The organism is Pseudomonas cremoricolorata, from assembly GCF_000759535.1.
In the GTDB taxonomy this organism is placed as follows: domain Bacteria; phylum Pseudomonadota; class Gammaproteobacteria; order Pseudomonadales; family Pseudomonadaceae; genus Aquipseudomonas; species Aquipseudomonas cremoricolorata_A.
In genome coordinates this window covers 1373733-1604418 of the sequence record NZ_CP009455.1, presented here as the reverse complement: position 1 = coordinate 1604418, position 230686 = coordinate 1373733, and the positions used below count along the sequence as shown (strand labels likewise).

The 230686-nt window shown below is 60.8% G+C and carries 200 protein-coding genes, 2 tRNA genes, 4 rRNA genes and 4 pseudogenes (1 of these 210 running past the window's edge); 129 read left to right on the top strand and 81 right to left on the bottom strand.

Annotation, left to right across the window (positions count from 1 at the left end; all coding sequences use genetic code 11):
- Positions 1–445, top strand: partial view of a Na+/H+ antiporter NhaA gene (gene nhaA / locus LK03_RS06900; protein WP_038411655.1) — the 3' portion only. The gene continues 905 nt to the left of window position 1, outside the view; the window shows 445 of its 1350 coding nt (coding positions 906–1350); the start codon falls outside the window, past its left edge; its stop codon occupies positions 443–445.
- 199 nt (positions 446–644) lie between these two features.
- The gene (locus LK03_RS06895; RefSeq protein ID WP_038411654.1) at positions 645–1088 is read left to right on the top strand and encodes a CBS domain-containing protein; all 444 of its coding nucleotides are present in this window, start codon (positions 645–647) and stop codon (positions 1086–1088) included.
- Between the two features lies 1 nt (position 1089).
- Here the strand turns inward: LK03_RS06895 and LK03_RS06890 are convergent, their stop codons facing one another.
- From LK03_RS06890 to LK03_RS06875, 4 genes are all read right to left on the bottom strand, one after another.
- On the bottom strand, positions 1090–1728 hold the full coding sequence (locus LK03_RS06890; RefSeq protein WP_038411653.1) for a hypothetical protein: 639 nt from the start codon (positions 1726–1728) through the stop codon (positions 1090–1092).
- 69 nt (positions 1729–1797) lie between these two features.
- Positions 1798–2040, bottom strand: a complete 243-nt coding sequence (locus LK03_RS06885) for a DUF2789 domain-containing protein (RefSeq protein WP_038411652.1) — start codon at positions 2038–2040, stop codon at positions 1798–1800.
- A gap of 141 nt (positions 2041–2181) precedes the next feature.
- Entirely contained in the window at positions 2182–2814 is a 633-nt protein-coding gene (locus tag LK03_RS06880) for a LysE family transporter (protein WP_038411651.1), read from the bottom strand.
- 130 nt (positions 2815–2944) lie between these two features.
- Complete coding sequence (locus LK03_RS06875) at positions 2945–4855, bottom strand: ATP-binding cassette domain-containing protein (RefSeq protein ID WP_038411648.1); 1911 nt, start codon at positions 4853–4855, stop codon at positions 2945–2947.
- A 51-nt stretch (positions 4856–4906) separates the two neighbouring features.
- On the opposite strand from LK03_RS06875, the gene LK03_RS06870 reads away from it, so the two are divergent.
- Complete coding sequence (locus LK03_RS06870) at positions 4907–5386, top strand: TIGR02444 family protein (RefSeq protein WP_038414641.1); 480 nt, start codon at positions 4907–4909, stop codon at positions 5384–5386.
- On the opposite strand, the gene LK03_RS06865 is transcribed toward LK03_RS06870, so the two are convergent.
- Positions 5365–6126, bottom strand: coding sequence for an AlgP family protein (locus LK03_RS06865; RefSeq protein ID WP_049870444.1), 762 nt, complete (start codon positions 6124–6126; stop codon positions 5365–5367). The two genes, LK03_RS06870 and LK03_RS06865, sit on opposite strands and share 22 nt — an antisense overlap.
- 209 nt (positions 6127–6335) lie before the next feature.
- Here LK03_RS06865 and LK03_RS06860 point away from each other — a divergent pair, with 209 nt between their 5' ends.
- Positions 6336–6995 carry an FKBP-type peptidyl-prolyl cis-trans isomerase gene (locus tag LK03_RS06860; protein WP_038411647.1) on the top strand — a complete coding sequence of 220 codons (660 nt, stop codon included), beginning with the start codon at positions 6336–6338 and terminating at the stop codon, positions 6993–6995.
- A 7-nt stretch (positions 6996–7002) separates the two neighbouring features.
- On the opposite strand, the gene LK03_RS06855 is transcribed toward LK03_RS06860, so the two are convergent.
- The 7 genes from LK03_RS06855 to LK03_RS06825 all read right to left on the bottom strand — a co-directional run bounded on the left by LK03_RS06855 (position 7003) and on the right by LK03_RS06825 (position 13387).
- The gene (locus LK03_RS06855; protein WP_038411646.1) at positions 7003–7473 is read right to left on the bottom strand and encodes an Rsd/AlgQ family anti-sigma factor; all 471 of its coding nucleotides are present in this window, start codon (positions 7471–7473) and stop codon (positions 7003–7005) included.
- Positions 7474–7702: 229 nt separating this feature from the next.
- Entirely contained in the window at positions 7703–8209 is a 507-nt protein-coding gene (locus LK03_RS06850; RefSeq protein ID WP_038411645.1) for a disulfide bond formation protein B, read from the bottom strand.
- Positions 8210–8428: 219 nt separating this feature from the next.
- Positions 8429–9667 carry a heme biosynthesis HemY N-terminal domain-containing protein gene (locus LK03_RS06845; protein WP_038411644.1) on the bottom strand — a complete coding sequence of 413 codons (1239 nt, stop codon included), beginning with the start codon at positions 9665–9667 and terminating at the stop codon, positions 8429–8431.
- Positions 9664–10764, bottom strand: coding sequence for a uroporphyrinogen-III C-methyltransferase (locus LK03_RS06840; RefSeq protein ID WP_038411643.1), 1101 nt, complete (start codon positions 10762–10764; stop codon positions 9664–9666). The genes LK03_RS06845 and LK03_RS06840 overlap by 4 nt, the downstream gene beginning before the upstream one ends.
- Positions 10765–10799: 35 nt before the next feature.
- A complete protein-coding gene (locus tag LK03_RS06835; protein ID WP_038411642.1) occupies positions 10800–11573 on the bottom strand; it encodes a uroporphyrinogen-III synthase in 774 nt (257 codons plus the stop codon).
- Positions 11570–12511, bottom strand: coding sequence for a hydroxymethylbilane synthase (gene hemC / locus LK03_RS06830; protein WP_038411640.1), 942 nt, complete (start codon positions 12509–12511; stop codon positions 11570–11572). The genes LK03_RS06835 and hemC overlap by 4 nt, the downstream gene beginning before the upstream one ends.
- A gap of 129 nt (positions 12512–12640) precedes the next feature.
- On the bottom strand, positions 12641–13387 hold the full coding sequence (locus tag LK03_RS06825; protein ID WP_038411638.1) for a LytR/AlgR family response regulator transcription factor: 747 nt from the start codon (positions 13385–13387) through the stop codon (positions 12641–12643).
- A gap of 297 nt (positions 13388–13684) precedes the next feature.
- Between LK03_RS06825 and argH the strand changes: the two genes are divergently transcribed.
- Positions 13685–15079 (top strand): argininosuccinate lyase, encoded by a 1395-nt coding sequence (gene argH / locus LK03_RS06820; RefSeq protein ID WP_038411637.1) that lies wholly within the window; start codon positions 13685–13687, stop codon positions 15077–15079.
- Between the two features lie 42 nt (positions 15080–15121).
- On the opposite strand, the gene LK03_RS06815 is transcribed toward argH, so the two are convergent.
- Complete coding sequence (locus LK03_RS06815; protein WP_038411635.1) at positions 15122–15781, bottom strand: glutathione S-transferase family protein; 660 nt, start codon at positions 15779–15781, stop codon at positions 15122–15124.
- A gap of 157 nt (positions 15782–15938) precedes the next feature.
- Here LK03_RS06815 and LK03_RS06810 point away from each other — a divergent pair, with 157 nt between their 5' ends.
- From LK03_RS06810 to LK03_RS06795, 4 genes are all read left to right on the top strand, one after another.
- The gene (locus LK03_RS06810; protein WP_038411634.1) at positions 15939–16259 is read left to right on the top strand and encodes a hypothetical protein; all 321 of its coding nucleotides are present in this window, start codon (positions 15939–15941) and stop codon (positions 16257–16259) included.
- 72 nt (positions 16260–16331) lie between these two features.
- Positions 16332–16577, top strand: coding sequence for a TIGR02647 family protein (locus tag LK03_RS06805; RefSeq protein ID WP_038411633.1), 246 nt, complete (start codon positions 16332–16334; stop codon positions 16575–16577).
- Positions 16578–16713: 136 nt separating this feature from the next.
- Positions 16714–19578, top strand: a complete 2865-nt coding sequence (locus LK03_RS06800) for a class I adenylate cyclase (protein ID WP_038411632.1) — start codon at positions 16714–16716, stop codon at positions 19576–19578.
- Positions 19579–19666: 88 nt separating this feature from the next.
- Positions 19667–20515 (top strand): hypothetical protein, encoded by an 849-nt coding sequence (locus tag LK03_RS06795; protein ID WP_038411631.1) that lies wholly within the window; start codon positions 19667–19669, stop codon positions 20513–20515.
- 15 nt (positions 20516–20530) lie between these two features.
- On the opposite strand, the gene rnk is transcribed toward LK03_RS06795, so the two are convergent.
- From rnk to cyaY, 3 genes are all read right to left on the bottom strand, one after another.
- Complete coding sequence (gene rnk, locus LK03_RS06790; RefSeq protein WP_038411630.1) at positions 20531–20941, bottom strand: nucleoside diphosphate kinase regulator; 411 nt, start codon at positions 20939–20941, stop codon at positions 20531–20533.
- A 148-nt stretch (positions 20942–21089) separates the two neighbouring features.
- On the bottom strand, positions 21090–21299 hold the full coding sequence (locus LK03_RS06785; RefSeq protein ID WP_028695608.1) for a DUF1289 domain-containing protein: 210 nt from the start codon (positions 21297–21299) through the stop codon (positions 21090–21092).
- 3 nt (positions 21300–21302) lie between these two features.
- The gene (gene cyaY, locus LK03_RS06780; RefSeq protein ID WP_038411629.1) at positions 21303–21635 is read right to left on the bottom strand and encodes an iron donor protein CyaY; all 333 of its coding nucleotides are present in this window, start codon (positions 21633–21635) and stop codon (positions 21303–21305) included.
- A 187-nt stretch (positions 21636–21822) separates the two neighbouring features.
- Between cyaY and lptM the strand changes: the two genes are divergently transcribed.
- From lptM to LK03_RS06750, 6 genes are read left to right on the top strand one after another with little or no spacing between them, the layout of a single operon-like run.
- Positions 21823–21966 (top strand): LPS translocon maturation chaperone LptM, encoded by a 144-nt coding sequence (lptM, locus tag LK03_RS21870; RefSeq protein ID WP_038411628.1) that lies wholly within the window; start codon positions 21823–21825, stop codon positions 21964–21966.
- A gap of 9 nt (positions 21967–21975) precedes the next feature.
- Positions 21976–23223 (top strand): diaminopimelate decarboxylase, encoded by a 1248-nt coding sequence (lysA, locus tag LK03_RS06770; protein ID WP_038411627.1) that lies wholly within the window; start codon positions 21976–21978, stop codon positions 23221–23223.
- 3 nt (positions 23224–23226) lie between these two features.
- Positions 23227–24057, top strand: coding sequence for a diaminopimelate epimerase (gene dapF / locus LK03_RS06765; protein ID WP_038411626.1), 831 nt, complete (start codon positions 23227–23229; stop codon positions 24055–24057).
- A gap of 15 nt (positions 24058–24072) precedes the next feature.
- Positions 24073–24777, top strand: coding sequence for a DUF484 family protein (locus LK03_RS06760; RefSeq protein ID WP_038411624.1), 705 nt, complete (start codon positions 24073–24075; stop codon positions 24775–24777).
- Positions 24777–25676: a tyrosine recombinase XerC gene (xerC, locus tag LK03_RS06755; protein WP_038411623.1), complete on the top strand. Its 900-nt coding sequence runs from the start codon at positions 24777–24779 to the stop codon at positions 25674–25676. Before LK03_RS06760 ends, xerC begins: the two co-directional genes overlap by 1 nt.
- Positions 25673–26368 (top strand): HAD family hydrolase, encoded by a 696-nt coding sequence (locus LK03_RS06750; RefSeq protein ID WP_038411622.1) that lies wholly within the window; start codon positions 25673–25675, stop codon positions 26366–26368. The genes xerC and LK03_RS06750 overlap by 4 nt, the downstream gene beginning before the upstream one ends.
- A gap of 51 nt (positions 26369–26419) precedes the next feature.
- Here the strand turns inward: LK03_RS06750 and sutA are convergent, their stop codons facing one another.
- The 3 genes from sutA to glnK all read right to left on the bottom strand — a co-directional run bounded on the left by sutA (position 26420) and on the right by glnK (position 28853).
- The gene (sutA, locus tag LK03_RS06745; RefSeq protein ID WP_038411621.1) at positions 26420–26743 is read right to left on the bottom strand and encodes a transcriptional regulator SutA; all 324 of its coding nucleotides are present in this window, start codon (positions 26741–26743) and stop codon (positions 26420–26422) included.
- Positions 26744–27136: 393 nt separating this feature from the next.
- Positions 27137–28468: an ammonium transporter gene (locus LK03_RS06740; protein ID WP_038411620.1), complete on the bottom strand. Its 1332-nt coding sequence runs from the start codon at positions 28466–28468 to the stop codon at positions 27137–27139.
- A 46-nt stretch (positions 28469–28514) separates the two neighbouring features.
- Positions 28515–28853, bottom strand: a complete 339-nt coding sequence (gene glnK / locus LK03_RS06735) for a P-II family nitrogen regulator (protein WP_002555808.1) — start codon at positions 28851–28853, stop codon at positions 28515–28517.
- A gap of 377 nt (positions 28854–29230) precedes the next feature.
- Between glnK and LK03_RS06730 the strand changes: the two genes are divergently transcribed.
- The 3 genes from LK03_RS06730 (at position 29231) to LK03_RS06720 (ending at position 34627) form a co-directional block, all read left to right on the top strand.
- The gene (locus LK03_RS06730; RefSeq protein WP_038411618.1) at positions 29231–29497 is read left to right on the top strand and encodes an accessory factor UbiK family protein; all 267 of its coding nucleotides are present in this window, start codon (positions 29231–29233) and stop codon (positions 29495–29497) included.
- Between the two features lie 781 nt (positions 29498–30278).
- The gene (gene mgtA / locus LK03_RS06725) at positions 30279–32972 is read left to right on the top strand and encodes a magnesium-translocating P-type ATPase (protein ID WP_038411617.1); all 2694 of its coding nucleotides are present in this window, start codon (positions 30279–30281) and stop codon (positions 32970–32972) included.
- 167 nt (positions 32973–33139) lie between these two features.
- Complete coding sequence (locus tag LK03_RS06720) at positions 33140–34627, top strand: YifB family Mg chelatase-like AAA ATPase (protein WP_038411616.1); 1488 nt, start codon at positions 33140–33142, stop codon at positions 34625–34627.
- A 60-nt stretch (positions 34628–34687) separates the two neighbouring features.
- Here LK03_RS06720 and rrf (LK03_RS06715) read toward each other — a convergent pair.
- The 8 genes from rrf (LK03_RS06715) to LK03_RS06680 form a co-directional block, all read right to left on the bottom strand.
- A 5S ribosomal RNA gene (gene rrf / locus LK03_RS06715) occupies positions 34688–34803 on the bottom strand.
- A gap of 109 nt (positions 34804–34912) precedes the next feature.
- Positions 34913–35028, bottom strand: a 5S ribosomal RNA gene (gene rrf / locus LK03_RS06710).
- A gap of 128 nt (positions 35029–35156) precedes the next feature.
- Positions 35157–38048 (bottom strand): 23S ribosomal RNA (locus LK03_RS06705).
- 265 nt (positions 38049–38313) lie between these two features.
- A tRNA-Ala gene (locus tag LK03_RS06700) sits at positions 38314–38389 on the bottom strand.
- A 24-nt stretch (positions 38390–38413) separates the two neighbouring features.
- Positions 38414–38490, bottom strand: a tRNA-Ile gene (locus LK03_RS06695).
- A gap of 86 nt (positions 38491–38576) precedes the next feature.
- Positions 38577–40113: ribosomal RNA gene (locus tag LK03_RS06690) — 16S ribosomal RNA — on the bottom strand.
- Together the 16S, 23S and 5S rRNA genes with 2 tRNA genes alongside form the textbook arrangement of a ribosomal RNA operon.
- A 542-nt stretch (positions 40114–40655) precedes the next feature.
- The gene (locus tag LK03_RS06685; RefSeq protein WP_038411615.1) at positions 40656–41876 is read right to left on the bottom strand and encodes a CaiB/BaiF CoA transferase family protein; all 1221 of its coding nucleotides are present in this window, start codon (positions 41874–41876) and stop codon (positions 40656–40658) included.
- 14 nt (positions 41877–41890) lie between these two features.
- A complete protein-coding gene (locus LK03_RS06680) occupies positions 41891–43072 on the bottom strand; it encodes an acyl-CoA dehydrogenase (RefSeq protein ID WP_038411614.1) in 1182 nt (393 codons plus the stop codon).
- A 160-nt stretch (positions 43073–43232) separates the two neighbouring features.
- Here LK03_RS06680 and LK03_RS06675 point away from each other — a divergent pair, with 160 nt between their 5' ends.
- The 14 genes from LK03_RS06675 to LK03_RS06610 all read left to right on the top strand — a co-directional run bounded on the left by LK03_RS06675 (position 43233) and on the right by LK03_RS06610 (position 58984).
- A complete protein-coding gene (locus LK03_RS06675; protein ID WP_038411613.1) occupies positions 43233–44150 on the top strand; it encodes a LysR family transcriptional regulator in 918 nt (305 codons plus the stop codon).
- A 404-nt stretch (positions 44151–44554) separates the two neighbouring features.
- Positions 44555–45676, top strand: coding sequence for a Re/Si-specific NAD(P)(+) transhydrogenase subunit alpha (locus LK03_RS06670; protein ID WP_038411612.1), 1122 nt, complete (start codon positions 44555–44557; stop codon positions 45674–45676).
- An 11-nt stretch (positions 45677–45687) separates the two neighbouring features.
- The gene (locus LK03_RS06665; protein ID WP_028695776.1) at positions 45688–46002 is read left to right on the top strand and encodes an NAD(P) transhydrogenase subunit alpha; all 315 of its coding nucleotides are present in this window, start codon (positions 45688–45690) and stop codon (positions 46000–46002) included.
- A 2-nt stretch (positions 46003–46004) separates the two neighbouring features.
- A complete protein-coding gene (locus LK03_RS06660; RefSeq protein WP_038411611.1) occupies positions 46005–47441 on the top strand; it encodes an NAD(P)(+) transhydrogenase (Re/Si-specific) subunit beta in 1437 nt (478 codons plus the stop codon).
- A 179-nt stretch (positions 47442–47620) separates the two neighbouring features.
- Entirely contained in the window at positions 47621–49114 is a 1494-nt protein-coding gene (locus LK03_RS06655) for an acetyl-CoA hydrolase/transferase family protein (protein WP_038411610.1), read from the top strand.
- Positions 49115–49531: 417 nt separating this feature from the next.
- A complete protein-coding gene (locus tag LK03_RS06650; protein WP_425414201.1) occupies positions 49532–49684 on the top strand; it encodes a DUF1127 domain-containing protein in 153 nt (50 codons plus the stop codon).
- A gap of 294 nt (positions 49685–49978) precedes the next feature.
- On the top strand, positions 49979–50296 hold the full coding sequence (locus tag LK03_RS06645; RefSeq protein ID WP_028695780.1) for a DUF2388 domain-containing protein: 318 nt from the start codon (positions 49979–49981) through the stop codon (positions 50294–50296).
- A 78-nt stretch (positions 50297–50374) separates the two neighbouring features.
- Positions 50375–50665: a DUF2388 domain-containing protein gene (locus LK03_RS06640; protein WP_038411609.1), complete on the top strand. Its 291-nt coding sequence runs from the start codon at positions 50375–50377 to the stop codon at positions 50663–50665.
- Between the two features lie 38 nt (positions 50666–50703).
- Positions 50704–51024 carry a DUF2388 domain-containing protein gene (locus LK03_RS06635; protein ID WP_028695782.1) on the top strand — a complete coding sequence of 107 codons (321 nt, stop codon included), beginning with the start codon at positions 50704–50706 and terminating at the stop codon, positions 51022–51024.
- On the top strand, positions 51021–52979 hold the full coding sequence (locus LK03_RS06630; RefSeq protein ID WP_038411607.1) for a DUF4105 domain-containing protein: 1959 nt from the start codon (positions 51021–51023) through the stop codon (positions 52977–52979). The genes LK03_RS06635 and LK03_RS06630 overlap by 4 nt, the downstream gene beginning before the upstream one ends.
- 288 nt (positions 52980–53267) lie before the next feature.
- On the top strand, positions 53268–54575 hold the full coding sequence (locus LK03_RS06625) for a CitMHS family transporter (protein WP_038411606.1): 1308 nt from the start codon (positions 53268–53270) through the stop codon (positions 54573–54575).
- 205 nt (positions 54576–54780) lie between these two features.
- On the top strand, positions 54781–56439 hold the full coding sequence (locus tag LK03_RS06620; protein WP_038411605.1) for a Na/Pi cotransporter family protein: 1659 nt from the start codon (positions 54781–54783) through the stop codon (positions 56437–56439).
- 32 nt (positions 56440–56471) lie between these two features.
- On the top strand, positions 56472–57881 hold the full coding sequence (locus tag LK03_RS06615; RefSeq protein ID WP_038411604.1) for a M16 family metallopeptidase: 1410 nt from the start codon (positions 56472–56474) through the stop codon (positions 57879–57881).
- Positions 57882–57955: 74 nt separating this feature from the next.
- Positions 57956–58984, top strand: a complete 1029-nt coding sequence (locus LK03_RS06610; protein WP_038411603.1) for a DUF5924 family protein — start codon at positions 57956–57958, stop codon at positions 58982–58984.
- Positions 58985–59024: 40 nt separating this feature from the next.
- Here the strand turns inward: LK03_RS06610 and LK03_RS06605 are convergent, their stop codons facing one another.
- The 6 genes from LK03_RS06605 to LK03_RS06580 form a co-directional block, all read right to left on the bottom strand.
- Complete coding sequence (locus LK03_RS06605) at positions 59025–60254, bottom strand: nucleoside recognition domain-containing protein (RefSeq protein ID WP_038411602.1); 1230 nt, start codon at positions 60252–60254, stop codon at positions 59025–59027.
- 100 nt (positions 60255–60354) lie between these two features.
- Entirely contained in the window at positions 60355–61689 is a 1335-nt protein-coding gene (gene gltP, locus LK03_RS06600; RefSeq protein WP_038411601.1) for a glutamate/aspartate:proton symporter GltP, read from the bottom strand.
- Positions 61690–62400: 711 nt separating this feature from the next.
- Positions 62401–62871, bottom strand: a complete 471-nt coding sequence (locus LK03_RS06595) for an inhibitor of vertebrate lysozyme family protein (protein ID WP_038411600.1) — start codon at positions 62869–62871, stop codon at positions 62401–62403.
- On the bottom strand, positions 62868–63035 hold the full coding sequence (locus LK03_RS21865) for a DUF1328 domain-containing protein (RefSeq protein ID WP_028695791.1): 168 nt from the start codon (positions 63033–63035) through the stop codon (positions 62868–62870). The genes LK03_RS06595 and LK03_RS21865 overlap by 4 nt, the downstream gene beginning before the upstream one ends.
- 41 nt (positions 63036–63076) lie before the next feature.
- Entirely contained in the window at positions 63077–63373 is a 297-nt protein-coding gene (locus LK03_RS06585) for a hypothetical protein (RefSeq protein ID WP_038411599.1), read from the bottom strand.
- A 206-nt stretch (positions 63374–63579) separates the two neighbouring features.
- Positions 63580–64398 (bottom strand): BON domain-containing protein, encoded by an 819-nt coding sequence (locus LK03_RS06580; RefSeq protein ID WP_038411598.1) that lies wholly within the window; start codon positions 64396–64398, stop codon positions 63580–63582.
- Positions 64399–64610: 212 nt separating this feature from the next.
- On the opposite strand from LK03_RS06580, the gene algB reads away from it, so the two are divergent.
- Both algB and LK03_RS06570 read left to right on the top strand, forming a co-directional pair.
- A complete protein-coding gene (gene algB, locus LK03_RS06575; protein ID WP_038411597.1) occupies positions 64611–65957 on the top strand; it encodes a sigma-54-dependent response regulator transcription factor AlgB in 1347 nt (448 codons plus the stop codon).
- Positions 65954–67732: a KinB sensor domain-containing domain gene (locus LK03_RS06570; RefSeq protein ID WP_038411596.1), complete on the top strand. Its 1779-nt coding sequence runs from the start codon at positions 65954–65956 to the stop codon at positions 67730–67732. Before algB ends, LK03_RS06570 begins: the two co-directional genes overlap by 4 nt.
- Before the next feature lie 13 nt (positions 67733–67745).
- On the opposite strand, the gene LK03_RS06565 is transcribed toward LK03_RS06570, so the two are convergent.
- From LK03_RS06565 to LK03_RS22800, 7 genes and pseudogenes are all read right to left on the bottom strand, one after another.
- On the bottom strand, positions 67746–69353 hold the full coding sequence (locus LK03_RS06565; RefSeq protein WP_038411595.1) for an EAL domain-containing protein: 1608 nt from the start codon (positions 69351–69353) through the stop codon (positions 67746–67748).
- 106 nt (positions 69354–69459) lie between these two features.
- The gene (locus LK03_RS06560) at positions 69460–70236 is read right to left on the bottom strand and encodes an N-acetylmuramoyl-L-alanine amidase (RefSeq protein WP_038411594.1); all 777 of its coding nucleotides are present in this window, start codon (positions 70234–70236) and stop codon (positions 69460–69462) included.
- Between the two features lie 57 nt (positions 70237–70293).
- Complete coding sequence (locus LK03_RS06555; RefSeq protein ID WP_038411593.1) at positions 70294–72294, bottom strand: GGDEF domain-containing protein; 2001 nt, start codon at positions 72292–72294, stop codon at positions 70294–70296.
- 47 nt (positions 72295–72341) lie between these two features.
- On the bottom strand, positions 72342–73196 hold the full coding sequence (locus LK03_RS06550) for an endonuclease/exonuclease/phosphatase family protein (RefSeq protein ID WP_038411592.1): 855 nt from the start codon (positions 73194–73196) through the stop codon (positions 72342–72344).
- A gap of 10 nt (positions 73197–73206) precedes the next feature.
- A complete protein-coding gene (gene dsbA / locus LK03_RS06545; RefSeq protein ID WP_038411591.1) occupies positions 73207–73839 on the bottom strand; it encodes a thiol:disulfide interchange protein DsbA in 633 nt (210 codons plus the stop codon).
- Between the two features lie 151 nt (positions 73840–73990).
- Complete coding sequence (locus LK03_RS06540) at positions 73991–74608, bottom strand: c-type cytochrome (RefSeq protein ID WP_038411590.1); 618 nt, start codon at positions 74606–74608, stop codon at positions 73991–73993.
- A gap of 31 nt (positions 74609–74639) precedes the next feature.
- A pseudogene (locus LK03_RS22800) lies at positions 74640–74738 on the bottom strand (cytochrome C); the annotation flags it as partial.
- A 339-nt stretch (positions 74739–75077) separates the two neighbouring features.
- Between LK03_RS22800 and yihA the strand changes: the two are divergent.
- Entirely contained in the window at positions 75078–75710 is a 633-nt protein-coding gene (gene yihA, locus LK03_RS06535; protein WP_028695802.1) for a ribosome biogenesis GTP-binding protein YihA/YsxC, read from the top strand.
- Positions 75711–76047: 337 nt separating this feature from the next.
- Here yihA and polA read toward each other — a convergent pair whose 3' ends face one another.
- Positions 76048–78813, bottom strand: coding sequence for a DNA polymerase I (gene polA, locus LK03_RS06530; RefSeq protein ID WP_038411589.1), 2766 nt, complete (start codon positions 78811–78813; stop codon positions 76048–76050).
- 75 nt (positions 78814–78888) lie between these two features.
- Between polA and LK03_RS06525 the strand changes: the two genes are divergently transcribed.
- Positions 78889–79176, top strand: coding sequence for a DUF2782 domain-containing protein (locus LK03_RS06525; RefSeq protein WP_038411588.1), 288 nt, complete (start codon positions 78889–78891; stop codon positions 79174–79176).
- Between the two features lie 69 nt (positions 79177–79245).
- Positions 79246–80196 (top strand): homoserine kinase, encoded by a 951-nt coding sequence (locus LK03_RS06520; RefSeq protein WP_038411587.1) that lies wholly within the window; start codon positions 79246–79248, stop codon positions 80194–80196.
- Positions 80197–80233: 37 nt separating this feature from the next.
- Here LK03_RS06520 and LK03_RS06515 read toward each other — a convergent pair whose 3' ends face one another.
- Complete coding sequence (locus LK03_RS06515) at positions 80234–81172, bottom strand: zinc ABC transporter substrate-binding protein (RefSeq protein WP_049870602.1); 939 nt, start codon at positions 81170–81172, stop codon at positions 80234–80236.
- 65 nt (positions 81173–81237) lie between these two features.
- On the opposite strand from LK03_RS06515, the gene zur reads away from it, so the two are divergent.
- The 4 genes from zur (at position 81238) to LK03_RS06495 (ending at position 84104) form a co-directional block, all read left to right on the top strand.
- On the top strand, positions 81238–81723 hold the full coding sequence (gene zur / locus LK03_RS06510; protein ID WP_028695807.1) for a zinc uptake transcriptional repressor Zur: 486 nt from the start codon (positions 81238–81240) through the stop codon (positions 81721–81723).
- The gene (znuC, locus tag LK03_RS06505) at positions 81720–82493 is read left to right on the top strand and encodes a zinc ABC transporter ATP-binding protein ZnuC (protein WP_038411585.1); all 774 of its coding nucleotides are present in this window, start codon (positions 81720–81722) and stop codon (positions 82491–82493) included. Before zur ends, znuC begins: the two co-directional genes overlap by 4 nt.
- A complete protein-coding gene (znuB, locus tag LK03_RS06500; RefSeq protein WP_028695809.1) occupies positions 82486–83268 on the top strand; it encodes a zinc ABC transporter permease subunit ZnuB in 783 nt (260 codons plus the stop codon). The genes znuC and znuB overlap by 8 nt, the downstream gene beginning before the upstream one ends.
- Positions 83269–83396: 128 nt before the next feature.
- The gene (locus LK03_RS06495) at positions 83397–84104 is read left to right on the top strand and encodes a PA5502 family lipoprotein (RefSeq protein WP_038411584.1); all 708 of its coding nucleotides are present in this window, start codon (positions 83397–83399) and stop codon (positions 84102–84104) included.
- A 105-nt stretch (positions 84105–84209) separates the two neighbouring features.
- Here LK03_RS06495 and katE read toward each other — a convergent pair whose 3' ends face one another.
- Positions 84210–86354 (bottom strand): catalase HPII, encoded by a 2145-nt coding sequence (katE, locus tag LK03_RS06490; protein ID WP_038411583.1) that lies wholly within the window; start codon positions 86352–86354, stop codon positions 84210–84212.
- Between the two features lie 224 nt (positions 86355–86578).
- On the opposite strand from katE, the gene LK03_RS06485 reads away from it, so the two are divergent.
- The 3 genes from LK03_RS06485 to LK03_RS06475 all read left to right on the top strand — a co-directional run bounded on the left by LK03_RS06485 (position 86579) and on the right by LK03_RS06475 (position 89091).
- Positions 86579–87586 carry a methionine ABC transporter ATP-binding protein gene (locus tag LK03_RS06485; protein WP_038411582.1) on the top strand — a complete coding sequence of 336 codons (1008 nt, stop codon included), beginning with the start codon at positions 86579–86581 and terminating at the stop codon, positions 87584–87586.
- A complete protein-coding gene (locus tag LK03_RS06480) occupies positions 87586–88257 on the top strand; it encodes a methionine ABC transporter permease (RefSeq protein ID WP_038411581.1) in 672 nt (223 codons plus the stop codon). Before LK03_RS06485 ends, LK03_RS06480 begins: the two co-directional genes overlap by 1 nt.
- A 63-nt stretch (positions 88258–88320) precedes the next feature.
- Positions 88321–89091, top strand: coding sequence for a MetQ/NlpA family ABC transporter substrate-binding protein (locus tag LK03_RS06475; protein WP_038411580.1), 771 nt, complete (start codon positions 88321–88323; stop codon positions 89089–89091).
- A 55-nt stretch (positions 89092–89146) separates the two neighbouring features.
- Here the strand turns inward: LK03_RS06475 and LK03_RS06470 are convergent, their stop codons facing one another.
- Together LK03_RS06470 and LK03_RS06465 are read right to left on the bottom strand one after the other, a co-directional pair.
- Positions 89147–91315 carry a M48 family metallopeptidase gene (locus LK03_RS06470; protein WP_038411579.1) on the bottom strand — a complete coding sequence of 723 codons (2169 nt, stop codon included), beginning with the start codon at positions 91313–91315 and terminating at the stop codon, positions 89147–89149.
- A gap of 98 nt (positions 91316–91413) precedes the next feature.
- Positions 91414–92046, bottom strand: coding sequence for an SCO family protein (locus LK03_RS06465; RefSeq protein ID WP_038411578.1), 633 nt, complete (start codon positions 92044–92046; stop codon positions 91414–91416).
- Positions 92047–92505: 459 nt separating this feature from the next.
- Between LK03_RS06465 and LK03_RS06460 the strand changes: the two genes are divergently transcribed.
- Positions 92506–93147 carry a hypothetical protein gene (locus LK03_RS06460; protein WP_038411577.1) on the top strand — a complete coding sequence of 214 codons (642 nt, stop codon included), beginning with the start codon at positions 92506–92508 and terminating at the stop codon, positions 93145–93147.
- Between the two features lie 24 nt (positions 93148–93171).
- Here the strand turns inward: LK03_RS06460 and LK03_RS06455 are convergent, their stop codons facing one another.
- The 6 genes from LK03_RS06455 to prlC form a co-directional block, all read right to left on the bottom strand.
- A complete protein-coding gene (locus LK03_RS06455; protein WP_167334488.1) occupies positions 93172–94707 on the bottom strand; it encodes a SulP family inorganic anion transporter in 1536 nt (511 codons plus the stop codon).
- A 188-nt stretch (positions 94708–94895) separates the two neighbouring features.
- Positions 94896–95615, bottom strand: a complete 720-nt coding sequence (locus LK03_RS06450; protein WP_038411576.1) for a carbonic anhydrase — start codon at positions 95613–95615, stop codon at positions 94896–94898.
- Positions 95616–96046: 431 nt separating this feature from the next.
- The gene (locus LK03_RS06445; protein WP_038411575.1) at positions 96047–97102 is read right to left on the bottom strand and encodes a PA0069 family radical SAM protein; all 1056 of its coding nucleotides are present in this window, start codon (positions 97100–97102) and stop codon (positions 96047–96049) included.
- A gap of 64 nt (positions 97103–97166) precedes the next feature.
- The gene (locus tag LK03_RS06440; RefSeq protein WP_240478648.1) at positions 97167–99179 is read right to left on the bottom strand and encodes a M3 family metallopeptidase; all 2013 of its coding nucleotides are present in this window, start codon (positions 99177–99179) and stop codon (positions 97167–97169) included.
- 103 nt (positions 99180–99282) lie between these two features.
- Positions 99283–99564, bottom strand: a complete 282-nt coding sequence (locus tag LK03_RS06435) for a YheV family putative zinc ribbon protein (RefSeq protein WP_038411574.1) — start codon at positions 99562–99564, stop codon at positions 99283–99285.
- Entirely contained in the window at positions 99561–101612 is a 2052-nt protein-coding gene (gene prlC, locus LK03_RS06430) for an oligopeptidase A (RefSeq protein ID WP_038411572.1), read from the bottom strand. The genes LK03_RS06435 and prlC overlap by 4 nt, the downstream gene beginning before the upstream one ends.
- Before the next feature lie 104 nt (positions 101613–101716).
- On the opposite strand from prlC, the gene LK03_RS06425 reads away from it, so the two are divergent.
- Entirely contained in the window at positions 101717–102265 is a 549-nt protein-coding gene (locus tag LK03_RS06425) for a gamma carbonic anhydrase family protein (protein ID WP_038411571.1), read from the top strand.
- 37 nt (positions 102266–102302) lie between these two features.
- Positions 102303–102953: an HAD family hydrolase gene (locus LK03_RS06420; protein WP_038411569.1), complete on the top strand. Its 651-nt coding sequence runs from the start codon at positions 102303–102305 to the stop codon at positions 102951–102953.
- On the opposite strand, the gene LK03_RS06415 is transcribed toward LK03_RS06420, so the two are convergent.
- A complete protein-coding gene (locus LK03_RS06415) occupies positions 102943–104046 on the bottom strand; it encodes an aminopeptidase (protein ID WP_430962059.1) in 1104 nt (367 codons plus the stop codon). The two genes, LK03_RS06420 and LK03_RS06415, sit on opposite strands and share 11 nt — an antisense overlap.
- A gap of 67 nt (positions 104047–104113) precedes the next feature.
- On the opposite strand from LK03_RS06415, the gene LK03_RS06410 reads away from it, so the two are divergent.
- Positions 104114–104527, top strand: coding sequence for a hypothetical protein (locus LK03_RS06410; protein WP_038411568.1), 414 nt, complete (start codon positions 104114–104116; stop codon positions 104525–104527).
- 51 nt (positions 104528–104578) lie between these two features.
- Positions 104579–104992 carry a hypothetical protein gene (locus LK03_RS06405; RefSeq protein ID WP_038411567.1) on the top strand — a complete coding sequence of 138 codons (414 nt, stop codon included), beginning with the start codon at positions 104579–104581 and terminating at the stop codon, positions 104990–104992.
- 37 nt (positions 104993–105029) lie between these two features.
- On the opposite strand, the gene LK03_RS06400 is transcribed toward LK03_RS06405, so the two are convergent.
- Both LK03_RS06400 and LK03_RS06395 read right to left on the bottom strand, forming a co-directional pair.
- Positions 105030–105263 (bottom strand): DUF1161 domain-containing protein, encoded by a 234-nt coding sequence (locus LK03_RS06400; RefSeq protein WP_038411566.1) that lies wholly within the window; start codon positions 105261–105263, stop codon positions 105030–105032.
- A gap of 85 nt (positions 105264–105348) precedes the next feature.
- Positions 105349–105774 carry an OsmC family protein gene (locus tag LK03_RS06395; RefSeq protein WP_038411565.1) on the bottom strand — a complete coding sequence of 142 codons (426 nt, stop codon included), beginning with the start codon at positions 105772–105774 and terminating at the stop codon, positions 105349–105351.
- 154 nt (positions 105775–105928) lie between these two features.
- Between LK03_RS06395 and LK03_RS06390 the strand changes: the two genes are divergently transcribed.
- Positions 105929–106933 (top strand): LLM class flavin-dependent oxidoreductase, encoded by a 1005-nt coding sequence (locus tag LK03_RS06390; RefSeq protein ID WP_038411564.1) that lies wholly within the window; start codon positions 105929–105931, stop codon positions 106931–106933.
- A 47-nt stretch (positions 106934–106980) separates the two neighbouring features.
- Here LK03_RS06390 and LK03_RS06385 read toward each other — a convergent pair whose 3' ends face one another.
- The gene (locus LK03_RS06385) at positions 106981–107202 is read right to left on the bottom strand and encodes a DUF1161 domain-containing protein (RefSeq protein ID WP_038411563.1); all 222 of its coding nucleotides are present in this window, start codon (positions 107200–107202) and stop codon (positions 106981–106983) included.
- A 195-nt stretch (positions 107203–107397) separates the two neighbouring features.
- The gene (locus LK03_RS06380) at positions 107398–107613 is read right to left on the bottom strand and encodes a dodecin (RefSeq protein WP_028695832.1); all 216 of its coding nucleotides are present in this window, start codon (positions 107611–107613) and stop codon (positions 107398–107400) included.
- 153 nt (positions 107614–107766) lie between these two features.
- Between LK03_RS06380 and LK03_RS06375 the strand changes: the two genes are divergently transcribed.
- Positions 107767–108090 carry a DUF883 family protein gene (locus LK03_RS06375; RefSeq protein ID WP_038411562.1) on the top strand — a complete coding sequence of 108 codons (324 nt, stop codon included), beginning with the start codon at positions 107767–107769 and terminating at the stop codon, positions 108088–108090.
- Here the strand turns inward: LK03_RS06375 and LK03_RS06370 are convergent.
- Entirely contained in the window at positions 108087–108983 is an 897-nt protein-coding gene (locus LK03_RS06370) for a LysR family transcriptional regulator (protein ID WP_038411561.1), read from the bottom strand. The genes LK03_RS06375 and LK03_RS06370 overlap by 4 nt on opposite strands.
- Before the next feature lie 109 nt (positions 108984–109092).
- On the opposite strand from LK03_RS06370, the gene trpB reads away from it, so the two are divergent.
- On the top strand, positions 109093–110310 hold the full coding sequence (gene trpB / locus LK03_RS06365; RefSeq protein ID WP_038411560.1) for a tryptophan synthase subunit beta: 1218 nt from the start codon (positions 109093–109095) through the stop codon (positions 110308–110310).
- Positions 110307–111116, top strand: a complete 810-nt coding sequence (gene trpA, locus LK03_RS06360) for a tryptophan synthase subunit alpha (RefSeq protein ID WP_038411559.1) — start codon at positions 110307–110309, stop codon at positions 111114–111116. The genes trpB and trpA overlap by 4 nt, the downstream gene beginning before the upstream one ends.
- 62 nt (positions 111117–111178) lie before the next feature.
- Here the strand turns inward: trpA and LK03_RS06355 are convergent, their stop codons facing one another.
- Both LK03_RS06355 and LK03_RS06350 read right to left on the bottom strand, forming a co-directional pair.
- Entirely contained in the window at positions 111179–111511 is a 333-nt protein-coding gene (locus LK03_RS06355) for a DOPA 4,5-dioxygenase family protein (RefSeq protein WP_038414636.1), read from the bottom strand.
- A 34-nt stretch (positions 111512–111545) separates the two neighbouring features.
- Positions 111546–112448, bottom strand: a complete 903-nt coding sequence (locus LK03_RS06350) for a choline sulfate utilization transcriptional regulator (protein WP_038411558.1) — start codon at positions 112446–112448, stop codon at positions 111546–111548.
- Between the two features lie 109 nt (positions 112449–112557).
- On the opposite strand from LK03_RS06350, the gene betC reads away from it, so the two are divergent.
- The 3 genes from betC to LK03_RS06335 all read left to right on the top strand — a co-directional run bounded on the left by betC (position 112558) and on the right by LK03_RS06335 (position 116674).
- Positions 112558–114075 (top strand): choline-sulfatase, encoded by a 1518-nt coding sequence (betC, locus tag LK03_RS06345; RefSeq protein WP_038411557.1) that lies wholly within the window; start codon positions 112558–112560, stop codon positions 114073–114075.
- Between the two features lie 15 nt (positions 114076–114090).
- Positions 114091–115017 carry a choline ABC transporter substrate-binding protein gene (gene choX / locus LK03_RS06340; protein WP_038411556.1) on the top strand — a complete coding sequence of 309 codons (927 nt, stop codon included), beginning with the start codon at positions 114091–114093 and terminating at the stop codon, positions 115015–115017.
- A 91-nt stretch (positions 115018–115108) separates the two neighbouring features.
- The gene (locus LK03_RS06335; protein ID WP_038411555.1) at positions 115109–116674 is read left to right on the top strand and encodes a SulP family inorganic anion transporter; all 1566 of its coding nucleotides are present in this window, start codon (positions 115109–115111) and stop codon (positions 116672–116674) included.
- 18 nt (positions 116675–116692) lie between these two features.
- Here the strand turns inward: LK03_RS06335 and aroE are convergent, their stop codons facing one another.
- Both aroE and hemF read right to left on the bottom strand, forming a co-directional pair.
- Positions 116693–117517 (bottom strand): shikimate dehydrogenase, encoded by an 825-nt coding sequence (gene aroE / locus LK03_RS06330; RefSeq protein WP_038411554.1) that lies wholly within the window; start codon positions 117515–117517, stop codon positions 116693–116695.
- Positions 117518–117533: 16 nt separating this feature from the next.
- Complete coding sequence (gene hemF, locus LK03_RS06325) at positions 117534–118457, bottom strand: oxygen-dependent coproporphyrinogen oxidase (protein WP_038411553.1); 924 nt, start codon at positions 118455–118457, stop codon at positions 117534–117536.
- 132 nt (positions 118458–118589) lie between these two features.
- Here hemF and LK03_RS06320 point away from each other — a divergent pair, with 132 nt between their 5' ends.
- Complete coding sequence (locus tag LK03_RS06320; RefSeq protein ID WP_038411552.1) at positions 118590–119567, top strand: NADPH:quinone reductase; 978 nt, start codon at positions 118590–118592, stop codon at positions 119565–119567.
- Between the two features lie 32 nt (positions 119568–119599).
- Here the strand turns inward: LK03_RS06320 and LK03_RS06315 are convergent, their stop codons facing one another.
- The gene (locus LK03_RS06315; RefSeq protein WP_038411551.1) at positions 119600–120157 is read right to left on the bottom strand and encodes an L-threonylcarbamoyladenylate synthase; all 558 of its coding nucleotides are present in this window, start codon (positions 120155–120157) and stop codon (positions 119600–119602) included.
- A 42-nt stretch (positions 120158–120199) separates the two neighbouring features.
- The gene (dprA, locus tag LK03_RS06310) at positions 120200–121303 is read right to left on the bottom strand and encodes a DNA-processing protein DprA (protein ID WP_038411550.1); all 1104 of its coding nucleotides are present in this window, start codon (positions 121301–121303) and stop codon (positions 120200–120202) included.
- Positions 121304–121510: 207 nt separating this feature from the next.
- Here dprA and def point away from each other — a divergent pair, with 207 nt between their 5' ends.
- The 5 genes from def to LK03_RS06285 are packed head-to-tail and all read left to right on the top strand — an operon-like array spanning position 121511 to position 126033.
- Positions 121511–122017: a peptide deformylase gene (gene def / locus LK03_RS06305; protein WP_028695847.1), complete on the top strand. Its 507-nt coding sequence runs from the start codon at positions 121511–121513 to the stop codon at positions 122015–122017.
- Between the two features lie 60 nt (positions 122018–122077).
- On the top strand, positions 122078–123010 hold the full coding sequence (gene fmt / locus LK03_RS06300; RefSeq protein ID WP_038411549.1) for a methionyl-tRNA formyltransferase: 933 nt from the start codon (positions 122078–122080) through the stop codon (positions 123008–123010).
- Complete coding sequence (gene rsmB / locus LK03_RS06295; RefSeq protein ID WP_038411548.1) at positions 123007–124317, top strand: 16S rRNA (cytosine(967)-C(5))-methyltransferase RsmB; 1311 nt, start codon at positions 123007–123009, stop codon at positions 124315–124317. Before fmt ends, rsmB begins: the two co-directional genes overlap by 4 nt.
- 22 nt (positions 124318–124339) lie before the next feature.
- Positions 124340–125713 carry a Trk system potassium transporter TrkA gene (trkA, locus tag LK03_RS06290; RefSeq protein WP_038411547.1) on the top strand — a complete coding sequence of 458 codons (1374 nt, stop codon included), beginning with the start codon at positions 124340–124342 and terminating at the stop codon, positions 125711–125713.
- An 11-nt stretch (positions 125714–125724) separates the two neighbouring features.
- A complete protein-coding gene (locus LK03_RS06285; RefSeq protein WP_038411546.1) occupies positions 125725–126033 on the top strand; it encodes a tetratricopeptide repeat protein in 309 nt (102 codons plus the stop codon).
- A 45-nt stretch (positions 126034–126078) separates the two neighbouring features.
- Here LK03_RS06285 and LK03_RS06280 read toward each other — a convergent pair whose 3' ends face one another.
- On the bottom strand, positions 126079–126966 hold the full coding sequence (locus LK03_RS06280) for a lysophospholipid acyltransferase (RefSeq protein ID WP_038411545.1): 888 nt from the start codon (positions 126964–126966) through the stop codon (positions 126079–126081).
- A gap of 40 nt (positions 126967–127006) precedes the next feature.
- Positions 127007–127558 (bottom strand): DNA-3-methyladenine glycosylase I, encoded by a 552-nt coding sequence (locus tag LK03_RS06275; protein WP_038411544.1) that lies wholly within the window; start codon positions 127556–127558, stop codon positions 127007–127009.
- Positions 127559–127641: 83 nt separating this feature from the next.
- Between LK03_RS06275 and glyQ the strand changes: the two genes are divergently transcribed.
- The 4 genes from glyQ (at position 127642) to LK03_RS06255 (ending at position 132004) form a co-directional block, all read left to right on the top strand.
- The gene (gene glyQ / locus LK03_RS06270; protein ID WP_038411543.1) at positions 127642–128589 is read left to right on the top strand and encodes a glycine--tRNA ligase subunit alpha; all 948 of its coding nucleotides are present in this window, start codon (positions 127642–127644) and stop codon (positions 128587–128589) included.
- On the top strand, positions 128586–130640 hold the full coding sequence (gene glyS / locus LK03_RS06265) for a glycine--tRNA ligase subunit beta (protein ID WP_038411542.1): 2055 nt from the start codon (positions 128586–128588) through the stop codon (positions 130638–130640). Before glyQ ends, glyS begins: the two co-directional genes overlap by 4 nt.
- A 3-nt stretch (positions 130641–130643) precedes the next feature.
- Positions 130644–131171, top strand: a complete 528-nt coding sequence (gene gmhB / locus LK03_RS06260; RefSeq protein ID WP_038411541.1) for a D-glycero-beta-D-manno-heptose 1,7-bisphosphate 7-phosphatase — start codon at positions 130644–130646, stop codon at positions 131169–131171.
- Between the two features lie 62 nt (positions 131172–131233).
- Positions 131234–132004: a lysophospholipid acyltransferase family protein gene (locus LK03_RS06255; RefSeq protein ID WP_038411540.1), complete on the top strand. Its 771-nt coding sequence runs from the start codon at positions 131234–131236 to the stop codon at positions 132002–132004.
- Positions 132005–132172: 168 nt separating this feature from the next.
- Here LK03_RS06255 and LK03_RS06250 read toward each other — a convergent pair whose 3' ends face one another.
- Positions 132173–133792 (bottom strand): MFS transporter, encoded by a 1620-nt coding sequence (locus LK03_RS06250; RefSeq protein WP_038411539.1) that lies wholly within the window; start codon positions 133790–133792, stop codon positions 132173–132175.
- 98 nt (positions 133793–133890) lie between these two features.
- A complete protein-coding gene (locus LK03_RS06245) occupies positions 133891–135540 on the bottom strand; it encodes a GMC family oxidoreductase (RefSeq protein WP_038411538.1) in 1650 nt (549 codons plus the stop codon).
- Positions 135541–135721: 181 nt separating this feature from the next.
- Here LK03_RS06245 and LK03_RS06240 point away from each other — a divergent pair, with 181 nt between their 5' ends.
- Entirely contained in the window at positions 135722–136609 is an 888-nt protein-coding gene (locus LK03_RS06240) for a LysR family transcriptional regulator (RefSeq protein ID WP_038411537.1), read from the top strand.
- A gap of 108 nt (positions 136610–136717) precedes the next feature.
- Positions 136718–137035, top strand: coding sequence for a hypothetical protein (locus tag LK03_RS06235; protein WP_038411536.1), 318 nt, complete (start codon positions 136718–136720; stop codon positions 137033–137035).
- A gap of 14 nt (positions 137036–137049) precedes the next feature.
- On the opposite strand, the gene LK03_RS06230 is transcribed toward LK03_RS06235, so the two are convergent.
- Positions 137050–137727 (bottom strand): heavy metal response regulator transcription factor, encoded by a 678-nt coding sequence (locus tag LK03_RS06230; RefSeq protein ID WP_038411535.1) that lies wholly within the window; start codon positions 137725–137727, stop codon positions 137050–137052.
- Positions 137728–138025: 298 nt separating this feature from the next.
- The gene (locus LK03_RS06225; RefSeq protein ID WP_038411534.1) at positions 138026–139369 is read right to left on the bottom strand and encodes an OprD family porin; all 1344 of its coding nucleotides are present in this window, start codon (positions 139367–139369) and stop codon (positions 138026–138028) included.
- A gap of 384 nt (positions 139370–139753) precedes the next feature.
- Between LK03_RS06225 and LK03_RS06220 the strand changes: the two genes are divergently transcribed.
- From LK03_RS06220 to LK03_RS06205, 4 genes are all read left to right on the top strand, one after another.
- A complete protein-coding gene (locus LK03_RS06220) occupies positions 139754–141025 on the top strand; it encodes a TolC family protein (RefSeq protein ID WP_156109517.1) in 1272 nt (423 codons plus the stop codon).
- A 70-nt stretch (positions 141026–141095) separates the two neighbouring features.
- On the top strand, positions 141096–142328 hold the full coding sequence (locus LK03_RS06215) for an efflux RND transporter periplasmic adaptor subunit (RefSeq protein WP_038411533.1): 1233 nt from the start codon (positions 141096–141098) through the stop codon (positions 142326–142328).
- 24 nt (positions 142329–142352) lie between these two features.
- Positions 142353–145508: a CusA/CzcA family heavy metal efflux RND transporter gene (locus tag LK03_RS06210; RefSeq protein WP_038411532.1), complete on the top strand. Its 3156-nt coding sequence runs from the start codon at positions 142353–142355 to the stop codon at positions 145506–145508.
- Between the two features lie 153 nt (positions 145509–145661).
- Complete coding sequence (locus tag LK03_RS06205) at positions 145662–145985, top strand: DUF2790 domain-containing protein (protein ID WP_038411531.1); 324 nt, start codon at positions 145662–145664, stop codon at positions 145983–145985.
- A 235-nt stretch (positions 145986–146220) separates the two neighbouring features.
- Here the strand turns inward: LK03_RS06205 and LK03_RS06200 are convergent, their stop codons facing one another.
- The 7 genes from LK03_RS06200 to dnaA all read right to left on the bottom strand — a co-directional run bounded on the left by LK03_RS06200 (position 146221) and on the right by dnaA (position 155272).
- Entirely contained in the window at positions 146221–146442 is a 222-nt protein-coding gene (locus LK03_RS06200) for a hypothetical protein (protein ID WP_038411530.1), read from the bottom strand.
- 191 nt (positions 146443–146633) lie between these two features.
- On the bottom strand, positions 146634–148052 hold the full coding sequence (locus LK03_RS06195; protein WP_038411529.1) for a heavy metal sensor histidine kinase: 1419 nt from the start codon (positions 148050–148052) through the stop codon (positions 146634–146636).
- The gene (locus tag LK03_RS06190; protein ID WP_038411528.1) at positions 148049–148723 is read right to left on the bottom strand and encodes a heavy metal response regulator transcription factor; all 675 of its coding nucleotides are present in this window, start codon (positions 148721–148723) and stop codon (positions 148049–148051) included. Before LK03_RS06190 ends, LK03_RS06195 begins: the two co-directional genes overlap by 4 nt.
- A gap of 323 nt (positions 148724–149046) precedes the next feature.
- Positions 149047–151467 (bottom strand): DNA topoisomerase (ATP-hydrolyzing) subunit B, encoded by a 2421-nt coding sequence (gene gyrB, locus LK03_RS06185; RefSeq protein WP_038411527.1) that lies wholly within the window; start codon positions 151465–151467, stop codon positions 149047–149049.
- 4 nt (positions 151468–151471) lie between these two features.
- The gene (gene recF / locus LK03_RS06180) at positions 151472–152575 is read right to left on the bottom strand and encodes a DNA replication/repair protein RecF (RefSeq protein ID WP_038411526.1); all 1104 of its coding nucleotides are present in this window, start codon (positions 152573–152575) and stop codon (positions 151472–151474) included.
- Between the two features lie 17 nt (positions 152576–152592).
- The gene (gene dnaN / locus LK03_RS06175) at positions 152593–153696 is read right to left on the bottom strand and encodes a DNA polymerase III subunit beta (protein WP_038411525.1); all 1104 of its coding nucleotides are present in this window, start codon (positions 153694–153696) and stop codon (positions 152593–152595) included.
- 40 nt (positions 153697–153736) lie between these two features.
- On the bottom strand, positions 153737–155272 hold the full coding sequence (dnaA, locus tag LK03_RS06170) for a chromosomal replication initiator protein DnaA (protein ID WP_038411524.1): 1536 nt from the start codon (positions 155270–155272) through the stop codon (positions 153737–153739).
- Positions 155273–155864: 592 nt separating this feature from the next.
- Between dnaA and rpmH the strand changes: the two genes are divergently transcribed.
- The 26 genes and pseudogenes from rpmH to LK03_RS22485 all read left to right on the top strand — a co-directional run bounded on the left by rpmH (position 155865) and on the right by LK03_RS22485 (position 182364).
- Positions 155865–155999 (top strand): 50S ribosomal protein L34, encoded by a 135-nt coding sequence (rpmH, locus tag LK03_RS21855; RefSeq protein ID WP_003253163.1) that lies wholly within the window; start codon positions 155865–155867, stop codon positions 155997–155999.
- Positions 156000–156012: 13 nt separating this feature from the next.
- Positions 156013–156417: a ribonuclease P protein component gene (gene rnpA, locus LK03_RS06165; RefSeq protein WP_038414634.1), complete on the top strand. Its 405-nt coding sequence runs from the start codon at positions 156013–156015 to the stop codon at positions 156415–156417.
- Entirely contained in the window at positions 156410–156655 is a 246-nt protein-coding gene (gene yidD / locus LK03_RS21850; protein ID WP_081951571.1) for a membrane protein insertion efficiency factor YidD, read from the top strand. The genes rnpA and yidD overlap by 8 nt, the downstream gene beginning before the upstream one ends.
- Positions 156656–156657: 2 nt before the next feature.
- The gene (yidC, locus tag LK03_RS06160) at positions 156658–158340 is read left to right on the top strand and encodes a membrane protein insertase YidC (RefSeq protein WP_038411523.1); all 1683 of its coding nucleotides are present in this window, start codon (positions 156658–156660) and stop codon (positions 158338–158340) included.
- An 86-nt stretch (positions 158341–158426) separates the two neighbouring features.
- Entirely contained in the window at positions 158427–159797 is a 1371-nt protein-coding gene (mnmE, locus tag LK03_RS06155) for a tRNA uridine-5-carboxymethylaminomethyl(34) synthesis GTPase MnmE (RefSeq protein ID WP_038411522.1), read from the top strand.
- 543 nt (positions 159798–160340) lie between these two features.
- Complete coding sequence (gene mnmG / locus LK03_RS06150) at positions 160341–162233, top strand: tRNA uridine-5-carboxymethylaminomethyl(34) synthesis enzyme MnmG (RefSeq protein WP_038411521.1); 1893 nt, start codon at positions 160341–160343, stop codon at positions 162231–162233.
- Complete coding sequence (rsmG, locus tag LK03_RS06145) at positions 162230–162880, top strand: 16S rRNA (guanine(527)-N(7))-methyltransferase RsmG (protein WP_038411520.1); 651 nt, start codon at positions 162230–162232, stop codon at positions 162878–162880. Before mnmG ends, rsmG begins: the two co-directional genes overlap by 4 nt.
- A gap of 18 nt (positions 162881–162898) precedes the next feature.
- Positions 162899–163690, top strand: a complete 792-nt coding sequence (locus tag LK03_RS06140; RefSeq protein WP_028695883.1) for a ParA family protein — start codon at positions 162899–162901, stop codon at positions 163688–163690.
- A gap of 9 nt (positions 163691–163699) precedes the next feature.
- Positions 163700–164572 carry a ParB/RepB/Spo0J family partition protein gene (locus LK03_RS06135; RefSeq protein WP_038411519.1) on the top strand — a complete coding sequence of 291 codons (873 nt, stop codon included), beginning with the start codon at positions 163700–163702 and terminating at the stop codon, positions 164570–164572.
- Between the two features lie 148 nt (positions 164573–164720).
- Complete coding sequence (locus LK03_RS06130; RefSeq protein ID WP_028695885.1) at positions 164721–165128, top strand: F0F1 ATP synthase subunit I; 408 nt, start codon at positions 164721–164723, stop codon at positions 165126–165128.
- Between the two features lie 16 nt (positions 165129–165144).
- On the top strand, positions 165145–166014 hold the full coding sequence (gene atpB, locus LK03_RS06125; RefSeq protein WP_038411518.1) for a F0F1 ATP synthase subunit A: 870 nt from the start codon (positions 165145–165147) through the stop codon (positions 166012–166014).
- Positions 166015–166157: 143 nt separating this feature from the next.
- Entirely contained in the window at positions 166158–166415 is a 258-nt protein-coding gene (gene atpE, locus LK03_RS06120; RefSeq protein ID WP_028695887.1) for a F0F1 ATP synthase subunit C, read from the top strand.
- Positions 166416–166473: 58 nt separating this feature from the next.
- A complete protein-coding gene (locus tag LK03_RS06115; RefSeq protein WP_028695888.1) occupies positions 166474–166944 on the top strand; it encodes a F0F1 ATP synthase subunit B in 471 nt (156 codons plus the stop codon).
- Positions 166945–166956: 12 nt separating this feature from the next.
- Entirely contained in the window at positions 166957–167493 is a 537-nt protein-coding gene (locus tag LK03_RS06110; RefSeq protein WP_028695889.1) for a F0F1 ATP synthase subunit delta, read from the top strand.
- A gap of 21 nt (positions 167494–167514) precedes the next feature.
- On the top strand, positions 167515–169059 hold the full coding sequence (gene atpA, locus LK03_RS06105) for a F0F1 ATP synthase subunit alpha (RefSeq protein ID WP_028695890.1): 1545 nt from the start codon (positions 167515–167517) through the stop codon (positions 169057–169059).
- Positions 169060–169108: 49 nt separating this feature from the next.
- Positions 169109–169969 (top strand): F0F1 ATP synthase subunit gamma, encoded by an 861-nt coding sequence (atpG, locus tag LK03_RS06100; protein WP_028695891.1) that lies wholly within the window; start codon positions 169109–169111, stop codon positions 169967–169969.
- Between the two features lie 27 nt (positions 169970–169996).
- The gene (gene atpD, locus LK03_RS06095; protein WP_028695892.1) at positions 169997–171373 is read left to right on the top strand and encodes a F0F1 ATP synthase subunit beta; all 1377 of its coding nucleotides are present in this window, start codon (positions 169997–169999) and stop codon (positions 171371–171373) included.
- Positions 171374–171417: 44 nt separating this feature from the next.
- Positions 171418–171843: a F0F1 ATP synthase subunit epsilon gene (locus LK03_RS06090; protein WP_028695893.1), complete on the top strand. Its 426-nt coding sequence runs from the start codon at positions 171418–171420 to the stop codon at positions 171841–171843.
- 111 nt (positions 171844–171954) lie between these two features.
- The gene (gene glmU / locus LK03_RS06085; protein ID WP_038411517.1) at positions 171955–173322 is read left to right on the top strand and encodes a bifunctional UDP-N-acetylglucosamine diphosphorylase/glucosamine-1-phosphate N-acetyltransferase GlmU; all 1368 of its coding nucleotides are present in this window, start codon (positions 171955–171957) and stop codon (positions 173320–173322) included.
- 164 nt (positions 173323–173486) lie between these two features.
- Positions 173487–174263 (top strand): DeoR/GlpR family DNA-binding transcription regulator, encoded by a 777-nt coding sequence (locus LK03_RS06080; RefSeq protein WP_038411516.1) that lies wholly within the window; start codon positions 173487–173489, stop codon positions 174261–174263.
- 2 nt (positions 174264–174265) lie between these two features.
- Positions 174266–176101, top strand: a complete 1836-nt coding sequence (gene glmS / locus LK03_RS06075) for a glutamine--fructose-6-phosphate transaminase (isomerizing) (protein ID WP_038411515.1) — start codon at positions 174266–174268, stop codon at positions 176099–176101.
- 265 nt (positions 176102–176366) lie between these two features.
- Positions 176367–177278, top strand: a complete 912-nt coding sequence (locus LK03_RS06070; RefSeq protein ID WP_049870442.1) for a TnsA endonuclease N-terminal domain-containing protein — start codon at positions 176367–176369, stop codon at positions 177276–177278.
- Positions 177259–179427: a Mu transposase C-terminal domain-containing protein gene (locus LK03_RS21845; RefSeq protein ID WP_081951570.1), complete on the top strand. Its 2169-nt coding sequence runs from the start codon at positions 177259–177261 to the stop codon at positions 179425–179427. The genes LK03_RS06070 and LK03_RS21845 overlap by 20 nt, the downstream gene beginning before the upstream one ends.
- Complete coding sequence (locus tag LK03_RS06065; RefSeq protein WP_038411514.1) at positions 179424–180872, top strand: ATP-binding protein; 1449 nt, start codon at positions 179424–179426, stop codon at positions 180870–180872. Before LK03_RS21845 ends, LK03_RS06065 begins: the two co-directional genes overlap by 4 nt.
- A pseudogene (locus LK03_RS22795) lies at positions 180817–181350 on the top strand (TniQ family protein); the annotation flags it as partial. The gene LK03_RS06065 and the pseudogene LK03_RS22795, both read left to right, overlap by 56 nt.
- Before the next feature lie 60 nt (positions 181351–181410).
- Positions 181411–182364, top strand: a complete 954-nt coding sequence (locus LK03_RS22485; protein ID WP_240478647.1) for a TnsD family Tn7-like transposition protein — start codon at positions 181411–181413, stop codon at positions 182362–182364.
- Between the two features lie 3 nt (positions 182365–182367).
- Here LK03_RS22485 and LK03_RS21835 read toward each other — a convergent pair whose 3' ends face one another.
- A complete protein-coding gene (locus tag LK03_RS21835) occupies positions 182368–183264 on the bottom strand; it encodes a TniQ family protein (protein WP_081951569.1) in 897 nt (298 codons plus the stop codon).
- A gap of 381 nt (positions 183265–183645) precedes the next feature.
- Between LK03_RS21835 and LK03_RS21830 the strand changes: the two genes are divergently transcribed.
- From LK03_RS21830 to LK03_RS06055, 4 genes are all read left to right on the top strand, one after another.
- A complete protein-coding gene (locus LK03_RS21830; RefSeq protein ID WP_167334487.1) occupies positions 183646–184296 on the top strand; it encodes a DCL family protein in 651 nt (216 codons plus the stop codon).
- A gap of 171 nt (positions 184297–184467) precedes the next feature.
- A complete protein-coding gene (locus LK03_RS21825; RefSeq protein ID WP_081951567.1) occupies positions 184468–184941 on the top strand; it encodes an antitoxin Xre/MbcA/ParS toxin-binding domain-containing protein in 474 nt (157 codons plus the stop codon).
- Between the two features lie 670 nt (positions 184942–185611).
- Positions 185612–187465 (top strand): DEAD/DEAH box helicase, encoded by a 1854-nt coding sequence (locus LK03_RS06060; protein WP_038411513.1) that lies wholly within the window; start codon positions 185612–185614, stop codon positions 187463–187465.
- Positions 187462–187890: a hypothetical protein gene (locus tag LK03_RS06055; protein WP_038411512.1), complete on the top strand. Its 429-nt coding sequence runs from the start codon at positions 187462–187464 to the stop codon at positions 187888–187890. Before LK03_RS06060 ends, LK03_RS06055 begins: the two co-directional genes overlap by 4 nt.
- A 120-nt stretch (positions 187891–188010) precedes the next feature.
- Here LK03_RS06055 and tnpC read toward each other — a convergent pair.
- A pseudogene (gene tnpC, locus LK03_RS06050) lies at positions 188011–188832 on the bottom strand (IS66 family transposase); the annotation flags it as partial.
- Positions 188833–189042: 210 nt separating this feature from the next.
- On the opposite strand from tnpC, the gene LK03_RS22790 reads away from it, so the two are divergent.
- From LK03_RS22790 to LK03_RS05995, 11 genes are all read left to right on the top strand, one after another.
- Complete coding sequence (locus LK03_RS22790) at positions 189043–189228, top strand: OprD family outer membrane porin (RefSeq protein WP_156109566.1); 186 nt, start codon at positions 189043–189045, stop codon at positions 189226–189228.
- Positions 189229–189992: 764 nt separating this feature from the next.
- Complete coding sequence (locus LK03_RS06040) at positions 189993–190772, top strand: hypothetical protein (RefSeq protein WP_038411511.1); 780 nt, start codon at positions 189993–189995, stop codon at positions 190770–190772.
- Positions 190773–191063: 291 nt separating this feature from the next.
- Positions 191064–191276 (top strand): LysR substrate-binding domain-containing protein, encoded by a 213-nt coding sequence (locus LK03_RS22475; protein ID WP_049870441.1) that lies wholly within the window; start codon positions 191064–191066, stop codon positions 191274–191276.
- A 204-nt stretch (positions 191277–191480) separates the two neighbouring features.
- On the top strand, positions 191481–193298 hold the full coding sequence (locus tag LK03_RS22400) for a hypothetical protein (protein WP_038411510.1): 1818 nt from the start codon (positions 191481–191483) through the stop codon (positions 193296–193298).
- Positions 193299–193630: 332 nt separating this feature from the next.
- Positions 193631–195304, top strand: a complete 1674-nt coding sequence (locus LK03_RS22395) for a CHAT domain-containing protein (protein WP_205621229.1) — start codon at positions 193631–193633, stop codon at positions 195302–195304.
- A gap of 261 nt (positions 195305–195565) precedes the next feature.
- Positions 195566–196930 (top strand): hypothetical protein, encoded by a 1365-nt coding sequence (locus LK03_RS06020; RefSeq protein WP_038411508.1) that lies wholly within the window; start codon positions 195566–195568, stop codon positions 196928–196930.
- A gap of 301 nt (positions 196931–197231) precedes the next feature.
- On the top strand, positions 197232–198107 hold the full coding sequence (locus LK03_RS06015; RefSeq protein WP_038411507.1) for a TIR domain-containing protein: 876 nt from the start codon (positions 197232–197234) through the stop codon (positions 198105–198107).
- A gap of 615 nt (positions 198108–198722) precedes the next feature.
- Positions 198723–199067: a DNA-binding protein gene (locus LK03_RS06010; RefSeq protein WP_038414630.1), complete on the top strand. Its 345-nt coding sequence runs from the start codon at positions 198723–198725 to the stop codon at positions 199065–199067.
- 582 nt (positions 199068–199649) lie between these two features.
- Positions 199650–199862: a hypothetical protein gene (locus LK03_RS22470; protein ID WP_038411506.1), complete on the top strand. Its 213-nt coding sequence runs from the start codon at positions 199650–199652 to the stop codon at positions 199860–199862.
- Between the two features lie 186 nt (positions 199863–200048).
- Positions 200049–200633, top strand: coding sequence for a hypothetical protein (locus LK03_RS06000; protein ID WP_038411505.1), 585 nt, complete (start codon positions 200049–200051; stop codon positions 200631–200633).
- Between the two features lie 68 nt (positions 200634–200701).
- Positions 200702–201322: a LysE family translocator gene (locus tag LK03_RS05995; protein ID WP_038411504.1), complete on the top strand. Its 621-nt coding sequence runs from the start codon at positions 200702–200704 to the stop codon at positions 201320–201322.
- Positions 201323–201343: 21 nt separating this feature from the next.
- On the opposite strand, the gene LK03_RS05990 is transcribed toward LK03_RS05995, so the two are convergent.
- The gene (locus tag LK03_RS05990; RefSeq protein WP_038414629.1) at positions 201344–202258 is read right to left on the bottom strand and encodes a LysR family transcriptional regulator; all 915 of its coding nucleotides are present in this window, start codon (positions 202256–202258) and stop codon (positions 201344–201346) included.
- A 179-nt stretch (positions 202259–202437) separates the two neighbouring features.
- Here LK03_RS05990 and mdlC point away from each other — a divergent pair, with 179 nt between their 5' ends.
- From mdlC to LK03_RS05970, 4 genes are all read left to right on the top strand, one after another.
- Positions 202438–204027, top strand: a complete 1590-nt coding sequence (gene mdlC, locus LK03_RS05985) for a benzoylformate decarboxylase (protein WP_038411503.1) — start codon at positions 202438–202440, stop codon at positions 204025–204027.
- Positions 204028–204089: 62 nt separating this feature from the next.
- Complete coding sequence (locus LK03_RS05980) at positions 204090–205424, top strand: MFS transporter (protein WP_038411502.1); 1335 nt, start codon at positions 204090–204092, stop codon at positions 205422–205424.
- Positions 205425–205543: 119 nt separating this feature from the next.
- Positions 205544–206821, top strand: a complete 1278-nt coding sequence (locus LK03_RS05975; RefSeq protein ID WP_038411501.1) for an OprD family porin — start codon at positions 205544–205546, stop codon at positions 206819–206821.
- A 100-nt stretch (positions 206822–206921) separates the two neighbouring features.
- Positions 206922–207830: a ketopantoate reductase family protein gene (locus LK03_RS05970; RefSeq protein WP_038411500.1), complete on the top strand. Its 909-nt coding sequence runs from the start codon at positions 206922–206924 to the stop codon at positions 207828–207830.
- Here LK03_RS05970 and LK03_RS05965 read toward each other — a convergent pair.
- On the bottom strand, positions 207827–208696 hold the full coding sequence (locus LK03_RS05965; RefSeq protein ID WP_038411499.1) for a helix-turn-helix domain-containing protein: 870 nt from the start codon (positions 208694–208696) through the stop codon (positions 207827–207829). The two genes, LK03_RS05970 and LK03_RS05965, sit on opposite strands and share 4 nt — an antisense overlap.
- 133 nt (positions 208697–208829) lie before the next feature.
- Between LK03_RS05965 and pobA the strand changes: the two genes are divergently transcribed.
- The 3 genes from pobA to LK03_RS05950 all read left to right on the top strand — a co-directional run bounded on the left by pobA (position 208830) and on the right by LK03_RS05950 (position 212359).
- Positions 208830–210014 (top strand): 4-hydroxybenzoate 3-monooxygenase, encoded by a 1185-nt coding sequence (pobA, locus tag LK03_RS05960; protein WP_038411498.1) that lies wholly within the window; start codon positions 208830–208832, stop codon positions 210012–210014.
- 65 nt (positions 210015–210079) lie between these two features.
- Positions 210080–211555: an aldehyde dehydrogenase family protein gene (locus tag LK03_RS05955; RefSeq protein ID WP_038411497.1), complete on the top strand. Its 1476-nt coding sequence runs from the start codon at positions 210080–210082 to the stop codon at positions 211553–211555.
- A 21-nt stretch (positions 211556–211576) separates the two neighbouring features.
- Positions 211577–212359, top strand: a complete 783-nt coding sequence (locus tag LK03_RS05950; RefSeq protein WP_038411496.1) for a coniferyl-alcohol dehydrogenase — start codon at positions 211577–211579, stop codon at positions 212357–212359.
- A 50-nt stretch (positions 212360–212409) separates the two neighbouring features.
- Here LK03_RS05950 and LK03_RS05945 read toward each other — a convergent pair whose 3' ends face one another.
- Entirely contained in the window at positions 212410–212937 is a 528-nt protein-coding gene (locus LK03_RS05945; protein ID WP_038414628.1) for a DMT family transporter, read from the bottom strand.
- A 99-nt stretch (positions 212938–213036) separates the two neighbouring features.
- On the opposite strand from LK03_RS05945, the gene LK03_RS05940 reads away from it, so the two are divergent.
- From LK03_RS05940 to LK03_RS21795, 9 genes and pseudogenes are all read left to right on the top strand, one after another.
- Positions 213037–213948, top strand: a complete 912-nt coding sequence (locus LK03_RS05940) for a LysR family transcriptional regulator (protein ID WP_038411495.1) — start codon at positions 213037–213039, stop codon at positions 213946–213948.
- Positions 213949–214221: 273 nt separating this feature from the next.
- Positions 214222–215925, top strand: a complete 1704-nt coding sequence (locus LK03_RS05935; protein ID WP_049870440.1) for a ShlB/FhaC/HecB family hemolysin secretion/activation protein — start codon at positions 214222–214224, stop codon at positions 215923–215925.
- A 24-nt stretch (positions 215926–215949) separates the two neighbouring features.
- On the top strand, positions 215950–225240 hold the full coding sequence (locus LK03_RS21565; RefSeq protein ID WP_081951566.1) for a hemagglutinin repeat-containing protein: 9291 nt from the start codon (positions 215950–215952) through the stop codon (positions 225238–225240).
- A gap of 15 nt (positions 225241–225255) precedes the next feature.
- Positions 225256–225564 carry a hypothetical protein gene (locus LK03_RS05920; protein ID WP_156109516.1) on the top strand — a complete coding sequence of 103 codons (309 nt, stop codon included), beginning with the start codon at positions 225256–225258 and terminating at the stop codon, positions 225562–225564.
- 465 nt (positions 225565–226029) lie between these two features.
- Positions 226030–227745: pseudogene (locus LK03_RS22465) on the top strand (hypothetical protein); the annotation flags it as partial.
- Positions 227745–228143 (top strand): hypothetical protein, encoded by a 399-nt coding sequence (locus LK03_RS22145; RefSeq protein WP_156109515.1) that lies wholly within the window; start codon positions 227745–227747, stop codon positions 228141–228143. The pseudogene LK03_RS22465 and the gene LK03_RS22145, both read left to right, overlap by 1 nt.
- Positions 228144–228430: 287 nt before the next feature.
- Complete coding sequence (locus tag LK03_RS21805; RefSeq protein WP_081951565.1) at positions 228431–228985, top strand: hypothetical protein; 555 nt, start codon at positions 228431–228433, stop codon at positions 228983–228985.
- A gap of 136 nt (positions 228986–229121) precedes the next feature.
- Positions 229122–229634, top strand: a complete 513-nt coding sequence (locus tag LK03_RS21800) for a hypothetical protein (RefSeq protein WP_081951564.1) — start codon at positions 229122–229124, stop codon at positions 229632–229634.
- A 402-nt stretch (positions 229635–230036) separates the two neighbouring features.
- The gene (locus tag LK03_RS21795) at positions 230037–230588 is read left to right on the top strand and encodes a DUF6990 domain-containing protein (protein ID WP_081951563.1); all 552 of its coding nucleotides are present in this window, start codon (positions 230037–230039) and stop codon (positions 230586–230588) included.
- Positions 230589–230686: the final 98 nt, after the last annotated feature.

The window sequence follows — 230686 nt, the reverse complement described above, 5'->3', positions numbered from 1 at the left end:
GGTCATGCCGCCGGTGCTGCGCGTGCAACAAAGCCTGCATCCCTGGGTGGCGTTCCTGATCATGCCGCTGTTCGCGCTGGCCAATGCAGGGGTCGATCTTGGTGGAACACAGTTCGACAACCCGCAGGTCGTGCATATCGTCTCAGGGGTGGTCATGGCGCTGGTGCTGGGCAAGCCGGTCGGTGTCATGCTGGCCACCTTCATCCTGGTTCGGCTGGGTCTGTGCAAACTGCCCGACCAGGTGACATGGGGCGGTGTGGCGCTGGTGGGTGCGCTGGCGGGCATCGGTTTCACCATGTCCATCTTCATTGCCGGGCTGGCCTTCAATGACGCGCAGCAGCTGGCTGCCGCGAAGTTGAGCGTGCTGGGTGCATCGACCCTGGCAGCGGTGCTCGGGTTGCTCTGGGGGGTGATCTATATCAGGCGTAAAGGCAGAGGTGCCTGAGCGGGCATCAACGCCGATACACATCGCTGGTAAACCAGAGCGCCGGCCGGCTGGTCATTGCGCAGATCGTCGCCCCAAAACCGCCCATGGCGTTTTTCAATCGGGTCGATGCCGTTTTCTGCGTTGCCGGCCGCCGCGCCGTGCACGATGCTTGAGGAACTGGCGCCCCCATGGGCTGACTCCACCCGCAGAGGTCTGTATGAAGAACGTCGAACAAATCCTCAAAAGCAAGGCCGAGCACCAGACCGTGTACGCCATTGGTCCTGATGACTCGGTGCTCGATGCCCTCAAGCTGCTGGCGGAGAAGAACATCGGTGCGCTGCCGGTGCTGGAAGACGGCCAGGTGGTGGGCATCGTCAGTGAACGTGACTACGCCCGCAAGCTGGTGCTCAAGGGCCGCTCCTCGGCCGCCACGCCGGTGCGCGAGATCATGAGCGCGCCGGTGGTCACGGTCGAGCCGAAGCACAACCTCGAGTACTGCATGAACCTGATGACCAATCGCCACCTGCGTCACCTGCCGGTGGTGCATAACGGCAAGCTGCTGGGGCTGCTGTCGATCGGCGACCTGGTCAAGGAAACCATCGCTGAGCAGGCCGGCTTGATTCTGCAGCTGGAACAGTACATCCGCGGCGAAACAGCCTGAATCAGTGGTACGCCTGCTCCAGCTCATCGAGTTGGTGATCGAAGCTGCGCAGGCGCGCCGACCAGGTATACACCAGCACTTCCAGCTCGCGGTTGAGCATTGCAGTGGCCCCGGTCTGACTGCTTGCTGATTCGCTCAAATCGAGCCGGTAGCGGTCACGGGCCATTGCCGTGGCGACGCTGCTCAGATCGCGAGCGTTGGCCGACCAATGCTGGTGGGGATCATGCACTTCCCGATCGAGCGCTCGGCACTGCTGCTTGAGCACGTCCAGGCTGTGTTCCAGCGGGGTGCCCTTGAGTTCACCCATGACCTCTTCGAACGTGCGCCCCGAATGCCAGTAGCTGCCCCAGAAATACCGGTCGAACACCGTTTCGACACGGCGCAGGGCGACTTTGGTGTTCCAGATGGTCAGCAAGGTATGGCCCTGCCGAACGACACGACGATTGATCTGAACAAAGCGCCACGCCACCCAGACCAACGCCGCCAACGCAGCTGAACCGGTTACGGCGGCAGCGGCGTAGAGGTATTGCACCGCCAAGTGCATGTGCTGAACGGAGCGAATGCCGTAGTAGTAACCGGCGCTGAGGGTGGCCAGAACAACTACCGTGCACCAGAAGGCAGGTGCGTAGGGGTCTTTCATGGCGCCCTCCCCTTGTTCTTCCCGAAAGCATAGCAATGCCTCGGGAAGCGGCCAGGCGCCGTTGGGCGCTTATTTCTTCGGTTCGTGCAGCGCTTTGTTGAGCTGGTCGATTATCAGGATCCAGTCCGAGTCGGCGAGGTAATTTTCCTTGAGAAACGCACGTTGGCTTGCAGACCAGAACGGTGCATCGACCAATTTGACGTCATTGTCGAGCGGGCTGTGGGTGGCGATGAACCTCTCGATTTCGAGGAGGTTATTATCCAACCCCAATTGCATGAAGAGTTCGGGGTAGGTACGAGTGGATGTGTCCATGTTGCCTCCTCGGTGTCAGTCGCAGCCTCGGCTCGCACTAACGAAGTGGGTAGAGAGGGTGAGCGATCACCCGCCTGGACATGTGACAGCGCAACTGCAGCCAGGGGTTCCACCGGATTCGAGGTCAAACGTGCAGCGGACTCACAGCGGCGCGCGCCGCAGAGTGGCGAGGAACGTAGCGGCGCCCAGGAACAGGCCGGCGAACGTGCGGTTCAGGCGCTTCTGCTGGCGAGGCGTGCGCAACAGGCGCAACACCCGCGATGCCAGGCCGGTGTAGCCGGCCATCACCAGCATGTCGACGGCGATCATGGTGGCAGTGATGTACAGGTACTGGCCGAGTAACGGTGCGTGTGGGTCGATGAACTGCGGCAGTACCGCCAGCATGAAGACCAGCGCCTTGGGGTTACTGACATTCACCAGAAAACCGCGCAGCACCAAGGTCGAGGGCTTGCCCACCGGGCGCAGGCTGGCGCCTTCGCTCATGTCCATGGGCAGCGCGCGCCATTGCCGGTAGGCCAAATAGATCAGGTAGCAGACACCAAACCATTTGATCACCTGGAACGCAGTGGCTGAGGCAGCCAGAATGGCGCCAACCCCTGCCGCGATGACGGCGATCTGTGCGATCAGCCCCAGTTGCAGGCCCAAGGCGTTCCAGTAGCCGCGCCAGAAACCGTATTGCAGCCCGCTGGACATCGAGGCAATGGCGCCAGCACCCGGCGAGAGGCTGATGACCCAGCACGCCGCGAAGAACGCCAACCAGGTTTCCAGGGACATCGCACACCTCACTCGACAGGTTTTTGCAAAACGTAACGCTAAGCGGCGAAAGGGAAAATCACCAGAAAAATTTGCGCAAGGTCGTGCAAATACGGCCGGATGGCGGTGAGCAGCGCATCCGGCAGCAGGGTCAGGACAGGGCTTCGAGCTCGGCCTGCATGCTTTCCAAGGTCTCCAGCGCTTCCATCCAGGCTTCTTCCAGCTCGCCTTCGCGCTGCTTGAGCGTGCTCTGCCGAGCCAGCAGTTCGCGTAGCTGCTCTTTGCGCGCAGCCTCATACAAACCGCTGTCACCCAGGGCCGTCTCTATTTCGGCCAGTTGAGTGTGTACCTGGCTCAGCTCGCTTTCCAGCTTGTCAGCCGCCCGCTTGTGCGGCGCCAGTTGCTGACGCAGAGCGGCCGCGGCCTGGCGCTGGGCCTTCTTGTCGGTCTTGTCGGGGTTGCCCGGCGCGGCGCTCGATGCTGCGCTGCGCTGACGGAATTCCAGCAACCAGCGGCTGTAGTCATCGAGGTCGCCATCGAAGGCTTCGACCTTGCCGTCGGCCACCAGCAGGAAGTCATCGGTGGTGCTCTTGAGCAGGTGACGGTCGTGGGACACCACCACCACAGCGCCGCTGAACTCTTGCAATGCCATGGTCAGGGCCAGGCGCATTTCCAGGTCCAGGTGGTTGGTCGGCTCGTCGAGCAGCAGCAGGTTGGGGCGCTCCCAGGCGATCAACGCCAGGGCCAGACGCGCCTTTTCACCGCCGGAGAAATTCACCACCGGTTCGTCGACCCGATCGCCGTGGAAATCGAAACCACCGAGGAAGTCGCGCAGGGTCTGCTCGCGCTCGCTCGGTGCTAGGCGTTGCAGGTGCAGCAACGGGCTGGCCTTGTCATCGAGCGAATCGAGCTGGTGCTGGGCGAAGTAGCCCACCGCCAGGTTCTCGCCGCGGACCAGGCGCCCACCCAGCGGTTGCAGCTCGCCGGCGAGGTTCTTGATCAGGGTCGACTTGCCCGCGCCGTTGGGGCCCAACAGACCGATTCGCGCGCCTGGCACCAGTTGCAGCTTGACCTTCTCCAGCACCGCCCGCTCGCCGTAGCCCAGACGCCCTTCGGACAGGTCGAGCAGCGGGTTGGACAGCTTGTGCGATTCGCGGAACACGAAGTCGAACGGCGAGTCGACATGCGCCGCCGACAATTCCTCCATGCGCTCCAGCGCCTTGATGCGGCTCTGGGCCTGACGTGCCTTGGTGGCCTGAGCCTTGAAGCGTGCGATGTACTTTTCCATGTGCGCACGCTGAGCCTGCTGCTTCTCGTAGGCCTGTTGCTGCTGCGCCAGACGCTCGGCACGGGTGCGCTCGAAGGCGCTGTAGCCGCCTTTGTAGAGGTTGAGCTTGCGCTGCTCGACATGCAGCACGTGATCGACCACCGCATCGAGGAAATCACGGTCGTGGGAAATAAGCAGCAAGGTGCCCGGATACCCCTTGAGCCAGTCTTCGAGCCAGAGAATGGCGTCGAGGTCCAAGTGGTTGGTCGGCTCATCGAGCAGCAGCAGGTCGGAGGGACACATCAGCGCCTGGGCAAGGTTCAGGCGCATGCGCCAGCCACCGGAGAAGTCGCCGACGCGGCGGTCCATCTGCTCGTTGGTGAAACCCAACCCGGCGAGCAACTTGCGCGCGCGAGCATCGGCGGTGTAGCCGTTGGCGCTGTCCAGCTCACTGTGCAGGCGCGCCTGGGCGGTACCATCGTGGGCCTGCTCGGCGGCTGCCAACTCGCGCTGCACCTGGCGCAGGCGCAGGTCACCGTCGAGCACGTACTCGACCGCAACCCGGTCGAGTGTGTCGACCTCCTGACGCATGTGCGCGATGCGCCAGTCAGCCGGCACCTGGCAGTCACCGGCATCGGGCGACAACTCGCCGCGCAGCAAGGCGAACAGGCTGGATTTACCGGCGCCGTTGGCACCGATCAGGCCGGCTTTGTGGCCGGTGTGCAGGGTCATTTCGGCGCCTTCTAGCAGGCGCTGAGGACCACGCTGTAAAGTGAGGTTGGATAGTCTGATCATGATGGTCGCGGAGTCTACCAGCTTCCTCGACCCAGTAGTGCGAGGCCAATGATGTCGACCGATCTGTGGAATTATGCGCTGGCGCTGTATCGCCGCGAAGGCGTCGAGCAGGCCTCTCTGACCTTGCAGAACGCGGGTGCGGACGTTTGCCTGCTGCTGTGCGGCTGCTGGTTGCAGAGCCGCCCCGTGAGTGCCGATGCCGAGCGCGCAGGCACGTTGCGCGAGCTTGCCAACGCATGGCAGGACGAGGTGATCAAGCCATTGCGGCGACTGCGCCAGCAGTGGAAACCTCAGGCGCAGACCGACCCGCAACTGGGCGTGCTGCGTGAGCGTTTGAAGGATGTGGAACTGGCGGCGGAACGCACGCTACTGGAGCGACTGGAGGAGGCTGCGGCGCACTGGTCGCCAGCGCCCGAACAACAACGGGAAGACTGGCTGCAGTGGCTGCTGCCCGCTTCTGCGCTACACCACGACGCGCTCCAGACGGTGCGCGTCGCGGCTGGCCGACTTCAGGAGGAAACCGGCTTCTGAGCGGAGTCGGCAGGTGCTGCGGGCGAGGCCGGGGCACTGGCAGCGGTGCCGGCGGCTGCCGCAGGTTTGCTGGCAGCGGGCTTGCGCGCGGCAGGTTTGGCCGGAGTCTTGCGCGGCGCAGACGCGGTGCCCGCAGGCCTGGCCGGTGCTTTGCGCGGGGCAGGCTTGGCGGCGGCGGGCTTTTCAGCAGGTTCGGCTGCCGCTTGGGCTGCAGCCGGGCGGCTGGCTGGGGCGCGTCGTGCAGCGGGTTTGCCCGCGGCTTTCGGCGCTTCACTGGCTGAAGCGGGCTTGGCCGGTGCCGGCTTGCGTGCAGCAGGCTTGGCTGGCGCCGGTTTGGCTACACGCTGGTCAAGGGCCTTGGCTGCGGCTTCGCGCACCTTGCCAACCCCTTGGGCCAGCTTCAGGCTTTCCTGAGCATCGCGCTTGAGTTGCTGAATGTACGTGCGCGTTTCGGTCTGGCGCGTCTTGAGCGAATCGAGCAGTTCTTCCAGTTCGCTTGCTGCCTTTTGCGCCTTGCCTTGGGCTTTGGCTTTTCCGGCCTTGGCCGAATCCTGCAACTTCAAGCGGGCGTCGTGCAGTTTGTCCTGCGCCTTGCCGCGCTGTTTCTCAAGCTTGGCGAGCAGTTTCTCGGCGTCGGTCAAGGCTTGGCTGCAGGCATCTTCCAGATGTTCGAGCAGGCTATTGGAAAGTTGTTGGAGCAGGTGCAACGGTGTACTGACTGGCTTCTTCTTTGCCGACATGATTTACATCCTGGCTGAGGAGAGAACGACTCATACTATGCTGCTGCCGCTGACACCGCTAGCGCCTGTCAGGGCCATGCAACGGTACTTTGACTTCACTCACGATCGAGTATTCATCCAACCTGCGAACATTACTTCGCCTGTCCGCGTTCAAGCAACGTCCACGCTGCAACACTGGCATACTTGCCATCCCGACTCAGGAGTTCAACGTGCGCCGCTTTCTCGTTCTTTGCCTGTGCCTATCGGCCCTGCCGACCTTCGCAGCAGTACCTGCAGACGAGCCAAATGACGTGGCCTACAGCGTCGGTGCAAGCCTGGGCGAGAGGCTGCGTAAAGAGGTGCCTGACTTACCTATCGAGGCATTGCTCGACGGTTTGAATGCAGCCTATCAACAGCAGCCTCTGAGGCTCGACGCACAGCGCATGCAAATGCTGCTGCAACAGCACGAGGAACAGGCCAGTGCTGCTGCCGAGCAGGCCCACACTGCCGAGTTGATGGCTGCAGAGGCACGCTTCCTCGCTCAGGAGCGGGCGCGCAGTGGCATCCGTGATCTGGAAAAAGGCGTGCTGTACAGCGAGCTGACCTCCGGAGCGGGAGCGCAGCCCATGGCCGCAGGCAAGGTTGAAGTGCGCTACACCGGCAGGCTGCCGGACGGTACGGTGTTCGACCAGAGTCAGACACCGCAGTGGTTCAGGCTGAATTCGGTAATCGAAGGCTGGCGGCTGGCGCTGCCACAGATGCACGTGGGCGCGAAATGGCACTTGGTGATACCGTCGGCATTGGCCTACGGCGCCGAGGGCGCAGGGGATCTGATTGCGCCCTATACACCACTGGTATTCGAGATCGAACTGGTGGCCGTGGCCGACTGAACGGGGCTCAGGCGCGCGCGGCGTCTTCGGTGTTGTGGGCGTTGTGCAGCACTTCGATCAGGCAGTCTTCGAGCTCGAAGCGTTCACGCAACAGGCTGCCCAGCTCGCCAAGCTTTTTGGAAAAGCGCTCGGCGTCGGTGCATTCGGCCTTTTCACAATGGTCATTGAAGGCCAGGGCGATCCGAGTGATTTCGTCGATGCGCGGATTGATCTCATTGGCCAGGCGCAAGGCACGATCGTCGCCGAATGCCTTGGCTTCGCTGATCAACTGTTCACAAATACCGAAGTGCCATCCAGAAACATAATCGACCAGAATCTCGCAGAATCCGGTGTTGTGCTGTTTGTCTGCGAAAGCAGGCTTGGCGTCGCGCATTTGACGAAAGGCCTTGACCAGCTCGTGGCGCTCTTCCAGCCAACGGTCGATCAGCTTGTGAACCCCGCCCCAGCGTTCCTGAGCATTCTGACAACTATCTAGCATGGCGATCTCATCCCTTCTGGGTTGATGCCCCTCTACCCGGCAATCGAAAATCACCCCGGGAGATATCAGCATGCGGGCATCGAGCAGGTGTATTTTTCGGTAAGCGCTGTGGGAGATTATTCCCGCAGGTGCTGCTCATCAAGGTACGCAGCACACTAACTTCATACAAGCGTTTAATCCTCGTCCCAACCACCGCTGGTCGAGCGAACAGCCTGCGCCCTGCGCCAGATCAATCCCTCATCAGCATGCGCAGGCGCTGCGCGAGCAGGAAGCTCAGCGGCAGACACGCCAGCACAAGAAATGCCAGCAGGCTCCACTCGGGCAAGGTCAGATCGAGAAAGCTCCAATTGATCGGCGCGCATTCCGGTGCGCCCAACAGCAGCCTGTACAGCGCCTGTCCCAATGGCAGCTCCGACAGCGTCGGCACCGGCGAAGGGCAACTGAGCGCCGACCAGCTTTCGCTCTGCAACCACACCTGGCGTCCTGCCAGCCACGCCCCCAGCCCTGCGCTGAGCAGCAGCGTGCGCGCGTAGTTGCGATCGCTGCGCAGGCTGGGGGAATAGATGACCGCGCAGATGCCGAGCAGAAGATACACACCCAGTAACGCGCGCTGGCTGTAGCACAGCGCGCAGGGCGTCAGACCGACCATCGACTCGAGCTTGATCGAGCCGACCAGCACGATCAGCGATGCCAGCGAGGCAGGAAAGAACAGTGTGCGCAAACGAGCCAGCGACATGGACGAGGACATTCCCGGAGGATAAGGGTGGCCTGAGACGGTAAGGAAAGATCTCCCCTGTTTCAAGGCGCTACAGACCAGATATGTCCCAGAATGCGCGGGAAAGGGTGGAAGAACGGGTGGGAGGTTTCTTAGGACGTGCGGGACTCGCCTAATCGCCCTACAAGCAACTACGACAAGTACCTCGGCTCCTTGGCTGGCCAAGGAGCCGAGCGTCATTCAGACGTTGACCGCTTTGGGCAGTGGCAGCGCCAGTAGCCGGCTGTCGAGCAGGTTCAGACCTTCCTGGAACAACTGGTTACTGCGTTCGGTATCACCCATTGCAGCGAGCAGCCGCGCCAGCTCCGCGCAGGTTTCCGGGTTGCGCTCAATGCGCAGGCTGCTTTCCAGATAATCACGCGCCTTGCCCCACAGGCGGTTCTGCAAGCTCAGACGACCCAAGGTAAGCAGCAAGCTCGGGTCTTGCGGATGCTCCTTGAGCCAGCCTTCAGCGGTGTTCAGCTGTTTGCCTGGATCTTCTCCCCGAACCAGGCCATACGAGCGCGCCAGATGGCTTTCGTATTGGCGCTTGATCGCCGCGCGCAGCACCTGCTCGGACTCGCCTTGCGCACCCAGCTGACGCATCTGCTCGGCATAGGCCAGGACCAGTTGGGGTTCCTGCCGCTGAGCATTGCTCAACTGCTGCCAGGCGCGCTCCAGTGCCTGCCGTGCAGTCTGCGTGTCCTCACCGGTAGTTGCCGCCAGACCCAGGTTCTGGCCCCAGGCACGCTGTTCCAGGATGGCCAGTTCCGACGCGGGCAACGCCTTGTGCTTACGCAGTTCTGGCAGCAGGCGCACCAGCGCCGACCAGTCACCGCGTTCCAGATACAGACGGTGCAGCAGGCGCAGCACCTGAGCGTTGTCCGGATAGCGCGCGTGCATGGCCTGGAGAGTATCCAACGCACCCTCGCTGTCGCCACGGTCCATCTGCAGCTGGGCGTGCGCCAGGGCGATGGCCAGTTCCGCTTCTGGCTGGCGCTCCAGAGCACGCTCGAGCAGGCCGTCGCTTTCTTCAGCGCGCCCCAGTTCATTGGCCGCGCGGGCGGCGCCGAGGTAGAACAGCAACGGCTGGCGCTCGGCCTCAGCCGCCCGACGCAGGTGTTTGTGCGCGCTGGCCCAACGTCCCTCGGCCAGGTCGAGCTGGCCTTGTTCGACGGAAATCCGCGTGCGCCGGCTGCGGTTGCGCCGTGACCAGGGATTGACCACGCCGGTGGAGGTCAGCACGAAGCCGATCAGGTGGCGCAGCAGCCAGAGCACCAGCACCAGCATCAGCAGACCGCCCAATGCCGCCCACAGGCTGGACTGATAGCGGAAGCCGCCATAGGCGATCAGCACGTAGCCGCTGTGCTTGGCGATGGCGATGCCCAGCGCGGCCGCGGCGGCAATGGCAATGACCGCCAGCAGGTACACGCGCTTCATGGCTTGGCCCCTTCAGCTTCGGCGGGAAGGTGGCGCCGCTGAATATAGGCCTGAACCGCTGCCAGGCTTTCGCTCAGATCCGGCACTTGCACCGAAACAGGCTGGTCGGCCAGTTGGTTGAGGCTTTCCAGCATCGCCTTGCTTTGCGGGTTGTCGGCGTTGAAGTTGGCCAGCAGCACGCTGCGGGCGTCATCCAGCGCCTGGCTGTAGACCTTGGCCTCGCCATTGAGCGCCGCCCACTGGGCCTGTTCGATGGTCAGGCTCAGGGCCAGCCGCAGTTGGTTCAACGACTGCCCGGCCAATAGCGGACGAACACTCTGGTCGGCGTCGAAATCGACCTGGAAGTACTTGGACATTTGCCCCCACCACTGCGACAGCCGGCTGGACAGATCGCCCTCGGCAGTCAACGCGCCCATGGCATCGGCGTTGGCGTCGAAATCAGGCGACTGGGCGCTGAGCTGTTGCACCAGATCACGCTGGGCAGCCAGTTTGAGGAACAATCCAGTACGGTCGGGTTGCTCGGTGCTGTCGAGAATGGCCTTGCTGCGCGCCAGTTGCTCGCGTGCGGCGAACGAGCCGGGGTCGCTATGCTCGCGCAGAATCTGATCGGCACCTTCGACCAGCGCCCTGGCGCTGGCGATGTCCTGCAGCGCGGAAAGGCGCAGGGTGGCCAGACGCAGCAAGTGTTCGGCCTCGGCCAGACGCCATTCCTTGCGGCTCTCGCCCAGCACGGTGTCCATCCGCTGACTGAGGCGCTGCTGATCGCCCTGCAACTGCGCCACCAGGCGGCGGCGGTCTTCCAGCTCACTCGCAGCTGGCAGGCTCGACAGCTGCGCGCTGATCTGTTGCTCGCGCTGCTGCAAGGCATTGGCGCGTTCGTTCAGCGCTTGCAGGCTTTGCCCCTGCCCCTGTTCATCGCCTTGCAGCTGATGTACCTGCCAGGCACCCCAGCCACCGACGGCGACACCGGCTGCGCCGAGCAGCAGGGCGAGTACCGCAATACCGTTGCCGGAGCGTTTGGCAGGCTTGCCCGCGGGGGCTTTCGGCGTCTGCGGCGGCGCCGGTTGATCGTTGTTGGACAAGACAGTTTCGCTCACGTATCCATCCTTTGCATTGAGGCGCAGCGCTCGGCTCAGCACCCTGACAAGGCAGGTACAGCCGTTCGCTGTACAGCTGCCAGCAAGGCCGCGGCGTTGGCGCCACGGCATTCCACAACCTGTTGCGCACCTAGCGCCCGCGCCTGTCCGGCGACTCGGGGGCTGGGCACGAATAACGGCATCGTCGCCAAGCGGGGCCATTGGGCCGCTGCCAGACGATGCAAATGTTCAAGACCTTGCCCACTGCTGACCACCAGCCCGTTGAGGCGTTCCCCGTCGATCAGGCCGAGCAAGGTGCCCGGCGCATGGTCGGGCAGGCACCTGCGGTACAGTTCCAGATAATCGACACTAGCACCTTGCTCTGCAAGACGCTCGGCCAGCAGTTCGCGACCCCCCACCCCACGCACGATCAGAATGCGTGGCTGGGCAGCCAGCACACGTTGCAGCGCCGGCAGTGCGAGCAACGCCTCGCTGTCATCGCCGCGCGCCGGCCAGTCGACCTGCATCGCCTGTACCTGCAGCACCCGGGCCGTCGCTTCGCCGACCGTGAACCAGCTCGCCGCAGGTGGCACTTGGTCGAGAGCAGCGAGGTGATCGAGCAGCAGACGGGCTGCCGGCTTGCTGACCACGATGAAGGCCTGATAACCCTCAAGCTCGCGCAGACGCTGCAGCATCAACGCATCGAGCGCCAGGGGCTGGATGTCGATCAGCGGCAGGCAACTGGCGGTGATGTCGGCGTGTGCCAGATACTGCGCCACAGCTGCGCAGTCTTCGCCCGAGCGTGTCAGCAGCAGGCGCCAACGGCTCACGGCTGGCCGGCCTCACCGTAGATGTCCTTGAGAATCGCCTCGGCGCCCTGGCTCAGCAGTGCCTGTGCCACTTCGACCCCCAGCGCTTCGGCGGCGCTGCGCGGTGCACGCCCTTGGGCGGTGAGCAAGGTCTGGCCGCTGGGCTGGCCGACCAGGCCGCGCAGCCATAGCTGATCGCCTTCGAGCACGGCATAACAGGCGATCGGCACCTGGCAACCACCGTTGAGGTGCTTGTTCATCGCCCGCTCGGCCACGACCCGGTCAGCGGTATCGGGGTGGTTGAGGGGCGCCAGCAGGGCATGAATTTCAGCGTCGGCGCTGCGGCATTCGATGCCGACTGCGCCTTGGCCGCCCGCAGGCAGGCTGTCGTCGACACTGATGGTCGAGGTGATGCGGCGTTCGAAGCCCAGACGAATCAGGCCAGCGGCGGCAAGAATGATCGCGTCGTACTCACCGGCATCGAGCTTGGCCAGCCGCGTGTTGACGTTGCCGCGCAGGAAATGGATGGTCAGGTCGGGCCGACGGGCCAGCAGCTGCGCCTGGCGACGCAGGCTCGAGGTGCCAACGATGCTGCCGGGCGGCAAGGCCTCGAGGCTGTCGAAGCGGTTGGAAACGAAAGCGTCGCGTGGGTCCTCACGCTCGCAGATGCAGTACAGGCCCAGGCCTTCGGGGAAATCCATCGGCACGTCCTTCATGGAGTGCACGGCGATGTCGGCATGGTTTTCCAGCAGCGCGGTTTCCAGCTCCTTGACGAACAATCCCTTGCCGCCGATCTTCGCCAGTGGCGCATCGAGCAGCTTGTCGCCGCGGCTGACCATCGGTACCAGGCTCACCACCAGGCCCGGATGCGCTTGTTCGAGGCGCGCCTTGACATATTCGGCCTGCCACAGGGCAAGCGCGCTTTTACGAGTGGCAATGCGGATTTCACGAGTGGACATGGGCATACCGGAGCAAGGGAAATGCCGCCGATGATAGCAAACCTGTCTGCACTGCCTGCAGACGTAGGTCATGCCGCGCCGTCCCTGGCGCCGGGAATGATCGCCGCTACGTCAGCGGCGGGTACGCGATCACAGCGTTTGCATCATCTTGCGCACACCGGCGACATGGCGTCGGCTTACGGTCAGTGCGTCACCGTCAAGACCACGCAGATACAGCTGGAAATGACCAAGCGGGGTGCGCTGCAGACGTTCGATACGCTCGCGGGCGACCAGGGCGTTACGGTGGATGCGTACGAAGCGGTCGCCGAACTCGTCTTCAAGCGCCTTGAGCGGCTCGTCGAGCAGCACCTCACCGCCTTCATGGCGCAGGGTGACGTACTTGTGGTCGGCGATGAAATAGATCACCTGTGACAGGGGAATGAGTTCGATGCCTTTGCGCGTGCGCGCACTGATATGGCTGCGCGGACCGCCCCCGGCTTCGTTGGCTGGACGGGTGAGCGCGGCCAGTTGCGCGCGATTGGGCTTTTCTGCCTTGCGCAGGGCATCGCGCAGCGCAGCCGACTCGACCGGCTTGCTGACGTGACTGAGCGCACTCTCGGCGAACGCCTGGCTGCCGTATGGGTCATCGCCGGTGCAGAACACCACCGCCGGCGGCGCCTCACACTCGCAGAGCCTGGCCGCTACCTGCAGGCCATCGAGGCCAGACATGCCAATATCGAGCAATACAACGTCAGGTTTTAGGCTTTCGATCAGGGCCAGGGCTTCTTCGCCATTCGTGGCACTGGGCTCCAGTACGGAGTAACCCTCTAATTCACCGAGCAACCGACTTAGACGGTCACGGGATTGGGGTTCGTCATCAACGATCAGGACATTCATAGTTACGCTGGATTCCTGAGTGAGTCTTGCACGGGTTGAGCGCAACAGGGCGTGGAACGACCGGCACCGCAGTCACGTTCTAGACCGATGCAATAGCCAAAGATTCAGTGCCCTGGCAGTTTCTGCCAAGCCTTTGTGCAACTGTAGACGGTCCATGGAACGCTGCCGTTCAATCGGTAAATATCTCCCTCGGTAAACTGTCCACCGCAACTGGGCGGTACGGGCTGTTCTGCGAAAGCCCAGCGTTCCCTGATATGATCGGCGCCACTTTTCGTCACGCCTGCAATGAGTGAATCCATGAGCACTGACAAGACCAATCAGTCGTGGGGCGGCCGCTTCAGCGAGCCGGTCGACGCCTTCGTCGCCCGTTTCACCGCTTCGGTCGACTTCGACAAGCGCCTGTACCGCCATGACATCATGGGTTCGATCGCCCACGCCAGCATGCTGGCGCAGGTCGGCGTGCTCAGCGACGCCGAGCGCGACACGATCGTCGACGGCCTGCAGACCATTCAGAGCGAAATCGAGGCCGGCCAGTTCGACTGGCGCGTCGACCTCGAAGACGTGCACATGAACATCGAAGCACGCCTGACCGATCGCATCGGCATCGTCGGCAAGAAGCTGCACACCGGGCGCAGCCGCAACGACCAGGTCGCTACCGATATCCGCCTGTGGCTGCGGGACGAGATCGACCTGATCCTGGCTGAAATCACCCGCTTGCAGCAAGGCCTGCTGGAGCAGGCCGAGCGTGAAGCCGAAACCATCATGCCTGGCTTCACTCACCTGCAAACCGCTCAGCCGGTGACCTTCGGGCACCACCTGCTGGCCTGGTTCGAAATGCTCAGCCGTGATTACGAGCGCCTGGTCGATTGCCGCAAACGCACCAACCGCATGCCCTTGGGCAGCGCCGCGCTGGCCGGTACCACCTATCCCATCGACCGCCAGCTGACCTGCTCGCTGCTGGGCTTCGAAGCCGTCTCCGGCAACTCGCTCGATGGTGTTTCCGACCGCGACTTCGCCATCGAATTCTGCGCTGCGGCGAGCGTGGCGATGATGCACCTGTCGCGCTTCTCCGAAGAGCTGGTGCTGTGGACCAGCGCGCAGTTCCAGTTCATCGAACTGCCCGATCGCTTCTGCACTGGCAGCTCGATCATGCCGCAGAAGAAGAACCCCGACGTTCCCGAGCTTGTCCGCGGCAAGAGCGGCCGCGTGTTCGGCGCCCTCACCGGTCTGCTGACCCTGATGAAAGGCCAGCCGCTGGCCTACAACAAGGACAACCAGGAAGACAAGGAACCGCTGTTCGACGCCGCCGACACCCTGCGTGATTCGCTGCGCGCCTTCGCCGACATGATCCCGGCGATCAAACCTCGTCACGCGATCATGCGTGAAGCGGCGCTGCGCGGTTTCTCCACGGCCACCGACCTGGCCGACTACCTGGTACGCCGTGGCCTGCCTTTCCGCGACTGCCACGAAATCGTCGGCCATGCGGTGAAATACGGCGTGGACAGCGGCAAGGACCTGGCTGAAATGAGCCTGGACGAACTGCGCCAGTTCAGCGACAAGATCGAGCAGGACGTGTTCGCGGTGCTGACCCTCGAAGGGTCGGTCAATGCCCGTGACCACATTGGCGGCACCGCACCGGCGCAGGTGCGTGCAGCCGTTGCCCGCGGCCACGAATTGCTGGCCACGCGCTAAGAGACAGGTCGAGGCGCCTTTGCGCCTCGACCTCGCTACCCGTCACTTCCTGGCGCGCATCATCTCCAGGAAGGCCGGCATCGCCGCGTCCTTGTCGGCCTGAATCTTCGCCATATGCCCGTTCTCACCCAGCTTGGCGAGCAAGGTTCCCGCTTCGGCACACTCGGCCAGCAGGTCGAGGTTGAGCACTTTCTTGCCTACCGCCACGGCCAGATCCACCGAGAACACGAACATCACGTCGGCCAGGGTCAGCTCCGAACCTGCCAGGTACGGTGCGAATCGGCCATTGCGCTTGAGGGTCGCGAACCCGGCCAGCAGCTCGGTACGGGCCTTTTCCTTGATCAGCGGCTCGGTCGGCATGCCGAAGAACGCTTCGCCGTAGCAGCTGCGGGCGGGCAACTCGATGTACAGCTCGATCTCTTTCATCAGTTCACGGACCTTGGCCCGCGCGAACGGATCGGCCGGCAGCAGCGCTTTGCCGCTTTGGGTCTGCTCGATGTATTCGAGAATCACGCTGGTCTCGCTGAGGAAACCGTGTTCGGTCTCCAGCACCGGAACCTTGCCGCGCGGGCTGACCGCAAGCGTCTGCGAGGTCTGACCAGAGAAGAACTGCACTTCTTCGAAAGGCACCCCTTTCTCCAGCAGCGCCAGCTTGACCATGTTGTAGTAGTTGCTGACTGGAAAACCATGCAACTTGAGCATTGGGTATAGCCTCCGGGCCGTGTGGGGTTGGAGCGGCTGTTATAGCCCGCCATCGTGTGCCTGACCAGCGTCATGCATGCTGTCGATAGGCGCACATTGCCAGCGGCCGTGGCACACTGGTGCATTGAACATCGCCCGCCACCACAGGAGTTACGCCATGAGCGAACCGACCGATTTCGCCCTCGACGATGACGAAGCCTTCGCCCAGGCGACCCTTACCGAAGCCATCAAAAACCAGATCGAAAGCGGCGAACCGCCTGCCGCCAAGGCGACCTACAACAAGCTGAGCCTGGTAGGTTATCCGCGCGAAGAGATTCACATGCTGATGGCCGAGATTCTGGCCTATGAAATCGACACGATGCTCAGCGAAGACCGTCCGTTCGACAATCAGTGGTACGAGCAATCCCTGCGCGGGCTGCCAGATCTACCGCCGGAACTGGCTATTGACTACGAGCAAGGCGATTTCGAGCAGGAGTGACTACACTCCTCGCTCAGGCGCCCGCCGCTCGCGCAGGGCGCCGCCCTCCTTCCCTGGAAGTCTGGAGTCGCCATGTCCTTCACCCCCGAACTCATTGCCGAACTCGAAATCCTCGTCCTGTTCAATCTCGACAGCACCCAAGAAGGCATCAAGGTCCACAGCAATGCCTCTGCGCAACTGATTCAAGCCGCCGAGCGCCTGCATGAAAAACAGCTGACTACCCAGCCGGACGGCGGCTACCTCACCAGCCTTGGCCTGGATGCCGCGCAGAGCGCCCAGCAATTGCTGACTATCCTGCGCGCCGCACAGCCTGCCTGACGGCCCGCCACCGGACGTACCCTCCCCCCACGTCCGGTGGCGGTATCGGTGCAGATGCCGTCAATCTGTCTTTTGTTACTTATTTCATCATCGACACTCAGGCTACACTCGCCCAGCCCCCGCCGCCGAGTGCGCAATGAATCATCCCCACGAGATTCGCCCAGACCTTGAGCAAGGCATCGACCGCAAGGTGCTGGCTGCACTGCGCGAACGCTTTCTGCAGCTCAGTCACGGTCGCCTGGCGCGTGCCAGGGAGGGGCTATCGACCCGCCAGCAGCAGGTTCTGACGCTGCTGCCGCTGCTGCTGCACATCAACCATCCGCTGCTGCCCGGTTACGTTTCCGGCATGACCCCCGCCGGTATTGCAGGCTTCCTGCCCAGTATCCAGGTACTGGCCGAAGTCCAGCGGCTGACCCGCACGTTCAGCTACAAACCCTATCCCCGTGATCGCCCGTGCCCGCTGACCGGCCTCTACCTGATGGGCAGCATGGGCACGCTGGCGCAGGCCGAGCAGAGCGACATGGACCTGTGGCTGTGCCACTCGTCCACTCTGAGCGATGCCGAGCTCGACGAACTGCGCCGCAAATGCGCTCTGCTCGAGCTCTGGGCCGCGGGCCTGGGAGCTGAGGCACATCTGTTCCTGATCGACTGCACGGCCTTCGCCCGCGGCGAGCGTGCCGGTGAACTGGGCTCTGATGATTGCGGCAGCACCCAGCATTTTCTTCTGCTCGACGAGTTCTATCGCACTGCAATCTGGCTGGCCGGTCGCACCCCGCTGTGGTGGCTGGTGCCGGTGTATGAGGAAGGCAGTTACTACGACTACGCGCAAGCGTTGCTGAACAAGCGCTTCATTCGCCCTGACGACCACCTAGACCTCGGCCACCTGGCACAGATTCCGCCTGGCGAGTTTCTGGGTGCCGGGCTCTGGCAGCTCTACAAAGGTATTGATTCGCCCTACAAGTCACTGCTCAAACTCCTGTTGATCGAAACCTATGCCAGCGACTATCCGCAGTCGCGCTGCCTGGGTCTGGACTTCAAGCAGGCGGTATTCGCCAATCAGCTGGACCTCGATGAGCTCGATCCCTACGTGATGGTCTACCGGCGCATCGAGCGCTACCTGGTGCAACGCCATGAACCCAGGCGCCTCGAGCGCGTACGCCGGAGTCTCTACCTGAAGGTCAACCTCAGGCTCAGCGCGCCCGACGGCAACCGGCCGGGCTCCTGGCAACGGGCGCTGATGCGGCGTCTGACCGCGCAATGGGGCTGGGATGAGCCACTGCTGCGCCTGCTCGACAGTCGCGCGCAATGGAAGGTGGGGCAGGTGGCTGAAGAGCGTCGCGAACGGGTGACCGAGCTCAGGCACAGCTACCGGTTTCTGACCTCCTTTGCCCAGGCCAGCGCAGTGAGTTCCCGCGCCGACCAGCGCGACCTGAATGTCCTGGGCCGGCGCCTGTACGCGGCGTTCGAGCGCCGCGCCGGGAAGATCGAGGTGATCAACCCCGGCATTGCGCCCGACCTCGCCGAAGACACCCTGACACTGGTGCACGCGCCCAACCGCAAGGCGCCGGGCAGCCATCACTGGAGCCTGTATTCCGGCAGCCTGGGCCACAACGACTGGCCCGCTGCAAGACCGATCAAACGGTGCCACGAGCTGATCGAACTGCTGACTTGGGCATACCGCAACGGGGTCATCGATTCCAGCTCCCGATTGGCTATGCACCCTAGCACCAGCGACCTGACCGAGCTGGAACTGTTCAACCTGCTCGGCGCGCTACAGCAAGCCATCGCGCTACCGCTGCCGCCGGTCAGCGATGTACAACTGCTGCAACCGAGCGTCGCCACCGAGGTGCTGCTGCTGGTCAATGTCGCCCTCGACCCGCTGCGCCTGCATCGCGACCTGAACATCCTGATGACCACCGAACGCACCGACTCGCTGTGCTACGCAGGCGTGCGCGAAAACCTGGTGCTGACCATCGATCAGGTCACGCTCAACAGTTGGAACGAGGTGCTGGTACGGCGCTATGACGGCGAGCACGCGCTGCTGTGCTGCCTGCGCGATTACCTCAACGGGCTCGATCACCGCCGTCCCCGACCACGCTTGCGGGTACGCTGCTTCTGCCACAATCGCGCCCAGGCCATCACCCAGCGTGTCGAAGAACTGCTCGACACACTTGCACGGCTGCTGGCGCAAGACCTGGACCAGCGCTACCTGCTGCAAGTAGCGCAGACCCTTCATGTGTTCGAGCTGCGCCGCCGACAGGTGCGCCTGGTGACTCTGGACGACCATGACGCGCTGCTGAGCTACCTGGGGCAAGAGCGCAGCACGCACAGTGTGCTGTATCTCGATGGCAACGCCTTGCAGGAGGACGATCTGGGCGCAGTGCTGCCTGAAGGTCAGGCCGGCGTCGTGCAGGTGTTCTACCGATTGGCTGGCAGGTGGGCCTGGGTGTATGTGCTGGATGAGTACAACGCGTTGTGGCGACAGCGTCTGCCCTGCCAGGATGAGGAACACCTGTTACGGCCACTGCACCGGTTTCTCTGTTCGATCGGCGCTCGGCGCAACGCGCATCTGGAACTGGATATCGAGCCTGGGGGGGCGGGTGATATCCGCTATTACCAGTTACTCCCTGAGGGCGCTGGCAAAGTGCGAGAGTGCCGGGCACGCCCCCTTCCAGTTGCCAAAGGTGGCCAGCCTGGCTACGAGGTGCAGGCACTCGTGCAAGCCAGCGCCCAGGGACGCCAGTACGTCACGTTGTATTGCGAGCAGCAGGAATATTCGCAGCTCGAGCATGGTGAACAGCTGTATGCACTGGTCGCCCGATTGATTCTCGAGCAGCGGCGCAGCGCGGGCGCCTACCGCTGTTACATCACCGACCTCGATCTGTCCGGCGTGCTCGACGAAGGGCGCGGTTCACTGCTGGTGTACCTGCGCCACAAACAGGCGCTGGAGAACGCGCTCGATATCGGACTGACTCAGGTGCAGGCCGACCCAGGCGCGTGAAGCTCCGAGCCTGGGTGGCTCGCTTCCGACTGCCTTCGCGCATGTGCCGCTCGGATCATGCCGCCTTTCCCTGACGCTGGAGTGCGACATGAGTAACCAACACTGGATGGGCGACTCGCCCGAGATCGGCAGCTTGCCCATCGACCAGCTGATTTTGCCTGGCAGCCATGATTCGGGCATGGACAAACTGGCCGACAGCCTGACCCTTCTACAGGAAACGACCCAGGATGTGCCCTGCATCGAGCAGATTCGCGGCGGCATTCGCGTACTCGACCTGCGCGTGCGCGCCAACCGCGAGTACACGCCCGATTCACCCAACCGCTACAAGTTGTTCCACCTCAACACCTCGGGACGCACACTGCTGGGCGATGTGATCCATGAGTTGCAGCAGTTCTATGCCAACCCGGACAGCGCGCGGGAAATCATCATTCTCGACTTCCACCAGTTGGATAACTTCAGCGACAAGGAACACCAATGGCTGCTCGAACTGCTGGACCGGACGCTCGGAGGGCGGATCGTCCCCTATGCGTTGAGTCATCTGACGGTCGGGCAGTTGTGGCGTGAGTTTCCGGGGAAAACCGTGGTGATTGCCTACAACCATTGGCAGCGTGGGCCGCACTGGCCCGGCGTGCGGCATGGATGGTCGGGCGAGGATACGCTTTCTACCGATGAACTAAAGGCGTTCATGGATCAAGCTGCCGGGGGGATCCGCTACAGCAGCGGCCTGCGCTCGATCCAGTGCGCCAAGTACAACAAGGTGTTGTATACCGCTGATGATTTCAGCGACAGGATCGACCAGTGGTTCGACTCGCAAGACCTGGACAGCTACATCCAGCAGTTCACCATCATCAACACCGACTGGTCGCTACGCAGCCGCATCGTCGAACACTGTATCCACGCCTGCCGCCTGCGTGGAACAGCGCAGCAGCAAGACTGAGGCAACCGGGCAGCTTCAGAGATCGAAGTTGCCCGCAGCCTCCGGCTGGTACTCGACGTCGAGCAGCTTGAGCTTGAGGGTCTTGCCGCCGGGGGCCGGCCAGTCGATCTGATCGCCCACCGACAGCCCAAGCAGAGCGCCACCGATGGGCGCGAGAATCGACACGTGGTTTTCCTTGCCGGCGTCCTTCGGGTACGCCAGTGTCAGGTGGTAATCCTTGCCGCTGGCTTCTTCCCGGCAATGCACGCGCGAATTCATGGTCACCACCCCTGCTGGCACCTCCTCATGACCGACCACCTGCTCGGCGCGATCGAGCTCATCCTGCAGCGCCAGCACGCCCGGCACGGAGTCATCGAGGGAGTCGATGAGTTGCTCGAGACGTTGCACGTCCAGTCGGGTGAGGATGAGTGAAGGCTTGGTGCTCATGATCCAGTCAGGCTCCTTTGAACAGGGAAAAGTCGATACGCAGATAAAGCAAAACCCCGCCCGGAAGGGCGGGGTTTTTCGGTTAGCCAAGCGTCAGCGAGGTTGCGACCGACACTACCACAGCCGAATAAATACTCAAGCCCAGCGGTCAATGGCTGCGGCGCGCCTCGGCCTCGCGGCAGATTTCGCGACGACGCTGGTCGTCGGCGGCGCGCCATTCGCGGATGTGCTCCACTGGCCGGTGGCATCCAGTGCAGACCTTGTGCTCATCCAGCCGGCAGACATTGATGCACGGCGATTTCACGGCCGGGCTGACGTTGCTGTACAGCGGCTTGGGTGCTCGAACGGGGCTGCTCATGAGTCAAATCTCGGAAAAATCCAGTTTCTCCCCGGCCCGCTCCCAGACGATACGCTCAAGCATCTCGCCCAGCAGTTCGTCGCTCTTCTCACACGTCCACTGGCCGCTTTCTTCGTCGTAATCGAAGTGGAAACCGCCCGAACGGTCGGCCAGCCACAGTTGGCGCAAGGGCTCCTGACGGCTGAAGATCAGTTGGCTGCCGTTTTCGAACTTGACGGTCAGCACCCCGGCGGAGTTTTCCATGTCCAGGTCCATGTCGCTTTCGTCGAACAGGTCTTCGAGGGCCTGCTGGGTGGCGTCCACCAGATCATGGAAACGTGCTTCGCTCAAACTCATTGCGGGAACCTCGGAAAGGGCGGCTTACAGGCAAGCCGGGCAAGATACGGGCGCTTTACCGCGAATGCAAAGGATAGCGTCGATTGGCAGCCAGCGAGCCGTCAGACCGGCGGGCACTTACATAGGCAATCGGTCGGGCGCTCGGTATACTCGGGCGCAATACTGCATATTTCAAAGGATTTCGCCCATGAAGCGCCTGATTTCCTCCCTCGCGGCGCTGGTCGCGGTTGCCTGCCTCGTTTCGGCCTGCGGTCAGAAAGGCCCGCTGTACCTGCCAGACGACAGCAAAGATGGCCAGGACGCCCAACCGTCGCACGAGCACCACCAGTAAAGGATTCCCATGGACGCTTTCAACGACCGCGACGGCCAGCTGTTCGCGGAGGGTGTGGCCCTTTCGGCGATCGCCGAACGCTTCGGTACGCCCACCTACGTGTATTCCCGTGCCCACATCGAGGCGCAGTACCGCAGCTACACCGATGCCCTGCAAGGCGCTTCGCATCTGGTGTGCTTCGCCGTCAAAGCCAACTCCAACCTGGGCGTGCTCAACGTACTGGCGCGGCTGGGTGCAGGCTTCGACATCGTTTCCGGTGGTGAGCTGGAACGTGTTCTGGCAGCCGGCGGGCGGGCTGATCGCGTGGTGTTCTCCGGCGTCGGCAAGACCCGCGAAGACATGCGTCGCGCGCTCGAGGTCGGTGTGCACTGCTTCAACGTCGAGTCCGCCGACGAACTGGAGCGTTTGCAGGACGTCGCCGCCGAGCTGGGCAAACAGGCCCCGGTGTCGCTGCGGGTCAACCCGGATGTCGACGCCGGCACCCACCCGTACATTTCCACGGGCCTGAAAGAGAACAAGTTCGGCATCGCCATCGCCGATGCCGAAGCACTGTACGTGCGCGCAGCACAACTGCCGAACCTGGACGTGGTCGGTGTCGACTGCCATATCGGCTCGCAGCTGACCACGCTGGAACCGTTCCTCGATGCTCTCGATCGCCTGCTGATGCTGATCGACCGTCTGGCCGAGTGCGGCATCCACCTGCGCTACATCGATCTGGGCGGCGGCGTCGGCGTGCGTTACCGCGATGAGCAGCCGCCGCAGGTGGCCGACTACATCCGCGCCGTGCGCGAGCGCATTGGCCAGCGCGATCTAACCCTGGTGTTCGAGCCAGGCCGCTACATCGTGGCCAATGCCGGGGTACTGCTGACCCGTGTCGAGTACCTCAAGCACACCGAGCACAAAGACTTCGCCATCATCGACGCCGCCATGAACGACCTGATCCGCCCGGCGCTTTACCAGGCCTGGATGGGTGTGCGTGCGGTCACCCCGCGCGGCGGCGAAGGCCTCGCCTACGACCTGGTCGGGCCGATCTGCGAAACCGGCGACTTCCTCGCCAAGGATCGCGTGCTTGACCTGCACGAAGGCGACCTGCTCGCCGTCGAGTCGGCCGGGGCCTATGGCTTCGTCATGAGCTCGAACTACAACACCCGCGGCCGCTGCGCCGAGGTGCTGGTCGATGGCGATCAGGCATTCGAAGTTCGCCGCCGGGAAACCATCCCAGAATTGTTCGCTGGCGAAAGCCTGCTGCCGGAGTGACCCATGCTGCTGCGCTTCACCAAAATGCATGGCCTGGGCAACGACTTCATGGTTCTCGACCTGGTCAGCCAGCACGCCCATATCCAGCCCAAGCATGCTCGGCAGTGGGGTGACCGCCACACCGGCGTAGGCTTTGACCAACTGCTGATCGTCGAGGCGCCGAGCAATCCGGATGTGGATTTTCGCTATCGGATCTTCAATGCCGACGGCTCCGAGGTCGAGCAGTGCGGCAACGGCGCGCGCTGTTTCGCCCGTTTCGTGCTAGACAAACGCCTGACCGCGAAGAAGCTGATTCGTGTGGAAACCAAGGGCGGCATCATCGAGCTGGACGTGCAAAACGATGGCCAGGTGTGCGTCGACATGGGTCCGCCGCGCTTCGTTCCGGCCGATATCCCCTTCATCGCCGACGCCCAGGCATTGAGCTATCCGCTGGACGTCGCTGGCCAGGCGTATCCGATTGCCGCGGTATCGATGGGTAACCCCCACGCCGTATTGCGCGTCGAAGACGTCATCAGCGCCCCCGTGCATGACCTCGGTCCGAAGATCGAACACCACCCGCGCTTCCCGCAGCGGGTCAACGCCGGCTTCATTCAGGTGCTCGACCGTCACCATGCCCGCCTGCGGGTGTGGGAGCGCGGCGCCGGCGAAACCCAGGCCTGCGGCACCGGCGCCTGCGCGGCGGCGGTCGCGGCCATCAGTCAGGGCTGGATGGACTCCCCCGTGCACCTCGACCTGCCCGGTGGACGCCTGCACATCGAGTGGTCTGGCCCGGGCATGCCCGTGCGCATGACCGGCCCTGCCGTCCGTGTCTACGAAGGCCAAGTTCGCCTCTAACCGAGTAAGCGCCCAATGACCGACCACCCAACCGCCACCAAGACCACAGGCCTGGACGCAGAAGCGGTGATCGCCTATCTGCGCCAGCACCCGACCTTCTTCGCCGAGCACGACGAACTGCTGCTGGAGCAGCAAATTCCTCACCAGCGCGGCGACAGCGTGTCGCTGGTCGAGCGCCAGCTCAAGCTGCTGCGCGACCGCAACATCGAAATGCGCCATCGCCTGTCGCAGCTGATGGACGTGGCCCGAGACAACGACCGGCTGTTCGACAAGACCCGCCGGCTGATTCTCGACCTGCTCGACGCCAACAGCCTCGAAGAAGTGGTAATCGCCGTCGAAGACAGTCTGCGCCAGGATTTCCAGGTGCCCTTCGTCAGCCTGATCCTGTTCAGCGACAGCGCCACCCCAGTTGGGCGCTGGGTCGCCAGCAGCGAAGCCCAGGTTGCCATCGGTGGACTGATGGGCAGCGGCAAGGTGGTCAGTGGCAGCCTGCGCGATCACGAACTGGCCTTCCTGTTCGGCGAGGCGCAGCGCAAGGAAGTGGCATCCTGCGCGGTCGCCACCCTCGACTACCAAGGTTTGCATGGAGTGCTGGCGATTGGCAGCCACGACCCGCAGCATTACAAGAGCAGCATCGGCTCGCTCTTTCTAAGCCACATCGCCGAGGTGCTTGCGCGGACGATCCCGCGCTTTACCCAGACCCTGCGTTCGGTGCGCTGATGAACCTGCAGCTGGAAGCTTACTGCGCGCACCTGCGCAATGAGCGCCAGGTGTCGGTTCATACGCAGCAGGCCTATCGCCGCGACCTGAACAAAGTCATCGACTTTTGTGCCCGGCAGAACCTGAACAGCTGGGCCGACCTGCACATCCAGCACCTGCGACAAATGGTGGCTCGCCTGCACCATGATGGGCAATCGTCCACCAGTCTGGCACGCCTGCTATCGGCGGTGCGTGGCCTGTACCGCTACCTCAATCGTGAAGGGCTGTGCCAGCACGACCCGGCCGCTGGGCTGGCGCCTCCAAAGGGTGAGCGGCGCCTGCCCAAGACCCTCGATACCGACCGCGCCCTGCAGTTGCTCGATGGCGGCGTCGATGACACCTTCATCGCCCGTCGCGATCACGCCATTCTGGAACTGTTCTATTCCTCGGGGCTGCGGCTGTCGGAGCTGGTCAACCTCGACCGCGCCCACCTCGACCTTGGCGCCGGGCTGGTGCAAGTGCTCGGTAAAGGTAATAAAACGCGCATCCTGCCGGTTGGGCGTAAAGCCCGTGAGGCGCTACAGGCCTGGCTGCAACAGCGCGGCCTGGGCACGCCCAGCGACGATGCGCTGTTCATCAGTCGCCAAGGTGGTCGTCTCAGCCCACGGGCCATCCAGCAGCGCCTGAAATTGGCCGGGCAACGTGAGTTGGGCCAGCACCTGCATCCGCACATGTTGCGCCACTCCTTCGCCAGTCATGTGCTGGAATCGTCCCAGGACCTGCGCGCCGTGCAGGAAATGCTTGGCCACGCCGACATCGGTACCACACAGATCTACACCCACCTGGACTTCCAGCACCTGGCTTCGGTGTACGACAGCGCCCATCCCCGGGCCAAACGCAGCAAAGGCACAGACTCATGAGCATCAAGCTGATCACTTTCGACCTCGACGACACCTTGTGGGACACCGCTCCAGTAATCGCCACGGCGGAGGTTGTCCTGCGCGACTGGCTGCAGGCCAACACGCCGAAGCTCGCCGAACTGCCGGTCGATCACCTGCAAGGCATGCGCGCCCGGCTGGTGCAGGCCGAGCCCGGCCTCAAACATCGCATCAGTGCACTGCGCCGTCAGGTGCTGTTCCATGCGCTGGAAGAGGTAGGCTATAGCGAGCAGGCTGCCCGTGAACTGGCCGACGAGGGCTTCGAGGTGTTTCTGCACGCGCGGCATCAGATCGACATCTTCCCTGAAGTGAAACCGATGCTCGAAGCCCTGCGCCAGCATTACACGCTGGGCGTGGTCACCAATGGCAATGCCGATGTCAGCCGCCTTGGCCTGGCGGACTATTTCCATTTCGCGCTGTGCGCCGAAGACCTGGGGATCGGCAAGCCGGACCCGGCGCCGTTTCTCGAAGCGCTGCGCCGCGGGCAGGTCACGGCGGATCTGGCGGTGCACGTGGGCGACCACCCTGGCGACGACATTGCCGGCGCCCAGCGCGCCGGGCTCAAGGCGGTGTGGTTCAACCCGCAGGAAAAACCCTGGACTGGCGAAGGCTCGCCCGATGCGCAGATCCAGCGCCTGGCACAGCTGCCTCAGGTATTGGCGCGCTGGAAGTGACGGACGCAAAAAAGCCCGCAGCGACGGCGGGCTTTTTCGGCGACAGGCCGTTCAGATAGGACGGCTACCGTACTTGTTGTCAGGCTTCTTGGGCGGGTCAGCGACCACATTGGCCTCGACTTCCTGAACCTTGCCGCCACGGGAGAGAAACTCTTCCATGGCCTTGGCGAGGGCATCGCGCTCTTTCTGCTTGGCTTCCATGCTAGGCATTTCCTCTACGGAAACGGCCTTGGCCTTGCCTTTTGCAGTAGGTGCCGGGCTTTCATCTTCGCCCGCGTCTTCAGCACCGTCAGCAGCGGCGGTATCCAGGGCCTCATCACCCTCTTCGTCGTCGCCTACTTCGAGTTCGTCGTTTTCCAGATCGTCGTCGCTCATGTTCTACCTCATGACTTGCGTAAAGCAGATTTAGTTAGTTTTTGTAGCCCATTGACGCCGTAGACCGGCGATCAACGGAAAAAATTCCAAGGCGCTTGGTGTGGTGGACGAACGCAAGTCGAGCTGCGGGCAGTTGCCGTTCACGGCACTGCCGAGCTAGCGCAAGCACCAAGCCCAGCATAGGAGCATTCACCACACAGGTGATGCGAAAGGCGCTTCGGCGCGCATTCTAGCGCGCCGGAAGAAAAAGCAAAGCACCCTTGTTGCCCGACAGCCTGTAAGTTTTTACACCGTCGCGTGAACGTGCCGGGTAATGCTTTCCACAGGCAGGAAACAGCACCTTTCAGGCAAAAAAATGCCCGGCAAGCCGGGCAGATTTTTCTTCTGACGCTGTTACAGGTTGTAGCCGCGCTCGTTGTGTTGAGCCAGGTCGAGACCGACTGCCTCTTCTTCTTCGTTGACCCGCAGGCCCATGACCACATCCAGCACCTTGAGAATCACGTACGTAACGATGGCGGTATAGACCACGGTGAAGATCACGCCCTTGGCCTGTACCCAGACCTGCATGCCGATATCGGTGACCTCGCCGAAGCCGCCCATCGCCGGTGCGGCGAACACACCCGTGAGCATGGCGCCGACGATCCCGCCGATACCGTGTACACCGAAGGCATCCAGCGAGTCGTCATAACCGAGCTTGCGCTTGAGGCTGGTGGCGCAGAAGTAGCAGATCACACCCGAGGCAAGCCCGATCACCAAGGCGCCCATCGGGCCTACGGTGCCCGCCGCAGGAGTAATCGCGACCAGACCTGCGACCACGCCGGAAGCGATACCCAGGGCGCTCGGTTTACCGTGGCCAATCCACTCGGCGAACATCCAGCCCAGCGCGGCAGCAGCGGTAGCGATCTGCGTGACCAGCATGGCCATGCCAGCGGTGCCGTTGGCGGCGGCAGCGGAGCCGGCGTTGAAGCCGAACCAGCCGATCCAAAGCATCGCCGCACCGATCAGCGTGTAGCCCAGGTTGTGCGGTGCCATCGGCGTGGTGGGGTAGCCCTTGCGCTTGCCCAGCACCAGGCAGCAGACCAAGCCGGCGATACCCGCGTTGATGTGCACGACGGTGCCACCGGCGAAATCCAGCACGCCCCAGTCCCACATCAGCGCACCATCACCACTCCACACCATGTGGGCGATCGGCGCGTAGACCAGGGTGAACCAGATCGCCATGAAGATCAGCATGGCAGAGAACTTCATGCGCTCGGCGAAGGCGCCGACGATCAACGCCGGGGTGATGATGGCGAAGGTCATCTGGAAGGTAATGAACACGGCCTCCGGGAACAGCGCCGTGGCAGAGGTCAGACTGGCCGGGGTGACGCCGCTGAGGAAGGCCTTGGAAAGTCCGCCGACGAAGGAATGCAGGTTGGTCACCCCCTGCTCCATGCCGGTGGTATCGAACGCCAGGCTGTAGCCATAGACCATCCACAGAATGCTCATCAGACCGGTGATGGCAAAGCACTGCATCATCACCGACAGCACGTTCTTGGAACGCACCATGCCGCCGTAGAATAAGGCCAGGCCAGGGATGGTCATGAACAGCACCAAGGCGGTGGCGGTCAGCATCCAGGCGGTATCGCCGGAATTGAGTACGGGGGCAGCTTCGTCCGCCAGGGCCAGGCCTGGCATTACGAGGGGCAATAGGGCGCCGAGCCCTGCGATCTGACGCAGAGTCATGTTGTTTTCTCCTGGGGCGTTGGGGTTTGGTGAGGCTTAAGCGGTGTCAGATCGCGTCGGTATCGGTTTCACCGGTACGGATGCGGATCGCTTGCTCCAGATTGACTACAAAAATCTTGCCGTCACCGATCTTGCCGGTGTTGGCCGCCTTGGTGATTGCCTCGATGACCCGGTCGAGATCCTTGTCGTCGATGGCGACGTCGATCTTGACCTTGGGCAGGAAGTCGACCACGTACTCAGCGCCGCGATACAACTCGGTATGACCTTTTTGCCGGCCAAAGCCTTTGACTTCAGTGACCGTGATGCCCTGCACGCCGATTTCCGACAGCGACTCGCGCACGTCGTCCAGCTTGAACGGCTTGATGATGGCAGTGACTAGCTTCATGAAACTTTCTCCCGATGTTGTGGACTTGCCCCAGGAAAACAAACCCGTCTCAAGTCTAAGCGCAGCGCCTGGCTTTGTAACGCATCGTCAGCGCCGTCCCTCCCGGTGCCAAGCGACCTGCGCACTGCCTGGCCGCAACGGACCGCCTCAGTGCATGGCTTGCCAGAGTCATAGCAGATTCCTTGCCAACTCCCACGACCCCAGGCGGCAGAGGCCCTGGCGGCGCGCGGGAGCGGTTGGCCGGGTGCCATCAAGCGAACTGCGCACTCTTTCAGTGCGCAACTGATCCTGCGTGTGCGCAAAAACCGTGCAGCGCTGGCGCTTGGACCCTCCGTGCTACACTCCTCGACCCTCAATCACTGGACGGACAGCCCACCATGCTTGCGCCCAAAGCCTTCCTCGATGCCCTGAGCGATCAGGCCTCGCGCCTGTTCAGCAACGAAAGCTCCCAGCCTCGCGCCGAAATCGAAAGTCAGTTCAGAGCGCTGATGCAGGGCGCGTTCAGCAAGCTCGATCTGGTCAGCCGTGAGGAATTCGACAGCCAGATGGTCGTGCTGGCACGCACCCGTGCCCGCCTCGAAGCGCTAGAGCAGCAGGTCGCCGAGCTGGATGCACGGATCAATCCGGCAACCCCCGAGAGCTGATCTGTCTGACCTGGCGCACGCCCTGTGCGCCAGGTTGAACTGCACCTGAAGTTCTCCTCGGTAAATATTCCTACATATCTTTCAGACGTGAAATGCACATTAAACTTAATTAAGGTGCCTCGCGCCAATTGACGCCCATACTTCTGTTAACTAAAGTTCGTTCGCTCTCGTAGCCGAGCACCGGTTAATCATTTCAAGAGTTCATTCCAGACATTGATGGACACCTATATTAGACGCTGCCTGACCCGCGCCCCGCGCGGCGGTCAGGCACCCGAACAGCATCCTGCCCGATACCCGAATCGGGCGAGCCACGTCCGCGCCTAAGGCCACGTCGTGGCTTGCCCCTGCCGGTTCCAGGCCGGTTGGAGGCAAGCCATGCAGCATTCCATCGTTCATTCGCTCAGCCATGCAGCCCGTGCATCAGCGCTGTATGCCTGCATTCTGCAATCTGCCAAAGCAAACGATCTGATCCTTTCCCGTCGATGTTGACGCGGCGGCGCCTGCGCGCTGCCCATGTTTTCATTTATCAAAACGTCTTCAACTATCACACACGCTTATATCTGGGCGAGTGCAGACTTCTATTACTTATTCATTACTGCAAGGACTATATCCATGGAACTTCCGAGTAGAAAGTTCGTTGCCCGCTCGATCTCGGCTCTGGGTAGCGATCCAAGCAACGCCGAACTTCACCTCATCACAACTTCTCAGCGACATCCCGGCTCGGTTCGTCCCATCGACCCCGTCCGGCGAGGTGCCGCCTCCTGCGGCAGGAGCATTTGCCATGACCGTCAAAGACCGCAACACCAACCAAAAATTGTCCATGCGCGCCGCCCGTGAGGCGCGTAATGGACTGCAAGTCACGTTCGCCAACCTCGATACCGCTGAGCACGGCCTGACCGAACGCGAGGCCGGCAAACGGCTGGAGCGCGACGGACGCAATGAGGTTTCCCACGATAAGCCACCCTCTGCATCCCTACAGTTTCTCAAGGCACTGAACAACCCCTTCATCTATATCCTGCTGATCCTTGCCGCCATCAGCTTCATCACTGACTACTGGCTGCCGGTCAGAGCCGACGACCTCGAAGAGGCCGACCTGACCAAGGTCATCATCATCATGACCATGGTCAACCTCAGCGGGCTGCTGCGGTTCTGGCAGGAATACCGCTCGAACAAGGCTGCCGAAGCCCTCAAGGCCATGGTGCGCAGCACCGCCAGCGTGCTGCGTCGGGAAAAACAGGGTGAAGCGCCACGCCTGCGCGAAGTGGCGATGGGCGAACTGGTCGCCGGCGACATCGTGCAGCTTTCGGCTGGGGACATGATCCCCGCCGATGTGCGCCTGATCGAATCGCGTGATCTGTTCATCAGCCAGGCGGTACTCACTGGTGAAGCGCTACCGGTGGAAAAGTACGACACCTTGGGCGACGTCGCGCAAAAATGTGCGGCTGACAGCGCTGAACTCTCCCAGGACCTGCTCGACCTGCCCAACACCTGCTTCATGGGCACCAACGTGGTCAGCGGCAGGGCCCGCGCGGTGGTGGTGGCGACCGGCTCGCGCACCTATTTTGGCTCGTTGGCCAAGTCGATATCCGGCAGCCGTAGCCAGACCGCCTTCGACCGTGGCGTGAACAGCGTCAGCGCCTTGCTGATTCGCTTCATGCTGGTCATGGTACCGGTGGTGTTCATGATCAATGGGCTGGTCAAGGGTGACTGGGGTGATGCCTTTCTCTTCGCACTCGCGGTGGCCGTTGGCCTGACCCCGGAAATGCTGCCGATGATCGTCAGTGCCAACCTGGCCAAAAGCGCGGTGGCCATGGCCAAGCAGAAGGTGGTGGTCAAGCGCCTGAATGCCATCCAGAACCTGGGCTCGATGAACGTGCTGTGCACCGACAAGACCGGCACCCTGACCGAAGACCGCATCGTGCTCGCCGACCACGTCGACCTCGATGGGCAGCGCGCCCCTCACCTGCTCGAACTGGCCTGGCTCAACAGCCATCATCAAAGCGGCGTGCGCAACCTGATGGACCAGGCGATCATCACGTGCGCCACCAACACCGTGGACTTCCATCCCCCCTATGCCTACGCCAAGGTCGATGAACTGCCGTTCGACTTTGTCCGTCGCAGGCTCTCGGTGGTCCTCGACAACGGCAATGGCCAGCACCTGGTGGTGAGCAAGGGCGCGGTGGAGGAAATGCTCGCAGTCGCCACGCACGTGGAGTACGCCGGTGGCGCCCTACCCCTGGATGAAGACCGTCGCCAGGCGCTGCTGGCGCAGGCGAGCGCCTACAACGAACGAGGCCTGCGTGTGCTGCTGCTCGCCACGCGCATCGTCAATGGCACGCGATGCAAACGCCAGTACGCGGTTGAAGATGAGCGCGAGCTGGTCATCCGCGGTCTGTTGACCTTCCTCGATCCGCCCAAGGCCTCTGCCAGCCAGGCGCTCGCCGCGTTGCGCGAGCAGGGCGTGACAGTGAAGGTGCTGACCGGCGACAACCCACAGGTCGCCAGCACCATCTGCCGGCAAGTGGGCCTGGAGCCCGGCCAACCGATCCTGGGCCACGATATCGACTCGCTGGGTGAGGCCGAGCTCAAGCAGGTGGTCGAACAACGCACGCTGTTCGCCAAGCTCACGCCGCTGCAAAAATCCCGAGTGGTCAAGGCACTGCAGAACAACGGCCACACCGTGGGCTTTCTCGGCGACGGCATCAACGATGCGCCGGCGCTGCGCGACGCCGACGTGGGCATTTCAGTGGACAGCGGCACCGATATCGCCAAGGAATCGGCCGACATCATCCTGCTCGAAAAAGACTTGCTGGTGCTCGAGCAGGGTGTGCTGAAAGGCCGGGAGACCTTCGGCAACATCATGAAGTACCTGTGCATGACGGCCAGTTCCAATTTCGGCAATGTCTTCTCGGTGCTGGTGGCAAGCGCCTTCATCCCCTTCATGCCGATGCTGGCGCTGCACCTGCTGCTGCAGAACCTGATGTATGACTTCTCTCAGCTGTCGTTGCCGTGGGACAAGCTGGACAAGGAGTTCCTCAGCCAGCCACGCAGGTGGGATTCGAGCAACATCGGGCGTTTCATGCTGTGGATCGGACCGACCTCGTCGATCTTCGACATCACCACCTTCGCCCTGATGTGGTTCGTGTTCGCGGCCAACAGCGTGGAAATGCAGGCGCTGTTCCAGTCCGGCTGGTTCATCGAGGGTCTGTTGTCGCAAACCCTGGTGGTGCACATGTTGCGCACGCGCAAAGTGCCGTTCTTCCAGAGCACTGCAGCCTGGCCGGTAATCCTCGCCACCGGTGTGGTGATGTGCCTGGGCATCTACATTCCCTTCTCGCCACTGGGTGCGATGGTCGGTCTGGTGCCGCTGCCGTGGGAATACTTCCCTTGGCTGGTAGCAACGCTGCTCGGTTACTGCCTGGTCGCTCAAGGCATGAAGACCCTGTACATCCGCCGCTTCGGCCAGTGGTTCTGAGCCGCGCTCACTGAACGTCGAACTGGGGCGGTGCTTGCCGCCCTGGTCACAGTGAGTCATTCAAAGCGGCAAAACCTCGTCGCACTTTCCTTCAGCTCGCTCGTCACCGCCCGCTATGCTTGCCCTGCCGCAGGAAGCGGCGTCCTGTTCATGACAATGGAGTGCTCATGGCCCTAGCTCTCGTCCACAGCCGCGCCCAGATCGGCGTGCAGGCGCCGGCAGTCAGCGTCGAAACCCACCTGGCCAACGGCCTACCCACTCTCACCCTGGTCGGCTTGCCTGAGACCACCGTCAAGGAAAGCAAGGATCGCGTACGCAGCGCCATCGTCAATTCCGGGCTCGACTACCCGGCACGCCGCATCACGCAGAGCCTGGCACCTGCCGACCTGCCCAAGGACGGTGGCCGCTACGACCTGGCGATTGCCTTGGGCATCCTCGCAGCCAGTGGCCAGGTTCCAGCCGCAGCGCTCAGTGAGTTCGAGTGCCTGGGCGAACTGGCGCTGTCAGGCGCCTTGCGTGCCGTGCAGGGGGTACTGCCGGCCGCGCTGGCCGCGCGCAAGGCAGGGCGGGCGCTGGTGGTGCCGCGGGAAAACGCCGAAGAGGCCTGTCTGGCCAGTGGCCTGGCAGTGTATGCAGTCGGGCACCTGCTGGAGCTGGTGGGACATCTCACCGGGCAGTCACCCCTTGCGCCGTACGCTGCCAATGGCCTGCTGCTCAACCCGCAACCGTATCCGGACCTCAGCGATGTCCAGGGCCAGATCGCCGCCAAGCGTGCATTGATGATCGCCGCTGCCGGTGCACACAACCTGTTGTTCACTGGCCCGCCAGGCACTGGCAAAACCCTGCTCGCCAGCCGCTTGCCCGGCCTGCTGCCGGCCCTCGATGAGCACGAGGCGCTGGAAGTGGCGGCGATCCGTTCGGTCAGTGGCCACGGTCCTCTCGACAGCTGGCCGCAACGCCCATTCCGTCACCCGCATCATTCAGCTTCCGGTCCGGCCCTGGTGGGTGGTGGCAGTCGACCGCAGCCAGGGGAGATCACCCTGGCGCACCATGGCGTGCTGTTTCTCGATGAGCTGCCGGAGTTCGAGCGGCGGGTGCTCGAAGTGCTGCGTGAGCCGTTGGAATCCGGCGAGATCGTCATCGCCCGGGCGCGCGATCGCGTTCGCTTCCCAGCTCGCTTCCAACTGGTCGCGGCGATGAACCCGTGCCCCTGTGGCTACCTGGGTGATCCATCGGCGCAATGCCGCTGCAGCAGCGAGCAGATCCAGCGCTATCGCAACAAACTGTCCGGGCCGTTGCTCGACCGAATTGACCTGCACCTGACTGTCGCCCGCGAAAGCACCACCCTGAGCAATGCGCCAAGCGGTGAAGCCAGCGCCTGCATTGCCCAAGTGGTCGCCAGCGCACGTGAGTTGCAACAGCGTCGCCAGGGCTGTGCCAACGCCTTTCTCGACATGCAGGGTCTGCATGCTCACTGCTCGCTGAATACCGCCGATCAGGCTTGGCTGGAAAACGCCTGCGAACGTCTCAATCTGTCGCTGCGCGCTGCCCATCGCCTGCTCAAAGTCGCACGCACGTTGGCTGATTTGGACGGCGCAGGCGCTATTGCCAAGTCGCATCTGGCCGAGGCCCTGCAGTATCGACCGGTAGGGTGACGACCCCAGAAAAGACAAAACCCCTACCTGCCTGCGCAGATAGGGGTTTTGCGAAATGAATCTTGACGATGACCTACTCTCACATGGGGAAACCCCACACTACCATCGGCGATGCATCGTTTCACTGCTGAGTTCGGGATGGGATCAGGTGGTTCCAATGCTCTATGGTCGTCAAGAAATTCTGTGTGCCGACCCGTCCTGAGGACGTTTCAGCGAATCTCTGTAGTTCCTACTTAAAGACAAAACCCCTACCTGCTCGCGCAGATAGGGGTTTTGCGAAATGAATCTTGACGATGACCTACTCTCACATGGGGAAACCCCACACTACCATCGGCGATGCATCGTTTCACTGCTGAGTTCGGGATGGGATCAGGTGGTTCCAATGCTCTATGGTCGTCAAGAAATTCGGTAGCCGGTGCGTTCTGAGAACGTGCCAGCGCATTCGGATATGTGATGTTTGTGAGCTGCGAATTTTCGGTTTCAGCGTCTTCACCACCACAATCTGCGTTGCAGATTGCTTGGGTGTTATATGGTCAAGCCTCACGGGCAATTAGTATGGGTTAGCTCAACGCCTCACAGCGCTTACACACCCCACCTATCAACGTCGTAGTCTTCGACGGCCCTTCAGGGGATTCAAGATCCCAGTGAGATCTCATCTTGAGGCAAGTTTCCCGCTTAGATGCTTTCAGCGGTTATCTCTTCCGAACATAGCTACCCGGCAATGCCACTGGCGTGACAACCGGAACACCAGAGGTTCGTCCACTCCGGTCCTCTCGTACTAGGAGCAGCCCCTCTCAAATCTCAAACGTCCACGGCAGATAGGGACCGAACTGTCTCACGACGTTCTAAACCCAGCTCGCGTACCACTTTAAATGGCGAACAGCCATACCCTTGGGACCGGCTTCAGCCCCAGGATGTGATGAGCCGACATCGAGGTGCCAAACACCGCCGTCGATATGAACTCTTGGGCGGTATCAGCCTGTTATCCCCGGAGTACCTTTTATCCGTTGAGCGATGGCCCTTCCATACAGAACCACCGGATCACTAAGACCTACTTTCGTACCTGCTCGACGTGTGGGTCTCGCAGTCAAGCGCGCTTTTGCCTTTATACTCTACGACCGATTTCCGACCGGTCTGAGCGCACCTTCGTACTCCTCCGTTACTCTTTGGGAGGAGACCGCCCCAGTCAAACTACCCACCATACACTGTCCTCGATCCGGATGACGGACCTGAGTTAGAACCTCAAAGTTGCCAGGGTGGTATTTCAAGGATGGCTCCATGAGAACTGGCGTCCCCACTTCAAAGCCTCCCACCTATCCTACACAAGCAAATTCAAAGTCCAGTGCAAAGCTATAGTAAAGGTTCACGGGGTCTTTCCGTCTAGCCGCGGATACACTGCATCTTCACAGCGATTTCAATTTCACTGAGTCTCGGGTGGAGACAGCGCCGCCATCGTTACGCCATTCGTGCAGGTCGGAACTTACCCGACAAGGAATTTCGCTACCTTAGGACCGTTATAGTTACGGCCGCCGTTTACCGGGGCTTCGATCAAGAGCTTCGCTTGCGCTAACCCCATCAATTAACCTTCCGGCACCGGGCAGGCGTCACACCCTATACGTCCACTTTCGTGTTTGCAGAGTGCTGTGTTTTTAATAAACAGTCGCAGCGGCCTGGTATCTTCGACCGGCATGAGCTTACGGAGCAAGTCCTTCACCCTCACCGGCGCACCTTCTCCCGAAGTTACGGTGCCATTTTGCCTAGTTCCTTCACCCGAGTTCTCTCAAGCGCCTTGGTATTCTCTACCCAACCACCTGTGTCGGTTTGGGGTACGGTTCCCGATTGTCTGAAGCTTAGGAGCTTTTCTTGGAAGCATGGCATCAACCACTTCGTCGCCTAAAGGCAACTCGTCATCAGCTCTCGGCCTTGAGATCCCGGATTTGCCTAAGATCTCAGCCTACCACCTTAAACTTGGACAACCAACGCCAAGCTGGCCTAGCCTTCTCCGTCCCTCCATCGCAACAATCGGAAGTACAGGAATATTAACCTGTTTTCCATCGACTACGCTTTTCAGCCTCGCCTTAGGGACCGACTAACCCTGCGTCGATTAACGTTGCGCAGGAAACCTTGGTCTTTCGGCGTGCGAGTTTTTCACTCGCATTGTCGTTACTCATGTCAGCATTCGCACTTCTGATACCTCCAGCAAGCTTCTCAACTCACCTTCACAGGCTTACAGAACGCTCCTCTACCGCATCACCAGAGGTGATACCCGTAGCTTCGGTGCATGGTTTGAGCCCCGTTACATCTTCCGCGCAGGCCGACTCGACTAGTGAGCTATTACGCTTTCTTTAAAGGATGGCTGCTTCTAAGCCAACCTCCTAGCTGTCTAAGCCTTCCCACATCGTTTCCCACTTAACCATGACTTTGGGACCTTAGCTGACGGTCTGGGTTGTTTCCCTTTTCACGACGGACGTTAGCACCCGCCGTGTGTCTCCCATGCTCGGCACTTGTAGGTATTCGGAGTTTGCATCGGTTTGGTAAGTCGGGATGACCCCCTAGCCGAAACAGTGCTCTACCCCCTACAGTGATACATGAGGCGCTACCTAAATAGCTTTCGAGGAGAACCAGCTATCTCCGAGCTTGATTAGCCTTTCACTCCGATCCACAGGTCATCCGCTAACTTTTCAACGGTAGTCGGTTCGGTCCTCCAGTCAGTGTTACCTAACCTTCAACCTGCCCATGGATAGATCGCCCGGTTTCGGGTCTATACCCAGCGACTAAACGCCCTATTAAGACTCGCTTTCGCTACGCCTCCCCTATTCGGTTAAGCTCGCCACTGAATATAAGTCGCTGACCCATTATACAAAAGGTACGCAGTCACCTAACAAAGTAGGCTCCCACTGCTTGTACGCATACGGTTTCAGGTTCTATTTCACTCCCCTCTCCGGGGTTCTTTTCGCCTTTCCCTCACGGTACTGGTTCACTATCGGTCAGTCAGTAGTATTTAGCCTTGGAGGATGGTCCCCCCATATTCAGACAAAGTTTCTCGTGCTCCGTCCTACTCGATTTCACCGCCAAGAGATTTTCGTGTACGGGGCTATCACCCACTATGGCCGCACTTTCCAGAGCGTTCCACTAATCTCAAACCGGCTTAAGGGCTGGTCCCCGTTCGCTCGCCACTACTAAGGGAATCTCGGTTGATTTCTATTCCTCAGGGTACTTAGATGTTTCAGTTCCCCTGGTTCGCTTCTTGCACCTATGTATTCAGTACAAGATACCTAGGTTATCCTAGGTGGGTTCCCCCATTCAGAGATCTCTGGATCACAGTCTGTTTGCCGACTCCCCAAAGCTTTTCGCAGGCTACCACGTCTTTCATCGCCTCTGACTGCCAAGGCATCCACCGTATGCGCTTCTTCACTTGACCATATAACCCCAAGCAATCTGGTTATACTGTGAAGACGACATTCGCCGAAAATTCGCGTGCTCAAGGAGCACTCACAAATTTTACCTTAGCCTGATCCACCAGCAGTGAAACTGGTGTTCAGTCTATTTCTATCACATATCCGAATTTTTAAAGAACGATCTGACAAAAGTCAGAAATCAACATTCACTTCACTCGCTACCCGAGTGGAATGTTCATTTCTGTATTCTGAACAGTGCGACGATCAAGCGTACACTTCAGCAAAAGGTGGTGGAGCCAAGCGGGATCGAACCGCTGACCTCCTGCGTGCAAGGCAGGCGCTCTCCCAGCTGAGCTATGGCCCCGTATCTCTAGGCTGCACCATGAAATGGTAGGTCTGGGCAGATTTGAACTGCCGACCTCACCCTTATCAGGGGTGCGCTCTAACCAACTGAGCTACAGACCTATAACAGGGTCGCGTTACAGCATCGTCTTCGTACAAAGAATCAAGCAATTCGTGTGGGAGCTCATCAGCAGGCTGATGTCTTCGATTAAGGAGGTGATCCAGCCGCAGGTTCCCCTACGGCTACCTTGTTACGACTTCACCCCAGTCATGAATCACACCGTGGTAACCGTCCCCCCGAAGGTTAGACTAGCTACTTCTGGTGCAACCCACTCCCATGGTGTGACGGGCGGTGTGTACAAGGCCCGGGAACGTATTCACCGCGACATTCTGATTCGCGATTACTAGCGATTCCGACTTCACGCAGTCGAGTTGCAGACTGCGATCCGGACTACGATCGGTTTTGTGAGATTAGCTCCACCTCGCGGCTTGGCAACCCTCTGTACCGACCATTGTAGCACGTGTGTAGCCCAGGCCGTAAGGGCCATGATGACTTGACGTCATCCCCACCTTCCTCCGGTTTGTCACCGGCAGTCTCCTTAGAGTGCCCACCATAACGTGCTGGTAACTAAGGACAAGGGTTGCGCTCGTTACGGGACTTAACCCAACATCTCACGACACGAGCTGACGACAGCCATGCAGCACCTGTGTCAGAGTTCCCGAAGGCACCCATCCATCTCTGGAAAGTTCTCTGCATGTCAAGGCCTGGTAAGGTTCTTCGCGTTGCTTCGAATTAAACCACATGCTCCACCGCTTGTGCGGGCCCCCGTCAATTCATTTGAGTTTTAACCTTGCGGCCGTACTCCCCAGGCGGTCAACTTAATGCGTTAGCTGCGCCACTAAAATCTCAAGGATTCCAACGGCTAGTTGACATCGTTTACGGCGTGGACTACCAGGGTATCTAATCCTGTTTGCTCCCCACGCTTTCGCACCTCAGTGTCAGTATCAGTCCAGGTGGTCGCCTTCGCCACTGGTGTTCCTTCCTATATCTACGCATTTCACCGCTACACAGGAAATTCCACCACCCTCTACCATACTCTAGCTTGCCAGTTTTGGATGCAGTTCCCAGGTTGAGCCCGGGGCTTTCACATCCAACTTAACAAACCACCTACGCGCGCTTTACGCCCAGTAATTCCGATTAACGCTTGCACCCTCTGTATTACCGCGGCTGCTGGCACAGAGTTAGCCGGTGCTTATTCTGTCGGTAACGTCAAAACAACCAGGTATTCGCTGATTGCCCTTCCTCCCAACTTAAAGTGCTTTACAATCCGAAGACCTTCTTCACACACGCGGCATGGCTGGATCAGGCTTTCGCCCATTGTCCAATATTCCCCACTGCTGCCTCCCGTAGGAGTCTGGACCGTGTCTCAGTTCCAGTGTGACTGATCATCCTCTCAGACCAGTTACGGATCGTCGCCTTGGTGAGCCATTACCTCACCAACAAGCTAATCCGACCTAGGCTCATCTGATAGCGCAAGGCCCGAAGGTCCCCTGCTTTCTCCCGTAGGACGTATGCGGTATTAGCGTCCCTTTCGAGACGTTGTCCCCCACTACCAGGCAGATTCCTAGGCATTACTCACCCGTCCGCCGCTGAATCGAAGAGCAAGCTCTTCTCATCCGCTCGACTTGCATGTGTTAGGCCTGCCGCCAGCGTTCAATCTGAGCCATGATCAAACTCTTCAGTTCAATACTGCTTGGGTTTTTAAGAAACCCTAAACTTGGCTCAGCAATCTCAAATGACTATGTGATTTCTCGCATGGCCACTTGTGATGCTGATAATCTATGCGACGATCAGTCCGTACTCACAAGCACCCACACGAATTGCTTGATTCAATTTGTTAAAGAGCGTTTGGTTAAGAGCCTTTCGTCTCAACCGAGGCGCGCATTCTACGCTTTCCTCTAAGTCTGTCAAGCGTTTATTTCGAAGTATTTTGCGAGAATCTCGTTCAACTTCAAACACTTGGCTCGCTGCGATCACTCGTAGCGGGAGGCGAATCATACAGCGTTAAACACCGCTGTCAACCACCTTTTTCACCGCTGCCGATCAGCAGACCGAAGCACCTCCAGCACTGCCAGAACATCTAACTCGTTGAAACTCAAGGAGTTTTCCGTTCCGTTTGCCCCGGAAGTGGTGCGCAGTATAAAGAGATTCCGAGAGGGGTCAAGCACTTATTTCAAATAGACGAGTTTCAGCGCCTGAACGCATCTTCTCTATAGACGCACTACGATCAGATCACCCCCGCAGCCTTCAACTGCTGCAGGTCGGCATCCTCCAGACCAAGCACCTGGCCCAGTACCTGCGCCGTGTGCTCACCCAACTGCGGCGGCGCCATCCGGTACTCCACAGGCGTCTCAGATAGCCGTATCGGGCTCGCCACCTGCGGCACTTCACCCGCCAGTGCATGGGGCATGCTCAACGCCAGACCCCGGGCCAGCACCTGCGGGTCAGCGAACACTTGGCTCAAATCATTGATCGGGCCACACGGCACCCCGGCCTTCTCCAAGGTCTCGACCCACTGCGCAGTAGTCCTGAACACCGTCGCCTGGCGAATCAACGGGATCAACACACCACGATTAGCCACCCGCATCGCATTGCTGGCAAAGCGGTCGTCATCGGCCCACTCAGGATGGCCCGCCACTTCAGCGAACTTGCGGAACTGGCTGTCGTTACCGACGGTGAGGATGAAGTCGCCATCAGCTGTCGGAAAATCCTGATACGGCACGATATTCGGATGGGCATTGCCGAGCCGTTGCGGCGGGTTTCCGGTGGTCAGGTAGTTCATTGCCTGGTTGGCCAGGCACGCTACCTGGACATCGAGCAGTGCCATATCGATATGCTGACCGGCACCGGTCTGCTCGCGATGCGCCAGTGCAGCGAGGATCGCGGTGGTGGCATACAGGCCGGTAAGGATGTCGGTCAGCGCCACGCCCACTTTTACCGGGCCCGCTCCGTCCTCACCGGCCGCACGCCCAGTCAGACTCATCAACCCGCCAAGGCCCTGGATCATGAAATCGTAACCAGCCCGACGCGCGTATGGGCCGGTTTGCCCAAAGCCTGTGATCGAGCAATAGATGAGTCGGGGATTCACCGCCTTCAGGCGCTCGTAGTCCAGGCCATAGGCGGCCAGCCCACCCACCTTGAAGTTCTCGATGACAATGTCGGAACGGGCCGCCAGCTCGCGGATCAGTTGCTGGCCCCGTGGCAAAGTGAAGTCAATGGTCAGCGAGCGCTTGTTGCGATTGGCCGCCAGGTAGTAGGCCGCCTCTCCGGTGCTGCGGCCCTGCCCATCGGCAAGAAATGGCGGGCCCCATGAACGCGTATCGTCGCCCTTGCCCGGGCGCTCGACCTTGATGACGTCGGCACCGAGGTCCGCCAGGATCTGCCCGGACCATGGCCCGGCCAATACCCGCGAGAGGTCCAGTACTCGCACATGTGACAACGCGCCCATGACCTTCCCCTCTATTAATAGAACGCCTGGATGCCGGTCTGCGCGCGCCCGAGGATCAGCGCATGAATGTCATGGGTGCCTTCATAGGTGTTCACCACCTCGAGGTTGACCAGATGACGGGCCACGCCAAACTCATCGGAAATGCCGTTACCGCCCAGCATGTCGCGGGCCAGCCGGGCGATGTCCAGCGCCTTGCCGCAGGAATTGCGCTTCATCAGTGAGGTGATTTCGACCGCAGCAGTGCCCTCATCTTTCATCCGACCCAAGCGCAGGCAGCCTTGCAAGGCGAGGGTGATTTCGGTCTGCATGTCGGCCAGCTTTTTCTGGATCAGTTGATTGGCTGCCAACGGACGGCCGAACTGCTGGCGGTCCAGGGTGTATTGCCGTGCGGTGTGCCAGCACGCTTCGGCGGCGCCCAGGGCACCCCAAGAGATGCCATAGCGGGCTGAGTTGAGGCAGGTGAACGGCCCTTTCAGGCCGCGCACCTCAGGGAAGAGGTTGTCGTCGGGAACGAAGACGTTGTCCATGACGATCTCGCCGGTGATCGAGGCGCGCAGACCCACCTTGCCGTGGATGGCAGGAGCGCTCAGACCCTCCCAGCCTTTTTCCAGAATGAAGCCGCGAATGTCGCCAGCATCGTCCTTGGCCCAGACCACGAACACATCGGCAATCGGGCTGTTGGTGATCCACATCTTCGCGCCGCTCAGGCGGTAACCGCCCTCGACCTTGCGCGCCCGGGTGATCATCGCACCGGGGTCGGAGCCATGATTGGGCTCGGTCAGGCCGAAGCAGCCGATCCACTCACCGCTGGCCAACCTGGGCAAGTACTTCTGCTTTTGCGCTTCGGTGCCGAACTCGTTGATCGGCACCATCACCAGGGAGGACTGCACGCTCATCATCGAGCGGTAGCCCGAATCGATACGCTCGACCTCGCGGGCGATCAGGCCATAGCAGACGTAGTTCAGACCGCTGCCGCCGTAGGCTTCGGGGATGGTTGCCCCGAGCAAACCGATTTCTCCCATCTCACGGAAGATCGCCACATCGGTCTTCTCATGCCGAAACGCCTCGATGACCCGCGGCGCCAGCTTGTCCTGGGCGAACTGGAAAGCGCTGTCACGCACCATGCGTTCTTCTTCCGAGAGCTGCTGGTCGAGCAGCAGGGGGTCGATCCAGTTGAACTGCGCTTTACCGGCCATGGGATTCCTCGAGCGGTCAGACGAAAGTGTGTGTGTAACTGATCCTAGGCCGGAATCTGCGCGCGGACAAACGAGGATTACGCACGCTTGAGTGACACTTTCTCACTCCAGAAAGGCAAACTCTGCCACTACATCGGCATCCGAAGTGAGGACCACGTACATGCGCCGCACCATCCCCAGCACCACTGCGCTGATCTGTTTCGAAGCGGCCGCGCGCCATGAAAGCTTTACCAAGGCAGCCCAGGAACTGTCCCTCACTCAGGGTGCGGTATGTCGACAGATCGCAGGGCTCGAAGCCTTCCTCAATGTCGAACTGTTCCGCCGCTCGCAACGTGGCGTGAAGCTCAGTGAAGCCGGACTGTCCTACAGCCGCCAGGTGGCGGCACAGCTCGATGCGGTCGAACGCGATACCTTGTCGGTCATGGGCCAGCAGGGGGCCAACGTGGTCGAGCTGGCGGTCGTACCCACCTTCGGCACGCAGTGGTTGCTGCCACGCCTGAAAGGCTTCCAGCAGCAACACCCGGACATCACGGTCAACCTGACCAACCGCACACGACCTTTCCTGTTTGCCGATACCCCGTTCGATGCTGCCATCTATTTCGGCGATGGCGACTGGTCAGGCACGCACTGCCACCGGCTGATGCGGGAAAACCCGCTACCGGTCTGCAGTCCGGCATTGCTCAAGGGCCGCAGCACCCTGCCTGCCGAGGAAATCGCCGAGCTGCCCCTGTTGCAACAGACCACTCGGCCCTACGCCTGGCGTCAGTGGTTCGACTCGTGCGGCATGAGCGTCAGCAAAGACATGGCCGGCCCGCGCTATGAGTTGTTCTCGATGCTGGCCCAAGCCGCCATTCACCAAATGGGGGTGGCCCTGATACCGGCGTTCCTGATCCAGCGAGAGTTGCAGGAAGGTCGTTTGGTAGTCGCTCACAGACATGTCCTGAGCAGCGACAAGGCCTACTATCTAGCCATTCCCGAACGCAAGATCGAGTCGGCATCACTGCGCGCTTTCAAAGACTGGTTAATCGTCAATGCCAGAGAGTACGTGGCCTGCAGCCGAGAGGTCGCTGCGCCGTAACTGGGTAGTAGGGAAATGAAAAACCTACAGATATAAGCTTATGTCGCTTATAAGCAATCTGTAATGGCGCTCGTCAAACCCATGCCAGAAGGACGCATTGCGATAAATATTGGAAAAAGAGCCGTTATCCGCTGAAATTTCTGGCTATATGGAAATTTTCAGCATCTTTAGCCAAGCCCGCGAGGCAGATGGCTTGGATCAGGACGAATGTGACAGATAGTCACGGTCTGACTTGTAGCTTTTAGATCGTATCACTTCAAAATCGATTGCTGCGCTTCCGAGCGCTCTGCACAATGCCTCGCCCGCCCCGGAATGCGCGGGCTCAAGGTTATGGACGCCCCAGCCACACCACTCGAAGTGGGCTGGTTTCTTACAAGATTCAAGGTCGCCGCAGGAGATAGGTCGTGCATATTGGTGTTCCTCTCGAGACGCAGCCGGGTGAGACGCGCGTCGCCGCCACGCCGGAAACCCTCAAAAAGCTGATAGCCCAAGGGCATCAGGTGACCGTTCAACGCGGTGCCGGGCTCAACGCCAGCATTCAGGACAGTGCCTACGAAGCCATTGGCGCTTCACTGGGGACTGCCGCTGATGCCTTCGGTGCGCAGTTGGTGCTCAAAGTGGTCGCGCCAAGCGACCAGGAACTGGCGCTGATCAACCGCGGCACCTTGTTGGTAGGCATGCTCAACCCCTTCAACAGCGAGCTGATCGGCAAGATGGCCGAGCACGGCATCACCGCGTTCGCCCTCGAAGCGGCGCCGCGCACCTCGCGCGCGCAAAGCCTGGACGTGCTGTCGTCGCAGGCCAACATCGCCGGCTACAAAGCTGTGATGCTCGCCGCTCACCACTACCCGCGCTTCATGCCGATGCTGATGACCGCCGCAGGCACGGTCAAGGCCGCCCGCGTGCTGATTCTCGGCGCTGGCGTGGCAGGTCTGCAGGCCATCGCCACAGCCAAGCGTCTGGGCGCAGTGATCGAGGCGTCCGATGTACGCCCTGCGGTAAAGGAGCAAATCGAATCATTGGGGGCCAAGTTCCTCGATGTTCCCTACGAAACCGATGAAGAACGCGACTGCGCCCAGGGTGTTGGCGGCTATGCCCGGCCGATGCCCGCCAGCTGGATGCAGCGCCAGGCGCAGGCGGTGCACGAGCGCGCCAAGCAGGCCGATATCGTCATCACCACTGCGCTGATTCCGGGGCGCAAGGCACCGACCCTGCTCAGCGCAGAAACCGTGGCGCAGATGAAACCCGGCTCGGTGGTGATCGACCTCGCTGCGGCCCAGGGCGGCAACTGCCCGCTGACTGTGGCTGATGAGGTGATCAATGCCAACGGGGTGACCATCGTCGGCCCGACCAACCTGCCTGCCCAGGTTGCCGCGGATGCTTCGGCGTTGTATGCCCGCAACCTGCTGGACTTCATGAAGCTGCTGTTCGACAAGGACGGCGCGCTGGTGATCAACCTCGAAGACGACATCGTCGCGGCCTGCCTGATGTGCCGCGACGGGCAAGTCGTCCGCAAGAACGGCTAAGGAGCAAAGCAATGGAAGACATGCTGATTTCCCACGGCATCTACAACCTGATCATCTTCGTGCTGGCGATCTATGTCGGCTACCACGTGGTGTGGAACGTCACTCCGGCGCTGCACACCCCGCTGATGGCCGTGACCAACGCCATCTCGGCAATCGTCATCGTCGGCGCCATGCTCGCCGCAGCCCTGACCGTGACCCCAGCGGGCAAGATCATGGGCACCTTGGCCGTGGCACTGGCAGCGGTCAACGTGTTCGGTGGCTTCCTGGTTACCCGGCGGATGCTGGAAATGTTCAAGAAGAAAGTCAAAACCGAGGGGCAGAAGTAATCATGAGCATGAACCTCGTCACGCTTCTGTATCTGGTCGCTTCGATCTGCTTCATCCAGGCCCTCAAGGGCCTGTCGCACCCGACCACTTCACGCCGCGGCAACTTCTTCGGTATGCTGGGCATGGCCATCGCCATCCTCACCACTGTTGGTTTGATCTACAAGCTGGGCGCCGAACTGGCTACCGCAGGCATCGGATACGTCATCGTCGGCTTGCTGGTCGGCGGTAGCGCCGGCTCGATCATGGCCAAGCGCGTGGAAATGACCAAGATGCCGGAACTGGTCGCCTTCATGCACAGCATGATCGGCCTGGCCGCGGTCTTCATCGCCATCGCCGCGGTGTTGGAACCGCAGTCGATGGGCATCGTGTTGCATATCAGCGATCCGATCCCCACCGGTAACCGCCTGGAGTTGTTCCTCGGCGCGGCCATTGGCGCCATTACCTTCTCCGGCTCGGTGATCGCCTTCGGCAAGCTGTCGGGCAAGTACAAGTTCCGCCTGTTCCAGGGCGCACCAGTACAGTTCGCCGGACAGCACAAGCTCAACCTGATCCTGGGCCTTGCGACCATCGCCCTGGGCCTGATCTTCACCTTCACCGGCCACTACAGTGCCTTTACCCTGATGCTGGCCCTGGCCTTCATCATGGGCGTGCTGATCATCATCCCGATTGGCGGTGCCGACATGCCGGTGGTGGTGTCGATGCTCAACAGCTACTCGGGCTGGGCAGCGGCGGGCATCGGCTTCTCGCTGAACAACTCGATGCTGATCATCGCCGGCTCGCTGGTGGGTTCGAGCGGCGCGATTCTCTCGTACATCATGTGCAAGGCGATGAACCGCTCGTTCTTCAACGTCATCCTCGGCGGCTTCGGTGGCGCTGCCGATGCCGGGCCGGCGACGGGCTCCAGCGAGCAGCGTCCGGTCAAATCCGGCTCGGCCGACGACGCCACCTTCCTGCTCAGCAACGCCGACAGCGTGATCATCGTGCCCGGCTATGGCCTGGCGGTGGCCCGCGCGCAGCACGCCCTGAAGGAACTGACCGAGAAGCTGGTGCACAACGGTGTCACGGTCAAGTACGCCATTCACCCGGTCGCAGGGCGCATGCCGGGGCACATGAACGTGCTGCTCGCCGAGGCCGAGGTGCCTTACGACCAGGTGTTCGAGATGGACGACATCAACGCCGAATTCGGCCAGGCCGATGTGGTGCTGGTGCTGGGCGCCAACGATGTCGTCAACCCCTCGGCGAAGACCGACCCCAAATCGCCCATCGCCGGCATGCCGATTCTGGAGGCGTACAAAGCCAAGACCATCATCGTCAACAAGCGCTCGATGGCCAGCGGTTACGCCGGCCTGGACAACGAGCTGTTCTACCTGGACAAGACCATGATGGTGTTCGGCGATGCCAAGAAGGTGATCGAAGACATGGTCAAGGCGGTGGAATAGCCTTCTCTATATAGAAGCCGCATGATCGACGAAGCCCTGGCCCCTGCCGGGGCTTCGTCGATCATGGCCCCGATGAAAGGTGCGCGTGACCCCACGTTTCATAGACCTTGGTCGGGGGACGGCGCCGGGCGAAGGCACTAGACTGCGCATCTAGCTTGAGTAGCCCGAGATAACACTCCATGTACCGTGATCGTATTCGCTTGTCCTCCCTGCACAGCAAGGTAATGAGTGCAGCAGACGCCGCTGGCCTGATTGAAGACGGCATGACCGTCGGCATGAGCGGTTTCACCCGCGCCGGTGAAGCCAAGGCCGTTCCCCACGCGCTGGCCGAGCGCGCCCGCCAGACGCCGCTGAAGATCAGCCTGATGACCGGCGCCAGCCTGGGCAACGACCTCGACAAGCAGCTCACCGAAGCCGGTGTGCTGGCCCGTCGCATGCCGTTCCAGGTGGACAGCACGCTGCGCAAGGCCATCAACGACGGCAAGGTGATGTTCATCGACCAGCACCTGTCGGAAACCGTCGAGCAGTTGCGCAACAAGCAGCTGACTCTTCCGGACGTTGCGGTCATCGAAGCGGTGGCGATCACCGAGCAGGGCCATATCGTGCCGACCACTTCGGTGGGCAATTCGGCCAGCTTCGCGATTTTCGCCAAGCGCGTGATCGTCGAGATCAACCTGTCGCACAACCCAAACCTGGAAGGCTTGCACGACATCTACATTCCCACCTACCGGCCCACGCGTACGCCGATTCCGCTGGTGAAGGTCGACGACCGCATCGGTAGCACGGCGATTCCGATCGATCCTGCGAAGATCGTCGGCATCGTCATCAGCGAGCAGCCTGATTCACCGTCGACCGTACTGCCGCCAGACAGTGAAACCCAGGGCATCGCCGATCACCTCATCGCCTTCTTCAAGAAAGAAGTGCAGGCCGGACGCATGACCAACAAGCTCGGCCCGCTGCAGGCCGGCATTGGCAGCATCGCCAACGCGGTGATGTGCGGGCTGATCGACTCGCCATTCGAAGACCTGACCATGTACTCGGAAGTGTTGCAGGACTCGACCTTCGATCTGATCGACGCCGGCAAGCTGAGTTTCGCCTCGGGCAGTTCGATCACCTTGTCGAGCCGGCGCAACGCCGACGTCTTCGGCAACCTGGAGCGCTACAAGGACAAACTGGTACTGCGCCCCCAGGAAATCTCCAACCACCCCGAGGTGGTACGTCGCCTGGGGATCATCGGCATCAACACGGCGCTGGAATTCGACCTCTACGGCAACGTCAATTCCACCCATGTGTGCGGCACGCGCATGATGAACGGTATCGGCGGCTCGGGTGATTTCGCCCGCAACGCTCACCTGGCGGTGTTCGTGACCAAGTCGATTGCCAAGGGAGGCGCGATTTCCAGCGTGGTGCCGATGGTCAGCCACGTCGATCATACCGAGCACGATGTCGACATCCTGGTGACCGAACAAGGCCTTGCCGACTTGCGCGGCCTGGCACCGCGCGAACGTGCCCGCGCGATCATCGACAACTGTGTTCACCCAGACTACCGCGCCGCCCTCAACGACTACTTCACGCGCGCCTGCGAACGTGGCGGGCACACACCCCATATTCTGCGCGAGGCGCTGAGCTGGCACGAGAACCTCGAAGAAGGCGGCCGTATGCTGGCGGTCTGAGGATTTCTCAAACTGTAAAAGCCCGCGCTAGAGCCTTTGGCCACTGGCGCGGGCTTTTTTTGAGTTCATTCAAGCGCTGCGCACTTCAGATTTCCGTGCATATTGAAGGGAACTGTACAACTGTACTGGTTATCCACGCTTCTGAACTCGTCCAACGACTAAAAATCCTAGTAAATGCACCCAATCGGTGCAGACCGGTACAGCTGCGCCAATAAAGGGTGCAACAGCTACGATTCACAGTTCACTGAGCCACTGCAATACAGATGAACTGTATCTATTGTGATGGACACAACTGGAGGAAGATGGGCACCAGTTAAATCACTATCTAATGCCGCCATAAGCGGAAGGATGAATCTCATGGAACGTACACTCAGTTCCGATCTGGCTTTCGAAAACAACTCCGCCGCCCAGGCCTCGATGCCGCTGCGCGCACTGTCTACCCTGATGCTGTGGCAACGTCGCCTGTCCAGCCGTCGTCAGCTGGCGCGCCTCGACAGCCGCCTTCTCGCCGACGCTGGTATCAGCGAGTCGCAACGCTACGAAGAGCTGGGCAAGCCGTTCTGGCGCTAAGCCCGCTCTGCCGGCCCAGCCGGTAGTGAATTCTGAAAACCCGTCGCAGGGAACTGCGACGGGTTTTTTGTTTCCAACGCCCCGCCGTAGAGCGCCTTGGGCGGAAACCAATACAGTTTTTACTTTGCCAATCATCGACTGGTACAGTCAGTCACCTGCTTACATCCGGAAATAACCAAGTACAGTGCAAGGACGCAGAGGGTTTGATAGAAACCTTTGTCCTACGTAACGTACCGCGCACTGCGAGCGTCCGATAAGCAGATCACCACTTGACCCTCTTCAGGAGTTCTCACCATGTCACGTAAACCCCTGTTCGCTGCGGCTCTGTTGTTGAGCCTGGCAGGCACCGCCAGCGCCTCGAGCTTCATCGTCACCACAGACGCAGTGGTCGATGGTATCGCCGCCTCCACCAATGCCACTTCCGACGCCTCCTCGTCCCTGCGCGACAACAAGATCGTTCAGGCAGCCCGTGACGATGCTGCCAGCTTCGTCGGCAGCCAGGGCGAGATTCGCGGCGCGAAACTGGAAAGCGCCTTCAGCTACATTCGCCAGCAAGCACCGCAGTTGCAGGCCAGCGATACGCAACTGGCCCAGGCCATCCTCGCGCTCTGACCGGGTGACGTCGCGCTGGCCAAGGTCAGCGCACGAATCGCCCTTCGGGCCCTGACTCTGCTGAAACCTAGAAAGCCCATGCGTTATCTGCTCCCGCTGTCACTGCTGCTTGCCGCCACGGCTGCCCATGGCTTCGATACCAGCACCCAGGGTGTGGTCATCGGCAGCTACGGCACCACTCAACTGACCACCGCTCCGTTCGATCGCAAACTGATCATCGACGCCCGCGACGACGCGGCTGCGTTCGTCGCCAGCGGGGGTCGGATTCGCGGCGCACGGCTGCAGGCGGCGCTAATGGCACTGCGCCAGGCGCACCCTGCACAATCTGCCGATGACCTTGAACTGGCGCAGGCAATTCTCGTCCAATGATCCATCCCTGATTCCCCCGCTTCTTCTGGAGATGCTCCATGCGTAAACCGCTGATTGCCGCCACCCTGGGCCTGTTCCTGCTGGCCGACCTGGCCCAGGCACAAACGCTGGTGGCCACCAGCAACATCATCGTCCGCGCCTTTGGCCGCTCGATCGACTTCACCTCCGACACCACTACCTCGATCCGCGACTCGAAAGTGGTGCGCGAAGCCCATGACGATGCCGCAAGCTTCGTGGCCAGCGATGGCGACATTCGTGGCGCGCAGCTCGAAGCCGCCTTCACCACCCTGCGCGAGCGCCTGCCAGAAGCGCGTGGCGCCAGCGACCAAGTGCTGGCCGAAGCCATTCTGGCGCTGTGAAGACGGTGCGTGCCTGGCTTCTCGGTTGCGCACTGACGTTACTGGGCACGCCCGCATTGGCCGACTTGCGCCTCGAGCTGCAAGCCAATGACCTCGACCGTGCAGAGCGACACACGACACAAACGCTGCTCGACGAAGCGATGGGCAAACTGCCGCCGCGCTTCGTCGAACAGTTGGACCGTCGTGTCAAGGTCAGCTGGAGCGCCAGCATGCGCGCAGATGCTTATGGGCAGGCGTCGCTGGTCGATACCCTCGAACTCAATCGCCGCCTGCTGCCGAGGCTGGTCGATGGCAGCGCCGCCACCCAGCAGACCGGCCGCCCCCACGGCACGGTGCGTGAGGAACTGCTCGCCACCGTCCTGCATGAACTGACACATATCTACGACCGCGCCCGACTGTGGTCGGCCGCCGATCGACCGCTGCTCAACCGCTGCAAGCGGCAACTGGGCAGCCTGGGCAAGATCGGTCTGCCAGAAGCCTGTCGCGGCCAGACCGAGCGCCGCTTCACCCTCAGCGATGACCCACGCCTGCTCGACCTGGCCGGCTGGCAGCAGTACGTCGGCCGACGCGGTGAGCGTGAGCAGCACAACGGCCAAGGCGTGCGCAGCCCGGATGGCTACGAGCTGAGCAGCCCCAAGGAATTCGTCGCGGTGAACATGGAGTACTTTCTCCTCGACCCCAGCTACGGCTGCCGCCGGCCGGCGTTGAATCAGTACCTCAAGGATCATTTCGCCTGGGCGCCGCGCCAGGATGCCTGCGCCAAAGGCCTGCCGTTCATCAATGCCGGCAACGACTTTGCCCGCCAGCCGCTGGGCGAGATCGACCCCGAGCGGGTGTATGAGGTCGACTACCTGCTGGCTGAAGCCAACCAGAACTGGGTCAGCCGCTGGGGCCACAGCATGCTGCGCCTGGTGATCTGCGCCCCCGGCCGCCCGCGCGGCCCGGACTGCCGCCTGGACCTCGATCAGCACCTGGTGCTGTCGTACCGCGCCTTCGTCAATGATGTGCAGTTGTCGAGCTGGGATGGCCTGGTCGGCGCGTATCCGTCACGCCTGTTCGTGCTGCCGCTGGGCCAGGTGATCGACGAATACACCAAGACCGAACTGCGCAGCCTGGCCTCGATTCCGCTCAGGTTCAGCCGCAGCGAGGTGGAGAACCTGGTGCGCCAGGCCGCCGAGATGCACTGGAGCTACGACGGCAACTATTACTTCCTGTCCAACAACTGTGCGGTCGAATCGCTCAAGCTGCTGCGCAGCGGCACCGGCAATCCGCGCCTCAACGACCTCGACAGCATCATGCCCAATGGCCTGCTGGAAGTGCTCAAGGGCCGCGGCCTGGCCGACACCAGCGTGCTCGACGACCCACGCGAGGCACTGCGCCTGGGCTACCGCTTCGATTCCTACCGCGACCGTTTCCAGGCCATGTTCGAGGTGCTGCGCAAGCAGCTGCCGGTGCCCCAGAAGAACGTCGAGGACTGGCTGGCCCAGGATGCCGAACAACGCCGCGCCTGGTTCCCCAAAGCTGACCTGCGCACCAGTGCCGCGCTGCTGCTGTTGGAGCAGGCCAGCCTGCGCCGGCAGTTGCTGCTGGCTCAGGATGAGGTCAAGCAGCGCTACCTGAACGCCAGCGCATTGAAGGACGGCACGGTCGACAAAGCCAACGAAACCCTGCAACAGATGTTGGCCAACAGCGGGTTCCTCAGCCGCCCGGCGGAGCTGCTCGGCACCCAGGGTTATGGCATCCCGCAAGCCGATGAACGCCAATACCTGGAGCACACCGCTGGCGAGCGCCAGGCGCAACTGCTGCGCCTGAGTACCAACCTCGATCAGGAAGTGCGCGCCCTGCTCGACCCGAGCCGGGCCAAGGAAATCGCTGCCGTGGAGGCCAACACCCGGCAAATTGGCGAGCATTTGCGGGCCCTGCACAAGGCAGCAGGCGGTTTGCAGTTGCCGTGAGCGGCCTGCGACCGCCGCGAGCGCTAGCCGTGCGCGGCGGGCCGCAGTCGAAAGCTGGCTGAAAGCTTGCCCACTTAGGATGTCACCATTGCCGGCAGCAGACCGGCGCGCCAGCGACCCGACTCGATTCGGGCCTGGACCATCCAACAACAACAAATGGTGACTGCAATGCCTTTCCGTGCCCTTCTCGTTCTTCCGTTACTCCAGCCCGCTCCCGTCCAGCCGCTCAAGCGCTGACGCGACACGCCGCACCTTTTTTTCGCTGCGCCATGCCTGGAGTACTTCACCATGCTGACCTTCCTCGGCTTCGCCATGGTCATCACCTTCATGTACCTGATCATGACCAAGCGCCTGTCGGCGCTAATCGCGCTGATTCTGGTACCGATCGTCTTCGCCCTGTTCGGTGGCTTCGCCAGTGACATCGGGCCCATGATGCTACAAGGTATCAGCAAGCTCGCCCCCACCGGGGTGATGCTGATGTTCGCCATCCTCTACTTTGCCCTGATGATCGACTCAGGCCTGTTCGACCCGGCGGTGCGCAAGATCCTCGCGCTGGTCAAGGGCGATCCGCTCAAGGTCTCGGTCGGCACCGCCGTGCTGGCGCTGGTGGTGTCGCTCGATGGCGACGGCGCCACCACCTACATGATCTGCTGCGCGGCGATGCTGCCGCTGTACAGCCGCCTGGGCATGAGCCCGCGGATCATGGCCGGGCTGATCATCCTCGCCGGTGGCGTGATGAACATGACCCCTTGGGGCGGCCCTACCGCACGTGCCGCCAGCGCGCTGCACGTCGACCCCTCGGACATCTTCGTACCGATGATTCCAGCCATGGCCTTTGGCGTGCTGGCGATCCTGGCCATTGCCTATCTGTACGGCAAACGCGAGCGCGCACGCCTGGGCGAACTGCACCTGCCGACCGACGACATCGACCACAGCACCATCAGCGTGTCGCAGTTCCCCGAGGCGCGCCGGCCGAAGCTGCTGTGGTTCAACGGCGCCCTGACCGCCGCACTGATGGTGACGCTGATCATGGGCCTGCTGCCGCTGCCGGTGCTGTTCATGATCGCCTTCAGCATTGCCATGATCGTCAACTATCCCTGCCTGCAGCAGCAGAAAGACCGCATCGCCGCCCACGCCGGCAGCGTGCTGGCGGTCACCGGGCTGATCTTCGCGGCGGGCATCTTCACCGGCATTCTGTCCGGTACCGGCATGGTAGAGGCCATGTCGAAAAGCCTGCTGGCCGTGATTCCGCCGAGCATGGGCCCCTACCTTGCGGTGATCACCGCGGTGGTGAGCATGCCGTTCACCTTCTTCATGTCCAACGACGCCTTCTACTACGGCGTGCTGCCGGTGCTGGCCGAAGCCGCCAGCCACTACGGGATTTCCCCGGTGGAAATGGCCCGTGCCTCAATCGTTGGCCAGCCGGTGCACCTGCTCAGCCCGCTGGTGCCCTCGACCTACCTGCTGGTGGCATTGGCGGGCATCGAATTCGGTGACCACCAACGCTTTACCCTCAAGTGGGCCGTGCTGGTGTGCCTGTGCATTCTTCTGGCGGCGCTGCTGCTGGGCGTCTTCCCCCTCTTCGGCAGTCTGTAACAGCCCGCCTGCACCCGGGCCTGCAACGCAGGCCCACGTTGCCCTGCGCAAATGTTTCAAATAGGTTTCAGCCGTGCCAAGCTGGCGGACGTCGCATCGAACAACTACAGCTTGAGTGAGACCTGTCACAACCGTCCGTACAGGATCAGGCTCACCGCAGCATCCATTGGCCCGCTCAGGGCGTCGGCTTCAAGGGGCTCTGATCATGTTGACCCTGCTCAATCTGCTCTCGGCAGTCACCTTGCTGGTGTGGGGCACGCACATCGTGCGCACCGGCATCCTGCGGGTGTACGGCTCAAACCTGCGTCGGGTGATTGCGCAGAACATGGACAAACGGCCGCTGGCGTTCATTGCCGGTATCGTCGTCACCGCCATGGTGCAGAGCAGCAACGCCACCGCTATGCTGGTCACCTCGTTCGTCGGTCAGGGGCTGATGGCGATGACCCCGGCCCTGGCGATCATGCTTGGCGCCGATGTCGGTACCGCGCTGATGGCCCGGGTGCTGACCTTCGACCTGTCGTGGCTATCACCGCTGCTGATCTTCCTTGGGGTGATCTTCTTCCTCTCGCGCAAGCAGACCCGCGTCGGCCAGATGGGCCGGGTGGCAATCGGCCTGGGGCTGATCATTCTCGCCCTGGAGCTGATCGTGCAGGCCGCAGCGCCGATCACCCAGGCCCAAGGAGTGAAGGTGCTGTTCGCCTCGCTGACCGGCGACATCCTGCTCGATGCGCTGGTCGGCGCATTGTTCGCGATGATTTCCTACTCCAGCCTGGCCGCGGTGCTGCTGACCGCAACCCTGGCAGGCTCTGACCTGATCAGCCTGCCGGTGGCGATTGGCCTGGTGGTCGGCGCCAACATCGGCAGCGGTCTGCTGGCGTTCATCAGCACCAGCATGCAGAACGCCGCCGGACGCCGCGTGGCCCTGGGCAGCCTGCTGTACAAGCTGATCGGCCTGCTGCTGATCATTCCGCTGCTGCACCCGCTGGTTGACTGGCTCGACACCCTGAGCTTCAGCCCACAGGAACTGGTGATCGGCTTTCACTTGCTCTACAACACCTTGCGTTGCCTGCTGATGCTGCCGACGGTGAAGCTCATGGGCCGCGTCTGCAATGCACTGCTGCCTGAACGCGACAGCGGCGAGGCGCAGATGCGGCCGCGCCACCTCGACCCATCGGCGCTGGAGACTCCCAGCCTGGCGCTGGCCAACGCCGCCCGCGAAACCCTGCGCCTGGGCGATATCGTCGACAGCCTGCTGACCACCATGCTCGGCGCCCTGCGCGGCACCCAGCCGGCCATGGCGCAGCAGGTGCGGACCCTGGGCGAGGACGCCGATGCCCTGTACAGCGCGATCAAACTGTACTTGGCGCAGATGACCCGTGAAGACCTCAGCGAGCACGACAACCGGCGCTGGGCCGAGATCATCGAGCTGGCGATCAACCTCAAGCTGTCCAGCGACCTGATCGAACGCATGCTGCGCAAGGTCCAGCAACAGAAGACCGCGCAACGCCGCGAGTTTTCCGAGGTAGGTCTGGGTGAGCTGACGGGCCTGCAAGAGCAATTGCTGGCCAACCTGCGCCTGGGCCTGTCGGTGTTTCTTAGTGCCGACCCGGAAAGCGCCCGCCTGCTGCTGCGGGAAAAACGCCGTTTCCGCGCCCAGGAACGGCGCCTGGCCCACGCCCATGTCAGCCGTTTGCAACGCAAGGTGGTGCAAAGTATCGAGACCAGTTCGCTGCACCTGGAGCTGATCGCTGACATGAAGCGTTTGAACTCTTTGTTCTGCAGCAGTGCCTATGTGGTACTAGGCGGTTCGGACACTGGCGGTCTGCTGCTCGACAGTGTCCCCGATGAACCCCGTCAGCCCTGAATCCGCTCACCTTGGAGACTGACCACCCGCCCATGCGTTGCCTGATGCTGATCTGCCTGCTGCTGTTCACCCTGCCGTCGCTCGCTCTGGACCGCTCACGGGTCGAAGGCTACCTGTTGCCCAACGGCCTGCAGGTGATTCTCAAGCCAGGCTATGAGAGCGATCACGTCTCTATTCGGCTGGTGATCGGCGTCGGCCTCGACGATTTCCCCTGCGATCAGCGCGAGCTGCCGCACCTGCTCGAACACTTGCTGTTCAGCGGCCTAGATGAAAGCGGTGAAGGCGGCCTGGAAATGCGCCTGCAAAGCCTGGGCGGCGAATGGAATGCGTTCACCAGCAACGCCGATACCACCTTTGTCATCGAGGCGCCGGCGCGCAACCAGCGCAAGGTACTCGACCTGCTGCTGGCGCTGGTGCGCGATACGCAGATCGACGCCAAGGCCCTGGCCAACGCGAAGAAAATCATCGAGCGCGAGGACGGCGGGCACTATGGCCCCGTGCAGCGTTGGCTGGATCGCCAGGACATCGGCCACCGCGCCAGCGATCAGCTCGCCGAGGAGCTGGGCCTCAAGTGCGCCGAGCGCGCCGATGTCGACGACATGACCCTCGATCAGGTCAAACAGGTACGCGAGCACTGGTACGCGGCCAACAACATGACCCTGATCGTCGTCGGTGGCCTCGACAAACTGCTGCCGGCCTACCTGGAACGCAGCTATGGCGAGCTGCCGCCCAGCGAGCCGGGCGAACGCCGTGACCTGGAAACCATCACCCATCAGGCCGAACAGCGCCGCACCCTGACCCGTGGCTGGCTGGGCGACAGCGCCAAGCTGCACTGGCTGTTCATCGAGCCGGTGCTCGATGTCGACCATGACCAGACCCTCGACCTGCTGTCGCGCTACCTCGACTGGGCGCTGTATGAACAGCTGCGCCTGCGCCATGGCCTGTCGTACGGGCCCTCGGTGCAACGCGAAAGCTTCGGCGACAGCGGCATGCTCAGCCTCAATGCCGATCTGGAGCGCGACGATGTCGATGCGGCAGTCTCGGTGCTCGAGGAACTGTTCGACACCCTGCGCAAGAATGGCCTCGATGCGCAGACCTTCGCTCGCATCAAGGACGCCGCCATCGCCCGCGAGAGCTGGAGCAGCCAAGGCAACAGCGCACTGGCCGATTACTACTGGGGCGGGCTGAACAGTTACAGCGACGGTCGCTACCAAGACCCTGTCAGCAAGCTGCGCAAGGTCAAACTGGAGGAAGCCAACGCGGCCCTGCGCGAACTGCTCAAGACACCTGGCTATCTGCGCATCGAGCAGCCGCTGATGGCCTACGACGAGCTGTACGGGCTGGTCGGCCTGCTGCTGGCCTCGATCCTGGCCATCGGCCTGTTGCGCCGCCGTCGCCAGCCGCCGCCACCTCGGCCCAGCGGTGCTACACGGCACCGCTGATTCGGCGCTATCCTTGCGCCAGCGCCGCCTGTGCGGCTGGCGCTGGCCCCTTTTTCCTGCCGTGTAGCTGACCCATGCCGCCTATTCCTCATCTCGTCCAGCGTGTTATCGAGCTGCTCAAACGTTATCCCGGGGTCATCGCCCTTGGCGGCTTCCTCTCGGGTATCGGCAGCTTCATTCTGGTCGACCGCCAGGCGAGCCTGGCCAGCTGGATCGCCATCCTGCTGCTGGTCAGCTGGATCTGGCTGATGCTGGAGAACACCCTCACCGGCTTGTTCACCCGCACTTTCAAGCGCGAAATCCCCCAGCCCTTGCTGCGCTATGCCACGCAAATGATCCACCAGGAGAGCCTGTTCTTCGTTCTACCGTTCTTCTTCATCACCACCACCTGGAACAGCGGCCAGCTAGTGTTCACCGGCCTGCTCGCCGCTGCCGGGCTGGTGTCGATCGTCGACCCGCTGTACTACCGCTGGCTGGCGCCACGCCGCTGGCTGTTCATGGCCCTGCACACGCTGACGCTGTTCGCAGCACTGCTCACCGCCCTGCCGATCATCCTCCACCTGACCACCGCGCAGAGCTTCAAGCTGGCGCTGATTGCGGCCATGGTGCTGTCGTTCCCAAGCCTTGCCAGCAGCTTCCCGATCAACACTTGGCGACGTGGCGTTGCCCTGGTGCTGCTGACCTTGGCCGTAGGCGGTTGCGGCTGGTTGCTGCGTTCCTGGGTGCCGCCAGCGACCCTGTGGATGACCGAAGTCGCGGTGAGCACCCAGGTCAACAACCGCCAGCCGGGCGACTCGCTGGAAGAAATCACTGCCAGTCAGATTCGCAGCAGCGGGCTGTATGCTTACACCTCGATCAACGCACCGCGCGGGCTCAACGAGCGCATCTACCACGTCTGGCAAAAGGACGGCCAAGAAGTCGACCGCATCGCCCTCGACATCAAGGGCGGACGCAAAGAGGGCTACCGTGCCTGGACGCACAAGCAGAACTTCCCGCCCAACCCGGTCGGCCGCTGGCAGGTACGGGTGCTGACCGAGGATGGTCAGGTGATTGGCGTGCTGCGCTTCAAGGTGATCGACGACGCCGCGAAACCGGCCAGTTAAGGGCTGGGCCGGGCATTGCGCGCCGGCCCCTGGGTTCAGCTCAGGCGAAGAACCAGTAGCAGACGAAGATGGCCGCCACTACCCCGGAGAACTCAGCGAGCAGCGCGCAGCCCACGGCGTGGCGGACCCGCTGGATGCCCACCGCGCCGAAGTACACCGCCAGCACGTAGAAGGTGGTTTCGGTGCTGCCCTGGATGGTCGCCGCAACCAGCGCCGGGAAGCTGTCGACACCCTGGGCCTGCATGGTCTCGATCAGCATGGCCCGCGCTGCGCTGCCTGAAAACGGCTTGACCAGCGCGGTCGGCAGACCGTCGACGAAACGCGTGTCCAGCCCCAGCCAGCTCACCGCGTGGCGAATGCCATCGAGCGCCAGCTCCAACGCCCCCGAGGCGCGCAGCACACCCACCGCGACCAGCATCGCCACCAGGTAGGGCAGCAGGTTCTTGGCCACGTCGAAGCCTTCCTTGGCGCCTTCGACGAACGCTTCGTAGACCTTGACCCGCTTCAAGGCGCCAATCAGCAGGAACAGCACGATCACGCCGAATAGCGTCAGGTTGCCGAGTAGCGACGACAGGCTGGCCAGGGCGGCGGCGGACAGCGTGCCGAGGAAGGCCATGAAGCCGCCCAGCAGCAGCGCGCCCGGAATCATGTAGGCCAGCACCACCGGGTCCCATAGACGCAGACGCTGCATCACCGCCACCGACAGCAAGCCCACCAGGGTCGAGACGCTGGTGGCCAGCAGAATCGGCAGGAACACCAATGTCGGATCGGTGGCGCCTTGCTGGGCGCGGTACATGAAGATGGTCACCGGCAGCAGGGTCAGTGACGAGGCATTGAGCACCAGGAACAGAATTTGCGCGTTGCTGGCTGTGGTGCTGCTGGGGTTGAGTTCCTGCAAGGCGCGCATGGCCTTCAGGCCGATGGGCGTGGCGGCGTTGTCCAGGCCCAGGCCGTTGGCGGCGAAGTTCATGGTGATCAGGCCCAGTGCCGGGTGACCTTTGGGCACCTCGGGCATAAGCCGGGCGAACAGCGGGCCGAGCACCTTGGCCAGCCATTCGACGATGCCGGCCTGCTCGGCGATCTTGAGAAAGCCCAGCCACAGGGTGAGGGTGCCGAACAGCAGGATCACCACATCGACCGACAGCTTGGCCATGGCGAAGATGCTCTCGACCATGGCCGCGAAGATGCCAGCATTGCCACCGACCAGCCACTGCGCCAGCGCCGAGATGCTGCCTACCAGGAAAAAGCCAAGCCACAGGCCGTTGAGCATCCGCGTCGTCCCCCGAAAAATGCCCGCATCATAACCCAGCCCACCCACAAAAAGCCCCGACCAAGGCCGGGGCTCTGAGTGCAACGTGTCGGTCGGCGCCTTACTGCTTGACCGCCTGCGCGCTGACTGCAGCGGCTTTCTTGCCGGTCATGTGCGGCAGCGAGTTGTAGTAGGCCTCGCCCTTGGCCGAGTCGTACATGCCTTCCCAACGGGCGATCACCAGCGCCGCCAGGGCGTTGCCGACCACGTTCAGCGCGGTACGGGCCATGTCCATGATGCGGTCGACACCGGCGATGAAGGCCAGGCCTTCCAGCGGAATGCCTACGCTGCCCAGGGTCGCCAACAGGACCACGAAGGATACGCCCGGCACGCCGGCGATGCCTTTGGAGGTGACCATCAGGGTCAGCACCAGCAGCAGCTGCTGGCTCCAGGTCAGGTCGATGCCGTACAGCTGGGCGATGAACAGCGCCGCGATGCTCTGGTACAGGGTCGAGCCATCAAGGTTGAACGAGTAGCCGGTCGGTACCACGAAACTGCAGATGGATTTCGGCGCGCCGTAGGCTTCCATCTTCTCGATCACACGCGGCAGCACGGTTTCCGAGCTGGAGGTGGAGTAGGCGAGGATCAGCTCGTCTTTCATGATGCGCATGATCTTGATCACCGAGAAGCCGAACACTCGCGCCACCAGGCCCAGCACCATGAAGGCGAAGAAGGCGATGGCGAAGTACACCAGCAGCACCAGTTTGGCCAGCGGCAGCAGCGAGGCGAAGCCGAAGTTGGCGACGGTCACGGCGATCAGGGCGAATACGCCGATCGGGGCGTAGTTCATGATCATGTGGGTGACCTTGAACATGGTTTCCGAAACGCCTTGGAAGGTGCGTACCAGCGGCTCGCGCAGGTCGCTGGGCAGGCTCGAAAGGCCCATGCCGAACATCACCGAGAAGAAGATGATCGGCAGCATTTCACCGCGCATCAGCGCTGCGAAGATGTTCGAGGGGATCAGGTTGAGCAGGGTCTGGATGAATGCATGCTCATGTTGCACTTCAGCCGCCGTGGCCTGGTACTTGGAGATGTCCACGGTACCCAGGGTGCTCATGTCGATGCCAGCGCCCGGATGGAACACGTTGGCCAGCACCAGGCCGACGACGATGGCAATGGTGGTCACCACCTCGAAGTAGATGATGGTCTTCAGGCCGATGCTGCCGAGCTTCTTGGCATCGCCCACACCGGCAATGCCGACGATCAGCGAAGAGATCACGATAGGCACGACGATCATCTTGATCAGACGAATGAAGATGTCACCGGCGGGTTGGAGGATATTACTGATCCACCATGCCTTTTCTGCACTGAAATGATTCAGCAGCGCGCCGATAGCAACGCCCAGGACCAGACCGATGACGATCTGCCAGGCGAGGCTCAGTTTTGCCTTCTTCATGTCGTTACCCTTTGTTGTAGTGGACATGGATCGCCGGCCGGAAATACACGTGCCAGAGCCATCTGGCTGGGTCACGAGTGAAGTGTTGCTTCCGTTAGGCGGGCTCCATGAAAGGTCACCGCAGGCACGCCAAATGACGCCGGTGCCCGCGAAAAGGCCGCAACTATTGCCATGGGAGAGGGGCCAGTCTAATGCCGGAAACGGCTACCCTATGCCGAAACGGCATAACTAAACGACGACAAAATGGCCATTTCGAAAGGTATTTTTTTTGTTGTTCGGATATCCGAACACCCAGGAAAAGCCACTATTCGGCCCATGGCCCCAGGATGGCGGAAAGCGCACAGCCCGCTGTTCGACAATCCGAATGGGCAGAAAAGGCGTATGGGGCAGGTGCGAACGGAGAGAAAAATTCGATGTGTGGCGAGGGGAAAATGTGCCTTCTCAGACATTTCCTACGTTACCAGGCGGGAGTATCGGTGCCTCGGAGGTCAGGCCTGCTCCACGGCTTGGACCTGAACCTTCCGATGCTACCTTTCCTGACCCGGCCCATTACGGAGGTACTCCCTGTACCCCTAGGCCACTCCGACTCAGTAACCGTCAGAACAGCCCGACCCCCTGGTCATGTGCCTCATCTTATCGATGCGGCGCATCATGGAAGTGGCAACGGTAACCGGGTTGCACTTCCAAATGATTACAGTGCGCTGTTCCTGGTCAGTACCAGTTCGGATCGCGCTTGAGCTGCTCTTGAAGCAGCGCTTTCATGCCGTCGTCCGGGTCACCGATCCAGCGATACTGGGCGTGACGGGTGGGCGACTTGTCCTTGGGCAGACCTTCGGGCACTTCGACGAGCATCCCGTAGGCATCTTCCTTGTCCCAGCTGAATGCCACGACCAGACGTTTGTAGGTGCAAGTCGTCTCGGTTTCGCACAAAGCCCCGACCAAGTACTTGTCCCCGTCTTCAGTAGCTGCAGACATCTGTTGTTGCGCCCTGCCCGAGAGGTTGATGACCCAATCCGGCAGGCGTTCTTGACCCTTTATGGCGTCCTGCCAAGTTTCGCGGTACTCCGCGTCCGTGCCCAGCAACGTATTCAAATACACCTGGCCGTCATTGGCGGCCAGGACGGCTGAACTGCTGCCGAGCATCACGGCAGCAGCCAGCACGTTCCTGAGCAGGGTGTTCATGGACGGCCACGGCCTCGACCGAAGAAGAACGAAGCAACGAACAGGACTAGGAAGACGATGAACAGGATCTTGGCGATACCCGTTGCAGCGCCGGCGATACCACCAAAGCCCAGTACGGCGGCGACGATGGCAATGATCAGAAAGGTAATTGCCCAACTCAGCATGGTGATTCTCCTATTTCCTATTGAATCAGTACGGCCGGTTCTCAGAAGACCCAGCGTTCCTGGGGTACGACGTTATCGATTGTGGCCGGCGAAGCGTTGGCCACAGGTGCTTGCGGAAGGGTTTCGGCGGCTTTCACCAAAGAAGTTGAACGAGTGGCCTGAATCTTTGCCAAAAGAGCCGTCTGGGCAGCGACTTGGTCGGCCAGGCGAGCGGTCTGCACGCTGTGGTAGAACTGCCCGGCGACGATGGTCAGCACCAGTGCCACACCAATGAAGAGGAGCTGGCGCAGAGGCAGGGTGCTTACGGTCTGCATGCTGTTGACGGTCTGGCGGTTCATGCCGGCTCCTCCTACTGGACTACTGAATTCGTTATCTGATCCTGATCAAGTAGTTGCAGCCTGCATGCCAGCTTTGCACGGTTATATTTTTCCTTATAAATCAATAACTTAGCTATTTATCACCTAGGCACCACAGGCGTATCCTGCACGATGCACGACCTGGGGCCGTGCAATTTGCAATGAGCGGCTCGTGACTCGACGGTGCTTCAGCCCTCGACCTTGGTCGCTACCTTGAGCATGTCGGCATCCACCCCGCGCACGCCGACGATCTGCCGGGCAATCTCGACCGCCACGGTTTTCAGCTCGCTGCTCACCACATCGCCAGACAACCTGACCATGCCTTCGGCACTGACCACGCGGATGGTGCCGCCATCGAGGTTGCGGCTGAAGCGGTAGCTGTTTTCGATCTTGTCGACGATCCAACTGTCGCTCGGTTGCGGCCCGGTGGGTGCCTCCACTGGTTTGTTGCGGGCTTCGGCCATGGCCGCGCTATCCAGACTCACCAGGTTATTGGCCAAGTGCACGCCTTCGGTGGTGCGTGCGACCACACCCGCCAAGTCCTTGGCCTCGGCGCTGTCGACGCGTCCGCGCAAGGTGACCACGCCATCGCGGCTCTCTACCTCGATAGATGATTTTTCGGTGACTCGGCTCCAGGCCAGGCGAGCACGCACCATGGCTGCCAGCGTGGCGTCATCCAGACGCTGGGCATAGGAGCGTGCTTCCAGAGGCTGCTCGACCAGTTCGGCGTTGACCTTAAGCTGGTTATCCACTTTGTCGATGCCGGCCGTGGCCAGCGCCACACGCTCGGCCAAGTCGCGCTCGACCTGGTTCTCGACTTCGCCACTCAGGCGCGCCTGGGTGCCGTCGACGGTCACATTGATCTTGAACGGGTTGAGTACTCGGTTGAGCGACAGTGCGGTTTGCACGCCTCCCTCCATGCGGGCGTTTTGCACAGGGTCGGCCAGTGCCGCGGCGCTGGTCATCACACTCAATGCCAGAACGGCAAGGGAGGGCAGGGTTTTCATGAAATGTTCTCCTGTGTGAGCAAAGCCTCTGGTAGTCGCAACTGGCGTGCCAGTGCTCCGACCGGCGAGAAATTTTCAGACTTTCAACGGGTTAGCCAAGCTGCAGGCAACCGGCTAGCATTGCAAAGTCCGCAGGTACACAGAAAAGACCATGCAACTTGCCCGATATTTCCGGGACTAAGTGTGACTATTCGCAAAGGAGCGTAGGAAAGATGGAATCCGCCCAGGACAACCAAGGCCGCATTCTGCTGGTGGACGATGAGTCCGCCATCCTGCGTACCTTTCGTTATTGCCTTGAAGATGAAGGCTATAGCGTCGCAACCGCCAACAGTGCGAGCCAGGCCGACACGCTGCTGCAACGCCAGGTGTTCGATCTGTGCTTCCTCGATTTGCGCCTGGGTGAAGACAACGGCCTCGACGTGCTGGCGCAGATGCGCATTCAGGCGCCGTGGATGCGCGTGGTCATCGTCACCGCCCATTCGGCCATCGACACTGCGGTCGATGCGATCCAGGCGGGCGCAGCCGACTACCTGGTCAAGCCCTGCAGCCCCGACCAACTCCGTCTGGCCACGGCCAAGCAGTTGGAAGTGCGCCAACTCTCGGCGCGCCTGGAAGCGCTCGAAGGGGAGGTACGCAAGCCCAAGGACGGCCTCGACTCGCACAGCCCGGCGATGATGGTGGTGCTGGAGACCGCGCGTCAGGTCGCCACCACCGATGCCAACATTCTTATCCTGGGTGAGTCCGGCACAGGTAAAGGCGAACTGGCCCGCGCCATTCATGGCTGGAGCAAGCGGGCGCGCAAGTCGTGCGTAACCATCAATTGTCCGTCACTGACCGCCGAGCTGATGGAAAGCGAGCTGTTCGGCCATAGCCGCGGCGCCTTCACCGGTGCCAGCGAAAGCACGCTGGGCCGGGTCAATCAGGCCGACGGCGGTACATTGTTTCTTGATGAAATCGGCGATTTCCCACTGACCTTGCAGCCCAAACTGTTGCGTTTCATCCAGGACAAGGAGTACGAGCGGGTCGGCGACCCCGTGACTCGCCGCGCCGATGTGCGCATTCTTGCTGCGACCAACCTCAACCTGGAGGAAATGGTCCGCGATGGCCGCTTCCGCGAGGACCTGCTGTACCGCCTCAACGTCATCACCTTGCACCTGCCGCCCCTGCGTGAACGCAGCGAAGACATCCTGACCCTGGCCGAGCGTTTCCTGGCGCGCTTCGTCAAGGACTACTCGCGCCCAGCTCGCGGCTTCACCGAAGAGGCGCGCTCGGCGCTGCTCAACTATCGCTGGCCAGGTAACATTCGCGAGCTGCGCAACGTCATCGAACGGGCAAGCATCATCTGCCCGCAGGAGCGGGTCGAGGTCAGCCACCTCGGCATGGGCGAACAACCGAGCGGCAACGCCCCGCGGGTCGGCGCCGCATTGAGCCTGGATGAACTGGAAAGGGCGCACATCGGCGCAGTGCTGGCCACCAGCGACACCCTCGACCAGGCCGCCAAGACCCTTGGTATCGACGCCTCGACGCTGTACCGCAAACGTAAGCAGTACAACCTGTGAAATGGCCGATGAAGCTGCGCACGCGGCTATTCCTGAGCATCTCGGCACTCATCACCGTGGCCCTGATGGGGCTGCTGCTGGGGCTGGTGAGCGTCATGCAGATGGCCTCCATGCAGCAGCGCATGCTGCAGCAGACCAACCATGTGCTGGAAATGGGCGTCAAGCTGCGGCAGAACCTCGGCGAACAGCTCACCCAGATTCTCGACGAGAGGCCCGATCGAGAGGGCCTGAGCAGCCTGCAAGAGACTTTCCAGGCGCTGCTGGACAAAGGTCTGGAGGAGGGCGGTGAGCGCACCGGTTTCGCCGCCGTCAGCAACAGTTATCAGGATTTTCTCAAGGTCTACCGGGAAAGCGCTACGCCAGCTCGGGAAATGGGCCTTGAGCAGCCGCTGGGCATGGCCTTCGATCACGTCCGGCGCAACCTGATCGCCTCCAGCAGCCGGGCGCTCGACGAAATTTCCCGTACCGAAGAAAATAACCACGACCAGGCCTTGCTGGTCAGCGGCGTACTGGGCCTGATGGGCCTGGCGGTGCTGGTGCTCGGTTTCATCACCGCGCACAGCATCGCGCGGCGTTTCGGCCTGCCCATCGAAGCCCTGGCGCGGGCCGCCGACCAGGTGGGTCGCGGCAACTTCGATGTGACCTTGCCCGTGGCGCAGGCCAGCGAACTGAACCAGTTGACCCGCCGCTTCGGCCTGATGGCCGATGCCCTGCGCAAGCACCAGGCGACCAACATCGATGAACTGCTGGCTGGCCAGCAGCGCTTGCAGGCAGTGCTCGACAGCATCGACGACGGCCTGTTGATCATCGATCCGCAGGGCCGTCTGGAGCACCTGAACCCGGTGGCCCAGCGCCAACTGGGCTGGGATGGTGGTCGCATCGGCACGCCTCTGGAAGAAGCCTTGCAGCGACCTGAGCTGCAGCAGCAGTTGAGCCAGGTGCTGCGTGGCGGCAACCTGGATCGACCGCCTGACGACCTGAGTCTGGAAATCGATGACCAAACGCGCCTGCTGACCTACAGCCTGACGCCGGTCAGTCATCCACAAGGACCGATCCTTGGGGCGGTGATGGTGCTGCGCGATGTGACCGAACAGCGGGCGTTCGATCGGGTGCGCAGTGAATTCGTCCTGCGCGCCTCCCACGAGCTGCGCACGCCTATCACCGGCATGCACATGGCCTTCGGCCTGTTCCGCGAACGCATCAAGTTTCCCGGGGACTCGCGGGAAAGCGACCTGCTCGACACCATTGGTGAAGAGATGCAGCGCCTCACGCAACTGATCAACGACTTGCTGAACTTCTCTCGTTATCAGAGCGGTCTGCAGAAGCTGGAAGTCGCGCCGTGCGACATCGAGACGCTGATGGCCCGCGCGCACGAGCGCTTCCAGGCCTCGGCGGCCGACAAGCAGATCGATCTGGTGGTGGACATGGAGTTGCCGCTGCCACGCATCCAGGCCGATGTCGGCCAGCTCGACCGGGTACTGGACAACCTGCTGCACAACGCCATCCGCCATACGCCCGCAGGCGGCAACATTCGCTTGCATGCCCGGCGGCACGCCGACCGGGTGATCATCAGCGTCGAAGACAGTGGCGAGGGCATCGCCTACGGCCAGCAGGGGCGGATATTCGAGCCCTTCGTGCAGGTCGGTCGCAAGAAAGGCGGGGCTGGCCTGGGCCTGGCCCTTTGCAAAGAGATCGTGCAGCTGCACGGTGGCCGCATGGGCGTGTTCTCGCGTCCCGGCCAGGGCACGCAGTTCTACATGGCGCTGCTGGTCTGAGACACGCGGCGATTCATGGATTGCCCGCAGGCATGGCCCGGCTGCGGGTGATCAGGGCAATGAACTGCTGAGCGCTGAGGGGCTGGGCGAACAACCAGCCCTGACCATAATTGACCCCCTCGCTGCTGAGCAGCAGCGCCTGCGCCTCGCACTCTATACCCTCGGCGATCACCCGCAGGTGCAGCGAATGCGCCATGCGGATGATGTACGGCGCCACGCCGCTGCTGGCGGCATCGTGGCCCAAGGCATCGATGAACGCCTTATCGATCTTCAGGCAGTCCACTGGCAAGGTTTGCAGATACGACAGGCTGCAGTAACCGGTGCCGAAATCATCGATCAGCACCGGGTGCCCCGAGGCGCGCAGCGCCTGTAGGTTGTCACGCGCGACCACCACATCGATCAGGCCACGCTCGGTGACCTCGAAGGCGATTTGCGTGGCGGACACCCGATGCCGGGCCAGCAGCCGGGCGGCGACCAGGCCGATGCGCGGCGCCATGACATCACAGGCCGCCAGGTTCACCGACACGTACAGCTGGCGGTTGGCCCGCAGCACATGACCGAGCTGCTCGAGCACGCGCTGCAGAACGAAATCGGTGATCTGGCGAATCTGCCCGGTGTTTTCCGCCATCGGAATGAACAAGTCCGGGCTGGTCAGGCTGCCGTCGTGGCGGCGCCAGCGCACCAGCGCCTCGGCCCCCACACAGCGGCGGCTGGCAAGCTCGAAGATAGGCTGATAGAGCACTTGCAGCTCACCGCGACGCAACGCCTGTTGCAGTGCCGATCTCATCGAACGCCGGCGCTCGATCCATTGCAAGGTCAGCCAACCGATACAGCAGGCCAGCACCAGGCTTACGGGAAACAGCAACCATAGGGGTCCATCAAGGCGCAGTGGCGGGTTGGCGCGCGGCGCGATCAGCACCAGCTGGTAATCAGGTGAGCGGGTGGGCATGCGATAGATGAGCTTGTCGGGCATTTCCAGCAGCGCGTTGTGCGAGCGCGGCGGCCAGTCAGCCGAGGGCGGCCATTGCTGTGCCGGACCCAGCACGGGAACCGCCCGGCTGCCGTGGTCGAGCAGCACCAGCAGGCTGCCGCCCGGCGGCAGGTCGACCACGTCGGTGAGATGACCACGGGAGGTCGATACCAGGAACGGTCCACGACCGAGCATCAGCGCGGCAAGGTTGTCGTTGGGTTCGGCGCTGGTGTTGAGCCAGTAACGGTAGGTCGGGCCCTGGATATCGGCGGCGCGTTGCGGCTGGATGACCCGTTCGCCACCCCGGTTGGAACAGGCCTGGGTGCCATCGACGTAGGCGGCTTCATAGATGAAGCGTGAGCGCAGGCCGACCTCCTGCAGTGCCGTCTTCATCGCCGCGTCACAGCCGCGCAGGGTTTGCGCCTGCAAGGTATCGACGCCCTGACGCAGCTCGCCGAAAACCTGTTCGAGCCGTTCACGGAAGCGCTCGCCCTGGGCGTTCATTTGCGCGCTTTCATCACGGTTCATCTGCTGCACGGCAAGGCCGAGGCTGGCAGCCAGCAACAGCCCAGCGCTGACCACTGCCGCGAGCACGGCGAGCAGCCAGGGACGGTCGAAAATCTGACGCAGTGGGGTCAGCAGGGCAGGCATGCGCAGCATCCAGTTGAATACACAGAGGTATAGCAACTGCCGCGCCGTTCAGCCTGCCCGTTGGGCGGGGTTCATCAACCTTTCATCTGCGCAGGGGCAATGGCCTTCAGCGCATGTGATTGAGCACCTGCAACATGGCCGCGGTCTGGGCATCCGGCTGGCCATCGTAGCGCTGCGGGCGGAAGCGCATCTGGAAGGCCGTGAGCACCTGGCGGGTAGCCGGGTCCAGCTCACCGGTCTGTGGCACGGCATAGCCGAAGCGCGCCAGTTGCTGCTGATACCAGAGAATCGACGGCGGGCTGACGGCAAACAGCGCTTGCTGACGGGCCACGGCATTGGCGTCGGGCCACAACCCCAGGCCCGCGTCAGCCAAGCGCTTCCACGGGAACAACGGGCCCGGGTCGAGCTTGCGCAGCGGAGCGATGTCGCTGTGGCCGACGATGTAGCGGGGCTGGATGGCATTACGCTTGACGATGTCCTTGACCAAGGCGATCACGGCCTGGATCTGCTCCTCGCTATACGGATGCCAGACGCGCCCCTGGGGCGTGTCGGTAAAACCGGGATTGACAATCTCGATACCGATCGAGGTGGAGTTGAGCCAGGTACGGCCATCCCACTGGCTGTCGCCGGCATGCCAGGCCCGACGGCTCTCGTCGACCAGCTGGTAGACCGCGGCTGGGCCGTCGCCGATCAGGTAATGGCTGCTGACTTCGCCATGGGTCAGCAGCGCCATCGAGCGCTCCAGCGAGGCATTGGTGTAGTGCAGGACGACGAACTGGATGCGCCCATCCTGGTTGGCCGAGACATGGCTGCGGTCGATGCGCAGACCGGACGAGCAACCGGCCAGCAGTAAAACGAGAAGGGAAGTGATGAGCGCTTTCATGGGGCCTGCGTCTGCTGAGTCGGTGACGCGACAGCATAACGTAAGCGCCGCGCCGACTCAGCCCTGTTCGACGCGATTGCGTCCTTGCGCCTTGGCCCGGTACAGCGCCTGATCCGCGCGCTTGAGCACGGTGTCGCTGCGCTCGGCGGGGTTGAAGGTGCTGACACCGATGCACAGCGTGATGGTCACCGGCTCGCCCTTGAAGTGGAACGGGCAGGCCTCGACGGCAGCGCGCAGGCTTTCGGCGAACTGCGCAGCGGCGCACAGCGGTGTCTGCGGCATCAGCAGGACGAACTCCTCGCCGCCGAAACGGGCGATGAAATCACGCGCGCGCAGCCGTTTGCTCAGCACGTTGGCGACGATCTTCAGCACTTTGTCGCCCGCCAGGTGGCCGTAGCCATCGTTGATGCGCTTGAAGTGATCGAGGTCGATGATCGCCATCGACAACTGACCACCCTGGTTGTGCCAGGCCTGCACTTCCTGCTCGATGCGTTCGGCCCAGGCCGCGCGATTGGGCAGCCCGGTGAGGGGATCGAGCAGGGCTTTCTGGCGTTGTTCTTCGAGGTGCTCGCGGTAGCCGAGTGCCTCTTGCTCCATGCCCGCCACACGCGCGGCCAGGCCGTGCAGACGTGCGGCCAGTTCCTGCTCGCGTTGGTCGCGGGCGTGCTGGTGGGCATCCAGGGTGCCGAGCAGGCCTTCGAAGCGGCTGTCGAGCACCTGCTTCAGGCTGGCCAGGTCGGAGGCGCCCTTGACGCTGCTCTGCAGGCCACCGACCTGCTCGCGCAGCTGGCTGTCGAGCTGCTGGGCCGCGACGCTATTGTCGGCGTGACCGGCGCTGGCGTCCTGCAAGTGGCCATGGAACGCTTCGAGGCGTTCATTGAGCTGCTGCAGGTAGGCCTCGAACTCGTGCTGGCCGCTGTCGGTGATCGCCAGCATGAACACGGCCAGGTCATCGAGAATCGGAATCAGCTCGTACCAGTTCAGGCCACGGGCGACCCGCTCGCGCATGGCCAGTGCCTGATCCTTGTAGTGCTCGGGCAAATTAAGGTCATCGAGCAGGCCGAGCAGGGTCTGCTCGATATGCGCGGCCACCTGGCTGTAGGGCGGCTCGAGCGCTTGGGGCAGGGCGTAAGGTCCGTCTTCGGCGGCGCAGGTGTCGGCCAGGGCGGGCAACGGCGCGGCGGCGGGCGCAGCAGGCTCGAGGATGCGCTGCTCGTCAGCCGCGGTGGCTTCGGCAGAGTGCGCGGCAGGCACAGCGGCTTCGTCAGCGGCTTGCAGGGCAGGCGTCGGAGCGTCGACTGCCGGTGCCGGGGCCTGCGGGGGCTGTTGCGGGGTCTGGGTCGATGATTCGCTCGCGGCTTCGACCACGGCGGCTGCAACCGGCGCTGGCGTCGGCTCCGGCTGGGCAGGGGGCAGCGGCGCGACCGAGGGTGATGCAGAAGGCGCAACCGGCGCGGCTTCGGCCTCGGTCGCCGGCTCCGGCGCCGGTTGGGGCTGTACCGGCGCGGTGGATTCGGCCAGCGCTTCAGCGCTTTCCCGCGCCCCGAACAAGCGTTGTAGCAGGCCTGGGCGGGCGTCGTCCGGCGCCTTCTTCAGCGCAGCCAGGGCGCGTTCCTGCAAACCGCTGAGCTCACCCAACAGCGGCGGCAAGTCGCGGGACTGGCCGACGCCCCCGTCGATTTTCTTGCCGAGCTTCTTCAGCGCCCGGGTGTGCTCTGCGGGCAGCGGCAGGCTTTGCAGTTGCTCGACCAGCGAGGTCAGCGCTTCGCGCACTTGGTTCATGCGGGTTTCGCGACGGTGTTCGGAATCGAGCACGGCTTTTTCCAGCCGCGGAATCAGTCCGGCCAGGCCGGCGTCCATGTTATCGCTGCGGATCACCTCGCGCATTTCCTTCATGCACAGGTCGACGGCCTTGTCGCTGCCTTCGGCCGCCAGTGTGCTGCGCACCAGCCCCCGGCGCAGCAGGTCGAGGCGCGCGTCCCAACGACGCTCGATCTTGTCGTGCTGCTCGATGGTCTTGAGGTATTTCTCTTTCCAGCGCTCGGCGTCGTCTGTCATGCCCGGGGTCCGCTAGGGGTGGTGGCATTGGCTGACCCGGCGGGGCGTCAGCGCAAGACCGGCAGCGTATCCACAGTCAGGGCGTCAGGCAAACGAATCTCCACGGCGACGGGGAGGTGGTCGGAAATCGGCTGGGCGAGGACTTCGACCCGCTCCAGAGTCAGGCTGGGGCTGAGCAGGATGTGGTCGAGGCAGCGCTGAGGGCGCCAACTGGGGAAGGTCGCTTCGACCTGCGGCGCGATCAGTCCGAGATCGCGCAGAGGCGAGTGCTCGAGCAGGTCGGAAGCATGGGTGTTCATGTCGCCCATCAGCACCTGATGGCGGTAGCCGCCGATCAGTTCACGCACGTAGGCCAACTGACGGGCACGGGTCTTGGCGCCGAGCGCCAGGTGCATCATCACCACGATCAAGGCATCAGGGCCTTCGCCGAAGCGCACCACAATGGCACCTCGACCAGAGGGACCTGGCAGCGGGTGATCTTCGAGTTGCTGAGGCTTGAGCCGGCTGAGCACGCCGTTGCTGTGCTGGGCGAAACGGCCCAGGTTGCGGTTGAGCTGCTGGTACCAGTAGGGAAAGGCGCCGAGCTGAGCCAGGTGCTCGACCTGGTTGACGTAACCCGAGCGCAGGCTGCCGCCGTCGACTTCCTGCAACGCCACCAGGTCGAAGTCGGCCAGTAGCTGGCCGATCTTCTGCAGGTTGCCGGCGCGCCCGGTGTGCGGCAACAGGTGCTGCCAGCTACGGGTTAGATAATGGTGGTAGCGCTCGGTACTGATGCCCACCTGAATGTTGAAACTGAGCAGCCGCAGGCGGCCATCTTCCGGCAGACCGGTGGCCTGCAGGTGATGTTCGTTGACCTGCGGCTGGTGCAGGCCGATACCACGAATAGGGTTGGACCGGCGCATGACTTGCCCCTTATTTGGCGCGTTCCTTGGCAATCAGCTGGTCGGCCACGCTCAGCACGCCATCCGGCCCGCCTGCGGTGCCCAGGTCGAAGCGGTATTTACCGTTGACCACCATGCTTGGAACGCCGGTGATTTCATACTTCTTCGCCAGTGCCTTGGCCTGCTGGACCTGGCCCTTGATGGCGAACGAGTTGAAGGTGGAGAGGAACTTGTCCTTGTCGACGCCCTGGGTGGCGAGGAAGTCAGCCATGTCTTGAGGGTCGGTCAGGCGCTTGCGCTGGTTCTGGATGGCGTCGAACACGGCGTCATGCACTTTCTGCTCGACGCCCATGGCTTCGAGGGTGAGGAACATCTGGCCGTGGGCATCCCATGGACCGCCGAACATGGCCGGTACGCGCTTGAAGTTGACGTCCTTCGGCAGCTTGCTGACCCAGGGATTGAGGGTCGGCTCGAAGTGGTAGCAATGCGGGCAGCCGTACCAGAACAGCTCGACGACTTCGATCTTGCCAGGCTGGGATACGGGAACAGGGTTGCTCAGCTCGATGTATTGCTCGCCTGCCTTGGCGGGCTCGGCGGCCTGGACACCGGCCATACCGAATACGCTGGCGGCGACCAGCGTGGCGCTGAGAATCAGTTTACGCATGCTTCACTCCTGGGCTGTCTTGAAACGCCGCGATGACGACCGAGCTGTGACCGGCCGGGGCGGGCGTGAGTTCTGTAGTGTAACGGCAGTGGGCAAGAAAAAGGGCAGCCACGCTGCCCTTTCATCTTTTGCCAAGTGTATTAACCGAACGTTAATGCAGGCCCTGGATGTAGCTCGACAGCGCTTCGATGTCCTTGTTGCTGAGCTTGCTGGCGATCGAGCGCATGGTCATGGCGTCGCCATCGTTGGTGCGGTTGCCCTCGCGGAAATCGGTGAGCTGCTTGCTCACGTATTGCGCATGCTGGCCGCTCAGGTGGGGGAAGCCGGCCAGCGCCAGGCCTGCGCCGTCAGGGGAGTGGCAGCCGGTGCAGGCGGGCATGCCCTTGTCGAGGTCACCGCCGTTGAACAGGGCCTGGCCACGTTCCACCCACTGCGGATCGGCCGCACCCACGCTGCCTTTCTGGCTGGCGAAGTAGGCCGCGATGTCGGCGATGTCCTGGTCACTGAGGCCGGCCAGCATGCCGGTCATTTCCAGCACCTGACGCTTGCCGGACTTGATATCGTGCAGCTGTTTTTCCAGGTAGCGCTCGCCCTGGCCGGCGAGTTTGGGGAAGTTGGGCGCCAGGCTGTTACCGTCGGGGTTGTGGCAGGCGCCGCAGATGGCCGTCTTGCCCTGGCCTGCGGCGGCGTCGCCCTTGATCGGTTGCGCAGCATGGGCTGCGCCGGCGACACCAATGGTCAACAGCAGACTCACGAATAGTTTGTTCATCAGCTAATCCAACACGGCTAAGAGTGAAATGTTATGTATCGGGACTGCCGCTCATCCAGAGGATGACCAACCGGTAGTCCTCGGTACTGCAGTCCGTGCACAATCCACGCGGCGGCATAGCCTTGAAACCCTGGATCATTGCGCCACCCGCACCTGCATGCCTTGTAGCAGTCCGCACACATGCGGTTGTACAACGCCTCGCAAGCCTGTGTAGCCTGAGCGCCGGAAACGGCTGAATACACCGTAGGCAATCGCCGTTTCACCTTGCTCGATGACCTTTCAGGGCTGGGTGCCGCGCTGCGTTCTATGCGCAAGCTGTTGGTCGGCCCCCGTACGCACCACCCTTCGCCAGGATAATGCGCACACAAAAACTGGGGCATTATATACTTCCGCCATCCAAACGGAAACGACACCGCTTGCCGCACAGGTCATTGCGCCTGCTGGCGGCAACACCCACATCGGATATCCCATGCAAGTCAAGAACCCCATCCTCGGCCTGTGCCAGAAAGCCACCTTCGCCCTCAGCGCCGCCAAGGTTGACCAATGTCCCAGCGACCAAGGTTACGAGGTGGCCTTCGCCGGCCGTTCCAATGCCGGCAAATCCAGCGCCCTCAACACCCTGACCCACGCCAGCCTGGCGCGCACCTCGAAAACCCCGGGCCGTACGCAGTTGCTGAATTTCTTCAGCCTGGATGAGCAACGGCGTCTGGTCGACTTGCCCGGCTACGGTTACGCCAAAGTGCCGATTCCGCTCAAGCAGCACTGGCAGCGCCACCTCGAAGCGTACCTGGGCGGGCGTGAATGCCTGCGCGGGGTGATCCTGATGATGGACGTTCGCCATCCCATGACCGACTTCGACAAGATGATGCTCGACTGGGCCCGCGCCAGCGGCATGCCTATGCACATTCTGCTGACCAAGGCCGACAAACTGACCTTCGGCGCTGCGAAGAACACCCTGCTCAAGGTGCAGGCGGAAATTCGCAAAGGCTGGGGCGAGGGCACCACCATCCAGCTGTTCTCGGCACCCAAGCGCCAAGGTCTGGAAGAGGCGTATGGCGTGCTGGCCGGGTGGATGGAGCTGGAAGACAAACCTGCAGAATGACCGTGGCGCCGGGCATCGACAGGTGCCCGGCGTGCACCGAAGGTCAAATCGCAGGCAAAAAAAACCCCGGACTTCGTATGGGGAGGGGGAAGTTCGGGGTCCAAGTCCGGACCGCTAGGGCGGGGTCCAGATATCTGCCAACACTTAACACAACATAGGAGCATCGAAAGGCTTCACCAGCCATTCAGTACATCTGAGTCGCGTTTCACCGGTTTAGTTCCTGAGCCGATGAAACAAATCGCGATAGCGTTCGCATCTCCAGGCATCAGGCGGCTTAACGCACTGGCTGGGCACTGCGACTTTCAGCCGCAGAGCCAACCGGTATCGTGCTCACGCGTCAGTGAGCCTCGTCCCAGTTCGAACCAATCCCCACCTCGACCAGCAGCGGTACATCCAGCTGCGCGGCGCCGCTCATGTGCAGGCGAATCTGCTGCGCCACCTGCTCGACCTGATCTTCACGTACCTCCAGCACCAGTTCGTCGTGCACCTGCAGAATCACCCGCGCATCCAGGCCGCTCTCGCTCAGCCAGGCATCGACGGTGACCATCGCGCGCTTGATGATATCGGCCGCCGTGCCCTGCATCGGCGCGTTAATCGCCGTGCGCTCGGCGCCCTTGCGCAGGGCCGGGTTCTTGGCATTGATGTCGGGCAGGTACAGACGTCGACCGAACAGGGTTTCGACGAAGCCTTGCTCGGCCGCCTGGGTGCGGGTGCGCTCCATGTAGGCCAGCACACCCGGGTACTGGGTGAAATAGCGGTCGATGTACGCCTGCGACTGCTTGCGGTCGACGCCAATCTGGCGCGCCAGGCCAAACGAGCTCATGCCGTAGATAAGGCCGAAGTTGATCGCCTTGGCGCTGCGCCGCTGGTCGTTGCTGACCGACTCCAGCGGCACCCCGAAGACTTCTGCAGCCGTGGCGCGGTGCACGTCCAGATCGTTCTGGAACGCGTGCAGCAGGCCCTCGTCCTTGGCCAGGTGGGCCATGATGCGCAACTCGATCTGCGAGTAGTCCGCCGCCAGCAGTTTGTAACCGGGGCTGGCGATGAAGGCCTGGCGGATGCGCCGGCCTTCGGCGGTGCGGATCGGGATGTTCTGCAGGTTCGGGTCGCTGGAGGACAGCCGCCCGGTCGCCGCCACCGCCTGCTGATAGGAGGTATGCACGCGCCCGGTACGCGGATTGATCTGCTCGGGCAGCTTGTCGGTGTAGGTGCTCTTGAGCTTGCTCAGAGTGCGGTACTGCATCAGCACCTTGGGCAGCGGGTATTGCATCTCGGCCAGTTCGGCGAGCACCGCCTCGGCGGTGGAGGCCTGGCCTTTGGAGGTCTTGTTGAGGATCGGCATGCCGAGCTTGTCGTAGAGGATCACGCCAAGCTGCTTGGGCGAGCCGAGGTTGAATGCCTCGCCGGCCAGTTCGAAGGCTTCTTTCTCCAGGGCGGCCATCTTCTGGCCCAGTTCGCTGCTCTGCACCCGCAGCAGTTCGGCATCGACCAGCGCGCCCTGGCGCTCGATCTTCGCCAGCACCGGCACCAGCGGCATCTCGATGTCCATCAGCACCGGCTGCACGCTTGGGGTCTTGGCCAGCAGCGCCTGCAAGGCATGGTGCAGGCGCAGAGTGATGTCGGCGTCTTCGGCCGCGTAGGGGCCGGCAGTTTCCAGCGGAATCTGGTTGAAGGTCAGCTTCTTCGCACCGCGCCCGGCGATGTCTTCGAAGGTGATGGTGGTGTGCTCCAGGTAACGCAGGGCCAGGCTGTCCATGTCATGGCGGGTGGCCGTGGAGTTGAGCACGTAGGATTCGAGCAGGGTGTCGTAGGCCACGCCGCGCATCTCGATGCCCTGGGCCGGATCGCCGCCGATCGCGCAATTGGCGAGGATGTTGATGTCGTACTTGGCGTTCTGGCCGATCTTGCCCTTGGCCGGGTTTTCCAGCAGCGGCTTGAGCGCCAGCAACACGCGGTCACGGTCCAGCTGCGCCGGGGCGCCTTCGTAGTCGTGCATCAGCGGCACGTAGGCGGCTTCATGGGGCTCGATGGCGAACGACAGGCCGACCAGTTGCGCCTGCTGCGCGTCGAGGCTGGTGGTCTCGGTGTCGAAGGCGAACAGCGAGGCGTTGTTCAGGCGCTCGAGCCAATGCTCGAAGCGCGCTTCGTCGAGGATGGTTTCGTACTTCGCTTCGACCTTTTCCGCCGGCGCCTTGGCCGGGGCGACGACGTCACCGACCTTGACCGCCTCACGCTGTACCTCGGCGACCCAGCTCTTGAACTCCAGGTCGTTGTAGAGCTCGAGCAAGGTGTCGCGATCAGGCTCGGCGCACACCAGCGCTTCGACTTCGATGTCCAGCGGCACGTCGATCTTGATGGTCGCCAGCTCGTAGGAGAGGAACGCGGCGTCGCGGTGCTCTTCGAGCTTGGCGGCAAGGGTCTTGGCGCCGCGAATGCTCAGGCCCGCGACCTGGTCGAGGTTGGCATACACCTCGGCCAGACCCCCGCCGATGCCGGTCAGCAGGCCGACGGCGGTCTTCTCGCCGACGCCGGGTACCCCTGGGATGTTGTCCACCTTGTCGCCCATCAGCGCGAGGAAATCGATGATGTGCTCAGGGCCGACGCCGAACTTCTCGTGCACGCCGGCGATGTCCATCACGCTGCCAGTCATGGTGTTGACCAGGGTAATGTGCTCGTCCACCAGCTGCGCCATGTCCTTGTCACCGGTGGAGATGACCACCGGTCGGCCTTGCGCGGCGCTGCTGCGGGCGAGGGTGCCGATGACGTCATCGGCCTCGACGCCTTCGACGCACAGCAGCGGATAGCCCAGCGCGCGCACGCTGGCATGCAGCGGTTCGACCTGCATGCGCAGATCATCGGGCATGCTCGGCCGGTTGGCCTTGTATTCGGCGAACAGCGCATCGCGGAAGGTCCCGCCCTTGGCGTCGAAGACCACGGCGAACAGGCTATCGGGGTACTGCCGGCGCAAGCCCTTGAGCATGCTCAGCACGCCTTTCACCGCGCCGGTGGGCTTGCCCTTCGAAGTGGTCAGCGGCGGTAGCGCATGAAACGCGCGGTACAGATAGGAGGATCCGTCCACCAGGACGAGGGGCGCTAGGCTCATGAGCAGATTCAACCTTTTCGACGGGTCCGGCGCTAGAATAGCCAGAATCATTGACGATAAAGGGACAAGGTTATCATGCGGACATTCAATCGCCTGTTACTGGTCGGCCTGATGGCCAGCCTGCCTATCCTCGGCCACGCTGCGGACGAGGCCCCTTCGGCCGATCCCGAGGTCACCATTCGCACGGAAGGCGACAGGACCATTCAGGAATACCGGCAAAACGGCTTCCTGTACGCGATCAAAGTCACGCCCAAACACGGCAAGCCTTACTTTCTGGTACGCGCCGACGGCTCCGACGGCAACTTCGTCCGCTCCGACCAGCCGGACATGCTGATTCCCTCGTGGAAAATCTTCGAGTGGTAAGCTGACGCGTATCGTTCACATCAACCCGGCACTTCCCGGTGGAAGTGCCTGCATGGGCAAATTTTCATCATGTCAGTCTTCACCCCCGTGACCCGGCCCGAGCTGGAAACCTTCGTCGCGCCCTACCGACTGGGCCGTTTGCTGGATTTCCAGGGCATCGCCGCCGGCACCGAGAACAGCAACTTCTTCGTCAGCCTGGAGCAGGGTGAGTTCGTCCTGACACTGATCGAGCGCGGCCCCAGCGAAGACATGCCGTTCTTCATCGAGCTGCTCGACGTGCTGCACGAGGCTGACATGCCAGTGCCCTATGCACTGCGCGATGCCGATGGCAATGCCCTGCGCGAGCTGTGCGGCAAGCCGGCGCTGCTGCAACCGCGGCTGTCTGGCAAGCACATCAAGACCCCGAACAACCAGCATTGCGCTCAAGTCGGCGAGCTACTGGCACACATTCACCTGGCCACCCGCGAGCGCATCATCACCCGCCGCACCGACCGTGGCCTGGAATGGATGCTCAGCGCCGGCAGCGAGCTGGCTGCTGATCTGGAGGCCGCCCCACGCCAGTTGCTCGATCAGGCCCTGGTGGAAATCGACGCGCACAAGGCGCAGATCCTCGGCCTGCCGCAAGCCAACCTGCACGCCGACCTGTTCCGCGACAACGTGATGTTCGAAGGCTCCCACCTGACCGGGGTGATCGACTTCTACAATGCGTGTTCCGGGCCGATGCTGTACGACATCGCCATCACCCTCAATGACTGGTGCAGTGGCGCCGATGGCAGTATCGATCTGCCCCGCGCCCAGGCGCTGCTGGCCGCCTACGCCGCGCTACGCCCTTTCACCGCAAGCGAGGCCGAGCTGTGGCCGGTGATGCTGCGGGTCGCGTGCGTGCGCTTCTGGCTGTCGCGGCTGATCGCCGCCAAATCGTTCGCCGGCATGGACGTGATGATCCACGACCCGAGCGAGTTCGAGGTGCGCCTGGCACAGCGGCAACAGGTCGCGCTGCACCTGCCGTTCGCCTTGTGAGTGAGGGCAGGGCCGCGGTACGGCCCTGCCCAGCGGTTCAAAGCTGTTCCAGGCAGCCGGCCAGATCGCTGCCCAGCTTTTCCAGCAAGCGCTCGTAGCCGTTGGCATCCACCGGATCGGTGCCGCCCAGCGCGTCGAGCTCGGCCAGGCGTACCGGCAAGCCAGCGGTCAGGGTTTCGGCCAGGCGCGGGCGCAGCGGCGGCTCGCTGAACACGCAGGTCTTGCCTACTTCCTGCAGGCGCGCGCGCATCGCGGCAACATGCTGGGCGCCGGGCTGCACTTCTGAAGCGACGCTGAACACGCCGGTGTGCTTGAGGCCGTAGGCCGCTTCGAAGTAGTCGAACGCTTCGTGGAAGACGAAGAACGGCTTGCCGGCAACGCCTGCTACCCGCGCCTTGATGCGACCATCCAGCGCGTCGAGTCGCTCGATGAAGGCTTTCTTGTTGGCCTGGTAGCGCGCGGCGTTGGCCGGGTCCAGCCGGGCCAGGTCGGCGGCCATCTTGGCCGCGATCACGCGGGCGTTGGCGGAGGACAGCCACAGGTGGGCGTCGAGGCTGCCCGGACGGTGGTCGTGATCGTGCTCGTCGGCGGCTTGGGGAGTGTCATGGGCTGCATGCTCGTGCTGATCAGCATGGCCGTGGCTGTCTTCGCCGAAATGACGCAGGTGCATGCCCTTGAGGGTCATCACCGCAACGGTAGGCTTGCTGCGCGGGCCCAGCACGCGGGGCAGGAAGCTTTCCATGTCCTCGCCGATCCAGTACAGCAGGTCAGCGGAACCCACCTTGCGCACATCCGAAGGGCGCAGGGCGTAGTGGTGGGGCGAGGCGCCCGGCGGCAGCAACACGTCGGGGCTGCCGACGCCGTCCTGGACGGCGGCAGCGATCTGCTGAAGCGGTTTGATGCTGGTCAGCACACGCACGTCGGCATGGGCCGAGACGGTAAGAAAAGCGACAAAAAAAGCCAGGAATCGGGTCACGGGGAATACTCGGCTGGACAGAACAGGTAACATAATAACGTCTCCATCCAGAGCCGTCGCTGCCCATGTCCATCACCCCGCTGGCCCACCGTCCCCATGACCACTCCCGCTGCGTGCACAGCGCGCTGGCCGAAGCCGATGTGCTGTGCAACCGCCAGGGCCTGCGCCTGACCGCCTTGCGCCGGCGCGTGCTGGAGCTGGTCTGGCAAAGCCACAAGCCGCTGGGGGCCTACGACATCCTTGCCGTGCTCAGCGAACAGGACGGCCGCCGTGCCGCACCACCGACGGTGTACCGCGCCCTCGACTTCCTGCTGGAAAACGGCTTGGTGCATCGCATCGCATCGCTTAATGCCTTCATCGGTTGCAGCCACCCCGAGCATGCCCACCAGGGCCAGTTCCTCATCTGCCGCAACTGCCACGTTGCGCTGGAGCTGGAACAGGCCAGCATCAGTGACGCCATCGTCGCCAGCGCAGCCGCGGTGAATTTCCAGGTCGAGGCACAGACCGTGGAGATCGTCGGGCTGTGCGGCAACTGCCGGAGCGCGGCATGAGCGATTCGCTGATTCGTCTGGAGCAGGTGGGGGTGAGTTTCGCTGGCGAAACGGTCCTGGAACGCATCGACCTGGCCGTGGCGCCACGGCAGATCGTCACCCTGATCGGCCCCAACGGCGCAGGCAAGACCACCCTGGTGCGCGCCGTGCTCGGCCTGCTCAAGCCGCACACTGGCAAGGTCTGGCGCCAGCCACGTCTGCGCATCGGCTATATGCCGCAGAAGATTCAGGTCGACCCGACCCTGCCGCTGTCGGTGCTGCGCTTCCTGCGCCTGGTGCCTGGGGTTGACCGCGCAGCAGCGTTGGCGGCGTTGCAGGAGGTCGGTGCCGAGCAGGTCATCGACAGCCCGATCCAGACCGTTTCCGGCGGCGAAATGCAGCGCGTGCTGCTGGCCCGGGCGCTGCTGCGCAAACCGCAATTGCTGGTGCTCGACGAGCCGGTACAAGGGGTGGATGTGGTCGGGCAGTCCGAGCTGTACCGACTCATCACTCGCCTGCGCGATCGTTACGGCTGCGGCGTATTGATGGTTTCCCACGACCTGCACCTGGTGATGAGTGCCACCGACCAGGTCGTGTGCCTGAATCGTCACGTGTGCTGCTCGGGCCATCCCGAGCAGGTCAGCGGCGACCCGGCGTTCGTCGAACTGTTCGGCCAGACCGCACCGAACCTTGCCGTCTATCACCATCACCACGACCACAGCCACGACCTGCATGGCGCGGTCATCACCCCCGCAACCCATGTTCACGGAGCGCACTGCAAGCATGGCTGATTTTCTTCTGTACGCCCTGCTTGCAGGCCTGGCCCTGGCCGTGGTGGCCGGGCCCCTGGGATCGTTCGTGGTGTGGCGACGCATGGCCTACTTCGGTGACACGTTGTCCCATGCCGCACTGCTGGGGGTGGCCCTGGGTTTCGCCCTGGATGTCAGCCCGACCCTGGCGGTGACCGTCGGCTGCCTGCTGCTGGCGATCGTGCTGGTGACCTTGCAGCAACGCCAGCCCCTGGCCTCCGACACCCTGCTCGGCATTCTGGCGCCAAGCACCTTGTCGCTGGGCCTGGTAGTGTTGAGCTTCATGCACGATGTGCGCATCGACCTGATGGGCTACCTGTTCGGCGACCTGCTGGCGATCAGCCCCACCGACCTGGCCTGGATTCTCGGTGGCAGCGCGCTGGTGCTGTGCCTGCTGGCGGTGCTCTGGCGGCCGCTGCTGGCGGTGACCGTGCACGAAGAGCTGGCCACCGTCGAGGGCATGCCGGTGGCCGGGCTGCGCCTGGCGCTGATGCTGCTGATCGCCGTGGTGATTGCCGTGGCGATGAAAATCGTCGGCGTGCTGCTTATCACCTCGCTGCTGATCATCCCTGCGGCTGCGGCGCAGCGTCACGCTCGCTCGCCGGAGCAGATGGCGCTGGGCGCCAGCCTGCTGGGAATTACCGCGGTGTGCGCGGGCCTGGCGCTGTCGTGGTTCAAGGACACGCCGGCCGGACCTTCGATCGTGGTCAGTGCAGCGGTGCTATTCTTGCTCAGCCTGGCACTGCCAAAACGCTGAAGCGCCGGGGTGCGAACCAGCGCACTCTGCAACCTTTTCCCGGGTAAAGGGTCTGTAAGACCTGTTTTCGAGCGTGCGCACCTGGGTGTAGACTTGCTCGCTTTTTGCGCAAATAGAGAGTCGCAGGAATGAAGCCGTTCGCTACCCGTTACCTACTGCTTGCCGTATTTTCGCTGACGCTTGGCGCTTGTGCGAGCAAGCCGGCCGAGCCGCCACCGGTCGCCAGCCAGCCGGATGGCTGGGAGCAGCTGCAGCAAACCATCGCCAGCCACGAACTGGCGACCGCCGAAGATCAGCTCAGCGCGCTGCAAACCCGTACCCCGGACGATGCCCGCGTCGAGCAATACCAGCGTCAACTTGCCGAGGCCTACCTGCAACGCAGCCAGATCGTCCTGCAGAAGGGCGACGTCAATGCTGCTGCAACCGCTCTGGCCCGTGCTCGCGCGCTGATGCCCCAGGCGCCGGCGGTGACTGGTGGTGATTCGGTTGCACAGGCGCGCAAGGCCGAGCTGGCCAAGGCCGAAGCGGCGCTCAAGGCCGCCGAAGCCAAGCCTGAGGCACGCCTGATCGACCCCACCGCGCCAACTACCGTGATCGCCTTGCACACCACCGACATCGCCGCCCTTCGCCAGCAGCTCGATGACATCGCCGCCGACGTGGTCAATTATCACTGCGAGGTGGTGTTCCAGGTGCCGCGTCGCCAGGACGCGCCGTGGCTGCAAACCTTGCTGAAGAAACGTGTCGAGGCCATCGACCCTGACTTCACCCTCAAGCAGCGCCACGAGATTCACCGCCAGCTCAGCGCCCAGGCCGTGCTGGTCACGCCCAAGCCGTGAACGCCATCGCCTGAAGACACTGCGGGGCAAACCAGTCACCTGGTTTGCCCCGCAGTGTCGATGCGCTAAGCGGCGGCACTCAGGCCCCCGCCACACGCTCCCTCATCAAGCCGGAATCGCCTCGGCCGCAGCCTCACGATCCCACACCCGGTGTTCCTTGAGCACGGCAACGAAGCTCTCCACAGCCTTCTTGTCGTCGCCCAGCAGCAGGCCTTTGTCTTCCTTGAGCCCCAGCGTCGTCAGCAACGCCTTGCCTTCGGCAGCCAGGCCCATGGGCTTGAGGTGCTTGTAGGCTTCGAGCAGGAAGTGCTTGGCCAGGCCGCTGTTGGCCAACGCGTCGTGGGCGGCCTTGCCGGCCGGTACCCAGAGGCCGTCGATCATCACCGAAGGCATGCCTTCCATCGACGCATCGACTTTCAGCTGCTTGCCATCAGCGGTTTTCACCGGTGCGCTCGACGGACCAAGCAGCAGCACCCGCGCGCTGTGCGCTTCGAAGGCCTTGGTCAGGCGGTCGACACTGGCGCCATCGACGCCATCGGCCACCAGCAAGGCGATCTTGCGACCCTTGATGCCGACTGTGCCCGGCAGGTTCATCTGGCTAAGGGCAGGTGAATGCTTCAGCTTAAACTCCGGGACTTTCACGGTGCCAGCCTTGGGCGCCGGCAGGCCGAGATTGGCCGCCACGGCCGCAGCCAGTTCAAGGTCGATGTTGGCGAGAATTTCATTGACCTGACGCTCACGGATGTACTCGCGCTCGACCTTGCCCAGTTCGAAGCTGTACGCCTTGATGATGTGCTGCTGTTCGGTCTTGCTCATGCTGTGGAAGAAGAGCCGTGCCTGGGAGAAGTGATCGCTGAACGACTCACTGCGCTCACGCACCTTGTGCGCATCGATGCGCTCGTGATAGCTCTCGAAGCCGCCATCCTGTGCCCCAGGCGGGGTTTCCTTCGGCCAGCCACCGTCGATGGAGTTGGGCTCATAGGCCGCCTGGCCTTTGTGGATGGTCTGGCGATGGATCGCGTCGCGCTGGTTGTTATGGTTCGGCGCCACCGGACGGTTGATCGGAATCTCATGGAAGTTCGGCCCACCCAGGCGGCTGAGCTGGGTGTCGGTGTAGGAGAACAGACGCCCTTGCAGCAGCGGGTCGTTGCTGAAGTCGATGCCCGGCACGATATGACCTGGGCAGAACGCGACCTGCTCGACCTCGGCGAAGAAGTTGTCCGGGTTGCGGTTGAGCACCATCTTGCCCAGCGTGGTTACCGGTACCAGCTCTTCAGGGATGATCTTGGTCGGGTCGAGCAGGTCGAAGTCGAACTTGTGTTCGTCCGCTTCCGGAACGACCTGCACGCCCAGTTCCCATTCAGGGTAATCACCGCTCTCGATCGCCTCGCGCAGGTCGCGGCGGTGGAAATCGGTGTCCTTGCCGGCCATCTTCTGCGCTTCGTCCCACAGCACCGAATGCACACCGTTGCTTGGTTTCCAGTGGAATTTGACGAAACTGGACACGCCCTCGGCGTTGATCAGGCGGAAGGTGTGCACGCCGAAGCCTTCCATCATGCGCAGGCTGCGCGGCACGGCGCGGTCGGACATGGCCCAGATGACCATGTGCGCCGATTCCGGCACCAGAGAAACGAAGTCCCAGAAGGTGTCGTGGGCCGAGCCGCCGGTGGGCATCTCGTTGTGCGGTTCAGGCTTCACGGCGTGGACGAAGTCGGGGAACTTGATCGCGTCTTGGATGAAGAACACCGGCATGTTGTTGCCGACCAGGTCGAAATTGCCTTCATCGGTGTAGAACTTCACGGCAAAACCGCGCACATCGCGCACGGTGTCGCCCGAGCCTCGCGGGCCTTGCACGGTCGAGAAGCGCACGAATACCGGGGTGATTTTCTCGGGGTCTTGCAGGAAGCCGGCCTTGGTCAGCTCGCTGTGGTTGCCGTAGCTCTGGAAGTAGCCGTGGGCACCGGTACCGCGAGCGTGAACGATGCGCTCCGGGATGCGCTCGTGGTCGAAGTGGGTGATCTTCTCGCGCATGATGAAGTCTTCGAGCAGCGACGGTCCGCGCGATCCGGCCTTCAGGGTGTTCTGGTTATCGGCAATTTTAACGCCCTGGTTGGTGCGCAGCGCCTGCCCGGTCGCATCGCTGCGCACATCGCCCAGGCTTTGCAGCTTGGCGTTGGTGTTGGCCTTATCGGGCGTATCGACCCCGGCAGCCTCACTGTGTCTGGAATCCGGCGTCTTCTTGGTCGGCATCTCGGGTACTCCTCATCATTATCAGGCTGCCCATTGGGGCTCGTTCAAGTAGTGACTGAGGCTGATTGCCGTACGTTCCATCCGGTTTTGCCGGAGTGGCGTTATGTCGCCAGGTTCGGACCAACGGGAAATAAATGCTAAGAAGATCGCCGTGAAAAGGCTAAAATGCGCGACCTCGGCTAACCGCTGATTCCCAATTCAATGCGCCCCACAAGGTTCGCTACGTGATCGAGTTTCAACATGTGCACAAGACCTACCGCGTCGGCGGTAGAGACATCCCCGCCCTCAACCCGACCAGCCTGAGCATTGAGAATGGCCAGGTATTCGGCCTGATCGGCCATTCCGGCGCCGGCAAGAGCACCTTGCTGCGCCTGATCAACCGGCTTGAGAACCCCACCGGTGGCAAGATCATCGTCGATGGCGAAGAGGTCACCGCCTTCGATGCCAACCGCCTGCGGCGCTTCCGCCAGCAGGTCGGCATGATCTTCCAGCACTTCAACCTGCTGGCCTCCAAGACCGTCGCCGACAACGTCGCCCTGCCGCTGACCCTGGCCGGTGAGCTGTCTCGCAGCGAAATCGACGCTCGCGTGACCGAGCTGCTGGCGCGCGTCGGGCTGTCGGAGCATGCGAAAAAATACCCGGCGCAGTTGTCGGGCGGGCAGAAGCAGCGCGTCGGCATCGCTCGGGCCTTGTCTACCCACCCGAAAATTCTGCTGTGCGACGAGGCCACCAGCGCCCTCGACCCGCAGACCACTGCCTCGGTGCTGCAACTGCTGGCCGAGATCAACCGCGAGCTGAAGCTGACCATCGTCCTCATCACCCATGAGATGGATGTCATTCGCCGCGTCTGCGACCGGGTGGCGGTGATGGATGCCGGGCATATCGTCGAGCAGGGCAGCGTGGCCGAGGTGTTCCTGCATCCGCAGCACCCGACCACCAAGCGCTTCGTGCAGGAAGACGAGCAGGTCGATGAAGGCGAGCAGCGCGACGATTTCGCCCACGTGCCTGGGCGCATCGTGCGCCTGACCTTTCAGGGCGAGGCCACCTACGCACCGCTGCTGGGCACCGTGGCGCGGGAAACCGGCGTCGACTACAGCATCCTGGCCGGGCGCATCGACCGCATCAAGGACGTGCCTTATGGCCAGCTGACCCTGGCCCTGATTGGCGGTGACATGGAGGCGGCTTTCGCCCGTTTCACCGCGGCTGACGTTCATATGGAGGTACTGCGCTGATGGACGCCGTGAATTTCTTCGCCAATGTCGACTGGGCCGAAATCTGGCTGGCGACGGGCGACACCCTGATCATGCTGTTCGGCTCGCTGTTGTTCACCGTGCTGCTGGGCCTGCCGCTGGGCGTGCTGCTGTTCCTCTGCGGGCCGCGGCAGATGTTCGAGCAGAAGGGCGTCTACGCGCTGCTGTCGCTGGTGGTGAACATCCTGCGCTCGCTGCCGTTCATCATCCTGCTGATCGTGATGATCCCCATCACCGTGTTGATCACCGGCACCTCGCTGGGCGTGGCCGGGGCCATTCCGCCACTGGTGGTCGGTGCCACGCCGTTCTTTGCGCGGCTGGTGGAAACCGCCCTGCGTGAAGTGGACCGCGGCATCATCGAGGCGACCCAGTCGATGGGCGCCACTACCCGGCAGATCATCACCAACGCCTTGCTGCCCGAAGCGCGTCCGGGGATTTTCGCGGCCATCACCGTCACCGCCATTACCCTGGTGTCGTACACCGCCATGGCCGGTGTGGTCGGCGCGGGCGGGCTGGGCGACCTGGCGATCCGCTTCGGCTACCAGCGCTTCCAGACCGACGTGATGGTGGTCACCGTGGTGCTGTTGCTGGTGCTGGTTCAAGTTCTGCAGAGCGTTGGCGACAAACTGGTTGTGCATTTTTCCCGCAAATAAGCGCAATGGGGTCGGCCCTGCCGACCCGTTCGGGGCCGCCTGTGGCCCCACAAGGAGTGTTTGATGAAGAAACTGCTTGCTGTCGCCGCTGCCGTCGCGGCCTTCTCGGCCCATGCCGATACCTTGACCGTCGCTGCCAGTCCGGTGCCGCACGCCGAGATCCTCAACTTCGTCAAGCCGCAGTTGGCCAAGGAAGGCGTGGACCTCAAGGTCAAGGAATTCACCGACTACATCCAGCCCAACGTGCAGGTCGCGGAAAAGCGCCTGGATGCCAACTTCTTCCAGCACCAGCCGTATCTGGATGAATTCAACAAGGCCAAGGGCACCGACCTGGTCAGCGTCACCGGCGTGCACCTCGAGCCACTGGGCGCCTACTCGAACAAGCTCAAGCAGCTCGATGAGCTGCCCACCGGCGCCACCGTGGTCATCCCCAACGATGCCACCAATGGCGGCCGTGCCCTGCTGCTGCTGGCCAAGGCCGGCGTGATCACCCTCAAGGACAACAGCAACATCCTGTCCACGGTCAAGGACATCACCGCCAACAGCAAGAACCTCAAGTTCCGTGAGCTGGAAGCGGCGACCATCCCGCGGGTGCTGACCCAAGTGGACCTGGCCCTGATCAATACCAACTATGCCTTGGAAGCCAAGCTCAATCCCGAGAAGGACGCGCTGGTGATCGAAGGCAGCGACTCGCCCTACGTGAACATCCTGGTGGCTCGCCCGGACAACAAGGACTCCGCCGACATGCAGAAGCTGGTCAAGGCCCTGCATTCGCCTGAGCTCAAGGAGTTCATCACCGAGAAGTACAAAGGCGCGGTCGTACCGGCGTTCTGACACACATTCCGAGCCGTATCCGCCTGCCCACGCCCGCTGCCGTGGGCAATCGCAGTCAGTGCCCCGTCGGTTGCGTCGACGGGGCCTGATCCTGCAGCTCGGCCAACGTGTGCCGCGCATGTCCCCCTTCCAGATAACGCGCCACCAAGGCCACCAGCGCCTGCACATCCAATGCCTCGCCGTCGATGCTCCAGCGCGTCAGGCCCAGGCTGATGGTGCGCGTCTTCGCGTCGAACTTGGCATCAGGCCCCCAGAAACCCTTCCTGCGGAACGTCGGCAGCGGCGCTTGCTCGGCGAGCTGAAAGCGCAGGGTCAATGCGGGGGTAGCGAGAATCTGATAGTCCTCGACGTGGTGCAGCGCCACGGCCTGGGGCGCGTTGGCAAAGTGCATGGAATGGGCATCGAAGATCAGCGCAGGGGTGTCGGCGCGCTTTATCAGGCGCCAGCCAAGCACACCGAACAACACACTCAGCGCGCCCAGCGTGCCGGCCACGATACCGAAGAAGTTCGCCAGTCCAGGCTTGGTACCCGGCGTCAGTGCCATCCATGCCAGCCATAGGCCACCTGCGGCGAACAGCACTGTCAGAGCCAGTACAAGGCGTCCACGGGCCTGCGCTCCCTCGTGCAACACGCACCGGCCGTCGGCCGCTTGTGCCCGAGCTTCGAGCTCCTGGCGCATTTGCTCGTGGTGTTCGACGAGCCGAGTGCTCAACTCCTCGCCCAAGTACCGCGCCAACACAGCGCCCCCCGGTAATGCCTGCTCCAGATCGGCCATGGCGACCGAAGGCACTACCGCCCGCAGGCCGCGCCCGTGGTCAACGGCTTCAAGACCCATGCCCAGCGCTTGCAGACGCTGGATGGTCGGTGGATGGCTGTCCGTGGGGTGAGGCAGCACCTCGTCCAGCTCACCGTCCGGTACCTGGGGCGGCTGCGCCGCCAGATGCGCCAGCAGGGCCTGTAGCACATCGTCCGGCCAGGCTTCAGGTTGCTGGCACCACTCATTGAGGCAGACGTCGATCGCCGTGCCCAGAGCGGTGGTCCGCACCAGTGAATCGACCACCGCCTGGGCTCCATGCAGACGCGCTGCAGTGGCGTCGGCGAGCAGTTCTCGGCTGCGGCTCCAGTGGCTCACCGCATGGTCGAAGCAGCGCATGAAATGCACCGCCAGGTCGTGTGCCGGCAGGGTCAGCAGGCCTTGCAGGAAGCCACCGGCCATGCGTTCGCGGAGCACACCGACACTGCGCCAGGCACCGTCGTAGATCGGCATGAAGTGGATACTGTAGTCGGTGTCCTGGCCGGAAAAATGTGCCAGCTCGTGGCCAATCACTGCGTCTGTCTCGTTAGCGTCGAGCAGCGCCAGCAGCGGAATCGGCACATACAACGTGCGCCCTTGCAGGCGCTGCCCGGCAGGGGCCAGCTCGACGTCGCTCGACGTCACGTAGAAGCCGTCCAAGTAGCCGACCACGATGTGATCGGGCATCAACGCATCGAGGCGGGTCGCCAAGGCCCTGACCCGCGCCCACAGGGCCGGCGCCTGGTCCTCGCTCAGCGCCCTGCCGAAGATGGCGTGGGGCTCACTGTCGAACAGCTTCGTCATCGCCTTGAGCTGACGCGGCAGGCGATACAGCGGCCAGAGCATGATCACCAGGATCATTCCGACGACCCCCTGCAACTTGGCCAGCCCAGAGCCGGTTTGCTCCACGGTGAACAGCCACAACGCCTCATAGGCGATTTCCAGCACCACGGTGATGGTCAGCAGCAGTACCAGTGACAACAACGCCGTCGGCAGCACCTGCCGGCCGATGTAGAACAGGCTGACGAGACGATCGCGCGAACGCATCGCTGCCTTGCCGGCAAAATGTAACGCCAGCAGCGCCGCGGCGCCGAGCCCCAGCAGTAGCGCAGCGAAGCCTTGCGCCGGCCCCGGCAACCAGCTGCCGACGCGGGCGATGCGGATTTCACGCTCCAACTGATGCAGCCTGCGCTGGGCCAGCGCCTCAGCCAGTGCCGGTGAATAGGATTTGTCGCCCAGCTGAATCGACTCCCGTGAGCGCTGGGCCTGCAACTGCTGCATGTTGAGTACGAAGCCCTGCAACTCGCTCTGCTGTTGCAGCCCTTCGGTACGCGCAGCGTCGGCACGATGGCCTTGCCAGAGCGCCATCAACAGCAGCAGCGCCGGTATCAGCACCAACCTCAAGCTCAACGTCCACTGGTCACGTGTCATGGCTGACGCTCCACACACGAATGCCGACCGCTACTGCCTGCGACTTCATCTCTGCTCCCTGCTTTTCAAAAAACCGTCTGCATGCGCAAACGGCGGTATCAATCGCGCTTGACCAACTGCGGCAACCGCGCAACCAGTTTCTGTGTACTGAACGGCGCCCGGATGAAGCCGCGTTGGCGCCCGTCCGGACCAATCACCGCCAGGTTGCCGCTGTGATCGACGGTATACCCGGGCTTGCTGGTGTCGGCCGGGATGAACGGGATGCTCAGGGCGTTGGCCAATGTCTGAGTATCGGCAATCGACCCACGCAGGCCGATGAAGTTCTTGTCGAAGTAGCCCAGGTACTGCTTGAGCTGTTGTGTGGTATCACGCTCGGGATCGACGCTCACCAGCACTACTTGCAAGCGTTGCAGGGTGGCTTCAGGCAGTTGGCTCTTGATCTGCCGCAGTTGCGCCAGGGTGGTGGGGCAGATGTCTGGGCAGTAGGTGTAACCGAAGAACAGCAGAGACCATTTGCCCTGCAATTGGTCGAGCGCCACCGGCTGTCCATCCTGGTTGGTCATGCGCAGGCCCGGTACGGCGCGGCTTTGCGGCAGCAGGATGATCCCGGCATCGGCCAGTTCGGCGGGATTGAACTCGCTATTGCCGTTGAGTATACGGTTCACGGCGAGGCCGCCGATCAGCCCGACCAGGGCAATGAGGACGACGAGGGTTTTCTGCATGCGGGTCATGGCGGTGGCTTATCGGAAGTGGGCGACGCGCGACACGGTACCCCACGCTGAAGCGACGAGCCAGACGCAGCTCGGCCGTCCCCGGCCAAACAGATTGCAGTGGCGGTGAGCGATCTGCTCGGCAATGCCATCAGACAGCGTAGCGATCAATCAACGGACGTCGACCGGACAATACGTATCGACCTGCATGACAGCGCTCAGCAAAACGCCGAGACGATCATACCTATGTTGCAAAATGACGTTCAGGCCACTGTGCTACGCCTTTGCCCGAGCACTGGCGCACTATCGAGCCATTGCGCTGCAGCCCAGGCAGGATGCAGGATGGAGAGCACTATCACTTAAGCTATATAGCGAACGAGGTATACCACGGGCCAGATTATGACAAATCGTTCTTAAGTCACCGGTATACCGAGCTACCTTACTGTCTTCCGTTTGTCACGCCACACCTTTGGAGTTGTCATGAACATCGCCGCAGTACGCGATCAGATCAGCCAAGCCCATCAACACGAGCGCCAGACCGGCCAGCTCAAGCAACGCCTGGAACAGCAACTGCCCCATCTTCATCCGCTGATCCAGCTTCCCGAACAGGATGCCCAGGGCACCCTCGGCCGTTTCGTCATGGCCTACATCGAGCAAGTCCCGGAGCTGCTGGAAGCGGCCCATGCGGTGTCGCGCGAAGCGGGCATCGAAACGCAGATCAAGCCTGTGCTGCAGATCGCCGAGGCGTATTTTCTGCAGCCCCCCAGCGAGCTGAGCGGCCATGTCGGCCTCGATTGCCTGCTCGATGAGGCGTATCTGGCGCATCGGCTGGTAGAGGAGGTCAACGACCTGTACATCCGCCACTTCAGCCAGCCGCTGATTCCGGTGGATACCACCGTCGCCAACCTGATCGCCCACCAGCTGATCGGCGAGCAGTTCGCCAACCAGCTCGATGCCGTGGTGCACCATTCGGTGGATGAAATGCTCGACGACGAGAGCTTCGCCGCGGAATCGGTCGAGCAATACCGCGAAACCCTGAGCAGCCCCACCACCGGCGCCGCCTGGCAGCGCTGGCCGTGCCTGTCGCGGCAGTGGGGCGTGGAGCTCGGCCAGTCGGCCTGAGCTCCAGGGTCAGCGCAGTCTCGGCTACACCCCAGCCCCTGCCGTACTGCGCATCTTGCCTTCGATGCGGCGCTTGAGCCGGCGCTGCTCGATCCACAGCCGGGAACCGTTGGCCTTGCCGCTGCGGCCCCAGTCTTCGAGCAGCTCCAGGCAGGCATGGTCGATATAGCTGAGGTTGCCCAGCGGGACATGCAGGGTAGTGCCGGCCGGTACCGTCTCCAGCACCTGGGTCAACGCCGGCACCTTGAGGAAGGTCGCCGCTCCGGTCAGGCGCAGCTCCATGTGCCCAGGCTTGTCCAGCTCGATCAGGCTGATCTTCAAGCGCGCCGCTTTCAGCGCCAGGGTCAGCAGGGTCATGGCGAAGCCCAGCAGCACGCCGGTCAGCAGGTCGGTGAAGACGATCGCCAGGGCCGTCACGGCATAGGTCAGCATCGGCATCCGGCCATACCGGCCCAGGCTGCGCAGGGCCTTGAAGTCGACCAGCTTGATCCCGGTGTAGACCAGCACACCGGCCAGGCTGGCGATGGGAATCTGCTGCAGCACACTGCTCAGCGCCACCACGAACGCCAGCAACCACACACCATGCAGAATCGCCGACCAGCGCGTCTGCGCCCCGGCCTGCACGTTGGCCGAGCTGCGCACGATCACACCGGTCATCGGCAGCGCACCGAGCACGCCGCAGAGCATGTTGCCGACACCTTGCGCCGACAGCTCGCGGTCGAAGTCCGAGCGTTGTCCGTTGTGCATGCGGTCGACCGCTGCGGCAGACAACAACGTCTCGGCGCTGGCGATGAAGGCCAGGGCGAAGGCTGCGATCAGCAAGGTGGGATCGGCCAGTTTCAGCAGGTCGTCGGGGCGCAGCCAGTCGATCGCCTCGGACAGATCCGCCGGCACCACCACACGGTCGACCGGCAGGGTCAGCGCCATGCTGATCAGCGTCATCAGCGCCACGCCCAGCAACGCGCCGGGCACGAAGCGCAAACGCTGCGGCCGCCAGCGTTCCCAGCCCCACATCAGGGCGATGGTGCCCAGGCCCAGCAGCCCGGCCTGCCAGCCGATGCCGCCGCTACCCAAAGGCAAGGCTTCGGCCAAGGTGGCGGGGAAACCCAGCAGGTTCTGCAGGCCTGAGGGCTGCGGGGCGGTGTCGAACATCACGTGGATCTGCGACAGCACGATCAGCACGCCGATACCGGCGAGCATGCCGTACACCACCGCCGGGGCGGTGACACGGAACCAGCAGCCCAGGCGGAAACGCCCGGCCAGCAGTTGCAACAGCCCAGCCAGCAGCAGAATCGGCCCGAGCATGGCCATGCCATGCTGGCGCACCAGTTCGAACACCAGCACCGCAAGGCCCGCAGCCGGACCACTGACCTGTAGCGGTGAACCGGCGATGAAGCCCACCACGATGCCGCCGATGATACCGGTGATCAAGCCCTTGGCCGGTGGCATGCCCGAGGCGATGGCGATGCCCATGCACAACGGCAGGGCCACCAGAAATACCACCACCGATGCCAGTAATTCACGCGGCAGCGCTGCTTTCATCTGTGTCGTGTTCACCATGACGCTCCTTTCTCAATTGTCCGGCCATTCCACTGGCCGTCAGCACGCGGAACCCCGAACGGCGCGCAGGCGCAAACCGCCAGTGAAAAAACCGGCAGGCCGAACGGGGCGTTTCAAGGCAGGCGATGACCGCGCCGCACCCACAGGGTGCAGCCGGCTATCAAGACATGTGCAGCGGGACGGGACGCTTAGTAGCGGCCTCTCGGAGTGGCGCAGGGAATCGAGTCACCTTCGGTCAGCGGCAGGAAGCGGTCGCTGGCAGCATCGTAGGCTTCGATCTGGCTGGTTTCGATGTCGTAGATCCAGCCATGGATGTACAGCTGGCCCGCTGCCAGACGCGAGGCCACCGACGGGTGCGTACGTAGGTGGTGCAGCTGGGCGATGACGTTTTCCTTGGTCAGCAGCTGCATGCTTTCGTGCTCGCTGCCGCAGGCGCAGTTGTCTTCGATGACCGTGCGCGCCACTTCGGCATGGCGCAGCCAGGCAGAAACGGTCGGCATCTTGTCCAGCGAACGGGGGTTGAGCACCGCGCGCATGGCGCCGCAATCGGAGTGGCCACAGATGATGATGTGGTGCACGCCCAGGGCCAGTACCGCGTACTCGATGGCGCTCGAGACACCACCGTTCATTTGACCGTAGGGCGGTACGACGTTACCGACGTTACGGGTGACGAACAGATCGCCTGGCGAGCTCTGGGTGATCAGCTCAGGCACGATCCGCGAGTCGGCGCAGGTGATGAACATGGCGCGCGGCTTCTGCGCGGTGGCCAGCTTCTTGAACAGCTCCTGACGCTCGGGGAACACTTCAGTGTGGAACCGCAGAAAGCCGTCGACGATGTGCTTCATGGCAGCATCAGCGCTCTCTGCGGGTGCAGCCGGGACGGGCTTGGATGGGTCCTTTACGGGCATGATTGATCCTCTTGACGGTGAGTAGGTGAGATCCGTTTACCGGTTGAAAGATTCAGGCTATGCGCGGAATTAGATGACACACGAAGACCAGAAATCACAGTCGGTGACGACTGGTTTCCTACGCTATCGGAGAAAACTTAACTGAAACTTAATTGCGGAGGGTCTAGAACACGCGTCCTAGATGGGTTCGGCGGGTTTTCGATAATAGCAAAAAAGCATTAGTTGCCAAGAGCCATGAGCGAAATTGTTGGTTGGGTTTAGTGGGATTGTTGGCTTGGTAAGCCTCCACCTCCGTTATCGGGCATTCACCCGCGCTTATCGAACGACAAGGAATATTCCGACAACACGCGAGTGGGTCTTCCGATTTATCTGGGACTTTTCCACCCCGGCCAACTGGGAGTAAGCAGCCCGGGAGCCGTTGCGAAGCACGCTCAAAACAAGCGCATCTGCTCCCCCGGCGGCGCGAACGCCGAGCAGTCCAGCGCCAACGCCTCGCGCCCAGCGAACTGCATGCGGCGCATGGCCTTGGCGAAGCGCTGGGCCAGCAGTTCGGCGAACACGCCTTCGCCGCGCATGCGCTCACCAAAGCGGCTGTCGTACAGCTCGCCGCCGCGGCTCTGGCGGATCAGGCTGAGCACATGGTTGGCGCGCTGCGGGTAGTGGTCGTGCAGCCACTGCTCGAACAGCGGCGCCACCTCGCGCGGCAGGCGCAGCAGCATGTAGGCGGCGCTCTGTGCACCGGCCTGCTTGGCCGCTTCGAGCAAGCGCTCCAGCTCGCAGTCGTTGATCATCGGAATGATGGGCGAGCACAACACGCCAACCGGAACCTCGGCTTCGCGCAGCACGCGAATGGCCCGCAGGCGGGCGGCGGGCGAAGCGGCTCGAGGTTCAAGGGTGCGTTTGAGTTCGTTGTCCAGGGTGGTCAGGCTGATCATTACCCGTACCAGGCGCCGCTCGGCCAGCTCGCTGAGCAGATCGAGGTCGCGCAGCACCAGCGAGCCTTTGGTGACGATGGTCACCGGATGGCGATAGCGCAACAGCACCTCCAGCACTTGGCGGCTCAGGCGCTGCTCGCGTTCGATGGGCTGGTACGGGTCAGTGTTCGCCCCCAGGTTGATCGGCGCGCAGACATACCCCGGTTTGCTCAACTGTTGCTCAAGCACCTCGGCAGCGTTGCTCTTGGCGATCAGCCGGGTTTCGAAATCCAGCCCTGGCGACATGTCCCAATAGGCATGGGAGGGGCGGGCGTAGCAGTAGATACAGCCGTGCTCGCAACCGCGATAGGGGTTGATCGAGCGGTCGAAGGGCAGGTCGGGGGAGGTGTTGCGGGCGATGATGGTTTTCGCCTGTTCGAAACGCACCTCGGTGGTCTGGGTCGGCGGCACCTCCTGATACCAGCCATCGTCCTCGGCCACCGAGCGGGTGGCGGCGAATCGGTTGTGGGGATTGTCCGCGGTGCCACGACCACGAATGACGGGGGGGTTCATGCTGGGTACCCGATGCACTGTATTTACATACAGTGCATCGGTGACAGTCAACCTGCTACCGCTATCAGGCCGTACCCCGACGGGCTGCATAGGCCTGCAGTGACAGCGGCCGCCCCATGAAGGCTTCGAAAGACGCCGTCATGCTGCGCACGGCCCCCTGCGACAGAATCTCCTGGCGCAGCTCCCTGCCCATTCCCGCTTCGTCAGCAGGCGCTTGTTCGAATCGCGTGAAGGCGTCGATGGCATGGGCCTGGGCCCAGGCATAGCAGTAGTAGCCTGCGTCGTAACCGGTCACCAGGTAATCGAACGATTCGGCGAAGCGCTCGTGCGCGAAGGTCTCGGGTAAGCCTGCTGCCTGGTTGGCGGCCACGGCGAGGGCGCGCACGTCTTGTCGGGCTGCGCTACCGCTGTGGGCATGCACATCGAACCAGGCGCGCCGCAGACGCCGGGCTTCGTCCACCGCTTGCCAACGGCGCTTGCTCGCCAGCCACTGCTCTAAGTCTTCCAACGAGGCCTTCGGCTCACCTGCCTGAGGACGGTGCAACTGCTGAAGGGTGTGCGCCGACCAGCACCACTGCTCCAGCACAGTGCCGACGAACTCGACGTGATCGGCCCCCAAGGTAGCAACGTCGATGCGATTCAACCGGCGCTGGTCGTTAGCGGCCAGCACTTGGTGCACGGCATGCCCAAACTCATGGAACAATTTGCACAGGTCGAGGTGCGTCAAGTACGCCGAAGTACCTGCAAGCGGGCGCTCGAAGCTGCACGAGATCAGCGCCAGCGGCAGGCTTGCCGAACCCTGCGCCAGAACATGGCGAGCACGCATCGGATAGCTGTAGGGCCACGCTGCCTTGCCCGGACGTTCGTAGGCATCCAGGTAAATATGCCCCAGTACCACGCCTGCCTCGCTGACCTGCAACGCCTGGACATCGGGCTGCCACGCGGCCGTTTCTATCGGGGTCAGGGTCAGGCCGAACAGCCGCTCATAGAGGGCATACAAACCTTCGAGAGCCGATTCGAGGGGGAAGCCTTGGCGCAGCCGCGCATCGAGTTGGTCATCCTCGGCGCTGTTCAGACAGCGCGACAGGTACGCCACATCCCACGGTTGCAGTTCGTCGAGCCCCTGACGCACGGCTTCGGCCTGCAGCGCTTCGAGGTCGGCCTGAACGCGTGGCCGGTTGTCGTCCAGCAAAGTGGTGAGGAATGCCTCGACCTCAGCCTGACCCTTGGCATCCTTGTTACGCAGGCTCAACGCCAGCGCGTCCTCGGCGCCCAGCAGTTGCGCGCGCTCGTGGCGCAGGCGCAGCAGGGCCACCAGCACCGGGCCGTTATCCAGCTGCGGATCAGTGCCCAGGTCGCAGGCGAGGGTGTGCTGGGCGCGGTACACCTGCTCGCGCAGATCACGTTCATCCGCCCAGCACAGCAGGGTCTCGACAGTGGTGTCATTCAGCTCGATCAGCCAGCCACTGTCACCGCGAGCCTGAGCGCGGGCCGCCAGACGCGCCTGCTCGGCCTCAGGCACCCCGGCCAGACGGGCATTGTCATCGAGCAGCAGGCTCCAGGCATCACGGGCATTGTCCAAGTTGGTCAAAAATTGCTGCTCGAGGGCGGCGATGGCGCGGTCGGTTTGCTGCAATTGCTGACGTTGCAGCGGCGCCAGCGCCGCACCATTGCGCTGGAAATCCTCCAGAATCCGCGCCAGCAGCACGCGCTGGGCAGGCTCCAGCACAGCGCCATCGATTACCAGATAAGCCTGATACAGCTCGGCTGACTGGTACTTGTGCAGCTCCCAATCACGCAGTTGCTGGTAACAATTGTCGACCGACACGGCCCATTGCTCACCTTCATAGGCCAGCGGCACGAGGCTGTGGAACAAGTCTTGGACCTGCCGGTCGAGCGCTTCCACGGCGGCTACCAGGGTGCTCCACGCAGGCACCTGGCTGTGCTCGGCGAGGAGGGCGGCCAGCGCGCTGCGCTGCGCGACGCAGCGTTCGGCGAACGCCTGTTGCACGGCGTATGGGTCAAGGGAGGGATAGTCGAACAAGCCGTTTAGAGACGGCAGCGGGGAGTCGGTCACAGGATACCTCGGAGGTAGATCAAGGGAGTCAGCACCTTAATCAGCCCTCCAGGCACCCTGGGCCGCATTACCTACAGCACAGGCGCTCGATGCACCCGATGACTCAATCGGCAGGCTTCTTCAGCTTTGGGTTAGGGAAGAACTGCACGGTCTGCACCTGCGCCGGTGCCGCCTTGGGCGCCAAGTGATTGACCCGCGTACCCAGTTCCTTGGGCACCGACAGGCCCTGCTCGTTGAGCGTGTCGCTGAAGCCGCAGGCCACGCACTCACGGTGCGGAACGCCGTCTTCGTTCCACATCATCAGCTTGTCCGGCTCGCTGCACGCCGGGCAGACCGCCCCGGCGATGAAGCGCTTCTTGGTTTTCATCACAGCGTCCTCGCTCATGCCGCGGCGGCCTCGCTCAGCCCGCAGTGACGCAGCAGTGCATCGATGGAAGGCTCGCGGCCACGGAAGTCGACGAACAGCGCCATCGGCGCCAGCGAGCCGCCACGGGCCAGGATGGCCTCGCGGAACGCACGACCGGTATCGGCATTGAGCACGCCGTCTTCTTCGAAGCGCGAGAAGGCGTCGGCAGACAGCACTTCGGCCCACTTGTAGCTGTAGTAACCCGCCGCGTAACCGCCTGCGAAGATGTGCGCGAAGCTGTTGGGGAAGCGGTTGTAGGCAGGCGGACGCATCACCGTGACTTCATCGCGTACCCCTTCGAGCACCTGCAGCACACTGCGCCCGTCGCCATGGGTGGCGTGCAGCTCGAAGTCGAACAGCGAGAACTCCAGCTGGCGCACCATCATCATCCCGGACTGGAAGTTCTTCGCTGCAAGCATCTTGTCGAGCAGGTCTTGCGGCAGCGGCGCGCCGGTCTGGTAATGGCCGGAAATCAGCGCCAGGCCTTCCGGTTCCCAGCACCAGTTCTCCATGAACTGGCTGGGCAGCTCGACGGCGTCCCAGGCCACGCCATTGATACCGGAAACGCCGGCATGTTCGATGCGCGTCAGCAGGTGGTGCAGGCCGTGGCCGAACTCATGGAACAGGGTGGTGACTTCATCGTGGGTGAGCAGGGCAGGTTTGCCTGGCTCGGCCGGGGTGAAGTTGCACACCAGATTCGCTACCGGGCTTTGCAACTGGCCCGTGGCGGTACGCCGATGGTCGCGGGCGCCGTCCATCCAGGCCCCGCCACGTTTGTTGGCGCGGGCATACAGGTCGAAGAAGAAGCGCCCGACGTGCTGGCCGTTTTCACGGATTTCGAACAGGCGTACATCGGCATGCCAGCCGTCGAAGCCTTTGAGTTCGGTGATTTCGATGCCGTACAGGCGCTGAACGATGCTGAACAGACCCGACAGCACTTTGTCGATGGGGAAGTAGGCACGCAGGGCTTCCTGCGACACGCTGTAGCGCTGCTCGCGGAGTTTTTCCCCATAGTAGCCGACGTCCCAGCTGGCCAGGTCGTTGCAGCCTTGCTCGGCGGCGTAGGCCTTGAGCTGCTCCAGGTCCTGGGCGGCGAACGGTTTGCTGCGCTGGGCCAGGTCGCGCAGGAAGCTCAGCACCTGCTCGCTGCTGTCGGCCATCTTGGTCGCCAGGCTCAGCTCGGCGTAATTGGGGTAACCGAGCAACTGCGCCAGTTCCTGACGCAGGTCGAGAATCTGCGCCATCACCGGACCATTGTCGAACTGTCCGGCATTCGGTCCTTGATCGGAGGCGCGGGTGCAGTAGGCGGCGTACAGCTCTTCACGCAGGCTGCGGTCGCTGGCGTAGGTCATCACCGCGTAGTAGCTGGGGAATTCCAGGGTAATCAGCCAGCCATCGAGGCCCTTGGCCTGGGCCGCGGCGGCCATCTGCGCCTTGGCCGAATCCGGCAACCCTGCCAGCGCGGCTTCGTCGGTGACGTGCTTGCTCCAGGCCTGGGTGGCGTCGAGCAGTTGGTTGGAGAAGCGGCTGCCCAGCTCGCTGAGCGTACTTTGCACTTGGGCGTAGCGCTGCTGCTGCTCGAGTGGCAGGTCGATGCCCGACAGGCGGAAATCACGCAGCGCGTGTTCGAGAATGGTTTTTTGCGCCTGGTCGAAGCCGGCCGCTTGCGGGCTGCTGGCCAGTGCCTGGTAGGCTTCGAACAATTCGCGGTTCTGCCCCAGCTCGGTGGAGTAGGCGCTCAGGGCCGGCAGGCAGGCCTCGTAGGCCTCGCGCAGCTCGGCGCTGTTGCACACGGCGTTGAGGTGGCTGACCGGGCTCCAGGCCGCGCCGAGGCGGTCGTTGAGCTCATCCATGGCCAGCACCAGACCGGCCCAGGTCGGCTGCTGGGCCTGTGATTGCAGGATGCCGGCGATGGTTGCGCGGTTGTCGGCCAGGATCTGCTCGACCGCCGGCAGCACGTGTTCGGCGCGGATCAGCGAGAAGGGCGGCAGGTCATGGGACTGCAGAAGCGGGTTGGTCGCACTCACGGTTTGGCACCTTGGCAGAAGAAACACGCGTCCATCTTAATTACAATCGACGCCGACCGCAGCAAGCAGCCTGCCTATCCCTTCGCAAGAGAGGCACTATTTCCATGGCCATCCGCTCATTCGCCCAGCACACTCCGTCGCTGGGCCCACACGTGTTCGTCGACCGTTCGGCGGTCGTCATCGGCGACGTCGAGATCGGCGCAGACAGCTCGGTGTGGCCGCTGACGGTGATCCGCGGCGACATGCACCGCATCCGCATCGGTGCCCGCACCAGCGTGCAGGATGCCAGCGTGCTGCACATCACCCACGCCGGGCCGTTCAATCCCGAGGGTTTCCCCTTGCTGATCGGCGATGACGTCACCATCGGGCACAAGGTGATGCTGCACGGCTGCACCTTGGGCAGCCGCATTCTGGTCGGCATGGGCAGCACGGTGATGGACGGGGCGATGGTCGAAGACGAGGTGATCATCGGCGCCGGCAGCCTGGTGCCGCCGGGCAAGCGCCTGCACAGCGGCTACCTGTACGTCGGCAGCCCGGTCAAGCAGGTACGCCCGCTGACGGACAAGGAGCGTGGCTTCTTCACCTATACCGCCGGCAACTACGTCAAGCTCAAGGACCAGCACCTGGCCGAAGGCTTCGACCGCCCCGAGTGAGCCTGACCTCCGCATTCATCGACTGGACACCCCCTACATGCAGCAGCAGACCCTCCTCTTCGACCTCGACGGCACCCTCACCGACCCGCGCCTTGGCATCACCCGCTCGATTCAGTATGCGTTGGCCAAACTGGGCATCGACGAGCCAGACCTCACGCGCCTGGAACACTTCATCGGCCCGCCGTTGCTGCAAGCGTTCATGCACAACTACGCCTTCGACGAGGCCACCGCCTGGCAGGCGGTGAATTTCTATCGCGAGCGTTTCCGCGTGACCGGCCTGTACGAGAACCAGGTCTACGAGGGCATCCCGCAACTGCTCGGCGAGCTGGTGGGGCAGGGTCGCACCTTGTACGTCGCCACCTCCAAACCGTGGGAATTCGCCCGCGAAATCGCTCGGCACTTCGCTTTCGACCAGCACTTCAAGGTGATCTACGGCAGCGAGCTGGACGGCACCCGCACCAACAAGGTCGAGCTGATTGGCCATCTGCTCGAGCAAGAGCGCCTCGATCCGGCGCAGACGCTGATGATCGGCGATCGCAAGCACGACCTGATGGGCGCGCACCGCAATGGCCTGCAAGCCGTTGCCGTGGGCTATGGCTTTGGCAGCGAAGAAGAGCTGCGCGCCGAGGCACCGGCCTTCCACTTCAACAGCGTGGCCGAGCTGCACCAGGCGTTTCTCACTCGCTGAGCCGCGTGCCCGCCGCCAGTCGCTGCAATTGCGCAGTGCGCGCGGCGGCGGGTAGCTGGCCGAGGCGTTCGACGCGCTGGTGAAAGCGCGTCCAATCACCCTCGACCTGCCTGAACAGCGCGGCAAAGGCCGGCACCCATTGGTCATACAGGCCAAAGGGCAGTAGCTTGGCGTTGTTCAACGGGCCGTAGATGAAAGCGTCGTAACGCCGGTCGCCGGCCCATTGCTGGTCGCGCACACGCTGGTAGCGCTGGCGCAGGCGGGCGAATTCGGCCTGCTTGGCCAGGCGCTTGTCGGCGTCGCTGCGGGGGCTGGCATACAGCGCCTGCAGACGCTCACGGGCCTCGAGCACCAGGGCGACGAACTGGTCGCGCTGCTGCGGTGCTCGCTCGTCAGCCAGCGCCAGGCCCTGGGCGCGGCGCCACTCTCGGGTGCCTTCCTGCTCGACGAAGGTGGCGTAAGACTCATTGAAAGCGGTGTCGTCCGGCACGTACACGCGCTGGTGCGACAGCTCGTGGAAGATCAGCGTCGCCAGGCGCTCATCGCCCCAGGTGAGCATCGACGACAGGATCGGGTCGTCGAACCAGCCCAGGGTCGAATAGGCCTCGACCCCGCCGACATAGACATCCATGCCCTGCTGGCGCAACAGCGCCGCCGCGCCACGCGCCGCGCCCTGACGGTAATAGCCGCGATAGGCCACACAGCCCGCGATGGGGAAGCAATGGCTGAGCGGCTGCAACGACAGTTCCGGGGTGGCGAACACGTTCCACACGACGAACGGACGGCCGAGGTCGGCGTACACCCGATAGCTCTGGTTATCTGGCAGCTTCAGGGTCTGACTGGCGAAGCGGCGCGCCGTCTGCGCCCGTTGTAATTGCTGGCGCAGGGCAGGCGAGGTGCGCGGATCGTCGATCAGCGCGCTCACCGGCTGACGTGCCCGCAGCAGTTGCCATTGGCCTTCTGCCAGTTGGCCGTAGTAACCCAGGCTGCTGCAACCGCTCAGCACAAGCGCGGCGAGCACGGGAACCAACCTGCTGAAAACGCAGTCCAGAGGCCGGCGGCCGGCGTGCTCGATCGGAGGAATGTGGAACATCGCAGGTGTCGATCTCGCTCAAGCGGCCTATGTCGCCAAGACTATCTTGCCCAAGGGAACCTTTGCCATGCGTACGCTCGTTACGGTCAGCGCGCTGCTGCTGATATCCGCCTGCTCCACGCTGCCCGATCCTGATCCCGAGCAGGCCTGGATCGACCTCGCCCCCCATGCCGATACCACGCTCGATGCCGTGCAGGTGGATGAACGCGACTGGCAAGACCCGCGCTATTTCGAGGTTGCGCCCGGCAAGCACGAACTGACGGTGCGCTATCAGTTCGCCGTGCCGCCGAGCAATCTGGGCCCGGTGGAGGAACCCTTGCAGCGTGATTGCCAGCTCAATCTGTCGTTCAAGGATTTCAATGCCGGCGAGCGCTATCGGCTGATGGCGGGCAGTACCGGTCTGCATCCGTGGGTCAAGTTGTACGACCAGCAGCAGAAGTTGATCGGAGAAGGATCGCCGGCGGGCTGTCAGCGTACCTGACAGGGCAGATCGCGCTATGCTCAACGGCATGTCCCCCGACGGAGCTACGCCATGCGCCAGCCAATCATGCTGATCGCCCTCAGTGTGCTGGGGGGATGCGCAAGCCCGTTACCCCCGGTTGATCCGCAACAGGCCTGGGTTGACCTCTACACCATGACACCCGGGCGCATGCTCATGGCCGACCGCCTCGATGGCCAGCGCCTCGAAGATGGCCGCTATTTTCAGGTAACGCCGGGCAAGCACGAGCTGGTAGTGCGCTTCGATTACGAGGTGTATTCAGGCGGCTTGTCGATGAACCCCACCGAGCGCACCTGCTACCTGACCGTACGCTTCAACAATTTCGAGGCAGGCCAGCGCTATCGCCTGGAAGCGCGGGCGCCGGCGATGCAGCCGCAGGTGTACTTGTACGGGGCGGATCGCGAGGTACTGGTAGATCGACCGAGCGACATCTTCTGCATCCCCTGAGCCGAGCAAGGGCTAGCGCTGGGGCACTTTGCGGCGGTCAGTCGTCGTTCTTTTGGTAGATGATTTTCTTGGTCGAGTTCTCACAGCTGCCGACCACCATGTTGGGGTCGCTGACTTCGCTGTTGGGCACGATCTCGAGCGTATAGGACGCTACGCCCTTGGCCTGGATATTGGCCTCGATCTCGGCCTTGAGCTCCTCACACGGCTTGGGTGCGGCCAGGGCGACGGTGCCCACCAGTGAAGCCAGCACTGCTACGGCAAGACGAATCATGAAACGACTCCAGTAATGGCAGGCATCCTGCCGATGCCTGCCAGAGTACAGGAAAGCGTTGCCGTTGCCGTACTCAGGACACTGCTCAGGACACCAGGGTGGCGTCCAAGGTGATATTGGCGTTGAGCACTTTCGACACCGGGCAACCGGCTTTGGCCTTGTTGGCGATCTCCTTGAACTGCTCGTCGCTGGCGCCTGGCACCTTGGCCTTGAGGGTCAGGTGAATGGCGGTGATGGCAAAGCCGTCGTCTTGTTTCTCGAGGGTGACCTCAGCGGTGGTATCGATACGCTCGGGCACCAGCTTGGCCTCGCCAAGCATCAGTGACAACGCCATCGAGAAGCAGCCGGCATGGGCAGCGCCGATGAGCTCTTCCGGGTTGGTGCCCGGGGTATTCTCAAAACGGGTGTTGAAGCCGTACGGATTTTGCTTGAGCGCGCCGCTTTCAGTGGAGATGCGGCCTTTGCCGTCTTTGATCCCGCCTTCCCAAATCGCCGATGCTGTCTTTTTCATGATGCCTCCTGGACATTGGGTGAAGTACCTCAAGGTCAGAGGACAACCTTGCGCTGCAAGTTCAGCGCAATCCTCGCTCGGGCATTGAATCGACCGATTGTGCCCATACAGAGTCAGTATGGCTTCAGGCCAACCATTTCTTGCGGAGGCTCCAATGACGGCTTTGTCCGACCTCAATTATTCGGTGCTCGACCTGGTACCGGTGCGTGCCGACGCCGGCCCGGCGCAATCGCTGCACAATTCGCTGGACCTGGCACGGCATGCCGAAGCGCTGGGCTACACGCGTTTCTGGGTGGCCGAGCACCACAACATGGACGGCATCGCCAGTTCGGCCACGGCGGTGCTGATCGGCTACCTCGCCGGTGGCACCTCGCGCATTCGCGTCGGCTCGGGAGGGGTGATGCTGCCCAACCACGCACCGCTGGTGATCGCCGAGCAATTCGGCACCCTGGCGAGTCTGTATCCAGGCCGCATCGATCTGGGCCTTGGTCGCGCGCCTGGCTCCGACCAGATGACCGCCCGCGCCCTGCGCCGCGAACGCTCCGGCAGTGCCGACGACTTCCCTGAAGATGTCGAGGAACTGTCGCGTTATCTCGGGCCGCGCACCGACGACCAGCGGGTGATCGCCGTGCCCGGCCATGACACCGATGTGCCGTTGTGGCTGCTCGGTTCGAGCCTGTACAGCGCGCAACTGGCCGGCATGCGCGGGCTGCCCTATGCCTTCGCCTCACATTTCGCCCCGCGCTACTTGCACGAGGCGATTCGCACCTACCGCAATCACTTCAAGCCCTCGACGGTGCTCGACAAACCTTATGTGATGCTGGGCGTGCCGATGGTGGTGGCCGATACCGACGAGCAGGCCGAATACCTGGCCACCTCGGTGTATCAACGAATACTGGCATTGATGCGCGGGCAGAGCCTGATGCAGCGTCCGCCGGTGGCGAGCATGGACGGGCTGTGGCTACCCCACGAGCGCGAAGCGGTGAGCAGCTTCCTTGGCCTGGCGATGATCGGCAGCCCGCAGAAGGTCAAAGCGAAGGTGGAGGTATTGCTGGAGCAGACCGGCGCCGATGAACTGATCTTCACCTGCGATCTGTACGAACACAGCGACCGCCTGCGCTCCTACCAATTGCTGGCAGAGGCGTTGCAGGCAGATTGAGCACACGCCGGGGCATGGCGCTCAGCCATGTCCCGGCGTGCTGCCGATCAGTCACGACGGTAGACGATCTCCTTGGTCCCACCCTCGCAAGTGCCGACGGTCTTGCCGGCGGCGGTGCCTTTGTCGACCACTTCCAGGGTGTAGTTCTGCACCCCTTTGGCATCGAGCTTGGCCGCGATTTCACTTTTCAGCTCTTCACACGGTTTGCCTGCTGCCAGGGCACTGGTGGCAAGCATCATCAGGCCCGAGGCCACTAGCCATCTCTTCATCGCTCGAATTCCTTGTACAGACGAAAAACAGATCAGACACCTACAAACGCCCTGCTGAGTAGCGCCACCCGTGTAGGAGCGGACGGTCCGCCGCTGCGGTTCACCCGCGATAGCCGACAAGGTCTCGAGCCGGCAGCACGGCGTCCCTGAAAAATAGTACGGCCGCCACGTGACCGCGAGTAGATCCCTCTGAAATCAGCTATTGGCGATCTTGAAGCCCACCTTCAGGGTGACCTGGAAGTGGCCGACCTTGTTACCTTCGATATGCCCGCGGGTTTCGGTGACTTCGAACCACTCCATGTTCTTCAGGCTGCTGCTGGCTTCATCCAGCGCATTGTTGATGGCGTCTTCGATGCTGGTGCGCGATGAACCGACCAATTCGACCTTCTTGTAGGTGTGATGATCACTCATGAATGCTCTCCTTGGATGACAGTACGAAAAGCCTGACAGGCGCAGGCCCGGTCTCCTTGCGAGCGGTGCGCAGGAGGAAAAGTTCGATTGCACTTTCTCCAGGCAATGCAGTCGCATTTCTCACAGCCCATTTCATTGCTAAGGAGCATCAACATGGCCCGTAACTCACTGCGCAAGACGTCGCTGGAAAGCATGGAAGCCGAGATCGAAAGCCTGCTCAGCACCCTGGAAACGCTCAAGCACGACGCCACGGAAGAGTCGCACAAAACCATCAAGGCCATTCGCAGCAACGCCGAAAACGCCCTGCGCCACTCGCGCGGCGTGATTTCCGACGCCTATGAAGAAGTGAAGACCCGCACCAAGGAAACCGGCATCGCCACCCGCGACTATGCTCAGGAACATCCTTGGACCACCGCAGGCGTTGCCGTCGGCGCCCTGGGCCTGCTGGCCGCCTGGCTGCTCTGCCGCCGCAATTAATCGATCTGGCGCTGCAGCTCTCGGCGCAGCCACTGCGCCAGTTGCTCGGCGCGTCCATTTGCGACGCGCCTGGGCACCCACAGCGCCAAGGCCGCATGGGTGGGAGAGAACCCCCAGGGTGCGGCCAACCTGCCGGCCCTGAGGTCATCCGCCACCAGCGGCTCGGGTGCAATCGCTACCCCCAAACCGGCTACTGCCGCCTCGAGCAAATAGTACAAATGCTCGAACGCCTGCCCCATCTGTAACTCATCGCTCGGCAAACCTCGCTCCTTGGCCCAGTTCGGCCAGGCCTGCGGCCGCGATGTGGTGTGCAGCAGCGGCTGACCCAGCAGCGCTTCGGCCGGTGCCCGCTGCAAGGCGGCAAAGGCCGGTAGATGCGGGCTGAGCACCGGCCCGATCCGCTCCTGGGCCAATACATGAACGTGCATGTCCGCCGGCCAGGGCGGTTCTGCGTACACCAGCAGGGCATCGAGACCGGGCCGACGTGGATCGAGGTCGCCTTCACCGGCCGAAAGGTGCAGGCGCAGCTCCGGTAGCTCTGCCTCCAGACGCCCCAGCCGGGGAATGAACCAGCGCGCCAGCAAGCTCCCTGAGCAACCCAGCACGAACGCTGCCTGACGCCCGTCGCGGCCCAGTTGCCCGCAAATACTGCGCAGGCGATCGAATGCCTCGCCGCTGGCATCGCGCAGACGAATCCCGGCATCTGTGAGTTTGATGCCGCGTCCCTCCTTGCTGAACAGGGTCACACCCAGGTGCTGCTCGAGCACCTTGATCTGCCGGCTGACCGCGCCATGGGTTACGTGCAGCGCCTCGGCAGCCTGGCTGACGCTATTGAGCCTGGCCGCAGCCTCGAAGGCACGCAGGGCATTGAGCGGGGGAAGGTCGTCGCGCATGAACGTGTGAGTTTTCCTGACGTATAGAGCCAATCTTATCGGTTTTCAGCCGGGCCGTGCGTGGTTACAGTAAAGCCCATCACTCATTCATCACGCTCTGGAGCGCCCCATGACGCAGACTCAATACCGCGCCGGCCCCGACGCCAACGGCCTGTTCGGCTCGTTCGGCGGCCGCTACGTGGCTGAAACCCTGATGCCGCTGGTGCTCGACCTGGCCCGAGAATACGAAGCGGCCAAGGCTGACCCGGCATTTCTCGAAGAGCTGGCGTATTTCCAGCGCGACTACATCGGCCGCCCCAACCCGCTGTATTTCGCCGAACGCCTGACCGAGCACTGCGGCGGCGCGAAGATTTACTTCAAGCGTGAAGAGCTCAACCACACCGGCGCGCACAAGGTGAACAACTGCATCGGCCAGGTGCTGCTGGCTCGACGCATGGGCAAGAAGCGCCTGATCGCCGAAACCGGCGCTGGCATGCACGGCGTGGCGACTGCCACCGTCGCCGCGCGCTTCGGCATTCCTTGCGTGATCTACATGGGCGCCACCGACATCGAGCGTCAGCAGGCCAACGTGTTCCGCATGAAGCTGCTGGGCGCCGAGATCGTTCCGGTCACCGCCGGTACTGGCACCCTCAAGGACGCCATGAACGAGGCGCTGCGCGACTGGGTCACCAACGTCGACGACACCTTCTACCTGATCGGCACCGTGGCAGGCCCACACCCGTATCCGGCCATGGTGCGCGACTTCCAGTCGATCATCGGCAAGGAAACCCGCGCGCAGATGCAGGAAAAGGAAGGCCGCGTGCCCGACAGCCTGGTCGCCTGCGTGGGCGGTGGCTCCAACGCCATGGGCCTGTTCCATGAGTTTCTCGACGACGCCAACGTCGACATCATCGGCGTTGAAGCCGGTGGCCATGGCGTCGATACCGACAAGCACGCCGCCAGTCTCAACGGCGGTGTGCCCGGCGTACTGCACGGCAACCGCACCTACCTGCTGCAGGACGACGACGGCCAGATCACCGATGCCCACTCGATCTCGGCTGGCCTGGATTACCCCGGCATCGGCCCAGAACACGCCTTCCTGCACGAAGTGAAACGCGTCGAGTACGTCAGCATCACCGATGACCAGGCGCTGGACGCCTTCCACGCCACCTGCCGTCTCGAGGGCATCATTCCAGCGCTGGAAACCGCACATGCCCTGGCCGAAGCCATCCGCCGCGCACCGACGCTGCCCAAGGATCACCTGATGGTGGTGTGCCTGTCGGGACGCGGTGACAAAGACATGCAGACCGTGATGAACCACATGGCCGCCCAGGAGAAACAGGCATGAGCCGTCTCGAACAACGTTTTGCCGACCTCAAGGCCGAAGGCCGCGCTGCCCTGGTGACCTTCGTCACTGCCGGCGACCCGGGCTATGAAGCGTCCCTGGCGATACTCAAAGGGCTGCCGGAGGCCGGCGCCGATGTCATCGAACTGGGCATGCCGTTCACCGACCCGATGGCCGACGGCGTGGCGATTCAGCTGGCTACCCTGCGTGCTCTGGAGGCCGGCCAGAACCTGGCGAAAACTCTGCAGATGGTCCGCGAGTTCCGCACCGGCAACCAGACCACGCCGATCGTGCTGATGGGCTATTACAACCCCATCCACCGCTTTGGCGTCGAGCGCTTCGTCGCTGATGCCAAGGATGCCGGGGTCGATGGCCTGATCATCGTTGACCTGCCGCCTGAGCATGACGAAGAACTGGCAACCCCGGCCCAGGCCGCAGGTATCGACTTCATCCGCCTGACCACCCCGACCACCGACGATGCACGCCTGCCACGGGTATTGCAGCGCAGTTCGGGGTTCGTCTACTACGTGTCGGTGGCCGGCGTCACCGGTGCCGGCTCGGCCACCCACGAACACGTCGAACAGGCCATCGCCCGCCTTCGCCGCCACACCGAGCTGCCGATCAGCGTCGGTTTCGGCATCCGCACACCCGAGCAGGCCGCCGCCATCGCGCGCCTGGCCGATGGCGTGGTAGTGGGTTCGGCGCTGGTCGACAAGATCGCCCAGGCCAAGGACGCCGGCCAGGCGGTGGATGACGTGCTGAGCCTGTGTTCGGCACTGGCCAAGGGCGTGCGCAACGCACGCGCCTGAAACTGATTACCCACGAAACCCTTTAAGCCGGGGGTTTCGTGGGTAAGTCCGGGCGCTGCGATTCAGCCGCCGAATATCGACAGCTTCAACGGCCTCACGGCTCCCATCCAGATGGCGTGGTCGCGGTGGTCCGCCAGCTCATCCCCGGTCAGCGGGTGCAGAAATATCACCAGCCCTTTACGGTGCAGCGCCAGCCATGGCAGCACCTCGCCAAGCACGTCCGGGCCGAAGGCCAGCTGACAGCTCCAGTCCGGGTGCGGGCCTACCGCGCGCTGGTGCATCCGCCCCGTGCTCACTGCAAACAACTGCGCAGCTTGCTCGCACAGTTCACGCGCCTGCGCCTGGGTCGCGGCGTCGAAATACACATGGGCGTGGTAGCCCTGAATCTGTTGCACGATCACCCCACTGCTTGATGCCGAGGCGCCAGTATCACTGAAGCGCACGCTCCTGCTCCAGCCAGTCGACAAAACGCTCGATCAACGCGCCCCTGCGCTTGCGCGCCGGCAGCACCACGTAATAGCCCCGGGGCGAGCGCAGGCTGGCCGGCAGCGGGCGACACAGCAGGCCTTGATCGACCAATCCATCGACCAGGTGACGCCAGCCGATCGCCAACCCTTGGCCGGCGATGGCGGCCTGGATCACCAGGGTGTAGTTGTCGAAGCGCAACTGCCCAGGCGGCGGTGGCGTACTCAGGCCATAGCCGCGAAACACACCGGCCCAGTCGAACCAGCCGCTGGCCTGCTCGCCGCGCAAATGCAGCAATGGTAGGTGCTGCAAAGGTGAGGCCGACGCCGGCAAGGCTTCGATCAGTCGCGGGCTGCACACCGGGTAGACCTCTTCATCGAACAACCAACGGCTTTCGCAATGCTGGAAGCGGCCATCGCCGAACAAGATCGCCACGTCGATATCGGGCCGCAGCATGGCCTGACTGCGCTCGCCGGTCACCAGGCTCACGTCGACCTGTGGATAAGCGGCGTGAAAGCGCTGCAACCGCGGCATCAGCCAGAACGCCGCGAAGGCGAAATCGGTGGCTACCTGAAGGACTTCGCGCTGGTTGTGGGCACAGGCCTGGGACACCCCTTCGTCCATGGCCTGCATGCCGGCATGGATACGCTCGAACAGCAGTTGCCCGGCCTCGGTGAGGTCGATACCCCGATAGACCCGGTCGAACAGGCGTGTGCCCAGCTCGGTTTCCAGGCGCTTGATCTGCTGGCTGACGGCCGGCTGGGTAGTACCAAGCGCCAGGGCGGCGGCGGTAAAGCTGCGCAGGCGTGCGGCGCTCTCGAAGACGCGCAAGGTGTCGAGCGATACACCATCAAGGTGTTCAAACATAAGGCTGGCTAATCCCAGTCATTGCCCGGCACGGGCTTTACCCCAGTTATCCACAGCTCCATGCTAATCGGCAAGCATTCCCCATAAATCCTGACGATGGAAGGCCGCCGTGAAACGACCGAATATCCTGTTCATCATGGCCGATCAGATGGCCGCGCCGCTGCTGCCGATCTATGCCGACTCGCCGATCAAGATGCCGCACTTGGCGAAACTGGCTGAACAGGCGGTGGTGTTCGACTCGGCCTATTGCAACAGCCCGTTGTGCGCGCCTTCGCGTTTCACCCTGGTCAGCGGCCAACTGCCAAGCCGCATCGGTGCTTACGATAACGCGGCAGACTTCCCGGCTGACGTGCCGACCTACGCTCATTACCTGCGCCGGCTGGGCTATCACACCGCGCTGTCGGGCAAGATGCACTTCTGCGGGCCCGACCAGTTGCACGGTTACGAACAGCGCCTGACCAGCGACATCTACCCGGCCGACTATGGCTGGGCGGTCAATTGGGACGCACCGGATGAACGCCCGAGCTGGTACCACAACATGGCCTCGGTGCTGCAGGCCGGCCCGTGCGTGCGCACCAATCAGCTGGATTTCGATGAAGAGGTGGTGTTCAAGGCCCGTCAGTACCTGTACGACCACGTGCGGGAACACGCAGACCGGCCGTTCTGCCTGACGGTGTCGATGACCCACCCCCACGACCCCTACACCATCCCGCGCCACTACTGGGATCTGTACGAGGGTGTGGATATCCCTATGCCCCTTAATCCCCTCGAGCAGGATCAGCAGGACCCTCACGCCCAGCGCCTGCTCAAGGTCTATGACCTGTGGGACAAACCGCTGCCTGCGGACAAGATCCGCGATGCCCGGCGTGCGTATTTCGGCGCTTGCAGTTACATCGACGACAACATCGGCAAACTCGTGCAAACGCTGGAGGAATGCGGCCTGGCCGACGACACGCTGATCGTGTTCTCGGGCGATCACGGCGACATGCTCGGCGAGCGTGGGCTCTGGTACAAGATGCACTGGTTCGAGATGTCGGCACGGGTCCCGCTGCTGGTGCACGCGCCGAAACGCTTCCAGGCAAGCCGGGTAGCGGCTTCGGTATCGACCTGCGACCTGTTGCCGACCCTGGTGGAACTGGCTGGCGGTGAGGTGCAGAGCAACCTGCATTTGGACGGCCGCTCCTTGCTGGGGCATCTGCAAGGGCAGGGCGGGCATGATGAGGTGATTGGTGAATACATGGCCGAAGGCACGGTCGGGCCGCTGTTGATGATCCGCCGCGGCGCCTACAAGTTCGTGTACAGCGAAGACGACCCGTGTCTACTCTATGACCTGAGCCGCGACCCGCACGAGCGGGAGAACCTCACCGACAGCCCTGACCATCAGACGCTGTTGCAGGCATTGGTCGATGAAGCGAGGCAACGCTGGGACGTCCCGGCGCTGCGCCAGCAAGTGCTCGCCAGCCAGCGCCGTCGGCGCCTGGTGGCGCAGGCCCTGGCCATCGGCACACTGACCAGCTGGGACCACCAACCTCTGGTGGACGCCAGCCAGCAGTACATGCGCAACCACATCGATCTCGACGACCTCGAGCGCAAGGCACGTTATCCACAGCCCGCCCCCCTGGATTGAACAGAGAGACCGCCCATGACCAAGTTCTCCACGCATATCATCGCAATGGCCGTGAGCCTCAGCGCCGTCGCCGCCCACGCCGCGGACGACGCCTCATGCAGTACCGTAAAACTCGCCGACCCTGGCTGGAGCGATATCGCCTCGACCAACGCCATTGCTCGCCTACTGCTCGAAGGCCTGGGCTATGACGTGAAGATCGACAGCTTGGCCGTGCCAATCATTTATGGCGGCCTCAAGGACGGCAAAGTCGATGCCTTCCTCGGCAACTGGATGCCGGCGCAACAGGGTTTCCACGACAAGTTCGTCGCCACGGGCGATGTACAGCGCCTGTCGCGCAATCTGCAAGGCACCCAGTTCACCTTGGCAGTCCCTGATTATGTGTGGAATGGCGGCGTGAAGGACTTCGCCGACCTGCAAAAGCACGCCAAGCAGTTCGGCCAAAAGTTGTACGGCATCGGCTCTGGCGCGCCGGCCAACCTGTCGCTCAAGGAAATCATCGATGCCGATACATTCGGCCTGGGCAAATGGAAGCTGGTCGAATCCAGCGAGCAGGCCATGCTCACCCAGGTCGACCGCGCCGTGAAGAATCAGCAGTACATCGCCTTCCTCGGCTGGACCCCGCACCCGATGAACGTGAAGCTGAAGATGAAGTACCTGACCGGTGGCGAGCAGTGGTTCGGTGACGAAGGCGAGGTGAACACGCTGGTGCGCAAGGGTTATCCACAAGCCTGCCCGAATGCCGCGAAGTTGTTGAGCAACCTGAGCTTCACCCTCGACATGGAGAACACCATCATGGCCGAGGTTGTGGATAAAAAGCTCAGCTTCGATGCGGCTGCCAAAGCCTGGGTCAAGGCTCATCCACAAGTGCTGGATGCCTGGCTGGCCGGAGTCACCAGCAAAAGCGGAGACGACGGTCTGAAGGCGGTCAAGGCAGCACTTTGAAGAACGACGCAAGCCGGGCCGAGCAGTCCCGGCTTGCGTCGCTCGATGCAGACGTTCACCCTCGACGCCACTGCCCAATGGACCGCGTCTGATGCCCCGCCTTAGCTCGCTGCTACCGTTTCTCGTCTGGCTACCCCGACAATCGGGTCGCAGCCTGCTGCAAGACCTGCTGGTGGGCCTGAGCGGCGCCATCCTTGCCTTGCCGCAGTCCATCGCCTACGCCCTAATCGCCGGCCTGCCGGCAGAATATGGCCTGTACGCGGCCATCGTCCCGGTACTGATCGCTTCGCTGTTCGGCTCGTCCTGGCACCTGATCTGCGGACCGACGGCGGCGATTTCCGTAGTGCTGTATGCCAGCGTGAGTCCCCTTGCGGTAAGCGGCAGCGACGATTACGTCACATTGGTTTTGCTGCTGACCTTCCTCGCGGGCATTTTCCAGTGGCTGCTGGGCATGCTGCGGTTCGGCGCGGTGGTCAATTTCGTCTCCCATTCAGTGGTGCTGGGCTTCACGCTTGGCGCGGCGGTGGTCATCGCCTTGGGCCAGTTGCCCAACCTGTTGGGGCTCGACCTGCGCAGTCAGGCCACCGCGCTGAAGACGTTGGAAAGCCTGCTCAGCCATGTTGGCGAGATCGATGGGCCGTCATTGGCGCTGGGCGTGGCGACCCTGCTGCTGGGGCTGGCGCTGAAGCGGCTGCGGCCACGTTGGCCGGGGCTGTTGATCAGCCTGTTCAGCGTCAGCCTGTTGGCCTGGGCGCTGCCGTCGTGGTTCGCCCAGGTGCCGAGAGTGCCGGCGTTCATCGGACATCTGCCGCCGCTGAGCCCGTTGCCGCTGCTCGACGTGGAATCGATGTTGCGCCTGCTGCCCAGTGCCGTGGCGCTGGGCATGCTGGGCCTGGTGACCAGTCTGTCGATTGCCCGCTCGCTGTCGGCGCGCTCCGAGCAACTGATCGACGCCGACCAGGAGATTCGCGCCCAGGGCGCGTCGAACATGATCGGTGCGTGGTTCTCCGGCTCGCTGTCGTCCGGCTCGTTCACCCGCTCCGGACTCAACCTCGAAGCCGGCGCCCGCTCGCCCATGGCCGGGGTGTTTTCTGCGCTATGGGTGGCGCTATTCGCGCTGATCGGTGCGGGACTGATCGCGCATCTGCCGATTCCGGCGATGGCCGGCGGCATCCTGCTGATCAGTTGGGGGCTGATCGACCACCGCGCCATTCGCGCGCTGTTGCGGGTCAGCCGCTCGGAGTTTCTGGTAATGCTGCTGACCGCTGCGGCCACCTTGTTGCTGGAGCTGCAGACCGCCATCTATGCGGGGGTGCTGGCCTCACTGTTCTTCTACCTCAAACGCACCTCACGGCCGCGCGTGCAACAGGTATGCGAAGGCGAGGCTGATGTGCTGCGAGTAGGCGGGTCGATCTTCTTCGGTGCGGCGCATTATCTGCAGGCGCGCCTGCAGCGCTGCCAGGGCCCACAGGTGGTGATCGACGCCCGGCAGATCAACTTCATCGACTACTCCGGCGTCGACATGCTGCACCGCGAAGCCCGTCGACTGCAGCGCGCTGGCGGCAGCCTGACCTTGCGCCGAGCGCCGCTGCAGGTGATCGAAGAGCTGCGCAAGCTCGAAGGGCAGGAGGCCTGCCCGATCCTGTTCGAGGATTGAGCAGGCGTTGCCAGGGGATTAGCTGGCGGCCAGTTGCCGACGCAACTCGGCCAGTACCGGCGCGCTCTGCGGCCTGACGCCGCGCCAGCCATGGAACGCTTCGGCTGCCTGCTCGACCAGCATGCCCAGGCCATCGAGCACCTGCGCCGCGCCCAGCTCGCTGGCCCAGCGGCAGAAGGGCGTGGGCTCTTTGCCGTACATCATGTCGTAGCACACCGTGCGCCCTGGCTCGACCAGGCTGTCGGCGATCGGCGGCAGTTCCCCGGCAAGGCTGGCGGCAGTGGCGTTGATGATCAGATCCACCGGTTCCTGCAACCAGGCGAATCCACTGGCGGCCACCGGCCCGAGTTCGGCGAATTCCTGGGCCAGTCGTTCGGCTTTTTCCACAGTGCGGTTGGCAATCACCAGCGACTGCGGACGCAGGGCCAGAATCGGCTCCAGCACCCCGCGTACGGCGCCACCTGCACCGAGAATCAGAATACGCTTGCCGCCCAGCGCCAGCCCGGCGTTGACGGTCAGGTCGCGCACCAGCCCGGCACCATCGGTGTTGTCGCCCTGCAAGGTGTCGTCGGCCAGTTTGCTCAGTGTATTGACCGCACCGGCACGACGGGCGCGCGGGGTGAGGCTGTCGCACAGTTGCAAGGCTTGTTCCTTGAACGGCACGGTGACGTTGGCACCGCGCCCGACCTTGAAGAAGCCCAGCGCACAGTTGCTGAAGTCGTCCAGCGGCGCCAGCAGTGTGCTGTAGGCCATGTCCTGACCCGTCTGCTCGGCGAACAGGCCCTGGATCAGCGGCGACTTGCTGTGACCGATGGGGTTGCCGAATACGACGTACTGGTCCATTGCGCGATTCCTCGGGTTATCCATGGGTCTGCTGGCCGAGCCAGTCACGGTCTTGCAGGAAGTACTCGGTCAGGCGCGCTTCCTCGCTGCCAGGCGCCGGCTTCCAATCGTAGCCCCAGCGCACCTGGGGCGGCAGCGACATCAGAATAGACTCGGTGCGCCCGCCCGATTGCAGGCCGAACAGGGTGCCACGGTCGTACACCAGGTTGAATTCGACGTAGCGACCCCGGCGAAACTCCTGGAACTCACGCTGCTCGGCCGTGTAGGTGGCGTGCTTGCGGCGCTGGACGATGGGCAGGTAGGCGTCGATGTAGGCGTCACCGATGGCGCGAATGAAGGCGAAGCAGGTGTCGAAATCCCACTCATTGAGGTCATCGAAGAACAGCCCGCCAATGCCACGTGGCTCGCCGCGGTGCTTGAGGTGGAAGTAGCGGTCGCACCAGGCCTTGTAGCGCGGGTAGACATCGGCGCCAAACGGCGCGCAGGCCTGCTCGGCCACGCGGTGCCAGTGAATGCAGTCTTCCTCGACGCCGTAGTAGGGGGTCAGGTCGAAGCCGCCGCCGAACCACCAGACCGGTTCTTCGCCCTCTTTTTCAGCGCTGAAGAAACGCACATTGGCGTGGGAAGTGGGCACGTGCGGGTTGTGCGGGTGGATCACCAGCGACACGCCCAGGGCCTCGAACCCACGCCCGGCCAGTTCTGGACGATGGGCGCTGGCCGAAGGCGGCAGGCCACTGCCGAACACATGGGAAAAATTCACCCCGCCTTTTTCGATCACCTGGCCGTCGCCAATCACCCGCGTCCGCCCACCACCACCGGCATCGCGGACCCAGGCGTCTTCGACGAAGCGGGCGCTGCCGTCTTCACCTTCGAGGGCGGCGCAGATGCGGTCTTGCAGATCGAGCAGGTAGGCTTTGACGGCCTCGGTGCGGCTGGACATTGGGTCACCTGATGGGGCAGAAAGAATTTCGCCGCGCAGCATACCACCGGACCCCGGCGCGCCGCAGTTGACGGCGGTCATGCAAAGGCGTCCGATAGAGGGCCTGCTTTCCCCCTTTGCCAGGAGTGCAAGATGGCCCAGCGTATCCAGTTCAGCCAGCATGGCGGCCCCGAGGTTCTGCAACTCGTCGAATTCGACCCGGCCCCACCCGCCGCGCAGCAGGTGCGTGTGCGTAACCACGCCGTCGGCGTGAACTTCATCGACACCTATTTCCGCAGCGGCCTGTACGCACCGCCATCACTGCCCTCGGGCGCGGGTACCGAAGGTGCCGGAGTAGTCGAGGCAGTGGGCGAAGGTGTCAGCCGGCTCAAGGTCGGTGATCGCGTGGCCTACGCCACGGGCCCGCTGGGCGCCTACGCCGATGTGCACACACTGCCTGAAGCCAATCTGGTCAAGCTGCCCGACAGCATCAGCTTCGAACAGGCCGCTGCGGTAATGCTCAAGGGCCTGACCGTGCAGTACCTGCTCAAGCAGACCTACGCCGTGCAACCCGGTGACGTGATTCTGTTCCACGCCGCGGCTGGCGGTGTTGGTTCGCTGGCCTGCCAGTGGGCCTCGGCACTGGGCGCCAAGGTCATCGGCACGGTCAGTTCGGCCGAGAAAGCCGAGCGCGCCAAATCGCTGGGCGCCTGGGCGACCATCGACTACAGCCGTGAGAACGTCGTCGAACGGGTGCTGGACCTGACCGACGGCAAGAAGGTGCCGGTGGTCTATGACGGCGTCGGTGCCGACACCTGGCTGACCTCACTGGACTGCCTGCAACCCCGCGGGCTGATGGTCAGCTTCGGCAATGCCTCGGGTGCGGTGAGTGGCGTCAACCTGGGCATCCTGTCGCAGAAAGGCTCGCTGTACGTCACCCGCCCGACCCTGGCCACCCACGCCAATAACGCGCAGAACACCCAGGCCATGGCCGATGACCTGTTCGCCGTGATCGCCAGCGGCAAGGTCAAGGTGGATATCCAGCAGCGCTACCCGCTGAGCGAAGCGGCCAAGGCCCAGACCGAGCTGTCGGCACGGCGTACGGTGGGGTCGACCATCCTGCTGCCGTGACTACCTGAGGCCATCGGCGCGGTCGGCCCGTTTCAGCCCGGCCGCACGACCTCACCAGTGACCAGGTCACGGATCACGCTGGGGTTCTTGCGACCGCCCAGCGCGCCCCCCAGCACATGATCCAGCTCACCATGGAAATACTGCTCGACCCGCAGCCGCGTCTTGGCGGCGGGTCGGCCGGCAGGGTTGGCGGAGGTGGAAATCAAAGGGCCCACCAGCGCGCACAGCTCGCGTACCTGCGGGTGATCGCTGACGCGCAAGGCGACGCTGTCGTGCTCGCCGGTGATCCACTCGGGCAGCAGGTCCTGGTGCGGCACCAGCCAGGTGTTGGGGCCCGGCCAGGTCGCGCTCATGCGGTCGATCCAGTCCTCGGGGAAATCTTCGAAGAGGAAGTCGAACTGGCGGATGTTGTCGGCAACCAGGATCAGCCCTTTATCCACAGGCCGTGATTTGAGCGCCAGCAGACGGTACACGGCATCCTCGTTCCAGGGATCACAGCCCAGGCCCCAGACCGCTTCCGTCGGGTAGGCGATGACTGCACCTGCCCGGATTTCACGTGCGGCCTGTTGCACACGAAAACTGCTCACCATGTTTGTTTCTCCACCTGGAAATCTTGCGTGCGAGCAGTGTACTTAGGCCGACCTTGCAAACCAACGTCCCGCTGCACAGGTGACTTTGCCGTCCAGCTCCAGCTCGGTCAGCGCCGCCAGCACATCGCTCAGGGCCAGGCCGCTGCTCAAAGCCAGGCCTTCGCTGGTCTGCGGCGCAGCGTGCAGCAAGGTCAGCAGCGGGTGATCGTTCGGTGCGGGGGTGGTCGGTGCCGGGGTGACGTTCTGCCAGCCACGCAGGCTGTCGAGGATCTGTTCGACGTTTTCCACCAGCAAGGCACCATCGCGAATCAGCTGATGACAACCCTTGGCGCCAGCGTGGTGAATCGATGCGGGAATGGCATACACCTCACGGCCCTGCTCGGCGGCCAGGCGTGCGGTAATCAGCGATCCGCTGGCAAGGCCGGCTTCGACCACCAGTACGCCCAGCGACAGCCCGCTGATGATGCGGTTGCGCCGTGGGAAGTTACCGGGCAGCGGTTCGGCGTCGAGTGGATAGTCCGACACCAGCGCAGACCCACGTTCGGATATCTCGCGCGCCAGGTCGCGATGGCGCTGTGGATAAAGTTTTTGCAGGCCACTGCCCAGTACCGCGATGGTCTGCCCGCCAGCGTCCATCGCGGCGCGGTGCACGGCACCGTCTATCCCCAGCGCCAAGCCGCTGGTGACGACGAATCCGGCCTTGGCCAGACACCGCGAAAACGCCTTTGCGTTATCTAGCGCCGGAGGACTGGCGCGCCGGCTGCCGATCACTGCCAGCTGCGCACGTTCGAGCAATTGCGGATTACCTGCGACGAACAACAGCGGCGGCGCATCGTCGATTTCCTTGAGCAAGGCGGGGTAGAGGAGGTCGTCCCACATCAGTAAATGCTGGCCGGGATGCTCTAGCCAGGCCATTGCAGCACTCGCGCCTGCGCGCACCTGAGCGCTGCGCCGCGCCTCGCTACAGCTGGCTGGCAGGCCCAGGGCACGCCAGGCGGTGGCTGGAGCGGCCAGAGCCGAACTGGCATCGCCGAAGGCGGAAATCAGCGTGAAATAACGCCGTGGACCGATGTCTGGCACGCCGTGCAGACGCAGTCGCGCTTCCAGTTCGGCAGGCGGGCAGATGTGGCAGAAGGGTAGGGGCATGGCCGATCATCCTTGTAGAAAGCAGGCCATGCATCCTGCACAACCTGTGGATAACTCTGTTGATAATGCTTTGACAAGCTGTCTATCAGTAAGCGCGAAAAGCGACCTTTGACACCCTAGCCGACCTTTGCCAGGTGCCGAATGCGCCGATTACCTTTATTATGTGTGCTCAGTTTTCAACCAAATGCACAGTGACTGCCTGACCTTATGGCCATTCTGAACATCCTCGAATTCCCGGACCCGCGCCTGCGCACCGTCGCCAAACCGGTGACGACGTTCGACGACGCCCTGCGCCAGCTGATCGACGACATGTTTGAAACCATGTACGAAGCGCCTGGCATCGGCCTGGCGGCGACCCAGGTCAACGTGCATGAGCAAGTCGTGGTCATGGACCTCAGCGAAGACCGCAGCGAGCCGCGGGTCTTCATCAACCCATCGGTCGAGGAACTGACCGACGACATGGGCCAGTACCAGGAAGGTTGCCTGTCGGTGCCAGGCTTCTACGAGAACGTCGACCGCCCGCTGCGCGTGCGCATCAAGGCCCAGGACCGCGACGGCAAGCCGTTCGAGCTGGAATGCGAAGGCCTGTTGGCGGTGTGCGTGCAGCACGAGTTCGATCACCTCAACGGCAAGCTGTTCGTCGACTACCTGTCCCAGCTCAAGCGTGACCGCATCAAGAAGAAGCTGGAAAAACAGCACCGCCAGCAAGCCTGATCCCCACCTTCCAGAAGGCTTGCCGCGGCAAGCCTTCTTCTTTTTCCAAGCGAGAACGTCATGCGCATTGTCTTCGCAGGCACCCCCGAGTTTGCCGCCGAACACCTCAAGGCCCTGCTCGACAGCCCCTACCAGGTGGTGGCTGTCTACACTCAGCCCGACCGTCCTGCCGGCCGTGGGCAAAAGCTCATGCCCAGCCCGGTCAAGCAACTGGCCAGCGCCCATGACATTCCGGTGCGGCAACCCCCGACCTTGCGCAATGCCGAGGCCCAGGCCGAACTTGCCGCCTTGCAGCCCGACCTTATGGTAGTGGTTGCCTATGGCCTGATTCTGCCGCAGGCGGTGCTCGACATCCCGCGCCTGGGCTGCATCAACAGCCACGCCTCGCTGCTGCCGCGCTGGCGCGGCGCCGCGCCGATCCAGCGTGCAGTGCAGGCCGGCGATGCCGAAAGCGGGGTAACCGTAATGCGCATGGAGGCGGGCCTGGACACCGGGCCGATGCTGCTCAAGGTCAGCACGCCGATCAGCGCCGAAGACACCGGCGGCAGTCTGCACGACCGCTTGGCGGCCATGGGCCCGGACGCCGTGATCCAGGCCATCGCCGGCCTGGCCGATGGCAGCCTGCACGGCGAGGTCCAGGACGATGCCCTGGCCACCTACGCACACAAGCTCAACAAGGATGAAGCACGCCTCGACTGGAGCCGCCCGGCGCTGGAGCTGGAGCGCCTGGTGCGCGCCTTCAACCCCTGGCCGGTGTGCCACAGCACGCTGGACGGGGACACCGTCAAGGTGCTTGCGGCGACGTTGGCCGAGGGCAAGGGTGAGCCAGGCGAAGTCCTCGCCGCGAGCAAGGATGGCCTGCTGGTGGCCTGTGGCGAGCAGGCCCTGCGTCTGACCCGTCTGCAACTGCCGGGCGGCAAGGCGCTGGCTTTCAGCGACCTGTTCAACAGCCGCCGTGAGCACTTCGCTGCCGGCAAGGTGCTGGGCCAATGAATCCACGTCTGGCTGCCGCCCGCGCGCTTGCCGCCGTGCTCAGCGGCAAGGCCTCGCTCAACAGCGCATTGCCGGCGCAACTGGACAAGGTCGAGGAGCGCGACCGCGGCCTGACCCAAGACCTCGCCTTCGGCACCGCACGCTGGCAGCCGCGCCTGGAGCTGCTCGCCGCGCAGCTGCTGCAAAAGCCGTTCAAGGCCGCCGATGCCGATGTGCAGGCACTGCTGCTGGTCGGCCTGTATCAGCTGTTCTACACGCGCATACCGGCCCACGCCGCCCTGGGCGAAACCGTGGGCTGTGCCGATAAGCTGAAAAAGCCTTGGGCCAAAAGCCTGCTCAACGCCGTGTTGCGCCGCGCCCAGCGTGAAGGCGAAGCGCTGCTGGCCGACATGCAGCGTGACCCGGTGGTGCGTACCGCCCACCCGCGCTGGCTGCAAAAGCAGCTCAAGGCCTTCTGGCCCGAGCAGTGGGAGGCCATCTGCGCCGCCAACAACGCCCATCCGCCGATGATTCTGCGGGTCAACCGCCGTCACCACTCTCGCGACGCCTACCTGGCCTTGCTGGAGCAGGCTGGCATCGCCGCCAGCGCCTGTCGCTACAGCCGCGACGGCATCGTGCTCGAGACGCCGTGCGATGTGCGTGGCCTGCCGGGCTTCGCCGAGGGCTGGATCAGCGTGCAGGATGAAGCCGCACAGCTGTCGGCCGACTTGCTCGAACTGGCCCCCGGCCAGCGCGTGCTCGACGCCTGCTGTGCGCCGGGCGGCAAGACCTGCCACTTGCTCGAGGCCGAGCCGGGCCTTGCGCAGATGGTCGCCATCGACCTGGAAGCCAAGCGCCTGACCCGCGTCCGGGAAAACCTCGCGCGTCTGCAGCTCGATGCACAACTGATCGCCTGCGACGCCCGCGACACCGCAAGCTGGTGGGATGGCACGCCGTTCCAGCGCATCCTGCTCGACGCACCGTGCTCGGCCACTGGCGTGATCCGCCGTCACCCGGACATCAAGCTGACCCGCCAGGCCGATGACATTCCGGCCCTGGCCAGCCTGCAAGGTGAGCTGCTCGACGCCCTGTGGCCTACCCTTGAGGTGGGCGGCATGCTGCTCTACGCCACCTGCTCGAGCCTGCCCACCGAGAACACCGAGGTCGTCGCCGCGTTCCTTGCGCGTACCCGCGGCGCCCGCGAGCTGGACCTGGCCACCGAGGCCGGCCTGCGCCAGCCCCACGGCCGCCAGTTGCTGGCCCAGGAAGGCGGGCACGATGGGTTCTACTACGCCAAGCTGATCAAGATCGCCGCTTCGCGCGGATAACCAGAAAAGGTACGACTAGCCGATGAAGATCATCATTCTCGGCGCCGGCCAGGTAGGCGGCACACTCGCAGAGAACCTCGCCAGCGAGGCCAACGACATCACCGTGGTGGACACCGACGGCGAACGCCTGCGCGACCTCGGCGACCGCCTCGACATCCGCACCGTACAGGGCCGCGGCTCGCTGCCCACGGTGCTGCGTCAGGCCGGGGCCGATGATGCCGACATGCTGGTGGCGGTGACCAACAGCGACGAAACCAACATGGTCGCCTGCCAGGTCGCCTACACCCTGTTCCACACCCCGACCAAGATCGCCCGTGTGCGCGAATCGTCGTACCTGAGCCGCGCCGAGCTGTTCGACAACGAAGCCATTCCCGTGGACGTGCTGATCAGCCCCGAGCAAGTGGTGACCAACTACATCAAGCGCCTGATCGAACAGCCCGGCGCCCTGCAGGTGATCGACTTCGCCGGCGGCAAGGCGCAGCTGGTGGCGGTCAAGGCGTACTACGGGGGTCCGCTGGTCGGCCAGCAACTGCGCCAGATCCGTGCGCACATGCCCAACGTCGACACTCGCGTGGCGGCGATCTTCCGTCGCGATCGCTCGATCACGCCCCAGGGCGATACGGTGATCGAGGCCGACGACGAAGTGTTCTTCATCGCGGCCAGGCGCGACATCCGCGCGGTGATGGGCGAGCTGCGCAACATCGACGAAAGCAACAAGCGGGTGGTCATTGCCGGCGGTGGGCAGATCGGCGAGCGCCTGGCCGAGGCCATCGAAAGCCGCTACCAGGTGAAGATCATCGAGGTCAGCCCGGCGCGCTGCCGGCACCTGTCCGACACCTTGGAAAGCACCGTGGTGCTGCAAGGCAGCGCTTCGGATCGTGACCTGATGCTGGAAGAGAACATCGCCGAAGCGGATATCTTCCTGGCGCTGACCAACGACGATGAGGCCAACATCATGTCGTCGCTGCTGGCCAAGCGCCTGGGTGCGCGCAAGGTGATGACGCTGATCAACAACCCGGCCTACGTCGACCTGGTGCAAGGTGGCGACATCGACATCGCCATCAGCCCGCAGCTGGCCACCATCGGCACCTTGCTGGCGCATGTGCGGCGTGGCGATATCGTCAGCGTGCATTCGTTGCGCCGCGGCGCGGCCGAAGCCATCGAGGCCGTGGCCCATGGCGATGCCAAATCGAGCAAAGTGGTGGGCAAGGCCATTGCGCAGATCTCGCTGCCACCTGGCACCACCATCGGCGCGATCATCCGTGCCGAGCAGGTGTTGATCGCCCACGACGTGACTGTGATCGAAAGTGGCGATCACGTGATTCTGTTCGTTGTGGATAAAAAACACATTCGCGACGTGGAGAAACTGTTCCACGTCGGCCTGAGTTTCTTCTAGGGAGAACAGCCATGCACGAGTCGTTGGAAAAAATGCTGGCCAAGGGTGTGGATAACCCGCTGCTGCGCTTCGGCCTGGGCAAGGCCTGGCTTGACGAGGGACACGGCGCCGAAGCAGCCGTGCACCTGGCGCGCTGCGTCGAGCAGGACCCGAAGTATTCGGCGGCCTGGAAGCTGCTGGGCAAGGCTCACCAGCTGGCAGGCGATCCGACCGCCGCACGCAGCGCCTGGCAGCAAGGCATCGCTGCCGCCCAGGCGCATGGCGACAAACAGGCCGAGAAAGAGATGACCGTCTTCCTCAAGAAACTCAAACCCCTGTAGGGGCGAGCGGTCCGGCGGTCCGGCGCTCCCGCGCTCATACATCAGTCAGTACCAGCGGTCTTCACCGGCCGGACGCTTCTTGAAGCGCTTCATGCTCCACATGTACTGGCTCGGATACGCCCGCACATAACGCTCGACCACCTTGCTCATGGCCGCAGCCGATTCGGTCACATCAAGGCTGTACATCGCTTCCGGTGCCGCCTCGATGATCGCGCGAAAACCTGAGCCGTCGGGCAGCCGCACGGCATGCAGGAACACCCCGACCGCCTTGCCGCCGGCGAGCATATTGGGCACGAACTTGCTGGTCAGCGCCTGGGTACCGAGGAAGGGCACGAACACGCCGGCCGATTCCGCCGGCTCAGGGTCGGCCGGAATCCCGACCTGGCCACCCCGGCGCACCTCCTTGATGATGCTGAGGATGCCTTCCTTGGTCGACGGCGCCACACGGTTGCCCATCTGCACCCGCTGCTCGCGCAGCAGGTCGTCCACCGCTTTGAGCTTGGGCGGGCGATAGAAGATGATCGGCTTGCACTGGTTGCAATAGAAGTGATTGAGCACTTCCCAGTTGCCCAGGTGGCTGGTGATACCGACTACGCCTTTGCCCGAGGCCAGCGCCGCCTGCAACACCTCGAGGCCTTCGACCTCCTTGACCAGATCGATCGAGCGCTGCGGTGGCCAGATCCACGCACAGGCGCTTTCCACGAACGACTTGGCGATGTCCTGCAGGGCACGCCCCACCAGTTGCTCGCGCTCGGCCCGATTCATTTCCGGGAAGCACTTGGCCAGGTTGATGCGCACCACCTTGCGCGAACCATTGGGCAACTTCCACATCAGCCAACCGATGCCGGCGCCGACGCGCTGCACCGCACACCACGGAAGCTTGGCGAACAGGCGCAGCGCCCCGACCATCAGGGCGCCTTTGAATTTTTCCACAGGTGCATTCCTTCTAGCTGCAAGCCGCGCATTGTACCCGTCAGCGCACCAGCGCGGCGTAGCGATCACAATCGGTGGTGTGGTCCATGACCATGCCGGTCGCCTGCATGAAGGCGTAGCAGATGGTCGGGCCGACGAAGGTGAAACCGGCCTTCTTCAGAGCCTTGCTCATGGCCACGGCTTCATCGGTGCTCACCGGAATGTCGCTGCGCCCGGTGAAGTGATTGATTTTCGGCTCGCCGCCGACGAACGACCACAGCCACTCGGCCGGGTTGTCCAGCGCCAGCCAGGCCCGGGCGTTGCGGCGCACGGCGTTGAGCTTGAGACGGTTGCGGATGATGCCGGGGTCGAGCATCAGTTCCTCGATGCGTTCATCGCTCATCTGCGCCAGTTGTACCGGGTCGAAGCCGCACAGCACCTGGCGATAGCGCTCGCGTTTGCGCAGCACGGTGATCCACGACAAGCCCGCCTGGAACCCTTCGAGCAAAAGCATCTCGAAGAGCAACGCCGGATCACGCCGCGGCGTGCCCCACTCATGGTCGTGGTAGGCCTGGTACAACGGGTCGTCGGTACACCAAAAGCAGCGTGGCATAAGGCTCCAAGCAGTAGAGGGCGAGGCGAATCGGGTTATACTCCCGCTCTTTACATCCGCATCCCCAGATACAGGTGAATTTCGTGAGCCAGCCTACGCCAGCCGTGCGTACCTTCCAAGACCTGATCCTCGCCCTGCAGAAGTACTGGGCCGAGCAAGGTTGTGTGGTGCTTCAGCCCTACGATATGGAAGTAGGCGCCGGCACTTTCCACACTGCTACCTTCCTGCGCGCCGTCGGCCCGGAAACCTGGAACGCTGCCTACGTGCAGCCGAGCCGTCGCCCTGGCGACGGACGGTACGGTGAAAACCCCAACCGCCTGCAGCACTACTACCAGTTCCAGGTAGTGCTCAAGCCGAACCCGGCCAACTTCCAGGAGCTGTACCTCGGCTCGCTGAAGGCGATCGGCCTGGATCCGCTGGTGCACGACATCCGCTTCGTCGAAGACAACTGGGAATCGCCAACCCTCGGCGCCTGGGGCCTGGGCTGGGAAATCTGGCTCAACGGCATGGAAGTGTCGCAGTTCACCTACTTCCAGCAGGTCGGCGGCATCGAGTGCTATCCGGTCACCGGCGAAATCACCTACGGCCTCGAGCGCCTGGCGATGTACATCCAGGGTGTCGACTCGGTGTATGACCTGGTCTGGGCTGACGGCCCGTTCGGCGTGGTCACCTATGGCGATGTCTTCCACCAGAACGAAGTCGAGCAATCGACCTACAACTTCGAGCACGCCAACGTCGACAAACTGTTCGAGCTGTTCGACTTCTACGAAAGCGAAGCGAACCGCCTGATCAAGCTCGACCTGCCGCTGCCCACCTATGAAATGGTCCTGAAGGCCTCGCACACCTTCAACCTGCTCGATGCTCGCCGCGCCATCTCGGTGACCGAGCGCCAGCGCTACATCCTGCGCGTGCGTACCCTGGCCCGCGACGTGGCGCAAAGCTACTTGCAGGCCCGTGCTCGCCTGGGCTTCCCGATGGCGACCCCTGAACTGCGAGACGAAGTGTTGGCCAAGCTGGAGGTTGCACAATGAGTGCTCAAGATTTCCTGGTAGAACTGGGCACCGAAGAACTGCCACCCAAGGTTCTCACCAGCCTCGGCGACGCTTTCCTGGCCGGTATCGAAAAGGGCCTGCAGGCCGCAGGCCTGAATTACACCGGCAAGCAGGTGTATGCCGCACCGCGCCGCCTGGCCGTGCTGATTCGCCAGCTCGACGCCCAACAGCCCGACCGCAGCATCAATATCGACGGCCCGCCGCGCCAGGCAGCCTTCGACGCCGACGGCAACCCGACCCAGGCTGCCCTGGGCTTTGCCAAGAAATGCGGTGTCGAGCTGGCCGAAATCGACCAGAGCGGCGCCAAGCTGCGTTTCTCCCAGCACATCCCGGGCAAGGCCACCAGCAGCCTGCTGGCGACCATCGTCCAGGATTCGCTCAACGACCTGCCGATTCCCAAGCGCATGCGCTGGACCACCAGCCGTGAAGAATTCGTACGCCCGCCACAGTGGCTGGTGATGCTGTTCGGCGAGCAGGTGATCGACTGCACGGTGCTGTCCAAGCACGCCGGCCGTCATTCCCGTGGTCACCGTTTCCACCACCCCGAAGAAGTGCTCATCAGCGCCCCGGCCAACTACGCCGAAGACCTGCGCAAAGCCTACGTCATCGCCGATTTCGCCGAGCGCCGTGCGCTGATTGCCAAACGCACCGACGAGCTGGCCGCCCAGCAGAACGGCACCGCCATCGTGCCGCCGTCGCTGCTCGATGAAGTCACCGCGCTGGTCGAGTGGCCGGTGCCGCTGGTGTGCTCGTTCGAGGAACGTTTCCTCGAAGTGCCGCAGGAAGCGCTGATCACCACCATGCAGGACAACCAGAAGTATTTCTGCCTGCTCGACAGCCAGGGCAAGCTGCTGCCGCGCTTCATCACCGTCGCCAACGTCGAGAGCCGCGATCCGCAGCAGATCGTCCACGGCAACGAAAAAGTCGTGCGCCCGCGCCTGACCGACGCCGAGTTCTTCTTCAAGCAGGACAAGAAGCAACCTCTGGGAACCTTCAACGAGCGCTTGAAGAACGTGGTCTTCCAGGCGCAGCTGGGCAGCGTCTACGACAAAGCCGCGCGCGTCTCCAAGCTGGCTGCACTGATCGCCCCGCACATCGGCGGTGATCCGGCGCGTGCCGCGCGTGCCGGTCTGCTCTCCAAGTGCGACCTGGCCACCGAGATGGTCGGCGAGTTCCCCGAGATGCAAGGCATCGCCGGTTACTACTACGCCGTCAACGACGGTGAACCGGAAGACGTTGCCCTGGCCCTCAACGAGCAGTACATGCCGCGTGGCGCTGGCGCTGAGCTGCCAAGCACGCTCACCGGTGCTGCCGTCGCCATCGCCGACAAGCTCGACACCCTGGTTGGCATCTTCGGCATCGGCATGCTGCCCACCGGCAGCAAAGACCCCTACGCACTGCGCCGCGCAGCGCTGGGCGTGCTGCGTATCCTGATCGAGAAGAAACTCGACCTCGACCTGACCGAAGCTGTGCGCTTTGCCGTCGCTCAGTTCGGCACCACGGTCAAGACCCAGGGCCTGGCCGAGCAAGTGCTGGAATTCATCTTCGACCGCCTGCGCGCACGCTACGAAGACGAAGGCATTGATGTCGCCACCTACCTGTCGGTGCGTGCCCTCAAGCCTACTTCGGCACTGGACTTCGACCAGCGCGTGCAGGCCGTGCAGGCCTTCCGCAAGCTGCCCGAAGCCGATGCCCTGGCCGCGGTCAACAAGCGCGTCTCGAACCTGCTGAGCAAGGCCGAAGGCGCCATCGCCGCGCAGGTCGAGCCGAAGTACTTCGACAACGCCAACGAGTTCTCGCTGTATTCGGCCATCCAGCAGGCCGACCACGCCGTGCAACCGATGGCCGCAGCACGTCAGTACAGCGAGAGCCTGGCGCGCCTGGCAGCCTTGCGTGAACCGGTCGATGCCTTCTTCGAAGCGGTGATGGTCAACGCCGAGGACGCCAAGGTACGTGCCAACCGCTACGCCTTGCTCAGCCGCCTGCGCGGGCTGTTCCTGGGTGTTGCCGACATCTCGTTGCTGGGGTAAGCCTTGAAACTGCTGATTCTCGATCGGGACGGGGTGATCAATTTCGACTCCGACGCCTACATCAAGTCGGTTGAGGAATGGATTCCCATCCCCGGCTCGATCGAGGCCATTGCGCAACTGAGCAAGGCCGGCTGGACGGTGGCGGTCGCCACCAACCAGTCGGGCATCGCTCGCGGTTACTACCCGCTTGCCACCCTCGAAGCCATGCATACGCGCTTGCGCGAGCTGGTGGCCGAGCAGGGCGGCGAGCTCGGGCTTGTCGTGTATTGCCCACATGGTCCGGATGAGCGCTGCGCATGCCGCAAACCGAAGCCGGGCATGCTCGAGGCGATTGCCGAGTATTATCAGCAGGATCTGGCCGGCGTCTGGTTCGTCGGCGACAGCCGCGGCGACCTTGACGCTGCCGTGGCGGTTGATGCACAACCGGTGCTGGTCAAGACCGGTAAAGGTGAGCAGACCCTGAACAAAGGGGTGCCAGCGCACACCTTGATCTACCCAGACCTGGCGTCCGTCGCCAGGGCCCTACTTTAAAAACGTTGCGCCTGGCGCGCAGCGTTCTCACGCGGGCAGGCCCCGCCACGGTACATGTCACTATGTCGATCCTGCAGGCGATCAGAGTCTTTCTTTTTTACCTGCTGCTGGGCACCAGCTCGCTGCTGTGGTGCACCCTGAGCTTCTTCATCGCACCGTTTCTGCCCTTCCGTCAGCGCTACCGGTTCATCAACGTCTACTGGTGCCGCTTCGCGGTGATGCTGGCCTGGGTGATTCTGGGCATTCGCTACAAGATCACCGGCGCCGAGCACGTGCCTGACGAGCCATGCGTGATTCTCGCCAACCATCAGAGCACCTGGGAAACCTTTTTCCTCTCGGCCTACTTCTCGCCGCTGAGCCAGGTGCTCAAGCGCGAGCTGCTGTACGTGCCGTTCTTTGGCTGGGCCATGGCCATGCTGCGGCCCATCGCAATCGACCGCGATAACCCCAAAGAGGCCCTGCGCCAGGTGGCGAAGAAGGGCGATGAACTGCTCAAGCAGCGCATCTGGGTGCTGATCTTCCCCGAGGGCACCCGCGTGCCCTTCGGCCAGATCGGCAAGTTTTCCCGCGGCGGCACGGCCTTGGCCGTCAACGCCGGCTTGCCCGTGCTGCCGATTGCGCACAATGCCGGCAAGTTCTGGCCCAAGGCGGGTTGGGGCAAGCGGGCAGGGGTGATCGAGGTGGTCATCGGTGAGCCGATGCACGCCAACGGTACGGGGCCACGGGCCATTGCCGAGCTCAATGACCGTGCTCAGGCCTGGAACGAGGCAACCCAACGGGCGCTTGGCTCGCTGCCTGCCGTTGCCGAAGATCAGCCAGGGCAAGTGGCCTGATGATTCTGTGGATAAGTTGTGAGCAACTCTGTATGGAAATTCCGAAAAACAGCCGTAACTGATTGAAATTAAAGTTTATTTCTTAAAATCAGCATTTTCGGAAAATCGTGCATAAGTTTTTTCGCTGCACAAGAAACCGGCCCGAAGGCCGGTTTTTTTGTGGATGCTTCACACCTTGTCGATATCCACGTCCTTGGTCTCGCGCAGGCAGAAGATGCCAACGACCAAACTGATGCCGGTGACCAGCACCGGGTACCACAATCCGTAGAAGATATCCCCGGTGTAGACCACCAAGGCGAATGACACCGTGGGCAGGAAGCCACCGAACCAGCCGTTGCCGATGTGGTAGGGCAGCGACATCGAGGTATAGCGGATGCGGGTCGGGAACAGCTCGACCATGACTGCGGCCAGAGGTCCGTAGGTCATGGTAGCGATCAGAATCATCGCCACGATCAGCACCACCACCATCACCTGATTGACCTGCGCCGGGTCGGCTTTGGCCGGATACCCGGCCTGCTCGATGGCAGCGCGCATGGCGGCTTCATCGTAACCGTCGATGGTGCGTTCACCGATGCTGACCTGAACCGCCTCGCCCGAGGTGCTGACCGAGCTATAGGGCAGGCCTTGCTTGACCAGGAAGGTCTTGACCTTGTCGCACGGGCTGTCGAAACGGGCCTTGCCGACCGGGTCGAACTGGAAAGTACAGCTAGCGGGATCGGCACTGACCACGATAGGCGCCTGACGGCTGGCGGCGTCGATCTGCGGGTTGGCGTAATGGCTGAGCGCCTTGAACATCGGGAAGTACAGCACGGTCGCCAACAGCAGGCCGATCATCAGAATCGGTTTGCGGCCTACGCGATCGGACAACCAGCCGAAGAACACGAAGAACGGCGCGCCGATGATCACGCTGATGATCAACAACGTATTGGCCTGAGCGGCATCCATCTTGAGCATCTGGGTGAGGAAGAACAGCACGTAGAACTGCGCGGTGTAGAAGGTCACGGCTTGTCCGGCGTTGATGCTGAACAGCGCGGTGAGCACCACCTTGAGATTGGGCCAGGAGGTGAACGATTCACGGATCGGCGATTTGCACAGCTTGCCCTGGGCTTTCATCCTGACGAACGCGGGCGACTCACGCATGCTCATGCGAATCCAGGTCGAGATACCCAGCAGCACGATGGACAGCAAAAACGGCAGGCGCCAGCCCCAGGTTTCGAACTCGTCGCCACTGATGTAACGGCTACCGAGCACCACCAACAGCGACAGCAGCAGGCCCAACGTGGCTGTGGACTGAATGAAGCCCGTATGGAAGCCACGTTTGCCGGGCGGTGCATGTTCTGCCACGTAGGTGGCCGCACCGCCGTATTCACCGCCCAGCGCCAGGCCTTGAAGCATGCGCAGAATCACCAGAATGATCGGCGCCGCGATGCCAATGCTGGCATAGGTGGGCAACAGGCCCACGGCGAAAGTCGACAGCCCCATCAGCACGATGGTCACCAGGAAGGTGTATTTGCGTCCGATCATGTCGCCCAGTCGGCCAAACACCAACGCCCCGAACGGCCGCACCAGAAACCCCGCAGCGAAGGCCATCAGCGCGAAGATGAACGCGGTGGTGTCGTTTACGCCAGCGAAGAACTGCTTGCTGATGACCGCCGCCAGCGCGCCGTACAGGAAGAAGTCGTACCACTCGAATACCGTGCCCAGGGAGGAGGCGAAGATGATCTTGCGTTCTTCGCTGCGGCTGGCGCCGGCGGGTGCAGCGGCTTGCTCTTGAAGGTAATCCGACATCGATGCTGTCCTCGGCCCGTGGGCCACAGTGAATAGTTGTTGTTGTTCCACTGTCGGCAGCTTCCGACTCCCCGCTGCCGGTGTTGCTCGTCACCTGGTCAAGGCGTCGGTATCGCGTGCTGCGTACTCTGGGGTCGCTTGCTGTGGCTGTGCTGAAGAATCAACTGCGCCGCCTTTTCACCGATCATCAAGGTTGGCGAACAGGTATTGCCCGAGACGATCTCGGGCATGATCGAAGCATCGGCCACGCGCAGGTCGTCGATGCCGTGAACGCGCAACTGGCTGTCGACCACATCCAGCGAGCCACTGCCCATCCGGCACGTGCCTACGGGGTGAAAGATGGTGGTACCGATACGCGCTGCGGCGTCATACAGTTGCTGTTCAGTGTTCAGTTCCGCGCCTGGCAGGTATTCACGCGGGTCGAAGATCGCCAGGGCAGGGGCTTGCACGATGCGCCGGGTCAGCCGAATGGCTTGGGCAGCGACCTTCAGATCTGCCGGATCACTGAGGTAATTGGGATCGATCACCGGTGCGCAGCCCGGGTCAACGCTGCTGATGTCTACACGACCGCGGCTGAGCGGGCGCAGGTTGCACACCGACGCGGTGAAGGCAGGGAAGGGGTGTAGCGGCTCGCCGAAACGCTCCAGCGACAACGGTTGCACGTGGTACTGCAGGTTGGCACTGGGCTGCTCCGGTGAAGAGCGAACGAACGCCCCCAGTTGGCTGGGGGCCATCGCCAGTGGGCCGCTGCGGTCGTACAGGTAACGCAAGCCCATGCCCATCTTGCCCCACAGACTGCCGGCCATCTGGTTGAGGGTGCGGGCGTTGGCGATGCGATACACCAGGCGCAATTGCAGGTGATCCTGAAGATTGCCACCGACACCCTCCAACGCGTGAATCACCGGGATGCCGAGCCGCTCCAGCAGCGCACGCGGGCCAATGCCTGAGCGCTGAAGAATCCCGGGTGAGCCAATCGCCCCCGCGCACAGGATGATCTCGCGGCGCGCGCTGAAGCGACGAGGCTGGTTCTGCCAGCGTCCGTTGACCGCCGACGCGCGGCCACCTTCCAGCTCCAGCCGATCGACTTGCACACCGGTCAGCACGGTCAGGTTGGGCCGCTGCATCACCGGGCGCAGAAACGCCTTGGCCGCATTCCAGCGTACGCCGTTGCGCTGATTGACCTGAAAGTAACCAGAGCCCTGGTTGTCTCCAGTATTGAAGTCATCGAGCTTGGCGATACCGCACTGTTCGGCAGCATCACGAAACGCTTCGAGAATCGGCCATTGGTAGCGCTGGCGTTCGACCCGCCATTCGCCTTCACCGCCGTGGTGTTCAGACGCGCCGGCGAAATGCCGCTCACTGGCCTTGAACAGCGGCAGTACATCTTTCCATGCCCAGCCCTGGTTGCCTTGCGCAGCCCAGCCATCGTAATCACTGGCCTGGCCACGCATGTAGATCATGCCGTTGATCGACGAGCAGCCCCCGAGCACGCGGCCGCGTGGATAGCCCAGCTCACGACCGCCCAAGCCTGCCTGCGCGCTGGCCTTGAAGCACCAGTCAGTGCGCGGATTGCCGATGCAGTGCAGGTAGCCCACCGGAATGTGAATCCATGGATAGTTGTCGCGCCCACCGGCTTCGAGCAGCAGTACCCGGCAGCTCGGATCGGCGGACAGACGATTGGCCAGCAGGCATCCCGCAGGCCCAGCACCGACCACGATGTAGTCGAAACCTGAATCGGCAAATGACATATGCATGATCTTGCGCCTGATTTTTTATTCTTGTCGTCTATGATCCTAGTGCTTAATTTCGCTGCGCAAGCATGCGTTTTTGCGCAATGGCTGTGCATTTTTTTACAGCGCCGTGCTGACCGCCTTACGCCAGCGCGGCGCGGCCGACCCCTCTCATCCATAGCCGGCAAGGCTCAGCCCTATGTTCGACTGGAACGATTTGCGGTTTTTCCTGGAGCTTCAGCGCAGTGGTCGCCTGCTGAGCGCTGGTCGGCGTCTCAAGACCACCCACAGCACCGTAGCGCGGCACATCGAGCGTATCGAGGCCAGCTTTGGCACGGCGCTGTTCATTCACCACGCCCAGGGTTTTGAGCTGACTCCAGCCGGGCAGGCGCTGCTCAAGCACGCTGAGGCCATGGAAAATGTCGCGCTGCTGGCGCAGGAAGAAATCACCCAGTCGATCACCCCGCTGGGCAAGATCCGCCTGGGCGTTACCGAGGGCATCGGCATTTGTTTCGTCACGCCTCGCCTGGGCGGGCTGTTCGAGTGCTATCCGGGCCTGGAGGTCGAGCTGGTGGCAGTGCCACGGTTCGTCAGCATCCTCAATCGGGAGGCAGAAATCAGCGTGCACCTCGAACGGCCGAATGCCGACCTCTTGATCACCCGCAAGCTCACCGACTATCGCCTGGCCTTGTATGCCAGCCCCGCGTACCTCGATAGGGCTGCGCCCCTGCACAGCCGCGACGACCTGATTCGGCACAGCTGGATCGGTTATGTCGACGACTTGCTGTTCAGCCAAGAACTGCTGTTGCTCAACAGCTTCTGCCGCGCGCCCAATGTCGTCTTTCGCAGCACCAGCGTGATCGCCCAGCAGGAGGCGGCGCGCGCCGGGCTGGGGATCGCGGTGCTGCCCAACTATATGGCGCAGCATGATCCGCTTCTGCGCAGGGTTCTGCCAGACGAAGCCATCCAGCGCAGCTACTGGATCTGCACCCGCCGCGAGTTGCACAAGTCGGTGCGTTTGAGGGTGGTCTGGGATTATCTGCTGGCGCTGTGCGCTGCCCAGCAGGCGGAGTTGATGGCCGATTAGCACCCTGCCCTGAAGATTATCCACAGCTATCGAGGATCACCCCCGATGCTCACAACGGGACTATGCTGCTGCCGGCAAATCAAAGCGCTTTGATCAGGGAACGATGAAGTGACAACTGACTGCAACCTGATGCTGACCTTCGGCGCAGCGCTCAGTCTGGCGGCAGCCCTTCTGCATGTGGCGGTCATCATCGGCGGCCCTTCCTGGTATCACCTGTTCGGTGCAGGCAAGCGCTTCGTGCGCGCGGCCGAGCGAGGCAGCTGGTATCCACCTTTGGTGACCAGCGCAATTGCGCTGGTGTTATGCGGATGGAGTCTGTATGCGCTGTCAGGGGCTGGGGTCATCCTGATCAGTTCAGTGGTCTGCCTGATCTACGGTGTGGTGCACCTGATCGGGTTGGCACAGACGTGGCACTCGCTGGTGTAGCGGCTATCTGCTCGTCACTGGCGTTGTTCAAGCACATAGCCGACGCCGCGCAATGTGTGGATAAGCTTGCTGTCGAAGGGATCATCGATTTTCGCCCGTAACCGGCGAATCGAAACTTCGACGACGTTGGTATCACAGTCGAAGTTCATGTCCCACACCTGCGAAATGATATGGGTTCGGCTCATCACCACACCGGTATTGCGCATCAGGTAGTGCAGCAGCGCGAACTCTTTGGTGGTCAGGTCAATGCGTTGGCCGTCCCTGAAGGCCCGATGTCGGCTCTGGTCCAGCTCAAGGCCTGCAACGCGAATGACCTCCACCGACGCGGGCTGCTCCGACCTGCGCAGCAGTGCACGCACCCGTGCCAGCAACTCGGGAAACTCAAAAGGCTTGATCAGGTAATCGTCGGCGCCATTCTCCAGTCCTCTGACTTTATCGGCCAGACGACTGCGTGCAGTGAGCATCATGATGCGCGACGTGCACCCTGAACGACGCAACTGTTCGAGCACTTCCCAGCCATCCATCTCTGGCAAGTTGACATCCAGCATGATCAGTTCGTAGTCATGTTGTTTGGCCAGAAAGAAACCATCGGCGCCCGTGTGTGCACAGTCCACAACATATCCGCACTCCGTCAATCCCTGACGGACATACTCGGCCGTTTTGACTTCATCTTCAATGACCAGAATTCGCATGCCATCTTATCTCGAGCGTGCCGTGCAATGAACGGATGGTTGACAGCAGCGTTCCGGCGCAGGGTAAATCAACAGCGCTGTCGCGGCGTTTAAATAACGTAGTGGTAACGCTTGAGTCATAGGTTTTATCGTGACGGTAGCCGTATTGCATGGGTGCTTTGGGCATAACGGTGTGGTTATTATTTAATTAAAAAAAGGCGCCCAGAGGGCGCCAAATATTCACCTTGTTACCAAAGGAGCACTCAAGTCACTCAAGGCGAATTCTTTCAACGTACAGGGCTGATTCTTTGCCTGGGGATCAGAGAATTGACAGCGGGTACTCGACGATCAGACGAACCTCATCGAGGTCCGACTCGAAGGCCGTCGCCCGGGTGGTGGCTTGACGCACGCGCAACGAAAGGTCTTTCGCAGCGCCGGACTGAACGACGTACTTGACCTCGATATCCCGTTCCCAGCGCTTCTGGTTGTCGAGTGGATCGCCATTGCCGTCGGTGCGCATATAGAACGCGTTGGCATTCGCGTAATCGGCGCCAGATCCTCTTACGTAGCGGGTCATGAAGGACAGGCCTGGAATCCCGTAGGCAGACATGTCGAGGTCGTAACGCAACATCCAGGAACGTTCTTTCGGCGAGTTGAAATCACTGTACTGGATGGAGTTGTCGACGAAGATGGAGTCCGACTGACGCAGGTAGTCGAAGTCGTCATCGCCATTGTTACGCTGGTGCGACAGGGCAACGGTGTGCGCGCCATAACGGACCCCGATTTTGGCGCTCCAGATATCGTTGTCGAACTCGCCCAGGCGTTTTTTGCCTTCATCGACCGCCTTGTAGTAATTGAGGCCGCCGATCAGGGCGAGCTCATCATTGAGCGGATAGACGAAGTGGGTACCTCCGTAATACTGATTCCAGACGTCTTTGAGCTGGCTGGCATAGAGGCTTACGGTGATGTTGTCGTTGAGTTCATAGTCGCCGCCGCCATAGCCAACCCACGGCGAATCGACCGGGCCGCCATAGAACGTGGCCAACCCATCGTTGAGGTCGCTGGAGACTGGCTGGCTCATGGCGTGCAGCCGTCCACCCTGCAACGTAAGGCCCTTGACGCTGGTGTTCTCGACCGTCACGCCGCGAAAGCTTTCCGGCAGCAACCGCGAATCGCCGGCTGCCACTACCGGGGTCGAGGGGAAGACATCGCCCACTTTCACGACCGTATCGAACAGACGTACCTTGGCCGCGCCACCGAGCTTGGTGTATTCGTCGCGGGCGTCCCCGTTGCTGTTGACGGGCAGTACATCAAAGGAGCTGCGCCCCCCGTTGCGCCCCCCGCCGGTATCCAGTTTGAGGCCGATCATGGCAAACGCATCCACGCCGACCCCCACGGTCCCCTGGGTAAACCCGGACTTGAACGTGGTGATGATCCCGTGTGCCCAGGCCTCGGAGTAGCCGTTGGTATTGCCCTTGCCACTGTTATACGTGGGTGCCGCGCTTTCCCGGTGATCTCGATTGAAATAGAAGTTGCGGTTCAATACCGTGAGGCTGCTGCCCTCGATGAACCCTTCCGGCGGTGCTTCAGCCTGTGCCGATACGGCATAACCGGCGGACACTGCAGCAATGACAGCGACAGACAGCGGTACTTGTATATTCATTCGATGCTCCCCTGATTGACCACAGCTTTTATTATGTTTTAGCGGCTCGGGGATCATTGATAGTTCTACCCCGGCGGCGCACCTGGCATAGCGCGCGAACAATACTTGCAAGTCGAAGATAACCAGAGGGTGATGCCACGATTACAATTTCGTCATCTCTCCCCCGTGCGCACAACATCGGTTTATCACCTCAAGCGAGCCTTCGGTTTGTCAACGTGTAACACCGCACGAAGTGCAAGTTTCTTGCAGAATTGTAATGTTCCGGCCACCCCGCTGATAACCAGCGTTAATTAGAGTGCCTTCACCTTGATCAGTGGGGGCTTGGCCATTGCAGGATGTTCTTTCGCCAAGCGTCGACAACGTTTGTGCACGAGGACCTCGAAAGTGCCCGGCTACTACCGCAACATCCTGTACAAGATCAGCGTCTGCGCCCGACGCCTCTGCACTCTAGCAGTGCTCACGTCGGCGCTGCAGGCCCCAGCCGCCGTTGCAGAAGGCATGAGCCTTGCTCAGGCGCTCTCGACCGCCATGGCTGCAAACCCGGAACTGGCCGCCGCCCGCCAGGAAATCGGCATTGCGCAAGGTGCTCGCAGGCAGGCCGGTCGTGTCCCGAACCCCCAGCTTTCCTACGAAATGGAAGACACCCGTCGCAGCACCAGCACCACCACAGTAACGCTCAGCCAGTCGCTGGAGCTGGGAGGCAAACGGGGTGCACGTATAGACGTCGCGTCCCACGGCCAAAGCGTTGCGCAATTGGAGCTGGAGCGGCAGGTGGCCAACCTCAGAGCAGAGGTGATCCAGGCGTTCTACGCAGCACGACGCGCACAGACAGGCGTGGAGCTGGCGAAGCAGTCGCAGGCATTGACCCAACGGGGCCTGCGCGTCGTCGAGGGTCGAGTTCACGCAGGCAAGTCGTCACCGGTCGAAGCGACCCGCGCCCAGGTCCAACTGGCCGAAGCAACCTTGCAGGTACGCCGCGCCGAAACCGAACAAGCGACCGCCTACCAGCAATTGGCTCAGGTGATCGGCAGCCCCCTCAGTGCTGTTGAGCGGCTTGACTCACCGGACCTGTCGCCCGGCCTGCCGCCTGCGGTTGAGACATTGCTGGCGAACCTCGAACACACCACAGAACTGCGTCAGGCGGTTGCCCAGATCGATGAAAGCGACGCCGCACTCGGTTTAGAGAAAGCCCAGCGCATTCCAGACCTCACCGTCAGCGTGGGTAGTCAGTACGACCGCGCGGCACGCGAGCAGGTGAGCGTCGTGGGCCTGTCGATGGCACTGCCGCTGTTCGACCGAAACCAGGGAAATATCCTTTCCGCTGCTCGTCGGGCCGATCAGGCCAGAGACCGACGTAACGCCGTGGAGCTACGCCTGCGCGCTGAAACCCAGGTCGCGGTGCAGCAGTGGAGCACCGCCATGCAGGAAGTCCAGACGTACGACAAGACCATTCTGCCTTCGGCGCAACGCGCCGTGGAAACCGCAACCCGCGGCTTCGAGATGGGCAAGTTCGGCTTCATCGAAGTGCTGGATGCGCAACGCACCCTGATTGCCGCGCGTGGCCAATACCTCGATTCGTTGGCAGCGGCAACCGCTGCACGGGCGCAAGTGGAAAGACTGTATGGCGACATCGGTTCGGCACTCGGCGCTCGCTAAAAGGGACCAGACCATTTCTTCGGCACACGGCGGCGAGCCCACCGGTACCTATGGATAAGCAGGAGTAGCAATGCAAAACAAACATACCCTCGTCCTCGCGATAGCCGCAGTGGTCGCCCTTGGCATCGGGGGATTGACCTGGACAGGCAGTTCCGCCCGGCAGGTAGCCAACACGGCCGAGCACGGCAGCAGCGACGAGCATGGCCACGAAAGCAAGGCAACTGCCCACAGCGAAGAGCAGGGGGACGATGCTCACGGCGAAGCAGATGCAGAAGAGGGCAGGTTGACGCTCAGCGCTGATCAGATCAAGGCGGCCGGTGTGTTACTGGAAACCGCTGCACCTCGTGAACTGGCCAGCGTCGTGCGCTTCCCCGGCGAGATCCGTTTTGACGAAGACCGCACTGCGCACGTCGTACCCCGGGTTTCCGGTGTGGTTGAAAGCGTTCAAGCCAACCTTGGGGAGGCCGTCAGGAAGGGCCAGGTGCTTGCAGTGATTGCCAGCCAGCAGATATCCGACCTGCGCAGTGAGCAACAAGCTGCTCAGCGACGTCTGGAGTTGGCGCGAGTAACCTTCGACCGTGAGAAACAGCTGTGGCAGGACCGAATTTCAGCCGAACAAGACTACCTGCAGGCCCGTCAGGCATTACAGGAAGCGGAGATCTCCCTGGCCAACGCCCGCCAGAAGGTCAGTGCGATCGGCACGGCGGTCAACGCGCTCGGGGGAAACCGTTACGAGCTTCGCGCACCGTTCGACGCAGTCGTCGTTGAGAAGCACCTGACGGTCGGGGAGGTGGTCAGCGAGGCAACCAATGCCTTCATTCTCTCCGACCTCAGTCAGGTCTGGGCTACCTTCGCAGTCCCTCCAAACGACTTGGGCAAGGTGGTCACCGGCCGCGCAGTCAAGGTGTCTTCGCCTGACATGAAGGCCGAGGTAGACGGCAAAGTCGGCTATGTGGGCAGCCTGCTGGGTGAGCAGAACCGTGCAGCCACAGTCCGCATCACCCTGACCAATCCCAATGGCGCATGGCGGCCAGGTTTGTTCGTCGACATCGCGGTGACCTCCGCGCGTGATGAGGTCGCTGTCGCTGTCCCTGAGACAGCCGTGCAGACCGTTGAAGACAGGCCCTCGGTATTCGTACGCAGCCCTGACGGTTTCGACACTCGTCCAGTGACACTGGGGCGCCGGGAGGGGGGATATGTGGAAGTCCTCAAGGGCCTCGAGTCCGGCGATCAGGTCGCGACGGATGGCAGCTTCACGCTCAAGTCCGAACTTGGCAAAGCGTCTGCCGAGCATAGCCACTGATGCGCCCTGACAGGATGACTTGCCATGTTTGAACGCATCATCAGATTCGCCATTGAACAACGCATCGTGGTCATGATCGCCGTCCTGATCATGGCCGGTATCGGCATCTACAGTTACCAGAAGCTGCCAATCGATGCGGTTCCCGACATTACCAACGTCCAGGTGCAGATCAACACGGCCGCCCCTGGATACTCGCCGCTGGAAACCGAGCAGCGCATCACCTTTCCAGTGGAAGCAGCCATGGCCGGGCTTTCGGGCCTCAAGCAGACACGCTCGCTGTCTCGCTCGGGTCTGTCTCAGGTCACGGTGATCTTTCAGGACGGCACTGACATCTTCTTCGCCCGGCAGTTAATCAACGAGCGACTGCAGGTCGCCAAGGCTCAGTTACCCGCAGCTATAGAACCCATCATGGGACCTGTCTCTACAGGACTGGGGGAAATCTTCCTGTGGACTGTCGAAGCGCAGGAGGGCGCGCTCAAGGAAGACGGTATGCCATACACCCCCACCGATCTGCGGGTGATTCAGGACTGGATCATTCAGCCGCAGTTGCGCAACGTGCCTGGCGTGGCTGAAATCAACACCATCGGAGGCTACGCCAAGCAGTTTCTGATTGCACCGGATCCAAAACGTCTGGCTACCTACAGGCTGACCCTGAATGATCTGATCACCGCGCTGGAGAGCAACAACGCCAACGTCGGCGCAGGCTATATCGAGCGCAGCGGCGAACAGTTGCTGATCCGCGCGCCGGGGCAGGTTGGCACGATCGAAGACATTGCCAATATCGTGATCACCAGCGTGGATGGCACACCGATCCGGATCAGTCAGGTGGCTGAAGTCGGCATCTGCAAAGAGCTGCGCAGCGGTGCCGCGACAGAGAATGGACGCGAGGTGGTGCTTGGCACGGTGTTCATGCTGATCGGTGAAAACAGTCGTGCGGTCTCGCAAGCAGTCGCCGCCAAGCTGGCTGAAATCAATCGCACGCTGCCCCAAGGCGTGGTCGCCATCACCGTTTACGACCGTACCAACCTGGTGGAGAAAGCCATTGCGACGGTCAAGAAGAATCTGATTGAAGGCGCGGTGCTGGTCATCGCCGTTCTGTTTCTGTTCCTCGGCAACATCCGTGCTGCGTTGATCACGGCAATGGTCATCCCACTGTCCATGCTGTTCACCTTCACAGGCATGTTCAACAACAAGGTCAGCGCCAACCTGATGAGCCTGGGCGCACTGGACTTCGGCATCATCGTCGATGGCGCGGTGGTGATTGTGGAAAACGCGATCCGCCGCCTGGCGCAGGCTCAACACAAGCACGGCCGCATGCTGACCAAAACCGAACGCTTTCATGAAGTCTTCGCCGCGGCCCGCGAAGCACGCCGACCGCTGATCTTCGGGCAACTGATCATCATGGTCGTGTACCTGCCGATCTTTGCCCTCACCGGTGTCGAAGGCAAGATGTTCCATCCGATGGCCTTCACCGTCGTGATGGCGCTGCTAGGCGCGATGATTCTGTCTGTTACCTTCGTGCCTGCGGCCATCGCCATGTTCGTCACGGGCAAGGTCAAGGAGGAGGAGGGCGTGGTCATGCGCACGGCGAGACGGCGCTACCAGCCGGTACTGCAGTGGGTCTTGCAGCACCGTGGCATTGCTTTCTCGGCGGCGATCACCCTGGTAGTGCTCAGCGGGATACTGGCAAGCCGCATGGGCAGCGAGTTCATCCCCAGCCTGAGTGAAGGCGACCTCGCACTGCAGGCCATCCGTGTACCGGGCACCAGCCTGTCGCAGTCCGTAGACCTGCAGCAGCGGCTGGAGAAGGCAGTGATTGAGCAAGTGCCGGAAGTCGAGCGGATGTTCGCGCGCACCGGTACGGCTGAAATCGCCTCGGACCCTATGCCTCCCAACGCCTCCGACGCCTACCTGATGCTCAAGCCGCAAGATCAATGGCCAGATCCCGGCAAGTCTCGCGAACAGTTGATTGCCGAGGTGCAAAAAGCGGCAGCCAGCATCCCAGGCAGCAACTACGAGTTGTCTCAACCCATCCAGTTGCGTTTCAACGAACTGATTTCCGGGGTGCGAAGCGACGTCGCAGTGAAGGTCTTCGGCGATGACATGAGCGTACTCAACAGCACTGCCAACAAGATCGCAGCGGCGCTCAAGGCCGTTCCAGGCGCCTCGGAAGTCAAAGTCGAGCAAACGTCCGGCCTGCCGGTGCTGACCATCGACATCAACCGCGACAAAGCCGCCCGCTATGGTCTGAACACCGCCGATGTGCAGAATGCGATCGCTATTGCCGTGGGCGGCCGTCAGGCCGGTACCTTGTATGAAGGGGATCGTCGTTTCGACATGGTGGTACGCCTGCCGGAATCGGTGCGTACCAATGTTGCCGGGATGTCCAGTCTACTGATTCCCGTACCCGCCAATACCCCCCAGGGTGCCAATCAGATCGGCTTCATCGCGCTGTCCCAGGTCGCTGAGCTGGACCTGCAACTGGGGCCGAATCAGGTCAGTCGGGAAAACGGCAAGCGTCTGGTCGTCGTCAGTGCCAACGTACGAGGCCGAGACCTTGGTTCGTTCGTTGAAGAGGCGACCAGCTCATTGGCCACCCGTGTGCAGATTCCTGCCGGTTACTGGACCGCCTGGGGAGGTCAGTTCGAACAACTGCAATCGGCAGCCAAGCGTTTGCAGATCGTCGTGCCGGTCGCCCTGCTGCTGGTCATGACGCTGCTGTTCCTGATGTTCAACAATCTGAAGGACGGCATGCTGGTGTTTACCGGCATTCCCTTCGCGCTCACTGGGGGTGTCGTCGCGTTGTGGCTACGGGACATTCCGCTGTCGATCTCCGCTGGAGTGGGATTCATCGCATTGTCCGGAGTAGCTGTACTCAACGGGCTGGTGATGATCGCCTTCATCCGCGGGCTCAGAGAGCAGGGCCGCACGCTCGGGCAAGCCGTGGATGAAGGCGCCCTCACGCGACTGCGACCCGTGCTGATGACGGCGTTGGTAGCTTCGCTGGGCTTCATTCCCATGGCCCTGGCCACCGGTACCGGAGCGGAAGTCCAGCGGCCCCTGGCGACGGTGGTGATTGGCGGAATTCTGTCTTCCACTGCACTGACCTTGCTGGTATTGCCCGCCCTGTATCAGTGGGCACATCGCAAGGATGAAGAGCGCGATCAGGCATTGAACTGAGGCAACCGAACCGAAAAAACCCGCACACGGAGTGGCGGGTTTTTTTATACAACGGCCATTGCAAGACCTTTCAACATTGTAAGTCTGGCGTCATGCCGGTGATCTTTGCGCCTTGCTACCTTGGCATCCGATGATTGATCTACAGAGGGCTTCATGAAGACGCTGATGCTGGCAAGTTCACTTATCCTGTTCTCCATGGCTTCACAGGCGACCTCGTTCTCTGACAGAACTGCGCAGGACGCGATCAGGGAACACCAACGAGTGGTGGCTGATTATGCGCAGAAGCAGGGTAAGTCGGTTCCTGAGATCGAGGATTATCGCTATGGCATGAACCTCGATATGTACAGGTTCGTGCGACTGTCCCAAGACCCACGCAACTGCACGGTCTACCCGAGGCTGATGACCTTCGAAGACACCCAAGGCACGCTGCGGACGGTACGCTACTCGATGTTCTCGCGGTGCCTCAACGATACCTGACAGGCCTGTCAAGCTACGCGCGTGAGTGAGTTCGATGCCAGGCAACGTCTGGCATTCTCAGGCGCTTTGAAGAGGTTTGATGAGGAGGGAAGCGGGGAAAGGCGCAGACGCTACAGCCAGGTATCGAGCGGTTGACGTGCAGATTGCCTGCCCGCCACCCGTTCATGAAAAGGGAATCGGCTCAAACCTGACTGTGACGGGAAAGATTCATTCGCGGTAACCGTGTCGCTGTTAATCACTTCTGGGATTGCACGTTACGCTCGTCGCGCTCTTCCTGCGTCGTTTGAGCGACCTGCTGCGGGGCTTGCGCTGCTCCGTCATCATTCCAACGTTGTGCCTGGTCATTACGGAAGTCCTCGTTGAATTGTTTTACCCGCTCATGACCACCTTCAGCCAGTGCGCCTCCTGCAAGACCAAACAGCAGGGCGCCGACAGTGATTGCGTTGACCAGTTTCATAGAGAGCCTCGGTATCCGTCAGGCCTGCCCGGTTGGCGACCTTTGTGCTGAGTAGTCTAAGAACCCGAAGCTAACGACACCGTGAGGCGAGAATTACAATTCGGTTAGTTGAATGCCAGCCGCGCACCTGCATATCGTGTTGCTCGCCCGGGCACTGACCTGTCCCGGAGCACCTGACAGCTGTGCAGTCCTCAGGCTGCGTCAGATTGCGAATGACTTAGCTCTGCCGTAGGAAAATCGAGGTGGAACCAGGTGACATGGTCATCCGTCACTTCCACACGCGCCACACCCTGATGCAAGCTCATGATCGACTGCACGATGGCCAGCCCGAGGCCCGTGCCTCCCTCGCTCCGTGCCCGGCTCTTGTCCACACGGTAGAACCGCTCGAACAAGTGCGCATGATGTTCACTGGCTATTCCACGACCGGGATTGCCAATGCTCAAGGTCGTGCCATGGCCAACGCCTTGAACCTTGACCAGAACGACGTCGCCACGCGGGCAGTAACGGATCGCGTTCGATAACAGGTTCGAGGCCGCCCGCTGAATCATGATCCGGTTGCCGCGTACCTGGTCCTGACAACCTGATATCTGTAGCTGAATCTCGCTATCGTCGGCCGTGATACTGAACAGATCACAGACGCGCTGCACTTCGTCGAGCAACGACACCGCCTCGAACTCCACCATCGAAGCTGGATGGCTGACCTGCGCAAGAAACAGCATGTCGGACACCATGCGGCTCATGCGATCCAACTCCTCGGTGCACGACTCCAGCACCTCTCGATACTCGGCAACGGACCTTTCCCGGGTCAATGTCACCTGCGCCTTGCCAATCAGGTTGGAGAGCGGGGCTCGCAATTCGTGGGCAAGGTCATCGGAAAACTGAGAGAGCTGCTGAACACCGTCGTCAAGGCGAACCAGCATGATGTTGATGCCGTCAGCGAGCGCTTTGAGTTCTGCCGGCATGCCCTTGGTGGGCAGTCGATGCTCAAGGCTTTCCGTCGAAATCTTCGAAGCGACCTTCAGGAATTTAGTGAGTGGCAGCAAACCTCTGCGCACCGTCCACCAACTGATCGCCAGGATCAGCGCCAGAACAAGCGGCGAGACCATCAGCGCCCACGTCAGCAACGCGTCGAGCAGTGCCTGGTTGGACGACTGGTCCATGGTCATGAAGACGCTGACTTTTGTGCCGTCTCCCAGGCGCATGACCCGAGTAGCCGTCAGCAGTGGTCGGCCCATGGAATCGCGCCACTCATGCTCCCGTGCCTGTGGCGTCGGCTGAAACTTGTGCACTTCCAGATTGACCCGCCTCGAGCCAATGGAGATCAACGGCGTCTGACTTTGCGGCGACTCGAAAATGCTGACGTACAGATTGTTGTGCCCCATGACCAGGTCGACAAGCTGGTGCGCATCCACGTTCACCCCGGAAATATCCCTGATGGTCGACAGGTTGTGCGCCATACCTGACATCTTCACTTCGAGATCGGTTCTGGCATTGCGCTCGAGCGCCTGACCCACGATCAGATAGCCGAAGGTAGCAAACAGCAGCAACAGCGCAGCGCTCATCAAACCCACTTTGAGTCCCAGCTTTGCCGCCAGCCCGAACGGCCTCATACACGTTCCTCAAGCACGTAACCAACACCTCGAAGGGTATGAATAAGCTTGGTTTCAAAAGGGTCATCGATCTTCGAGCGCAAGCGACGGATAGCGACGTCGATGACATTGGTATCGCAGTCGAAATTCATATCCCAGATCAGCGAGATGATTTGCGAGCGAGTCAGCGCTTCGCCGGATCGACTCATCAGCAAATGCAGAAGCGCAAACTCTTTGGTGGTGAGATCGATACGTACGCCGCCGCGAAATACCCGACGGCGTACCGAGTCCAGCTCCAGATCCGCCACGTTCAGCGTGCTCCTCTCCACCAGCGCATCACCGCGTCGCTGCAGCGAGCGAATACGAGCCAGCAACTCGGGAAACTCGAACGGTTTGACAAGGTAGTCATCTGCGCCGCCGTCCAAGCCTTTGAGCTTGTCATTGATCCGCCCACGGGCCGTCAACATGATGATGCGAACGCGGCTGGTCTTTCTGATTGCCTCCAACACCCCCCAACCATCCATACCTGGAAGATTCACATCCAGAAGAACCAGCGAATAGTCATGGGTGTGGAACAAGTGAAGTGCATCAATACCGTCATGCACGATGTCGACCACGTAACCACTTTCGGATAGGCCCTGCTGAAGGTACTCGGCAGTCTTGATTTCGTCTTCGACAACCAGAACGCGCATAACGGATTCCAAGCGGTGAGGGGGAGTTTTTCAGGGGCGGTCGGGTGCCTGGTTTGTGCACACGCGATGTACAACGGAGGATCGCAGAATGTTAGCGCGAAGACGCTCATTTCGGCGAAATCCTACAGATTTGTAATGTGGCGGAAAGATTGCTGACAGGTGTGAGATAGACATGAATGCCTTCCAGGGCTTTACGAACAGTACCCAGATCTGAGACTTCATAAAAAGAAAAAGCCCGCGAGTGCGGGCTTTGCAGAGGTCCTAGCGCTGAAAGCATCGGACCTCTATTTTGCGGAGCAATGGGTTGTGCAATTACACGTCAATCAAAAGTCCAGGTTCGACACCGACAGCGCGTTACTTTCGATGAAGTCACGACGCGGTTCGACTGCGTCGCCCATCAGGGTGTTGAACAGCTGGTCAGCACCAATGGCATCTTCGATGGTGACCTTGAGCATGCGACGCACGGCCGGGTCCATGGTGGTTTCCCACAACTGATCCGGGTTCATCTCGCCCAGGCCTTTGTAGCGCTGGATGGTGTGGCGCTTGGTCGACTCGTTCATCAGCCAGTCCAGCGCTTCCTTGAACTCGGTCACTGCCTTGCGACGCTCACCACGCTTCACATAGGCACCTTCGCCGAGCAGGGTGCTGAGCTTGTTGCCGATATTGACCACCGAGCGGTAGTCGTTGCTGCCGAAGAAGTCGCGGTTGAAGGTGACGTAGCTGGCCAGTCCGTGAGAGATGATCTGCACTTCAGGCAACCAGACGTTACGTTCCTTGTCTTCACGCAGGCTGGCTTTGTAGGCCAGGCCGGACTTCTGACTTTGATCGAGGCGCGACTGGTAATTGGCCAACCAGGCTTGCATGTGCTCATGGTTGCCCAACTGTTCCTGGGTCACTTCGCTCATGTAGATGAAGTGCTCGGTCAGTTCTTCGGGGTACAGGCGAGACAGACGCTTGAGCGTCTTCATCACAGCGCGGAAGTCATTGACCAGGCTTTCCAGTTGCATGCCCGATACCGGTGGCGCCGACTCGTCCAAGTGCAGGCTGGCATCTTCGAGCGCCGACTGGGTCATGTACTCCTCCATGGCCTCATCGTCCTTGATGTACTGCTCGTGCTTGCCTTTCTTCACCTTATACAGCGGTGGTTGGGCAATGTAGATATAGCCACGCTCGACCAGCTCGGGCAGTTGGCGGAAGAAGAAGGTCAGCAGCAGGGTACGGATGTGAGAGCCGTCGACGTCAGCATCGGTCATGATGATGATGTTGTGATAACGCAATTTGTCGATGTTGTACTCTTCACGGCCAATACCGCAGCCCAGCGCAGTGATCAGCGTGCCGACTTCCTGTGACGAAATCATCTTGTCGAAGCGGGCTTTCTCGACGTTGAGGATCTTGCCCTTGAGCGGCAGAATCGCCTGGGTACGACGGTTGCGGCCTTGCTTCGCCGATCCGCCTGCCGAGTCACCCTCCACCAGATACAGTTCGGAGAGGGCAGGGTCCTTTTCCTGGCAGTCGGCCAATTTGCCCGGCAGACCTGCGATATCCAGAGCGCCTTTACGGCGAGTCATCTCACGTGCCTTACGGGCGGCTTCACGCGCACGCGCTGCATCGATCATCTTGCCGACGACTGCTTTGGCCTCGTTGGGGTTCTCCAGCAGGAAGTCGGAGAAGTACTTGTTCATCTCCTGCTCGACGGCGGTTTTCACCTCCGACGACACCAGTTTGTCCTTGGTCTGAGAGCTGAACTTGGGGTCCGGGACTTTGACCGAGATGATCGCCGTCAGGCCCTCACGCGCATCGTCACCGGTGGTGGAAACCTTGTTCTTCTTCGCCAGACCTTCCTGCTCGATGTAGTTGTTCAGGCTACGGGTCAAGGAAGAGCGGAAGCCGACCAAGTGGGTACCGCCGTCACGCTGCGGAATGTTGTTGGTGAAGCACAGCAGGTTTTCGTTGAAGCTATCGTTCCACTGCAGGGCCACTTCGACACCCACGCCGTCTTCGCGCTGTACGGTGAAGTGGAACACCTGCGAGTTGACTGGGGTCTTGTTGGTATTCAGGTACTCGACGAACGCACGCAAGCCACCTTCATACTTGAAGAACTCTTCCTTACCGCTACGCTCGTCCTTCAGCAGAATGCCAACGCCCGAGTTGAGGAACGACAGCTCGCGGATACGTTTGGCAAGAATGTCCCAGCTGAAGTGGATGTTCTTGAATGTCTCTGCCGACGGTTTGAAATGGATATGGGTACCGGTGGTTTCGCTTTCGCCCACGATCGCCATCGGTTCCTGGGGAACACCGTGGACGTAGGTCTGTTCCCAAATCTTGCCGCTGCGGCGCACGGTCAGGATCAACTTCTCGGACAGGGCGTTGACCACCGAAACACCTACGCCGTGCAGGCCGCCGGAAACTTTATAGGAGTTGTCGTCGAACTTACCGCCGGCGTGCAGCACGGTCATGATGACCTCTGCCGCAGACACACCTTCTTCTTTATGGACATCGACCGGAATACCCCGACCGTTGTCTCGGACGCTGATGGATTCGTCAGGATGGATGATGACGGTGATGTCGTCACAGTGTCCCGCCAACGCCTCGTCGATAGAGTTATCGACTACTTCGAACACCATGTGGTGGAGGCCGCTGCCATCATCGGTATCGCCAATGTACATGCCGGGACGCTTGCGCACGGCATCCAGCCCTTTCAACACCTTGATGCTGGAAGAGTCGTACGTTTGATTTTCGCTCATGCCTTCACTCCCGATGGTCGTGGGTCTGGGTGATATGGCCTTGTTCCACGTGGAACAAAGCAACTGGCGTTTCCGTTTGCCAGCCTTCCCTCAGAAATTCGTGGTCTACACAGGTGATAAAAACCTGGCAGTTCAATTCTTCAAGCAAGCGACATAGTGCGCGGCGGTGCTGCTCGTCCAACTCGGACGGCAGATCGTCAACGAGATAAATGCACTGGCCGCGGCGTGCCTGGTTAAGCAAATGACCTTGAGCAATACGCAATGCACAGACAACCAACTTCTGCTGGCCACGCGAGAGAATATCGGCTGCATTGTGGGCACCTAGTCTGAGGCGCAAATCCGCGCGCTGAGGACCGGCTTGCGTATGGCCCATGTGCTGATCGCGATGGAGGGAGGCTGCGAGGACTTCTGCAAGTTCTCGATCTTTATCCCAACCACGGTAATAGCTCAAGGTCAGGCCTTCGAGTTCAACGAGCTCACTCAAAGTCTTTTCAAAAACTGGCTTCAAGGCTTTGATGTACTCGCGGCGGTACTGATCAATATCCGCACTGGCCAGGGTCAATTCCCTGTCCCAAGCAGCCTGCGAAGCGGCGTCAAGTGTACCATGCCGCAGCCATGAGTTTCTTTGCCTGAGTGCCTTCTGCAAGCGCTGCCACGTTGCCATGAAACGAGGTTCCACGTGGAACACTCCCCAATCCAGGAACTGGCGGCGTATCTTTGGCGCACCTTCCAATAGCCTGAAACTGTCGGGATTGATCAACTGCAGCGGTAGAATCTCGGCAAGTTGCGCCGCACTGCGGGCATTCTGTCCATCGATGCGGATGGTGAAATCGCCCTGGCGCTCACGAGAAATACCCAAATTACTGCTGCCCCCGCTAGCCAACTCAACCTGACCGAATACCGTGCAGTTGGGTTGTTCATATTGGATGACGGGCGTCAATCGAGTGCTGCGAAACGAGCGCGCCAGACCTAGCAGATGAACCGCTTCCAGCACGCTGGTTTTACCGCTGCCGTTGGCGCCGTAGAGGATGTTGATTCGGGGGGAAGGGGAGAACGTCACTGGGTGCAGGTTGCGCACCGCAGTGACTGTAACGCGTGAAAGCGACATGGAGGGCGTCTATTCAGTTACAGACGCATCGGCATGACGACATAGGAGGAATCATCGTTGCCTGCTTCTTGCAGAAGCGCACTGCTGTTGGAGTCGGACAGGATCAAGCGGACCTGTTCGGTGGTCATCACGCCCAAGACGTCGAGCAGATAGCTCACGTTGAAGCCGATTTCCAGCGAGCTGCCGTTGTAGTCGACGCTGATTTCTTCTTCCGCTTCTTCCTGTTCAGGGTTATTGGCAAGAATCTTCAGCTGGCCAGCGGCGAGTTGCAGACGAATGCCTCGATACTTCTCGTTGGACAGGATGGCAGTGCGGCTGAAGGCTTCACGCAGGGCCTGGCGATCACCCAGCACCAACTTGTCACCGCCCTTGGGCAGAACGCGCTCATAGTCCGGGAACTTCCCATCGACCAGCTTGGAGGTGAAGGTGAATTCGCCTGTGGTCGCGCGGATATGGTGTTGGCCCAAGACAATGCTGACCATGCCCTCAGGATCGGTCAGCAGGCGCGCCAGTTCGAGAATACCTTTGCGCGGGACGATCACCTGGTGGCGGTCAGCCTGGCCAATCGACGCCTGCATCGCGCACAGCGCCAATCGGTGACCGTCGGTAGCAACGGCGCGCAAGGTATCGGCTGACACTTCGAGCAGCATGCCGTTGAGGTAGTAGCGCACGTCCTGCTGGGCCATGGCGAAGCTGGTGCGTTCGATCAAACGACGTAGCTTGCTCTGCTCGAGGTTGCAGGTCAGCGAGCCTGGGCCTTCTTCGACCGTAGGGAAATCGTTGGCTGGCAGAGTCGACAAAGTGAAGCGACTACGCCCGGCCTTGACCAGCAGCTTCTGCTCATCGAGTTTGATATCGATCAGCATGTCGCTGGGCAGGCTCTTGCAGATGTCCATCAGCTTGCGCGCCGGCACGGTGATTTCGCCAGGCTCGGCAGGCTCTTCCAGCTGCACTCGGCCGACCAGCTCGACTTCCAGGTCGGTGCCGGTCAACGACAGTTGTTGACCTTGCACGACCAGCAGCACGTTTGACAGAACTGGCAGAGTCTGACGACGCTCGACGACGCCTGCGACCAGTTGCAGGGGTTTCAACAGAGCTTCGCGTTGAATAGTGAAATGCATGGTCTAGTCCCTTGCCTTCAATAAGCTATGCCCGAACGCATCAAGTGGTCAGCGTTCGCAGCAGGTTCTTGTAGTCCTCGCGAATGTCCGCGTCGGATTCCTTCAGTTCATTGATCTTGCGGCACGCGTGCAGCACGGTAGTGTGGTCGCGTCCGCCAAACATATCGCCGATTTCCGGCAGGCTGTGGTTGGTCAGCTCCTTGGACAAGGCCATGGCGACCTGACGAGGCCTGGCTACCGAACGTGAGCGGCGTTTGGACAACAGATCAGAGATCTTGATCTTGTAGTACTCGGCTACGGTCCGCTGAATGTTATCCACACTCACCAGTTTGTCTTGCAACGCAAGCAGGTCTTTGAGCGACTCACGAATCAGCTCAATGGTGATGTCGCGACCCATGAAGTGCGAGTGAGCGATCACCCTTTTCAACGCACCTTCCAACTCCCGGACGTTGGAGCGGATGCGCTGGGCGATGAAGAATGCCGCGTCGTGGGGCAACTCGACCTTCGCCTGATCGGCCTTCTTCATCAGAATGGCCACGCGGGTTTCCAGCTCAGGAGGCTCCACCGCCACCGTCAGGCCCCAGCCAAAGCGCGATTTGAGTCGCTCTTCCAGGCCTTCGATCTCTTTCGGATAGCGGTCACTGGTGAGAATCACCTGCTGACCGCCCTCGAGCAGAGCATTGAACGTGTGGAAAAACTCTTCCTGCGACCGCTCTTTACGGGCGAAGAACTGGATATCGTCGATCAGCAAGGCGTCTACCGAACGGTAGAAACGCTTGAACTCGTTGATGGCATTGAGTTGCAGCGCCTTGACCATGTCAGCGACGAATCGCTCGGAATGCAGGTAGACCACCTTGGCATTCGGATTCTTCTTGAGCAGGTGGTTGCCCACGGCGTGCATCAAGTGAGTCTTGCCCAGGCCCACACCGCCATACAGGAACAGCGGGTTGTAACCGTGCTTGGGATTATCGGCCACCTGCCAGGCAGCAGCGCGGGCCAACTGGTTGGACTTACCCTCGACGAAGGTCTCGAAGGTGAAAGTACGGTTCAGGTAACTGGTGTGCTTGAGCGCACCCTCCACCTGAACCGTCCGCTGTTCCGTGCGCCCACTGGCGGCCGGTGCCGGTGCGTTATCGCCCAGGGCATCGAAACTGTCGCGGGTTGACTCAGTGTCCACCGAACTCACTGGCGCAGGCTCTGAAGGCAACTTACCCACAGGCGCTGCGATCGGTGCTGCAGCGACGCTGGGCTCCGATGCAGCCTGCTGCTGGCTCGCCGCTGCCATGGCTGCACTGACTGGCGCATTGGGTGCAGCGCGAGGAGCAGAACTGCGCCGACTGCCTATTAATAAGGAAAGGGCAGGCGCAATGCCGTCACCTTGCTCATCGATCAGCTCGAGCAAACGGCCAAGGTATTTTTCGTTGACCCAGTCGAGCACGAAGCGGTTGGGCGCGTAGACACGCAACTCGGTGCCTTCGGCTTCGACTTGTAGAGGACGGATCCAGGTATTGAATTGCTGGGCAGGCAGTTCATCGCGCAAAAGCTCGACGCACTGTTGCCAAAGTTCCACTGACACGGATTTCCCCTGAATGTGAGGGCCGAGAAGGCCAAAACAAGCCGGCTATTGTACCGGCGACGGCCGCAGTTATCCACATATGCATCTGCGCGACTATGCAGCGAAACCGCCAAATCGAGACATTTATGCCATCTAACTCTGTGTATAAGCTCTGTGGATAACCACCAATGAGGGCTATGCACAACCACCCTGTTTTGCCTGTGTATAAATTATTTGTGGATAACAAGTTAAGTTATACACAGGCTATTTTCAGCCCTCGCACAGCCGCAGCACGTCTTTGAAACAGACTTATCATTCCTTGGAAACCGCACGGTTAAAGGCGTTCGATGAGTTATCCACAGAAAATACGTCCCTTAAACGTAGTAGATTCTTTAAAAAAGCTTTTTATATGTCTCTCTTTATTTTCAATGTTATCCGACCGCCCAGCGAGCGGACCGACGCTCTTGGGTCAGCGGGATGTGCAGGCCATGCGTAACCACTTATAAGGAAAGGCTGGTTGGAAATTGACCTATGGCCTTGCTTTCTCTAGAATCGCCGATCTCTTAAAAAGGGGGCCATTCCGGCCCGTTGTCGACAAACCAGGTAACACGCCATGAAACGTACTTTCCAACCAAGCACCATCAAGCGCGCTCGCACCCACGGCTTCCGTGCCCGTATGGCAACCAAGAACGGCCGTGCTGTTCTGTCGCGTCGCCGTGCCAAAGGCCGTAAGCGTCTGGCAATTTGATTTTCCGGCACAGGTGGTGAGTCAGGACTTCAGTCGGGATAAGCGGCTGCTTACACCCCGGCATTTCAAAGCGGTCTTCGACTCCCCAACCGGCAAGGTTCCAGGGAAAAACCTGCTGATCCTTGCGCGCGAGAACGGGCTCGATCTACCACGCCTCGGTCTGGTGATCGGCAAGAAGAGCGTCAAGCTTTCCGTTCAGCGCAATCGCCTCAAACGCCTGATGCGCGATTCCTTTCGCCGGAACCAGCAGACGCTTGCTGGTCTCGACATCGTGATAGTCGCGCGCAAGGGCTTGGGCGATGTTGAAAACCCAGAATTGCACCAACATTTTGGCAAGCTCTGGAAACGGCTGGTCCGCAGCCGTCCCTCTCCAGCGGTCACTGCCGACACCGCAGGGGTAGACAGTCACGATGCGTAAACTGGCACTCGTCCCGATCCAGTTTTACCGTTACGCCATTAGTCCACTGATGGCCAGTCACTGTCGTTTCTATCCCAGCTGCTCCTGTTACGCCTACGAAGCCATTGAAAACCATGGCCTGTTGCGTGGTGGGTGGCTAGCCGTTCGCCGCCTGGGGCGATGCAATCCGTGGAACGACGGTGGTTACGATCCCGTTCCGCCAGCTCCTTCCTCCCGAACTTCTTCGATAGCCGAGTAATCATGGATATTAAACGCACGATCCTGATCGTCGCCCTGGCAATCGTGGCCTATGTACTGGTTCTGAAATGGAACGAGGACTATGGCCAGGCTGCCTTGCCGACTCAGCATGCTGCCGCCAGCAACGATGCCCCGGCCCTGCCGGACACCGCTGCAACCGGTGATAGCGGCGTCAACGCCGATGTGCCGAGCGCCAATGCTGAATCCAGCCCTGCCGAACTGGCCCCCGTTGCGGTCAGCAAGGACCTGATCCGGATCAAGACCGATGTCCTGGACCTGGCTATCAATCCGGTCGGTGGCGACATCGTCCAACTGACCCTGCCGAAATACCCGCGCCGTCAGGACCATCCCGAGATCCCGTTCCAGCTGTTCGACAACGGCAGTGAGCGTACGTACGTCGCGCAAAGTGGCCTGACCGGCGCCAATGGTCCGGACCGTCGCGCCAGCGGTCGCCCGCTGTATGCCGCCGAGCAGAGAAGCTACCAACTGGCCGACGGCCAGGAACAACTGGTGGTCGATCTCAAGTTCAGCGAGAACGGCGTCAACTACATCAAGCGCTTCACCTTCACCCGTGGCGAGTACGATCTGAAAGTCAGCTACCTGATCGACAACCAGAGCGGTCAGGCGTGGAACGGCAATCTGTTCGCCCAGCTCAAGCGTGATGCCAGCTCTGACCCATCGTCGAGCACTGCCACCGGTACTGCCACCTACCTGGGTGCGGCCCTGTGGACAAGTTCCGAGCCTTACAAAAAGGTCTCGATGAAGGACATGGACAAGGCCAACCTCCAGGAAACCGTCAGCGGTGGTTGGGTAGCCTGGCTGCAGCACTACTTCGTCACGGCGTGGATTCCGACCAAGTCGGACAACAACGTGGTGCAGACCCGCAAGGACAGCGCCGGCAACTACCTGATCGGCTACACCGGTCCTGCGATCAGCGTCCCAGCCGGTGCGACTGGTGAAGCCAGCACGGTTCTGTATGCCGGTCCGAAGAGCCAGGAAAAACTCAAGGCGTTGTCCCCAGGTCTGGAACTGACCGTCGACTACGGCTTCCTGTGGTTCATCGCCCAGCCGATCTTCTGGCTGCTGCAACATATCCACAGCATCCTGGGTAACTGGGGCTGGTCGATCATCGTGCTGACCATGCTGATCAAAGGCCTGTTCTTCCCACTCTCGGCCGCCAGCTATCGTTCCATGGCGCGCATGCGTGCCGTGTCGCCGAAACTGGCTGCGCTGAAAGAGCGTTACGGTGACGATCGCCAGAAGATGTCCCAGGCGATGATGGAGCTGTACAAGAAAGAGAAGATCAACCCGCTGGGCGGCTGTCTGCCGATCCTGGTGCAGATGCCGGTGTTCCTGGCGCTGTACTGGGTACTGCTGGAAAGCGTCGAGATGCGTCAGGCGCCGTGGATCCTGTGGATTACCGACCTGTCGATCAAGGACCCGTTCTTCATCCTGCCGATCATCATGGGCGCCACCATGTTCATCCAGCAGCGTCTGAACCCGACGCCTCCGGATCCGATGCAGGCCAAGGTGATGAAAATGATGCCGATCATCTTCACCTTCTTCTTCCTGTGGTTCCCGGCAGGTCTGGTGCTGTACTGGGTTGTGAACAACTGCCTGTCGATCACTCAGCAGTGGTACATCACCCGTCGCATCGAAGCTGCGAGCAAAAAAGCGGCTGCATGACAGGCTGAGGTCTAGCCTGTGAATAAAAACGCCCCCATCGTGGGGCGTTTTGCTATCTACCGATTGTGCCCTGGAGGCTCTCGAGCATGAGTATCGCGCGTGAAACCATTGCCGCCATCGCTACCGCGCAAGGTCGCGGCGGCGTGGGGATCGTCAGGCTCTCCGGGCCATTGGCCAGCCAGGCTGGCAAAGCCATCGCCGGTCGGGCGCTGACGCCACGGCATGCCCACTATGGCCCATTCCGCGGCGCTGATGGGCTGGTACTGGATGAAGGCATTGCGCTGTTCTTCCCGGGCCCGAACTCGTTCACCGGTGAAGATGTGCTGGAACTGCAAGGTCATGGCGGTCCGGTGGTCATGGACATGCTGCTGCAGCGCTGTGTCGAGCTGGGTTGCCGCCTGGCCAGGCCCGGAGAATTCAGCGAGCGCGCCTTTCTCAATGACAAGCTCGACCTCGCCCAGGCCGAGGCCATCGCCGACCTCATCGAAGCCAGCTCAACCCAGGCAGCGCGCAATGCCTTGCGCTCCTTGCAGGGGGAGTTCTCCCGCCGTGTCGAGTCATTGACCGAAGCGCTGATTGCGTTGCGCATCTACGTCGAGGCCGCGATCGACTTCCCCGAGGAAGAGATCGATTTCCTCGCCGACGGGCATGTGCTTGGGTTGCTCGAAGCGGTACGTGTCCAGTTATCCACAGTGCAGCGAGAAGCCGGGCAGGGCGCTTTGTTGCGTGACGGCATGAATGTGGTGATCGCCGGTCGACCCAATGCCGGCAAGTCCAGCCTCCTTAATCAGCTGGCAGGACGCGAAGCCGCGATCGTGACCGACATCGCTGGCACCACCCGGGACATCCTGCGCGAACATATCCACATCGATGGCATGCCGCTGCACGTGGTCGACACTGCGGGCCTGCGTGACACCAGCGACCAGGTCGAGCGTATTGGCGTCGAACGCGCGCTCAAGGCCATCAGCGAGGCTGACCGTGTGCTGCTGGTGGTCGACTCCACAGCCCCTGAAGCCAGCGATCCCTTCGCCCTGTGGCCGGAGTTCCTCGAGCAACGTCCTGCGCCTGGCAATGTCACCCTGATCCGCAACAAGGCCGACCTCAGCGGTGAGGCCATCGGCCTGGAGCAGGGCAGCGATGGTCATGTGACCATCACCCTGAGCGCCAGGGACAGCCAGCACGGCCTTGACCTGTTGCGTGAGCATCTCAAGGCCTGCATGGGTTATGAACAGACCGCAGAGAGCAGCTTCAGCGCACGTCGCCGGCACCTTGACGCCTTACGCAAGGCCAGTGAGCACCTGGATCACGGTCATGCGCAGTTGACGCTTGCCGGTGCTGGCGAACTGCTCGCCGAAGACTTGCGTCAGGCTCAGCATGCGCTGGGAGAGATCACCGGTGCATTCAGCTCCGATGACCTGCTGGGACGGATCTTTTCGAGCTTCTGCATCGGTAAATAGCCCTACCCGACGCCTGGTCACCGACGATGGTGATCAGGTTGCCTTTACGGCAGGAAAACGCGCTGTTTTCCAACCTTCGCCGCATCACGACCCAAGTCTCCCTCCATCTCCAGCTCAAGGCACCGCATGGCGGAGGCTAATCTGTACCCGTCAGATCGGAATAAGACCTGTGGAAAACTCGCCTTTAGCTCAGTTGATAACAAGCCTTTTTTCTTGGGCACGAATTGCCCTGTGGATAATTAAGCTATTTATACACAGCCTAAACAGGCTTGTCCCAAGGGCTCATGGTGGGTAGATAACAGGGTTTTGAAACGCTGTACATCACGTCATTATTGACTTGTAGCGATCTATCCACAGAAAGGTCTGTGTATAAGAGTAGTAACAAAAACAAAGCTTTTTTAAATCTTCTTTCGTTAATTTCTATTACCGCCACTCATCCACAGGCTGGTCAAATTTTGCTCAAAAGGTTTCTTTGCAGGGGGTGAATTCCCTATACTTGCCGGCTTACCTTCTTTATTCGCAAAAACAGGCACGAGGTGCGTGGTGGATTTCCCTTCCCGTTTTGAAGTGATCGTCATCGGCGGCGGCCATGCCGGTACCGAGGCTGCGCTTGCGTCGGCACGCATGGGTGTGAAAACCCTATTGCTGACCCACAACGTGGAAACCCTCGGTCACATGAGCTGCAACCCAGCCATCGGTGGCATCGGCAAAAGCCATCTGGTCAAAGAGATCGATGCACTTGGCGGCGCCATGGCGCTGGCCACCGACATGAGCGGCATACAGTTTCGCGTTCTGAACAACCGCAAGGGGCCCGCCGTACGGGCAACTCGCGCTCAGGCCGATCGCGCCATCTACAAGTCGGTGGTGCGCGAGATCCTGGAAAACCAGCCCAACCTGTGGATATTCCAGCAGTCTTGTGACGACTTGATCGTCGAACAGGGCCATGCCAAAGGCGTGGTCACGCAAATGGGCCTGCGTTTCTTCGCCGACGCCGTGGTACTGACCACCGGCACCTTCCTCGGCGGACTTATCCACATCGGCATGCAGAACTACTCCGGTGGCCGCGCCGGCGATCCACCGGCCATGGCCCTGGCCCAACGCCTGCGTGAATTGCCGCTTCGCGTCGGCCGGCTGAAAACCGGTACGCCACCCCGCATCGATGGCCGCTCGGTGGATTTCTCGGTAATGAACGAACAACCGGGCGACACGCCGATTCCGGTGATGTCGTTCATGGGCAATGCGCAGATGCATCCACGCCAGGTCAGTTGCTGGATCACCCACACCAACGCCCGCACCCATGAAATCATCGCTGCCAATCTCGATCGCTCGCCAATGTACTCGGGCATGATCGAAGGCATCGGCCCGCGCTATTGCCCATCGATCGAAGACAAGATTCACCGCTTCGCCGACAAGGAAAGCCATCAGGTATTCATCGAGCCGGAAGGCCTGACCACCCATGAGCTGTACCCCAACGGTATTTCCACGTCCTTGCCGTTCGATGTGCAATTGCAGGTGGTGCGCTCGATTCGTGGCATGGAAAACGCTCATATCGTGCGCCCTGGCTACGCCATCGAGTACGACTACTTCGATCCGCGCGATCTGAAATACAGTCTGGAAACCAAGGTCATCGATGGTCTGTTCTTCGCGGGTCAGATCAACGGCACCACTGGCTACGAAGAAGCCGGTGCGCAGGGCCTGCTGGCCGGCACCAACGCCGCCTTGCGTGCGCAAGGTCGCGAAAGCTGGTGTCCGCGCCGTGACGAGGCCTATATCGGCGTGCTGGTCGATGACCTCATCACCCTCGGCACCCAAGAGCCATACCGCATGTTCACCTCGCGGGCCGAGTACCGGTTGATCCTGCGCGAAGACAACGCCGACCTGCGTCTGACCGAAAAAGGCCGTGAACTGGGCTTGATCGACGACACCCGCTGGGCGGCCTTCTGCGCCAAGCGCGAAGGTATCGAGCGTGAAGAACAGCGTCTGAAAAGCACCTGGGTCCGGCCCAACACCCCTGAGGGCGAGGCGATCTCGGCGCACTTCGGCACCCCGCTGAGCCACGAGTACAGCCTGCTCAACCTGTTGACTCGCCCTGAGGTCGACTACGCCGGGCTGATCAAGGTCACTGGCGGTGAGCAGGTGCCGGCACAGGTCGCCGAGCAGGTGGAAATCAAGACCAAGTACGCCGGTTACATTGACCGCCAGCAGGATGAAATCGTCCGCCTGCGCGCCAGTGAAGACACTCGCTTGCCTGTGGATATCGATTACCAGACGATCTCTGGCCTGTCCAAGGAGATCCAGAGCAAGCTCGGTCAGACCCGCCCGGAGACCCTGGGGCAGGCATCGCGTATCCCAGGCGTTACCCCGGCGGCGATTTCCCTGTTGCTGATCCATCTGAAAAAACGCGGCGCTGGCCGTGAACTGGAGCGAAGCGTTTGAGCGTCATGGTCACTGCGCAACATGCGGAAGAGTTGTCCACAGGCGCGCGCGCGCTGGGCGTGAGCCTCAGCGACCAGCAGCAACAACTGCTGTTGGGTTACCTGGGTTTGCTGATCAAGTGGAACAAGGCCTACAACCTGACCGCCGTGCGTGATCCGGACGAAATGGTCTCGCGGCATCTGCTCGACAGCCTCAGCGTGATGCCGTTTATCCACAGCGATCGTCAGCGCTGGCTGGATGTCGGCAGCGGCGGCGGTATGCCGGGAATCCCATTGGCGATCCTGCATCCGCACAAGCAGGTCACCGTGCTCGACAGCAACGGCAAGAAGACCCGCTTCCTGACCCAGGTGAAAATGGAGCTCAAGCTCGACAACCTCGAGGTTATCCACAGCCGGGTCGAAGCCTTCCAGCCCGAGCAACCATTCTCTGGGATCGTCTCCCGTGCCTTCAGCAGCATGGAGAACTTCACCAACTGGACGCGCCACCTGGGTGACGCCTCTACGCAATGGCTTGCAATGAAGGGGCTGCATCCTGCCGATGAACTGGTAGCATTGCCGCCAGACTTCACAGTGGAAAGCGAACAGGCCTTGACCGTCCCCGGTTGCCAAGGCCAGCGCCATCTACTGATACTGCGCCGCAAGGCTTGACGGGGAACACGCGCAACAATGGCTAAGGTATTCGCAATCGCGAACCAGAAAGGTGGTGTCGGCAAGACCACCACCTGTATCAATCTCGCCGCTTCGCTGGCTGCGACCAAGCGTCGTGTGTTGCTGATCGACCTCGATCCGCAGGGCAACGCGACCATGGGCAGCGGCGTCGACAAGCACGAGCTCGAGCATTCGGTCTATGACCTGCTGATCGGGGAGTGCGACCTGGCCCAGGCAATCCATTACTCCGAGCATGGTGAATTCCAGCTGCTGCCGGCCAACCGCGACCTCACTGCCGCCGAAGTGGTGCTGCTGGAAATGCAGATGAAGGAGAGTCGCCTGCGCAATGCCCTGGCGCCGATCCGCGACAGCTACGATTTCATCCTCATCGACTGCCCACCCTCGCTGTCGATGCTGACCCTCAACGCTCTGGTCGCCTCCGACGGCGTGATCATTCCCATGCAGTGCGAGTACTACGCGCTCGAGGGCCTGAGCGATCTGGTCGACAACATCAAGCGCATCGCCGCACGGCTCAACCCGGAGCTGCGCATCGAAGGCCTGTTGCGCACCATGTTCGACCCGCGCCTGAGCCTGAACAACGAAGTCTCGGCGCAGCTCAAGGAGCACTTTGGCGATCAGCTCTACGACACGGTGATTCCACGTAACATCCGCCTCGCCGAAGCACCCAGTTACGGCATGCCGGCCCTGGCCTACGACAAGCAGTCCCGCGGCGCCCAGGCCTACCTGGCCCTGGCCGGCGAGCTGGTACGTCGTCAACGCCGTCCATCACGCACTGCACAGGCAACTTGAGGAACCCGCATGGCCGTTAAGAAACGAGGTCTCGGACGTGGGTTGGATGCACTGCTCAGTGGTCCTACCGTCAGCGCGCTCGAAGAGCAGGCGGTCAAGATCGACCGCAAGGAACTGCAACACCTGCCTGTCGAGCAGATTCAGCGCGGCAAGTATCAGCCGCGGCGCGACATGGATCAGCAAGCGCTGGAGGAACTGGCGCAGTCGATCCGCAGCCACGGCGTGATGCAGCCCATCGTGGTGCGCCCGATCGGCGAGCAGCGCTACGAGATCATCGCCGGTGAGCGCCGCTGGCGCGCAACGCAACTGGCGGGTCTGGATACGGTGCCGGCCATGGTTCGCGAAGTGGCCGACGAGGTCGCCATCGCCATGGCGCTGATCGAGAACATCCAGCGCGAAGACCTCAATCCTCTGGAAGAAGCCCTTGCACTGCAGCGTCTGCAGCAGGAGTTCGAGTTGACCCAGCAACAGGTGGCCGACGCCGTCGGCAAGTCACGCGTGACCGTGGCCAACCTGTTGCGACTGATCTCGCTGCCCGAGGCGATCAAGACGATGCTGGCCCATGGCGACCTGGAGATGGGTCATGCCCGTGCGCTGCTCGGTCTGGAAGAAGCTCGGCAGGTGGAAGGGGCGCGTCATGTTGTCGCACGTGGGCTGACCGTGCGCCAGACTGAAGCACTGGTTCGCCAGTGGCTGAACGGGCCAACTGAACCGGTCGAACCAAGCCCGGCTGATCCGGACATTACCCGCCTTGAACAGCGACTGGCAGAGCGTTTGGGCTCTGCGGTACAGATTCGTCATGGCAACAAGGGCAAAGGCCAGCTGGTCATTCGCTACAACTCGTTGGACGAGTTGCAGGGTGTACTTGCCCACATTCGCTGAAACAATTGCCGTTGTAGCGCGCAATCGGAAATCACTACCAAGAGTTGAATAGGGGTTAATCCACCCCTATACTCTGCGCGCATTTTGTCGGCACAAATTATGCCAAGTCGTTGCTGACTTGACGGTCGACTTTCGAGGAGCAGTTGTGATGGAAATCCGCACGCCGAACCGCCTGCCTTTCCATCGCTGGGCGGTTTTTCCGGTACTGCTGGCTCAATGCATCGTTTTCTTGCTGGCGACTCTGGTGTTGTTTGTGTGGCAGGGCGCGGTCAGCGGTTATTCAGGTCTCTGTGGGGGGCTGATCGCCTGGCTGCCGAATGTGTATTTCGCCTGGAAAGCGTTTCGCTTCAGCGGAGCCCGGGCAGCGCAGGCCATCGTCAAGTCGTTCTATGCGGGCGAAGCAGGCAAGATGATTTTGACGGCAGTGCTGTTCGCACTGACCTTTGCAGGAGTGAAACCCCTGGCGCCGCTGGCTGTATTCGGCGTCTTCGTACTGACCCTGTTGGTCAGTTGGTTCGCACCCCTGCTCATGAATAAAAGACTTTCGAGACCTTAGGGCGTTTGAGGCAACCATGGCAGCAGAAACCGCTTCGGGCTATATCCAGCACCACTTGCAGAACCTGACCTACGGTCAACTACCAGACGGCAGCTGGGGCTTTGCCCATTCGGCTGCCGAAGCCAAGGCAATGGGCTTCTGGGCCTTCCACGTCGATACCCTCGGCTGGTCGGTCGCGCTGGGTCTGATCTTCCTGTTCATCTTCCGCATGGCAGCCAAGAAGGCGACTTCCGGCCAGCCCAGCGGTCTGCAGAACTTCGTCGAAGTGATGGTGGACTTCGTCCACGGCAGCGTGAAGGACTCCTTCCACGGCCGCAGCCCGGTCATCGCACCGCTGGCACTGACCATCTTCGTCTGGGTGTTCCTGATGAACGCCATCGACCTGATCCCGGTAGACTGGATTCCGCAGGCCGCCATCTGGATCTCCGGCGATCCGCACATTCCGTTCCGCGCCGTTTCCACCACCGACCCGAACGCCACGCTGGCCATGGCTTTCTGTGTCTTCGCGCTGATCATCTTCTACAGCATCAAGGTCAAGGGCTTCGGCGGCTTCATCGGCGAGCTGACCCTGCACCCGTTCGGTAGCAAGAACCTCTTCGTGCAGATCCTGCTGATTCCGGTCAACTTCCTGCTCGAGTTCGTCACCCTGATCGCCAAGCCGATCTCGCTGGCGCTGCGACTGTTCGGCAACATGTACGCCGGCGAACTGGTGTTCATCCTGATCGCGGTCATGTTCGGTTCCGGCCTGCTCTGGCTGAGCGGCCTGGGTGTGGTGCTGCAGTGGGCGTGGGCTGTGTTCCACATCCTGATCATCACCCTGCAAGCTTTCATCTTCATGATGCTGACCATCGTCTACCTGTCGATGGCTCACGAAGATAACCATTAAGACCGCCTGGCGTGTCTGATAGCCTTCCCCGCGCGGTTGGGGGAGGGCTTAAAACGTCCGCAAGGGCAGTTGTACCAAACGATCCTGTTTTACCGCTTCAAACTAAAAACCTAACCAATACGACGTAAAAGTCGGGAGGAAAGATGGAAACTGTAGTTGGTCTTACCGCTATCGCTGTTGCTCTGCTGATCGGTCTGGGCGCTCTGGGCACCGCCATTGGTTTCGGCCTGCTGGGCGGCAAATTCCTGGAAGGTGCTGCTCGTCAGCCAGAAATGGTTCCGATGCTGCAGGTCAAGATGTTCATCGTTGCGGGCCTGCTCGACGCCGTAACCATGATCGGCGTTGGTATCGCTCTGTTCTTCACCTTCGCAAACCCCTTCGTTGGTCAGATCGTCGGCTAATCACTCGTTTTCAACGAGTGAACGGCTGTGATGAACGAAGACCGAGCGAGGTGTTGGCGTGAATATTAATGCAACCCTGATTGGCCAATCCGTTGCCTTCTTCATTTTTGTCGTCTTCTGCATGAAGTACGTATGGCCTCCGGTCATCACTGCTCTGCAAGAGCGTCAAAAGAAGATCGCTGATGGCCTGGACGCTGCCAACCGCGCTGCACGTGACCTGGAGCTGGCCCAAGAAAAAGCGGGTCAGCAACTGCGCGAAGCAAAAGCACAGGCGGCTGAAATCATTGAGCAAAGCAAGAAGCGTGCTGCTCAGCTTGTCGACGAGGCCCGTGAACAGGCTCGTGTCGAAGCTGACCGCGTGAAGGCTCAGGCTCAGGCCGAGATCGAACAGGAACTGAACAGCGTCAAAGACGCCCTGCGTGCCCAAGTGGGTGCCCTGGCGGTTGGCGGTGCTGAAAAGATCCTTGGCGCCACAATCGATCAAAACGCGCATGCGGAGCTGGTTAATAAACTGGCCGCTGAAATTTAAGCGAGGGCGATCATGGCAGAACTGACCACGTTGGCCCGACCTTACGCTAAGGCTGCCTTCGAGCACGCCCAGGCCCATCAGCAACTGGCCAATTGGTCAGCCATGCTCGGCCTGGCTGCTGCGGTGTCGGAAGACGACACCATGCAGCGCCTGCTCAAGGCCCCGCGACTGACGAGCGCAGAAAAGGCCGCCACGTTCATTGACGTGTGCGGTGACAAGTTCGATGCATCAGCACAGAATTTCATCCGTGTTGCCGCGGAAAACGACCGTCTCCTGCTATTGCCGGAGATTTCGTCGCTGTTCGACCTGTACAAGGCCGAGCAGGAAAAATCCGTGGACGTGGAAGTCACCAGTGCTTTTGCGTTGGACCAAGAACAGCAAGACAAACTCGCCAAGGTTCTCAGTGCACGGCTAGGCCAGGAAGTTCGCCTGCACGCGTCGGAGGATGCCAGCCTGATCGGCGGCGTCGTCATCCGCGCAGGCGACCTGGTAATCGATGGCTCCGTTCGCGGCAAGATCGCGAAACTGGCCGAAGCTTTGAAATCTTGAGTTTGAAGGGGCAGCAGAGCAATGCAGCAACTCAATCCTTCCGAAATTAGTGAAATCATCAAGGGCCGCATCGAGAAACTCGATGTCAGCTCCCAAGCCCGCAACGAAGGCACTGTCGTCAGCGTTTCCGACGGTATCGTTCGCATCCACGGTCTCGCCGACGTCATGTACGGCGAAATGATCGAGTTCCCGGGCGGTGTCTACGGTATGGCACTGAACCTGGAGCAAGACTCCGTAGGTGCGGTGATCCTGGGTGCATACACCACCCTGGCCGAAGGCATGAGCGCCAAGTGCACCGGTCGCATTCTCGAAGTGCCGGTCGGCAAAGGCCTGCTGGGCCGCGTCGTCGACGCCCTGGGCAACCCGGTTGACGGTAAGGGCCCACTGGCCACCACCGAAACCGACGCTGTCGAGAAAGTCGCTCCAGGTGTGATCTGGCGTAAGTCGGTAGACCAGCCTGTACAGACTGGCTACAAGGCTGTCGACGCCATGATCCCGGTCGGCCGTGGCCAGCGTGAGCTGATCATCGGTGACCGTCAGATCGGTAAGACCGCTCTGGCGATCGACGCGATCATCAACCAGAAAGACAGCGGCATCTTCTGCGTCTACGTGGCCGTCGGCCAGAAGCAGTCGACCATCGCCAACGTCGTGCGCAAGCTGGAAGAAAACGGTGCCCTGGCCAACACCATCATCGTTGCCGCCAGTGCTTCGGAATCCGCCGCACTGCAATTCCTGGCGCCGTACTCCGGTTGCACCATGGGCGAATACTTCCGCGACCGCGGTGAAGACGCGCTGATCGTCTACGATGACCTGTCCAAACAGGCCGTTGCCTACCGTCAGATCTCCCTGCTGCTGCGCCGTCCACCAGGACGTGAAGCGTACCCAGGCGACGTGTTCTACCTCCACTCCCGTCTGCTGGAGCGTGCATCGCGCGTTTCCGAAGAGTACGTCGAGAAGTTCACCAATGGCGCCGTAACCGGCAAGACTGGCTCGCTGACCGCTCTGCCGATCATCGAAACCCAGGCTGGCGACGTTTCCGCGTTCGTTCCGACCAACGTGATTTCGATCACCGACGGTCAGATCTTCCTGGAATCGGCCATGTTCAACTCGGGCATTCGCCCGGCAGTGAACGCCGGTGTATCGGTATCGCGTGTTGGTGGTGCCGCTCAGACCAAGATCATCAAGAAGCTGTCCGGTGGTATCCGTACCGCTCTGGCTCAGTACCGTGAACTGGCGGCATTCGCCCAGTTCGCCTCTGACCTGGACGAAGCGACCCGCAAGCAGCTCGAGCATGGTCAGCGCGTTACCGAGCTGATGAAGCAGAAGCAGTACGCTCCGATGTCCATCGCGGACATGGCGCTGTCGCTGTACGCCGCTGAGCGTGGCTTCCTGACCGACGTCGAAATCGCCAAGATCGGCAGCTTCGAGCAAGCGCTGATCGGCTTCTTCAACCGCGATCACGCCGATTTGATGGCCAAGATCAACGTCAAGGGCGACTTCAACGACGAAATCGACGCTGGCCTCAAAGCCGGTATCGAGAAGTTCAAGGCCACCCAGACCTGGTAAGCCGCAGCGGGGGCTTCGTGCCCCCGCTTGCTAACCTGATAGGTGATACATGGCAGGCGCAAAAGAGATTCGCAGTAAGATTGCGAGCATCAAAAGCACGCAAAAAATTACCAGCGCCATGGAAAAAGTGGCGGTCAGCAAGATGCGCAAGGCTCAAATGCGCATGGCTGCTAGCCGTCCTTATGCGGAGCGTATCCGCCAGGTGATCGGTCATCTGGCCAACGCCAACCCGGAATATCGCCACCCGTTCATGATCGAGCGCCCTGTGAAGCGCGCCGGTTATATCGTGGTGAGCAGTGACCGTGGTCTGTGCGGTGGCCTGAACACCAACCTGTTCAAGGCCTTGGTCAAGGACATGAACGACAACCGCGAGCAGGGCGTTGAAATCGACCTGTGCGTGATCGGCAGCAAAGGTGCGGCATTCTTCCGCAGCTTTGGCGGCAACGTGGTAGCTGCAATCAGCCACCTGGGCGAGGCGCCATCGATCAATGATCTGATCGGCTCCGTCAAGGTGATGCTCGATGCCTACCTCGATGGCCGTATCGACCGTCTCAGCGTGGTGTCGAACAAGTTCATCAATACCATGACGCAAAAACCCACGGTCGAGCAGTTGGTACCGTTGGTTGCAACCCCGGATCAGGAACTCAAGCACCACTGGGACTACCTCTACGAACCCGATGCCAAAGAGCTGCTGGACGGCCTGATGGTGCGCTACGTGGAATCGCAGGTCTACCAGGCGGTGGTCGAGAACAACGCTGCTGAACAAGCGGCCCGGATGATCGCCATGAAGAACGCCACAGACAACGCCGGTGACCTGATCAGCGAACTCCAGCTGATCTACAACAAGGCGCGTCAGGCTGCGATCACCCAGGAGATCTCGGAAATCGTCGGCGGCGCTGCCGCGGTTTAACGGTTCACATATTCAGAGGATCCAGCTATGAGTAGCGGACGTATCGTTCAAATCATCGGCGCCGTCATCGACGTGGAATTCCCACGTGACGTCGTGCCGAGTGTTTACAACGCGCTGAAAGTACAAGGCGCGGAAACCACTCTCGAAGTTCAGCAGCAGCTGGGCGACGGTGTGGTTCGTACCATTGCGATGGGCTCCACCGAAGGTCTGAAGCGCGGTCTGGACGTCACCGATACCGGTGCAGCCATCTCCGTGCCAGTCGGCAAGGCCACCCTGGGCCGCATCATGGACGTCCTGGGCAACCCGATCGACGAAGCTGGCCCGATCGGTGAAGAAGAGCGCTGGGGCATTCACCGTGCCGCGCCTTCCTTCGCTGAACAGGCAGGCGGCAACGACCTGCTGGAAACCGGCATCAAGGTTATCGACCTGGTCTGCCCGTTCGCCAAGGGCGGTAAAGTCGGTCTGTTCGGTGGCGCCGGTGTCGGCAAGACCGTCAACATGATGGAACTGATCCGTAACATCGCCATCGAGCACAGCGGTTATTCCGTGTTCGCCGGTGTGGGTGAGCGTACTCGTGAGGGTAACGACTTCTACCACGAGATGAAGGATTCGAACGTTCTGGACAAGGTTGCGCTGGTCTACGGCCAGATGAACGAGCCACCAGGAAACCGTCTGCGCGTCGCACTGACCGGCCTGACCATGGCCGAGAAGTTCCGTGACGAAGGTAACGACGTTCTGCTGTTCGTCGACAACATCTACCGTTACACCCTGGCCGGTACCGAAGTATCCGCACTGCTGGGCCGTATGCCTTCTGCAGTAGGTTACCAGCCGACCCTGGCCGAAGAGATGGGCGTTCTGCAAGAGCGCATCACCTCCACCAAGCAAGGTTCGATCACCTCGATCCAGGCGGTCTACGTACCGGCGGACGACTTGACCGACCCGTCGCCTGCGACCACCTTCGCCCACTTGGACGCCACCGTCGTTCTGTCCCGTGACATCGCCTCCCTGGGTATCTACCCAGCGGTCGACCCACTGGACTCGACTTCGCGCCAGCTGGACCCGAACGTGATCGGCAACGAACACTACGAGACCGCTCGTGGCGTTCAGTATGTGCTGCAGCGCTACAAAGAGCTGAAGGACATCATTGCCATTCTGGGTATGGACGAACTGTCCGAAGCCGACAAGCAACTGGTATCGCGCGCTCGTAAGATCCAGCGCTTCCTGTCGCAGCCGTTCTTCGTGGCCGAAGTCTTCACCGGTGCACCAGGCAAATACGTTTCCCTGAAAGACACCATCGCTGGCTTCAGCGGCATCCTCAAAGGTGACTACGACCACCTGCCAGAACAAGCGTTCTACATGGTCGGCGGCATCGAAGAAGCAGTTGAGAAAGCCAAGAAACTGTAATCCCGGCGCCCCGCAAGGGGCGCTAATCAGGTTGAGGCAAGCAGATGGCTATGACAGTCCATTGCGATATCGTCAGCGCGGAAGGAGAGATTTTCTCCGGTCTGGTCGAGATGGTGGTTGCGCACGGGAACCTGGGTGATCTTGGTATCGCCCCGGGCCACGCGCCGCTGATCACCAATCTGAAGCCAGGTCCGATCACGCTGACCAAGCAGGGCGGCGACCGTGAGGTGTTCTACATCTCCGGTGGTTTCCTCGAAGTGCAGCCGAACATGGTCAAGGTGCTTGCCGATACCGTGCAACGTGCTGCAGACCTGGACGAAGCTTCGGCTCAGCAAGCCCTCGCGGCTGCCGAGCAGGCGCTGAATGAAAAAGGTGCGGACTTCGACTATAGCGCCGCGTCTGCGCGTCTGGCCGAGGCTGCAGCTCAGCTGCGCACCGTCCAGCAGATCCGCAAGAAGTTCGGCGGTTAATTCCGCCACGCTTCACGCAGATTGAGAAAAAGGGTAGCCATCGGCTACCCTTTTTCGTTTTCGTCACCCATCCCCCGGTCGCTTCCCGGCCCTCTTGGAGTGGTAGCCCCCATGTCCCTCGATATCGTCATTCTCGCCGCTGGCCAAGGTACTCGCATGCGCTCGGCGCTGCCCAAGGTGCTGCACCCAGTGGCCGACAAACCCATGCTGGGTCACGTTATCCACAGCGCTCGGCAGTTGCAGCCGCGAGGCATCCATGTGGTCATCGGCCACGGCGCCGACCAGGTGCGCGAACGCCTGGCGGCCGATGACCTGAATTTCGTCATGCAGGACAAACAGCTCGGCACCGGCCACGCCGTTGCCCAGGCCTTGCCAGCCATCACCGCCGAGACCGTGCTGGTGCTGTATGGCGATGTTCCGCTGATCGAAGTCGAGACCTTGAAGCGCCTGTTGAGCAAAGCCAATGAACAGCAACTGGGCCTGCTCACCGTGACCCTGAACGATCCAACCGGCTATGGCCGGATCGTTCGCGATGCCCAGGGCCAGGTCACCGCCATCGTCGAGCAGAAAGATGCCGACGAGGCGCAGAAGGCCATCAAGGAAGGCAACACCGGCATCCTCGCCCTGCCGGCCAAGCGTCTGGCGGACTGGATGGCGCGCCTTTCTAACAACAACGCGCAGGGCGAGTACTACCTCACCGACGTCATCGCCATGGCCGTGGCCGATGGCCTGAGCATCGCCACCGAGCAGCCCGACGACCCCATGCAGGTGCAAGGCGCCAACGACCGCCGCCAGCTGGCCGAGCTCGAAGGCCACTATCAGCAGTGCCAGGCCAATCGGCTGATGGCCCAGGGCGTGACCCTGCGCGATCCGTTCCGCGTCGATGTGCGCGGTGAGGTCAGCGTCGGTCGCGACATCATGATCGACATCAACGTCATTCTCGAAGGCAAGGTGGTGATCGAGGACGACGTGCAGATCGGCCCGAACTGCGTGATCAAGGATTCCATCCTGCGCCGTGGCGCAGTGGTCAAGGCCAACAGCCACCTGGATGGCGCGGTGTTGGGCGAGGGCAGCGATGTCGGCCCGTTCGCCCGTCTGCGGCCCGGCAGCGTGCTCGAGGCCAAGGCCCATGTGGGTAACTTCGTCGAGCTGAAGAATGCGCGTCTGGGCGAGGGCGCCAAGGCGGGCCATCTGAGTTACCTGGGTGACGCCGAGATCGGCGCGCGCAGCAATATCGGCGCCGGCACCATTACCTGTAACTACGACGGTGCCAATAAATTCCGCACGGTCATGGGCGAAGACGTGTTCATCGGCTCCAACAGCGCGCTGGTGGCCCCTGTGCAGCTCGGTGATGGTGCCACTACTGCGGCAGGGTCGATCATTACCCAGAATGTCGAAGCCGCTCAGTTGGCCGTCGGTCGGGCGCGGCAGCGCAATATCGATGGCTGGAAGCGTCCGCAGAAGATCAAAAAGGACTGATCTGCACGCGTGTGGATAACTTAAACGCGGTCATTCACCCAGTCGCCCCGCGTCAAGCAGCGGGGTTATCCACAGCCCGTCTGAGGGAAATCCACCCCTTGACGAGCGCTTACGTTTGAGTTTTGATTGCCCGCATTATCTTTCGAATCGAAACTTAAGCGCTCATGTCGAAACGAAACACCCCCCAACGCCGACACAATATCCTCGCCTTGCTCAGTGAGCAGGGGGAGGTGAGCGTCGACGCCTTGGCCAGGCGTTTCGAGACCTCCGAGGTCACCATCCGCAAAGACCTCGCCGCCCTCGAAAGCAATGGCCTGCTGCTGCGCCGCTATGGCGGAGCGGTGCCAGTGCCGCAAGAACTGCTGGGTGAACCGGCGCAGCCCATCTCGCTATACAAACAGGCCATCGCCCGCGCCGCTGTGCAACGCATTCGCGAGCACGCTCGGATCATCATCGACAGCGGCAGCACCACGGCAGCGATGATTCCGCAGTTAGGGCGTCAGCCGGGCCTGGTAGTAATGACCAACTCGCTCAATGTGGCCCGTGCCATCAGCGAACTGGAGCACGAGCCGGTGCTGTTGATGACCGGCGGCACCTGGGACCCGCATTCCGAATCCTTCCAGGGCCAAGTGGCCGAACAGGTGCTGCGCTCCTACGATTTCGACCAGTTGTTCATCGGCGCCGATGGCATCGACCTGAACCGCGGCACCACCACCTTCAACGAACTGCTGGGCCTCAGCCGAGTCATGGCCGAGGTGGCCCGCGAAGTGATCGTGATGGTCGAGTCTGACAAGGTCGGGCGAAAAATCCCCAACCTCGAGCTGCCTTGGGAACGCATCAGCACCCTGATTACCGATGACCGTCTGCCCGCCGAGGCACGCGAACCTATTCAAGCCCGTGGCGTCACCCTGATCTGCGCCACGATCAGCCAGGAGCAATAACCATGTGTGGAATCGTTGGAGCCGTCGCCGAGCGCAACATCACGACCATCCTCATCGAAGGCCTCAAGCGCCTGGAATACCGCGGCTACGACAGCGCCGGCCTGGCGGTCTTCAGTGCCCAGGACGGCCTGCAGCGTCGCCGCCGCATCGGCAAGGTGCGCGAGCTGGAAAGTGCGGTAGCAGACGACCCGCTGGTGGGCCAGCTGGGTATCGCCCACGTGCGCTGGGCGACCCACGGCGCGCCCACTGAACGCAACGCTCACCCGCACTTTTCTGGCCATGAAGTGGCGGTGGTGCACAACGGCATCATCGAGAACTTCGAAGCCTTGCGTGAAGAACTCAAGACCCTCGGCTATGTATTCGCCTCCGAGACCGACACCGAGGTCATCGTCCACCTGATCCACCACCTGCTCAAAAGCACCCCTGACCTGGCCGATGCGGTCAAGGCGGCGGTGCAGCGTTTGCACGGCGCCTATGGCCTGGCCGTGGTCAGCGCCGCCCAACCCGACCGTCTGGTCGCTGCGCGCAGCGGCAGCCCGCTGGTGATCGGCCTGGGCATCGGTGAGAACTTCCTCGCCTCCGACCAGCTCGCCCTGCGCCAGGTCACCGACCGCTTCATGTACCTCGAAGAGGGCGACATCGCCGAGATTCGCCGTGAACAGGTGAGCATCTGGGACCAGGCCGGCCACGCCGTGCAGCGCGAAGTGGTGCAGTACCACGAAGGCGCCGAGGCGGCCGACAAGGGCCACTACCGGCACTTCATGCTCAAGGAAATCCACGAGCAGCCCAGCGTCGTCCAGCGCACCCTCGAAGGCCGCCTGGGCAAGGATCATGTACTGGTGCAGGCCTTCGGCCCACAGGCTGCCGAGTTGTTCGCCAAGGTGCGTAACGTGCAGATCGTCGCCTGCGGCACCAGCTACCACGCCGGCATGGTCGCCCGTTACTGGTTGGAAAGCCTGGCCGGCATCCCCTGCCAGGTGGAAGTGGCCAGCGAATTCCGCTACCGCAAGGTGGTGGTGCAGCCCGACACCCTGTTCGTCTCCATCTCGCAGTCCGGCGAAACCGCCGACACCCTCGCTGCGCTGCGTAACGGCAAGGCCCTGGGCTTCCTCGGCAGCCTGGCGATCTGCAACGTCGGCATCAGCTCCCTGGTGCGCGAATCCGACCTCACCCTGCTGACCCTGGCCGGCCCGGAAATCGGCGTCGCCTCGACCAAGGCCTTCACTACACAGTTGGTATCACTGATGCTGCTGACCCTGGCCCTGGGCCAAGTGCGCGGTACCCTCGGCACAGGTGTCGAAGCCGAGCTGGTGGACGAACTGCGCCGTCTGCCCAGCCGCCTGGGCGAAGCCCTGGCGATGGACACCACGGTCGAGAAAACCGCCGAGCTGTTCGCCGACAAGCACCACACCCTGTTCCTCGGCCGCGGCGCGCAATACCCGGTGGCGATGGAAGGCGCGCTCAAGCTCAAGGAAATCTCCTATATCCACGCTGAAGCCTACCCGGCCGGCGAGCTCAAGCACGGCCCCTTGGCATTGGTCGACGCCGACATGCCGGTGGTTACCGTGGCGCCGAACAACGAGCTGCTGGAAAAGCTCAAGTCCAACCTCCAGGAAGTCCGTGCCCGCGGCGGTGAACTGGTGGTGTTCGCTGACGAACAAGCCGGCATGAGCAACGGCGAAGGCACCCACGTCATCAACCTTCCACACATCAACGACGCCCTCGCACCGATCCTCTACACCATCCCCCTGCAACTGCTGTCGTACTACGTCGCAGTGCTCAAGGGCACGGATGTGGATCAGCCGCGGAATCTGGCGAAGTCGGTGACGGTGGAGTGAGGGTAAGGCGAGGAAGCTGCCGGTGTCTGCAAAGAATAAAGGTTGTCACAAAAGAATAAAGGTTGTCACAAGCTAATAAAGATTGTCACAAGCTCTGGCCCCGACCGTACATCGGGGCAGGAGCAGGTCTGGCAGATTAGGATCAGAATCCTTTGGACCGCTGTGACTGTCGTCCTGGCTGCGCCCGCTCCTGACATCTCCAACGCCACGTCTACCCCAGTGCCGTACCGGTCGAGTGGGTCGCCCGTCGATGAGCGACTCTATAATGACATCTGTTCCAGCTGCATCAGTTAAGCCCGCGCGTTCCAAGCTGATGACTCAGCAGAAAATCGATAGGAGAATCAAATCTGGTCGCGGGAGCGGCGTGAAGGAATCCTATGAGCCCTGGATCAAGGTTTGGGATATCAAATCCAAAGGTGTCTCTCACCTTGTGTCAGGGGTGAAGGTACACCGCACTCATCACCTGATATCTAATGCCGAGCGCGACTACCTCACAGTTCTGGAGCACGAAAACTCCATTATTGATATCCGTGAGCAGTTTCCTCTGCTAACGCAAGCCGAAACCCAAGCAATTGCTAACAGCCTAAACTATCGCCATCCGGTCTACCCCGGAACTCAGATTCCAGTAGTAATGACGACTGACTTCCTGATCACCTATCTCGATTCATCGGGGGAAGTGAAAGTTGCTGCGCGCTCCGTCAAATATAGGAAAGAGTTTGAGGATGCCAATATTGGTGTGCAGAACAGGATGGCAGAGAAGCTAGCTATCGAGGAAAAGTACTGGGCATCCAGGCAGATAGAATGGAGGCTTGTGCTGCACGAAAACTTGTCAAAAGTTCGGATAGCGAACCTCACTATCCTCCGGACCTACGCGAGTATTCACCCTTCTTTACCTACCGAGAAGAACATTGGCAACCTATTCGATTTTTTGAGTCAGTGTAAAACCGATCAAGTGCCACTGAAGGCTCTATTGGATCAAGCTTCGAGAAATATCTATATAGACTATATAGGTGTAAAAAGTCTTTTCCATCATCTGCTATGGAACGGTCGCTTGCAGATGGACCTAACTTCAAAGGTTATTAGCTTATCTCAGCCGCTACATGTATGGATTGGTCAATACTCTCCGGCTGTTGTAGCTCCAATCGAGGTGCCCGACGATGCTAAATCTGCGAGTTAACTGCATAGTTTCGCCAGGTGAGGGCTCTAGCCTGCTTGAGCAGCCTGTTAGAGTTTTGGGTATTAACGAAGATTTTGTATGGGTGATTAAGCTTTGCATAAATCCGACCAAGCCTTGGCAGATTGAAAAGTCACTTCTTATCGAAGAAATCGACTCCGGTGCGGCTGCTCTAAATTCTGAAATGGTTCCAATGCACCTGCTCAGAAGTGATGATCAAATAAGCGAGAATGAGAAACGGAGCAGGGACAGGAATTGGGATCTAATTCGTGACTTAGTGGAAGGCCAAACACCTTTAGACATTCTGACTACGGATTTTGGTGCTCTCATTTCGGCTCATGCGAAACTAGTGGCGGTAGATCGTAAGCAGATCTACCGACTTCTTTATCGTTATTGGAGCATGGGGCAGTCTCGTAATGCGTTCCTGTGGAATACCAGCACCTGTGGCGGTCCAGGAAAGGAGAAAAGCCGGGCGTCCGGCATCATCCCAGGACGTCCGCCTAAGTATCGTGGAGTGGTTGTTAGTGGTGATGGCGCTATTAAGCTTGAAAGTCGTCATCTGACTCACATTCGCATGGCTTATAGGCGCTTCGCGAGTGGAAAATGCGGAACGGTGAAAGACGCACATATCTGGATGTTAAATAAGTTCTACACGGAGGTTTCAACTGACGGCACGAAAGGCGATGTGGTACGGGGCAGTTATCCATCTGTCCATCAACTCACGTATCATGGGAAATTATACTTCGATGATCTCTATAAGTTGAAGGAGCGTGGAGGAGCTATTCGCTTTTATAAAGATCATCGAGCACTCGTAGGCTCGGCATCTAAGGGCTTGTATGGTGCTGGACATAGATATGAAATAGATTCGACGATTGCCGATGTTTATTTAGTACACCGTGTCAATAGATTGTGGTTGATCGGACGGCCTGTGCTCTACGTGATCGTGGATACATTTACAAGAATGATCGTGGGTATCCACGTCGGCCTTGAAGGGCCGAGTTGGAATGGTGCTAGGCATGCTATTTACAACGCTTGCACGCCAAAGGTAGATTTCTGCAAACGATACGGTATTGACATCAATGAAACCGAATGGCCATGCGCTCATCTCCCGGTCGAACTTGTCGCGGATCGTGCCGAGCTTTTGAGTGAGGCCGGTGAGGCGATGACCAAGTCTTTGGGTATTGACGTTAAGATTTTGCCGCCCTTTCGGCCAGATTGGAAAGCTATCATTGAAAGCCGGTTTCGTTTGATAAATGAAAAATTGGACCTAAAATTTGTACCTGGTGGAGTTGATGCCCGAAAAATGGAGCGCGGGGATCGGGATTATCAGCTTGACGCAATCTTCGACATCGATGAATTTACCGAGATGGTGATATTGGGTGTGCTGGCTCACAATAAAAGCCTTCGAGTGCCCCACATTCTGAATCGTGAGATGATTGCTGCAGGAGTAGAGCCAACTCCAATAAGTATTTGGAAGTGGTCCATGGCCAATAGCCTGATTAATTCTAAAGTGGTTTCAGCCGCTGAACTCAAAATCGCTCTGTTGCCTTCACAGGAGTGCCGTATTAGCCGAGGGGGAATTATGTTCCAAGGCGTGCTGTATACTTGTGAAACAGCAATTCGAGAGGCGTGGTTAGAACGTTCATACAATTTTAAAACGACTTATGTTAGGGTTTACTACGATCCGAATTCTATTGAGAACTGTTGGATTAAATCCGAAGCGGGTTTTGAGCCACTTACAATAGTACCGCAGCAACGGCAAAAGTACGGTGGACTGCGTATGGAAGAAGTACTTGATATGATCAAAATTCTGAATCAAGTCTCACCTGACGCACGGTATGAAGCTGTTAACACTGCGGTACAATTGAAAGCGCGTCAGGAAGATATCCTTGATCGGGCTAAATCGAAGCGCGCAGCTCAAGGAAGCCCTAAGTCGAATGCTGAATTCAAGCGGGACAAGCGTTCCAAGCGTGCCTCAGAGGCTCAAAACGAGCGTGACCAGCACACCGCTGATCTGAATCAGCTACGTGTTGTGGATAACTCGGCAATCACAGCGGAAAATCCCAAACCAGTCGCCAGTAAACCTAGTTCAGGGAGAAGCGCTGCATTCCTGAAACTGGTGGTCAACGTGAGTGATGGGACCGATCAATGAGTGACTTCAGTTTCGCTCCTGCTGAATACAGTCCTACCGGGATGCCTCAGTACGATGGCAATCCACTTATCGAGTGCCTTCCGAGGATTCTCTCCGATATTGATGTCGTCAGGCGCGTTGGGAATCTCCCGAAGAAGCCTGACGATGCGGAGCGTGCCCTGGAGCCCAAGCTGCGTGGTCATGGTATCAACAGGATGAAGGACATCGTCGTACCCTTTGAAATTCACCTGCGCCTTGAAGATTTGTTTAGTCAGCTGATCCGGTACGGATATACCGGGCGAAATCCGCTGCTGGCCTCCACCGTCAGATATCGGCTGCCATCGTCTGCTGAGGTCAGAGGCCATGGTTTTATGTCCTCAGCAGAAACCCTTACTCTGATCGGATTGAGCGGCATGGGTAAAACCACAGCCCTTAATTCTATAGCTAGGCTCTATCCACAGGTCATCAGCCATAGTCAGTACAAAGAGCAGATTTTCATTGAGACCCAGGTTGTTTGGCTCAAGATCGAATGTCCGCACGATGGATCGCTGAGAGGCTTCTGCGTGGCATTTTTCGCCGCTCTGGATTCAGCGCTAGGCATTGAGAAGTACTCTCGCAAAGGTGCTGCCGGTAACAGCATCAGTGTGATGCTTCAGCACATCAGCCAGCTGTGCAAAACTTTTTTCATCGGTGCACTGATCATTGATGAGATGCAGCATCTTTGCTCGTCGCGAGGGGGGCAGGACCGGGAGAAACTGCTCAACTTTTTCGTTACGCTATCAAATGACGCTGGTGTACCGCTGGTCTATGTCGGTACAAACGCAATGCTCCCGCTCTTTTCAGGTGTTTTGCGAAATGCTCGGCGAGCTGCAGGGATGGGCCCTATCGCCTTCGATCGATTCAGCGAGGACGATCCATTTTGGGCGCATCTGGTCTCACAGTTATGGGCCTATGACTGGACGACGTCTCGTGCTCCGTTGAGCGATGAACTCCTATCCAAAATCTACGACCTCAGTCAGGGCAACACAGATTTTCTCGCCAAACTCCTGATGCTTGCTCAACGCCACGTCATTTGGGAGGACATTGACTCGATCACACCAGCGGTGCTGCAGCAGGTTTATGACAACCAGATGAGGCTGCTGCACAAGCCCATCGAAGCGCTTCGAAGCGGTGACCCTCTGCAGATCGCTGACTTTGAGGACATGATGCCCACGAAGGACCAGATCGCTCAGATGATGAACTACGATCTGGCGCGGCGAGCGGACAGGTCACATCTCTCTCTGCTGACTCAGGCTTCAATTGCCCCTGTGAGTGAATATGAGGACAAAGATGCTCCCAAGGTAGCTAGTCGGCCATTAGTCCCGGTTGAAGACGGGGTTGTTAAGAAAGCCCATTTCATCAAAGAAAAAGATGTGCAGACTCAACTCGAACAGCACGGCTGGGTGGATAAAGACGCCACTTGGTGACATGAATGGGGTGAGTTCAGTGGAGCGTCTATTTTTCTTTCCAGAGCCGTTTCCTGATGAGTCGCTATACAGCTTGGCCGTCCGGTACCACAGGCTGTCGGCCAACCCCAGCTACCGTGTGACAAGCCAGGAACTATTTGGCGCGTATTCCAGGACATGTGGCTCTATTCTACCGTGTTGTTTGGAGGGGCTGTCGCAACGGCTGGGAACAGCCTATCCAGTAAACGTGCTGATCGATCGCTTTACCCTTATGCCTCTTTATCAGCCATTTGTACCCGATGCGACGTATTGCGCCGCCTGTGTCGCCATGGCTGGCAATCGTGGTACAGGGCTCAAAATGAGTCTCGGTCTTACCGCCTCAAGGTTTTTGAAGCATGCATCGTTCAGGTATTGCAAAAGGTGCGTCAGTGAAGACCTCCTGAGGTACGGCGTAGCTTACTGGCATCGCGTTCACCAGGCTGTTGGCACCTGTATCTGTCCCCTTCATAAAGACGTGCTTTGGGCGATGACATTCCCGGATGGGGCAGATTGGCGTTGCATGCTCTTACCCGATGAAGCAAAGGGCACTCCGGTACTGCAATGGTCTGGTGAGACGGCAGCCGGCTTGATTGCGGAGATGCAGCTTTGGGGACTGGAAAACCCTACAAGCGTACAGACGCTCCTAGCGGGTGAATTTCTAAGGCTCCGTCTGGAAGAGATGGGATTCATCCAGTCAGGGAGGATCCGAGAGCGAATGCTGAGGGCTTTCCTGGACCGTCGTCTCCTTTCCAGTCCTCGCGCGCCTGAGTTTCAAGAAGTCGCCCATTCCCCTGACTGGGTCTTTCGAGTCCTGCGACCACGCGGAGTCGTGCAGCCTTTCAAGTTCTACTTCCTCTGCTGGCTTCTGGCTTTAGATCTAGAGCAGATGAAGCTCTTCCGCCCAAGAGCTGCTTCCCACAATGGCGATCTCACGTGCGGCAAGGTTTCAGCCAACCTAGCTAACGAGAGCGAAATTGGAGCTCGCAGATCAGCGTTTTCCACCAGCGACAACCTGAAATGTCACGAGAAGCCTGGTTATCTGTGGCTCTACCGTCACGATAGGAAGTGGTTAGCGCAGTATGTAGCTGCGCACCCTTTCATCCGGTCACGAGGGAACCTGATCGACTGGGAGGCAAGAGACTCTGCGCTTGGGCGCGAGCTTTTGCTCGCGAATGAACGGTTACGCTCTGCAGAGGGTAAACCGCAGAAGGTTACCCGTGCCTCATTATGCAGGCTGGTAGCCTGTGGTCATGACTTTCTGAGAAAGCCAAATAATTTCCCTACAAGCATTGCATTGATGGAAGAGCTACTTGAGTCTTCCCATGATCATCAAGTGAGAAAAATTAAGTGGGCGATTGAAACCTATTCGTTGACTGAAGGGTGTGCGAAGAGTGTCGTGTACCGATTCTCAGGTATCAGAGTGCCTAAACTTAATGATGAAGAATGTCTTGCACTTCTTCGGGGTAAAAATTAGCTGTCAATAGTGTTGCCATTTAGTAATCCAAGCGTCATCCAAGGCCTTATTTAATTGGCTCACAGATTCTTCATCTGATAGGAGCTTCAGATAGTTTTCAGCAGTTTGGCATCCTAGGAAAGCATAAAGCGAAATGTTCCTGTCCATCGACCAAACGTTGATTTTTGTATTTACTGATATTCCAAGCTCCTCCTCTATGACTGAGTCTATTCCCATGCTGGCATTAAAATCTGCATGCCTGCGGCCATATTTTAAGTGTACGCTACAGCAGATTAAAGCCTCAGCTTTACCACTTTTGGCCATGGCGCCGCGGTATTGCAATAAGTCTGCAATGAATTGCGCATATAACCGTGGAGTCGATTTTTTTTGAGATTTTGATTGTTTTGAGTATTTGTAGCGTATGCTGCAAATGCGTAGATGTGTTATGTCATGTTTCTTTATGCTAACTGAACAGTATGGGCAGGTGTCAATCAGCGGTGAGCCGTGTATGCTACAGACCATGACAAAAGATAATACATGTCTTCGGTGTATATACGGGCTCCCATGCTCTTCAATGTCCTCTAGTACGCATTCAGGGCAAATTCTCGTCCAAGTTTTTGGAGTGACTTCTGTTAATGCTCGCGAACGGCCTAGTGCTGCATTCAGTGGGTGCAGGGTATGGTTGTTTAGAACAGATTCAGTGATGTTATATTTCGATATGAATTCGGGAAATTTGAATTTTGGATGTTCTCTCCATTCAGCCTTCAGTGGCAACATGGATTTGCTAATTCCAAAGCCTACCCTTGGTATCGGTTTTATATAAAAATCCTCGGTGCGTATAGATTTAATGCCGAGTAACTCGTTTCCTCGTTTTAGGGCTGAAGCAATATACTCGCCAGGCAAGGGTGAAAAGATTCTCATAAATTATCGATCACATATGGTTAAGTCAGTCTACGCTATTTCCGTTCGCACTGACCATGCTAGCAAACAGCAAGCGATTTTTGGCCTACTTTTTAGGCTTGTTGCATCCGTGGGCTAAAAATCTCCGTAACTTGCTTGAAAAGATCATTTTGCTTGGTAGTGACTCAGCACATCGCTAGCCGTCGTAACCTGCTGCCCCAAAAATCTGCTCGTTGAACCTTGCGGATTACAGCTGTGGACGATGGCCAGGCGTAATCTGCGGTAGGTCAACCTTGTTCCACGATGAGCAACCATGGAAGGTGCATCTGCAGAGAAAACCGTGTGGTAATCTCGGTATGCCGAACATGGATAACCATCGCGTGCAATGAAAGGGAGGTTTGTATGCCTGCAAAACCTGTGGTACTGCCAAGTAAGACCTTCCCCAAGCAAGCTGAGGCAACGGCTTTCTTCAAAGCCATGCTTGCCCGCTACGCTGACGGAGAGTTTTTGAACTCTGATGACGAAGACATCTTGTATGAGCTTTTACAGAGACATCCAGACGCAGAGCAAAAAATCGGGCTCGGGGTTAAAGGATTTTTCAAGAACAAATCACCAGATCACCCCACAAGTTGCTTTCACCTCTTAAGGATTGACGGGAGTACTACTGACTTTGGATATCCAGCATGCGTATCCGGAAGAGCTCGCAGCTTACGCCATGACTTTTATGAAGCCTGTCGGCGCTCAGTCGCAGTAGAGTTAATGGCACAAAAACAGCAATTGTTTGATATGTCACCTGACGGAATACCCTGTGTGCGAACTGGCGAGATTACCAATATCCACACTTCAGAGTATCGTCATACCGAGCCGCGATTTCGCGATATCGTAAAGGGTTTCATTCAAGCTAAAAATTTGGTTGTCGATCCCTCTATGGTTACAATCAGCCAAGACATGCAATATACAACAATATTTACAGATCCAGCGATGGCTGTAGATTTTAGCAACTATCATGAGACGGTTGCTAAGCTGGCAATATTCAAAAAGCATGTGCGTTGATAAGTGATTTTTGGGGTAGACGAAGCGGCTGCGATTTTATGCGAGGCTTCGTCGAACCTTTCCCTTGGTATTGCCGAGTATGTTGCCTAGCAGAAGTGCGTGCGACTGCTAAGCGTCACTGGATTGATAAGCTATAATTTTGGGGTGCAGCCGATTGCTGGAGCATCTGAAATGATCACTAGCCAAAGTAGTAAATCCATCCCAGTCAACGAAGTTCAAACCCCTATCGGATGTTTAACTAAAATACCTATAGGACAGCTCTCTCCGTCCGATGTCGTCTCTTTGGTACTCTGCGGATTTGCACTACACGATGCTCTTGTTATGATATCGTTGTCTAATCTATATTCAAGGCCTCAAGTAAGTGAAAAAATTGTAGGGGCCACGAGACGATCCATACGAAGGCAGCTTAATAAAAATCATCTGGTTCGCCTGAGCGCGTATCAAAGTGCCGTAGCTTTTCAATATGCTAAAATTTTGGAGCGCGCCAGTGATGTATTTGGAAAACAAACAACTGCTGAAGACTGGCTTAGCCGTCCATGTCGGTATTTGGAAGGCCTGACTCCCATCGACCTTATAGATAATGCTATTGGATTCCAGGTCGTTAAGGATTATTTGGATAGGGTTGAGTTTGGGATATATCAATGACTAGCCCTGTCGCTAGCCCGACAATTCATCGGTCAGGCATTTCAGCTGGGCGTCTGTTTTTCCGATAATCTGAAGAATTTCAGTACTCGACAGTGAGAGTGCGGTTTGCCACCTATCATTACTCGAAGCTTCAGAAGCTAGTTAGAGGAAGACAAAAAGTGAAGGGGCGTCGAAAGATAAAAACCGACAAATGGCTAATGATGCAGCAATTCATTGAGGAAGCGCGGTCAGTTCTCGCGCAGAGAGCAGCGCACAGAGCAGAGGCTCTGCCTCTTTTCTGGCCTCCTGAAAAGACTGTTGAAGAGCCTGTCGGAATGCTGACAGGCATCCCAGCGGTGGTTGACACGCGTCCTGGACGCAAACGCAAAGGCCGAAAAGTCTCAGACTAGAGGGTGGTGAAACCTCGAAGCGACGGAAATTTCTGCATCCCGCTGGAAATGATTTTTTCAGCCAGATCAGCCTCCATAGCGTGATATCACTAGGCTATAATTCTGATCAGCCCGCACGCTTTGCGGTAAAGAAGCTCATGACGCCCTGCACGAAATATGGATATTTCTATGCTCTGCTCTGCTGCACCTCAACCCCACCGACCCCTGTTTGCCGGCCACCGAGTACTTGCTCAGTGGGCGAGCACCATGGCGCGCGCCGCCGATAGGAATCGCGACTGTCTATGAATTACTTCACCGAAACGGCAGCCAATATTCTTGGCAACAACAAGCTGCGTACGCCCCAAATCGAGGCATACATCAAAGCGCAGGACCATTTCGCTAGCTCCGACGAAGACGCTTTGATCGTTCTCCCGACCGGCACAGGAAAAAGTGGGCTGATCTCCATCGTACCGTATGGGCTGGCTAAGGGCCGTGTCCTCATAGTAACGCCCAACCTGGTGACTAAGCAGAGCATCCGCAAAACCCAAGAGCTTCTGGAAGACAATTTCTGGATCAATCAGGACATTATTTTCAGTGCTGATGACCTTCCAGTCATCTGCGAGTACAACTCCAAGACTCTCTCCTCTAGCTTGGAGCTGAGCCACTTCGTCTACTCGAACATTCAGCAGGTCCACAGCGAGCGAGACGGGTGCTTAACCAGGCGTGTGTCGCCTGACTTCTTCGATCTCATCATCATCGATGAGGGCCACCACGCCCCGGCCGACACGTGGCAGAGAACCCTTGGATATTTCGCTAAGGCCAAAAAGATTTTCATCACTGGCACTCCTTTCCGTGGTGACAAACAAGAGGTTCCTGGAAGGCTCATCCATGAAACGCCTCTGTCGGAAGTCATGCGAGATCGGTACGTCAAGTGGTTGAGGAAACAGACCGTCAACGCTCACGAACTGTACTTCACTCTGGCAGAGCAACCGGGTGTTCGTTTGTCTAAGGATGAGGTTCTTGCCCTCAAGGACAAGGAGTGGCTAGAACGAAGCGTCGCGCTTTCGCCTGAATGCTCGATGGATGTGATCGAGCAGAGCATTGCCAATCTCAGCGAGCTACGTAAGGTGTCGCCGAACGTGCCGCACAAGATCCTCGCCGTTGGGTGCAGCATTACCCATGCCGTAGATCTCCAGGCTTGGTACCAATCCAAGAGCCTCACTGCGGCTATCGTGCATAGCAATATGGAGCAGTCGGATCTCGATGCCGCATTCCGGGCGATCGACAACCACGAGTGCGACGTTGTCATCTCCGTAAACATGCTCATGGAGGGCTACGACCACCGTTACCTCACAGTGCTCGCCCTGTTCCGGCCTTACCGCAGCATCAACGCCTTTGCGCAGATCGTCGGCCGTGTACTGCGTGCGATCCCGGCTGAAGAAATCACCGCATTTGAGGTCGACAACAATGCGGTGGTGATTTACCACGAGGAAACTGGCCTTGATTCGATGTGGAGTGCTTTCCAGAAGGAAGTGGACCGCGCCCAGCATCAGCGGACGCGCGAGTACACCATCACTGACATAGAGTACACGCGAAAAGAACAGTCCTTGGCGGGTGTCACTTCATCTGATGCGTTTGTGAGCGATCAAGATTCCTACCTTGATGACCTCGATTTCAACAAGATCTTTTCTGAAAAACGGGCTGAAATCGACTCCATCGCGACCCAGAAGCTACAGGAGATGTCAGCTCTCGCGGGTTACGATGAAGCCACCTTGGCTCAGTTCAAGAGCCTCATCATCAACGCTGAAACCCGGAAGGCTGCTCAGACGATTGACCCTAATCTCGTGGCAAAGCGGCCGGAGATCGCCCGCAGGCAGATGCGCGAGATACTCACCAAGAAGGCGCAAGATGAGGTGGCGACCCTACTGAGCGACTTAGGAATCGACGCAAAAGCGTCTACCCTTTATCCGAAATTCAGTCGTCACTTGGTGGGAATTCAATCCACAATGCCTAACGACGGTATACTGGTGAGATCTATTAACGCCAAGCTCGTGAAGAAATTCGGTAAGGTCGCTGAACGGGACACCAATGCGCTGTCCAGGTCCATCGAGCATGTCGAGGTGATCATGGCTGAACTGAGGGGTATGCTGAAATGAGTCTCGAAACCATCAAAACGCTTGTTGACGAGCTCACAACCCTACACGTAACCCGTGGTGTTCAGCCAAGCGAATTGGTCGACAACCTATTTGAGGAGGACTATGTCGAGTCTTCCGCACGCAAGACCTCCGCCGGGCTGATCTTCGAGTTGACCTTCACGGAGTCGGTCGAGGAAGAGTCCCCGAGTAAAGTCACTATGCGCTACACCTACGACCACAATCGCCATCTTGTGCTTGTAGAGCAGAAAGTAGCTGCGAAGAGGTTCAGCGTTCAGTGGGATCGTGCTCGGGCAGTCCAAGAGCGTATTGAAAAGCTTGAGGTGCTGCTTTCTGCCAAGCTTCCACAAGCCCAAGTCGCACGAATCCTGGCGACAATGCCTAAAGACTATCTTGCGCTCGCCCCTCGGCTTCAACTGGTAGCGTAAGCATCCTACATCCTCCTCACTGCGGCTTACGCTCAACCAATCATACTCGCCGCAGTGAACGTCTATTTCAGAGAGAGTGCCAGTCAGGGGTAAGCGTCCGGCGAACTCTCCTTGCGTAAGTCAGGCTGGCACCCACTGATGCGGCAGCAGCTGCCCGATCTCACTGGCCCGTTGCGTCGGCAGCCGCGTCAGCACATCTTTGAGATAGGCATACGGATCATGCCCATTCATGCGCGCCGACTGGATCAGGCTCATGATCGCCGCGGCCCGTTTGCCACTGCGCAGCGACCCGGCAAACAACCAGTTCGAGCGCCCGAGCGCCCATGGCCGTATCTGGTTCTCGACCTGATTGTTGTCGATGGGCACAGCCCCATCGTCCAGGTAGCGCGTCAGCGCTACCCAGCGTTTCAGGCTGTAATCGAGGGCTTTCGCCGTGGCTGATCCGTTCGGCACCAGGTCGCGCTGGGCCAACATCCAGCCATGCAGTTTTTTGCTGATCGGTACCGCCATTTCCTGACGTATTCGCCAACGGTCTTCGTTGCTCATATCCCGAGCCTGGCGTTCAACCTCGTACAAACCGCTAATCGAGTGCAGCGCCTGTTCGGCCAGCTGACTTTTGTTCGCGACATGCAGGTCGAAGAACTTGCGGCGAGCATGAGCCATGCAGCCGATTTCAGTGATGCCTTGCTCAAAACCGGCTTTGTAGCCCGCGAAGTCATCGCAGACCCACTTGCCATTCCAGGTGTCCAGGAAGTTGCGCGCATGTTCGCCTGCGCGGCTTGGGCTGAAGTCATACACCACCGCATTCAGCGCTGAAAACGGCGTCGTGCTGTAGGCCCATACATAGGCCCGGTGGGTTTTCTTCTCGCCTGGCGCAAGCATTTGCACCGGTGTTTCATCGGCGTGAATTACGCCTTGGCTCAGCACCGCTTCACGCAGTGCACAGGTGCACCTCATAGCGTTGACCGTCATGCTGCGCACCATAGCCCCAATTTGCCTGGAGCATCCCATACTCCAAGTTGCCGCTTTCCGAACGAGTGGAGCTGCTGCAAATGTCGCAACGCACGTCGGTCACTGCATCCACTTCCACACGACCTGTGATTTTCATTTCAATCCGGCCTCTGTATGCCCTTGTATCCAGTCTAGAAGGTCATTGCCTGGCAGGTCGGCCATCAGGCTGATGAGTCACACGGCTGCTGTAGCGCCAACATCTCTGGGGGCGAGGCTACGTTCAAGAATCTAGCTGTACGATGGGCGAATGCCACCTACCGGTCTAACTTCGGTCGAGGGATCGATGAGAATCGTCTCGTTTTCTCTTACACCGTGCCATTGATGTAAAACAAAGGTCTTTAAAGCCGCCTGCTTGGGCGGCTTTCAGAGCCGACGCGGCGTTCACAGAGCCCGCCACTAGCTTGCAGAGTTCTGGAGTGCTCAAAAGGGTATGTCGAAATCGTGACGCCAGGAGGCGCGAGACATCTCATCGTTAGGGGCGCGTCCAACCCAAGGGATTGGTGGACCTGCTGCGATGACCTTTGCCTTATCTAGGACAACGGCAAACTCTACTACTCCTTGCCCGGCCAGCAGGCTGAGAAGCGCTTCGAAGGTTTTAAAGACCCGATCGCCGCCTCGTTGCCGCTGCAGAGTGTTAACGCCTACAGGTGTAGCAATCTCCAGGACGAAGTGGCCACCTGCTACGCGCCTAGCATAAGGAACTGCTCTTGGGGCTCTCAACTGCTCCCTCAAATCCTGCTCCACAAACCCTGCCATACGCCCCCAATCAATTTCCATGTTTTGATTCAATTTATCACTTTTGATGACCGTTTTCAGCGGGTAAGTAGAGCTGGAATTAACTAATCAGAAAATGCTCAATGCAGCTTGGTTACTGGGCTTGCACTGGATTTTCCGATAATGGATCATCTAGATGCTATTAGGGGGGAGATGCGAAATTGCTCCATAACTGGTTTTTGGAGCTCACTAAGATGGAATCAATCAGCAGCATTTTCTCGGCCGCGCTCACGGCTGATCCCCTCAACTTGGCGCTGTGCGCAGTGATTACTCTTTCGGTGGCTGTGGTCGCCGCTGTATGGAAGCGGAGCTGATTTATGAACACCCAGGACAAAGCCGACTTTGCTCGACTGCCCATCAAATGGATTCAAGGGGGTGGTGTCGCTGCGTTCGATAGCCGTGTGGATGGAGGAGCACGCTGCTTGCTGGAGCAGAACACGAGTCTTGGAGCATTGAGGCTCTACGTCAGCTTGTGCATGATTGCGAACTACTACACAGGACAGGTCACAACGACGTACCCGAAGCTGATCGCGCTGTCTGGCTTGTCGAGGCCGATCGTCGCTCGATCTCTCAAGCGCCTGGTGGAAGTGGGCCTGCTCGAAAAATACGGCAAGCCGTTACGCGAAGGGACCGTGTTGCAAATGGCAGGGTGGGAGGAGAGCTTCCACGGCAAGCTGCCCAAGTCGAGGCTCTACGATGGAAGCAGGACGCAGCTGCTCGTCCTGCATCAGTTTGAATTCAGCGCATTGAGCCTCTACGCGCTGAAGGTGTTTTTGGTGATCTGCGCGTTCAGAAATAAGAGCAATTTCAATATAGCGACCATCAACTACTCGACCATCTCAAGGTTAGCAGGTGTACCCATGTACCAAATCCCTGGCTCCTTGAACCGTCTGTACCACCAGGAGTTGATTTCCTACAAACAGGCCGACTATTACGAGCCTGGAAACACGGAGCAGGATCGGACCAATCGATACCTAGTTCGCGGTCTTGGCGATAAGTGGCCGGCTTTCAATCCGGTGAATCAGGCGGGTAAAGGAGGCAAGGCCAGCAAAGCAAAAGTCGCGGCCGCCAACGAATTTGTTGCTAACAAGCAATGAGCTGGGGAGTCGCCCGGCGCCATTCCCAAGCGAGCCCCGTTTGGGGGTTACTCGTGGAGTGTCACGCTTTCCGAGACGGCGATACGCCCTACAGCCATGTCGTTGGCCGCAGCATCTCGATACGCGTACGGTGTGCAGCCCTCAACACCTGCGAGGGCCGTTGGCCATTCACGAAGTGAGTGATCTGGTCAAACATCGCTTGCTGCATGAGGACGACGGTAACCTGTGGCAGCAATTGCCTGCTGAGGCGGGCTTCGTTCGCCGAGGTACATTTACTTCGAAGACTTCGGCATGGTGCTCCAGGCTGCACCGGAGGGCTTCGGGGGGGCTCTGAGCGATGAAACGGTTTCTGCCAGAGACCTCGACGAAGGGCGATTGGTTTGCCCGTTTCCCATCTGTGTGCCTACCGTGCACAACTACTACATGGTTTGCTCTGAAGGCAGCCGCAGACGCCCGGAGGTGCGGGCGTTCATCGACTGGTTACTAGATGCGAACCTTGGCTGAGCGGTTGAGGCGATTGGGATAGCTATAGGCGGCAAACGACAGCAACCGTCCATTAGCTGCCCTCAACTAGCGACAGCTTTTTGACCCTTTGCGGATAGCCGTACCAGAGCACTGGAGGTCTCTTGTGATGGCCAGTTGACTCTGCTAATTAAAGGCACTGAATGCCTCGATAGGCTATCGAAGGATAAACGCTAGGGGTCAGGAATGAGTGAGTCGGACAATACGCAGGCTGTGAGCATCGAAGGATTTGACCCCCATAAGTTATTCGCCCATGGATTCTCTCTTGGGACAGCTGACTTGATTCAGGGTGGATCGTTTGCGGAAGTCGTTGGGCGAACCGTGATTTCGCTGCTTCTGTATCTGAAAGATGCGGAGGGTAAGCCTCCTTTCGCCAGCGTTGTCGTTATCTTGCCTCCGACTTCGGTAACAACCTTGACGGCTGACAACGTTTACGAAGCATTGGAGTCAGCGTTTCTAACGCTAACTGGTACAACGCCGAATGAAAAACAGTCGGCATTCCTAAAGCGCATGACACGTGTGGTGAATAGCTCGACGCTTGAGGTCGCTGTCTTGGAGGCTACTATCGCGGCGCAAGGGCAGCGCAGCCTTGTGGCGATTGCTGACGCTAGTCTCTACCGAGATGACAACATTGAGGAGCCCGCAGCTTTTGGGGTCTCGGCAGTCCGTACATCGGAAGATTTGTGGACACCTCATGTGGCCCGTCTCTGTCATTGCACCGTTTCCGCAGTTCAAGCGAATGAGGGATATGCGGTCGTTCATGTCGACGAAACGCCGGCAAGGTTGAGCGGCAATGTGGATCTGCTAACGAGCGTAGACGGCTGCTTTGTGATGGAGGTGGTTCGTGAGCCTGACTCTAAGGATAAAGTGGAGCAAAACGCTCAGCGATGGATATCTCTCGTGCTGTGCGGCGAAATGGAAGCAGTGTTGGCAGAGATAGAGGAAATGCAGCTTTCCGACATTAATCGACTACATCTTTTGGCCCAGTTGTTCTGCCGGGCTGGGATGACAGACGAAGCGATTGCAACCCTTACGCAGCTTCTTCCACATTTGGCATCGATGGACCCGACGAACTCGATCCAAATTTCGCGTCTAGCTCTCAAAGCTGGCGACAACTCACTGGCACTCGCGCTCCTGCCAGAAAACGTGGAGGGCTTGAACAGCGTGATGTGGATCGAGCAAGGGCTCGAGCTCGCGACCCTTCTCCAGAACAACCAACTGATTGAGCGCTACGATGAGCGACTGGCGCAGCTGTATCCGACTTCTTCATCCCTGAGGGAGAATCGTGATCGTCGGCTTTTGATGAACTGTCGCGATGCAACACTCGATGTGGACGGCGGGTTCACAACGGCGGGATTTACTGAAAGACACTTGGCGATATTGGACGGAGTTCTATCTCCCCAACGGGGTTACGCCCATGTGATTGATGACGCACAGGGCTGGGGTAGGGAATGGTTCGAACTGGCCGTAATTTGCTGTGCCATGCATGCCTGGCATCTCGGGAATTGCCGAGTTGCTGCTGACGCTGCGAGCATGATCACTAAATCCGATATTTACGGAAGACAGGCTGCCCAGCTCACGCTGTCGTCCATAAGGGCAATGATGCTCAAGGAAGAAATCGGCCGAGACGGAGGCGATTACTACCAGGAGCGCCTGCTATCGGTAATTCGTTACCTTGCCCCGCGCCCTGAAGATGGTTCAGTCCGTACAGGGGTTTCGCGGCTACTGTCTGTGGAGTCGTGCGGTGACGTGGGTGTGCCGATTGTTGCCTGTATCATGCTGGATCTTGCCAGTGAAGGTGTGCGCCTTGCTACCCGAAACAGGGACGCAGCGCAGGGTAGTCAGCAAGACCTGGCTGATGGCCAGGAGCCCAATGAAGACGTTCTCAAGGCTGTAGTAGAGAAGTGTCTGAAATGGATTGGTGATCAGGGCGCTGCGGAACATGGGGTAACGGTTTTCCCAAAGAACTGGCGGTCCATCCCGATCAGACCATTCACTTCGTAACCAGATTAATCTTAATGAGTGCGCCACAGGGTGAGGATGTCGACATCGACTTCCTAGAGACTCTTGTGCTTTTAGTTTGTGCTATGGCGCCACATGCCAAAGCAGAGCGCAATGCAGACCTTAGAGCACTCCGGCTTCTAGCTGGTCAGTGCGCCACTGCGGGGCAATATCAGCGCGCTCGAAATCTAGCCGAACAAGCGTTGTTGATGGGGCAGGGTGACGCTGGGCGTGCGCGCTTAGCTTGGCATACTTTCGCGGACGTCTACCATCGCTGTCGGAATTTCACCGAAGCTCTGGTTGGACTTGTATCCGCGATGGCGACTGACGCTCCCGTGGAAAAGTCCGATCTTTGGCATGAAATTCATACCGCGATCCGAATTCTTAGAGACCTCGGTCTTTATGATCTGGCGAGCGAGTTCATGCCGAGCCTGAAAACGTTGACTGTGGATCTAGGCCATGATGCCGACAACGATGCCCGTGTTGTGACCTTGGAGCTAAGCCTGCGGTTAATGAAAGTCGAGAACGACTCTCCAGAAATCGGGGCAATCGTAGCGGAGTTGAGCCGCAGCTTTAAGGGAGCAGTACGTGATCGGAGTTTTCTTTTCCCCCTCGTGGTTTTACTAGGGCAGGCTATTCAGAGAGCAGATATTGGACAGGTAGAAGTCGCGGAGGAAGCGCGCCAGCAACTACGAGTGGGCCTTGAGCTGATAGGGGAACAAGCTGCCCATTTGGTGCGAACCGTATCCACAGCTGCTCCATCGGCATCCGACGTCGCCGACATGTTCAACCGGGTGCAGAAAGGTTTATACGCCAGTGACGCCTCCGGTGATTTCGCATTCGTGGGCGTTGCTGCGCGCCGGCTCCTGGATGACTCGGCTGGCCACGATGTGTCTGGGGAGGCCAAGGCATTCGGAGTTGAGCTACTGGCTGACCATGCGATCGCTTTACCTGCAGTGCCTCCAGATCTGGAAAGTGGCTGGCCTATCCGTTGTGCGCAATCCTTGAGCACGGTTGGGCTAGATGTCGCCTTTATCGGTGTGGATAACAGCGGCGAGCTGATTGTGACATGTGTGTTGAACGGGGCGGTTCATCGTATCGATCAGCCTTTGCACCCCAAATCGTTTAAGCTGCGGTTGCTCACATGGCTTCAGAAGTACCCTCGTAACTACGGCTACATCGAGCGTTCTGATGGTCATAATGAGTTTTACGACACGATGGAGGCACTGGATGTGCGATTGCCTCCGTCAAAGGCGTTGATGGTGATTGCAGAGCCGCTACTGCAACAGATGACTTACAACTTGAGCCTCGCGCAACCGACCGAAGTTGGCGGCTTCAGCCAGTTCCATGGTATCGCGTCTGCAATAGGAATGGCGCCATCGCTTACCTGGTTCTCCATGGTTAGGAGTCAGGCGCGCAGCGGCAAAACCGCATACAAAGCATGGATATCAGCTGAGAGTGGCGCAGAGGCCGAAGGCCCTCTAGACGTGGCGCTTGACCGGCTTAGAGGTACCTTTGACGAATTCGGGTTTACGGTGGACACAAGCCGCAAACTACCACGTGCTATGTCTGACGCAGGGTTGGCTGTGGTCACGGCTCATGGTGGACTCACGGCTGGTGGACGCTACATCCACAGTATTCGTGACGAAGACAGACTGCTCGAATCCCCCTCCGCACTGGCATCGGCCCTTGCAGGTGTAGAGGTTGTCATACTGTTTGTCTGCAGTGGGGGTCGAATAGATAAACACCCACTGGACAATACAGCAATTGGCCTTCCAAAACTGCTTCTGGATAAAGGTTGTCGAGCAGTCATCGCATCACCTTGGCCACTGAACGTAATAATGACTTACCGCTGGTTGGAACCGTTCCTTCGAGCCTGGGAGACCGGTGCAACTGTTCTCCAGGCAACAAAGAAGGCCAACGAGGCAGTGGGGCACGCCTTAGGCGATGAACCTCAATACTCTTTAGCTATGACGGCCTACGGGGATCTCTTGTTAACCAAAAGTTAGGGGGCAGTTAAAGGCTCATGAGTTTCGGTTCTTGTGTGGTCGGCGACTACTTAGTCGCTTGAGGAGGTAGGCGGTATGGATAGCTCAGGGCTGAGTTGAGCTAGCCACCGAGGACGCCACGTTTGGACAAACCCCACCGCAAGAACCGACATCCCTCACCAACGATATCCAGTTAGTACCATGGCCTAAAAATTAGCTTCGATTATGGCAGAATGCTGCTACTGCCCCGTATTCGCCCACATCAGCCAGGAACCCCATGTCATGAAGATGCCCGCTGAACTTGCAAGCTACTTTGACAACCTTCACGAAGAGCGCCTCCAGATATGTCTACGTCGGTTGGAAGGTGACTTCAGTAGCTCAGGTGATAAGTTCGGCAGTGATGGCGGTACATATCACTTAATGACGGACTGTTTTTTTGACGACGATCCAACCCTATTTGAGCTTGCAATACCGTGGTTGCAGGAAGCTCTGAAAGAAGTCACCTTCATGAGGAGTATTCTGCGCTTCGAACGAAGAAGGCTCGAAATCGAATTGGAGCAGTTGATCAGCGATCCCATCCATGATCGCCGTTCAATCGAAAATAAGAAACGAGAGCTAAATGAGCTTTGCGCAGAATCACTGCACAAGCAGGCTCTACACACTTTCGACGATTACTACTCCACCTTGTCTGCCGCAAAAGAATTTAATGCTCGCCAATGTAAGGAAAATTTCGCTCTAACAAGATTGCTGCGCATTGTGTATGAAATACATCGCCTGGATCAAAGCGAACAACGCAGATACATGCGCGCACCACAGAAAACTACTCCGATTTACCAGTATTACAAAGCTGCAGAGGTGGACCTGCTTGAGACCGACTCGCAATACAGGAAATATAATTTGTATTCTGTTACCGGAGCTTCTGAACTACTTATAGGAATCCCCAACAGGATCCAAGATGTGCAACTTCAGGTGCAGCTTCTCATCGAACACACCCCGAGTTATGTTCTCACGCTGTTCGAACGCCTACGCAGTGAAGGACTAATAAAAGATCTGGCCCTGCTGACTAGTGATGACGTATTAATTAAAACGAACCAAAAAATATTTGTCTCACTGGGCTTCCAGAGGATTCCGCAACCGCTGAACATGGAAAACTTGCGACGACAACCGGACGGGGTAGTGGTAAGTACAGTAATCCGTACAAGAGGTCTCACGGCTGATAGCACTGCCGTCCTGCCCTCGGTTTCGAAATTTTACAGACCGGGAAGTGAGGACAAGGCTTGGTGTTCTGTTACTGACAATAGTATGACCTTTGAAGAAATTGCCCATATTCCAGAGCTGCTTGAGGACTGCGCCGTCACTCGAATGATCCACTTAGAATACTTCGTCAAGGACGGCCGTTTCTTTGTTTCACATATTGACCACGAGTTTATTTTTTACACCCTAGAAGAATTCGACCTGCGCGCCAATGACCCCTACCAGAAAGGTAACGCACGTAAGCGACTGAAGACTTTCAAGATCGATCAATCGGCCGTTCCCTTCATACTGGATGACGGCACACTCTTCGTCCACACGCTTATTGATGCCTGTTTCGAGAAACCATACCTGCTCATGGACTACATGCTCGATCTGCTGCATCAGCGCGATTGACTCTAGCCCGTGACGGCCTAAGTCCCTACCGTACCTGACACCTTTTCACACCAGAGCAATGCGAACCCATTCTTGTTCTTGTAATAGGGATGAGACTCATCAGTACTCTCTTCGTTGGGCTCAATGGACAGCGTCTTACGATGGTTCAGCGCCAACGATTCGTAAGCCAGCGCGGTTTTGGGCTTCGCAAAAATTATTAAGTCAGTCTCGCATAGACAAGGCGCAACCGGAGCCTCCCAAGGATGATCGGACATTTCAAATCAGCAATAATAGCCTACCGCTACCAAGGAATGTGTAGACCATGGCACGAAAGACCCCCTCTGTTGTACCTCCACAGCCGAAGCTGAAACTGACATTGCAAGAGATCGACCGTGGCCTTGCTCGGCTATCTGAACGAATTGCAGAGCTTCACGCTTTTGACCTCAACACCGTCCGGAATGGAAACACACCTGAGCTTAAGGCTATGCAGGTTGCCATCAAGGACAGTCTGACCAGATGCTTCGGGGAAGACACCAGTGCCTATCGGACCTACGCAGCCGCCACAGACCTCACGTACTATCCGATGATCGTCAGTACCGGACAGCAGATTGACTACCACACCCCAATTCAACGCAGGGTACAAAACTCTATTGCTCTGCTTGAGCAAGCACAGAAAAGTTTGAAGGAGGATTTGGCGGATCTCTCAGCCTCGGAGGAGGTCCAGGTCACCTCATCCCCTCAAGATAGAGTCGTCCATTCAGGCCGAGTGTTCGTTGTCCATGGCCATGACGAGGGAGCACGAGAGTCGGTAGCTCGATTCCTTGAAAAGCTTGGTCTAGAGCCAATCATTCTGCATGAACAGGCAAATCGTGGCGGGACGGTGATCGAGAAGATAGAAAGACACCGAGACGTAGGATTTGCCGTTGTGCTGCTCACGCCGGACGACCAGGGCTGTGTAAAGGGTGGGGAATTGGAGCCTCGCGCAAGGCAAAACGTCCTGTTGGAGCTCGGTTATTTCCTCGGCTGCCTGGGGCGCGAAAGAGTCTGCGCACTAAAGCGTGGTCAGGTTGAGATTCCAAGCGACTTTGCAGGCGTAGTCTGGACGCCGATGAACGACGACGGTTGGAAGCAAGCCTTGAGTCGTGAACTCCAAGACGCCGGTTATGAGATTGATTGGAATAAGGTGATGCGCGGCTAGCCCCGCTTGTCATGGCTGCGTTGATAACGCTGGTGGACACAGACCAGAAAACGTAACCTGTGACAGCTTGCTCCGAGACCTCGTTGGCGCTTAGCCTCCCCTTGGAGACACCTGATAGCCCGCCTTTACGGCGGGCTTTTCTATTTCCGTAATTCGCTGATTAGTGAATAGTCACCAGTATCCCGGCACCGCCATAGTCGATCATGGGAGTTCCTGACGTAGGTACGCTCCATCTAGGAAAGATACCATCATAAAGATTTTGAGGCTTTCACCCCCTCCATCTTGGCTCCTTTTTTCGTCACATGAGCTGTGACAACCTTTATTCTGTGAAAAAACACCCGACTTTTTGTCAAAGCCAGTTTTGTGACAACCTTTTCCCGCCCCTGACCTGTCAGTTTTTTTCTAGAGGCCGCGAATTTCAAGGGGTGTTGTGACAACCTTTATTCTTTTCACACACCCGGCTCTGATCGGCATTTTCCAGCAAGATTAAGGTTAATCGCTGTTGACTTTATTAACCCTAAGGCTCATGTGAATGAGCCTTAGGGAATAGGTTTTTAGATTTAAGACTCGTATTTCTAGACTTTGTGAGTGTTAAAGCTCGTTAGCGTGAATCTTATGAATAGTTTTTTCCCCGTTACCTGCTCGGACACCCTGCGCAAAATAGGGCTTCTCGTCAAAGCTAGACGCTTATTCATGGGCTTGCGACAGGCAGACCTCAAGGCATCGATAGGTGTTTCCGCCCACACGCTGCGCAAGATTGAGGGTGGATCCGAATCGGTAGACCTACGATCGTTCATGCTGGTGCTTTGGCGCCTGGGGCTCGATGAGTCGGTCTTCGTTTCTTTGGACGGTGTCGAAAACTCGTCTGAAATCACTCGTTATTTCAATCATGACGATGCCTATCAAAGTCTGACGTCGAGACGTGTGCGCTTGGCAAAGCCCAAGCCGGAGGATTTCTGATGTCCCGCGCTTACATCCTATGGTGCGAAGGAGCATGGCGGCTATCGCCTACGTACGACGTCCTGTCGTTGCTCGACGAAGGGCCCGCTCAGACCTTGGCAATGGCGGTTGAGCGGGACGCTGTCAGCCCAACGCGATTACGCGGTAAGTGAACGTGCGAAAGCAACGCCATATCTAGAACGCAACCGTTGCATAACCTCACCCACAGGCATACATTCCCAACGTCGTCGAACCTTCGGCGATGCGACCTTGGCCGGTCGGAATCGAAAGGCGCAGCAGCGCCAAGTGTTCATCGCAGGCGCTTTTTTTGTGCCCGCGATGTTGCGTCATGGCGGTGGTGCGCGGGACACCTTCGGGTGTGCCGGGCTCCTTTCGTCCCGGTCGGCCAACCCGCGTACTGCTGCCACCTTAACTTGCTTGGCCGCGAGCGGTGGCAGTTCCACAACGAAAGGAACTCATGCATGACCACCGAAAATCCGCTCGGGCTCCTCGCATTCGCGCTCCGCCCTCACACCCCCTACGCATACCCAGCTCACCGGCTCGACGCTATCCGTCGGTCTTCGGACCCCATGCAGGTGACCTATGACTGAACGCGAACGCCTATCCACACTTCAGGACTACACCCGCACCCTCGAACTGCTCGCAGAGGCGTTGGTGCAGCACGACGAACTGCTTGAGTGCGAACACAATCCACAGTTGAGTTTCCGCACCACTGCGGGGCTGCATCAGGCCATCAGGATCATCAGTCGGCTAGCGAGTGAGCAGTGCGGTCTTATTCGAGACTCTGGATCTTAGGACAAGGGCTGTGGATATCTGCTGACTGCTCGTTAGGTCGGACAATTTCGCTAGTCACCGACAAACCCGAATCACCGCCAATCATTGGCAGTTTCGATCCACCCACGTAGAACGCCCATACCCAGGGCGTTAACGTTCAAGTTACGGACACGGACAGGGCAATCTTGCCCACTGACAAGGATGCACATGAAAAGACTTTATACGCTGGCGTTGGCATTGATGCTGGTGGGGTGCGCGGGGACTCAACCAGGGCCGCAGTGGATCACGGTCGATGCGTCCGATCGCTTCATGGACGAGTCCACCTGTGGCGTGACGACGGCGGCGTTCTATTCCGACAGTCGCTTGTTCACGCTCCACTACTTTCCTTATATCGAAAAGATCCGTGGTGTGCTGCTGGTTGGCATGAGAACCCGGGCGCTGCTCAGTGCTCCGGTCGGGCTGGTACAGATTCAGATCGACCAGTTGCCGGCGTGGACGATCAGTCCCCTTGAAACACCCGTGAAATCCGTTCCCGAGAAGCGCCCTAGTTGGGCGGGATTGGGCACTGGCAGTAAGGAGCTGGATGAAGGCTTATGGCAGATCATGACCAGGCAAAGCTCGCCTTTCGCCCTGGCCACCGGCGAAAAGGCCGAAAACATCCTCGCTCAACTGAAAAGCGGTGCTGTCTTGCGTTACCAATCCTTCAGGGACGGCTCGGCGTCCACGCCCAGCGGCGAGTACGTGCTGGATGACTCGCTCGAGAAAGCATTGGCTGAGTGCGGCATCGAGTAGTCGCAACCGGCGGCCCTGCGCGCAGCGCAAACCAAGCCAATTGATCATCCCTCAGAGACATCCGACCCATGCCCATCGCCGACAACCTGCTGGCCTTCACCCTGGCCGCAACCGTGCTGACGCTGACCCCTGGCCTGGATACCGCGCTGGTGTTGCGAACGGCCACGGTGGAAGGCAAGCAGCAGGCGTTTCGGGCGGCGTTGGGGATCAATGCCGGTTGCCTGGTGTGGGGTGCTGCGGTGGCGTTTGGCCTGGGGGCGCTGATTGCCGTGTCGGAGCTGGCCTACAACCTGCTGAAGTACTGCGGCGCGGCGTACTTGGCGTGGTTGGGCCTGGGCATGCTGCTGCGCCCGCGCAGCACCCTGGCACCGCCTGAGGCAGGCGCCAGGGCGCGTGGCAACTGGTTTCTCAAGGGCATGATGGGCAATGTGCTCAATCCCAAGGTGGGGATTTTCTATGTGTCGTTCCTGCCGCAGTTCATCCCTCCCGCGCAGAACCTGATCGCCTGGACCTTCGGCCTGGTCGGCATCCATGTGCTGCTCGGGCTGATCTGGTCGGGTGTGCTGATTGGCGTCACTCAACCGCTGGCCGGCATACTGCGGCGTGAGCGGGTGATCCAGTGGATGGACCGCGCCACGGGCCTGATCTTCGTGCTGTTCGCCGCCCGCCTGGCCTTGGGCAGGCGCTGAGGTAAGGTCTTCGACGCCGACTCAGGCCAGCCCCGCCCCACCCAACGCAACCTGCACCTGACGCAAGAACCAGGTCAGCGCCGTGGATTGCGTACTGCGTGAATGCCAGTGCAGCGACACTTCGAACGCCGGCACGTCGAACGGTAGTTCGAGCGTCTTGAGTTGGCTGTGCAGGGGCATTTCGCAGAAGCTTTCGGCGATCTGGCTGGGCAGGATGCCCAGCAGGTCGGTGCCGGGAATCAGTCGTGGCAGCACCGAGAAATGCGGCAGGCGCAGCTTGATGCGACGTTCCACGCCGAGCCGTTGCAGGGCTTCTTCGGCCATGCCGTGGCCGGAAGTGCGGGTCACCAGCACGTGGGGTTCGGCCAGGAACTGCTGCATGTTGAGGGTCTCGCCGATGCGCGGGTGGGCGGCATCGAGCAGGCACACGTAGCGTTCCTTCATCAGCACCCGTGATACCACCCCGCTGTCGCCGAGCTTGCGGCTGCAGATGGCGGCGTCGACGTGGCCGTCGCTGAGCCAGGTGCCGACCTGATCGATCTCCAGCGGGATGACTTCCAGCTCGATATTCGGCGCCTGGCTGCTCAGGCGCTCCATCAGCCGCGGCAGCAGCGCCATTTCGCCGAGGTCGGACAGCGCCAGACGGAACTGGCGCTGGGAATGCCCGGGCTCGAACTTGCGCGCTTCGCCCACCGCCGAGTCGATGCAGCGCGAAGCCTCTTTGAAGCCGCCGTAGAGCTGGGTCGCGAGCCTTGTGGGCTGCATGCCCTGACGGTTGCGCACGAACAGCGCGTCATCGAACTGCTCACGCAGCTTGCCCAGCGCGTAGCTGACCGAGGGCTGGGTGACGAACAGCCGTTGCGCGGTGGTGGTCACGCTCTGGGTTTCATAGAGGGTGATGAAGGTGGTGATGAGGTTGAGGTCGAAGTTGGCCATGGTCGCGGCGATCCGTTTGCAGCAGGTCGAGGAGGGTGGGTGGTCGGTGCGTCGGCTACGCCGCAGCATCTCCTTTCATATAGATCGTATTTATACAGCAAGGAAAAAACATTTATTTGATCGATTTATTGACTGTTCCTAGAGTGGAAGCCTCATGACACATGCGGAACTTCTGCCCCATGCAAACCATTCACTCCGCTGCCTACACGCTGCTCCGGCGCCACGGCATGACCACCATCTTCGGCAATCCGGGCTCCAACGAGCTGCCGTTTCTCAAGTCGTTTCCGGAAGATTTCCAGTACGTGCTGGGGCTGCACGAAGGTGCGGTGGTGGGCATGGCCGATGGCTACGCACTGGCCAGCGGCAAGCCGGCGTTCGTTAACCTGCACGCGGCGGCTGGCACCGGCAATGGCATGGGCGCACTGACCAACTCGTGGTACTCGCACAGCCCGCTGGTGATCACCGCCGGCCAGCAGGTGCGGCCGATGATCGGCGTCGAGGCGATGCTGGCCAACGTCGATGCCGTGCAACTGCCCAAGCCGCTGGTGAAGTGGAGCTACGAGCCGGCCAATGCCCAGGACGTACCTCGGGCGCTGAGCCAGGCCATCCACTACGCCAACACCACGCCCAAGGCGCCGGTGTACCTATCGATTCCCTACGACGATTGGGATGAGCCCTGCGCCCCAGGTGTCGAGCATCTGTTCGAACGCCAGGTGCAGGTTGCCGGCACCCCCGATGCCGCGCAGTTGCAGGCGCTGATCACGCAATTGGACCAGGCACGTAACCCCGTACTGGTGCTCGGCCCTGAAGTCGACGCCACCCTGAGCAACGCCGCCGCCGTGGCCCTGGCCGACAAACTGCGCCTGCCGGTGTGGATCGCGCCGTCGGCCTCGCGCTGTCCGTTCCCCACCCGCCACCCGAGTTTCCGTGGCGTGCTGCCGGCGGCCATCGCCGGCATCAGCAAGATCCTCGACGGCCACGACCTGATCGTGGTGGTCGGCGCCCCGGTGTTTCGTTATCACCAGTTCGCCCCCGGCGATTACCTGCCCGCCGGCGCGCGCCTGTTGCACATCACCTCCGACCCGCAGGAAGCGGCGAGGGCGCCGATGGGCGATGCGCTGATCGGCGATATCGCCGTGGCCTTGAGCGTACTGGCAGACGGTGTGACGCAACAATCGCGCGGTTATCCACAGGCGCTGCCCGTACCTCAGCCAATGGACGACGAACCCCATCAACTGCGCCCGGAAACCCTGTTCGATGTGCTCGATGCGGTGGCGCCGGAAGATGCCATCTACGTCAAGGAATCGACCTCGACCACCAGCGCCTTCTGGCAGCGCATGAACCTGCGCCACCCCGGCAGCTACTACTTCCCGGCCGCCGGCGGCCTGGGCTTCGGCCTGCCGGCTGCGGTCGGCGTGCAGCTCGCCCAGCCGCAGCGCCGGGTGGTCGCCCTGATCGGTGATGGCTCTGCCAATTACGGCATCACCGCCCTGTGGACCGCTGCCCAGTACCGCGTGCCGGTGGTGTTCATCATCCTCAAGAACGGCACCTATGGCGCCCTGCGCTGGTTTGCCGGGGTGCTCAAGGCCGAGGACGCACCGGGCCTGGACGTGCCGGGCCTGGACTTCTGCGCGATCGCCAAGGGCTACGGGGTCAAGGCCGTGCACACCGACACCCGCGCCAGCTTCGAGGCCGCCCTGCGTGCGGCGCTGGATGCCACCGAACCGACTGTCATCGAGGTCCCGACCGTCACCATCGAACCTCACTGACCGGCTGCGGGGGCCGATGCAGCCCCTTCGACTCACCGACATAACAACAAGAAGACCTGACCATGACTCAGAAACGTGCGCTCGACGTCGCAGGGGCCGCGCCCCTCGGCAAGCTTCATTACACACTGCTGTTCTGGTGCTCTTTCATCATGCTGTTCGATGGCTACGACCTGGTCATCTACGGCTCGGTGGTGCCGCGCCTGATGGAAGAATGGGCACTGACGCCGGTGATCGCCGGCTGGATGGGCAGCGCCGCGCTGTTCGGCATGATGTTCGGCGCGGTCGCCGTCGGCCCGCTGGCCGATCGCCTTGGCCGGCGCAAGGTGATCATCTGCTCGATGACCCTGGCCAGCCTCTGCGCGCTGGCCACCGCCTTCACCTGGGACGCACCGAGCTTCGCCCTGGCGCGCTTCATCACCGGCGTCGGCCTGGGCGGGGCGATTCCCAACATCGTCGCGCTGATGAACGACTTGGCGCCGACCTCGCGGCGCAGCTCGCTGACCACCGTCATGCTCAGCTTCTATTCCATCGGCGCGATGATTTCCGCCCTGGTGGCGATGATGATCATCCCGCGCTTCGGCTGGGAGGCGACCTTCATCATCGGCGGCCTGCCGCTGCTGTTCCTGCCCTGGCTGGCGCGGCAATTGCCGGAATCACTGCACTACTTGCTGGAGAAGGACAGCGCGGCTGCAAGCCGTCTGCTGACGCGCATTGATCCCCAGGTGAACCTCAGCCAGGTCAGCTTCGAGGCACCGGTGAGAACCTCGTCCGCCGCGCCGCTGTCGCGCCTGTTCGCTGAAGGCCGTGGGGTTGGCACGGTGTTTCTCTGGCTGGGCTTTGGCATGTGCATGCTGATGGTCTACGGCCTCAACACCTGGCTGCCGAAGATCATGGTCGCCGGCGGCTTCGAGCTGGGGTCGAGCCTGATGTTCCTGGTGACCCTGAACATCGGCGCCACCTTCGGCGCGCTGGGCGGCGGCTGGCTGGCAGACCGCTGGGGCTGCAAGCCGACGCTGATGCTGTTCTTCATGATGGCCGTGGTGTCGCTGTGCATCCTCGGTATCAAGCCCGGCCCGCTGCTGCTCAACGTGATGCTGCTGATTGCCGGCGCCACCACCATCGGCACCCTGGCCGTGATCCATGCCTTTGCCGCCCAGCAGTACCCGAGCGAGATCCGCTCCACGGGCGTGAGCTGGTGTTCGGCGATCGGCCGTTTCGGTGGCGTCGCCGGGCCGACCCTGGGTGGGCTGATGATGAGCATGAACCTGCCGCTGCAGCTCAACTTCATCCTCTGTGCGGTGCCTGGGGTGGTGGCGGTGTTCGCCATCGCGATGATTCGCAAGCGCCCTGTGGCATCGCCAGGCGCACACGGGCAGGCGCTGCACGCCCGTCCCTGAGCGCCCGCCGCTCAACGGGCGCTCAGGCGCCCAACCAACCCCCTTTGCAGACACCGGCCGCTCGATGCCGAGCGGTGCGGTGGAGCGTGGCGTTTCGACAACAATAATAAGGTACCGGGATGCGTCGTTTTCCATTTTCCAGCCGCTGCGTGTGGCTGCTCGGCTGTGCCTGCCTGGCCCAATCGTTCGGCGCCCACGCCGATTTCATCGATGACAGCAGCGTCGTGCTTGGGCTGCGCAACGCCTACATCGACCGCGATTTCAAACAGTCCGACGCCGCCAAGTCGCGTATCGGCAGCTGGACTCAAGGCTTCGACCTGCGCTTCAGCTCAGGCTATACCGAAGGCCCTCTGCAATTTGGCGTGGAAACCAGCACCCAATGGGCCTATCGCCTCGACGGCGGCGGCGGGCGCGGCCCGGACAGCGTGATTCCCTATGACGCCAGCAAGGGCGAACAAGTGCGCGACTATGGCCGCACCGGCGTCACCGGCAAGGTCAAGTACTCGCAGACCGAACTGCGCGTGGGTGAGCTGCGCCCGCGCCTGCCAGTGGCCTACATCGACGACTCACGGCAGTTGGTCACCACCTATCAGGGCGCGATGATCGAATCCAAGGAGTGGTCCAACCTCACGCTGACGGCGGGGCGCATCGACCGCATCGCCACCCGTGAGTCGTCCAATCGGGAAAAGATCTACCTGATGAACGGCGCCAATATCCGCAAGCCCAGCGACGGCCTGAATTTCGCCGGCGCCACTTATCAGTTCACCCCGGACCTGTCGGCTACCTACTTCTACGGCCAGCTCGAAGACATCTACCAGCAGCACTACCTGGGCCTGTCCAACCGTTGGGCGCTGTCCGACACCTACGCCTTGCAGACCGAGCTGCGTTACTACCAGAACCGTGAAGACGGCCAGGCGCTGTACGGCGTCATCGACAACAAGAGCTACGGCGCCATGACCACGCTCAAGACTGGCGGTCACGGCTTCAGTGTGGGTTACCAGCGCATGCTCGGCGACAGCGCCTTCCCGCTGTTCAACGGCTGGGCGCCGCAACCGTACCTGGTCAACTGGTCGACGCTGGGCTTCTTCAAGGCCAACGAAGCGTCCTGGCAACTGCGCTATGACTACGATTTTGCCGCCATGGGCGTGCCGGGCCTGAAGTTCATGACCCGCTACCTGCGTGGCACTGGCATCGACCGGGGCAACAACGAGCTTGACCGCAACGTCGAAAGCGAGCGCAACTTCGTCGTCAGCTACGTGCTGCAAAGCGGCGCGCTCAAGGGCCTGGGCTTCGAATGGCGCAACATCGACGTGAAGACCCGTTACGGCAATGGCCGGGTCTCGGGCGCCGATTACGCCGAGAACCGGCTGATCACCACCTACACCTGGAAGTTCTGAAGGGTAAGACGGGCGCTCTTGCTTGAGCGTCAACGGCCCGGCCTCGCGTTACGAGGCCGGGATTTGTACAGCGACCCTGCATGGGTTCGAAGGAGCAGCGATGAAAATTGCAATTGTGGGCGCCGGCGCGATGGGCGGGCTGTTTGGCGCGCGGTTGGCACTGGCCGGGCAGGCGGTGTCGTTCGTCGAGGCCTCCGAGCAGGCCATCGAAGTCATCGCCCGCCAGGGCCTGCGCCTGGAAACCCCTGACGTGCAGGCCACGGTGCAGGTGCCGATTGGCCGGGCAACCGAGCTGTCCGGGCATTTCGACGTGCTGGTGATCTTCACCAAGGGCTTTCACACTGCGGCGGCCATCGAGTCGGTGCGTCATCTGGTCGGCCCCGACACCTGGGCGCTGTCGGTGCAGAACGGCCTGGGCAATGCCGAGATCATCGCCGGGGTGGTGCCGGCCGAGCGGGTCATCGTCGGCATGACCAACCTGCCGGCGGATCTGGTCGCGCCGGGCGTGGTGCACAGTCATGGCGAAGGGCATATCAACCTGTGGGCCGGCAACGGCGAAGACCAGCCGCGCGTGCATGAAGTGGCGGCAGTGTTCAGCCAGGCCGGCTTGCCCTGCGAGGCAGACCCGCAGGTGCAGGTGGCGATCTGGGAAAAGGTCGCCTTCAACGCCGCGCTCAACTCGGTGTGCGCAGTCACCCGGCAGACCGTCGGCGCGGTCGGCGCCTCCGAGCAGGGTAGGCAGTTGCTCAACAGCATTCTCGACGAAACCGTCGCAGTGGCCCAGGCCGCCGGCATTGCGGTCGACCGCCAGCGGGTGGGCGCGTCGGTGGACTACGCCTTGCGCAACCACCAGCAGCACAAGCCGTCGATGCTGCAAGACCTCGAAGCCGGGCGCAAAACCGAAATCGATTTCATCAACGGCGCGGTGGTGGCCCACGGTAAGCGCCTGGGTGTGGCCACGCCGGTGTTGCAGGCGCTGTACAACTTGGTGAAGGTCAGCGGAGGCTAGACCTCTGGCCGTTGCAGGCGAAATTCCTTGGGCGTCAGCCCGGTGGCGCGTTTGAAGAAGCGTGAAAAGTACGCCTGCTCGGCAAAGCCCAGGCTGTCGGCCACCTGGCCGATGGTCATCGAGGTGTAGATCAGGTTGCGCTTGGCTTCGAGGACGACCCGCTGGTTGACCTGCTGCAGGGCCGATTGCCCGGTCAGTTGCCGGCACAGGGCATTGAGGTGGGCAACACTGACGCCGATCTGCTGCGCGTAATGCTCGATCTGCTGGTGCTCGCGAAAGTGCCGCTCGATCAGCTGGGTGAGGGTGTCGAGGTGCTGCTGGCCGCGCTCGCGGGGCTTGGCGATGTGCTGGGCGCGCTGGCGTGAGCGGCGCGACAGCCACACCAGCAGCGCGCAGATCACCGATTGCAGCAGCAGGTCGCGTTCTGGGCGGCGTTGGGTGTATTCCTCGGTCAACTGGGCGAACAGGCCGTCGAGGTAGCGCCGGTCGTCATCGGCCCAGTAGCACTCGGCCTGGGCCATCGGCTTGCCTTCGAGCAACGGCGCGAAGCGTTCGAGAATCGGCTTGGCCAGGCTGATGACATAGCCCTGAACATCCTCGGAAAAGCTGAAGCCGTGAATGCTCATCACCGGCACCACCTGCAACGCGCCACCACCGACCTGACGCTCGACATCGTCGACCACCACATGGGCCTGGCCGGCCTGCACATACAGCAACTGCGCCAGGTCGCCGTGGCGATGGGTCTTGATGGTCCAGTCGTGCAGGCGGCTGCGTTCGGGAATGGATTCGCAGTGGATCAGGTCCGGCGTGGGCCAGGAGGTCTCGCCGTAGAGCTTGAACACGGGAACACCGTTTGCGGCCAGCATGGGTAATCCTCACCAATCCTCGAAAAGTCCTAAAAATGAAGCAGAAATTGCCTTCTTCTTGGACATTTATCTGCGAAAAATACAGAACGATGAATCGTAACCCAGAGCCTCTCGGCTCATGAGGATAAAAACAATGAAGACTCAAATTGCCATTATTGGCGCCGGTCCGTCCGGACTTCTGCTGGGCCAGCTGCTGCACAAGGCTGGCATCGACAACATCATCATCGAACGCCAGAGCCCCGACTACGTGCTGGGCCGCATCCGCGCCGGTGTGCTCGAGCAAGGCATGGTCGATCTGCTCCGTGAAGCCGGGGTCGGCGAGCGCATGGACCGTGAAGGGCTGGTGCACGATGGCTTCGAACTGGCCTTCGACGGCCGCGTCGAGCACATCAACCTGCGTGAGCTGACCGGCGGCAAGACCGTGATGATCTACGGCCAGACCGAAGTCACCCGCGACCTGATGCAGGCCCGCAGCGAGAGCGCGGCGCCGATCTTCTACGAAGCCGCCGACGTCGAGTTGCACGAACTCAAGGGTGAAAAACCCTACGTCACGTTCATGCACAACGGCGCCCCGGTACGCATCGACTGCGACCTGATCGCCGGCTGCGACGGCTACCACGGTGTCTCGCGCAAATCGATTCCAGACGGCGTGCTCAAGGAGTTCGAGCGGGTCTACCCGTTCGGCTGGCTCGGCGTGCTGGCCGACACTCCGCCGGTCAACGACGAGCTGATCTACGCCAGCCACGCCCGCGGCTTTGCCCTGTGCAGCATGCGCTCGCCAACCCGCACCCGTTACTACGTGCAGGTGGCCAGTGATGAAAAAGTCGAAGACTGGTCCGACCAGCGCTTCTGGGACGAGCTGAAAAGCCGTCTGCCCAAGCCTGTGGCCGACAAACTGGTGACCGGCCCTTCCATCGAAAAAAGCATCGCGCCCCTGCGCAGTTTCGTGGTCGAACCCATGCAGTACGGCCACCTGTTCCTGGTCGGCGATGCCGCGCACATCGTGCCGCCCACCGGCGCCAAGGGCCTTAACCTGGCGGCCGGTGATGTCAGCACGCTGTACCGGATTCTGCTCAAGTACTACCGCGAAGGGCGCCAGGATCTGCTCGAGCGCTATTCGCAGATCTGCCTGCGGCGGGTGTGGAAGGCCGAGCGGTTCTCTTGGTGGATGACCTCGATCCTGCACCAGTTCCCGGCCACCGACCCGTTCAGCCAGCGCATGCAGCAGACCGAACTGGACTACTACGTGGGCTCTGAGGCGGGGCGCACGTCCATCGCCGAAAACTATGTTGGCTTGCCTTACGAAGCGGTGGAATGACCGCCCCGGCGTTGCGATCGACGACTCATCAAACGATGAGCGCTATTCCTATAAAGAGGTAACTCATGACTCACCTTGCCACGCAATTCCCTGTCTTCAATCAGCAGTTCATTGCCGGTCAATGGCGCGACGGCCGCGACGGCAGTGTGCTGCAGGTGACCAACCCATTCGACGGTAGCCCGCTGGCGCAGATCGTCCAGGCCGACCGCGATGACCTCGACGAGGCCTACCGCGCCGCCGCCCAGGCCCAGGTGAAGTGGGCCGCGACCGGCCCGGCTGAACGCGCCGCAGTGATGCACCGCGCCGTGCAACTGTTCGACGAACACCGCGAAGCGATCATCGACTGGATCATCCGCGAGTCGGGCAGTACCCGCATCAAGGCGCAGATCGAGTGGGGCGCAGCGCGTGGCATCACCCTGGAATCGGCCTCGTTCCCGGCCCGTGTGCATGGCCGCCTGCTGCCCTCCAATGTCCCGGGCAAGGAAAACCGCGTGTATCGCGAAGCGCTGGGCGTGGTCGGGGTGATCAGCCCGTGGAACTTCCCCCTGCACCTGTCGCAGCGCTCGGTGGCGCCGGCGCTGGCCCTGGGTAACGCAGTGGTGATCAAGCCGGCCAGCGACACCCCAGTGACCGGCGGCCTGCTCTTGGCGAGCATTTATGAAGCGGCCGGGCTGCCTGCCGGGTTGCTCAGCGTGGTGGTCGGTGCCGGCTCGAAGATCGGCAACGCCTTCGTCGAGCACGAAGTGCCCAAGTTCATCTCCTTCACCGGCTCGACCCCGGTAGGCCTGAACATCGGCCGCCTGGCCTCGGGCGGTCAGCACCTCAAGCATGTGGCGCTGGAGCTGGGTGGCAACAGCCCGTTCGTGGTGTTGGCCGATGCCGACCTGGAGCAGGCGGTCAACGCTGCGGTGATGGGCAAGTTTCTGCACCAAGGGCAGATCTGCATGGCGATCAACCGCATCATCGTCGAAGACGCGCTGCACGATGCCTTCGTCGAGCGCTACGCCGAGCGGGTCAAGGCGCTGAAGGTCGGCAATCCGCACGATGCCGACACGGTGGTCGGCCCGATCATCAACGCCAAGCAGCTGCAAGGCCTGCTGGAGAAGGTGTCGCGAGCCAAGGAGGAGGGCGCCCGGGCGGTGGTCGAGGGTGAGGTGCAGGGCCAGTTGCTACCGCCGCACGTATTCGCCGACGTCACCAAGGACATGGAAATCGCCCGCGAAGAAATCTTCGGCCCGCTGGTTGGCATTCAGCGTGCGCGTGACGAGGCGCATGCCCTTGAGCTGGCCAACGACAGCGAGTTCGGCCTGTCCAGCGCGGTGTTCAGCGGCAATCTGGAGCGCGCGGTGCGCTTCGCCCGCCAGGTCAAGGCCGGCATGACCCACGTGAACGACATCCCGGTGAACGACGAGGCCCACGCCCCGTTCGGTGGCGAGAAGAACTCAGGCCTGGGCCGCTTCAACGGCGACTGGGCGATCGAGGAATTCACCACCGACCATTGGATCAGCGTGCAAGGCTCGCCGCGCCGCTACCCCTTCTGAGGCCGCTCTCGGAGAATTGTCATGCTCAATGGTAAAAAGCTGGTCATTACCGGTGTCTCCTCCGGCATCGGCGAAGAAACCGCGCGTTTGGCACGGGTGCAGGGTGCTCACGTGATTGGCGTAGACATCAACCGGCCCACGGTGGAGGTCGAGCAGTTCATTCAGGTCGACCTGTCGTCCCAGGCCTCGATCGACAGCCTGTTCGGGCAGTTGCCCGACGGCATCGACGGCCTGGCCAACATCGCCGGTTTGCCGCCCACGCAACCGGCCGAGCGCGTGCTCAAGGTCAACCTGGTTGGCCTCAAGTACCTCACCCTCGGTTTGGTGCCGCACCTGGCGGACAACGCCTCGATCGTCAACCTGGCTTCACTGGCCGGGGTCGGCTGGCCGCAGTCGGTTCCGGCCATTCGCGACAGCGAGCACCTGAGCTTCACCGGCGTGGCCGAGTTCTGCGCCCGGCACGACATCGTCGGTGCGCGCAGCTATTTCTTCTCCAAGGAAGCGCTGATCGCCTGGACCCTGCAACACCGCTGGACCTGGCGCGAGCGCGGGATTCGCATGAATGCGGTGAGCCCAGGGCCGGTGGACACGCCGATCCTCAAGGACTTCGTGGAAACCCTTGGCGCCCGCGCCGAGGAAGACATGAAGACCATGGACCGCCCCGGCCACGCCAGTGACATCGCCCCGGTGGTGGCCTTCCTGCTCAGCGACGCCTCGCGCTGGATGCGCGGCACCAACCTGGCGGTCGACGGCGGCATGCACTCGCACCTGCTGGCGACTGGCAACGGCTTGGAAAACAGCTAGGACGCCCCTTAGGGCTGCAACGCGGCCCGATGCTGTCAATGCACTCCCGTTCACCCGCGAACCACCCGCGAAGCCTGCTCCTGCTCCACCGCCACGGCAGGCTTGGCCTGCCCGCCGCTTTGCAGCGCGACCACCAGCCCGGCCAGCATGATGGCGATGCCCAGCACCCGGCCCAGGGTCACCGGCTTCACCGGCAGGCCGAGCAGGCCGAAGTGGTCGAGCAGCAGGGCGGCGATCATCTGCCCGACGATCACGCACAGCATGAAGTTGGCCGCACCGACCTTCGGTAACAGCGCCAGCGAAGTCGCCACGTAAACCGCCCCGGTAAAGCCCCCGAGCCACAGCCACCACGGGCCGTGCCCGGCAGCGATGAAATTGGGCAGCGGCAGGCGCAGCGCCAGCGCGGTTATCAACAAGGCCAGCGAGCCAATGCCCATGGCCACCGCAGCACCCCACAGCGGGCTGCCGAGAATGCGCCCCAGGGCACCGCCGCTCGCCGCTTGTACGGGAATCAACGCGCCGGCCATCAGCGACATGGCCAGCGGCAGCAGGGTCAGTAATAGCGTCTTGTTCAGCATGATGATCTCCAGAGTCCGGTTCACGAAACCGCTGAAACCAGCTTTAATCATCCGCAGCACCAATGGAAATCGCTTGTATGGATATGGGTTATTCGCCTGATGGATGAACTGCGCAAGATCGACCTCAACCTGCTGCTGGCACTGCACGCGCTACTGAGCGAACGCCACGTCACCCGCGCCGCGCTGCGCCTACACCGCAGCCAGCCAGCGGTCAGCCATGCCCTGGCGCAACTGCGCACGCATTTCAACGACCCGCTGCTGGTCAGGCAAGCCGGTGGCATGGTGCTGAGCGCCCGTGCGCAATGGCTACTCAAGCCGTTGCAAGACGCCCTCGGCAGCCTGAATGGGCTGCTCGCCTCACCGCAGTTCGATCCGGCGGTGGCGCAGCGGCGGTTCCGCCTGGCGATGTCCGATTACGCCGCCAGAATCGTCCTGCCGCCGTTGCTGCGCCACCTGCGCCGCGCCGCGCCGGGTATCGAACTGGCGATCAGCCAGGCCAGCCGCGAAGGCATGCTGGCGCAAGTGCAGGATGGCGAACTCGACCTGGCCCTGGGGGTGTTCGACGACGTGCCGGAAGGCATCACGCGGCAGACGCTGTTCATCGAACACTTCGTCAGCATCGCCGACCGGGCTTCATTGCCTGAAGACCAAACCCTGTCGTTGCACGCCTGGCTGGCGCGACCCCAGGTGATGCTGGCGATGCGCCCGGATGCCTTCGATGAAGTCGAACGTGCCCTGGCGGCGCAGGGGCTCAAGCGCCAGGTGGTGCTGGCTTTACCGCACTGGGGGGCTGCCATCGACGTGCTGCCCGGCACCGACTTGCTGCTGACGGTCGCCAGCCGCGCTGCCGATTCACTGCATGCGTTCGGCGAACTCAGGCAGTTCGCGCCGCCCATCGAACTGCCGCAGATCGACTATCAACAGGCCTGGCATGCGCGCAAGGAGAATGACCCGGCGCACCGCTGGCTGCGTGATGCGGTGTACGCGGCCAGTCAGCCGCAGGCGAATTGAGCCCTTCGCCTGATGTGCCAGCTTCAATCGGAAGAACCGCTTCAGCTGAACACGTAAAAAAATACTTCCATTGAAAGGCCCGTGCTAGAGGGCCTCGGCGCGAGGCCCGGCGCACCAAAACTGGGCAGTTGGGAATCTTTCCTCTTAAGCACGGTCTGTCACACAACTGTTACAACCCTCATGTCATTTGGCCGCTACGCGGCGGACGATGGGGCGTTGTGCTCGATTTTGCGCAGGTGCATCTCGCCCTGCCGTGCTTTCTATGGACTCTCTATGCTTGCCTCGACAAGGACGTTGGTGAGCGGCTACGCACTGTGCCTGGCGTTTTTCAGCGCCGCGCCGGTACTGGCCGCCACGCCCGGTGAACAAGACCTCATCCGCGACCGTCAGGACCGCCTGCTCGAAGAGCAGCGCCGGCGCCTGCAAGAGCTCAAGGACCTGCCCGGCCGGCAGACCGCCCCCAGCGCACCGGCCACCCCCACCGACGACCGTTGCTTCGACATCAAGCGCATCGAGCTCAAGGGCGCCGATGCCCTGACGCCCGCCGAACGCACAGCGCTGGTCGAGCCGTTCCAAGGCAAATGCCTGGGCCTCGAGCAGCTCAACGAAGTGCTCAAGGCGGTCACCGACCACTACATCGATAAGGGCCTGGTCACCAGCCGCGCCTACCTGCCGCAGCAGGACTTATCCACAGGCGTGCTGCAGGTGCTGGTGGTCGAAGGCAAGCTGGAAAACCTGCGCAGCGACGCCGCCGAGGGCTTCACTGCCCGTGAACTGGCGATGACCTTCCCCGGCAAAGAGGGCGAACTGGTCAACCTGCGTGAGTTGGAGCAGATGACCGACCAGCTCAACCGCCTGCCGTCCAACCGTGCGCAGATCGAGCTGACCCCCGGCCAGGCCATCGGCGGCAGCGACGTTGCGGTGAAGAACACGCCCGACAAACCCTGGCGCGCCAACCTCTCGCGCAACAACGACGGCCAGCGCAGCACCGGCGAGCAGCAGTGGAATATCGGCCTGGACTGGGACAACCCGCTGGGCCTGGCCGACCAGGTAAGCCTGCGCGGCGGCCACGATGCCATTAGCGACCACGACAAGGGCTCGCGCAATGCCCTGTTCTCGTACAGCGTGCCGTGGGGCTGGTGGACCTTCAATTACCTGTACAGCGAGACCCATTACCGCACGCAACTGGACGTCGGCGGCGGCGATGCCAAGCAGGATGGCGACAGCCAGAACCATCAACTGAGCGCCGAGCGGGTGATTCATCGCGATGCCCTGAGCAAGACCTCGGTCAACTTCGGCCTGGCGCACCTGCGCACCAACAACTTCTTCGACGGCAACAAGCTCGAGCTGAGCAGCAACCGCATCAGCGAGGCGCAGGTGGGCATCAACCACGGTCGGCGCATCGGCTCGGCGTTCCTCAACCTCGACTTAGGGATGCAGCAGGGCGTCGGCCTGTTCGACGCACAGGGCCGGCACCACCTCGAGCCTGGCGACCGCGACCCGCGCTACCGCAAGTACACCGGCACCCTGAGCTACCTGCACCCCTTCGAGCTGTGGGGCGAGAGTCTGGCCTTCACCAGCCTGGCCACCGGCCAGCGCAGTGAAGACCTGCTGTTCAGCCCGCAGCGCCTGAGCCTGGGCGGTTCATCGTCGGTGCGCGGCTACAAGGACCAGTTCCTCTCCGGCGACAGCGGCGGTTACTGGCGTAACGAACTGCGCCTGACCCGCCCAGTGACCCTCGACTGGTTGCGCCCGGTGCTGGCCGAGTACGGCGCCGCCATCGGCTACGACCAGGGCGTGATTCGCAACGACCGCTACAACGGCGACGAACATGGCCGGCTGACCAGCAGCTCGCTGGAGCTGTACACCCGCGGCCAGCATGTGGCCGCGTCGGTGACCTTCGCCCATTCCCTGGAACGTCCCGATGTGATCGACCGTGAAGCGCCGATCTATTTCCGTCTGGATGTTTTCCTTTAACACCGCAGTTCCGAGGTTGCTTACATGGACGTTCATCAAATGGCCCTGCTGGCGCGTCAGCCTTCCGCTCGCGTAACCGAGCGCGCCACCTTCCTCGGCATGCCCAAGCGCCTGCTGGCCGTGCTGCTGGTCAACGTGATGTTTTGGCAGCCGCTGTGGGCCCAGGCCGATGGCATCGCCGTGAGCGGCACCACCAACACCCAGGTCGGCAAGGCCGGCAATGGCGTGCCGGTGATCAACATCGCCGCGCCCAATGGCGCCGGGCTGTCGCACAACCAGTTCAAGCAGTACAACGTCGACCGTAACGGGGTGATCCTCAACAACTCGACCCAGGCTATCCAGGCCACGCAACTGGGCGGCAACATTCTCGGCAACGACCAGCTCAAGGGCCGTGCGGCGAACACGATTCTCAACGAAGTCACCGGTGCCAACGCCACCCAGCTCAGGGGCTACACCGAGGTGGCCGGGCAGAGCGCGCGGGTCATCGTCGCCAACCCCGACGGCATCAGTTGCAACGGTTGCGGCTTCATCAACACGCCCCGGGTGACGCTCAGCACCGGCAAGCCCGAGCTCAATGCCAGCGGCAAGCTCGAGCGCTTCGCCGTGGATGGCGGCAGCGTCAGCATCGACGGGCAAGGGCTGGATGCCAGCCGCGTCGATCAGTTCGACATCATCACCCGCTCGGCGAAGATCAACGCCGATATCCACGCCAAGCAGCTCAACGTCATCGCTGGTGTCAATGATGTCGACGCAGACACCCTGGCCACGCGCGCCCGGGCCGGTAATCCGGCAGACAAACCGCAGCTGGCCATCGACTCCTCGGCCCTGGGCGGCATGTACGCCGACACCATCAAGCTGGTGGGCACCGAGCGCGGCGTCGGCGTCAGAACCGCCGGCAACCTGGCGGCCAGCGCTGGCGACATCCAGCTCGACGCCAATGGTCACCTGAACATGGCCCAGGCCTCGGCCAAGGGCACCTTGGACATCAAGGCCGCCAGCGTTGAACTGGGCGGCAAGGCCTACGCTGGCAACGCCCGCGTACGCACCCCGGGCGAGCTGAGCAACGCGCAGAGCCTGGCCACCCGCGACAGCCTCGACATCAGCGCCGGCAGCGTGCGCAATGCCGGCACCCTGGCCGCCGGGGTCAACACCGACAACACCCGCAACGCCAAGGGCGACCTGCGCATCGACGCCGCCCAGGTGAGCAACAGCGGCAGCCTCGAAGCCAGCCGCCGCCTCAGCGTCAAGGCCAGCGAGGCTGTGGATAACCGCGCGGTGGTGCAGGCCAGAACGGTCGAGCTGAACACCGCCCAACTGACAAACCAAGGCAAAAATGCACGCATCGTCGGCGAACAGGCGCTGGTTCTGGCCACGCCGGCCATCGTCAACCTGGAAGGGGTGATCCGTTTCGGCAATGGCCAGGATGTGTCGTTGCAGCTCGATCGCCTGGATAACCGCAACGGCCTGATCCAGACCGGCAACGCCAGTCTGGCGATCAAGGCCAAGGCTGTGGATAACCAGGCCGGGCAGATTGATGCCAGCCGCCTGAGCCTCTACACCGACACCCTCGACAACCGCGCCGGCCTGCTTTCGGCCCGCAGCGGTAATGCCCAGATCAACGCCCGTCGCAGCCTGGACAACAGCGCCGGCACCGTACAGGCACAGCAGCGCCTGAGCATCGATGCCGGTGAGCTGATCAACCAGAATGGCCGCCTGCTGGCCATCGCCGGCGACCTGCGCCTGAGCGCCAGCAGCCTCGACAACCGTGCCGGGCGCCTGCTCGGCGCCGCAGTGGATATCGCCGCACCGGGTGCCCGCATCGATAACCGCGGCGGCAAGATCGTCGCCGAGCGCATCGACCTGCGCGCCGCAGCGTTGGACAACCGTGAGCAAGGCCTGCTGGCTGCCGGTGCCCAGGGTCTGGCACTGATGCTTGCCAGCCAGGGCAACGACGCCAGCCAGGCGCAACTGCTCAACCGTGGCGGCCAGCTGCAAAGCGAAGGCGCGCTGGCGCTGAGCGGCGCCTGGCTGGACAACAGCGGCGGCACCGTGGTCGGCAAGCAGCTGCTGGTAGACGCAGCGCGCCTGCACAACGACGACAAAGGCGCGCTGGTCAGCGATGGCGGCGATATCCGCCTGAACGTCGGCACCACCCTGAGCAACCTCGGCGGGGTGCTCGATGCCGGTAACGGCGCGCTTGTTCTGCGTGGCGCGGCGGCTGTGGATAACCAGGCCGGCAGCCTGCGTGGCAAGCAGCTCGACCTGGCTACCAGCCGCCTCGACAACCGTCAGCAAGGCCAACTGGTGGCCGGCAGCGGCGGCCTGAACTACAGCGGCAACCTGCTCGACAACGACCAAGGCAGCGTACTGGCCCGTGGCGGCCAGGTGCGCCTGGACATGGCGGGCGGCAGCGTCAGCAACCTCGGCGGGGCCATTCAGGGCGACAGCGTGCTGATCGACGCCGCACGCCTGAGCAACGGCCGTCTGGCCGACAACACCGGCTCCATCGCCAGCCTGGCCGGCGACCTCACCCTCAACGTCGGCAACCTGAGCAACAGCGGCGGACAACTGTTCGCCCGCTACGCCCTGGCCTTCCAGGGCGACCGCCTGAGCAACACCGGCGGCGCCCAGCTCAGCGGCGAAGGCGTGCGCATCGCCGCAGGCCAGCTCGACAACCAGGGCGGCCTGATCGAAGCCAACAGCAGCCTGGCCCTGAGCGGCGCCACCTTGGACAACCGCGGCGGTCAACTGCGCGCCCTCGGCAACTCCAGCAGCGCCGCGAAAAGCGCCACCGACCTCAGCAGCCTCGACTTCAGCGAACGCATCGACAACAGCAACGGCCGTATCGCCGTCGGCAGCAGCGCGCTGCGCCTCAAGGCCGATGCCCTGGACAACCGCGACGGCAGCCTCGAACACGCAGGCGCCGGCCTGCTGACCCTCGACTTCAAGCGCTTGAGCGGTGCGAGCGGCAGCATCAACGCCCTGGGCAGCGGCGACTGGCAGTTCGGCAGCGTCGATGGCCTGGGCAAGGTGCAGCTGAACAAGGCCCTGACCTACACCAGCGATGCGCTGGCCTTGCAGGCCGGTGATCGTCTGGCCAGCGGCAGCGACCTGACCCTCAACCTGCGCCAGCTCGACAACGCCGGCGACCTGTTCAGCGACGGCAACCTGCAGCTCAACCTCAGCGGCGACCTGAGCAACAGCGGCCGCCTCTCGGCCCAGCGTCTGATCGGGATCAAGGCCAATCAGCTGACCCAGAACGGCGGCCGTATCGGCGCCGGCAGCGACCTGCGCCTCGAGCTTGCCAGCACCCTCGACAACCTCGGTTACCTGACCGCGCGCAACACCCTCAGCATCGACGCCGCACGCATCGACAACCGCGGCACCCTCGGTGCCCAGGGCGCGGCCATCCTCAGCGCCAGCCAGTCGATCAACAACGGAGCCGACGCGTTGCTGTTCAGCGGCGGCGGCATGGCCCTGCGCAGCGCCGCGGTGAACAACCTCTACGGCGACCTCTACAGCGTTGGCGACCTCTCGGTGGCCGGCCTCGACGGCGCTCCCGCGCAGCGCTTCAGCAACCTGTCCGGCACCGTCGAAAGCCAAGGCGCCATCAGCCTCAACGCTGCCTTCGTGGAAAACGCCAAGGCTGAATTCGAACTCGGCCAGACCGTCGTCTCGGGCAGCCTGAGCTGGGTCTGCGGCCAGCACTGCAAAGGCCATGACTCGTTCAAGCGTGGCGAAATCACCATCGAGCAGACCCTGCTGGAAACCGCGGTCAAGGATTCGCCGTCGGCGCGTTTGGTCGCCGGCAAGGACCTGACCATCAACGCCGATCAGGTGCAGAACCGCTACAGCCTGCTGGCGGCCAACGGCAACCTCGGCATCACCGCCAACGACCTGCTCAACCTCGGCGCTTCCGAGCGCACCGGGCACGAGATCACCGTCATCGGCACCCCCGGACGCATCGACACCGGCTACTGGGACCAGATGGAATACATCGACGTGCCGGCGTTCAACGCCGCCGTCGCCGCCGGCAACTTCGACCTGGCGCGCTTCGAGCTGCTCAAGTCGCGCTCAGCCGACAGCCGCTTCGCCGAGCTCAGCCACGACCTGCCCTGGACCGATAAATCACCGCCGCTGTACGCCGCCACCCTGCAAGCCGGCGGCACGGTCAACCTCAACGTGGCGCGCAGCGTACAGAACGGCGCGGTGAGCGAGCACAACGTGCTGGAGATCCTCACCGGCGCCCTCGGCGACGACCAGACCGGCGCCCCGCTGGGCGTGCTCGAACTGACCCTGAACAAGCAGGCCGAGGGCGCCAACGATGTCGGCATCGGCAGCGTCACCCCGGTCAAGCGCGTCGATGCCGATGGCAGCGTGCAGACCGGCTTCACCCCGGTCGACTACAGCGGCATTCCGTTCGTCAGCGTCGATCCGACCCAGGGCGCCACCTTCCAACTGCCCAAGGGCGAGTACGGGCTGTTCATCCGCAACCCTGACCCAACCAGCAATTACCTGATCGAGACCAACCCCAAGCTCACCGACCTGTCGCAGTTCCTCGGCTCCGACTACCTGCTCGACCGCCTGAAAATCGACCCCGACAACAACTGGCGGCGCCTGGGTGACGGCCTCTACGAACAACGCCTGATCCGCGACGCGGTGCTTGCGCAAACCGGCCAACGCTTCCTCGCCAACGGCCTTGCCAGCGACTACGACCAGTACCGCTACCTGATGGACAACGCCGTCGCCAGCAAGGACGCGCTCAACCTCAGCTTGGGCGTTAGCCTCAACGCCGAACAGGTCGGCGCCCTGACCCACGACATCGTGTGGATGGAAAACCGCGTGGTGGAAGGGCAGAAGGTGCTGGTGCCGGTGCTGTACCTGGCCAAGGCCGACGCCCGCAACGTGCGCGGCAACAGCCTGATTCAAGGCCGCGACCTCAACCTGATCAGCGGCGGCGACCTGGTCAACGTCGGCACCCTGCGCGCCAGCAACGACCTCAACGTCGCCAGCGGCGGCAGCCTCTACCAGGGCGGCCTGGTCGAGGCCGGCAACAACCTGCAGATGCTCGCCCAGGACAGCATCCGCAACGCCATGGCCGGCGAAATCCGCGGCGAACGCGTGAGCCTCACCGCCGTGAAAGGCGACATCCTCAACGAACGCACGGCGATCAAAGTGCGTGATGGGGTGGGGTACAAGACGTTTACGGATGCGGGGAGTGGTATCAGTGCCGGCAAGGACCTGACGGTCTCGGCGGGGCGCGACATCACCAACTACGGCAGTGTGCGCGCAGGTAACACTGCGACGCTGCAGGCGGGCGGTGACGTCAACCTGCTGGCGAAAACCGACGAAAGCCAGAAGCGCCAACTGCTTGAAGGTGGCCACCGCACCATCACCACGACCCAGGCCCGGCAGTTGTCTTCCAGCGTTGCCGCAGGCAGCGACCTGAACACCGCCGCCAACCGCGACATCAATGTCGTCGCCAGCCGCGCCAGCGCCGGCAAGGATCTGGCCCTCGACGCCGGCCGTGACGTCAACATCGCCTCGGCTCAGAACGAAGACGCTTACAACGCATTCAAGAAAAGCAGCGGCTCGTTCGGGCGCAAGAAAACCCATCAGGAAGAAACCTACGACGCCACCAACGTCGCCTCGAAGATCGAGGCCGGTCAGGACCTGACCATCAACACCCGCAAGGCCGCCGATGGCGGAGTCAGCCTCAGCGGCGGGCGCGACGTGAACATCGTCGGCAGCCAGCTTTCGGCGGGCAACGACCTGATCCTCGGCGCCACCAACGACGTCTCCATCAACGCCGCAGCCGAACAGCACGGCACCTACAGCAAGACCACCAAGTCTGGCTCGTTCGGCCTGTCGAAAAGCGGCAAGAGCCAGATGACCAGCAATGTCGCCCAGGTCGGCAGCGAACTGAGCGCAGGCAATGACGCGGTGATCGCCACTGGCCGCGATGTGAACCTGCGCGGCAGCAGTATTGAGGCGGGCAGAGATGCCGACCTCAGAGCCGGTCTGCTCGACAAATCCGGCGACATCAACCTGCTTTTGGCCAACCAAGAAGCCTTCAGCCACCAGGAGAAATACAAGAAGAAAACCGGGCTTTCATTGTCGGGCGGCTTCCTGTCCATCGCCTCGGCCAAGGAGGCGGGCAACCAGGCGCAGGACGTCACCAGCGTCGGCAGCCAGATCGACGCCATGCGCAATGCCTACCTGCGCAGCGAGCGCGACATCAACGTGGTCGGTAGCCGCATCGATGCTGGTGACGATATCGGCCTGCAAGCCGGCCGGGATGTCAACGTGCTGGCCGCGCAGAACAGCCATTCCAGCCAGGACTGGAAGAGCAAGAAGCAGACCGGCATCGGTATTTCCTCCGATGACAACGGCGTCACCCTGTTCGCCGGCAACGAGCGCAACAAGGCCAAGGATCGCCTCGCCCAGGAAACCAGCGCAGCCAGCCAGATCAGCGCAGGTGGCAACCTGGACGTTGCCGCACGACGCGACATCAACCAGGTCGGCTCCGACCTGCAAGCCTTCAACGACATTCGCCTGGCCGCGGGCCGTGACGTCAACATCGATGCCGCCCGCGAGTCGCAGGTCACCGAGCAGATGCGCGAGCGTTCGCGCAACGGCCTCAGCGCGACCATCAACCACAACTTCGGCAGCACCAAGGATGCCGTCAGCGGTGCCGGCAAAGGCGAAGACGCAACCAGTAAAGCCTCCAGCACGCTGCGGGCCGTCGACAGCATCTCGCAGTTCCTCTCAGGCCCGACCGCAGACGCCAAGTTCGGCAACAGCCGCGAGAGCAGCCGCCAGATCGTCACCGAAACCAGCAACCGCCCGTCCACCCTGGATGCCGGCAACGACCTGAACATCGCCGCCAACAACGCTGTGCGCATCAGCGGCGGACAGTTGCAGTCGGGCCGCGATATCAACATCCAGGGCCGCGACGTCACCCTCGATGCAGCCAAAGGCAGCTACGCCCAGGAAAGCAGCGAGCAGAAGAGCTGGAGCGGGTTCCACGGCGGCACCAGCGGCGGCTTCAAGATCGGCGTCGGCGGCAGCCGCGGCGTGGCCGACAACGACCAGAGCCAGGGCAACTCGACCGTCACCAGCTTGCAGGCCGGGCGCGATGCCAACCTCAAGGCCAGCAACGACCTCAACCTGATCGGCACGCAGATCCAGACCCAGCGCGACATCAACCTGGGCGCCGGCAACACCCTCAACATCACCGCTGCGCAAAACGACAGCGAAACCAACAACAGTCGTCGCAGTGGTGGCGGCGAAGTCGGCCTGGCCATTGGCTCAGAAGGCGTGGGGTTCTACGCCAGCGTCAACATGGGCAAGGGCAATCTCGAGCGCGAGGGCGAGCAGCAGCAGGAAGCCTACCTCTACGCCGGCAACCAACTCGCCTTCACCAGCGGCCAGGACACCAACATCGGCGGCGCCACCCTGCGCGGCAAGGATGTGGTCGGCCGCGTAGGCCGCGACCTCAACGTCAGCTCACTGCCTGACACAGGCAAGGTGCAAGGCAAGGAGTTCGACCTCAGCGCCACGGTAGTGGTCGGGCCTGGATCGGGCGCCAGCGGCTCGGTGGGCTACGGCAAGACCACCGGTGACAAGAACTGGGTCGAGAAACAGACCAGCATCACCGCCCAGGACAAGCTCGACCTGCGCACCGGCAACCACACCCAGCTCGACGGCGCGCTGATCGCCTCCGACACCGGCAACCTCAAGCTCGACACCAACACCCTGGGCTTCAGCGACATCGCCGGCAAGGACAAGGAGCACGGCTACTACCTCAACGTCGGCGGCTCGTACGGCGTCGGCAAGGACACCACCCAGGACCCAAGCCAGGTCGGTAAAGGCGACAACCAGAAAGACGGCTGGAGTGTCGAAGGCTGGAACTACAACAAGGACCGCCAGCAGATCGTGCGCGGCACGGTCGGCGCAGGCGATGTGGTGGTACGCGCCGACCGCGACGGCCAGGACTCGACCACAGGCCTGAACCGCGATGTGGATCGGGCGTATGAAGTCACCAAGGACGATGAGCGGCGGACTGATCTGTATGTGACCAAGTCCTCGGTGGATGCGGTCCGGCACACACCTGCAACGGTCAAGGAATGGGCCAGGCAAGTAAAGAACTACGACGAAACCGCAAAGCAGAACTACGAGCAGGCGTCCCGCAACCTGACCCGGGCGATGAACAAGCTGGAAAGCTCGCTGGGCCGCAAGCTGGATACGCAGACGACGCAGCGGATGGGCGATGATTTTGCCGAGAATACGTTGGATGGTTTGCTGCAAGCCGGCCTGACTCCGCGCCAAGCCAGGCAGTTGATGGCAGATCCCGATTTCCAGGAGACGGTGGTAGCAGAGCTTGCGTACCTAAGTGGTATCGATCTCAGTGCCGTTGCGGAGCAGGGTGAAAAACTCCAGACCAGTGCAGCCGTTGTCGGCAATGATCGAGTCCTTCAGCTAAGTCCAACGGACATCACGGACGACGATGCAGAAAAGCTCACGTTCTCCCAGGACACACTGCGGTCTGTCGCCGACCTGAACAAATACGTTCAGGACCATCCTGAGCAGGAAGAGGCGATCACTGTTCTGATTGCCGTCACCCAAGGCCCGAAAGGTCTGGCGCAGATGGCTTTGCGCAGAGCTGTGGACCAAACGCCATTGGGCGAGGAGTTCAACAAGCGGGCTGAACAGGTCAATGACAAGCTGGGCAAAGCGCTGGCGGACGCCATCGAAGATAAAGTGCTTGATGATCGTGATGAGTTTGAAGACAAGCTGATCGGCGGCGGTAAGTTAATAACGTCGGTGTTGACCGGAGGGCTGCCGGGGCGTAAGGGAGGTGGTGAGCGTCGGGCAGTCTCGGTGGAGTCGGGGCATAAAGGTGCGGGGCAGGGCGGATCTGAGAAAGGGACTGGGGCTGAAGGTACAAAATCGACAGGCGAATCTGCAATTCATGTCCCTAGCCGAGTGCAATCACGGATTAATCTTCAAACTGGTACAAACAAATTCGGCATGAATCATATCCTCAAGGAGCACTTGAGCGGAAAAGCAAATAAGAGTCAGTTTAATATGCCTGAAGGAGAGTTGCGGCGACTATTGCAGAGTGATCAGGTGGTTAGCTCACCTGTTGTCAAAACACTTGAAAGCAAAGCTCATGGAATTTTGTATGTCAGACAGGTAGATGTTGGTAGGACTATAGGGACGGACTACCTAAAAAACAATAATGCAACCTCGATTATTACCACGCAAACTGACAGGTTTGGAAATATAGTCACGGCATTTCCGGGTATATAAATGAACAGAATGGAGATGAAAAGTGAGTTGCTAGAGTCGCGTGAGTGGTTCGACTCTAATGAGGCTGTTGTGATTAAGGATTTTCTTGCGAGAGAGTTCGGTGTGCTTATGAATCTGTTTGTTCTGCATCATCATTTCGGTCAATCTGAAGAACATTATGTGATAATGATAGATGGGAAGTATATTGCGGAGCTTGAGGTGAGTAACAGCGAGATTGTGGGTTGTGATAAATATGAGCTTGCCAGTTATTTAAGAGATAATCCGAAAATGCCAAGGCTATTTAGGTTTCGTATAGAGACCGCACAGGCCCTAAGTGTGCTATAAGTAGTAGTTTAACTGTGCAGAAGCAACTGCTAGTTTCCGGAAGGGATGAGCTTTAATCCAAATATTAAGAATCTGGTTTCTGCGTGGCCAGGAGTACTCAAATGAAGCTAGTGGGAAGTGAAACGGAGAAAAAGATTAGAGAGACGCTGGCTTCGTCTGCCTCATATATATTTAGCAATTTAGTTATTCTCAAGTTTCTCGAGAAAATATTTGGCTCGCTCTCGTCGGCCTATGTACTAGGCCATACTCCAGACCAAGGCGAGGACTTGTATGTTGTGCTTGTGAATGGCTCTGCAGTCGTTAAATTTGAGCTTTCAAGGAGCCACGATTCTGAGCCTGAGGATTTCAGAATTATCAGCGTTGACGAGTATCGTAATACCCTTCGGGGACGTCCGTCGCATATAAAGTTGTCTATAGCAATAGAGCTGTCTACCGGGAAATAGAGTGCTAAGTAGTGCGAAAGGCACCGGCTCGGTGGGCTACGGCAAGACCACCGGTGACAAGAACTGGGTCGAGAAACAGACCAGCATCACCGCCCAGGACAAGCTCGACCTGCGCACTGGCAACCACACCCAGCTCGACGGCGCGCTGATCGCCTCCGACACCGGCAACCTCAAGCTCGACACTAACACCCTGGGCTTCAGCGATATCGCCGGCAAGGACAAGGAGCACGGCTACTACCTCAACGTCGGCGGTTCGTACGGCGTCGGCAAGGACACCACCCAAGACCCAAGCCAGGTCGGTAAAGGCGACAACCAGAAAGACGGCTGGAGTGTCGAAGGCTGGAACTACAACAAGGACCGCCAGCAGATCGTGCGCGGCACGGTGGGCGCAGGCGAAGTGGTGGTACGCGCCGACCGGGACGGCCAGGACTCGACCACAGGCCTGAACCGCGATGTGGATCGGGCGTATGAAGTCACCAAGGATGATGAGCGGCGGACTGATCTGTATGTGACCAAGTCCTCGGTGGATGCGGTCCGGCACACACCTGCAACGGTCAAGGAATGGGCCAGGCAGGTAAAGAACTACGACGAAACCGCCAAGCAGAACTACGAGCAGGCGTCCCGCAACCTGACCCGAGCGATGAACAAACTGGAAAGCTCGCTGGGCCGCAAGCTGGACACGCAGACGACGCAGCGGATGGGCGATGATTTTGCCGAGAATACGTTGGATGGTTTGCTGCAAGCCGGCCTGAGCCCCCGCCAAGCGAAGGAACTGATGGCGGATCACGACTTCCAGAAGACAGTGGTGGAAGAGCTTGCGAACCTGAGCGGTATCGATGTGGGCCCACTTCGGGAACTGACAGAGTTGACGCCGGGTGTCATCGAGCTCGCCGAATCGCTCGTCACCCCTGAGAATTCCGAACCCCTCACGATTTCTCAGGAAACGTTGCGCTCCGTCGTTGAGCTGAACAAGTACGTTCAGACTCATCCCCAGCAGGAAGAAACAATCGGGGTTCTGATCGCTGTGACTCAAGGCCCGAAAGGCCTGGCGCAGATGGCGGTACGCAAAGCGGTGGATCAAACGCCCTATGGCGAGAGATTCAATGAGTGGGTAGAAAAACTCAACGAAAAACTAGGCAAAATGTTGGCCGACTACATCGAGAACAAGGACCTGGACAAGGACCTTGAATTCGATAACGAGCTGATCGGCGGCGGGAAGTTCATGACGTCGGTGTTGACTGGTGCGTTGCCGGGGCGTAAGGGAGGTGGTGAGCGTCGGGCGGTCTCGGTGGAGTCGGGGCATAAAGGTGCGGGGCAGGGCGGATCTGAGAAAGGGACTGGGGCTGAAGGTACAAAAGGTATTCCAAGCATAAGCCGCAGTACCGAAATAACGGAGCTGTTTAGCTCTTCGAGTACAAGGAGTGGTATTCAAATCGGAAACCGCTCGCTCATTGAGGTTCCAAACACAGGAAATGCAAAAATATTTTCTGGTGCAACAGATGTGGAAGTTAAACAGTATTTTTCGCAGTTGACAGGCTCGACGCAGTTGCCGCCTCCTCGGAGTATTCCTGGAAAATGGGATATATATGTTGTCAATACACCTGAGGGGAATTTCACACTTCGAAATTTTTCCTCTTCATCTGGCCAGACAGGCCCAGCCTGGACTACTGATGTGCCTAAAGCCGCAGCAGGCACAACGTATAATCCAGAAATAAAATTTCTGATTGGAAATTATTAATGGATATTAGATTTGTTGAAGAAATAGTACGTGATTCATTTGGTCTGTGGATATCGGCTCTTTTTAGTGCAATTGGTTCATGGAATCCTGAGCTATCGTTTTCTCAGCAAAAAGATGCTTTTTTTTCTGTAGTGGAATATCTGCTTGTTACTGGAAGAATAAAATTTATAGCGCCAAATACGGATTGCTATATTTCTTCTGATAATCCGCATCCGAAATTTTCGATTAATAATGAAGAGTCTCACTGGCGGTTGGATGCGCAACAGATCGTGTCTTTTTTGAAAGATAAGTGGCCGGAAGGCGTTGTGAGTGAAAGTGACGAAGCACTCACAATGTATTTTTATGAAGTGCCAGGTATAATTTGGGTGGGCGAAAATGGCCATTTTTTTTCTTCGTAAGTTGTTGGTGTAAAAGCAACATCGATTGGGTTATTTCCGAAAGCTACGCGACATAGCGCAGGACAGATAGAGTCGAACTTTACTCAGAGCAGCACCATAAAGACCCTTGAGTCTAATGGTTATAAAAAGACAACGTCTCAGGATGGTTCAGTTACCGTGTTAACTAATGGAGAGAAGACCTATCGATTCTATCCATCTTCAGCGTCTACAGGGCAACCTTCCGCGTCGTTGACCATAGAAGGGGTAAAAAGATCAACTGCGAAAATCAGGTTTTCAGGAGAGTAGCCATGGCTGTTTTTAAAGTTGAAGATAAAGATTTGAATTCTTTTCTTGATAGGCTTTCAGGTGTCATAAATTTTAATAAAGACTTGCCGATGAATGTTTTTATTGGTGGTGGGTATCTGTTTTGGTTTTTCGAGAGGCCATTGCTCTGTTTTTTTGAAATTTTTTCGGGTTTGGTATCGAATAGCGTTTCCAGCTTTAAGTCAGATGTATTTATAAAGTTTTCAGGAGGTGCGCGACTAGGTAACTCTTGTTTTTCTTTCGACGGAAGCGATTTAGAGAAAGATGTTCATTGGCTGAGTAAGAATTTTGAAAGTTTTTTTGATGGAGCGGTTGGTTATCCAATGGTTCTATGCGATAGCGCGTACAAATGGGTTGGCTTTGAAAGCGCATATGAAGAATTTGGTGTTATTGCTGTGAAAGAAACAGAGCTTCAAAAGAGTTTTTACGAGTATTTAAACTCAAATTTTATCTCGATGGATGAGTTGGCTGAACTGGCATCCGGTTGCACCGCGGAAGGTATCATCGCAAAAGCTTTGATTTCTTCCTATTCTAGCTAGTCGGTGCGAAAGGGAGCGAGGCGGTAGGAGCAGAAGCTAATAACACTCTAAGTGCTCTTCCTACTTCAGTGATAAAGGTATTTACTGATAAGGCCGGTAATTTGATAAGTACCTTCCCGGTTAAGGTGGCGAACTAATGAGATCTCTCCCTGTGCATGTGTGGCGTGAGCTTCAGTTGGCTGTGATGCCGCTTAGTGAAGAGTCATCGTTAAGAGATGTTCTTGGGGTTGTTCTTTTGTGGGTTAGAGGTAATTATAAATTTTTTGCTGTTGAGCCGTTTTTGAGTTATGGGTTCGATGAGTTTTCACATGTAAATGAAAGGTTGATGCCGGTTGATTATTCTTCATTTTTATCTAGTGATATAACACGCTTCAAAAAGGTCATTTTGGAATATAAGGCTAAGGACGTTGAGTCTATTGCGCGATTTCTACGCGATACAATCGAGGTGTTGATAACGGTTGAAATCGATAAGCAATGCCCTAGGTGCGAGTGTGATGGGATGCGCGTATTTATAGGTCGGCACAACGGGCTATTGGCTTACCAATGTAACGTCTGTGGTCATTCCCATTATGTAGACGGATCCAAGGTGGAAGTTGGTGGGTTGGAGTTTGTAAGTGAGGTGATATTGCGAAATGTTGGCCTGATTTAATAGAGCAAAAGCCACTGCTACAGATCCGAGGGTCACCATCAAAGACCACTATGATCATCACTTGAACATGGTAGATAACACAAAGGATCAACTTTCATCTCAAGGATTCAGAGTCAGCGAAAAGGAAATATCATTCGGTAGCTCCTGCAGAACCGGTCGTTGCAGGTCAGATACCGTGGCTGAGGCACCTGACCGGACACTGAGAATCATTGAAGTCAAGACAGGGAATGCCGACTTGAGTATTCGGCAGTCAGAAATTTTCCCCCAAATAAAGGATGGGAGTTCAATTCCAAGAGGGAAAGTCGCCGAAAGTTTAGGCCTGACGCCAGGAGTGCAGCTAAGAGATAAAGGCTATCCTAACGGAATTCCTATTGAAATAATGAATTTTCCTGGTGCGAAATAATGACCGAAAAAGATATGATCGAAATTCTGATAGAGCAGGGCTGGATCTGTGAGAAGGATGAAGTCGGGGATTATTTTTGCGTGGCAGAAGTTGGTGGGGTTGAGGTTCAAATAATCCCATCTGTGAAAAAACGCTTGGACCATTTTCGAGTTTCACTGATGCCGTCGGTTTCGACCAAAAAATTCTCGGAAGCTGTCGCTTTTGTGCGAGGAGAAGAGAACCGATACTCACCAATAATAGTCAGTAATGAGCCCCCGGAGAAGCCGGTTAAACTTTCCAGCAGTGATGTTGCAGTGATGTCAAAAAGAGTCATATCTTGGGCATGTTCTCAAGACATTGAGTCTGGACTGTCTTTTTACAAGCAGCTGCCTACTGACAGTAAAGGCATTTTGCCCCTTAAGCATCTGGCCGCATTGGCGCTATCTGGTGATTTTGAAACGCTAAACCGTTACAGCAAAAGTTTTGAGGCAGGAGATAGGCTTGGTTTTGTACCTTACATCACTGAGGGTATGATTCATCGAGCAGTGTTGAAAGCTAAGTCTGAAACATAGAATTTCTTGAGTGTTACGTGCGTTTGATAGCATCTCTGATGCGAATTAAGTATTCTGGCTAACCTCAAAAATCGTTATCTTTCATTAGTTTAACTGAG

Coding starts and splice junctions, on each gene's coding strand:
- LK03_RS06895 (WP_038411654.1), top strand. CDS start 645: ATGAAGAACGTCGAACAAATCCTCAAAAGCAAGGCCGAGCACCAGACC.
- LK03_RS06890 (WP_038411653.1), bottom strand. CDS start 1,728: ATGAAAGACCCCTACGCACCTGCCTTCTGGTGCACGGTAGTTGTTCTG.
- LK03_RS06885 (WP_038411652.1), bottom strand. CDS start 2,040: ATGGACACATCCACTCGTACCTACCCCGAACTCTTCATGCAATTGGGG.
- LK03_RS06880 (WP_038411651.1), bottom strand. CDS start 2,814: ATGTCCCTGGAAACCTGGTTGGCGTTCTTCGCGGCGTGCTGGGTCATC.
- LK03_RS06875 (WP_038411648.1), bottom strand. CDS start 4,855: ATGATCAGACTATCCAACCTCACTTTACAGCGTGGTCCTCAGCGCCTG.
- LK03_RS06870 (WP_038414641.1), top strand. CDS start 4,907: ATGTCGACCGATCTGTGGAATTATGCGCTGGCGCTGTATCGCCGCGAA.
- LK03_RS06865 (WP_049870444.1), bottom strand. CDS start 6,126: ATGTCGGCAAAGAAGAAGCCAGTCAGTACACCGTTGCACCTGCTCCAA.
- LK03_RS06855 (WP_038411646.1), bottom strand. CDS start 7,473: ATGCTAGATAGTTGTCAGAATGCTCAGGAACGCTGGGGCGGGGTTCAC.
- LK03_RS06850 (WP_038411645.1), bottom strand. CDS start 8,209: ATGTCGCTGGCTCGTTTGCGCACACTGTTCTTTCCTGCCTCGCTGGCA.
- LK03_RS06845 (WP_038411644.1), bottom strand. CDS start 9,667: ATGAAGCGCGTGTACCTGCTGGCGGTCATTGCCATTGCCGCCGCGGCC.
- hemC (WP_038411640.1), bottom strand. CDS start 12,511: ATGTCCACTCGTGAAATCCGCATTGCCACTCGTAAAAGCGCGCTTGCC.
- LK03_RS06825 (WP_038411638.1), bottom strand. CDS start 13,387: ATGAATGTCCTGATCGTTGATGACGAACCCCAATCCCGTGACCGTCTA.
- argH (WP_038411637.1), top strand. CDS start 13,685: ATGAGCACTGACAAGACCAATCAGTCGTGGGGCGGCCGCTTCAGCGAG.
- LK03_RS06815 (WP_038411635.1), bottom strand. CDS start 15,781: ATGCTCAAGTTGCATGGTTTTCCAGTCAGCAACTACTACAACATGGTC.
- LK03_RS06810 (WP_038411634.1), top strand. CDS start 15,939: ATGAGCGAACCGACCGATTTCGCCCTCGACGATGACGAAGCCTTCGCC.
- LK03_RS06805 (WP_038411633.1), top strand. CDS start 16,332: ATGTCCTTCACCCCCGAACTCATTGCCGAACTCGAAATCCTCGTCCTG.
- LK03_RS06800 (WP_038411632.1), top strand. CDS start 16,714: ATGAATCATCCCCACGAGATTCGCCCAGACCTTGAGCAAGGCATCGAC.
- LK03_RS06795 (WP_038411631.1), top strand. CDS start 19,667: ATGAGTAACCAACACTGGATGGGCGACTCGCCCGAGATCGGCAGCTTG.
- rnk (WP_038411630.1), bottom strand. CDS start 20,941: ATGAGCACCAAGCCTTCACTCATCCTCACCCGACTGGACGTGCAACGT.
- LK03_RS06785 (WP_028695608.1), bottom strand. CDS start 21,299: ATGAGCAGCCCCGTTCGAGCACCCAAGCCGCTGTACAGCAACGTCAGC.
- cyaY (WP_038411629.1), bottom strand. CDS start 21,635: ATGAGTTTGAGCGAAGCACGTTTCCATGATCTGGTGGACGCCACCCAG.
- lptM (WP_038411628.1), top strand. CDS start 21,823: ATGAAGCGCCTGATTTCCTCCCTCGCGGCGCTGGTCGCGGTTGCCTGC.
- lysA (WP_038411627.1), top strand. CDS start 21,976: ATGGACGCTTTCAACGACCGCGACGGCCAGCTGTTCGCGGAGGGTGTG.
- dapF (WP_038411626.1), top strand. CDS start 23,227: ATGCTGCTGCGCTTCACCAAAATGCATGGCCTGGGCAACGACTTCATG.
- LK03_RS06760 (WP_038411624.1), top strand. CDS start 24,073: ATGACCGACCACCCAACCGCCACCAAGACCACAGGCCTGGACGCAGAA.
- xerC (WP_038411623.1), top strand. CDS start 24,777: ATGAACCTGCAGCTGGAAGCTTACTGCGCGCACCTGCGCAATGAGCGC.
- LK03_RS06750 (WP_038411622.1), top strand. CDS start 25,673: ATGAGCATCAAGCTGATCACTTTCGACCTCGACGACACCTTGTGGGAC.
- sutA (WP_038411621.1), bottom strand. CDS start 26,743: ATGAGCGACGACGATCTGGAAAACGACGAACTCGAAGTAGGCGACGAC.
- LK03_RS06740 (WP_038411620.1), bottom strand. CDS start 28,468: ATGACTCTGCGTCAGATCGCAGGGCTCGGCGCCCTATTGCCCCTCGTA.
- glnK (WP_002555808.1), bottom strand. CDS start 28,853: ATGAAGCTAGTCACTGCCATCATCAAGCCGTTCAAGCTGGACGACGTG.
- LK03_RS06730 (WP_038411618.1), top strand. CDS start 29,231: ATGCTTGCGCCCAAAGCCTTCCTCGATGCCCTGAGCGATCAGGCCTCG.
- mgtA (WP_038411617.1), top strand. CDS start 30,279: ATGACCGTCAAAGACCGCAACACCAACCAAAAATTGTCCATGCGCGCC.
- LK03_RS06720 (WP_038411616.1), top strand. CDS start 33,140: ATGGCCCTAGCTCTCGTCCACAGCCGCGCCCAGATCGGCGTGCAGGCG.
- LK03_RS06685 (WP_038411615.1), bottom strand. CDS start 41,876: ATGGGCGCGTTGTCACATGTGCGAGTACTGGACCTCTCGCGGGTATTG.
- LK03_RS06680 (WP_038411614.1), bottom strand. CDS start 43,072: ATGGCCGGTAAAGCGCAGTTCAACTGGATCGACCCCCTGCTGCTCGAC.
- LK03_RS06675 (WP_038411613.1), top strand. CDS start 43,233: ATGCGCCGCACCATCCCCAGCACCACTGCGCTGATCTGTTTCGAAGCG.
- LK03_RS06665 (WP_028695776.1), top strand. CDS start 45,688: ATGGAAGACATGCTGATTTCCCACGGCATCTACAACCTGATCATCTTC.
- LK03_RS06660 (WP_038411611.1), top strand. CDS start 46,005: ATGAGCATGAACCTCGTCACGCTTCTGTATCTGGTCGCTTCGATCTGC.
- LK03_RS06655 (WP_038411610.1), top strand. CDS start 47,621: ATGTACCGTGATCGTATTCGCTTGTCCTCCCTGCACAGCAAGGTAATG.
- LK03_RS06650 (WP_425414201.1), top strand. CDS start 49,532: ATGCCGCTGCGCGCACTGTCTACCCTGATGCTGTGGCAACGTCGCCTG.
- LK03_RS06645 (WP_028695780.1), top strand. CDS start 49,979: ATGTCACGTAAACCCCTGTTCGCTGCGGCTCTGTTGTTGAGCCTGGCA.
- LK03_RS06640 (WP_038411609.1), top strand. CDS start 50,375: ATGCGTTATCTGCTCCCGCTGTCACTGCTGCTTGCCGCCACGGCTGCC.
- LK03_RS06635 (WP_028695782.1), top strand. CDS start 50,704: ATGCGTAAACCGCTGATTGCCGCCACCCTGGGCCTGTTCCTGCTGGCC.
- LK03_RS06625 (WP_038411606.1), top strand. CDS start 53,268: ATGCTGACCTTCCTCGGCTTCGCCATGGTCATCACCTTCATGTACCTG.
- LK03_RS06620 (WP_038411605.1), top strand. CDS start 54,781: ATGTTGACCCTGCTCAATCTGCTCTCGGCAGTCACCTTGCTGGTGTGG.
- LK03_RS06615 (WP_038411604.1), top strand. CDS start 56,472: ATGCGTTGCCTGATGCTGATCTGCCTGCTGCTGTTCACCCTGCCGTCG.
- LK03_RS06610 (WP_038411603.1), top strand. CDS start 57,956: ATGCCGCCTATTCCTCATCTCGTCCAGCGTGTTATCGAGCTGCTCAAA.
- LK03_RS06605 (WP_038411602.1), bottom strand. CDS start 60,254: ATGCTCAACGGCCTGTGGCTTGGCTTTTTCCTGGTAGGCAGCATCTCG.
- gltP (WP_038411601.1), bottom strand. CDS start 61,689: ATGAAGAAGGCAAAACTGAGCCTCGCCTGGCAGATCGTCATCGGTCTG.
- LK03_RS06595 (WP_038411600.1), bottom strand. CDS start 62,871: ATGAACACCCTGCTCAGGAACGTGCTGGCTGCTGCCGTGATGCTCGGC.
- LK03_RS21865 (WP_028695791.1), bottom strand. CDS start 63,035: ATGCTGAGTTGGGCAATTACCTTTCTGATCATTGCCATCGTCGCCGCC.
- LK03_RS06585 (WP_038411599.1), bottom strand. CDS start 63,373: ATGAACCGCCAGACCGTCAACAGCATGCAGACCGTAAGCACCCTGCCT.
- LK03_RS06580 (WP_038411598.1), bottom strand. CDS start 64,398: ATGAAAACCCTGCCCTCCCTTGCCGTTCTGGCATTGAGTGTGATGACC.
- algB (WP_038411597.1), top strand. CDS start 64,611: ATGGAATCCGCCCAGGACAACCAAGGCCGCATTCTGCTGGTGGACGAT.
- LK03_RS06565 (WP_038411595.1), bottom strand. CDS start 69,353: ATGCCTGCCCTGCTGACCCCACTGCGTCAGATTTTCGACCGTCCCTGG.
- LK03_RS06560 (WP_038411594.1), bottom strand. CDS start 70,236: ATGAAAGCGCTCATCACTTCCCTTCTCGTTTTACTGCTGGCCGGTTGC.
- LK03_RS06555 (WP_038411593.1), bottom strand. CDS start 72,294: ATGACAGACGACGCCGAGCGCTGGAAAGAGAAATACCTCAAGACCATC.
- LK03_RS06550 (WP_038411592.1), bottom strand. CDS start 73,196: ATGCGCCGGTCCAACCCTATTCGTGGTATCGGCCTGCACCAGCCGCAG.
- dsbA (WP_038411591.1), bottom strand. CDS start 73,839: ATGCGTAAACTGATTCTCAGCGCCACGCTGGTCGCCGCCAGCGTATTC.
- LK03_RS06540 (WP_038411590.1), bottom strand. CDS start 74,608: ATGAACAAACTATTCGTGAGTCTGCTGTTGACCATTGGTGTCGCCGGC.
- yihA (WP_028695802.1), top strand. CDS start 75,078: ATGCAAGTCAAGAACCCCATCCTCGGCCTGTGCCAGAAAGCCACCTTC.
- polA (WP_038411589.1), bottom strand. CDS start 78,813: ATGAGCCTAGCGCCCCTCGTCCTGGTGGACGGATCCTCCTATCTGTAC.
- LK03_RS06525 (WP_038411588.1), top strand. CDS start 78,889: ATGCGGACATTCAATCGCCTGTTACTGGTCGGCCTGATGGCCAGCCTG.
- LK03_RS06520 (WP_038411587.1), top strand. CDS start 79,246: ATGTCAGTCTTCACCCCCGTGACCCGGCCCGAGCTGGAAACCTTCGTC.
- zur (WP_028695807.1), top strand. CDS start 81,238: ATGTCCATCACCCCGCTGGCCCACCGTCCCCATGACCACTCCCGCTGC.
- znuC (WP_038411585.1), top strand. CDS start 81,720: ATGAGCGATTCGCTGATTCGTCTGGAGCAGGTGGGGGTGAGTTTCGCT.
- znuB (WP_028695809.1), top strand. CDS start 82,486: ATGGCTGATTTTCTTCTGTACGCCCTGCTTGCAGGCCTGGCCCTGGCC.
- LK03_RS06495 (WP_038411584.1), top strand. CDS start 83,397: ATGAAGCCGTTCGCTACCCGTTACCTACTGCTTGCCGTATTTTCGCTG.
- katE (WP_038411583.1), bottom strand. CDS start 86,354: ATGCCGACCAAGAAGACGCCGGATTCCAGACACAGTGAGGCTGCCGGG.
- LK03_RS06480 (WP_038411581.1), top strand. CDS start 87,586: ATGGACGCCGTGAATTTCTTCGCCAATGTCGACTGGGCCGAAATCTGG.
- LK03_RS06475 (WP_038411580.1), top strand. CDS start 88,321: ATGAAGAAACTGCTTGCTGTCGCCGCTGCCGTCGCGGCCTTCTCGGCC.
- LK03_RS06470 (WP_038411579.1), bottom strand. CDS start 91,315: ATGACACGTGACCAGTGGACGTTGAGCTTGAGGTTGGTGCTGATACCG.
- LK03_RS06465 (WP_038411578.1), bottom strand. CDS start 92,046: ATGACCCGCATGCAGAAAACCCTCGTCGTCCTCATTGCCCTGGTCGGG.
- LK03_RS06460 (WP_038411577.1), top strand. CDS start 92,506: ATGAACATCGCCGCAGTACGCGATCAGATCAGCCAAGCCCATCAACAC.
- LK03_RS06455 (WP_167334488.1), bottom strand. CDS start 94,707: ATGGTGAACACGACACAGATGAAAGCAGCGCTGCCGCGTGAATTACTG.
- LK03_RS06450 (WP_038411576.1), bottom strand. CDS start 95,615: ATGCCCGTAAAGGACCCATCCAAGCCCGTCCCGGCTGCACCCGCAGAG.
- LK03_RS06445 (WP_038411575.1), bottom strand. CDS start 97,102: ATGAACCCCCCCGTCATTCGTGGTCGTGGCACCGCGGACAATCCCCAC.
- LK03_RS06435 (WP_038411574.1), bottom strand. CDS start 99,564: ATGAGCGAGGACGCTGTGATGAAAACCAAGAAGCGCTTCATCGCCGGG.
- LK03_RS06425 (WP_038411571.1), top strand. CDS start 101,717: ATGGCCATCCGCTCATTCGCCCAGCACACTCCGTCGCTGGGCCCACAC.
- LK03_RS06420 (WP_038411569.1), top strand. CDS start 102,303: ATGCAGCAGCAGACCCTCCTCTTCGACCTCGACGGCACCCTCACCGAC.
- LK03_RS06415 (WP_430962059.1), bottom strand. CDS start 104,046: ATGTTCCACATTCCTCCGATCGAGCACGCCGGCCGCCGGCCTCTGGAC.
- LK03_RS06410 (WP_038411568.1), top strand. CDS start 104,114: ATGCGTACGCTCGTTACGGTCAGCGCGCTGCTGCTGATATCCGCCTGC.
- LK03_RS06405 (WP_038411567.1), top strand. CDS start 104,579: ATGCGCCAGCCAATCATGCTGATCGCCCTCAGTGTGCTGGGGGGATGC.
- LK03_RS06400 (WP_038411566.1), bottom strand. CDS start 105,263: ATGATTCGTCTTGCCGTAGCAGTGCTGGCTTCACTGGTGGGCACCGTC.
- LK03_RS06395 (WP_038411565.1), bottom strand. CDS start 105,774: ATGAAAAAGACAGCATCGGCGATTTGGGAAGGCGGGATCAAAGACGGC.
- LK03_RS06390 (WP_038411564.1), top strand. CDS start 105,929: ATGACGGCTTTGTCCGACCTCAATTATTCGGTGCTCGACCTGGTACCG.
- LK03_RS06385 (WP_038411563.1), bottom strand. CDS start 107,202: ATGAAGAGATGGCTAGTGGCCTCGGGCCTGATGATGCTTGCCACCAGT.
- LK03_RS06380 (WP_028695832.1), bottom strand. CDS start 107,613: ATGAGTGATCATCACACCTACAAGAAGGTCGAATTGGTCGGTTCATCG.
- LK03_RS06375 (WP_038411562.1), top strand. CDS start 107,767: ATGGCCCGTAACTCACTGCGCAAGACGTCGCTGGAAAGCATGGAAGCC.
- LK03_RS06370 (WP_038411561.1), bottom strand. CDS start 108,983: ATGCGCGACGACCTTCCCCCGCTCAATGCCCTGCGTGCCTTCGAGGCT.
- trpB (WP_038411560.1), top strand. CDS start 109,093: ATGACGCAGACTCAATACCGCGCCGGCCCCGACGCCAACGGCCTGTTC.
- trpA (WP_038411559.1), top strand. CDS start 110,307: ATGAGCCGTCTCGAACAACGTTTTGCCGACCTCAAGGCCGAAGGCCGC.
- LK03_RS06350 (WP_038411558.1), bottom strand. CDS start 112,448: ATGTTTGAACACCTTGATGGTGTATCGCTCGACACCTTGCGCGTCTTC.
- choX (WP_038411556.1), top strand. CDS start 114,091: ATGACCAAGTTCTCCACGCATATCATCGCAATGGCCGTGAGCCTCAGC.
- LK03_RS06335 (WP_038411555.1), top strand. CDS start 115,109: ATGCCCCGCCTTAGCTCGCTGCTACCGTTTCTCGTCTGGCTACCCCGA.
- aroE (WP_038411554.1), bottom strand. CDS start 117,517: ATGGACCAGTACGTCGTATTCGGCAACCCCATCGGTCACAGCAAGTCG.
- hemF (WP_038411553.1), bottom strand. CDS start 118,457: ATGTCCAGCCGCACCGAGGCCGTCAAAGCCTACCTGCTCGATCTGCAA.
- LK03_RS06320 (WP_038411552.1), top strand. CDS start 118,590: ATGGCCCAGCGTATCCAGTTCAGCCAGCATGGCGGCCCCGAGGTTCTG.
- LK03_RS06315 (WP_038411551.1), bottom strand. CDS start 120,157: ATGGTGAGCAGTTTTCGTGTGCAACAGGCCGCACGTGAAATCCGGGCA.
- dprA (WP_038411550.1), bottom strand. CDS start 121,303: ATGCCCCTACCCTTCTGCCACATCTGCCCGCCTGCCGAACTGGAAGCG.
- def (WP_028695847.1), top strand. CDS start 121,511: ATGGCCATTCTGAACATCCTCGAATTCCCGGACCCGCGCCTGCGCACC.
- fmt (WP_038411549.1), top strand. CDS start 122,078: ATGCGCATTGTCTTCGCAGGCACCCCCGAGTTTGCCGCCGAACACCTC.
- rsmB (WP_038411548.1), top strand. CDS start 123,007: ATGAATCCACGTCTGGCTGCCGCCCGCGCGCTTGCCGCCGTGCTCAGC.
- trkA (WP_038411547.1), top strand. CDS start 124,340: ATGAAGATCATCATTCTCGGCGCCGGCCAGGTAGGCGGCACACTCGCA.
- LK03_RS06285 (WP_038411546.1), top strand. CDS start 125,725: ATGCACGAGTCGTTGGAAAAAATGCTGGCCAAGGGTGTGGATAACCCG.
- LK03_RS06275 (WP_038411544.1), bottom strand. CDS start 127,558: ATGCCACGCTGCTTTTGGTGTACCGACGACCCGTTGTACCAGGCCTAC.
- glyS (WP_038411542.1), top strand. CDS start 128,586: ATGAGTGCTCAAGATTTCCTGGTAGAACTGGGCACCGAAGAACTGCCA.
- LK03_RS06255 (WP_038411540.1), top strand. CDS start 131,234: ATGTCGATCCTGCAGGCGATCAGAGTCTTTCTTTTTTACCTGCTGCTG.
- LK03_RS06250 (WP_038411539.1), bottom strand. CDS start 133,792: ATGTCGGATTACCTTCAAGAGCAAGCCGCTGCACCCGCCGGCGCCAGC.
- LK03_RS06245 (WP_038411538.1), bottom strand. CDS start 135,540: ATGTCATTTGCCGATTCAGGTTTCGACTACATCGTGGTCGGTGCTGGG.
- LK03_RS06240 (WP_038411537.1), top strand. CDS start 135,722: ATGTTCGACTGGAACGATTTGCGGTTTTTCCTGGAGCTTCAGCGCAGT.
- LK03_RS06230 (WP_038411535.1), bottom strand. CDS start 137,727: ATGCGAATTCTGGTCATTGAAGATGAAGTCAAAACGGCCGAGTATGTC.
- LK03_RS06225 (WP_038411534.1), bottom strand. CDS start 139,369: ATGAATATACAAGTACCGCTGTCTGTCGCTGTCATTGCTGCAGTGTCC.
- LK03_RS06215 (WP_038411533.1), top strand. CDS start 141,096: ATGCAAAACAAACATACCCTCGTCCTCGCGATAGCCGCAGTGGTCGCC.
- LK03_RS06210 (WP_038411532.1), top strand. CDS start 142,353: ATGTTTGAACGCATCATCAGATTCGCCATTGAACAACGCATCGTGGTC.
- LK03_RS06205 (WP_038411531.1), top strand. CDS start 145,662: ATGAAGACGCTGATGCTGGCAAGTTCACTTATCCTGTTCTCCATGGCT.
- LK03_RS06200 (WP_038411530.1), bottom strand. CDS start 146,442: ATGAAACTGGTCAACGCAATCACTGTCGGCGCCCTGCTGTTTGGTCTT.
- LK03_RS06195 (WP_038411529.1), bottom strand. CDS start 148,052: ATGAGGCCGTTCGGGCTGGCGGCAAAGCTGGGACTCAAAGTGGGTTTG.
- LK03_RS06190 (WP_038411528.1), bottom strand. CDS start 148,723: ATGCGCGTTCTGGTTGTCGAAGACGAAATCAAGACTGCCGAGTACCTT.
- gyrB (WP_038411527.1), bottom strand. CDS start 151,467: ATGAGCGAAAATCAAACGTACGACTCTTCCAGCATCAAGGTGTTGAAA.
- recF (WP_038411526.1), bottom strand. CDS start 152,575: ATGTCGCTTTCACGCGTTACAGTCACTGCGGTGCGCAACCTGCACCCA.
- dnaN (WP_038411525.1), bottom strand. CDS start 153,696: ATGCATTTCACTATTCAACGCGAAGCTCTGTTGAAACCCCTGCAACTG.
- rpmH (WP_003253163.1), top strand. CDS start 155,865: ATGAAACGTACTTTCCAACCAAGCACCATCAAGCGCGCTCGCACCCAC.
- yidD (WP_081951571.1), top strand. CDS start 156,410: ATGCGTAAACTGGCACTCGTCCCGATCCAGTTTTACCGTTACGCCATT.
- yidC (WP_038411523.1), top strand. CDS start 156,658: ATGGATATTAAACGCACGATCCTGATCGTCGCCCTGGCAATCGTGGCC.
- mnmE (WP_038411522.1), top strand. CDS start 158,427: ATGAGTATCGCGCGTGAAACCATTGCCGCCATCGCTACCGCGCAAGGT.
- LK03_RS06140 (WP_028695883.1), top strand. CDS start 162,899: ATGGCTAAGGTATTCGCAATCGCGAACCAGAAAGGTGGTGTCGGCAAG.
- LK03_RS06135 (WP_038411519.1), top strand. CDS start 163,700: ATGGCCGTTAAGAAACGAGGTCTCGGACGTGGGTTGGATGCACTGCTC.
- LK03_RS06130 (WP_028695885.1), top strand. CDS start 164,721: ATGGAAATCCGCACGCCGAACCGCCTGCCTTTCCATCGCTGGGCGGTT.
- atpB (WP_038411518.1), top strand. CDS start 165,145: ATGGCAGCAGAAACCGCTTCGGGCTATATCCAGCACCACTTGCAGAAC.
- atpE (WP_028695887.1), top strand. CDS start 166,158: ATGGAAACTGTAGTTGGTCTTACCGCTATCGCTGTTGCTCTGCTGATC.
- LK03_RS06110 (WP_028695889.1), top strand. CDS start 166,957: ATGGCAGAACTGACCACGTTGGCCCGACCTTACGCTAAGGCTGCCTTC.
- atpA (WP_028695890.1), top strand. CDS start 167,515: ATGCAGCAACTCAATCCTTCCGAAATTAGTGAAATCATCAAGGGCCGC.
- atpG (WP_028695891.1), top strand. CDS start 169,109: ATGGCAGGCGCAAAAGAGATTCGCAGTAAGATTGCGAGCATCAAAAGC.
- atpD (WP_028695892.1), top strand. CDS start 169,997: ATGAGTAGCGGACGTATCGTTCAAATCATCGGCGCCGTCATCGACGTG.
- LK03_RS06090 (WP_028695893.1), top strand. CDS start 171,418: ATGGCTATGACAGTCCATTGCGATATCGTCAGCGCGGAAGGAGAGATT.
- glmU (WP_038411517.1), top strand. CDS start 171,955: ATGTCCCTCGATATCGTCATTCTCGCCGCTGGCCAAGGTACTCGCATG.
- LK03_RS06080 (WP_038411516.1), top strand. CDS start 173,487: ATGTCGAAACGAAACACCCCCCAACGCCGACACAATATCCTCGCCTTG.
- glmS (WP_038411515.1), top strand. CDS start 174,266: ATGTGTGGAATCGTTGGAGCCGTCGCCGAGCGCAACATCACGACCATC.
- LK03_RS06070 (WP_049870442.1), top strand. CDS start 176,367: ATGACATCTGTTCCAGCTGCATCAGTTAAGCCCGCGCGTTCCAAGCTG.
- LK03_RS21845 (WP_081951570.1), top strand. CDS start 177,259: ATGCTAAATCTGCGAGTTAACTGCATAGTTTCGCCAGGTGAGGGCTCT.
- LK03_RS06065 (WP_038411514.1), top strand. CDS start 179,424: ATGAGTGACTTCAGTTTCGCTCCTGCTGAATACAGTCCTACCGGGATG.
- LK03_RS22485 (WP_240478647.1), top strand. CDS start 181,411: ATGCTCTTACCCGATGAAGCAAAGGGCACTCCGGTACTGCAATGGTCT.
- LK03_RS21835 (WP_081951569.1), bottom strand. CDS start 183,264: ATGAGAATCTTTTCACCCTTGCCTGGCGAGTATATTGCTTCAGCCCTA.
- LK03_RS21830 (WP_167334487.1), top strand. CDS start 183,646: ATGCCTGCAAAACCTGTGGTACTGCCAAGTAAGACCTTCCCCAAGCAA.
- LK03_RS21825 (WP_081951567.1), top strand. CDS start 184,468: ATGATCACTAGCCAAAGTAGTAAATCCATCCCAGTCAACGAAGTTCAA.
- LK03_RS06060 (WP_038411513.1), top strand. CDS start 185,612: ATGAATTACTTCACCGAAACGGCAGCCAATATTCTTGGCAACAACAAG.
- LK03_RS06055 (WP_038411512.1), top strand. CDS start 187,462: ATGAGTCTCGAAACCATCAAAACGCTTGTTGACGAGCTCACAACCCTA.
- LK03_RS06040 (WP_038411511.1), top strand. CDS start 189,993: ATGAACACCCAGGACAAAGCCGACTTTGCTCGACTGCCCATCAAATGG.
- LK03_RS22475 (WP_049870441.1), top strand. CDS start 191,064: ATGGTGCTCCAGGCTGCACCGGAGGGCTTCGGGGGGGCTCTGAGCGAT.
- LK03_RS22400 (WP_038411510.1), top strand. CDS start 191,481: ATGAGTGAGTCGGACAATACGCAGGCTGTGAGCATCGAAGGATTTGAC.
- LK03_RS06020 (WP_038411508.1), top strand. CDS start 195,566: ATGAAGATGCCCGCTGAACTTGCAAGCTACTTTGACAACCTTCACGAA.
- LK03_RS06015 (WP_038411507.1), top strand. CDS start 197,232: ATGGCACGAAAGACCCCCTCTGTTGTACCTCCACAGCCGAAGCTGAAA.
- LK03_RS06010 (WP_038414630.1), top strand. CDS start 198,723: ATGAATAGTTTTTTCCCCGTTACCTGCTCGGACACCCTGCGCAAAATA.
- LK03_RS22470 (WP_038411506.1), top strand. CDS start 199,650: ATGACTGAACGCGAACGCCTATCCACACTTCAGGACTACACCCGCACC.
- LK03_RS06000 (WP_038411505.1), top strand. CDS start 200,049: ATGAAAAGACTTTATACGCTGGCGTTGGCATTGATGCTGGTGGGGTGC.
- LK03_RS05995 (WP_038411504.1), top strand. CDS start 200,702: ATGCCCATCGCCGACAACCTGCTGGCCTTCACCCTGGCCGCAACCGTG.
- LK03_RS05990 (WP_038414629.1), bottom strand. CDS start 202,258: ATGGCCAACTTCGACCTCAACCTCATCACCACCTTCATCACCCTCTAT.
- mdlC (WP_038411503.1), top strand. CDS start 202,438: ATGCAAACCATTCACTCCGCTGCCTACACGCTGCTCCGGCGCCACGGC.
- LK03_RS05980 (WP_038411502.1), top strand. CDS start 204,090: ATGACTCAGAAACGTGCGCTCGACGTCGCAGGGGCCGCGCCCCTCGGC.
- LK03_RS05975 (WP_038411501.1), top strand. CDS start 205,544: ATGCGTCGTTTTCCATTTTCCAGCCGCTGCGTGTGGCTGCTCGGCTGT.
- LK03_RS05970 (WP_038411500.1), top strand. CDS start 206,922: ATGAAAATTGCAATTGTGGGCGCCGGCGCGATGGGCGGGCTGTTTGGC.
- LK03_RS05965 (WP_038411499.1), bottom strand. CDS start 208,696: ATGCTGGCCGCAAACGGTGTTCCCGTGTTCAAGCTCTACGGCGAGACC.
- pobA (WP_038411498.1), top strand. CDS start 208,830: ATGAAGACTCAAATTGCCATTATTGGCGCCGGTCCGTCCGGACTTCTG.
- LK03_RS05955 (WP_038411497.1), top strand. CDS start 210,080: ATGACTCACCTTGCCACGCAATTCCCTGTCTTCAATCAGCAGTTCATT.
- LK03_RS05950 (WP_038411496.1), top strand. CDS start 211,577: ATGCTCAATGGTAAAAAGCTGGTCATTACCGGTGTCTCCTCCGGCATC.
- LK03_RS05945 (WP_038414628.1), bottom strand. CDS start 212,937: ATGCTGAACAAGACGCTATTACTGACCCTGCTGCCGCTGGCCATGTCG.
- LK03_RS05940 (WP_038411495.1), top strand. CDS start 213,037: ATGGATGAACTGCGCAAGATCGACCTCAACCTGCTGCTGGCACTGCAC.
- LK03_RS05935 (WP_049870440.1), top strand. CDS start 214,222: ATGCTTGCCTCGACAAGGACGTTGGTGAGCGGCTACGCACTGTGCCTG.
- LK03_RS21565 (WP_081951566.1), top strand. CDS start 215,950: ATGGACGTTCATCAAATGGCCCTGCTGGCGCGTCAGCCTTCCGCTCGC.
- LK03_RS05920 (WP_156109516.1), top strand. CDS start 225,256: ATGAAAAGTGAGTTGCTAGAGTCGCGTGAGTGGTTCGACTCTAATGAG.
- LK03_RS22145 (WP_156109515.1), top strand. CDS start 227,745: ATGGATATTAGATTTGTTGAAGAAATAGTACGTGATTCATTTGGTCTG.
- LK03_RS21805 (WP_081951565.1), top strand. CDS start 228,431: ATGGCTGTTTTTAAAGTTGAAGATAAAGATTTGAATTCTTTTCTTGAT.
- LK03_RS21800 (WP_081951564.1), top strand. CDS start 229,122: ATGAGATCTCTCCCTGTGCATGTGTGGCGTGAGCTTCAGTTGGCTGTG.
- LK03_RS21795 (WP_081951563.1), top strand. CDS start 230,037: ATGACCGAAAAAGATATGATCGAAATTCTGATAGAGCAGGGCTGGATC.